Origin of the sequence: Marivirga arenosa (genome assembly GCF_030503875.2) — a bacterium.
Lineage (GTDB): Bacteria > Bacteroidota > Bacteroidia > Cytophagales > Cyclobacteriaceae > Marivirga > Marivirga arenosa.
Map to the genome: position 1 here is coordinate 1390001 of NZ_CP129968.2, position 230686 is coordinate 1620686.

Below are 230686 nucleotides of genomic sequence, written 5' to 3' on the forward strand. Positions count from 1 at the left end.
GCAGCGTGGATAGTGGACCTAATCAGACTTCCAAGAAAATCCTCTAAACATATGTATAAGGTACCTGTACCGTAAACCGACACAGGTAGTCAAGGAGAGAATCCTAAGGTGCTCGAGTGATCCGTGGCTAAGGAACTAGGCAAAATGGCCCTGTAACTTCGGGAGAAGGGGCGCCTCGTTAGTGATAACGAGGCCGCAGTGAAGAGGCCCAGGCGACTGTTTAACAAAAACACATGGCTTTGCGAAATCGAAAGATGATGTATAAGGCCTGACACCTGCCCGGTGCTGGAAGGTTAAGGGGGGACGTTAGTACTTCGGTGCGAAGCGTTGAACTGAAGCCCCAGTAAACGGCGGCCGTAACTATAACGGTCCTAAGGTAGCGAAATTCCTTGTCGGGTAAGTTCCGACCTGCACGAATGGTGTAACGATCTGGGCACTGTCTCGGCCACGAGCTCGGTGAAATTGTAGTAGCGGTGAAGATGCCGCTTACCCGCAACGGGACGAAAAGACCCCATGAACCTTTACTATAGCTTCACATTGACATTGGGTAAAATATGTGTAGGATAGGTGGGAGACTTCGAAGCTGTGTCGCCAGGCATGGTGGAGTCGTTGTTGAAATACCACCCTTATTTTATCTGATGCCTAATCCGCCATCTGGCGGAGACATTGTGTGGTGGGTAGTTTGACTGGGGTGGTCGCCTCCAAAAGAGTAACGGAGGCTTTCAAAGGTTCCCTCAGCACGCTTGGTAACCGTGCGCAGAGCGCAATAGCATAAGGGAGCTTGACTGTGAGACCTACAAGTCGATCAGGGTCGAAAGACGGATATAGTGATCCGGTGGTTCCGCATGGAAGGGCCATCGCTCAAAGGATAAAAGGTACTCTGGGGATAACAGGCTGATCTCCCCCAAGAGCTCACATCGACGGGGAGGTTTGGCACCTCGATGTCGGCTCGTCACATCCTGGGGCTGGAGAAGGTCCCAAGGGTTGGGCTGTTCGCCCATTAAAGTGGCACGCGAGCTGGGTTCAGAACGTCGTGAGACAGTTCGGTCTCTATCTGTTGTGGGCGCTAGAAGTTTGAGAGGACCTGATCTTAGTACGAGAGGACCGGATTGGACAAACCGCTGGTGTACCAGTTGTGCCGCCAGGTGCATTGCTGGGTAGCTATGTTTGGAAGAGATAAGCGCTGAAAGCATCTAAGCGCGAAACTCGCCTCAAGATGAGACTTCTTTAAAGGAACCCTATAGATGATGGGGTTGATAGGCTGCAGGTGTAAAGGCAGTAATGTCATAGCCGAGCAGTACTAATTATCCGTAGCTTTCCGTTCAACAGTCTTATGTTTACTTTAGTGCTCTTTCACTAAAACATGTTAACTATTCTTCAAAAGAGAGGAATACTAAAGAAATTACTGATACTACCGTCCCGATCAATCGGGATAGATGATCATAAACCCATTCAAGAGTTTATGGTGACTATAGCGGTGGGGTACACCTCTTCCCATTCCGAACAGAGAAGTTAAGCCCACCAGCGCTGATGGTACTGCCGTAAAAGGTGGGAGAGTAAGTCGTTGCCAACTTTTATTATAAGCCTGATAGCTTTAAAACTATCAGGCTTTTTTTATGCCTGTACTTTTCAGGATAATCTCTTTTTGATACAATTTAGCCATTCGAATCTCATGACATCATGGGTTGGGCTTCTGAATAGGCTGGGTTTAACCACCCTTGCTTTTGCATATAACTTACCTCTAGCATGGGATAGTTAAAGTCTAACACAATCTTACCATATAAGCTATAAAACCCTTTCCCCTTAAAGGGATACTTGGTTGCAACTTCTGGGAAATGTACCGTGTCAAATACATTCTCATTTTTATCATGAAAGGTTGCGAAATACATAGGTTCTCCGTTTTTAGTACTTGTTTTTTTTATTGTTATTAAATAGCCAATCATATGAACATTTTTATGAATCTTCATTTTTAATTCATTTGCATAAGTGTTAGCTGTTTTGTTACTGTTGATTAATATATATGGATTAGATATAGGATATCCTAAAATCAATAATTCATTAAATGCCTTTTCTAGTGGATTAGTATTCATTTCAGGTAGTTTAAATTCAATGGGCTTTTCAGAAGCAAAAAGATCGGTATTATAAGTTTCTTTCTTTTTATGATATAAGGAGTAGGCCTTCCATAATAAATGCTTTTGAGGTTTATTAAAGATGTTAAAGGTTCCAATTTTTATTAGAGCAAACAGCTGTTCTTTTTTAATAGGTATTCTTCTTTTGAAATCTTCCATACTTTTAAAGTTGCCATTAACATTTCTTTCAAGGGATATATTTTCAGCAACTTTTTTCTCTAAATCTTTAATATGAATAAAACCTAGATAGATTTTTTTGCCTTCGATTCTAGTTAAGTAATTGCTTTTATTTATACATGGATTGATGATTTCAGCTCCTGCTTTTCTTGCTTCATGTATATAGAATTCTGTTTTATAAAATCCGCCAAAGTTATTAATAACCCCAACCATAAACTCAATCGGAAAATGCGCTTTTAGAAAGAGACTTTCATAACTTTCCACCGCAAAGCTAGCAGAATGACCTTTTGCAAATGAGAAGCCTGAGAAACTTGATATTTCATACCAAACTCTTTGGATTACTTTTTCATCATACCCTTTTTCACGACAATTCTTAAAATATTGCTTTTCTACTCTTTCAAACTCTTTTCGGGATCTATATTTTCCAGACATACCCCTCCGCAGAATATCTGCTTCACTTAAACTTAATCCTCCAAAATGGTGGGCTACCCGTATTACATCTTCCTGGTATACCATCACTCCATAAGTCTCCTTCATTAGCTCATCCATTATAGGATGTATAGACTCGTAATTGCCATTGCTATGGTGACGTTCAATATAGGTTCTCATCATCCCTGATTGAGCGACTCCTGGCCTTATAATTGAGCTCGCTGCCACTAAAGTGATGTAATCCTCGCATTCTAGTTTAGCTAATAGCATTCTCATCGCAGGAGATTCTACATAAAAACAACCCATTGTTTCACCATTTCTTATTAGGTTCTTAATTGCTGGGTCCTTTTCAAGTATTTTGGTATGAATTTTTCGAGGGTCTACCTTTTTACCTTGATTTTCTTCAACAATTTTAATGGTGTCTTGTATATGTCCTAAGCCTCTCTGACTCAAAATATCAAATTTATAAATACCGATATCTTCAGCACTGTACATATCAAAATGAGATACAGGAAATCCTTTAGGTGGCATTTCTGTTGCGGTATATGTATAGATTGGTTTCTCTGTGATAAGCAGTCCACCTGCATGGATTGATATATTAGCAGGGAATTCTTTCGCTACCATATGCTGAGTATAATGCATGATTTTCTGCATGTATGGATCCTTTCTTCCGTAAGAAGGATTGTCAGCTAGTTTATCAATTTCACTTTTGGGTAAACCAAAAACTTTAGCTAACTCTCGTAGCATCATTCTGTATTTCATGGTAGTATGAGTGCCTAATAAGCAGGTGTGATGAGAATTATGCTTTTCAAACATATATTGAATCACTTCATCTCTATGTTGCCACGAAAAATCTATATCAAAATCAGGAGGAGAGGTACGTGATGGATTAAGAAATCTTTCAAAGTATAGATCTAAATCAATGGGATCTACATTGGTAATACCTAAACAATAAGCAATCATACTATTAGCGCCACTGCCACGCCCAACATGGGGGAAACCTTTTCGCTGAGCAAATTGAATCATATCATAGGTGATAAGGTAGTAGGCTGTAAAATCTTTTTGGCGGATAATTTCCATTTCCCTTTCAAAGCGCTCTGTTAAAACAGCATTTTGTTTACCATATCTATTTTTAAAACCTTTTCGTGCTTCTGATTCAAAGTAATGCCAGTCTTCAATTGCAGAACCTAGTAATGATCGCTTGTTCTTAGATTGATGAAATTCAATTTCAAACTGGCATTCTTCTAAAAGCTGATTGGCCTGAGTAAGCATGAATTCAAATCCATGGTATTGTTGTTTTAAAACATGCTGGGGCTTCATGAATTCATCTGTATTAGCCTGTAACTCTTTATCTAGCCTACTTAATAACTGGTTTTGCTGAATAGCACGCAGTAAACGATGCATATTGTAGCCTGTTTTGTTTTTAAAGGTTACCGGATTCAATGCTAATAATTTCTCTTTCGGGAATTGCCGATGTTTATATCTTAATCGATTCAGATCTGTCGTTTTTACTCCAATAAATTCATTGGTCCTAAGGCTTTCAGGAGCTAAATTCATAGGATATATGACTGCAACATTATCAGTAAATCTTGGTCTACTTTGAATAGGTAAATCATTACGGTTATAGTAAGATAAAAAAGCATTGAGTTCTTCGAAACCATGATTATTTCTAGCGATTCCGATATAGATTAATTTACCCTGCCGATGGAATTCAATACCAGGAACTACTTTCAAAGAATAGTCAGGAAATTCATTTTTAAGATAGCGAAAAACTTCTATGTAGGCAGCTGTACTGTGTATATCCGTTAGTGCAATAGTATGAATATCATTTTCAATACATTCAAATAATAGCTCTTTCGGGGAGAGCGTGCCGTATTTGAAACTAAAGTGTGTATGACAATTAATATACATGACTAATATTTTTAGTAAAATTACTAAAAATATTAGTTTTTAGTCAACTAAAATTAGCTATATCTAAAATAGATTTTTAATTTAATGTTGCATGGTGAACTGTAGACTGATATATTACCCTTAATGGAATTATCTTCAATTATCACCATTTTAGTTATAGTATCAGCCGTAGTACTATTTGCTAAAGAAGCTGTACGCGTTGATTTAGTAGCTATAGGAGTTATGGTGCTTTGGATAGTATTTGACATTTTAAGCCCTGAAGAAAGTTTTAGAGGCTTTGCGAATAGCGCTACACTTACTGTAACTGCCATGTTTATTTTGAGTAGTGCTCTTATCAGGGCGGGTGTTATAAAGTTATTGGCTCCCTTGACTACGCGCTTATTCAATAAATCCTATAGAGGGGCTATTTTAGGAATGAGCACATGGGTAGGGGTATTGTCAGCTTTTATCAATAATACTCCAGTGGTTGCAACTTTTATTCCTATCGTATCAAAGGCAGCAAGAAGGCTAAATTTACATCCCACTAAATTTCTTATCCCACTTTCTTATGGAGCTATTTTAGGTGGTACTTGTACATTAATAGGAACCTCTACTAATCTGTTAGTGGCAGGAATTGCTCAGGATAAAGGTGTAAATGAAATAGGGTTATTTACGATGACTCCCATCGGACTTGTTTTTTTAGCAGTGGGCTTACTGTATTTAATGTTTACTGGAAAGCATTTATTGCCAAAAGAATCCAAATCTGAGCCTTTACAGGATGAAAGTCAGATAAAAACTTTCCTGACAGAAATAAAAATTCAAGACTTACCAGATGATAAACAAGAGGTAAGTATAGAAGAATTATTTAAAGAGAAGGACTTAAGTTTTGAGGTAGAGGAATTGAATAGAGGAGATGAGATTGTTGAAAAACCAGAAATGAGCAAAGTCCTTCAGCCAGATGATATCATGCTCATAAAAGGAGAATTAGAAAAGGTGAAGCAAATAGTGGCGGATCAACATTTATCTATCGTAAAATCGATAACGGATAAGAATTTCCCTAATGAAGAAACCAAAGTGGTAGAAGTAATTGTGATGCCAGGATCGCAGTTGGTAGATAAAAAGCTGGGGAATGTTAGTTTTCTTAAAAATTATCATTCTCACTTGCTGGCTATTAGGCACAGAGGTAAGCGTAAGTTTACAGATATGGAGAATATCCGGTTAAAGATTGGGGATATTTTACTTTTACAAACTAGTAATAGGGGATATGAGCTTTTACAGAAAGCAGAAAGTAATCCTAACGCACCTTTTTTATCAATCCGTGAAAGTGAATTGGATATACCGGATAAAAGAAAGTTGTACATATCAGGTGGAATTCTAGCTCTAGTGATTTTAGCAGCAACTTTTAATATTGTTCCTATTGTTGCTTCTGCCTGGGCGGGTGTGTTTTTGTTAGGTTTGTTTCGGGTGATTAGTATGACTGATGCTTATCGATCTATCGATTGGCAGGTGATTTTTTTGCTATCGGGCTCATTAAGTTTTGGAGCAGCTATGGATAAGAGTGGATTGAATGATTGGCTTGTGTCGAATTTAACTTCTTTTACTGAAAGCCAAATAACTCCTTTTCTTATTATAGCAATGGTGTATCTGTTGACTATGGTTTTTACTGAAATCATGTCAAATAATGCAGCAGCGGCTTTAATGGCACCACTTTCAATGGCTATAGCTCAAGCTTTAGGATTTAATTCACTACCCTTTTTAATTGCAGTTATGATGGCGGGTAGCGCCAGCTTTATGACTCCTATTGGCTACCAAACCAATACAATGGTTTACAGTGCTGGTAATTATCAATTCAAAGATTTCTTTAAGATAGGGGCACCGCTTGGGTTCATGTTTTGGATTATTGCATCATTGCTTATTCCAATATTTTATTCACTTTGATTTAAAAATTAATTTGCTCCAAACCAGTTTTCATCTCTTCGGAGTCTTTTGTCTAATCCAACGGTATTTCCTCTTACGATGCTTTCAAGCCCATGCTTATGGCGAATTTTATCAAGGGCTTGATAGAGTTGGATATACTCTTCAGTATCATCAAAAAGGTTGATTTGATAGTTACCATGTACTAATCCGCTGAGGCGAACCCCAATTAATCTAATCATCATTCTGCGGGTATATAATTGATCAAATAGTTCTTTACCAAACCGAATTAATGATTTATCGCTGGCAGTATAACTTATTCTTTTCTGCTTGCTTTCCGTATCGAAATTACTGTATCGAATTTTGATAGAGATAATGGAAGTCAGGCGGTTCTGGTCACGGAGTTTATGTGCTAACTTCTCAATCATCGCTACCAGTATGGCTTTCATTTGTTTTACGTCCATACTATCATCATGAAAAGTACTTTCAGTAGAGATCGATTTTTGTTCGGTATAGGGCGTAATAGGGGTATTGTCAATGCCTTGCGCTCTCTGCCACATCAAAATACCATTTTTACCGAAGGTATGTTCCATTAATTGTCTAGGAATTTGGCGGAGTGTTTCTACTCTTTTTACTCCCATAGATCGTAAAAGCTCAGATGTTTTTTTTCCGATCATAGGGATTTTACCAACAGGCATAGGATCTAAAAACTCTATTTCCGTACCAGGAAGTATTTGTTTAGTATTATTAGGTTTGGCTTCTCCTGTAGCTACTTTTGATACCATCTTATTTTGAGATAAGCCCATACTAATAGGGAGGCCACTTTCTTTAATAATTTTCTTCCTTAGTTCTTTTCCCCATTGGTAGCACCCGAAATATTTATCCATTCCACTTACATCCAAATAGAATTCATCTACAGAAGCTTTTTCAAAAATGGGAGATTCACTTTTTATAATCTCTGTTATCATTTTAGAGTAATAACTGTAATTCTGCATATCTCCTGGAATTACGATTGCTTCAGGGCAAAGCTGTAGGGCTGATTTCATGGGCATGGCAGAGTGCACCCCATGTACTCTGGTTTCATAACTACAAGCCGCTACCACACCTCTATGGCCACCTCCCACTATAACAGGCCTACCATTTAAACTTGAGTCCAATAGTCGTTCTACAGACACAAAGAAGGTATCCATATCTAAATGAATGATAGATCTTGTAGTATTTTCTTTCATAAAACTAAAATAATTAGCTTTTATTTGCCTTTTATTGGATTTAATACTAAATTTATTATCAAAATTACTAAAATAAATAGTAATTAGAGTTAAAAAGTTCAGAGCTTTTAAAAAAATAAGTTAATGGATGTAAAAATTAAGCTATCGAGTAAGCGCCTTAATTCTGGAAGGTGTCAGGTTCATTTTCACGTAAAGTCTAAAGCTGGTGAGAGTAGTTGGTATGGTTATACCTTGGCTGATCCACATGATACTTTAAGTGAAGTGGTAGATAGGATTAGGGGTAGATTTAGCAGTGCAGAAGATAAAATTTCTTTACATCAAAAAGTATTGTATCATTTGAATGATGCTTATCGTGAGCATGATAATTTGATGATTTTTAAAGCTTCTTAAATTACGAAACGAAATAATATAGAAATAAGTAGAAATACAGTCTTGAATCTTGTTATTTTACCTTTTACTAGATGCTTGATAAAACTACTTGTTACTAGATAAAAAAATGAGCTTGATTAATAACAACATAAAATATCTTCGGAAGGAAAAAGGTTGGACGCAGCAAGAATTAGCAGATGAACTAGGGGTGAAACGGCCTCAAATAGGATCTTATGAAGAGGGTAGGGCTGATCCAAGAATTCAGACTTTAATGAAGTTATCAGATTTATTTAATGTATCAGTTGATGATCTGATAGGGAAAGATTTATCTCGCCCTTTAAGTGTTGCTCGAAAGCCTACAAAGATTTTAGCCATTACAGTAGATAGTCAAGAGCGGGAAAATATTGAATTAGTGCCTCAGAAAGCTTCAGCAGGTTATACTAATGGCTATGCGGATCCTGAATATCTACAAGAATTACCACGCTTTCAATTACCTAATTTACCTACCAATAGTACTTATCGTGCTTTTGAAATTAGTGGAGACTCTATGCTGCCATTGGAACCAGGTACCATCATTATTGGGGAATATGTTGAAAGTGCTCAAGATATCCGAAATGGCAAAACATATATAATAGTTAGTGAGCAGGAAGGAGTAGTTTACAAGAGAGTTTTTAATTATTCTGATGAAAAGGGAGTACTTTTTATGGTGTCAGATAATACAGTTTACTCACCTTACGAAATTCCTGTTGAAAGTGTAATGGAAATATGGGAAGCTAAAGCTTTTATCAGCACTAAATTTCCAGATGTGAAGCACAATGCAGAACAGTCAATGAGTCTTCGAGAACTTACCAATATTGTATTGGAGATTAAGGATGAGGTAACTAAGCTGAAGAAGTGAATTGAAGTTCGCTATATTTTATAATATGTTCAGGTGATAATTAAATATTTTAATTATTTCTACCTGTGACTTAAATTAATTTTCTTTTTTAAGCTTTATAAACTTGAAATAAATCAAGGGTACGAAATACAAAGCGGTAAATGTGCCTATGGTAAGTCCACCCATCACAGCCAACACAAGAGGTTTTTGAAGTTCAGCACCTAAGCCACCAGATAATAACACTGGACTTAATGCTAAAAGGGTAGTGATGGAGGTCATCAGAATAGGTTTAAGTCTAATTATTCCAGCAGAGAAGATAGCTTCATACATACCTTCTTTATCCTTTTTCTCAAGAGCTTTGACATTTCGATTCATGGTATCTACTTTAAGGATTGCATCATTCACCATAATCCCAAGCATCACCACCATTCCAATTGCTGACATAATATTTATGCTGCTACCGCCTATCCAAAGCACTATTACAGAGCCCATGATACCGAATGGCAGGGTGAAGATGACGATCAGAGGTTGCCAGAAGCTTTCAAACTGAGCTGACAGAATAAAATAAAGCAATACGACTGAGATGAGAAGGATGAAAGCCAGCTCATTTAGATTTTCCTTATCTGAGAAATAACGACCCGATACTTTCTGAATTAAAGCATTCTCAGTGGCCCATTCATTGATACCTGACAGGAGCTGAGCAGCTTCATTTTCCACATCATCTTCTGTTAGGCTAACAGAGAAGTAAGTGCCGGAAACATCTGCAGTAATTTTCTTCAATCGGGTTCCCCAGTCATAGCTAACAAAGTTTTTCAGTTCATAAGTTTTTCCTTCTGCATTCTTCACTTTCGCAATTGACAGTAAATCCTCAAAAGCTTTCTGATTTGTTTCCAGCATTACCGGGGTAATGATGGCGAACTGCTTTAGTTCAGATATTTTATAATTTCCCAATACCCTTTGCAGCTGACTGATGATTTGCTCGGGACTTATGCCATATTTCAGGAGCTCTTGCTGTTTAATATTCATAATCATGCTGCTTTCTTCCTGCAGGGAAGGGCCGGGCTCAAAATCCTTTATTGGGAAAGTTTTGAGCTTTTGCTTTACTGCTGCAGGATCCGCTTCTTTGAGATTAGGATCCTGCCACTGAACTCTGAAAAAGGGTTCTTCACTGGCGAAAAGCATATCGAAGGCATTTTTTGCATTCTTTCTCTCGAAGCTTACACGAGGATAAGATCTTTTTAGTCTTTCTTCTAACAAATCTAGTTGGGTCTCTTTGGCCTCTTCTGACTCAAACTCTAGGTAAATTAAACTCTGTTGTAATTCTGCATTTTCAAGACTCAATAAATACTGAGGTATACCCGCATCCGTTTCGCTGTATTTAAGTGCTGAATTGACCTCATCGATCAGATTCTGAGCCCTTCTTGCATTTTCAGCTACATCAATGGGTTCATTCCAGTTTATATCCAAAACTGCATCAGTTCGGGTAATGGCAGGCAGACCTTTTTGTTCCAAATTCCAGAAGGCGACTAATCCGATTGGGATAATAAGGACAATGATCAGAAAACTGATCGACTTATTTTTGAAAGTCCAATGGTGCGAACGTTCGAAACCCCTCATTATACTTTTGAAGAATCGACTATCTTCCTTTTTGAAATTAGCTTTATTTTCAAAGAAAAGGCGATATAACAGAGGCAGTAATACAAATGACACTCCAAGTGATACGGAAAGAATGATACCTACCGAGACCGCTTGGTCAAAAAAGAGAACTCCGCTGACCCCACTTAAAAATATTAAAGGAACAAAAACCGCCAGGGTAGTCAAAACGGAACTGATAAGAGCCCCTTGAACTTCGCTGACCCCAGCCACACAGGCATCGATCAAACTGAGGCCTTCCATTCTTTTTCTGCTGATATTTTCAAGTACGATAATGGCATTATCAATCAACATACCCAGCCCAAGTGCCAGGCCGCTTAAAGAGATGATGTTGATGCTAAGGCCAAATATTTCAAAAAACAGAAAGGACAAGATAAGAGAAAGCGGTAAACTAATTCCCATAATAACAGGTAAGCGAAAAGAGCCCATGAAGAGAAAGAGCACCACAAAAGCAAAAATACCCCCGAACAATAAACTTCCTTGTAAATTATTAATGCCTGCTTTCAAAAAAACGGATTGATCCTGAGTAATGGAGATATCAAGACTTGGATAATCCCTCTTGAATTGTTCTATCGATTTCTCTATTTCAGGCATGAGTTCCGTCATGACAGCTTGAGGCTGCTTATGAATATTCATTACAATGCCTCGGTTCTGATTAAAAAAGTGAAATCCGAAAACCTTTCCTTCCGCAGTTTTTACGGTAGCTAACTGCTTGATGGGTAGATATTTGTTTTCACTGATCTTAACTGGAATTTCCTGTATGTCTTCTGCATTATTAAGTCTACTTGCCATTCGCATATAATACTGATACTGGCCATCTTTAACTTCTACACCTCCAAGCTCTTGATTGGCTGACTTAATGGCTTCAGAAATAGAGGAGATTTCAATTCCTGCTCTTTCAAGAGCTGCTAAATCAGGGATGATTTTAATTTCTTCATTTACGATCCCATTTAAGTCTACAATTGAGATTCCTTCTATCTGCTCTATTCTTTTTTTAATCACATTTTCAGCCAGACGAGAACTTTCGATCATATTATCTCCATCTTTCGGGATTAGCTGGAGCTTGGCTATGGGGATGTCAGTATAATTTACGCGAATGACACGGGGCCTAGACATATCAGCTGGAAATTGATCTGTCAATCGATCGATCTTTTCATTGACCTCTACAAAAGCCAAATCCATTCTCTGGCCGTAATTAAATCGCAATCGAATCAAACCGTTTTCGCTGGAGGCAGTAGACTGCAGATCGTCTAAACCTTGCATGGTGGCAAGTGACTCTCGCATCGGTTTTAGAATATTGTTTTCGATTGCTTCAGGCGAAGCATTGGCATAATCAATTCGTATGGCCATCTCAGGCACATCAATATCGGGCAGCAAAGAAACAGGTCGGTTAAGCCAGGCTAGAACGCTTAAGCAAATAAGCGCAACAAAGGTCATAATGACCGCAATGGGTCTTTCGATAAAGTATCGCGTCATTATTCTTTGGCGTTTTGAATACTGATAGGAGCATCGTGCGCTAACTGCAGATTATTATTGGTAATGACCAACATACCTTCCTCCAGGCCGTCTGTGATTTCCACCATCTCTCCATTGTCAAATCCAAATTCCACATAATTCCATTTGGCTAACCCCCCCTCAATAGAAAAGACGACTGGTTTTCCCGATCGTAGAACTAAGCTGCTTTTAGGAACCTGCAGTCTGTCGCCTTTTGGTATTCTCACCTCAACTTCAACATTCATTCCAGGCCAGAGAGAGTGCTGGCCTTTTACCAAGATCTGCACCTGCACCAATCCGTTTTCATCTACCTTTGGGTTGACTGTAAATACTTCTCCAGAAAAAGTAGCATTCATTGCAGCATTAGTGATTTCTGCAGGCATTCCTGTCTTGAGATTTAATGCTTCACTTTCGAGAAGGAAAAGCTCCACCATCAAACGATGATTAAATTCTGATAAGAGTTCATCACCGGCCACTACATTTTTCCCGGTAAAGGCTTGTACATCGTAAAGAGTTCCACTGAAGGGAGCGCGTATGATCGTTTTCTCCAAGGCAATTTGAGCTTTCTTGAGTTGAATGCTACTTTCTTGTAAGCCGCTGGCAATTTTAAGTTTCTGATACAGGCTGTCCTCTTCGGGCTTCGCCTGAGCGAGCAATTTAGGAAAACCGATCAGGCTGTTTTCAAATTCCAGCTTATTCTTTTCGTAGTTGTTTTCCGCAGACTGCAACTGCAGCAATGCCTCTCTCTGATCTAAGCGAATCAATTCTTGGCCTGCCGAAACCTTTTGACCAGATTGAATATTTGCTTTTGTAATATTACCATTAGTTTCTGCTAATATCTTTACATCCTTATAAGCCTTTACTTTTCCCGAGCTTTGAATGTGGAGATAAAAGGGGGCTTTCAGGGCAGTATCCATCATGACCATTGTATTGGGGGCAGTATTATTTATACCTTGAAGAGCCGTTTCCTCAGTCGTTTCTTTTTCTTTCTCACATGAGAGTAGGGGAAAGGCAAGTAGCAGAAAGCTTAGTATTCTTGGCATATAGATTTTGGTTTACGCTTAAAACTAGTATATTAGGAGGTTACTTTCAAAAGAAAGATAAAGAGATTGAAAACAAATTGTTTTTAGATTTAAAATATTGCAAATCTAGAGTAGACTTTTTAATGATAAAATTATACTGAGCGTTATAAATATTTCTATGTTTTGGCATTGAGAATGGCCAGGCAAGAATCTTTAACCAAGTGATTAAACTTTTACAAATATATTATTTTATAGCTTTGAAATATAGGAGTTATGAAGGTTGTTTAATTTTTGAAACTAAGATTGTAATAATTGAAGAATTATATAATGTATCAAATATATTCTTTGTTTTAAAGAATAACCCATGTAATAAGTTTTGCATTTACATTTTTTTTTTTTTTGATTTAAGGTATCAACTCAGTTAAACTATAAAATGTAGTGACTGATTCAAAACAGTACCCGCTAGCAAACGCTGTTTTGACCAAAACCTGCAGAGTGAAGAAATTTGACTTGTCCCACCTTAATAGGCCTTAGGTAGTACGAGTAAGTTGTTTTTCATGATTTAGTTGTTAGGGTTGATCTTTAATTATTTTTAATCTTAAAAAATTTATTTTATGAAAATGTCAAGCTTAAAAAAGAAAGTTTTAATACCGGCAGTAGCTGGTATATTAGCTTTAGGATTTTATTCTTACGATGCTTTTACTCAACAAAGCATTATTGCACCAGAAGGTGAAAAATGTGCTTGGGACTTGCAAGAAGACTGTACAAGACCTGCGGCAAAACTAAATTGTACTGGTTGTAATTAAATAGAAACAGGGGATAGCACCCCTGTTCTTATACTTAAATTCTAAAAAATTAATTATAATGAATAAGTCTTTCCTGTACCTTGCAATTATATTCTGTTTATATTCTTGTACAAAAGAAAAAAAGGATGTTGAAAATAAACCTATCAAATTAAACTTTACTTTAAAGGAAATAAAAAAAATCTCTATAAATGATTCAGTGATCAACACTAAAAATGTAGATTTTTTTATTTATGAAAATGGTATTTTTATTTATTCTGTTGAAGATTTTGATAATTTTTACGAATGCTTTTTTTATAGTTTGAATGATTCAACTAAAAATTTTAATTTAAAAATTCTTAGAGAAGGCCCCAATGGAGTAGGTAAATTAGATCTACCTATACTTCCTGAGTCACCTGATTCATTTTTTGCACTTAATACTAATTCAGAGTTTTTCCACCTCAATAGTAAAGGTGAAATTCTTAAAAAAAGTAAAATTGTGTTGCCTGATAGTATTAAAAGGCCTGAAGTGAAGGAATTTGCAAAACTTCAGAGATCAGGTGGCTATTTTATTATGGAACCTATTTCCATTAATTGGGACGGGTATTATGATAAGCACCTGACAATAAAATACGATTTTAACAGGAATAATTTTCAAACTATACTGAGTAATTACCCAGATTTTATGCGACAAGGGAATAGTTTTGGTGTTAGTAGTTGGAATTTTAGCAGAACTATCAATAAGAAGGGACATTTTTTATACAGTTTCAATTATGACCCAAATTTATATGTATTTGATGAGTTAAAATTAATCCGAAAGGTACCTACAAATATACCGGATTTAAGAGAGGGTGATAAGTCTCCAATATCGGAAGAAGCCACATTTAATGAGCAATTAGAATATTTTATGAAGAGGTCGCAATTCCTTGAACTGTATTCTGATGAAATAACAGGTAACACAGTTAGGGTCGTTCATGATGGTATGACAGATGAAAAACTAGAAGTTGATCGAAATTGGTGGGATAAAGATCTATTTATTCAAGTATTTGATTCAGATTACAATTATGTTGGATATGAAAGTTTTGAAGCGAAAAAATTTAGCTCAGCAAGCCTATTTTACCATGATGGCTTATTATATATGCCGTATCACAATAAGTCCAATGATGACACTGTAGAGGATAAATTCATTATTCATGTTTATGAAATAGAAATTTAAAATTTGTTTATTTCTTCTTTTAAAGATATTTTTTCTTTAAACAAGAATGAATGAATTAGTATTTTTTTAATAAATAATTTTCAAACAATTAAATTAAATAACTATGAAAACAAAATTTAAAACTTTAATTGCAATATCAGTTGTAGTGCTAATATCGGCTATTTATGCTTTCGAAGCATTTACAGCTGATTCAATAAGAGCAGAAACTTGTTATTATTGGGATTTGCAAACTGGATGTACTGAAAAAGCAAGGGGATTTATATGTCATTGTGAATAGTAGGGGCTGTTTATTTTATTATTTTTACGTTTAATGTCATGTTTAAATACATAATATACTTAATATGTTTAATGTCATTATTTTCATGTAGTTCCAAAACTTCAGAAAAGAATAATATCACATTAGAATCAAAAATTTTTAAAAATGACGGTAAATATTTAATTGTCCCTTTACTTTATGGTTGTGATGGTTGTGTTCAAAAAACATATGCCTTTGTTGAAGGCAATTATGCTAATATTATAAATAAAAATCACTTCTATGTGGTTTGGACACAGTTGAAAAATAAACGGCAAATCGAGAGAGAATACGATGAAAAATTTTTGAAAAAATTTATTATTGATTCATTAAATGTTTTAGGTAGTGAAGTAGATAGTTATCCTGTTTTAATTGAGGTGGAATCTGGTTATATTAATAATAAAATTACCCTTTCACCAGACAATTTGGATAGTGAGCTTAAAAGTCTAAAAAATTATTTAATTGAATAGATTTATTGGATTAGATTAATACATATAACGCAAGACTAAACAATATTTAATATCTGTTTAGTCTTGTTTTCATTTAAGTTTAAATTCGATTAACAAAGAATACAGTTACCTTATCATCGATTTAACCTTATTAAAAAATATTCTATTGGAGCCTTCATTATATGAAAAGCAAAAGTCAAAAGCTTTTAAGATATGTATTAAGATGTTTAATGAAATTAGTAATAAGAAACTTTGATTAAACCTAAAACCCTAGTTTCCCGCTGCCCAATCCCTCAATAATTCCTATCTTTACCGCATGTCCCCATTTCGAATTATTATCACATTTTTGGTGATCAGTTAAATGGGTTTGGCGCTTATTCCCAAACTGTCGATCTGCTTTAATCTATATTTACAGTGGAGGTTATATGAATTTAAACTTGGTAATTACTACTATTTTTAGAGTAGTATAATTATTCAAATAAGTTTTTAGTTTGTGACTAAAACCAATGTAATAAATTTTGCATTTACATTTTTTTTTTGATTTACGACATCAACTCAGTTAAACTATAAAATGTAGTGACTGATTCAAAACAGTACCCGCTAGCAAATGCTGTTTTGACCAAAACCTGCAGAGTGAAGAAATTTGACTTGTACTCACCTTATTAGGCCTTTGGAAGTTCAAGGAAAGTTTTTTCATGAAATAGTATATGTTGAGGTTGATGTTAATTTTTTTTAACCTTAAAATTTATTGTAATGAAAAAGAAATTAATTTTCGCTTTATCATCAGCTATTTTGGCAGGTGGCCTTTGTTTCGGAATCATGTATGAAGCAAAGTCTCAAAACACTTTCAAGCCTCCATTTTGTGATAATGGGTCAGAAAAAGGTAATCAGACCTTAGGTATTTGTTACGGTTCAGGACCTGATTGCTTCAGATGTAAAATTTTTTAGAAAAAAAATAATTTTAATGTATTATGAAAAACAAAAATTTCTTATTTTTAGTAGCCCTTTGGGTTTGTTCTTGCAATGAATTGGAACATCAAAACGAAAGTCTTGATTATCGAATTCTTAAAAAATATGAAATTGACCTAAGTTCAAGAAATCAATACATACATAGTCAACTTCAGTTTTTGGATAGCTGTACAATAGTCGCATTAGATAGAAATTTTCGAAAACTAGACATTATATCAATTTGTGACGAAAGATTTGAAAAGTCCATCTTGCTGCAAGATGACGGTTCTGACAAAGTATACCCAGTGAGCTCATTTTTTTATCATTCAGTAGATTCAATATTTTTGTTTTCGTTGGACGCACTTACTGTTCAATTGATTGATACTAGTTCTCATGTATCGAAAGAGTGGAGACTTCAAAACTTAGTTTTTCCTGATAAGGTTTTTGAACAAGTTGTGGGAAGTAATGGAATTTTTTATCCTTTTTCTTTAACTCAAAACGGTATGTTTCATCTCCCATTTAATTTTGATCAATCAAAAAATTGTTTGATTTTTAATATCACTCCACAATCAGAATTTATTGATTTCAAAGATAGAAAAACCTTTTACTCTTCGCCTTTGGTAGGAACCTATTCTTTGGAAAATAGTTCGTTCATTTCTTTCACGGGCGCTTGGCCAGAAATATATAAAGCTGATGAAACGCCAAACAACCCCTTCAATAACTTAGCGTTTGATGACAAACATAATTTTCTAGTTAATTTTTATAACTCTGACAAAGTTTTTTCAAGTGAAAAAAATGATTTCTACAGAATAAGTAGTAATTATTTTGATGAAAGATACACACTATTTTCAATAGATTCTGAGGCAGATTATACGACAGAACAAGAATTAAATGCCTTTCATAAGGACGAAGGTTACGTTAATTTAGTTTTTGATCCATTTAAACGTTTATATTATCGCATTGCTAAGCACAGTAATGATAATCTAGAGAAAGAAAATAGTCATAGAATGGAGGCAGAATGGTCAATCATTGTTTTTAATGAAAACTTCGTAGTACTAGGAGAGGTTTTAATGCCGAAAAAAAACTATAATTTTCTCCAAATATTGCCAACCAAATCTGGGTTGCTTGTTAGCAAAGAAAATATTTATTCACCAACCAATAATGAAGAGCTTTATGAATTTGACCTTATCGAAATTACTTTGTAAAATATCCGTTTTTTTTATTGTGACTTGTTCAGTAAATATAGCTGACGCTCAACAAATAGAGGAAAATTATATTTTTTACAGTCCATCTGATGCCCAAATGGGAAATTTGACGTTTCTCAATAATAATACTAAAATGTTTTCAAATGGGAATTCTCTGTTGTTGATAGGAGATAAAACTAGACATTTAGATACGCTTAATCTTAGCAATTACGGTTTTTCAAGTTTTATTCAAAATATTTCAGTTATAAATGATAGTCTTTTTTCTATCAGTACTTTAAGTGAATTCTTAAAAATTGATATTAATGAAAACCAATTTAAGGTAATAAATCAAATGAGTAAGGCAGATTTAAGGAAGCAAGATATTGATTATGACCAATTCATTTTTCTTGATGATGGTTTTTTAACCTTAAATATTAATTCGAAAAGAAAAACTATTAAGTACAAAATTGCAAAATACTCAAATCAATTCAAAAAAATAGCCGAAGAGGAATTTGAAATATCTGAAATTGATAAAAACGATTTTAGTTACAAAGCGGTATCCTATCCTCATAACTATTATTTAACCAAATCTAATTATCTCGGGTTTTCCTTGAAGGAAGGAAAAGCTTTTATCTTATTGGATTTAATTTCTTTTAATCTTAAAAAGATTGATTTACAAAATCTTACTACACCTGAAGAAGGAATAGAAATATTTTATAACAGAGCTGATGATTCCTATTACATGGTTAAATATAATGCATTAGGTAACCAAAAATCTAGATTAACTATTTATGATGTTGATCCATTTACTTTCGACCACTACAAATTAAATGAACTAGAAATTGACGTGAAAAAGGTTCGAGGTGGATTCCATAATGGGAAAATGTTGCTAATGGATGATTTTAAAGGATCTTTAGGCTTCTATTTAGTACCTATAAATGATTTACATAAGATATGAAGTACTTGAAAATAATAATTCTTTTTTTGCCTTTATTTTCTTGCTCTGAAAGAAGTAATGTTGAGTTATTCTTTGACGAAGAACTTAAAATACAGGCTGAAAATAGAAAAGGGCAATTCTATTATTTCATTAACACCCAATCATGCAGTGGCTGTTTGGAGATAAATAATCTTTTCCTCTTAGAAAATGAATTAGACTTTTTAAATCTGGTTTTTATAGGAGATATGGAGAATAGAGGCTTTTTTAATAGACAAGATTACAATCTTAATAATTGGTCCATAAAAGAAATTAAAGAACGAAGCTTTTTTAAATATAATATCTACACAAATGATCCTTTATTAGTTAAGTTTAATGAAGAGGGAGAGTTAAAATATGCTGAAAATATAGATGTTAGTCAGATCGGAATTTTGAAAAATCTAAAAAATTAATTTATCTCTTTAAACCAAGGCAGAAAATTGTATTATTATGTGTTATCCAAGACCTACATATGCAACTCTATAATGTGACAGACAAGGGTTTGATGATTGTGTTAACTTACCTAAAGAGCCTTGAGATCATAAAATAATAGTAAATTAATTATTTACTGATAATGTAAGGGGTGGTAAATTCCACTCCTTACATATGATTTGATTAAACCAATGGAAATAAAAAAAATATTCTTTCTCTTAATAATAACATTCTTCATTTATTCCTGTAGTGATAAAATTGATTCTTCTAAGGAGCCCAAGATTAAAGTTGCACGAAGCTTTCTGGAATTAAAAGTTAATGATAGTACTTCAAACATAAGCAGAGGACTGCAAGCCTTTAATAATGAAGGCCATGAGATATTATTTAATATTAACTGGGGACTAAATAGTTTGCAGATATATAATTTGGAGGATAGTAAATTAATAAAAGAGATTTTTTTTGAAACGGAGGGAGAGAAATCCGTAGGAAGAATTTTTGGATTTCATGTTCATTCTTTAGATAGTATATTTCTATTCAGTCAGAGAACTTCTGATTTTTCTATTATTGATACTGCTTATAATATTAAAGATAAGATTGAATATACCGCACCTGATGTGTATTCAAATGCTTTTGTCCATAATTCTTATTTCTTGAGTACACCAATACTTATTGATAACAAATTGATAGTAAAAACACACATTCAGGGTAACTATCGATCTATGACTAATGCTGAATTAGAAAAAAAATCAATCTCTTATTCAGTAGATATTAAGAGTGGAGAAACAGAATTATTAGTTCAAAAATATCCTGAGGATTACTTGAATGAAGGGCTTAAGTTTTACGAGTACAGCATGGCAGGTCATGAGGACCAAATAGTTTTCTCTTTTTTTGGAGATCATAGGCTATTTTATACTTCAAAGGAAGATGAAAATAAACTTCAGTCTACTGTAGCGAAGAGTAAATATTTAGCTGATAAATTACCATTATTTCCCGTGAATGGGGCCAGGGAAGAAACATATGAATACTTATTTGCAAGTGATCACTATGAAAGTCTCCTTTATGATAAGTACCGAGATCTTTATTATAGGTTTGCTTATCCACAGCAGAAGTTTGAAAATATAGAAGACTTACAAAGATTTAGGGATGCCCCTGACTCTTTTTCACTGATGATTTTAGATGGAGACTTAAACATCCTAGAGGAAATACTTTTTGATGAATCTAGATTAGTACCTAATAACGTTTTTGTAGGAAAAAAAGGACTGTATATCTCAACAAGCCATCCTCTAAATCCAGAAATGAAAGAGGATAAAATGATTTTTGATTTAGTAGAAGTAAAAATGTAATAAATAATCGAAAGGAATTATTTCTGCTGGCTTTAGAAAAAAGAAATATTTGAACAGACTAAATAGGTAGTTTTCAACTTCTTGATCAGACAATAATTCCTATCTTTACCCCATGACCCCATTTCGAATTATAATTGCGTTTTTAGTCGTCAGTTTAATGGGTTTAGCCTTGATCCCAAAGCTGTCAGTCAACCTTAACCCTACTTATCAGACCCCTGAAATAAGTATCCAGTTCAGTGTTCGTAATGCAGATCCTACGCAGGTAGAAAAATTAGCTACTGCACCATTAGAAAACATATTGTCGCAATTGAGAGATCTCGATGAGCTCAATTCACAATCACGCTATGGAAGCGGTAATATCACGCTTCGCTTCTCCAAAAATGCCGATTTAGCCTATAAACGTTTTGAAGTAGCCACCTTAATTCGTCAGCTGTATCCTCAATTAGATGAAAAAGTAAGCTATCCGATTTTGCGTAGCAGTGGGGGCGATGAAGAAACAGAGAATAGTACGATTTTACGTTACACGGTACGAGGGCCGTTCGCCTCATATCGGATCAAAGAAATTACTCAAGAGTCCATCATTAAGCCTCTGCAAAATATTCCGGGAATTGAATCCCTTCCGGTCTACGGAGCCAATAGTTTGCAGCTCAGTATCAAATTTCATCCTGCAAAAATAGAAGCCTACGGCCTAAGTACGGCCGATTTGAGAAATGTAATTCAACAAAGTGGTCAATTGAAGTATCCGGGCTTAGCCCAAAGTGCCGGAAATGAAAAGTATGTATTGATACTTGATCAGAGGTTCAGCGATATAAAAGAGATAGGTTCGCTTAAGGTAACTAATCAGAAAAGCGGCCATGGCTATCGCTTAAAGGAATTAGCGGATATTAATCTTGAAGAGCAACAGCCAAACAGTCATTACCGAATTAATGGTGAGAACTTTGTGACGCTAACGGTTGAGGCCAGAAAAGGGGTGAACCGTATAAATCTTGCAAGAGAAGTGAAATCCAGGCTAAAAAGCATCGAAAGTAAGCTGCCGGAAGGTATTGCCTTGCGTTTGGTGTATGACGATACTGAATACCTGGAGAAAGAGCTCGACAAGTTATACGAGCGCTCCATTTTATCGATAGGTATACTCATCTTTTTTATCTTTTTAATTAACAGAAATTGGCGCTATCTGCTAGTGCTTTTTGCTGGTATATTTGTTAATGTTTCTTTATCGATCATAGGCGTTTGGGCCTTGGATATTGAAATTCATCTCTACTCTTTAGCCGGCTTGACCATTTCCTTTGGTTTAATAGTAGATAACGCCATTGTGATGATCGATCACATTCATAAATACAAGAACAGGCATCTGTTCCTTGCCTTATTGGCGGCTTCACTGACCACAATTGCAGCACTTTTATTGGTTTTTTTATTACCGGAAGAACAAAAAATGAATCTTGTAGATTTCTCAAAAGTGGTCGCCTTACTTCTTGGAGTCTCTCTTTTGGTCGCTTTATTTTTTACTCCTGCGCTTTATGCACTTTTATTCAATTCATTTAATCGAAATTTCAAAGGAAATAGCTTAAGGCAATTAAGGAGGAAGGTTCGTTGGTTCCAGAGATATTCGAGCGCAATTCATTGGTCGGCCCGCTATCGCAAAAGCTTTTTTGTAGTTTTATTACTGGCTTTCGGTCTTCCGATTTTCATGCTTCCGGCTAAATGGGAAGATCATGAATGGTACAATAAGATCATCGGATCAGATATTTATCAGGATGATATTCGTCCAATATCTGATAAATGGTTAGGGGGAAGTTTACGACTTTTTGTCCGGAATGCCTATGAGCGATCAAGCTACAGGCAGAACGAGAAAACCCGTCTTTATCTGACAGGGAGATTGCCTTATGGTAATACTATCGAGCAGATGAATACGATCATGAAGGATTTCGAAGAATTTCTGCTCAAGCAGGAAGGAATTGATATTTTCACTACTCAAATCTATTCTGGCCAGTATGGTCGAATTGAGATCATTTTCAAAGAAGATTATGAGAAATCTGCATTTCCCTATCAGCTGAAAGCACGACTGTCATCAAGAAGTACCAATTGGAGCGGAGTGCAATGGAGTGTGTATGGGGTGGGGCAGGGCTTCTCCACCGGTTCCAGTGACCGAATTCCTTCTTTTAGGGTTAATTTAAAAGGATATAATTATTTTGAATTGGAGAATCAAGCTGATAAGCTTGCTGCCATGCTTCTTAAACATCCTAGGATACAAGAGGTGAATACCAATGAACGGATGAGTTGGCGAGATCAGAAAAGTAAAGAGTATATCATTCGTCCAGACTTGCAGGAATTAGCTTTTCACAATATTAGCTTGTCGGAATTTACGAATGCCATAAGAATGCATGCTCCAGCTAATGCAGCCTCTACATATCTACCGATCAATGGTGAGCAGTATCCTGTGGTTTTAGTATCTAGCCAGGCTAATAATTTCGATAAATTTGCGTTGGAACAATATAATCTCGATTACGATGGGAAGAGAATTCCAAGCAGTAATTTAAGTAAGTTGCAATTGGAGAGCACAGTAAATGCCATCTACAAAGAAAACCGGAGTTACATTAGGGTGTTGAGCTTTGAATATTACGGCTCTTCTCGTTTTGGAAGTAAGTATTTAGATGAAGTTTTAGCATCCTACGATCAAATTAAGCCACTTGGTTATAGTGCTGAAGAGCAGTCATTTAGTTGGGGATCAGATGCCGCTAAAAAGCAATATTCCTTGTTGTTGCTACTAATAGTGGCTATTTTCTTTATCTGCAGCATTTTGTTCGAAAGCTTCAAATTGCCTTTTTACATCTTACTTCTCATACCACTTTCATTTATCGGGCTTTTTCTGACTTTCGGTTGGTTTGAGTTTTACTTCGACCAGGGAGGATATGCTGCCTTTGTGATGTTGGGCGGTTTAACGGTGAATGCAGGCATCTATATTCTTTATGATTTTAAGAATAGAAAGGTACAAAACAGCAGAGGTTTTCTAAAATCTGTAAGTACGAAAGCAGCTCCGATATTATTAACCATTTTCTCTACCTGCTTTGGATTGGTTCCATTTGTAATGAACGGGCAAAATGAAGTCTTTTGGTTCTCTTTAGCAGTGGGGACGATTGGTGGACTGATATTTTCTATGATCGGAGTATTCTTCTTTTTTCCGTTGCTAGCAATCAATAAGAAGTAAAAGTTGATTCAATAAAACAATATTAAAAAAAGCTAAGCAATTTGGTTTGTAAATCCGCTAACCTAAGCTAGCGGATTTTATATGTTTTATGATTTTAAAGCAGCCACACCCGGAAGTTCTTTGCCTTCCATGTATTCTAATAATGCACCGCCACCTGTAGATACATAACTTACTTTGTCTCCATATCCTAAAGTATTTACTGCTGCTGCAGAATCACCGCCACCAATTAATGAGAAGGCCCCATTTTCGGTTGCTTTCACTACGGACTCAGCTATTGCTTTTGTACCTTTTGCAAAGTTTTCCATTTCGAAAACTCCCATTGGTCCATTCCATAATATAGTTTTCGATTCTTCTACAGTTTTTTGAAATATAGCAGTGGCTTCGGGTCCAATATCTAATCCCATCCAGCCATCTTCTATTGCGTGGTTTTGGGCAATTTTAGTGTTAGCATCATTAGCAAAATTGTCAGCTACAATAGAATCTATTGGTAATTTTAATTCAACTCCTTGCTCTTTAGCTTTTTGAATAAGTTCGTTTGCTAAATCTAATTTATCTTTTTCTACTAACGAGTTTCCGATTTTACCACCCATTGCTTTAAAGAATGTATAAGACATTCCTCCCCCAATAATTAAGTTGTCAACTTTAGGTAATAGCTTTTCTATAATTTGAATTTTATCAGATATTTTAGCACCTCCCATAATGGCAGTATATGGCTTCTCTGCTTTTTCTAGTACTTTATCAGCATTTTCAATTTCAGCTGCCATTACAAAACCAGCCATTTTATCTTCAAAGAATTGCGCTACTACTGTAGTAGAGGCATGCGCTCTGTGAGCTGTACCAAAAGCATCATTTACATATACATTTCCTAATTTAGATAAAGCTTTTGCAAACTCTTCATCACCTTTTGTCTCTCCTTTGTGAAAACGAACATTTTCTAATAATAAAACTTCACCGTTTTGAAGTTTTTCAACCGCCTGTTCAGCTTTTTCACCTATGGTATCTTCACTAAAATGTACCTTTGCACCATAAGCCTTTTCTAAATCTGCAACAATATGTTTTAATGAAAATTTGTTTTCGGGACCGTTTTTAGGTCTTCCAAGGTGAGACATAAGGACTGCTTTTCCGTTATCATCCAATATTTTTTTGATTGTAGGTACAGTCGCTTTTATTCTCGTATCATCCGTAACTTTAAAATCTGCATTAAGTGGAACATTTAAATCTACTCTTACTAATGCCGTTTTGTTATGAAATGAAAAATCTTTTACAGTTTTCATGGAGTTTTGTTTAATAGTTATAATTCAGTCTTTTACTGCTGCTCTTCGCAGTCTGTCATTTATTGCTTTTCCTAAACCAATAGAAGGAACTTCTTCTGTAATTATTATATCTATTTCGCTTTCATCTAATGTACGTAGATGTGAAAATAAGTTTTTTGCAGCCTCGTGCATATTATCTGATTTGGTAAGTTGTAACGAGACTTTTACATTTTTATCATACAGCTTAGAATAAGAAAGGATACCGATTTTTTTATTTTTATTTGCCGTTATAAGCTCTGGGATATTCCCTAATAATATGTTTTTTGTAGGAGCGTAATGGCTTTTTAACATTCCTGGTGCATCAGGCTCTGAACTGGAATGAGGGAGTACTTTAACTTTACCAATCACTTTTTCAATTTCTTGAATATCTAATCCACCTAAGCGATAAATGATAGTTTCATTATCCTCAAATCCAACTATGGTTGATTCAATTCCAACTTCACTAATAGCACCCTCTAAAATATAAGGTATTTTATCACCTAATTGTTTTTCTACATGTTGAGCACTTGTTGGGCTTATGTATCCAAAAGGATTTGCACTGGGTGCAGCAAGCGGGTAGTCTAATGTTTTAAGTAATGCTAATGCTTTCGGGTGGTTAGGGATTCTGAAAGCGGCTCTTTTTAATCCAGAACAAGTAAGGTCTGGAATTTTATTATTTCTATCTAATAATAAGGTTAGAGGCCCAGGCCAAAAAGCATCCGCTAGTTTAATAGCATTATTTGGGATTTCAGTGACATATTCTCTGATAGCATCAATACTATAAGAATGTAGAATTAAAGGATCGAAATGAGGTCTGTTTTTTACTTCGAAAATTTGACTCACCACTTCAGCTTTCAACCCATTTCCAGCTAATCCATATACCGTTTCTGTGGGCAAACCAATCAACCGATCCTGATCAAGGTATTCTTTCGCTTTAATTATGTCACTATTTATTTCTGCCATCATTAATGTGCGAATTTAAGTTAATTTTTTATTGATGTCACAGATTTATAAATTGAGAATGATATATTTATAATCAAAACCTATAAAACAGAAAATTATGAGCAGAAAGTCAAGAAATTTAATGAAGCTAATTGCGATTATAGTTATTCTAGTTCTGGTATTTATGGAGTTGAATATTATTGCTATACCTGCGCTTGCCCCTTATAAATTTTGGTTAAGCGTAGTAGCTTTCGGTATGGTTTTAATTGCCTCTCGTTAAAGATTTAATATTATATGTATGAAAGGGAGTAAACACATTACTCCCTTGTCATTATTTACAAAACTTTTCTATTGCTTCTATCGCATCTTGAAAACCTCTGTTTTTTGCTTTTATAAGGTCATCACATCCTCCTTCTTTATTTCCGGTATTAATTTTGATAAATCCTGCCCAGTAATAACTTTCTCCACTTTCTGGATTTATTTTCAAACTTAACTGTAATAAGCTATCAGACTTATTAAATGATCCAAATTGCAAAAGAGTTTTGGCACTGTTGAGATATGGTATATGATTATTTGGTGAAAGTTTAATTGCAAAACGGTTATCTTCAAGTGCTGCATCATATTGTTTTAATTCAAATAATGCGGATGCTCTGTTGATGTATAAATCTGCAGTATTTGGCCTTAAATCTATTGCTTTGTTGTAATCTAATAATGCTTTTTCGTAATTTTCTCTCTGTAAATGTACATTTCCCCGATTATAATACGGCTTATAATTTGATGAATCAATAATGATTGCTTTTGTGAAATCTTCAACGGACTTTGAATAATCTAATAATTGAAGATAGGCGACACCTCTCATATTGTATGCATCTGCATTATCATTATTTTTAGAAATGACCCTATTTAAGTAATCTATAGCCTCTTTGTAATTTTCGGCTTGCATCTTTTTCCTACTTTCTTGCATTAACTCCTCTTCTGACGGGCTGCATGAGATTAGAATTGTTGAACTTATTAGTAATAAAATTGCGTTAACCTTAGACATATGTTTAAACATTAATTGTTGTAAAATATTAAAAACCTTACATGGATGACATAATTAGTATTTGTGCTACTTACGGTAAAAAAAACCGTTTTACATTTGTATTAAGCTTTACGATTCATTTATTCAAATGGGCGTAATTTTAAGGTTGATAGTTTACCCCGGTTTGGTTCACCGGGGTTTTTTTATGCCCTGTCAATTCTTTCAACCTTATCGAATTCCATTATAAAATCTATTCCAAATGCCTGTGCTGGGGTGAAGTATCCAGATAAATTAGTCTTTTCTAACTTTAGAGCAGCTTTTAAAGCTGTTTCTGCTGTAAGCTTATAAGCCTCTGGAGTTATTAATTCTGCGGATACTTTTTCTCCCTTACCATTTACCAAGTTTCCTAAAACGTATGTTTTTCCATTTTCTAATCTTTCTTCAGATGGTCCCGTTACTGAATTTTCTATTTTTCTTCTTACGAATTTTTGAATCCAACTAATACCCAATAAGAATTTAAGATATCTATACTTTTTGATGTTATTTATCATTTTCTTACTAGCTCCACTAAAAACTTTTATGTTGGGTATGCTAGTTTGGGTGTATGCCGTCATCAAATCTCCCCATGGAATAGTCATACAGCTTTGTTTTTTATGAGCGAATTCTATTTCTTTAACTTCATACGCTAAGGGGACATTTTTTAATTCTCCATTCTCTCTGATAAAACCTCCTTTAGAAACATTTTTAGCCATGGTGACTGCTGTTCCTCTAGACATTCCCGTTTTTGATCCTACAAATGCTAGTTCCAACTTATTTCCATCAGGTAGCTTATTTTTTAAATATCCAGCAAGACAATCTGTAGGTACTACATCGAATCCAATACCAGGAATTAATGCAATACCAGCTTTTTTTGCTTCCTCACTATATTTTATCACATCCTCAAATACCCATATTTCACCTGTTATATCAAGATAATTTGTTTTACTCTTTATGCAGGCTTCCACCATAGGTTTTGCAGTTTCAGAAAATGGCCCAGCACAATGTATTACAGTATCAAAATCCTTCAATAAATCCTCAAGCTTATCACTTTCATTCAGATTAAGGATATGTCTTTTAAAGCCTGTTTCTTGGCTTAATTGAGTAATTGCCACATCATTTCTTCCTGCTATGTCAACCTTTATGTTTTGCTTTACAGCTTCTTTAGTTATTAGTCTGCCAGTATAACCATTTGCGCCATAAATCAATATTTTATATTCCATTAATAATATCTTTTGTTTTTGATACCATTCTTAAAATCGAAGGTTCATTTGTTAAATCTTTAATTCTATCTAATTCAACCCATTGAAAGTCATTACTCTCTGAATTTATAGAAGTTTCTTCTATTTCATGGCAAAAATAAGCAAACCTTACGTCATAATGCTCATGTTGTGGTATTCCTTTTCTTTCCGGTATAGTATGAATATCAATATCAAATATAGATTCCGATATTCGCTGCAAATTATTGTGCCCTGTTTCTTCTGAAGCTTCCTTTCTTGCAACCTTTTCTAAATTTTCATCACCATCGGCATGCCCACCGGCTTGTAGCCATTTATTTAGTTTTTTATGATGAAGTAATAATACTTGCTGTGAAATTGGATTTATAATCCATGCTGAAGCAGTAAAATGTCGGTCTAAATTATCCCTTAAAAATGCTTTGGAACCCTTGCTTTGATAAAGCTTTTGCATTTTTAATTTATATTTTTTTTCAACTTCTGTTTTTGGCAGGTATTGATTTAATAATTCCATTTTTTAAAAATCAGACAAAAAAAAAGCCATCTATTAAGATGGCTCACAATTTAGTTTAATAATATTTATTGTAATACAAGTGTTAATGTGATACTTGTTTCGTTGTCAGTAGCTTTCGGAAAAGGACCAGAGTAGCTTAAAGTAAGATCACCAGTTTCTTTATTTACATTTCCTATTGATAACTCTCCTCCAGGAGTTAAAGTTATAACATCAAGATTGTCGTTTAAATCAAAACTTCCGCTACTATCCAAAACCTCTGCATGATTCAAATTAGAATCTGTGAAAGTAGCTAATCCAGTAACTGAATATGTTTTATTGTCAGCATTAAAATTAATAGTTACGCCTGTTATATCAGTGTCTAAAACATTTGCACCAACAATAGCCCAAGTACCGCTAATTTCTTCTAGTTTTTCTTCTTCTGGAGTAGGTTCATTTCCCTTCTTTTTACAAGAACTGAAAACGACCGTGAATGAGATTGCTAATAGTGCAATAAGTTTAATGTTACTTTTCATATTTAATTAGTTAATAGTGCTGTATTTTAAAGTTTAAAAGTCCGAATTATTGTTTATAATTCAATAAAATTTTTAAATTTTATTTTATCGAATTAAATAACTACCAATATTAATGATTTTTTTTGCAAAATCATTGTATTCATCCAGTTCATTGGAGGCAATTAAAAGCATTCTTTTTTGTTTTGTCCTCTTTATCAAATCTTTATACCAAGCAATTCCTTTAATATCTAAATGGGAAGTAGGTTCATCTAGCAAAAGTATTTCTGATGAATAACAACAACTCAGGATTAGTTTTAATCTTTGCTGCATTCCTGATGAAAACTCCTGTACATTCTTGTTTATACTTTTACTTAGATTAGCTCTCTCTATTTCTTCATCTAGATTTATACCTACTAAAAGTTTTTTAAATTTTGAATGAAATTCAAGATGTTCCTTTAAAGTAAATTCCTCAATTAGTTCAAGATATGGAGCAGTTATTCCTAGAATTTGATGAATATTATCCTTATCTATTTTTTTTTTATTCTCAAAAATGCTTACTGTACCTTTACTTGCAGGAATTACTCCTGCAATAATTTTCATGAACGTTGATTTACCACTTCCATTTTCACCAGTGATAGCATAAACATTATCTGATTCGAATGTATAACTAAAGTTTTCGAATAGTTTATTTTTAGGATATTTTTTTGAAAGGCCTTCAATAACTAATTGCATACAATCGATTTAGGCTTTAAACCTCACTTTAAGGAGATGATTAATTCCCATATCCCTTCATAATACCCCTTTCAGATTTTCTTACAAAGGCTGTAATATTGTCTCTTTCTTCACTACTTCTAATCAGCGTTTCTATATTTTCTAGTGCCTCAGCATTATTTTTACCACTTAAATATAAGCTTCTGTAAATTTCCTGAATATCGTTAATTCTTTCATTGCTAAAACCTCTTCTTCTTAGACCAACTGAATTTATTCCGCAATACGTAAGAGGTTCTCTTGCTGCTTTAACGTAAGGAGGGACATCTTTTCTTACTAATGAACCACCCGATATCATGACATGACTACCAATTTTAACAAATTGATGAATTGCAGTTGCTCCGCCTATGATGGCCCAATCATCAATTGTAACATGACCGCCAACCTGAACGGAATTCACCAAAATACAATTATTTCCTATAACGCAATCATGCGCTATATGGACATATGCCATAATTAAAGATTTAGAACCTATTTTAGTTACGAGTCTATCTTTTGTACCTCTACTGATGTTTACATATTCTCTAATAACCGTTTCATCACCAATTTCAGTAGTGGTTTTTTCACCTTCAAATTTTAAATCCTGAGGTATTGCTGAAATTGTAGCGCCAGAATATATTTTGCAGTTTTTTCCAATTCTTGCTCCTTCATTAATGGTTACATTTGGGCCAATCCAAGTACCATCGCCTATTTCAACATCTTTATCAATAAAGGTAAATGGCTCAATTATAACATTTTTACCAATTTTAGCTTCTGGGTGGATGTAATTAAGTGATTTATTCATGTAATATTTTTATTTGTCAATTCGCAAATTGACTATTCTTCTTCTTTTTTAACAATTCTGGCAGTAAGTGTTGCCTCGCTAACAACGCTATTACCTACATACGCATATCCTTGCATTTTGGCTATACCCCTTTTAATAGGAGCTAGTAATTCACATTTTAGGATTATTGTATCTCCAGGTCGAACCATCTTCCTGAATTTGCAATTATCGATTCCTAGAAAATATGTCCAATAATCTGCAGGTTCATCCACACTACTTAATACCAGTATTCCACCTGTTTGAGCCATAGCTTCAATCTGTAATACTCCAGGCATTACAGGGTTTCCGGGGAAATGACCTTGAAAAAAGGGTTCATTGATCGTAATGTTTTTAATTCCTATTACCGTTTTATGATCCTGATGTATGATTTTATCAACTAACTGAAATGGATATCTATGTCTTAACATTGAAGAAATCCCTTCAATATCCATTACAGGTTCAGCATTAGGGTCATATTTTGGTGCTGACTTCTCAGATTTTTTAATGTACTTTTTAATTTTCTGAGCAAAAGCAACATTTGTGGAATGTCCTGGTCTGGCAGCTAGAATTTGACCTTTAATTGGTCTTCCTACTAAAGCAAGATCTCCTACAACATCCAAAAGTTTGTGACGAGCAGGTTCATTTTTAAATCGAAGTTCTATATTATCTAATATTCCCTCTTCTTTGACTTCAATGTCAGGTTTGTTAAATATTTCTGCTAATTCTTTTAATTCCTTTTCTGAAACCAGCTTATCTACCACAACAATGGCATTATTTAAATCACCACCTTTTATTAAGTTATTATTATATAGCTGTTGTAATTCATGTAAAAAGACAAAAGTTCTACAGGTTGAGATTTCGTTCTTAAAATCAGCAATATTATTTAATGAAGCATGTTGACTTCCTAAAACCTTCGAATTATAGTCAATCATAACCGTCACTCGGTAGTCATCAACCGGCAATAGCGCCATTTCTACATTCTTCTCATCATCTTGTAGGAATAGGCTTTCAGGTATTTCGAAGAAATTTCTCAAAGCATTTTGCTCTTCTAAGCCCACTGATTCAAGTGCTTCATAAAATAATTTAGCACTACCGTCCATAATTGGAGTTTCAGGTCCGTCTACTTCAATTAATACATTGTCAATCTGAAGACCTACTAAAGCTGATAAGACATGTTCCACTGTGGAGACTCTAGCATCACCTTTTGCTATTGTAGTTCCTCTTGAAGTATCAACAACTAAGTCAGCGTCTGCTTCAATAATGGGTTTACCCTCAAGATCTATTCTTTGGAATTTTATTCCGCTATCAATTTCATCGGGTTTAAATGTTAGAGTTACTTTATGGCCTGTATGAAGACCTACTCCGGAAACACTAATGGCCTTTTTTATTGTATGCTGCTTATTGTACATTTAGATTCCTTTTTCAGTGGGCAAATTTAAAACTATTTTTTCCAATTGCTGAACTTGCTGATGTAATTCTGGCAGTTTTCTGAATAGGGCGTTAGATTTTAAATACTGCTTATGCTCTATGCCATGCATTCCAGTGATAATAGTATTTGGTTTTTTAATAGTTTTGGATACTCCAGATTTTGCACTTATTGTGGTGTAGTCTGATATTTCTATATGGCCTACTATTCCTACTTGTCCTGCAAGGACACAATTCTTTCCCACCTTAGTTGAACCCGAAACACCAGCTTGTGAAGCAATAACTGTATTTTCTCCTATCTCCACATTATGTGCGATTTGCACCTGATTATCAATTTTAGCCCCTTTTTTAATAATGGTTGAACCTAAAGTGGCACAATCAATGGTTGAGTTAGCTCCAATACTTACATTATCTTCAATAATCACATTTCCTAATTGTGGTATTGTTTTATAAGTACCGTCCTCCTGTGGAGCAAATCCAAAGCCATCACTCCCAATAACAGTGCCCGCTTGGATATTACAGTTCTGACCTATTTTACAATCAGCATATATTTTTACTCCTTGGAAAATAATGGTATTATCTCCGATTTCTACATTGTCACCAATATGCGCTTGAGGATAAATCTTTACATTATTACCGATTTTTACATTATTTCCAATATAGGAGAATGCTCCTCTGTAAATGTTGTCACCAGTTTCACTTTTTTCACCAATAAAACTAGGTTCTTCTATGCCAGTTTTCGCATAAGCCATAATTTTACTGTATTCTTCCAGTAATTTAGTGAAAGCTGAATAAGGATCCTTTACTCTTATTAATGCTGGTTTAATATCTTTTTTAGCTGAAAAATCTTCTTTTACAATGATTGCTGCAGCTTCTGACTTGTATATGTGATTTTCATATTTTTCATTGGATAAAAAGCTGATTGTTTTAGCTTTTCCATCTTCTATTTTACCTAGATTATCTACTAATCTTTCACCATCTCCTTCAACACTTCCACCAATCATTCCGGCTATTTGGTTTACACTAAATTCCATTTATTGCATATAAAGTTGTAATAATTTACAAAGATACGGTTTTAGGCAGGCATAGATAATATTTTTTAACTATTTTACTCATAGCTTTAATATTTGGTAAATCCGCTGCTTGGGCAATATCAAGTAATTCCCCTTTCTTATTTAGAATTTTTATGCTTTTTCCACCTAATACATAGGCTGCATTGGTTACCTCTCCATGCGAAATAAAGAATGCAGCTTCTTTATTTAAGAGGCTAAATTTTTGAGATATTTTGCTTTTAATACTACTTATTTCAGTTTTTTTCAAAGGTTCATTATCTAATTTAATTTTAAAAAGATCTCTTTGAAGAAGTCTTGAACTAAGGTTTTTCAATACTTTATCTTTATTATTTCCCCATATTTTAATGGCATGCCAAATATCAGAATCATCCAACATTGAAAATTTATGAACGATTTCAGGGTTATCTTGAAATTCTTCCAGTGAGAAATCATTTTCCAAGAAATATCTTAAAGCTGGAGAAATATTATCTAAACTGTGCACTTCTTTAGCTCTACTAATTAAATGCACCAGCATTCTTTCGGCACTCAAAGCAGTTTTATGAAGATAGACTTGCCAATACATTAATCTTCGAGCATTTAAGAAGTTTTCTATGCTATAAATAGCTTTTTCTTCCACTACAATTTCGTCCTCTATTACATTTAAATGACTTATAATACGCTCAACGCTAATATTGCCTTCCGATACACCAGTGTAAAATGAATCTCTATTTAAATAATCAAGTCTGTCAACATCAAGCTGACTTGAGATCAATTGATGGAAGAACCTTCTTTTGTAAGTATTTTTAAACATTGCAATTGCGGTGTCGAGCTGACCAGAAAATTGTTTATTTAGAATTTTCATGAATTGCAATGATATATTTTCATGGGTTATTCCTTTAATTAAACTATATTCCAATGCGTGCGAAAATGGTCCATGGCCAATATCGTGCAATAAAATAGCGATTTGAGCAGACTCATATTCAAGATCATTTATGCTTACTCCTTTTTCTTTAAGCTGATCTAAAGCTAATCCCATTAAATGAGTTGCCCCCAAAGCATGATGAAAACGAGTATGGGTAGCTCCTGGATAAACAAGTTCACTCAAACCTAACTGTCTTATCCTGCGTAAGCGTTGGAAATATGTATGGTTAAATATTTTAAAAAGTAATTCACTTTTTATAGTAATGAAACCGTAAATAGGATCGTTAACCTTTTTTAACTTTTTCAAATCAATTAATTTTAAAGGCTCAAATATATAATATGCAAAACTATCAAATCTTATGGGCAGATGACGAAATCGATCTGCTAAAACCCCACATTATTTTTTTAGAAAACAAAGGTTATCAAATTACTCCAGTAAATAATGGTTCTGAGGCAGTAGATTTATGTAAAGAGCAAAAATTTGACATCGTTTTTCTTGATGAGAATATGCCTGGGATGACAGGTTTGGAGACTTTAAGTTTAATTAAAAGTAATAGTCCTAATCTTCCGGTGGTGATGATTACCAAAAGTGAAGAAGAATATATAATGGAGGAAGCGATCGGTTCTAAAATTGCTGATTATCTCATTAAACCCCTTAATCCGAATCAAATTTTGCTTTCAGTCAAAAAAATATTGGATAATCAACGCTTGGTAGCTGAAAAAACTAATCAAAGTTACCAACAGGATTTTAGAAACATCAGTATGGCTTTTGGCGATGATATGGATCATGCTGAATGGGCAGAGATGTATAAAAAATTAGTTTTTTGGGATTTAGAGATTGATCAAACTGATGACCACAGTATGTCTGAAGTATTGTCAATGCAACATGTGGAGGCTAATACTAACTTCGCAAAATTCATTGATGATAATTATGAATATTGGTTAAATGAAGGGCAAGATGAAGCCCCTTTATTAAGCCATCAGCTAATGGAGCAAAAGGTTTTTCCGCAACTGGGAGAAGAACCAGTTTTTTTTATTGTAATTGATAATTTAAGGTTTGATCAATGGAAGCTAATTGAACCTGAAATTTCAAAATATTTCAATATTAATGAAGAAGATAACTACTATTCCATTTTACCTACCACAACAGCCTATGCAAGAAATTCAATATTCTCTGGATTGCTACCGGATGAGATGGCTAAAAAGCATCCGGATTTATGGGTAAATGAAGATGATGATGAAGGTAAAAATAATTTTGAAGATAAATTTTTAGAAAGACAACTAAAGCAAAAGAATCAAGATGTAAAATTTACTTATAATAAAATAGTAAACGTTAACCAGGGGAAGCAGGTATTAGATCAGGTATCTAATATGATGGATCAAGAATTAAATGTATTAGTCTACAATTTTGTGGATATGCTTTCACATGCTCGTACAGACATGAAAATGATTCGTGAATTAGCCCCAGATGAATCAGCTTATCGATCATTAACAAAAAGCTGGTTTATGCACTCTCCTTTATTAGATTTACTAAAAAGAGTATCCTCAAAAAAGGCAAAAGTAATTATCACAACAGATCATGGTACAATACGGGTTAAAAAGCCATTTAAAATTGTTGGGGATAGAAATGTTAATAGTAATCTAAGATACAAGCAAGGTAAGAACTTAGGCTACAAAGCTAATAATGATGTGTTAGAAGCCACCAAACCAGAAAGATTTCATTTACCTAAAATAAATGTGAGTACTTCTTATGTATTCACTAAAGGAGAAAGCTTTTTTGCTTACCCCAATAACTATAATTATTACGTAAATTATTTTAAAGATACCTTTCAGCATGGAGGAGTTTCAATGGAAGAAATGATTATTCCCATTATTTCATTAACTTCGAAAGATGGAAAGTGATATTTCAGAAAATATTTCTTATTCGGACGTAAGTTTAGATCAGCTCCCTTCATTAATACCTGAAATCTATGATTTTGGCAAAGATGAAAACATCTGGCTTTTTAAAGCTCAAATGGGAGGAGGTAAAACCACTTTTATAAGTAATTTATGCACTTTTTTAGAAGTGGAAGATCATGTAAGTAGTCCAACTTTTGGATTGGTGAATGAATATTACTCTGATAAAGTTGAAGAAATATATCATTTTGATTTTTATAGAATTAAAAATGAGCAAGAAGCGTTTGAAATAGGAGTAGAGGAATATTTTTATTCTGATAAACTATGTTTAATTGAATGGCCCGAAATGATTCCATCATTTATTCCAGATCAATTTTTACTGATAGAAATAGAGCTTTCTGATGATCGAAATAAAAGGAATTTTAAAATAAGTAAGCATGGCTAAGGAAATCTCTAGAACGGGCTTTGATGTTTTAGCAAGAAAAGGAGCTTTATATCCACAAGAAGAACTATTAGCTGTTAAAAAAGGGAAAAATTCCATGCAAATCGGAATTCCAAATGAAATTTCTTTACAAGAAAAACGTGTGCCATTAACCCCAGGTGCAGTTGCTTTGCTTTCAAATAATGGTCATGAAATAATTGTTGAAAGTGGAATGGGACTAAGTAGTAATTTCACTGACAATGAGTATAGTGATGCCGGTGCAAAGATAGTGTATTCCGCTAAGGAAGCTTTCGAGGCACAATTAGTTGTAAAAATTGAGCCCCCTACGCAAGAGGAAATTGAATTATTTAAGCCGGGTAGTTTTTTGATTTCTGCACTTCAATTGGGGCAATTGAATAAAGAATACTTTCTTTCCTTAAATAATAAGAGAATTAATGCTATTGGTATTGAATTGATTGAGGATAAAGTGGGAGGGATGCCAGTAGTGAGAGCAATGAGTGAAGTTGCAGGTATTTCTGCTATCCAAATAGCTACTGAGTTGCTAAGTAATCTAAATGATGGAAAAGGAATTATACTAGGAGGAATTACTGGAGTTAGGCCGACCAAGGTGGTTATTTTAGGTGCAGGAACAGTTGGCGAATATGCTGCAAGAGCTGCATTAGGATTGGGAGCTAATATCGAAATTTATGATAATCATCTTTATAAATTAAGAAGGATTAAACACGCTTTAGGTCAACCAGTTCATACCAGTACATTGGACACTGTGATGTTAAGTGAATCTTTAACAGAGGCAGATGTTTTAATTTGTGCAATTAGGGCTGAAAAGGGACGTAATAGATGCATAGTTACGGAAGAAATGGTGATGAACATGCGTAAAAATGCTGTAATTATTGATGTTAGTATTGACCAGGGGGGCTGTGTAGAAACTTCAGAGGTAACATCTCATGATAACCCAACCTTTAAAAAGTTTGATGTAATCCATTATTGCGTACCAAATATAGCATCAAGGGTGTCAAGAACTGCAAGTAATGCTGTAAGTAACATTTTAACCCCTATGTTGTTGCAAGCTGGTGATGTAGGAGGGATAGAAGAAATGATTTTCACGCATTCCTGGTTTATGAAAGGAGTTTATACCTATAAAGGAAGCCTCACCAATATGCATCTAGCCAAAAAATTTGATTTGAAATATAAGGAATTAAGTTTATTGATGGCTGCCAGATTTTAAGCTGATTCTATTATTTCAACTATCACTTTGCCATTTTTTAGTGCGTTTGCTGATTCAAATTAAGAACACATTACTCAATAATTTTTAATTAAAACCTGTGAGACAGACAGGTTTTCTGCAATAATGACAGGATTGCGCCTATATGGCGGTAAGCATTTAAACGTTTAATATTTTTTCAAAATAATTCAAAATTCTTTAAACAATTCACCTAACTAGTTGGTTTACAGTAGTATATTTTTCCAATAAATTTATTTAAAACTTGTTTTGACATCATTTTCAGTGATTGATGCATAATGCTTGCATGTGACACACTGTAATTGAGTCATTTTTTATTTAAACAATATAATTATACATATGAAAGTACTTGTAATAGGAGCAGGTAACATGGGTTTAGCATATGCTAAAGCCTTAGTGAAATCAGAATTTCTTTCTAATCATAATTTAATGATTTCAGATACCAGCCCTGAGAAGACAGAAGAATTAAAGAAAATTAGTCGTTTTGATGTTTATACTAATCTGTCAGATTGTTTACCAAAAGCAGATATAATCTTTATTGCAGTTAAGCCATATCATGCTGAAGAATTATTTTCTGAATTGAAGCCAATGATGTCACCAGATCAAATTGTGATTTCAATTATGGCGGGTGTTACAATTCAGAGTATGAAAGATGGATTAGGAATAACTAAAGTGGTAAGAGCTATGCCTAACTTACCAGCTCAAGTTGGTAAAGGGTTAACATCATTCACAGCTTCTGATGAAGTATCAAGATTAGAGCTTTCAACTGTAGAAAACTTATTGGATACTACTGGTAGATCAGTAAGATTAGATACAGAAAATGACGTAGATGCATCTACTGGAATTTCTGGTAGTGGACCTGCCTATGTTTTCTATTTTATGCAATCTATGATGGAAGCTGCTCAGAAAATGGGATTCTCGGATCACGATTCAAAAGTATTAGTTGGTCAAACCTTTGAAGGAGCTGTAGAATTATTTAATAAATCTGACTTAAGTCCTAAAGAGTGGATGACGAGAGTAGCATCCAAAGGAGGAACAACACGAGCAGCACTTGATTCAATGGAGGATAATAACATTAATAGTCTTATTGAAGAAGCGGCTCATGCAGCCTTTAATAGAGCAGTTGAATTAGGAAAAGAATCATAAACCCTGTCAATTGTGAAAAAACATTCAAAAAGAGTAGTAGTAAAAATAGGTACTAATGTGATGACCAATAAGGATAATCGCATTGTAGTACCTATCCTAAAAAGAATTGTAGATCAAGTTGCACGTCTTTATGAAGAAGATGTAATGTGCGTACTTATTTCTTCAGGTTCTGTGATTGCAGGTAAAGAAGTATTGGATGATAATGAGATTGATAATCTAGATAATCCTGAACAGAGAAGACAAGTATATTCGGCTGTAGGTCAACCAAGAATGATGCGTCATTATTACAGTATTTTCCATGATTATGGAATGCGCTGTGCGCAAGTATTGGCTACTAAAAGGGATTTTGATTTTGGTAGACACAGAGATAACATGATCAATTGTTACGAAGGTTTATTAAGTCAAGGAATTGTTCCTATTGCCAATGAGGATGATGCAGTTTCACTTTCAATGTCAATGTTTTCCGATAATGATGAATTGGCGAGCTTAGTGGCTGAGTTGGTGAAAGCAGATACTTTGATTTTATTGACGGATACAGATGGTATCTATGATGGACACCCAGATCACGATGATTCTAGCTTGATTAGAACGGTAACCACTGATCAAAAAGTTGAGCAATTTGTTCAAGAATCGGACAAAGGTGAAGGAGAAGGCCGAGGAGGAATGGAATCAAAAATTAATGTTGCTAAAGGTGCAGCATCGAAGGATATCACAACTTATATCGCAAATGGTAAGAGAGAAGATGTGATTATTGATATAGTTCATGGGAAAGATGTAGGAACTAGAATTTACAAAGAAGACTAAAGAGTACATCTTTCGAGAGAATATTTTTTAACTAAAAATTTATATGCTTTTATGAAGCTTTTAAATACTGAAATTAAAAATGCAGTTTTACAATCAATGATAGATAATCTTGATAAAGAAAGAGAGGCTATCATTGCTGCAAATAAGAAAGATTTAGACGCATTTAATAGAGATGATCAGGCTCTTTATGATCGTTTAGTTGTTGATTCAGCGAAAGTTGATGATATGATTAGAGCGGTTAAAGAGGTTAAAGACCAAGATGATCCAGTTGGAAATGTAATAAGTGAAGATACCTTAGAGAATGGATTAAATATCACTAATAAAACAGCTCCATTCGGTACGATTATGATTATTTATGAATCGCGTCCGGATGTAACCATTGAGGCTGCTGTTTTAGCATTTAAAGCGAATAATAAAATATTATTGAAGGGTGGTAAAGAAGCTCACAATAGTAATGAAGAATTGGTGAAATGCTGGCATAAATCGTTGAAAGAAAATGGTTTAGAGGAAGATTGGATCCAATACTTAAAAATGGATAGACCAACTACTCAGGAATTCTTGAGAAATCCAGACCAGCCTCTTGACTTAATTGTTCCTAGAGGAGGTGAACGCTTGATTGATTTCGTGAAAGAACATGCGAAATGTGCAGTTTTAGTGAGTGGTAGAGGTAATAATTTTGCTTATGTAGCGCCAGATGCTGATATGGAAAAAGTGATTCCTGTTATCGTTAATGCTAAAACTGATAAAATATCAGGTTGTAACGCTTTAGATAAAATTTTAGTAGATGAAAATCATCCTAAGTTTGAAGAAACTCTAAAAACTATTGAAAAAGAACTTACTGATAAGGGAGTTCATATAGTAGCGAGTGATAAAGTGATTAATAGCTTAGAAACAAATGATAAAATCGACAGTGAAGATGTTTGGTATGAAGAATTCTTAGCTATGAAGGCTGCCATGACATCGGTGAATGGCTTGGACGATGCTATTGATTTTATCAATAAATATTCTGGAGGCCACTCCAATACTATATTGACTGAAACGAAAGAAGATGCTGAGAAATTTATGGAACAAGTAGATAGTGCTGCTGTATATCATAATGCTTCAACGCGTTTTACTGATGGTGGTCAAATGGGAGTGGGGGCTGAGTTAGCGATTAGTACTGACAAGCTTCACCACAGAGGTCCTTTAGGCTTAAAGCAATTAGTAACTAATAAATATTACGTTTTAGGTAGCGGACAAATCAGGAAATAATTTTATAAATTATACATACAAAAAAAGGCTTATCATTATATGATAAGCCTTTTTTTGTTTAATTCCAGATGTTATAAGCGACTTGGACGCCAAGTCTAAAGTTATATCGAAGCCCATTTTGATCTCCCATTTGTTGACCATCTGAGGTAAACATTTTATCGGGTATATCTGCTAAACCTGTATAGTCTTTAATATAATTAAACCCCAAGCCACCAAATATCTTAATATAAAAAGGATCGAAAGAGTATAATTTTCCAATCTTAAAATTTATGCCTGGAATTATTCTTTCAATTCTAGAATCAAAAAATCTATAATATTCACAATCTCCGAACTCATCATTGCAACTATAACCTGCTACTCTATCGGATTTAAAACTTGCCCAATAAAATTGAGATTCAATATCAAGGAATGTAAATGAGTTTTGTGGATAATTGATCTCATTTTCTAATATAAAACGATAGTAAAAATAAAGTTTAGCACCGTATACTTCCGAATATTGATTATTTGCATTTAGTTGATTAAAGCCTTGCACATCATAAATATATCCTAATTCAACCCCATAAGCATTTTCTTTATTAAAAGTTTGCATCATACCAAAATCTAGAGAATTATAATTTTCGAAGGCAGAACTCAATGAAAGATAAGTTAGAAATAGTGGTTCATAATCATTCTCCTTATTTGGAAAAGAGTTGTTTAGGGTGTTTTGACTTAAACTGGAAAACGAAGTAGCTATAAAAGTAAAAACTAGTAAAAATTTATTCATTACCCTCAATGCTTAAGATTTGACTCAGTTCTTTTAATTCATAAGGATCATTATAATCATATTGATAAATTCCGTTTTTACCCGTGATGATAAGCTCCTTTCTAGCGTAATTTGTAATCACATCATAGCTAGGAATACTATCATAATGTGATATTAATTGAGGATTTGCTCTGTCTTTTATATTAAAAACTTTAAAACCATAATCTCCTTCACAAACAAATAATACAGTATCACTAACTGAGAGCCCATGAGGGTTTTTCATTTCAATAGTATTCAATAACCTTGGGTCTCTAAGGTTAGAAACGTCTACTACCTCCATACGGTCAACCCCAGTTTGGCATGTAGTTCCGCTTCTTAGTGTAACATATGCGATACTGTTGGATACTACTACAGGATCGCATGAGAATGAATGTTCAAAATCTGACAGGAATTGAGGGACTGGTCCATTATCTAATGAGTAAATCTTCATACCCCATTGAGTTCCTAAAAACAAATAATTTTCATAGGGGAATATAGTCTCTACTCCTGAGCCAACTTCAAGCGTATTCAGTAATTCAGGATTATCTGGATTCGCAATATCGAATGTTTTAAGTGTGTTTTCATCTACAATGTAAAGGTATCCTTTCAAGAAAGTGAAGCGGGTCATTGATCCACCTTTCCCTTCACCTGAAGCATCAAACTCTGCATCGCTCACGCATGAAGAAAGGCTAATGAAAATTATAAAAGTATATATAAAAAAGGAGCGTAATTTTAAGCTTTTCATATTCTGATAGTTTTGGGTTAACGGTAACATTTAGGTGATTGAAGAGTGGTCAATTCCCAACCAATTACTAATCCTTTTTCAGGATCGGGGCATTCAAAATAAAAACCTTCTTGCTGAGGATATTGAGAACCGAAGGGAAAAACATCCTTCACACGAGATGCTATTTTTACATTCTCTGGATTATTAATGTCTATGGCTAAAAGATCTGATGCTTGATCTGCATACAAAATATTATCTCTGACAGCTACATCATTACTACCTGTTATTTGAATAAACCCAATGTTTTGAGGATTTTCAGGATTACGATTATCAAAAACATGAATTCCTTTTAATCGATCGACCAATAATAAATAGTCATTGATAACATAAATTTTACCAGGATCCTCAATTTCTCTAGGAGGCAAGGTTTTAACTTCTTTTTCGCCTTCTGTAGCGTAAATAGGTCTATAACCTTCTACTTCTTCTACGTCAAAATTAGGGACGTTTTCCCAATTATTGCAGGCCAATATGCTTAGGCCAAAAGCTGAAATGGTTAATAGTTTGAGTATTTTATATTTCATACTGAATCAATTTAGTGGTTCCTTTTTATTGACACATATGTATGTAATTTGGTTGTAATAAATTGTTAGTTAATAAATTCATAACATTAAGGATTCTCTTAGACTGTTCAAATATACTGCAGACTAATATTAAAATTTCAAATTTTTATAGCATCTTAGCAAGAGAGAGTTCAATATGCGCATTACTACAACCGTTTTATTCTTCGTTTTTCTGCTAACTTCTTTCACTTTCAATTCTTTTTCACAAGGTGGAAATGGTTCAGCTGACAGTATAGAGGTTATCAGACTCAATAATCTTTTTAAACTTCAATACAGAAGTGAACCAGCAAAAAGTTTTGAGTATGCTAATACTGCTTTGGAGATATCCCAGAGGATTAATTTTCTGTCAGGTGAAGCTACTGCTTATAATAATTTAGGAGTTTACTATAAACAAAAAGGAGATTACGATAAGGCTTTAAAAAATTATAGACTAGCATTTAACCTATACGAGTCCTTACATCAGAAGGAGGGAGTAGCCAAATCTTTAAGTAATATAGGAAATATTTATTCCATAAATGATGATTATGAACAAGCTTTAAAATATTACACTCAGGCTAGAGATATTTTTTCTGAATTAAATGATCAGGGGAAATTGCTCATGATTTTAAATAATATAGGCAGCATTTATCTTGATAATGGTCAAGAAATAGAAGCGATTCATTATTATCAACAAGTATTAAATATATACAATAAAAATCCTTATCAATCTTCTTTATTTGATCCTTTTAGTAACATTGGAAAAGTCTATTTTGACCGACAGGAATATGATAGTGCTTTATTTTATTTTAATAAATCATTAAAAAAAGAAGAGGCGGATGATAATAAGTTTGGTATAGCAAGCGCTTTGGTAAAAATTGCCAGACTTCATAACGCCAGAGGTAGCTATTTAGCTGCAGAAGGTGCAGGCTTAGATGCAGTAGATCTTGCCGATGAAATTAATGCAAAACCCATTCTATTAGATGCTTACAGTACCTTAGCGGAGGTCTATTTACATTTAGATGATTTGGAGAATTCATATGTATATATGAATCAATATCACATTATGAGCGATAGCCTTTTCAATGAAAGTTCTAGAAGAGCCATCGCAGAATTAGAAAAAGCCATTGAATTAGAGCAAAAAGAAAAAGAAATAGCACTGCTGAAAAAAGAGTCTGAGATAAAGGACTTGCAATATAAGAACAGCCAGCTTTTTAACTATAGCACTGTGGCCCTTTCCTTACTTTTACTTGCATTAGCCATCATTTCATATTTGAAATTTAAGCAAAATAGGAAAGCTAAATCTTTATTAGAATATCAGAATAAACAGATTTTAGAAAGTAAAAAAGCGATTGAGGTACAAAAAATGAAGCTTGAAAGTTGGAATCAAAATATTACAGATTCCATAGAATATGCTAAAAATCTTCAGGAAGGAATTATGAATAAAAATAATTTCAAAGAGAATATACCTTCCTCATTTGTTTTTTATCAACCTAAGGATATTGTAAGTGGTGATTTCTATTGGTATGCAAGACAATCTAATTACGATATTCTAGCTTTAATTGACTGCACAGGACATGGAGTGGCTGGAGCATTCATGACCGTAATTGCAAATGCAACCATGAATCAAATTGTGATTGATGAAAAAGAAACAGATACTCATAAAATATTACAAAAGCTTGACGAGAAGGTTCGAGAAATTCTCAAGCAGAAAGAAGTAACGACTATGAATTACAGCATGGATGTTTCTTTATGTAAAATAGATTATGATAAAAATATCCTCACATTTTCAGGAGCAAAAAGACCTCTTTATGTTGTAGAGAATAATGAACTAAAGGAGTTTAAGGGAAATAGTTTTACAATTGGAGATTACTACAATAGCCCTGACAAGAAGTTTACTTTTCAGGAAATAGACATTTCTGATAATCAATGTTTTTATTTAAGTTCTGATGGTTATGCAGATCAATTTGGGATGCAAACGCAAAAGAAATATTTAAGGAAAAGATTCAAAGGGCTTCTTGAAAATATTGCTTCAAAAAGCTTTTCAGAACAAGAAAAAAGCCTTCGTAAAGAAATGAAAAGATGGCAAGGGGAAATGGAGCAAACTGATGATATGTTGGTGATTGGGTTTAGTGCGAAATAAGTTCAAAGAAAAACGGGGTGATTAATATTCTAATCACCCCTTTTTTAATAAAATTTATTTAATCAACATTTTTCCTCCAAATGATCCAGACTTTGATTGAATTTGATAGTTGTAAAGTCCGGAAGGTAAATCATTCCTTTCAAACTGTATTGATTGTTTTCCAGAACTTAGATTTTTAAAAGTTTCCTCTCTAACTAATTGTCCTTTTAAGTCATACACTCTCAATTTGACAGATTCTTTTTTGTTAAGATTGAAAGTTAAATTAGTTTGATTGGTAAAAGGATTTGGAAAAACTGAATATTTAGAATTCGTTATTTGGTCTTCCGTACTCAAAATCCTTTGAGTGGTAAAAGACCATTCAATAGTTTCGTTTTCTTTTCCTGAAGCACTTATAATACTTTTTTCAGGAATTGTTACTTGATAAGTATTAGATCCTAAACCAATATGTACTAAGTTTAATGATAAGCTATCAATATAAATGTCCGTTAAAGAAATCTCCGTACCATTTATATCTTCTAATGTTATTCCACTTAAATCAATTTCTTTTATTTCCTGATCAAAAGTGATATAAATTTCAGTCGTCTTTTCTACTGAAGTAGCTTCTGCTGCTGGCATGGTTTCTTGTATAGCTATACTACAGGTCTCATCACCGATGATATTCCATCCATAATCATCAATTAATTGTTTTCTATATCCAGCGGAGGCACAATACAATAAGCCTTCAGCACTTAGCGCGATTTCAGATGGTATGTTGCCATTTGTCGCCCAGCCTTCTAAGGTTAGGTCATAATTAGCCGGAGATAATCCTGAATTAGTTAGAAATTCGAATAGGCTGCTAGCATTGGATAAATCCCAGTTACCCAGGTTTTGATCGAATCCAGTGGCATTATAGAACATACCTGATATATCTGTAACATTTGCTGTATTCCATTCACTAATATCCTGATTAAAATTTGTAGCCTCTCTGAACATATCTGTCATGTTGGTCACGTTGCTAACATTCCAAGTTGAGATTTCTGAATTCATAGAATCTGCACCGTAGAACATACCCCGCATATTAGTTACATTACTCACATCCCAGCTACTGATGTCACCTTGAAAAGAGTCCGCATCCCAGAACATATATTCCATGTCTGTTACTTTAGAAGTATTCCAATCAGAGAGGTCCAGATTAATGGCTGTTGCGCTAGCAAATAATCTGGACATTTTAGTCACATTAGATACATCCCAGTTACTTAAATCCGGATTAAAATAAGCAGCACCGTGAAACAGATCTGACATATTAGTTACATTACTAACATCCCAATGGCTGATATCTGCATTCATAGTTTTGGCATTATAAAACATGCGTGTCATATCAGTTACCTGAGACAAGTCAGGCGCATCAGAGGCGGTAATTGTAAGGTTTTCGCATCCTGCAAAAGCCGTATTGAAGGTAGTCCATTGGATACCACCCCAGTTTTGTATTTCTGTAATTTTGAGTTTATCACCAGAATCTGAGAAGTTAATTCGATTAACTCCATTCATAATCTTTATCCTATATTCTCCGGAGTTAGGAAGATTTAGTGTATGGTAATATCCATTGGATATCTCTAAGCCATAAAGGTTATTATCATTCATATCTTCCCAATAAACCAAACTTTCCTCCCCGCTGATCGGAACTATTAATTGATCAGGTTCACTTTGACCTTCATTAGCTGAATTCCAAGTTGTTATAAAAGCAGATTCACAGTTCTCAACATCACCAGAAATTGTCCAGCCTTTCTGATTTAATAAGAAATCTCTTGCTCTCTTTCCAAAGCAATACTCCAATCCTGAAGCATCTAAATCTACACCTGTTTTTAAACTGTCTAATTGAGCCCAGGCAATTAAGGTTAGGTCATAAGCCTGAAGACTTAGTCCACTTCCAGATAACATATTGGTCATTGAAGTAGCATTTGATACATCCCAAGTGCTTAAATCATAATTAAATCCAGATGCCATATAAAACATATTTGAAAAATCTGAAATGTTTGAGACATCCCAATTATTTAAATTTGCATTAAACTTACTCGTACCAGAGAAAATATATGCCAAAGAGTTTATTAAGCTTAAATCAGGAGCATCTGTTGCACTATATGTTAAGCTATCACATTTATAGAAAGCTGCTTCTAATGATTCCCATTGAATTTCGCCCCATTGTTTTATTTCAATAATTTTATTACTATTTGTAAGCCAAGTATCACTATTTCTAAAGTTTAATCCTTCCAAATCACCTCTTATTGATAATTGATAAATACCAGGATGAGGAAAAGTAATTGTAGTTGATCCATTTGTATTTATTAGTCCATTATTGGTTGATTCTCCAACTTCCTCCCATTGAACACTATAATAACCACCTGTTGCAGGAATGGCAATTTGATTATCATCAAGACTCCCTGGGTTATTCGTATTCCAGATAGTGATGAAAGGCTCAGAACATAAATAGGCATCTCCACTAAAACCCCAGGCTTTAGATTCTTTTAAAAAATTTCGTGCACTGTCATTGCAAAATCCTAGGTTTTGCGCACCCAATATAATAGAGTCAGGTGCTGTTTCTAATGCTGCCCATCCGGCTAAAGTTGAATCATAATTCTCATTACTCAATCCAGTATAGGAAAGCATACCGAACATCTCTGAAGCGCTTGATATATTCCAATTATTTAAAGATTGATCAAATGCCTTAGCCTCCAAACAAAAAGCTTCGAAGTCAACAACTTGAGCAACATTCCAGTCTGATATATCTCCATTAAATTTTACCGCTCCTTCGAACATACTGCGCATTCGTATGGCGTTAGAAACATCCCAATTGTTTAGATTCTGATTGAAAGAGTTAGCGTTTCGAAACATATTTTGGAAATCTTTCACTGTAGAAACATCCCAATTCCCTATGTCACCATTAAATAGGTAGGTATCATCAAACATACCATACAAGGAAGTGATTTGGCTTAAATCTGGAATATCCGTAGCGTTATATCGTAAACTATCACAATCCTTGAAGGCCTGAAACAAATCTTCCCATTTAATATCTCCCCATTGATCAATGGATATTAATTTATTTCTTTCATCACTACCATTTAATCCAAATCTTATTACATCAGCTTCACCCCTGATAGAAACTCTGTAAATTCCAGGTGTATCAAATATCAAAATAGGATCATTAAACATAAATATAGTATCTCCACTATTAAGATCATTATCAATCTGCTCCCAATGAACACTATAATTTTCGTCTATATTATTCGATATTGGAAGGATTAATAAAGTATCTGCATTGCTAATTGAATTACGCGTATCCCAGGTGGTTATAAAAGGTCTTCCGCAAGATTCATTATCGCCAATAAATTTCCAATTCTTTTTATTTATTAAGCTATCTCTTTCAATAGAAACACAATAATTTAATCCAGCGGCACCTAATGTGACATTATCTTGAACAAGATAAATATTAAACCACCATTCTAAGGTTTTTTCATAATTGTATTCAGATACTGCCGTGCCATCTAACATGCCGATCATATTATTTATGGTCCGAATATTCCATCCACGCAAATTGGCGTTAAACTCAGCAGCTCCGGCAAAGGTATAATTTAAGCTATTTACATAATCTAGATTAGGATAATCAGTTGCAGTATAAACCATATTGGCACACCCCATAAAGGCAGAATCTAGATTTTGCCAGAATATATCGCCCCAACTTTCTAGGTCTATTAATTTCAATTTATCACCGCCATCAGCAAATTTAAGCTCACTTAAGTCTCCAGTAATCTTAATTCTGAATGTACCAGGGTGGGGTAAATCTAGCAAAACAGCGTTACTGGTAGTATCTATACCTTTAGAAGTAGGATCATTCACATCTTCCCATTCTAAAATGAAAGGTCCTCCGGCAGTAGGTAGTTGTAATTGATTATCGGCACTTACTCCAGTGTTTTCGGTATTAAAAACTGCTGTAAAAGGTTCTCCGCAGAAATATTTGTCTTCTAAAATAGTCCAGTTTTTTTGATTAACCAAAAATTCCCTACCTGGACTAATACAATATTCTAAACTATATGCTCTTAACTGAAGGTCTGAAGGAATATCTATTTGTTCTGCCCAACTATCTAACGTAATGGTATAATTTTGTCTGGAATAGGAATAAGGAAAAAAATTACCTAAACTTTTTGCACTATTAATACGCCATTTATCCAATGGATGATTGTAGGCAGAAATTGCAAAAATATTTGTAAACTTTTCAACATTTGTAACGTCCCAATTGCTTAAATCCTGGTTAAAACTTGAAGCGTGTTGAAACATAAATGATAAATCTATAGCATTGGTGAGCTCCCAATCGCTTAGATCTTGATTGAAACTGGAAGCATCTGAAAACATAGCATAGAAGTCATCTATATTTGAGACATCCCAATTACCAATTAATCCATTGAATTTTCTAGCTTTTCTAAAAGTACTATTCAATGAGGTTGTCTGAGTTAAATTAGGAATATCTGTAGCGCTGCATTCTAAATTATAGCAATCATAAAACGCATAATCAAGATTATTCCATACAATATCACCCCATTGTTCAATATTTAGAATTTTATCTTCATCTCCTTGTGAGTATATTCTTATTGAATTAAAATCCCCACTAATCTTCACTCGATAAGTCCCAGCACTTGGGAAAGTAATTGTGTGTACATCAGTAGCTATTTCACTACCGTTATTATTAGCTTCATTGCCGACTTCTTCCCACTCAATTAAATAATCAGTACCTGTGCCGGGTATGGTAATCTGATTGTCTTCACTTGTTCCAGGATTATCTGTTTTCCAAACGGTTATAAACGGTCGGTCTTGAGCAATAAGAAAACTACTTTGAAAGATTAATAGGGTAAATAAAGACAATAGTATTTTACTAACTTTTGAAAAGCTGGTTGGGGGAGTTAAAATGTACATAAAGGGGGATTAAAAATGATTAGATAAAAGTTTAATGTATATAGAAAGTGCTAAACTAATTCTTTCTCTTTTAAATAAAAATAATAGCGGTTAATTTGGACTTGTAATGTATTTGAAATTGAGAGCCTTAAAGACTCTCATCCCATTCTAATCTCCCTTGAGACACACCCATTAAGTTGCATAGGCGATACAAAATTCTGGCACCTACATTTCCATTCCAGTCTGTATTTTCACCCGGAGCAACTTCATTTAAGTCAAAACCGATAATTTTTTTACCGTTTTTCACCAATTTAGTTAATAAGTATATCACTTCAGAGTAACTTAATCCTCCTGGTACTGGCGTTCCGGTATTCGGACATAATTCTGGTCTGAGGCCATCAATATCGAATGATATATAAACCTTATCTGGAAGTTCCTTAATAATTCTATCACAGATGATAGTCCACGATTCTCCTTCAAACATACCTACTTTAATGTCTTCATCATAGAAAACACTTACTCTGTCACCCTGACTTTCTGCAAACTTTACTTCTTCCTCACAAAAATCTCTAATACCTACTTGAACGAGTTTTTCAATCTGTGGGACTTCCTGCAACATATTATATGAAATAGAAGCATGCGAATATGTGAAATTTTCATAAGCTTTTCTGAAGTCCATATGCGCATCTAATTGAAGCACACCAAAAGATTCATTTTGAGATGCTAGAGCATGAACTGCTCCTAAAGGGGTACTATGATCACCACCGACTATTCCCAATAATTTTCCTTTCTTAAGAATTTCAAGTGATTCTTTTTTCACCCACTCGACCATTTCCGTACAAGCCGTATTGATTGCCTTTGATAAATCGGATCCTTCTTCACTATCTTCTTTTCCTTCTTCTAATAAACTTATGTATTGCTCAGCTTTAGTTCTATTTTCTTCACTTTTTGAAAATAAATCTTCATGAATAGGAAGCATATGAATCCCCATTTTCCAAGCATCAATTATATCTTTTTGATACAGATCGACCTGAACAGATGCATTTTTTATATGCTCTGGTCCTTTAGCGGTTCCTGCTTCATAGGATACCGTCACTTCCCAAGGAACTGGCAATAAGATTAAATCTGCATTTTCTTTATCGAATGGTAGTGCAAAAATATGGTCAATATTACCCAATCCATTTGGGTCAAAGTTTTTAATAATTTGATTTTTTTTACTCATATATATTATTGAATGTCGTCTGGACTGATGTATTCTATAAAGTCACAATTTTTTTCTGAAACTTCAGACCAAGATGAAAACGGAATTTGGATATGCACCATTCCTGCAGCTTGTACATAACCTACTTCAGAACCCGTTATATATTCCGAAATGTAGGTGATTGCGGGGTTGTGGCAAATTATAATTGCAGATCTCATTTCAGCAGGAATCTCAGAAATTACTCTCAACATTATTCGGGCTGATGCTTCATAAATGTCTTCAGATGCTTCGATATGATCTTTTTTCACTCCTAGCTGTTCGTTGATTCGGTACATAGTTTCAGTGGTTCTTTGCGCTATACTATGCAGCATAATGTCTGGATGGAACTCTTTCTGTTTTAAATACATGCCCACTTTGGAAGCATCTTGCAAACCCTTTGCGGTTAATTGGCGTTCCACATCTTTCAGGCCTGAAGTTGCTTCTTCTGCTTCGCCATGGCGTATTAAATATAGATCTTTAACCATTTGATTGAATAGCTGTTTGTAAGTAAAATTAGGATTATTCATTAAACTATCTCAATAAACGAGTAAAAACCTAAATTCTTTTTTTCTAAAAAAAAATATTGATATTTGAATTTTAAAATAAAATTAACCTAAAGATATGTCGAAAAATTTAGTGATAGTGGAGTCACCCGCCAAAGCCAAAACGATTGAAGGTTACTTAGGAAAAGATTATAAAGTACTTTCCAGTTATGGCCACGTAAGGGATTTACCGAAGGGGAATAATGCCATCGACATAGAAAATGGTTTTACACCTACTTATGAAATCTCTAAGGATAAAAAGGAGGTAATTAAAGCTTTAACAAAAGAAGCGAAATTAGCAGAAATGATCTATCTGGCGACTGATGATGACCGTGAAGGAGAAGCCATTTCATGGCATTTAAAAGAAGCTTTAAAGTTAGATGATGCAAGAACCAAAAGAATCGTATTTAGAGAAATCACTAAATCTGCGATTCAAAATGCCATAAAGTCGCCAAAGGGAATTGATGTTGATTTAGTAAATGCTCAGCAAGCGAGAAGAATTTTAGATAGGCTAGTAGGTTTTGAGCTTTCACCTATTTTATGGAAAAAGATTAAAACAGGATTGTCGGCTGGTAGAGTACAATCTGTAGCGGTAAGAATAGTGGTAGAAAGAGAGCGTGAGATTGAAAAGTTTAAGCCAGAGTCATTTTATAAAGTACAAGCCTTTTTTAATGTAGAAGGAAAAGAACTAAAAGCAGAGCTTCCGGGTAGATTTAAAACTGAGGAAGAAGCCATGTCTTTCTTGGAAAATTGCTTAGAGGCAGAATTTTCAATTGGTAAATTGGAGAAAAAGCCAGGTAAAAAATCTCCTGCGCCACCCTTTACTACTTCTACATTACAGCAAGAAGCATCTCGAAAACTAGGGTTTTCTGTTTCTCAAACCATGACATTGGCTCAGCGCCTTTATGAAGCAGGTAAAATATCCTATATGAGAACTGACTCATTAAATCTTTCTGATGAGGCGAAACAAGGAGCGGCTAAAGAAATTAAATCTGAGTTTGGAGATGAGTATTCGCACACCAGAACTTTTAAAACAAAATCTGCTGGAGCACAAGAAGCTCACGAAGCCATAAGACCAACAAATTTCGCGAATAAGGAAGCTAGTTCGGATTATAATGAGCAACGATTATATGATCTAATATGGAAGAGAGCGATTGCTTCTCAAATGTCAGATGCTCAAATTGAAAAGACTAACGTCAGCATTGATATTTCCAATACGGATCAAACTTTAAGCGCAAGTGGTGAAGTAGTGAAGTTTGAAGGATTTTTGAAAGTTTATATCGAATCTACTGATGATGAGGAAGAAGGAGAGAATAATGTAACCAAAGGTATGTTACCGCCTTTGCAAGTAGGTCAGGAATTGGATTTGAAGAGAATGCAATCAAGAGAAGGATTCACGCGTCCACCTGCAAGATATAATGAAGCTACCCTTGTTAAAAAGCTGGAAGAAATGGGGATTGGAAGACCTTCTACCTATGCACCTACTATCTCTACAATTCAAAAGAGAGGATATGTGAATAAGGAATATAGAGATGGTAAGGAGCGAAAGTATGTTGAAATGGTGCTTGAAAATGGAAAGGTTGAAAGGACTGAGAAAACAGAAATAACGGGTACTGAAAAGAATAAATTATTCCCAAGTAATTTGGCAATGGTGGTGAATGACTTTTTAGTAGAGCATTTCCCTAATGTTACGGATTACAATTTTACTGCTAAAGTAGAGCAGGAATTTGATGAGATTGCCAAAGGAGAAAAGATCTGGAATAATATGATCAATAAATTCTATGGTGAATTCCATGAAAAAGTTGATGAAGCGGAAAGTATTGAAAGAAAAGATATAAATACTGGGAGAGAATTAGGTATTGACCCGAAAACAGGAAAAAAAGTTATTGTTCGTTTAGGGAAATTTGGTCCGCTGGTTCAACTAGGTGAAACGCCTGATGCAGAGGACGAAAATGCTGAAAAACCTCAATTTGCAAGTTTAAGAAAAGGGCAATTTATTGAAAGTATTACTCTGGAAGATGCCTTGGAATTATTTAAACTTCCTAGAAATTTAGGTGAATATGAAGATAAAAAGATGGTGGCTGCCATTGGTAGATTTGGTCCTTATGTTCGCCACGATGGTAAATTTGTAAGTATCCCAAAAGGTGAAGACCCATTGGATATTACTGCAGATAGAGCTATTGAGTTAATTGAAGCTAAACGAAAAGCGGACCGTGAGAAATTTATAAAGGGATTCGAGGAAGATGAAAATGTTCAGGTTCTGAACGGTAGATGGGGTCCTTACATCAAGTTTGGTAAGAAAAATGTTAAAATTCCAAAAGATAAAGAGCCTACGGAATTGACTTATCAGGATTGTGTGGAATTAGCTGAAAAAACACCAGATAAAAAGGGTGGAAAAAAAGCTGCTGCCAAGAAAAAGTCTACTAAGAAAAAATAGAATTAAAGCCCTTTTAAAAGGGCTTTTTCTTTTCAATTAAGTTTGACAATTGAACTTTATAGCTGTTGATTTACGAATTAATTGTCTTGATTAATTATACTTCAATTTTAATCTATGAATAAAGGAATTCTTTACATGATAATAGCGGGTTTTTTGTTCGCAAGCATGAATGTGTTTGTGAAAATGCTTCCTAATATTCCGGCTGTTGAGATCGTATTTTTTCGATCATTGATCTCATTCATCATGAGTTTTGCCTATTTGAAATACGTTGGGGTTCCAGTTTTAGGAAACAATAAAAAGCTATTAATAGCAAGAGGAGCCGTAGGGGCAGTAGCCTTAACCATGTATTTTTACACACTGCAAAATATTCCTCTGGCAAGTGCAGTAACCATGCAATTTTTATCCCCCATTTTCACCTCAATTTTAGGTGTTTTTATTGTTCGGGAGAAGGTTCATCCAAAACAATGGATCTTTTATATAATGGCTTTTGCCGGCTTAATCATCATACAAGGTTTTGATCCAAGAATATCCATTCAAATGTTTATAATTGGGATAAGCTCTTCCATTTTTGCTGGTCTTGCCTATAATATTATTAGGAAAATTAATAAGACTGAGCATCCGCTAGTCATTGTTTTTTATTTCCCTTTGGTAACCACCCCTTTAACCGGCTTGTATTCTGCTTTTAATTGGGTGATGCCAGTAGGTTCTGAATGGTTGATTTTACTGGCTATTGGCATTTTAACACAGTTCGCTCAATATTTCATGACTATGTCTTATCAATCCGAAGATTTATCAAAAGTGGCTAGCTTGAAATATCTTACTATAATTTATGCCATTGGCTTTGGATATGTATTTTTTGATGAAACCTACAATTGGATTGTGTTTTCTGGGATAGGACTAATATTAACTGGCGTAATTCTCAATGTATGGTTCAAAAATAAATTATCAAAAGTCAACCGTTAAATCCATTTTTTATTCTTCGAAGGATATAGGCATGTCATCGAATTGATAGGAATTCAATTGGGGCTTCCAGTGGTTTTTTACAACTTAAGCTAGTTTTTATAATGAGCTTCAATAAAGATTGTTTTATATTTAAGATTTAATATTCATGTGGCCATGAATTTTGAATGAGCATCAGTAAAGAAAATATCTCAATGGGAAAGGAGAACACCCATTTACAAGTAGAGTTGGAGGCTGTTAAAAAGAAGCTAGCTCAATACCAATTTGCCGCTGCCGGTGCAAATGAAGGTTTGTGGGATAGGGATTTAATATCTGGCGAGGTATTTATTTCTCCACCCTGGCTTACAATGCTTGGTTATGATCCTAAAGAGATTAAAGAATACTTTTCTTTATGGGAAGAATTAATGCATCCGGAAGATCACCAAATAACCGTGAAAGCTCTAGATGATTTTATTGCAGGAATAAAAGATGATTACAATGTTCAATTTCGATTAAGACATAAAAATGGTCATTATATTTGGGTGCAATCTACTGCTAAGCTTACAGTAGATGAAAATAATATACCTATCCGAGTTTCAGGTTCACATCGTGATATAACGGAAAAAAAGAGAAGTGAAGAAATCATAAAGTTAAGTGAGGAGAAGTATAAAAACTTTTTCAAAAATTCACTTATCGGAATCATGAGGGTTCGAAAAGATGATTTAGAGGTTATGGAAATTAACCAAAAGGGCATGAGTATTTTGGCACTTCCACATTTAACCCGACATTTGAAATTAACCGATTTGTTTGTTGATAAAGGAGAGACAGATCGATTTATGGCATTATTGTCAGAAAAAGAATCTCTCGAAGAATATGAAGCTAAATTTCAAAGGTGGGATGAATCAGAAACTTGGGTTTCTATTTCTGCTTCTGAAATTGAAATTAATAAGCAGAATTTTTATGATGTTGTTTTTAGAGATATCAGTGAATTCAAAGAGAATTTGTTAGAACTGCAACGCTTAAATTTTGAATTAGATAATTTTGTTTACCATGCTTCTCATGATATTCGCTCTCCGTTGCGATCCTTGATGGGATTGATAGAAATATTAAAAACTGAATCGCGTCCTGCCGAAATTCGAAAAATTATAGAGATGGTCACGGGTAGTATTAATCGACTTGATAAATTTGTGGTTGATTTATTAGCAATGTCTCGTGATCACAGAATGGAAGAACCAGAGGCAGTTCCTATCAATTTTATGGTGGAAGTAAACAATAGCATTACTAATTTTCATCATGTATATACTACCAAAAATCTTGAAATAAGAACCAAAATTATTCAGTGGTATCCTTTCCATTCGGATCTTACTAAAATTCGTATTATTCTTAATAATTTAATTTCTAATTCAATTAAATATCGAAAGAATTTAGATGAAGGTTTTTCATTTATTAATATTGAAATAGAAACATCAGATAAGGAAGCGAAGTTAATAATTGAAGATAATGGAGAAGGAATTCCTCATGATAAACTAGGGAAAATTTTCGATATGTTCTACCGTGCTTCTGAAAATAGTGAGGGAAGTGGTTTAGGAATGTATATCGTTAAAAATGTGATTCAAAAACTTGATGCTGAAATTAAAGTAGATTCAGAAGAAGGAGAGGGGACAAAATTCGAAATCGTAATTCCAAACAGATACAACATAGAAAACTTTAAATAAAATTGCATGTCAGTTCATAAAAACTCAATCAAAAAAATCACTACTCATCAATTGCATGAAATGAAAAATAGAGGTGAAAAAATCTCTATGTTAACGGCTTATGATTTTTCAATGGCTAAGCTTGTAGATGCTGCGGGTGTTGATGTGATTCTGGTTGGTGATTCAGCATCAAATGTAATGGCCGGGCATGAAACTACACTTCCTATTACTCTAGATCAGATGATTTATCATGCAGCTGCAGTAGTAAGGGCGGTTGAAAGAGCATTGGTAGTTGTCGATATTCCTTTCGGATCATATCAAGGCAATTCTTCTGAAGCTTTAAGGTCCTCTATCAGGATTATGAAAGAATCAGGTGGACATGCAGTTAAAATGGAAGGTGGGGCTGAGATTCAAGAATCTATCAAAAGAATTTTAAGTGCAGGAATTCCTGTAATGGGGCATTTAGGTTTAACACCTCAATCTATTTATAAATTTGGAACCTATACCGTTCGAGCAAAGGAAGAAGCGGAAGCAGAAAAGCTAATTGAGGATGCTAAAATTTTAGAAGAATGTGGATGCTTTAGCATCGTTTTAGAAAAAATACCTGCTGAACTTGCTAAAAGAGTAGCAAAAGAAGTAAACATTCCAATAATTGGTATTGGTGCGGGACCATATGTGGATGGCCAAGTTTTAGTATTACATGACTTATTGGGAATTACTACTGAATTTAAACCAAGGTTTTTAAGACACTACGCTAAATTAGATACTACAATAACAGAGGCTATTGGTAAATATGTAGAAGATGTTAAAAATGTAGACTTTCCTAACCAAGATGAAATGTATTAATAGAAACTGAGTTGATATGTTTTAGAATTAGGGTTAAGGTTCTCGAAACACTCTTTTAAGTGAGAAATATATTACTCCAATAGCTATTAAAACGGTTCCTCCTGCAATTACAAATTCCATAAAAATTTTTAGACCATAAACTTTATGTATGTCATAATGTTTAAGTCATCTAAAAGAAAGCGGTATGAAATAATTTCATCTAGTCTTTCTTTTAATTAATTTCGCATTCTAATTTTTGGAACATGGTCTAGAAATGACCGTTACACTTCATAATTATTAAATAATAAAAAAATAAATCATGTCGAAAACCGCAAAGATTTTATATACCAAAACAGATGAAGCACCTGCTTTAGCAACATATTCTTTTTTACCAATTATAAAAGCATTCACTGATTCAGCAGGAATAGTGGTTGAAACTCGTGATATTTCTTTGGCGGGTCGTATAATTTCTCAGTTCCCTGAAAGACTTAAAGCTGAACAGCAAATCAATGATGATTTAGCTGAACTAGGCGAGATTGCAAAAACACCAGAAGCTAATATTGTAAAGCTTCCAAATATTAGTGCATCAATTCCTCAATTGAAGGCCGCAATTAAAGAATTACAAGCATTAGGTTATAATCTTCCGGATTATCCAGATGAGCCTAAAAATGATGAAGAAAAATCTATAAAGGCAAAATATGATAATGTAAAGGGTAGTGCCGTTAACCCTGTTTTAAGAGAAGGGAACTCTGATAGAAGAGCCCCAAAAGCTGTTAAGGAATATGCTAAGAAGCATCCACACAGCATGGGCAAATGGAGTAAAGATTCAAAAAGCCATGTGGCAAGTATGACTGAAGGTGATTTTTACGGAAGTGAAAAATCACTTACTATCCCTGCTGCTACTGAGGTTAAAATTGATTTGAAAACAAAGTCCGGAAACGTAAAAAACCTTAAAAGTGGTTTGAAGCTGCAAGAAGGTGAAATAATTGATGCAGCAGTTATGAGTGCGGCTTCATTAAATGCATTCTTAAAAGAACAAAAAGAGGAAGCGAAGAAAGCAGGAGTATTGTTTTCTATTCACTTGAAAGCTACTATGATGAAAGTGTCTGATCCAATTATTTTTGGTCATGCAGTTAAAGCTTTCTTTGAACCAGTTTTCAAAAAGCATCAAGAAACATTAGACCAATTAGGTGTTGATGTGAATAATGGTTTTGCTTCTTTATTATCACAAATTGAAGGCTTAGCTGAAGATAAAAGAAAAGAGATAGAAGCTGATATTGAGGCATGCTATAATGATGGTCCAGATTTAGCAATGGTAAATTCTGACAAAGGGATCACGAATCTTCATGTGCCAAGTGATGTCATTATTGATGCTTCTATGCCTGCTATGATCAGAACCTCTGGTCAGATGTGGAATAAGAATAATCAAACTCAGGACACAAAAGCTATCATTCCGGATAGAAGTTATGCAGGCGTTTATCAGGAAACTATAGATTTCTGTAAGCAAAATGGAGCTTTAGATCCTGCTACTATGGGAAGCGTTTCCAATGTTGGTTTGATGGCACAGAAAGCTGAAGAATATGGTTCTCATGATAAAACTTTTGAAATTCCAGAAGCAGGAACTGTAGAAGTTACCGACTCTAATGGAAATGTTTTATTAAGTCATGAAGTATCAGAAGGTGATATTTGGAGAATGTGTCAGGTAAAAGATGCTCCGATTAAAGACTGGGTGAAACTAGGTGTTAACAGAGCAAAGGATACTGATAACCCAGCAGTTTTCTGGTTAGATAGAAATCGTGCACACGATTCAGAATTAATAAAGAAAGTGAATGAGTACTTAAAAGATCATGATACTAATGGCTTAGAAATCAAAATCATGAGTCCTGTGGAGGCTACTCGTTATTCTTTAGAAAGAATTGTAAAAGGGCAGGATACTATTTCAGTGACTGGAAATGTATTAAGAGATTACTTAACGGATTTATTCCCAATTTTAGAAGTGGGGACGAGTGCGAAAATGTTATCTATTGTTCCATTAATGAATGGTGGTGGTTTATTTGAAACAGGCGCTGGAGGTTCAGCTCCTAAGCACGTTCAGCAATTTATGGAGGAAGGTCACTTGAGATGGGATTCATTGGGTGAGTTTTTAGCGTTGGCAGTTTCATTAGATCATTTAGGTAAAACCTTTGATAATGAGAAAGCTAAAATTTTAGGAGCTGCTTTAGATAATGCAACCTCTAAATTCTTAGAAGAAAACAAGTCACCTTCTAGGAAAGTGAATGAAATTGATAACAGAGGAAGTCACTTCTATTTAGCAATGTACTGGGCTGAAGCTTTAGCCAATCAAAATGAAGATGCTGATCTTAAAAAGATTTTCAGTAAAGTTGCTGAAGTTATGAAAGCAAAAGAAGCTCAAATAAATGAAGAATTATTAGAAGCTCAAGGAAAAGCGGTTGATATGGGAGGCTACTATAAACCCGAAGAAAGCATATTGATCAAGCAAATGAGACCAAGCAATACACTAAATGAAATATTAGACTCAATAGTTTCATAATTATATCAAGACCCTTTAGTAAAGCAGATAGCGTACTAAAGGGTCTCTTTATTTCTTTGATTAATCAGGCTATTTCATATTTACATAATTTTAACTATGCCTACATTTAACCTTCCTGCATTACCAATTTGAGTATTGTTTCTTTGGTCGTAAACTGGTAATTGAGCTGATAGTTGGAAACTAATCGAGTTATTTATTCTTAACTCCATGCCACTATCGAAAAAGACGGTAGTGCCTCCTGTAAAATCTATACTATTTCCCTCATCTATGTTTTTTCCGGCACTTTCCATATAAAAGCCAGCTTGGGGTATAAATTGTTTTTTAGGGTTACCAAGCACCAGGAATACATCAGATTGAAAATTAAAGCTATTCGCAAATCTATAGTTATTGTGAGTACTGTTTATTTTATAACTAGATGCAGAAAATAAACCCCATTTACCATTCGTCATGGTATGATTTAATCTCAAGAGCAGATCTAAAGTTCCTGTTCCTGGTTGTATTTCAGGGTCAAATACCTCGCCTGCATTATCTTTTATATTGGTAATCCCGGTAGGTAATTTTAAGCTAAGCCCAGGGATTAGATAGTGAGTGAATTGATCAGTTGTGAATCTAATATTTTTATCTATTCCCACAATAGCATCGCCCAACCCAGATAAGGTCATGGTAGTGTCCGAAACAGGATCTACAGTAGACCATACTTTATTATAATAAACAACCGTGCGTTCGTATGGTAGCAATACATTTAACCTGAAGTTTTTAAAAAGATTTAAATTAGCTCTTAAAGCAAAGGTTGAATATTTTTCAAAATCTTGCTGTTTTTTTTCAAAGAATAGATTAGAACCATCTAATTCATGCATTTGTGGCGATCTTGAAAACATGCGGTGCTCTTGATTGAGATGACTGTAGCCATTGAAAGACATATAATGATAGAATACACCAATATAATTTTTCTGGTCAACAGTCTTAAACTCAAATATATTGCAAACGTCACATGCCAATAATCTGGTTTGTATACCTACTAAAATTAATAGTAAAATTAACTTTTTATTCATTTCAATATTTGTTTATAAATTCTTTGTCAGTTAATGTGTGCAGAAACTCGATAATATCACTTTGCTCTTGATGACTTAGTTTAATTCCGACTTTCCCGCCTTCTTTTAGAAGCGGTGATAAAGTTTCGGATTTTTGAACTCCCTCTGCATAATGCAATAGCACACTTTCTAAAGTTGGAAATCTGCCATCATGCATGTAAGGCGCTGTTAAAGCTATATTTCGTAAAGTCGGAGTCTTATATTTTCCCAGATCCTCAGGATCTCTAGTGATTCGATATCTTCCTTTAAATACCTCTTCAAAAGAGGTGTCGGTAAAAACGGAATCAAGTCCGTTATTATGATAGCTGTAATCTGTAAAGTGATCTGATTGGTGGCAGCTGCTACAATGCTGAGTGAATAATTGAAGTCCTCTTTTTTCAGCCGATGAAAATATATTTTTATCAGCTCTGGCGTATTGGTCGTATTTTGAATTTGCAGAGATCAGGCTACGCTGAAATTGTGCCAAGGCTCTGGAAATGGAAGCAGAAGAAACCCCTAAATTAGGAAATGCCTCCATGAATAAGGGATAGTAATCTGGATCATCAGACAACCAGCCAACAAGGCTATCCAAATCATTATTCATTTCATCTACATGCGTAAGTGGTCCAAAACTTAAAGATTCTAAATTAAGTGCTCCTCCATCCCAAAAAAGACCATCTGCCCAGGCAATATTGGCTAGAGTAGGTGAATTCCTATGCAAGGCCTTTCCTGAAACTCCTAAGTTCGACAGCGCTACACCATCAGTAAAGGCTTTTTCGGGCTTATGGCAGCTTGCACAGGAGACTTTTCCATTGGATGAAAATCGCTGATCGAAAAAGATTTTTTCTCCAAGCAGCACTCCTTTTTCTGTTATTAAATTGCGCTCATTTTGTGGTAGAAAATCACCTAGATTCTCCGGAACCTCTATTGCATATTCTGGTACAAATTCCGTATCATCACAAGCGCTCACTATCATTCCCAAGAGAAATAAAGCTATAGAAATATATTGCTTATGTAATTTTGGCATATCGCATAATTGATAAAAGATTTTAATAGGCGCACAAATACTCTCTTAAGTATTACAAAATCAGCTATTAAAGTTGAATATTTTAAGATTGATTATTTGTGCGCCAATTTGCTAGAAGAAAGAATTACATTTATAATCTTTTCTTCTGTTTTGCTGCTAGTTACATGCTTTGATTCCCCATTATTTTAACCGACTTACTAACATTATCTGCTATTTTATTAGCTTGCTCTGGGTTTTTAAAAGTCATATTCACTAAGTTATCAGGATTGCCTAAATCAATTCCAGAGAAAAACTCCGCAATGTCATAGTTAATCATGATTTCATTTCCATCTTCCATTAGCATAAAATCGGCTGATAAATTGATATCCTTGATAAGAGCATTAGTCCCAATATGATATTTGAAAGCTTCGCCATCAACAGTTCCTTCTGCCACAATAAATTTGTAGCCTGAATTCCAGCTCCAGTAAGCAAAGCCAGGATAATCTTCAGATAAAGCATGATCGGAAGGCCAAGCAGAAGGTTCTATGGTGCTATTCACAAGGGTATCTACCCCAATTTGGAAAGATATATTACCGTATTCTCCACCGGGAACTGTAACGCCTTCATAAATCATTTTATCGGCAGAAACTAATAAAAACAAATCATCCTCTTTCTCTTCAGTGGCATTATCAAGTGCTACTTTTTGTCCGTCTTTTTGCTGTAAGCTTAAGTTTGAAACGTAAAATGATACAGTAGAAAAGACTACTTCGTGATTGTTAATGCTATAAACTTGATCTGTAGAAAATTCCTGATCACCTACGGTAGGATGAAAGTGGAAATTAAAGGATACATCTTCTTGGATGATGTTTTCGTTCATATCGTCATTACAAGAAAACATTAGGATGCTTGCTATTAATAGAATATATAGATTTTTCATTTTATTATATTTTTAATTTTAGAATTAATTTGAAGTGTTAATTGAAAAGAAATTGTTAGCATAATTCTCTGCTATTTTGCTAGCGTTATCTCCGCCCATCGCCACATTTACTTCATTAATGTTGATGTAGTGTGGAGCATCAAATAGAGATAAGACTTCTGCCTTGATTTCTACAGTAGCGGTTGTATTTGCTTTTATTTCGGCCTTAACTTCTTTTTTTATTGTCTTATAATTTTCATTTCCGCCAATGTGATAAACCATTCCTTTTCTGTTACCATCAGATTCGAATATTTCTCCTTCCATCAGCAGGAATTTATAGCCCGTATCCCAGTTCCAAGCCATTTCATTGCTAGGGTCGAGGTCACCTGTATTATCTAAGCTTAGATTTTTTTCAGGATCAATTCCAATGGAAAATTCTATGGAAGAAATTTCTTGTAGCTCTAGATCAGGAATTTCAATAGTTAATTCCTTTCTTGTGCTCGTTTCTTCCAACAAATGATAACTTTCTGGTTCAGTGAAGATGACTTGTCCTTCTTCATCTAAAAACTTTATATTGGAGATGTAATATTTTAATACGGCAATATTAAAATCCACTTCGTCTCTGTTATACCGAAAGCCTTCAAACTGCAATGGTTCGCCATTTAACAGATTTTCAAATTCAATTTTTAAAGTGCCTTTATCAATTTCTTCATTCTCAGTACAAGAAGTGAAGGTTAGCGCCAAAAAAAGAGGCAAGGCATATATAAATTTGTTTTTTATTGTTTTCATATTTTTCTTCAATTGTTAAAAAATTCATATCTAAATCACGCAGTTAGTGAGGGTTAGAGAAATCCGGATTATTTAAGAATGATTCGTCTGTCAACATGTGTAAAAAAGCGATCACGTCTTTCTTTTCTTTTTCAGTTAAGTGTAGCCGAATTTCATCATGAACATTTATAGGCTCGTTGCTACCTTCGATGATTAAAATATCCAAGGTTTCACTTTTTTTAATGCCCGAATTGTAATGATCTAATACTTCTTCCAGAGTTTCAAATCGTCCATCGTGCATATAAGGAGCCGTTACAGCAATATTCCTTAAGGTTGGGGTTTTAAATCGCCCTTTGTCTTGAGGCTTGCCTGTAACTGCCATTAAGCCATCATCCATTGTCTCATCATTATCTAACCCATTGTTATGAAACCCTTGAAATCCATCAATATCGCCTGAAGTAAGCGGTCCCAAATGACAATCTCCACAATTAGCACCTCTCAATTGACCTGGAATTGGATGTGTGAAAAAAAGGTTCATCCCGTTTAATTCCGATTGAGTAGGCTCAATTTCGCCTCTCAAGTATTGGTCATATCGAGAATCCGATGATATTAATGCCCTTTGAAACTGTGCAAGTGCGTTCCCGATTCTTTCCACATTGATGTCATAAGAACCAAAAGCTTTTTGAAAATCAGCAGCATACCCTTTCTCTTCCAACTTTTTAACTGCCTGCTCTAAAGGCAAATGCATTTCTATTGGATTTTGAATTGGATCAAGCGACTGATCTTTTAAGCGATCGAATTTTCCCGACCATGTGAAATTTTCTGTCCACAGCAAATTACTTAGCGACATTGCGCTTACTTTTCCTAGCCTTCCTTCAAATCCTTCGCTTTTCGCCTTTCCGTCAGTAAATGCCAATTTTTGTTGGTGACATGTACCGCAAGAAATGCTATTATCCGCTGATAAAGCTTTTTCATAAAATAGCTTTCTTCCTAGTTCAAATCCATTTTTTGTGATGGGGTTGTCACTAGGTATGCGTTCCTTGTAGTCTCCAAAATAAACTGGTGGGTTTATTTGATAACTGTCTTCTACAACTGGAGAGTATTCTTCAGGATTGCACGCTATTAACCAAGGATATAAGGAAAGCAGAAATAAAATTCTACTTTTCATTATAGAGTATCGTCAATTAGTTAAAACTTGTGATTATTAAGGATTAGGCTAATAAACGAGGGGGATGGGTAATGTCAAATTCAAATAAGAATTTGTATATATTCGAGTAATCAGGGTAAAAGTGAGTATTTGGAATATCTGCGTTAAATACTTTAATGCTAAGTGTTTTTGGACTATTATCAAGCTGAATCTGCTCTGTTAAAGTGTTTTTTTCTGAACTCTTTTTTTCAGCTTCTTTTTTCAATTGGTCATTTAAATAACAACTTCCATAACACATCGTCATGGGTTCGTCTTTGTTCACACAAAACAATTCCGCTAATCTGTCTCTATTTACTTCAAAATTAAGTCTGATGACCATGAACATGAAGGTATGGCAGAGAAAAAATAGTAATAGCGTTATGGTGATGACTTTTTGCTTCACGTTTACAAAAGTAGGTGTTATTTTATCTTTAATCAATTGCAACAAAAAATAGTTCGTTAAATCATAACGTTTAAGGTGTAGAATGTAAAAAAAATTAGATTGTTCGTTACAAATGTTACTTAAATCTTACTTCTTTGGATGATTCTTTTTTATCGATAAGGCTTCAAAAATAGTCGATAAAATTATTTTTAAAGTTTTTTTTATATTTTTGATATTGAAGTAAATTAATATTATGCCATTAACTCCACTTACTGAGCCATTAGGAAATCAAAGAGCTTCTCATCTTCTAAGAAGAACTGTATTTGGTGCAACTCCAGATTTAGTTCAGGAATTTTCTCAACTCACACCTCAACAGGCAATCGAAAGACTTTTTATATCAGACCTTCCATTGCCAGAGCCTCCAATAGACCCTGCAACAGGTCAAGAGTGGATGCTAACTGGAACTACAGATGCTAATAGTGAGGGCTTTGAGTTAGAACAATACTTTTTAGGTTGGCAGATGGGGCAGTTTTTAGCGCCAAATGTAGAAGAGAATCAGAAATTACCCTATATTTTTAGAGAAAGGCTTGTCTATTTTCTTCATACACATTTTACAACTAAAAGATCAGTTGTAGGAAGCAGTAGAGCCTTATATTTTCAGAATCAGCTTTTTAGAAAATTTGCATTTGATCAATTCTTCACGATAGAAGATTCGCTAGAGCCTTTGAACTTTAAAGATTTAGTATTGAAGGTTTCTTTAGATAATGCCATGTTAAGGTTTCTCGATGGAAGGCTAAATGTTAAAGGAAGTCCTAATGAAAATTTTGCTCGTGAACTTTTAGAACTTTACACAATTGGTCGTGGTCTTGAGGGAACTGATAAAGGAAGTAGTGAAGTAGGAGATTATGGTACTTTTACAGAGCTGGATGTACAAGAAGGTGCTCGAGTTTTGTCAGGTTTTAATACTGATCAAAATTTTAGTTTCATAGATGAACAAACCTCTTTGCCCACAGCGATAGCTAAAGGAGATGGTTTGACAGCAAGTCAGCATGATAATGCGAGCAAAAAATTAAGCTTTAGGTTTGGCGAGGCTGTAATATCTCCAAATCCTGAGTTACAATTAAATGGTCAAGCTACTTACGAAAGTGCTGTTGATGAAATTAAACAGTTTGTTGATGTAATTTTCCAGCAAGAGGAAACAGCAATTCATATCTGCAGAAAATTATATAGATTTTTTGTGTATCATGAAATTAAAGAGGAAACTCAAAATGGTGTCATAAAAGATATGGCAACCGTCTTTGTAGAAAGTGGTTTTAGTTTACAAGCTGTCCTGACATCACTATTCCAAAGCAGAGAGTTTTATGAAGGAGGTGATGGCTTAACGGATGATAATTTTGGTAGTATTATTAAAAGCCCAATTGATTTAATTATTGGCCATGCAAGAAATTTCGAACTTCAATTACCAGATTATCTTACAGATGCCACTACATTTTACGAATTCACAAATGAGTGGCTCAATACTATGAGAATAATGGGCCTTAATTTTTATGAGCCTTTTGAAGTAGCGGGTTACCCAGCCTATCATCAGTTTCCAATTTATCACCGAGGATGGATTACTACCTCTTATTTAACTCAAAGATACGCTTACGTTCAAAGAGTGAGTAGAGCTGATATGATGGAAATGTCTGTTGCTATTTCTACACCAATACAATATGTGGAAAAATATGTAGATAATGCTATCGCTGCGAATGCTAGAGAACTTGTAGTTGAAGTGGCAAATCAGTTTTTAGCTCTAACGGAGAATTTAGGTTTTCAAAATGAAGGAAGTAGTCCGCTTACAGAAGAAAGGTTGAATTATTTTCTCAATGCATTTTTGAAAACTTTTCAGATAGATGAAAACCCTGAAGAAGCATGGACTTTCAGATGGACACAGGGTGTTGATCGCGAAACGGTTGAAAGACAACTTCAAGATTTATTTAATGCTATTTTACAATCACCAGAATATCAATTGATGTAGGTTATGGATAGAAGAAAATTTATAAAAAGATTAGGATTTGCTGCTGGTGGTGCTGTTGCTTTTAATGGTATCCCTATAAAATTATTGTCTTCTCATCAGCCATTAAAAAGTCTATTGCCGAAAAGTGACAACGACAAGGTATTGGTAATCCTTCAACTACATGGAGGGAATGATAGTACAAATAGTTTTATTCCGATTGATAATTATGATCTTTATTACAGTAGGAGAGCCAATATTGCCATTCCATATAAAAGTGGCAATCGGACCTTAATTCCTTTAGATAGTACTTTAAACCCTGCCGATCAAGTCGGTCTTCATCCTGACATGATTGATTTTAAAAGCATGTATGATAGGGGGCATGCAGCAGTGTATCAGGGGGTTTCTTATCCTAAAAATAATGGGTCTCATTTTAGAGGAAGAGACATTTGGTTCATGGGTGGAGATTATGATGATTATTATTCTTCTGGATGGGTAGGGAGATATCTCAATCATATTTATGCTCCATCTGAGTATCCTGATGATTTCCCAAACGCAGGCATGCCAGACCCATTAGCTTTAGAAATGGGAAATGATACTTCATTATTATTTCATCAGGAAGGGAATATTCCAACATCTATTTCATTAGGAAATAGCCCTGGGCAACTGCTGAATCAAATTGAAAATTTAGAAGGATTTGCAGATGAAGGGATAGATCCAAGAGGTTTGCCACCAGAACATTTAGCAGGCTCTCCTTATAAAAAGGAAATGGATTGGATATTAGGATTAGAAGATAAATCTGAAACTTACATTAAAAGACTAGGAGAGATTTATCAATCTTCTAATGAAACTAAAGTAGATTATCCTGAAATATATCCGTTTAATGCGCCATCAGGTAGCTTACGAAATCCTCTAAGCGGGCAGCTTCAATTAGTAGCTCGTTTATTAGGCGGTGATATAAAAACTAAGGTTTTTCTAGTGAAAATTGGAGGATTTGATACTCATGCAGGACAGGTGGAAGGAAGTAATACTACCATGGGGGTTCATGCTACTAAAATGTATCATATTTCGGCTGCAATGAAAGCATTTCATGAGGATTTAAAAGCTCGTGGTTTACAAGATAGAGTCTTGACCATTAGTATGAGTGAATTCGGTAGAAGAATTCCATCAAACGGAAGTTACGGTACCGATCATGGAAAGGGTGGAGCGGTAATGGTATTTGGAAATCGAGTGAATCCTGGAGTATTTGGTACTAATCCGGATTTAACTCAAAGTAATATAGGATTACAATTTGACTATAGACAGCTCTATGCTAGTATTCTTCATGAATGGTTGGGAGTAGATCAAGCAAGTATTAATAACGATATCTTTTTTAAAGATTTTTTCAACGCATCTGATGAAAATGGGAATCCATTACCTGATGTAGAAATGATTTCTAATAGCATTACAGGAACAAATTCTTGGTTAGGTAAGCATTATAATGTGGCTAATCCATTTCCAAATCCAGCAGCAGATTCAACCAATTTAAAGATTCAATCAAATGAGGCTGGAAAGGTAAGAATTGAAATTATTAGCATAACGGGACAATCAATTGGTGTGATGATGAAGCCTTTAATGCAAGGTAGTAATGATATCAAATTGGACTTAAGTGGATTAAAATCCGGTATTTACCAAATCAGAATTAATGCCAAAAATATAAATGACTCTAAAAAATTAATCAAGAACTGATTTATGTTGAATATTAAATTATTCAGAGTATTTGTAGCTCTGATATTGTTTGCTTTAGCTTTAAATCCTGCTTATAGTCAGTTGAGGAAGCAAAAGCCTAAACCAGGTAATCAAGCGCAAGAATTCTTACAAACACAATGGTGGTTAGGAATTAGAGGAGGGACTAATATTACACAAACTACATTGATTGAAAGCTTTTCAGGGTTAAATCCTATCAATTATAATGAAGATAAGCTAGTAAAAGAATACGAAGATTTTGTTGATCCAGCCTTTCATATTGGGTTGGATGTCACTTTTTATCACAAGGGATTTTCTGTAATGACTTACCCAACTTTTTTTAGAAATAATATCAACTACAATAGTGAGCTCGCTTGGTCAGGAGAAACGGATAGAGATCAGTATGAAACCAGTTATCAGGTAAGACAAAGCATTACTTTTTTAGAGCTTCCAATTGCTGTTAAATATGATATTCTGGGAGAAAAAATTAGACCGTTTGTGATGGCTGGAGCATTTTATGCTTTTGCTTTTGATGCTAATAAAGAAGTTAATGTATTTGAAACCGATTATGCATCCGGTGAAGCCGTAGAATTTGAAAGAGCCAATATCAAATTAAATAATAGGGAAGAAGTATTAAACAATTATGGAGTATTGGGTGGAATAGGTGTGAGTTTTGACTTTTGGAATATTAGGTCAATTATTGATGTTCAGTATCGACATAGTTTTCAGTCAATTGTAAATGATCAAACCCGATTTGATGAGAATACTTTTTCATCATTTGGTGAGGTGCAAGATGACTATAGTCTACAAAATTATAGCGCCTCAGTAAGTTTTGTTTTTCCACTTCGATTTATTGATTCTCAGTTTAAAGCATTATGAAAATTATCAATCTGAAATTAATTTTATTAAGCTTAATTATTTTTTCTGCCTGTTCTGAAGAGGAAGTTTCCCCCCAACAATCTTTCCTGAAGATATATGATGATGCAAATTATAATGCTGCTTACAGTCCGGTAGGTTTACAAAAAAATCTAGATAACTTTTATATATTATCTGAAAGAAGTTTAAGATCTAGCGATTTTTCAGGAATAAATATAGTGACTACTGATTCCATTGGTAATTTTATCAATGAACAGCCGCTAGAAGAAAACCTTGTGGCACCTACTAAATCTTTACAGAAAATTGGGAATACACTTTATTTTTTCTGTATGGATCGAAATACTTTGAGGCCATATTTGGCAAGTATTAGCGAAAATGGCGAATTATCTACTACAGCTTTAAATACGACAGCTTCTTATCCATTAGCGGCTAATACTACTTCAAATAATAATTTATTATTACTGTCCTATGATCCAGATGGTTTAAATACAATTCTTACTGAAGTCAGTCGGGAAGGACAGATTTTACAACAGGCTGCATATTCTATTGGGCCAGGTAGCGATGTTCAAGACCCTATAGTGGATCATTTTACAAAGAGAAGTGCTCGCTTGCCATTTTTCTGTGGACAAACTGCAGGGGATAGATATTATTTTAATGGCTTTTTCAATTATACACTTTCTTTAGTATTTACTGACTTTAGTGATAATCCAACGGGTGTTTTACAAGGACAAGGAACAGACGCAGGCTTAAAAGCTGCATTTCCAACAACAGGTTCAGACTTTGCCATTGTTGGCTATCAATTTGCGGATCATTTTATGAATGCTAAAACTACATTGCCAATTAACGAAATTAACTCATCAGTAAATTTATTTGATAGAAATATACCCGAGATATCGGAAAAGGCAATATGCAGAATTACAGCCTATTCTTCCAGCACTACCGATTACACTGTAATAGCTTCTGAAACAGAAGGGAGACAAGTAGTACTTTATTTTTATAATATTAATTCAGGGCAACTAGAAGCTACTTATTACCTAGGGACTTTAAATCCATTTACATTATCAGATATTATAGCATTGGATGATGGTGGGATTGCCATTACTGGAACCACTTTTTTAGCTGGAAGATTTGAAAGAATTTATCTGCAAAGAATTAATAAGCAGCAGGTTTTGGATATTTTATAAATCTGGAATTGTATTTTAGCAAATTATACAATCATAAATTACAAATTGAGGTCTTCTAATAAACAACAGTTCTTATTCGGTAAAATAAAGGAGGTACCATTTTATTTTCATTGGATTTCAGAGTTCTTTCATAAGTCTAACATCAAAGAATCAAATAAATTAAGTGACCAAACTTGCGATGATTTAGATTTTGAAGAGCTTTTTATGTTCCTAGATAGAACGAATTCTAGTGTTGGGCAACAATATTTTTATTATCAACTCAGAACAATTTCTAAGGACGCAACTATAAAATCTGAGGACGAGGTCATTATTGATGAGATCGCTAATAATCTTAATTTTAGAAAAACCGTGGAGGATAAGCTTCGATCCTTAAATAGCACTGAAGCATATTACATCTCTAAACTCTTTCAAGAAAAGTCATTTGAAGTACCTAGGTGGTATAAGTTACTTCCGATTTTAACATTAATGACATTATTTTCCTTAATAGGGCTCCTTATATTTCCTGATTTAATTTATATTATTCCATTTCTGCTAATAGCTAATATGTGGATTCACTACAGGAATAAGAATAATTTAGATTATTATATTTCTGCTTTACCAGAATTAGTGAAACTTTATAAGGTAAGTCATTTTTTCACTAAAAAGTATCCCAATTATTTCGCTAAACAAGATATTTCCAAATCACTGCATGAGATTAAGAAAATGAAAAAACATTTCTATTTATTCCAGATGGAAAATAGATTGCAGGGAGACGTTACTACTATCTTATGGGGATTATTAGAACTGTTTAAAATTTCACTACTACTAGAGCCAATCCTTTTTAGAAAACTTATTACTAAACTCAATACTAATAAGCTTGATATAAAGAACCTGCATTCTTTTATTGGTAAATTAGACATGCTTTATTCGGTTAGTTCATTAAGATCAGGTTTAAATACTTATAGTAAACCTGATTTTCACAATCAAGAGTTTAATCTCATAGCTAAAGGAATTTATCATCCGTTAATTCCAGATTGTATTAAAAATGATATCAATACATCCGGTAAATCTGTTTTGTTAACAGGATCGAATATGTCGGGTAAAACAACTTTTATCAGAACAATTGGGATAAACCTAATCACTGCTTTGAATTTAAATACATGTTTTGCTGATTCAATTCAACTACCTTTTATGAATTTATTATCAGCCATTAGAATTAGTGATGATTTAATGAATGATAAAAGTTATTATTTTGAGGAGGTTGCTACAATCAAAAATATTATTGAAAACTCATATAATGAAAGCTATAGTTTAATTTTGTTAGATGAGATATTTAAGGGTACTAATACTGTTGAAAGAATATCGGCTGGTAAAGCTGTTTTATCTTATCTAAGTAAAAAGAATAATTTAATATTTGTATCGACTCATGATATTGAATTAGCAGATCTTTTAAAGAATGAGTTTAATTTATTTCATTTTAATGAGTCAATAGAAAACGATAAAGTTTCTTTTGACTATAAATTAAAGCAAGGAAAGGTTAAAACCAGAAATGCTATCAATATTTTGAAACTTTCAGATTATCCTGACGAAATAATTAAAGATGCGTTTAGTACAGTAAAGAGCATGGAAAGTAAGTTTTAATAAAAGCTTAACTATTTTTTCTCAATTGCTTTATAGCCACTTCAAAATCTTTAGGATATGGAGCTTCTGCACTTATCTTTTCCCCATGCAAATCAGTTAAAATTAGACTTTTAGCATGCAAGGCAAATCTTTTAATAATTGATTGTTCTTCAGTTTCTTTAGCGGCATGGTAATTTCTTTTTATTGCAGATAAAAACAATGGGTTACCTCCATAGGTTTCGTCAGCCGTAATGGAAGCCTTTAGAGAAGCTAAATGAACTCTTATTTGGTGCATTCTACCTGTTTCTGGTTTGCAAGCTACTAGGCTATGTTTTTTATAACTCTCAATAGTGTTGAAAATGGTTTTCGCATTTTTACCTTGCCTGTGTGATATTTTTACATAGCCTGAAGCAGTAGTATGCAGCGGTAAATCAACTATTTCATCTTTAAATTGATGCAAACCATCCACAATTGCATGATAGGTTTTATCTACTTGTCGGTGCTCAAATTGTATTGATGCATTTCTATAAGCTTCAGCATTTTTAGCTATTAATAAAACCCCTGATGTTTCTTTATCTAATCTGTGGCAAATCTGATAATCATCATTGTAATCTTTAACTAAGGATAAAATAGTTACTGTGTCATTTCTGTCAGCTAACGTTGAAATGAATGGCGGTTTATTAATAAATATATAATCATCGGACTCATCAATGATGAGAGGCTTTATAGATTTGTAATACATTTTGAGAAATAAATTTAATCGGTTTCCGATTCTTCTTCAGCAATAGGAACGTAAGGCTCTGGAGCTTTTTTAACAGGAAGTTTAAAACTAAACAGAGAGCCCTTGCCCAATGTACTAGTAACAGATACAGATGAGCCATGAGCTTCAATTATGTGCTTAACAATTGCCAAGCCTAAACCTGTACCACCTCTTTCTTTTGATCTACTTTTATCAATTCTGTAAAAGCGTTCAAAGATCCTCTTGATATGTTCAGGTGAAATTCCTGCTCCATGATCCTGAATCGCAACCGTTACATCTTTATCACTGATTTCAAAACCGACCACAATTTCGGTATTTTCATCCGAATATTTGATCGCATTGGAGATCAAATTTACGATTACTTGATAAATACGTTGATAATCGGCTATGACGTGAATAGGGGATTGATAATCCTTGTCAAATTGAAGAATAATATTTTTCTTATCTACTTTCCCTTCAAATTGATCAAATACATCTTGAACTAAAGCATAGATATCAATTTCTTCAAAATGCATTTTTATTTCACCAGCTTCGATATGAGAAAGTGTTAGCAAATCATTCACTAACATTTCAAGACCATCTAAACTTTTGGCTGCTTTTTTTAAAAATTTACCTCTCACTTTTTTATCACTAACGGCTCCATCTAAAAGTGTATAAACAAAGCCCTGTGCCGCAAAAATTGGCGTTTTAAGTTCGTGTGAAACATCTGCTAAAAATTCTCTTCTGTAGGTAGCCATTCGTTTTAGCTCATCAATTTCTTGTTGTTTATTAGCTGCATAGCTAAAGATTTCCTGATTAATTTTACGAAGTGGATTTAATGACTTTTGATCATTCATGTCATTCACGAAAGAGTAATTTTTTTCTCCTAGTTTATTGAAAACCTCATAAAGCTTGTTAATCTCTTTAAAGAAAAGAAATTCTAATACTATACTAATTAGTAAATAAGCTGAGGAGGAGGATAATATGAAAGTAAGTATTAATGCTATATTACTTACTCCTTCCAATAAACTTAGAAAAGCAGTAGTTACAATGGCAATTGATATTGCCAATAAAATTGAAACACCTCTAGAATTAAAAAGCATATTTTAATCCATATCAAATTTATAGCCCACACCTTTTACAGTTGAAATGTAGCCTTCACCTACTTTTTCCCTTACTTTACGAACGTGTACGTCCACTGTTCTCGCTAAAACATATACGTCTGAACCCCAAATATTTTGCAATAAATCATCTCTATTAAATACTTTATTAGGATTTTGAGCAAGGAAGTAAAGTAATTCAAACTCTTTTTTAGGCAGGGAAACTTGTTTGCCATCAACTGTTACGGTATAACTTGTGCGGTCAATGGACAATCCTCCAATGTTGATTTTATTGCTATCTTTTTGCTTTTTAACATCTCTTCTGAAATAAGCGTTAATTCTACTCATTAGAGCCCTTGGCTTGATGGGTTTTGTAATATAATCATCAGCGCCATTTTCAAAGGCTGCTACTTCCGAATACTCTTCTGAACGAGCCGTTAAAAAAATGATAAAAGCATTTGCAGCTTCTGGGATTTCTCTTAATTGCCTACAAGTTTCAACACCATCCTGATTAGGCATCATAATATCTAATAGTATAAGCTGTGGTTGAAATTTCTTTGCTTTTTCAATTGCAGACTTACCATCAGTTGCAGTTTTTACTTCATAGCCTTCTTTTGTAAGGTTATAATCTAGTAATTCTAAGATGTCTGATTCATCGTCAACGACAAGCACTCTATGGTTTTGCTTGTTTCCCATGGTTATTTAAGATTTTGTTTTAGGCTAAATTCGCTAAAAATATCTATAAATTAAGCGATAAATGTGGTAATAACAATTTCTTAATATCTAATTAAACTTTAAGATACATTTGTTATAAAGAATTAAAATTATTCTGATAATAATTCAACATTTTAAGAATGTCGCCATTAAAACTTTCTTCTAATTGCTTTTTCAATGTATAGTAATTTCCACTATACCTTTTATATGACAGTAAAAAAGCATTGTTCACATCCAATTCAGTTTGTACATAATTTTTGTATTCCACATTTTTAAAAGGCTGTTCAGATAGTTCTTTTTTGAATTTTTCAATAAATTGATATTTGAGATTTTCCTTTTTTACAACGCTATATCCTTCAATTTTTCTGTAAAAGTTTTCGAATCTATTTAAGTAATTATTTATGAATCGATTGAAAAGATGTCTGTCTTCTAGTTGATCTAGGTAATTTTTGTATTCTTCACTTTGAGTTAAGTTCGCTTCTTTAAAATATAGCTTGGTAAATTCCTGACCGAAAAAAGAGGCTAAGTTTTCATTAAAATCAATGCTATCTCTTATAAAAACCTCATCATGCGTAAGTTCATGTAAAATCAATTCAATCAATCTGCCATCAGTATTATTCAAAACATTACTTAACAATGGGTCATTTAACCATCCTAATGTTGACCAGGCTCCTGCAGTTCTTAATCGAGTATCATAGCCTTTGTGCCTTAAATCCTTCTCTAATTTTTCAGCTTCTTCTTTTATGAAAAAGCCTTTATAAGCTACTTTTCCTAATACAGGGAACTTCCACTCGTAATTTTCCAATTGATAAGGTAATGCTGCAGTAACTACCCACATTAATTCTTTGCCCTTTTGGTCATACATCTTTTCATATTGGCCATTAGCTTCAAAACCCAAACTGTTTTGAGCGAATTCTTTTACTTTTTTTACGAGCTGTATTTTTGATTTTAAAGAATCAGGGTAAGATTTATCAGTTAAATAATTATCAAGGGGTTCAGCATAATACATGATTGACAGCTGTCCTTTTGCTTGATGAAAACCGTAAACCACAAGTTTCCATTTCCAAATCAAGAAAATGGATATAATGATGAAAGTTATTAGAATAATTTTTCTGAAAACTGATTTCAATTATTTATTCGTTATGGGCAAGGTTTTGAAAATATTAAAGTAAACTGCGTGGGAAAATTCAAATATTTTATTCCCGAAATCCCAATAGGGTTCAAAACGAAGCAGCAAAGTAGAAGATTCACCGATTTGAAATTCATTCATAACTCTAAGAATCAATAGTTCGCGTTGATCTTCAAAAAATCTAGAGTTTGGATCAGTGGAATATGATTGGTAAATCCTACCGCCTTTATAGGAATAAAAGTGATCTCCTTTCCAATAACTCAGCATAAAATCACCTACTTTAGTTTCTATTGTACCATTTAGATAATAGCCATATCCTTGAATAAACGGAAGTCTAAATTCTCTACTGTCATCTATATAATGGAGAAAATATCCTTCCAGTTTATGACCCTCAAAAAAATCAAATTTATTTTTCCTTTCGTAAGAAAATCCAAATGCATTGTTGAAACGTGTAACCAATGGTTGCCCTCTGAGTGCATCAATTTGTCCTGCTCTATGATAACCTCTGAATTGATAATGAAAACTTAAAGTGTTGTTATGTTTTTGATAGAAATCATATCTACCTACAACTCCTCCTGATACTTCTTCTTTGAAAGGAGAATCTTGATAAATCATTTTCTCCCAGTTAATCCATGCATCAAAAAATATTTTATCAGTATTATATAAATACTGAAGACCATTTTCAAGAGGATCAACCATTAGCCTTTCAAAATCTTCAAGCGGTTCTAACATTTTATGATGTATTGATCCGTTATAATTCCCGAATATAAGTTGACTATTATTCCAATTGTAAAGAATGCTGATATAGGGTATGGAATAGGTTAAATTATTATTTCCAAAATCTTTCTGTAAAAAAATACCTGCCTGAAGATTTACTTGTTCATGCAATTGGTATCCAATACTAGGTATAAATCGAGTGCCGAATAGCGTATATCCTTTTACAATTTCATTAAAATACTCATTGTTTTTGTTGAAGGCTAGCACTCTTAAATTAAAACTGAAAGGATCATCTAATGTACTGTCAATTTCTATTTTTTGCTCAAATCCAGAATTGTCTAATTGTGCTAATAAAGGATTAATACAAATAACTATAATAATAAGAGAAACATTAATAAATTTGAATTGCATAAATTTAGTTCTAAAGCGACTAGATAGCATTTGGCAATTGTTTCTTTTCCTGCTAAATTCGATGCAGCAATTTACACATTAGCCCTATACAATTAATAAAAGATGAGCGAAAAAAGCGAAAAATTAAAAGCATTACAATTAACAATTGATAAACTCGATAAAACTTACGGGAAAGGTTCTGTAATGAAGTTGAGTGATGAGAAAGTAGTCGATGTTCCTGCAATCCCAACAGGTTCTTTAGGTTTAGATATAGCCTTAGGTATTGGTGGAATTCCCAGAGGTAGAGTGATTGAGGTATATGGTCCTGAATCATCGGGTAAAACGACCTTAGCTATGCATTGTATTGCTGAAGCTCAGAAGAAGGGAGGAATGGCAGCAATAATTGATGCTGAGCATGCTTTTGATAAATCGTATGCTGAAAAATTAGGGATTGATACTGAGAATTTATTGATTTCCCAACCTGATAGTGGTGAGCAAGCATTAGAAATTGCTGAACATTTGATTCGCTCCGGAGCATTAGATATTGTGGTAGTAGATTCCGTAGCAGCTTTAGTACCTAAAGGTGAGCTTGAAGGCGAGATGGGGGATAGCAAAATGGGACTTCAAGCCAGATTGATGTCTCAGGCTTTAAGAAAATTAACGGGTGCTATTAGTAAAACAGGCTGTGCATGTATTTTTATTAACCAGTTAAGAGAGAAAATTGGGGTTATGTTCGGTAATCCTGAAACTACAACCGGTGGTAATGCATTGAAATTTTATGCTTCTGTAAGATTAGATATTAGAAGAATTGGGAGTATAAAAGAGGGGCCAGATAATATTACAGGAAACAGAGTTAAGGTTAAGGTTGTGAAAAATAAAGTAGCTCCTCCTTTTAAAGTGGTTGAGTTTGATATTATGTATGGTGAGGGAATTTCTAAGGTTGGTGAGATCATTGATTTAGGGGTTGAATTAGATGTGATTAAAAAGGCAGGTTCATGGTTCTCTTATATGGATAATAAGTTAGGGCAAGGTAGAGATGCTGTTAAATCTTTAATTTTAGATAATCCTGAGTTGATGGAAGAATTAGAGACAAAAATTAGAGCTAAAATAAACGGTGAAGATTTAGAAGAAGCAGAACCAAAAACAAAAAAGAAATAGAAAAAGAAATAATTTAAAAAATGGAATCAAAAGCAGCTGCATTATGCAGCTGCTTTTTTTTGTAAAGTTCACTAAAGCTTAACATAGATATTGAATATTCTTTTAAAATTTATTTTACATTTATAAGTAAATGAATACAGAGTTAATTAAGAAGAATAGTCAATATAAAAGTATCTTAACCGTTTTGAATGGGAACGATTGGCTTTTGTTTATGGCTACTTTTGTTAGAAGAATTAATCCTGTTACTATAATATTTTGGCTTTATTTAGGCTCTTTATTAGTAGCTTTTCTAATTTCGATTTTTGCCTTCAATTTAATGCTACTAAATTCTAGAATTTGGATAATTGGAATTATCGGAGGCTTACTTCTTTCTCTTTTAGTTACTCCTATATTGCATGAGTTTATACATTCATTTTTTTACAAATTGCTAGGAGCGAAAAAGGTAGTGTTTAAGTGGAGTAAAAGGTTATTAAGGTTTAACATCTATTCATCTGATTTTGTATTAAGCAAGAAAAATTATTATGTAATTAGTTTAGTCGCATTTCTATTATTTTCAGTCACCCCATTTACATTATCATTTTTCTTTAACAATGTTCTTTTTTTGCTTTTACAGTCTTTATCTATTTTTCATTCTTTTTATGCATTAAAAGATTTAGCGGTTTGTTCTTATTTATATAAACATCACAATAGTTATTTACATATTGGTCAGGATGAGCGTGCCGTTTTTTACAAGAATATAGAATGATTTTACCAACCCTGATTTAATTTTAATCGTTCTCAGAATGAACTTTAAAATTAAATTGAAAATGAAATTAATTCTTGTAAAATTTAGTCTGATCCTATTGAGTGCCTTTTTTATTGTAGCTTGTGGTTCTAAGGAAGCAGATATTGAAAAGTTGAAATCTGAAACCATTGCGATTCATGATGAAGTAATGCCTAAAATGGATGATATCATGAAACTTAAAAAATCACTAAGAAATGAAATGGATAGCACCCAATCTAATGAAGAAATTCAGCGATTAATTATTTCACTGGAGGAGGCTGATAAAGCCATGATGAACTGGATGCGTAATTATGATCCTAGAATGGAGAATTTGACAGAAGAAGAAAAGATCGAATATCTAAACGAACAAAAGTTATCAATTTCGGAAGTGAGCAAAAAAATGAATAAAAGTATTTCTGAAGCAGAAGAGTATTTAAAATAATTTAATTAGAACAGTTGGAAAGAACCTTTTCAACTGTTTCTATTTCTACCATACCTTTCTCATTTCCCCAACTGTTGTAAACATAAGTAGATATTTCAGCTATTTCCAGATTTGTAAGTCTACTTAAAGCCGGCATTGCTTGATTATACGTTTTACCATTTACTTTAATTTCTCCTTTTATTCCATTTTTAATTCCACATATAGTTCTTGGAATATTTTCAAGCATATAATCTGAGTTAGCCAGAGGAGGGAAAAGTTTTCCTAAACCCTCTCCTTTATCTTGGTGGCAGTTACTGCAATGTGTTGTATACAGCTGTTTGCCTTGAATCATATATTTAGCAAATTTCTGCATTTTAGCATCAGAATAATTTGCTGTTGCAGAGTTTTTAAACTCTTCATAACTACCGCAAGCAGACAATAATATTATAAAGGCAATTGCTAAATAGAATTTATTTCTCATAGGTTTTTAGGAGTAAATCGATATCCGTAATTAATTTATCAACTTCTTCTGATTTTGTGCCATCATAAACACCTCTGATCTTTCTTTCTTTATCAACTAATACAAAAGCACCGCTGTGAATATAACCACCGGCTTCATTTTCATCTTCCATGGCAGTTACCATATATCCTTTTTGACCTAATTCGTAGATGTCCTCTTTATTTCCAGTAACGAAATGCCATTTTGGTGCTTCTACGCCTAATTTTTCCGCAAAGTCATGTAATAAGGCTACTGTATCATATTCTGGGTCTATTGAATGTGAGATGATTCCTACTTCAGGATTATCTTTATAGGCTTCATAAACTCTTAGCATTTCCTTCTTCATAGTTGGGCAAATGGTAGGGCAGGAGGTAAAGAAAAAATCAGCCACATATACCTGACCTTCAAATGATTCAGGAGTCACCCAATTACTATCTTGATTTACTAATTTAAAGTCAGGAATTGTATGATCAACCGTATCAATTACTTTTTGCCCATCTACAATCTTTTCAATATATTCTTTTCTTCCCAAAACAGGGAATTCAGCTTTTTTATTTTTTTGGTTTTCAAATCCACAAGCAAATAGAATAAGGCTTGCAGCTGATAATGCAATAACGGATTTAATCATTTTCATCATTATTAATTCTTTTTTTCTCTTAAAGCTTTATAGATTTTTATGGCAACCATCAATAATACTCCAAACCCAATGAAGCCAATTGTTCCCCATATCCAATTCAATTCGTTTTTCAATACTATTAAGAATACAACGGCAACTAGAAAAAGTGTTGCGACTTCATTCCATATTCTCAGTTGAGTTGAAGAAAATTTCACCTCTCCTTTTTGTAACTTTTTATAAATATAATGACATGAAATGTGGTAAAGATATAGCAGAAATACAAAACTTAACTTAATATGCATGAAAGGCTGTTGAAGCCAAAAGGGCTGTAATACTAAAAGGGAAGTGGCTAAAATTAAAGTAATAATTGCTGATGGCCAAGTAATTACAAACCATAATAATCGTGACATTTTACTTAACTGTTCATGTAATATGCTTCTTTCTGGTTCTTTTTTTTGAAGTGCTTCAGTTTGATAGATGAATAGTCGTAAAATATAAAATAGACCAGCAAACCAAGTGACTACAAAGATGATATGTAAAGATTTTATATAGAGGTACATTATAAATGTAAGTTAAAATGCCATTTGCTTATAATTGACTATGCTGCAAAAGTAATGAATATGAACATATTTTTGTTTGTAATCGTAAAGTATAAAGTTCTTATTGGTAACAAAAATCACATTTAGTAATTTTCTTTGTTTATGGCTGATTCTAGCGAATTATGGTTTTTTGAAAATGTAGATCTTTTTAATGTTTTATGTCCTCACAAGGTAAAAGGTATGGAAGATGACCATCCAATGACTCATTTTAAAAAGAATCAGTTTATTTATTTTCCTGAAGATGCATCGAATACTATATATATGATTGCTGATGGGAGGGTAAAAATTGGGTCATATTTAGAAGACGGGAAAGAATCAGTTAAAGCAATTTTAACTAAAGGAGAGATATTTGGAGAATTAGCATTGACAGGAGAAGAAAAAAGACAAGATTATGCGCAAGCACTAGACGCAAGTACCACAGTGTGTCCTATGACTTTAGAGGATATGCAAAATTTGATGGCTAACAATAAACCTTTAAGCTTTAAAATGCTAAAGCTTATTGGGTTAAGATTAAGAAAAACCGAGAGAAGATTAGAGTCATTAGTTTTTAAAGATGCCAGAACTAGAATTATTGAATTTTTAAAAGACGAGGCTGATGAAAAAGGAAAGAAAGTTGGCTTTGAAACCATGATTAAAAGTCATTTTACTCATAAAGATATAGCTGCTTTAACAGGTACTTCGCGCCAAACTGTTACCACAGTATTAAATGAATTAAGAGATAAGAATATTATTAATTTTGACAGAAGACAGATCTTAATTCGAGATCTTGAATTATTAGCATAAAAAAAGGAAGCATTTTCATACTTCCTTTTTAATTAGGAGTTAGTTTTTATCAGTTTGTAAAACCATTTCTGATTAAGAAATCCTCGTAGGCTTTTTCAAATATGGGTACATTTGGAGCCATTTGAATAGCTTCTTCATAAGCGGTTAGTGCATCTAATAATAAGTCATTATCCTCATAAAAAGCTGCCATTACTAATTTATCCATAGCAGATTCTCCCTCTATTTCACTTTTTAATTGACTTAATGTAGATTTTATTTCAGCAGTTTCTTCCTCTGGTTTTTCTGTGATGGCATAATCATCAGATTTTAAATCTTCACCTTTTACTTTAACCTTTACCTTGATAAAGTTTTGTCCTTTAAAAGGTGCTTTAGTCTTATCTAAGAGATATGATGTTTTATCAACTGTTTCAGTTGCAATCGTTTCATCAAATAAGTTAGTGAAAGTTAATTCATATGCTAACTTTTCAACTTCTCCTTCTTGTTTAGGCTCATTCCATCTTAAAATCACTTTATCATTTATAATTTCACTTGAGCTTTGGGCCATTATTTTTATAGAAGCACCACTTGCTAAAGCTCTATCAACCGCTCCAGTAGCACCTAAACTTTTTCTGTAGTCTCCGCTGCTACCGTCATCGCTCATTTTATTCATTACAAAATCAGCATATTTACTGGCAACACTTGAGTTCTTACTTTTTAGGTTTGCTGCTAAGCCAGATACTGTATGAGAACCTGGCGTTTTTACTTCTAGTGTTTTACCAGAATTATGCATTAAGCCTAAATAGGCTTCCTCAGATAATTTTAATTCATCTCCAGCATTAAGTGATTGACCTGTTTTTAATTTGGTCCATTCTGCACCTTCCACTTTTACTGAGTTGTCTCCTTTATTTGCTAATACTTTAAAAACATAATTCTGTGCGTTAGCAGCATAATTACCTAGCCATAGTGCTACGACTAAAATTTTGATAAAAGATTTCATAATAATTAATTTAATTGATTTCTATCTCGTCCTTATTTCTTTTTCCAACACTAAAAAGTTCCTTACGACCCTCCCTAGTAAACATATTTTTGATTACTCCATTATAAACCTCTAAGGAGTCACCTACTACTGCTACTGTTCCCATGGCAAGTGTCAGCTCTAAATTCCAATTGAATAAATGATAACTATATATCATAACACCAATTATTAATAATAATTCTAATAGCTGTACAACTTTCGTAATGCCATCATACCAGTTTTTCAATGCGTAATATACCCACATAAATAGAAATACATTTAAATAACATAAAATAAATGCAATTATAAATTGGGTAGATTCATCTAATTTATAAACATAATCTTCATCTAAGATCATTGAAATAATATTTGCATGAATAACTGCCCCATACATATCGGGCTCACCTCTACCTGCATATTTTTGATTTAATGGTGTGTAATACTTATCCTCAATATTATATCGATCTCCAAACTGCTCCCCTAAAAAACCAAAGATTACTATTTTATCTTCAATCATTTCAGGTACAAAATTTTCATCTAAAACGTCATACCAATCTAAAGCAAAGAAAGTAGTTGCAAAATTTGACAAAGATCCTAAAGAGTTGCCTTTATAGTTTATGGTTTCTATTTCATTATTTCTTGCTAACAACTTTTCAACCTTTTCAGGTGCATAATAATAAGCTATTCGAACAGCAATTGACATTTGCGTAGTATCCTGAATAGGAAGTAATGGATTAAATGATCTACAGGTTTTAACGTCTTCTTGCTGAACACCTTCGCTTGTGATTAAATTGGCGAAGGCAAAATCTGCATTAAACCGGAAGGCAGGAGCAGAGATCCTCAATGAATCAAAACTTGCAGTTTCTTCATTGAAATTCAACATTTTTGAAGCCATTACTAAGTTTTCTACTTCTGTTAGAACTCTGGCTAATGCTGTATCTTGATCGGGTCCTTTTGGGTAAGGGAAGAAAGTATCCAAACCTACTACTTTGGGCTTGTATTTATTAATGATTTCAATTTGTTTGGCGATGGCTGGTCTAGGTAATCTTCCAATGTTAACTAATACAATATCATCTTCAGCTGGAGGTGCTTCTCGTAAATTTGAATAGACAACATCCGTGAATTCAACATCATCTAGTGCTTCTCCTACTACATCAATCGCTTCAAAAATGGCTAGAAATGACGATAATCCTCTAATTACTACAAAAATAAAAATAGTAGCTAAAAGAGAATCAATCCAGCGATTTTGTAAAATGTTACGATTCATCTAGTATTGAAATAATTAAACTTTTTACAAGAATAGTAAAATTATAATAATTTATTGAATTTAACAATTATATACAAAATTATTGTTATTTGGACATTTTGCATATTAACTTTTAGCTTTTAAACGTATTGATGTCTTGAAAAGAAGAAAGCGACTTTCATTAGAAGAATATAAATCAGGGATTTTATCAGGTGATCGTGTTGGGTTAAGCAGGGCTATAACCTTAGTTGAGAGCACTTTAGATAGTGATAATGAATTAGCGGCTCAGTTAATAGATGAAATATATGAGCATACTGGTAATTCTTTCAGAGTAGGGATAACTGGAGTCCCTGGAGTAGGGAAAAGCACCTTTATTGAATCTTTTGGAAAACATGTAATTGATTCAGGAAAGAAATTAGCAGTGTTAACTATTGATCCTTCCAGCCAGAAAACAGGAGGAAGTATCTTAGGAGATAAAACGAGAATGGAAACCTTAAGCAGGTCATCAAATGCTTTTATCCGACCTTCGCCATCTGGTGATGCCCTCGGGGGAGTAGCTCATAAAACTCGAGAAACGATGTTGCTTTGTGAAGCAGCAGGTTATGATTTTATTATTATTGAGACGGTAGGAGTGGGGCAATCAGAAACTGCAGTGAAAAACATGGTAGATTTCTTCCTACTTTTGATGCTTGCTGGTGCTGGCGATGAATTACAGGGTATTAAAAAAGGAATAATGGAAATGGCCGATGCTATTGCTATTAATAAAGCAGATGGCGAAAATGTAGAACCTGCTAAAAAAGCAAAAAAAGAATATCAGAATGCACTTCATTTATTTCCCGCTAACGAAAATGGATGGAATCCTAAGGTAAAGACTTGTTCTGCCATAAAAGATGACGGCTTAAGTGAGATTTTAGAGCTGCTTGAGCAGTTTCATAAAGAACAAAATGAGACTGGCTTTTTTGATGAAAATAGAAAAGATCAGGCCATACATTGGATGCATCAGACGATTCACCATTTTCTGAAAAGAAACTTCTACAAAAGTCCCGAAATACTGGAAAAATTAAGCAAATTTGAAGCTGAAGTTAGAAATGGAACCAAACATTCCGTTCAAGCTGCAAGAACCTTATTGAACCAATATTATAATTGAACTATCATGATTAAATGTTTATTATCCGCAATAGCATTTTTAATTATTACAATTAATTCATTCGGTCAAACCCCATGTGAAAATGGGAGTGCTGGTGGTTATGCATGTAATCAGATTGACTTATTAGCTAATATTTCAAATGAAGAATTATCGGCTTCATCAGGTATTGAAAGTAATGATATTTGGGGATGGACTGATCCTGAAACGGCTAAAGAATATGTTTTAATGGGGCAAGTGAATGGGGTAGTATTCGTTGATATTTCTGATCCTATTGAGCCCATAATTGTAGGAAGGTTGGCAAGTCATACGGGTAATTCAAGTTCATGGAGAGATATTAAAGTATATAAAGATCATGCCTTTGTTGTAGCAGATAATAATGCAGGGCACGGCATGCAAGTTTTTGATTTAACAAGATTAAGAGATACTAAAAATTTACCAAAGGTCTTTGACGAAGATGCACATTATGATGGAGTTTCCAGTGCCCATAATGTTGTAATCAATGAGTTAACGGGTTTTGCTTATATAGTAGGAGCAAGAAATGCCTCAAATAATTGCGGACAGGGTGGTTTGCATATTGTAGACATACGTGATCCTAAAGATCCAAAGTTCGCAGGTTGTTTTGATGCTGATCGCTATACTCACGATGCTCAGTGCGTAATTTATCAAGGCCCTGACGTTGATTACCAAGGTAAAGAGATTTGTTTCAATGCTAATGAAAATACCATAACGATAGCGAATGTTGAAAATAAGCAAGAAACAAAATTGCTTGCAAAGCAAGGTTATCCTGAATCGAGTTATTCACATCAAGCATGGTTAACGGAAGATCATCAATATTTAATTTCAAATGACGAATTGGATGAAACTAATAGAGGAATCCGAACTCGTACTTTAATTTGGGATGTAAAGGATCTCGATAATCCGAAATTGATTACACAATACTTTTCAGAACGAATGGCTATAGATCATAATTTATACATTAAAGACAACATGGTTTATCAGTCGAATTATACCAACGGACTTATAATACTCGATTCTAAAAGAGTTGCAGATGGTGAATTGAGAGAAATGGCTTATTTCGATACTTTTCCTCAATCCGAAAATACATCATTTAATGGCTCTTGGAGTAATTATCCTTATTTTGAAAGCGGTTTTGTTGCTGTAAGTGATATTAATAACGGTTTGTTTATAGTGCAACCTAACTTCTCAGATATCTTTACACAACATCCTTTTTTTACATCTTGCGGTAGCAATCCGAGCTTAATTGTTGAAATTTCAGTAGCCAGTAGCGAAGTGGATAAATTTCAATGGCAGGCTTTAACCTCTGAAGGATTTATAGATTTAATCGAGGATGATAATTATAATGGAGTTAATACACAGCAGCTTACTATTAATCCCCAATTAGAGGGTTTAAATGAAATAAAGTTTAGATGCAAGATATCCTTAACCAATGGTTCCGAATATGTTTCCTACTTATCTAATTATTACGATGGTATGCCAAAAGCCATTTTTGCTACAGAGTTAAATGATTTAATTGTAAGTTTTGATAATAATTCAATAGCGGCAAATTCATATGAATGGGACTTTGGCGATGGTTCGGAGATTTCAAATGAAGTGAGTCCTATTCATACATACAGTGAAGCTAAAACCTATGAAGTTATATTAACTGCAACTAATAGTTGTGGCACTTCTCAATATGTATATGATTTAAACTTATCGAACTGTTTGCCTTTCACAGATTTTATTGTTTCTGTTGAAGAGGAAGAGATTTCTTTTATCAACATAAGTACAAATGCCGATGCTTATGAGTGGGATTTTGGAGATGGATCTAACATTAGTAATGAAGCTAATCCAGTTTATAAATATGATTCCGAAGGTCCTTATGAGGTTACTTTAACAGCTTTCAATGACTGTGGAACTAAATCTACCACTATGATAATTGATGCTTCCATATTGAGTAATCAGAATGAATTGAATGAAAAACTTAATATTTTTCCTAATCCGGTAATTGATGTTTTGAATGTCGAATTCAATTCTAAAAGTACTATTCAAGAGTATCGAATAATCTCTTCCACAGGGAAAACGATGTATAAAAAAAACCAATTAGAAACTTTATCTATTCCTGTTTCTAATTGGCCAACTGGAATTTACTTTTTTGTCATCACTACAAAATCAGGCGAGTACTCAGTTAAAAAGATTGTGAAGCAATGATTCAATCATTATAGGCTAATAAGAGATATATATAGTTCTAGTAAAAAACCAAAGACTAATAATGAGCCATAGAATACTCCTAGAATGATAAACTTTAAAAAGGACTTGAACCATCCGTTGTTATAGAGTTTTTTAATGGAAAATAATGCGTAAGTACTAACCCATATAAAGCTTACAAAAATAACCGTACCATCGATTGTGGGGTAAAGACTAATGATTAATATTCCCAATCCGTATATGAAATAGGCGAAAGCATGCAAATGTAAACCGTGAATTAGGTGCTCGATATAATAATACCGCTTTTTGAAAAAAAGTAACTTTAATATGAGTGCGAAAATCGGTAAAAAGATAAACATCATCAAAGGAAGGTTCCGAACTGCTTGATAAGTAAAAATTGAGGAATTATTGATGAATGATCTGATTATTTTAGTTTCAAACAGATCTTGATCAAACCCAATAGAGTCTAAATTTGCTTCAAATTCTTGATCATTTAAAGTGTTGTCATCTGCCCAATATTTTAATGTTGCCCATCGGTCAGTTGAATCTTTAACTTTTTTACTGGCTTTTTCTATTTCTTTAACTAGGCTATCTGGAGTTTTAGTTTTCTGAACGATTGCTTGGATTCCAGCACTGTCTAAATTACCGATTCTGGCAGAGTCTAATATTTCTTTTTGATTTAAAACTGATCGAATACTTGAATCAAGAAAATCTTTTGGAACTGTTAACCCAATCATAAAAAAGTAAAAAAGAGAAAAGATGAGATATAATCTTATAGGATTAATATATCTTCTTCTTTTCCCTTCATTAAAAGCTCTTGTTAGCTTGCCCGGTCTAAATAAGAAGGGATTTATCGTTTTAAATAAAATAGTATCAAAACTTAAGGTATTCGAGAAAAAGTCTTTTAAAAACTCACCTATAGGTAATTTTTTATCTGAATTTTCCTGCCCACAATTTGGGCAAAAGTTTTGCGATGAATCTAGTTCTTCACCACAGTTTAAACACTTATGGTTCTCTTTCAATTTTACTTTCAATTAGGTTAATACGAAAGTAAAAAAATAATTATAAATTGTTCTTTATTTTTTTGATTTCACATTCTTGTGATCGTAAGGACAATGCCTACACTTATTACCACAACAATATCCACGTTTTAGATGATATTTTTCGGTAAAAACGAAAAATCCATTTTCCATGTAGAAATCACCATCTTCTAATTTAACTTTTTTACTATTCATTTAATTGTTATTGGATCCTTATTCTCATCAATTGCAACCATAGTAAAGTTACCAGAAATTGATTTTTCTCTGTTTTCAGAATACATCTCTTCAGTAAAGACATCAACTCTGACTTCTAAGCTCGTTTTTCCAATTCTTACTATTTCTCCTACAAGTTCTACAATAGTTCCAGCAGGAATTGCTTTATTAAAATCAATTTTATCACTACTAACAGTAACCATTTTTTGTCTGGAATATCGGGTGGCAGTAATAAATGCTACTTCATCCATCCATTGTAAAGCCGTACCTCCAAAAAGTGTATCATAATGATTTGTTGTATTTGGAAATATAGCTTTTGTTACTTTTGTAATTGAGTTACCTATTCTTTGATTTTGCGAATTAACCATTATTTTCTTCCCACATTAAATGAAAACTGAGTAGGGATGATTCCAGATTGGAAAGTATCTTCTAATTCGCCATTAAAACTATATCTTAACACAAGTCCTTCACTGGCATAATCTAAAGCATCTCCTAAATAGAAATCTCCTGAAGCGGGATCAACTGCAAAAGCATAAGGGGTTTCCATTTCTACATTGATTCCTGTTGAAGAAACATTATTGTCAGAAGTGTTTAAAGAAAAAATTTCATCATTAGAAAAGAAGTATATACTCCCTTCAAAATAATCAATATCACCTAAAATTCCATTTTCATGATCGATTTGATTTGCTATTCCTGATAGGGAAGTACTCAGCTTTACAATGCTCCCACTAGTACAAACTATCCATACATTATTATTTTGATCCTCTATAATTTCCATTGGCCCAGCAGGCATTTCAATTGTATTTTCTATTTCTAAATTATCAATATTGATAATGGAGATTTCACTGATACTGCCATCAAAATTAGAATGGCCAACAATAAGCCTATTATTTTGAATATATAGATGCTCTGGATATTCTTGCACTGGTATACTTTCAATCAGTTCGTTTGTATTTAGATCCACAACAAAAATCTCGCTATTCGTTAATGTGAAATTTTCATTGTATGGCCCCCAGTTTGATATAAAAGCTAGATTTCCATTAACTGCTATATCTCTTGGTTTGTCTAATTGAGCAAAACGTATTTTATCCTCTGATTTTAAATTCAAAGTCATGAGATCAATAGCATTACTACCATTCAGTACGCTATAAATTCTGTCATTATTGCCATCCACCAAAATGTTTTGCTGTACATCTCCAATAAATCCACCATTTTGGCCTCTGTATAGGTCAGGATTGTACTCATAATTTTCAGGATTATAAGTTCCTATTGTAGCATTATTACTTCCGAATCCCCCTTCATGATAAATGTAAACGCCTTCTGTTTTTAATTGAACTTCCTCTGGATCTCCACAGGCTGTCAGAAATAATGAAAGAGAAATAATAGCTAAAGTGTAAATGTGTTTTTGATTCATTCTAATAAATATTAAAAGTTTTAGTGATGCTTAATTGGTAATTCCTTCCTGGCATGGCAAAGCCTGAATACAGGAAATATTCCTGTTCTAATACATTTTTAATCTTTGTGGATATTTCCCAATTTTTTGGAGTCCATGTCAGACCAATATCTGTTAGATAAAAAGGGGATAAAGAAAATATTTCAGAGTTATTACTAGTGGTATAAACTCTACCGGTTAGTTGATGAAAAGTATTAAAAGAAAAGTTATGTTTCCTAATAGAAAAAAAGGCTGTCGCTTTATTTATAGGTGTATATATTAATTGTTTTCCAATTTCAGTGGGATTCACCTCTGAATCCATTACGGTGGACGAAGTATAACTATATTGAAGGTTTGATTTTACTTCAAAATCAGAAGGAAATACCCATTTAAAATCAGTACTAATTTCTATTCCTTCGGTAAGTACTTGCTTTATATTTCTAGGACTCCAAATATTGTTTATTGTCGGCACCCATTGAATCCAATTATCAACTAAATTATGAAAAGCTGTAATTGTAGATTTTACTTTTAGGTCAGTGAATTTATGATTAGAATTCAATGAAACTTCTTTATTCCATGCTGTTTCTGATTTTAGATTTGAGTTACCTGACTCATTCCAAAATCGATCATTTAATGTGGGTACTCTGTAGTTGTAAGATGAATTCAGTTTTAATTCTAATTGATGCTTACTTTGATCAATAATTTTTGATGAAATTCCCGCATAAGGTGAAATTGGAATATTTTGTTTTGGAATATATTGTTGCCTTAAATGAAGCGCATAATTGATTTTCGGATTAATTTGCCCTGAAAGCAATGCTTTTAAACTGTAACGTTGCTCAAGCGCCTGACCGTTTTCATAATTCTGATTAAAAGCTTCAATATGATTATATCGAGCTGATATTTTTAGCTCATGAGAATTCAAAAAATGAATTTTATAATCTGAAAAGCTCTCCCATCTATTTACTTTATAATAAGAAATCGCATCATTCAGTCGATAATCTAATTCATCAATAAAATAGCCTGTTCCGACATTTAGGAAACCATTTTTTAAATTCTTTTCATAATTAAGGTGCGTCCGTAAGTTATGATCACTTTGTTCATTTACGTCCCTACTTGATCCAATAGGAGCTTGAATTTCTCTGAAGTTGTCATTATACCAAATTGATAACTTTATGCTCTCTGTATTTCTTATTTTGTAACCAATGCTCTGATTTATCCCCCATTTACTATAGGCAGCGTTCTCTTGAAGTTCACCAGTTTGAAGTATTTCAAAATCATTTTTTGCATTGGTAAAATAAGTTCGGGTTGAATAGGCCCATTTTTCATTACTTCCTGAAGCATTGATATAACTATTTGAAAATCCAAAGCTTCCAACTTCCTGATTAATTTTAATCTGGTTGGCAGCTTTATAGCTTAAATTGTTTTCTAATAATACTGCACCTCCAAATGCCCCACTACCTCCCATACTGCTTCCACTTCCCGGAATAATGGAAATCTCTTCAATTGCTTGAGTAGGAATTAAGGAGAAATCAGTTTGTCCTAAAGTATAGTTATTGATGTTGAAGTTATTCCATAGAACAGATGTTTGGCTAGCACTGGTACCACGGAAAGCAATGGTTGAAAGCATTCCATTGCCATATTCTTTAAAATAAATGCTACTATTTTGTTTTAATACTTCACTAATATTATTTCCATTGTAAAATGAAGTAGCTTCTATTTTAGGCAATATAATTGCATTCCCACTTAAAAATTGTTTTTCAAAATTACCATTAACGGAAATTTCATTCAAAAGTGGAATACTATCATTCTCCTGTGCCTGCAATACGTTCGTAATGCAGGCTAAAATTAATAAAACACCTAATCGCATATCATTTTTTTTAATGCGACCACGGTCAAAATCAGATGTAAAAAAGTGTGCTATAAGCTTTAGTACATTCCTGACCTTTCACCCGAAAGTCGAAATCAATTTGAGCTATGGCAGGTCTCCTGACTCGTCCTTAAAGTAGCGGCCTTCCCATACCGAAAATCGGCACAGTGGCAAGGGGATTGTACTTTAATAAAAATTGGACTTACAGTTGCGGGGACAGTTTCGGACTTTCAATTTTTAAAGATTGATCACCGAATTCCCTTTTAATTCTACAGCATATTGATGATGTAGAAACCATAATTCTAATGCAAATGTAGATAAAAGGCTTTGAACTAACAAATGATTATCTTGAACCTGTCTGTCTTAGTTATTTTCGATTTGTTTGATTGCAGAGGGCATTCTGAATTGAATGATAAGTGAGGATATAATGGTTAAGATAGCTATTAAAATGATAGCATATTCTACCCCTAATAAATCTGCGGTGATTCCAGAAATAATAGCACCAAATGCATAACCTAAGTCTCTCCATAGTCTAAAAGTCCCAACACTTTCGGCTCTTTGTTTAGGGCTTGTGGCTTGAGCTATTGTAGATAAAAAGGTAGGGTAAACCAAGGCTGTTCCTAATCCTAATATGGCTGATAAACCAGCAAGTATCGAAAATGAACTACTATAAGGAATAAAGAAAATAGCAATGCCTTGCATTAACATTCCCCAGAATAGCATTCCTTTTTTTGAATAATGGTCGGACATTTTTCCTGTAAATAGTTGACCAATTCCCCATACAGTAGGATAAATAGCGGTTATAACTCCAATATTTTCATTATTAAAACTTAGATTCAAAAGGATCATAGGTAGCAGTCCCCATATCATACCATCATTTAAATTATTTATTAAACCTGCTTGTGTTACTGAACTCAGAGTTTTGTTTTTAAAAGTTGTTTCTACGAAAATATTTTTAAGTTCTGTGGTTTTGTCTGTCCCACTTTCTTTGTGAACAAAGTCACGGGTGTCCTTCACCCAAATAAGTGTTAATATAAAACCTACAATGGACAAGAATATTCCTATGTAAAAAGGATAGGGAGTAACTCCATAACTATTCGCAATATAGCCAGTGAAAAATGCTACTATACCTACCGCAAAATAGCCTGCAAACTCATTTAACCCCATAGCGAAGCCCCGGTCTTTTTCGCCAACTAGGTCAATTTTCATGACCACAGTGCTGCTCCAGGTTAATCCTTGGCTTATTCCTAATAGGATATTAGCGAAAATAACAATTGCCCAGTTTGGAGCATAAATAAGTATAAAAGGGACTGGTATAGCTATGAGCCAGCCAATGAGTAATAAATTTCTTCTTCCAATTTTATTTGCTAGTCTGCCCGTATAATAATTGGCAATGGCTTTACTAATTCCAAAAGCTGTGATGAATGAAAGAATCGCAGTTTTTGAGGCTACACCAAATTCCAATTCTGCAAACTGAGGAAAAATGCTTCTCTCCATTCCAACCATGCCTCCTACAAAAGCATTCACAATAACTAATAATGTGAATTGTTTCCAATTTTGTTTTAAACCTAGCTGTATATCATTCATGGAGAAAGAGGCTTTTTCAGGCAAAGATTAAATTTCTTCTTATAATTATCTGTAATCAATGTGACATTATTTATCTGCTAAGTGTTGATTAAAAAAGTTTTGATTGTCTAGAGTATAATGAAAGATTCATATTGTATGTAGGAAGAGAATTTTATAAAGTAATCCTTTAGAAAAATAAGAATAGGTTAATGCTCTAATTTATTAATATTTCTGTTATCCATTAAATTCTTTATTCCTCAAACTGAAAATTTGTGTAAGCATTTTGTAATTCCCTTAAAGCATGGTGTTCACCATTTTTCTGTGCTACTGAAATTCCTTTTTGATAAATTTCATCTGCGGTATCTCTATCGAAAAATTCAGCATATAAAGCTGCAGCATGATAATAGGTGCCGATGTAATCTTCATGTTTTTTTAATAATTCATCAAAAAGTTCTTTTGCTTTTTCAGGAGCTTCTTCTTTGTATTCTGTGGCTAAAGCATAAATAATAAAAGGATCATTAGGTGATTCTTTACGAAATTTACAGAGCTGAGCTATTCTATCCTCATTCATTCAATAAAATCAATTTTTATTTTTTTCAATTATACTTAACTTCGAGCCTTAATATCAGTTATACATAATAAATCTTCAAATTATCTTAAATAAAATTGTTTAAGATTCAGAACTAAAAACTTACATATTTTATGAAAATATTAGTTTGCATAACGCACGTGCCGGATACTACGGCTAAAATTTCATTTACTGATGATAATACAAAATTTAATTCAGATGGTGTACAGTATATCATAGGCCCTTATGATGACTATGCTTTAGCCAGAGCTGTTGAATTAAAAGAGGCAACAGGAGGTACTGTTACAGTATTAAATGTAGGAACTTCAGAAACTGAACCAACTATCAGAAAAGCCCTAGCTATTGGTGCTGATGATGCTATTAGAATCGATGCTGAACCATCTGATTCATTCTTCGTGGCCGAACAAATTGCTAATCATGCAAAAGATGCTGGTTATGATTTAATTATGATGGGTAGAGAGTCTATCGATTTTAATGGTGGTATGGTTCATGGCATGGTAGGCGAATTGTTAGGATTACCTGCAATTTCTCCAGTTATGAAATTAGATATAGAAGGACAAACTGCTAAGCTTGCTAGAGAAATCGAAGGAGGTAAAGAATATTTAGAATTAGATTTGCCTTTTATCGCAGGTTGTCAAGAGCCAATTGCAGAATGGAAAATTCCTAACATGAGAGGAATTATGTCTGCAAGAAGTAAAAAATTAGAGGTTATAGCTCCTTCTGATGCTTCCGAAGCTGTTAAATTACAGAAATACGAGATGCCACCAGAAAAAGGTGAAGTTAAAATGATTGATGCCGACAATGTGGAAGAGTTGGTGAAATTGTTGAAGAATGAAGCTAAAGTAATTTAAGCAATCTTTCATTTTTCATTTAATCATTGTTGAACGAAATTATATTAAAGAAATGTCAATATTAGTATTTATAGAACACGCTGAAGGCGAAATTAAAAAATCATCATTAGAGGCTGTATCCTATGCGGCAGCAATGGGAGAAGATGTAACAGCAATAGCAATTGGCCCGATAGACGAGTCAGTTTTAAAATCAGCTGGATCGGCTGGTGCTTCAAAAGTATTGCACGTAGCGGATGACAAATTAGAAAAAGGATTAATTCAGCCTTATGCTAAGGTTATTGCTCAGGCCATGGAAAAAGAAGGAGCTAAAACTTTAGTATTAGCAAAATCATCTTTAGGCGATCCTGTTGCAGCTAGAATTGCAGCAAAATTGAAAGCTGGTTTTGTATCAAATGTTGCAGATTTACCTGATACTTCTGGCGGATTTACGGTTAAAAGAAGTATTTACACAGGTAAAGCTTTCGCAAATGTAGAAATGACTACAGAGTATAAAATTATTGGTATCAAAAAGAATGCTGTTGAATTGAAGCAGGATGGTGGAGATGCTACTGTAGAGGCATTTGAGCCTACTTTAGAGGATTCAGATTTCGGTGTTAAAATTACCTCGCAAGAAAAGCAAACTGGTGAAATTTTATTACCGGAAGCTGAATTAGTTGTTTCTGGTGGTAGAGGATTAAAAGGTCCTGAAAACTGGGGTATGATTGAAGATTTAGCAAAAACATTAGGTGCCGCAACAGGATGTTCTAAGCCTGTTTCTGATATCGGATGGAGACCTCACCATGAGCACGTAGGGCAAACGGGTGTAAAAGTTTCTCCCCAATTGTATATTGCGGTAGGTATTTCAGGTGCAATTCAGCACTTAGCGGGTGTTAATTCTTCTAAATATATATTAGTAATCAACAAAGACGAAGAAGCACCATTCTTCTCAGCAGCTGATTACGGTATAGTGGGAGATGCATTTGAGGTAGTGCCAAAATTAACTGAAGCAATTAAAGCAGCACAAAACTAAAATTCACTTGTGGATAAAATCAAATTAGAAATATTAGGTTTATCATCTAGCCAGTCACAATCTGGTTCATTTGCATTGGTTTTAGGGGAATCTGAAGGTAGCAGAAGATTACCAATTATCATTGGTATGTTTGAAGCTCAGGCTATTGCTATCGAAATAGAAAAGATTGTACCTAACAGACCTATGACACATGATCTTTTTAAATCATTTGCTCACAGCTTTAACTACTCGGTTAAAGAAATAGTGATATCGGATTTAAAAGAGGGAGTGTTTTTTGCAAAAATCGTTTGTGATAATGGTATGGAAACAGTTGAGATTGATAGTAGACCTTCTGATGCCATTGCAATTGGAATTCGATTCGATGCTCCAATTTATACGTATGAGAAAATAATGTCAGAAGCAGGAATTGTTTTATCAGATGATAAAGATGAAGATGATATTTCTGAGTTGAAAAAACCCGTAGAGAAATCTTCCTCACCTTCAACTTCAACACCACAATCAAAATCTGATTTTGATAAATTGAAAAATATGTCAATGGATAAGCTGAATGAATTGTTGGAAAAAATGATTCAGAGTGAGGATTATGAAAAAGCTGCTAAAATTAGAGATGAAATAAATAGAAGGAATTAATAATTCATCTGCTATGCAATAATGAAAAGAGGTCTCGATTTCTAAAAATCAGACCTCTTTTTTTATATTTTTCATTTAAATCTTCATTCTGATAAAGTATAAATTAAAAGTAAAATACTTTCTTATTTCATACGCTTATCATCAAATTATACTAAATTTACGGTCGCTTAAAAAGATGCATCTTTGAGTTATTTGATGATCTTTTCAGCTATCATAAAAGTCTAAGTAGTAACAATGAATTTCTCTGCATTTCTTGCACAACATCCCGTTTTTGAGCTAGTTAAAAAAAGCGCCCAATCTTTAGGTGTGGAGGTCTACATTGTTGGAGGTTATGTTCGAGACCTTATTTTGAAAAGAGCATCAAAGGATATTGATTTTGTTTGCGTAGGTAGCGGAATTGAATTAGCTAAAGAAATAGCTTCGAATATAGGACCGAATAAAAAAATTCAAATTTTCAAAAACTTTGGTACTGCTAGCATACTTTATAATGATTTAGAATTAGAATTTGTTGGAGCTAGAAAGGAATCCTATCAAAGGGATAGTAGGAAGCCAATTGTAGAAGAAGGTACCCTAGAAGATGATCAAAATAGAAGAGATTTTACCATAAATGCATTAGCAATTAGCCTTAATGAGGAGAATTACGGTGCATTAATTGATCCATTTGATGGGGTTAAAGATTTAAAGAAAAAGCTTATCAAAACACCATTAGAGCCGGATGTTACTTTTTCTGATGATCCATTAAGAATGATGAGAGCAGTTCGTTTTGCAGCTCGGCTTAATTTTGATATCGCTCCAAAAACCTTTGATAGCATTACAAAAAATGCAGAACGATTAAAAATCATTTCTGCAGAAAGAATAATTGATGAATTGAATAAAATCATCATGGCAGAAAAGCCTTCATATGGCTTTAAATTACTTTATCATTCAAAATTATTAGAGCAATTCTTTCCTGAGATGGTAGAATTGCATGGTGTTGAGGAAAAAAATGGCTTTAAACACAAAGATAATTTTTATCATACTTTACAAGTTTTAGATAACACTGCTGAATATGGTGGAGACCTATGGTTAAGATGGGCAGCTATTCTGCATGATATCGCTAAACCAGCGACAAAACGATTCAATCCTAAGCAAGGATGGACCTTCCACGGACATGAAGATAGGGGAGCTAGAATGGTGCCTAAAATTTTTAAGCGGTTAAAACTGCCCTTAAATGAAAAAATGAAGTACGTACAAAAGTTAGTACTACTTCATTTAAGACCTATTCCTTTAGTAAGAGATAATATTACTGATAATGCAGTAAGAAGGTTGCTGTTTGAAGCGGGTGATGATATTGAGGACTTGATGACCCTATGCAGAGCTGATGTTACCTCTAAAAACATGAATAAGGTAAAGCAGTTTAGGGCTAATTTTGATAAGGTTGAACAGAAGATGAAAGAGGTTGAGGAAAAAGATCAGGTTCGTAATTTTCAGCCGCCTGTTTCAGGTGAAGATATCATGAAGGCCTTTGGATTATCTCCTTGCAAAGAAATTGGAATTATCAAAAGTGAGATCAAAGAAGCCATTTTAGATGGCAAGATTCAAAATAATAGGGAAGAGGCTTATCAGTTTATGCTAGATGTTGGTCGAAAATTAAACCTAATTAAACTATAAATATTTAATATTTAAAGAGTTGGCACAGAATTGGCCGCTTCAAATTTAACTAGATATGAAAATGAAAAGATTTACTCAAGTATTCTTATTGTTGTTAACCTTGTCAATGTTTGCTTTTAGCTTTGAAACAAAAGCTCAAGATGAGGAGGATATAAAAAGAGCAAAATTTAAATACAACAGATCAGTTCGTTATAACGATTTTCAATCTGCTAAAAATGCTATTTATGATTTAATGGCTCTTCAGCCCAATAATGCATCATATATTGATTCCTTAGCTTATATATATTTTGAATTTAATCAATTTGCTTCTGCGGCTTTGGCTTCAAGAGATGCATTATCTGTAAATCCTAATAATCAAATGATGTTGCAAATCAGTGCGCAAAGTTTAGACAAGCTTGGAGCAGTAGATCAATCCTTGAAAATGTATCAAAGATTATACAATATTACAGATGATGCATTTGTATTATATGAAGTGATTCAAAAACAATATGCTTTAAAAAAATATGATGATGCAATGCTAAATATTGAATTGCTTTTAGGAAAACCGATAGTAGATGGAAGCAAGGTATACGTTAATAATTCTGATGGAAATGAAATACAAGTTCCCTTCAAAGCCGTGATCTTTAACATGCAAGGATCTATAGCAAAAGCTAAAGGAGATGAGGAATCTGCAAAAAAATATTTTAATAATGCATTAAAGCTAGCCCCTAACTATGCTTTAGCTAAAGAAAATTTGAATACTGGTAACTAATTTATTTATTTACAGATTGATTTAAATAAAGAATCACCCAAATTAATTTATTATGAAGCTATTAAAAATTACCCTTTTATTTATTTTCTTACTTTCTAATATTAGCGTTTTTTCTCAAAGATTAAGTGGTGATAATTATGCTACTGCAAAAGCAGCTGGAAATGGCACCGTTACTTTTACTTATGTAGAAACACCTGGCTTTGTCTATAAAGATCAAAGTGGTAAACTAACAGGAGTATGTGTTGATATCATGAATGATTTCATTCAATATGTAAAGCAAAATCACGGCATCAATTTAAATGCACGTTTCCTTGGGAATGGAAGTAGCTTCAGTGCTATGTATAATGGTGTTAAAAATGCTAAAAATGGTGTTTTTGGTTTAGGAAATATCACGGTTACTGAGGCAAGAAAGAGTGAAATTCTTTTCAGCCCTTCATTTATTACCAACTTTGCGATTTTAGTTACCCATAGTAGTGTGCCTACTCTAGGCTCTATGAGTGAGATTTCTCAAAAGTTCAATGGGTTTACAGCTTATACTGCTAAAGGAACCTTAAATGAGAAAAGAATTAATAATTTAAAATCTGATTACTATCCTGACTTAAAGATTAGCTATGTGAATTCAAGTCCTGCGGTTTTGGATAAAATTTTATCTGATAAAAAGTCATTATCATACTTGGATTTAGCTTTTTATTTAGCTGCAGTAAAAGAAAGAAAACCTTTAAAAAGACACCAGGTAGGAGATGAAGGTTCTGAAGAGTTTGCATTTGTAATGCCTAAATCAAGTGATTGGCAGCCTATCATAGAAGAGTTTTTCAATGCAAATGGAGGTTATAAAAACACAACAGAATACAAGAAAATTTTAGTAGATCATTTAGGTTTATCAGCAGTAAAATTGTTAGACTCTGCTAGCGAATAATTTAGGAGATATAAATTTCATGAGTACTAAAGAAGATTTTAAATATTGGGAGAAGTTTTTCCAATCATTGCAGATGACTTATTATAGCTTATTGGCTGTACCATTATTTATGTTTGCAATTGTATTTCTTAGAGCCGAAAATGGTAGTTCTAAAATATTAAGTATTTCTCCCAGTATTGAAGATACAGTGGTATTAATAGTAACTGTTTTAGCTTTAGTAGAAATTTTAGCGCTTCATTATATAACAGCTAGAAATTATAAGGAAGCTGCAAAAGGAGAAAATCTTTTGTTCAAAATGAAGAAATATAGAAGTGCTACTATGGTTAAATATGTTGGTTTAGCGATATATCAGATCATAACAGTGATTGTTTTCGGTATGACCTATCATAATGGATTAATGGGATTATTTACTGGGCTATTATTATACAGTTCATTTTTCAGACCTGAACTCCCAAATGCGAGAAAAGCATTGAAGCTTACTAAAGAAGAATATCAAAAAATTGATTATAAAACAGGATTATTGACTTGATAAAGAGGCTTTCATTTGAAAACCTCTTTATCAAGTCATAGGGTTTTGATAATTACCTCGTAAGTAGCTTTTATATTCAAAGTTCCTGAAACGGAACAATACTTTCCTGTTGCCAACTCTACCAACTTAAGTAATTCGTTTTCTTTCAAATTATTTGAAGTAGCTGTAAAAATCATATGAATGCTTTCGTATGCTTTTGGATGTTCTTCTCTTCTTTTTCCTATGGTTTCAACTTGAAGATCGATTAATTCCTTTCTTCTTTTCTTAATCATTTCTACCAAATCAACGCATGCACAAGATGCTAAAGCAGCTAAAAGACTCTCCATAGGGGCAAAGTAGTCTTTATCCTTAGAATCATACATATCAATATTTAAGATATTACCCGATTCATTCTTGCTTTCATACTCCTTCGGAGCTAGCATATTTGTTATTACTCGCATTCCTTCTTTTTTAATTGATTTTAAGTTTAAAAATATCAGCTATATACTAATTGATTGCCCAAATTGTTATGGTTTTTAATGGCTGCAAATCTACAATCTTATCTATAAATTAATAAGTCAATAACTTAATAATTCATTTACTGTAAGATTCGATAAACTTTTTCTACTTTAGAGAAAGCCTAAAGCCTTCAGAATGTTACAATTAATAAAAGATGACCCTTGGTTAGAGCCTTATGAATCAGATATTCAAACAAGGTTTAATTATTATAAAGATGAGATTGACAGAATTAAAAAGGAATACGGTGGCTTAAAAAAGTATGCCAGCCTTGATGATCAACTTGGATTTCATAAAATTAGAAATGGATTTATTTATAGAGAATGGGCACCTGGTGCAGAGGCTTTATCATTGGTGGGTGACTTCAATAATTGGGATAGCGATTCTCATAAGATGATTAGAAAAGAGGGTGGTATTTGGGAAGTTGAAATTTCAAAAGATTCTGGACTTAAGCACTTGTCTGCAGTTAAGGTAAGAATAACCTCTGCTAATGGTATTCATGACAGAATTCCTGCCTTTATTAAATATGCTACTCAAGATCAGGAGAGTTATGATTTTACTGGCAGAATCTGGCAACCTTCCAGTGAGTATAAATGGTCTGATCAAGATTTTGATTTAGATGCCGTTAAGAATCCAGTTATTTATGAATGCCACCCAGGAATGGCTCAAGAAAAAGAAGGGGTGGGGACTTTTGAAGAGTTTCAAGAAAATATCTTACCAAGAATTAAAGACTTGGGATATAATTGCATTCAGTTAATGGCTGTGGCCGAGCATCCTTACTATGGTTCCTTTGGCTATCATGTAGCCAATTTTTATGCGCCCTCATCTCGGTTTGGTACGCCTGATGATTTAAAGTCATTAGTTAATACTGCGCATAAAATGGGTATTGCAGTTATTATGGATGTTGTGCATTCGCATTCAGTAAAGAACTTTGCAGAAGGCTTAAATGATTTTGATGGCACTAACAATCAATATTTCCATGAAGGAGGTAAGGGATATCACACAGGTTGGGATTCTAAATTGTTTAATTATGGGAAGGAGGAAGTATCAAGGTTCTTATTATCTAATTTGAGATACTGGTTAGAAGAGTTTCATTTTGATGGATTTCGTTTTGATGGAGTGACTTCCATGCTATACCATCATCATGGTGATCATGTGAGTTTTGATCATTATGATAAATATTTTAAGGATGGTGTAGATTGGGATGCAGTTCGCTATTTGCAATTAGCTAATACTCTAGTGCATACTATAAAACCCAAAGCCATTACAATAGCTGAAGACATGAGCGGTATGCCTGGAATGTGCCAACCTATCGAAAATGGAGGGCTAGGCTTTGATTATCGTTTAGGTATGGGAATTCCTGATAATTGGATTAAATGGTTAAAGCATAAAAAAGATGAAGAGTGGAATGTGCAGGAAATATGGAATGTATTAAGTAATAGAAGATATAAAGAAAAAACGGTTGCATATGCTGAGTCGCACGATCAGGCTATGGTGGGTGATAAAACCTTGGCCTTTTGGTTAATGGATAAGGAAATGTACTGGCATATGGCCAAAGGAGATGATAATTTAATCATTGATCGTGGCATAGCTTTACATAAAATGATTCGTATGGTTACAGCTGCAGCTGGTGGAGAGGCATATCTAAACTTTATTGGTAATGAATTTGGGCATCCTGAATGGATGGATTTTCCGAGACAAGGAAATGACTGGAGTTATAAATATGCTAGGAGGCAATGGTCACTTGTCGACAATAAAGAATTAAAGTATCACTACCTAAATGATTTTGAGAGTGATATGCTCCATTTATTAAAAAGTGAAAATGTACTAAATGCTTCACCTGCTAAACTTTTAAATATAGATGAGACTAATAAGGTTTTAATATTTGAAAGAGCGAATTTAATATTTGTATTTAATTTTCATCCTAATAATTCTGTTCCTGATTATGAATTTTGGGTGACTAAGGCAGGGGATTATACGTACTTGTTGAATAGTGATGATGAAAAATTTGGTGGACATAATCGTTTAGATTCAAATACAGTGCATCATAGTTTTAAAAAAGAGGGAGGGGATTTTATTAAAATTTACTGCGTGAATAGAACTGCTATTGTATTAAAAGCGAAGTAACGTCTAGTGGATAATTAATTTGAACTGATTATTGGCTATTTGTTAAATTTGCATTTCAATTAAATTAATATCTAATGAATATAAAGTATTTATTTCCATTTTTAATTTTTACCATTCTAGTTTCAGCTTGTTCAAAGCAAACGATTATAACTGAAGATGAATATAAAGCGGTAGATCTACCAGATGGTAGTATTGTTTTTTTAAATCAGAATTCTGAATTAGAATATGTTGAATCATTTAATGAAAGAAAAGTAGCTATAAAAGGGGAGTGTTATTTTTCTATAGTAGAATCTGATAAGCCGTTTACAGTTCAAGGTGAATTAGGAATAGTTGAAGTGTTAGGTACTGAATTCAATCTAAAGTCGGATAGTGAAAATATGGAGGTTGAAGTTGAAGAAGGAGAAGTTAGCCTTTCTGTTGAAGGTAAATCTGAAAAGGTGGCTAGAGGTCAGATGGCATCTTATGACAAAGGGAATAAAAGTATAAAAACTGGGAAAGCTCCAATGAGTTTCAAGAAATGGATGTCAAAAATGACCATTGAATTAAAAAAGTTTGATCAGAAATTTAATAAAGAAATTAAGGAACTCGAAAAAATCGTAAAAGATAAAAGTAAGGAAGCTGATAAAGAAGCGAAGAAAGTAGGGAAAGAACTGGAGGATGTTGGAAAGCAAATTGGTAAAAGCCTTAAAAAAATTACAAATTAAAAAATGAAAATCTCCTCAATTCATCATTGAGGAGATTTTTTATTTACATATTTCCAGAGTCCACGTCTTTTATAAACTTAATCAGTCCATTAAAATAGGTTTCCTGATCATCATACATCGCAAAGTGAGAACCTTCAGGACAGTGTAAATACCTTCCATTTTGAACTTCATTTGCCATCCATTCTTTATGTTTTGGATCCATGGTATCATAAGCACCACCAATTGTTAGAGTGGGAACAGTAATTTTTGATAAGTCCTCGCTTCTATCCCAGTTCTTCAATTTAGCGTCACCTACTACTCCAAATTCACTAGGGCCTTGCATAGTGATATACATATCACCATTTATATTAGCAAAAGCTCTATTGACTGGGTCAGGCCATTCCTCAAGCGGCATTCTTAAAACATGTTCTGGATAGAAATGAGTAAAAGTTAATTCAGCATATCGCTCACTGGTAAACTCATTGTCGGCTTCTAATTGTTTAATCTCAGCCAATACTTCAGAATCTAACTGTGGGCCTAGTACTTCATCAGCATATTTAATATAATCGGGAATGGAAGACATCATATTTGAAATAATAAGACCTTTCAAATTATCCTGATATTTTAAAGCATATTCGATTCCTAATATTCCACCCCAAGAATGGCCTAATAAATAAAAGTTATCTTTATTTAAGCCTAAAGCTTTTCTTACTTGCTCTACTTCATCCACAAATCTATCAACTGACCATAAACTACTATCAGAGGGTTTGTCGCTGTAAAAAGATTCTAGTTGATCATAGTAATAATATTCAATTTCAGCATTTGGAAGATAGGAATCTGCACATTCAAAATATTCATGAGTAGCGCCAGGTCCGCCATGCAAAAGCAATACTTTCATTTTAGGGTTATTACCAACACGCTTAGTCCATACATTGAATTCACCTGCTGGTGTTTGAACTGGAATCATTTTCACCCCTCCAGAAAGTTTATCATCCTTTTCAGAGTAGTCTAAATAATCATTAGATTTTACTTTTTGAGCATTTTCAGAAGGTTTTTGATTGCAGCTTATCAATAAACCAATAATGAAAAGGCTTAAGATTAAATTTTTCATTTTGATATGATTTGAGTTAAACTTTATTTCAAATATTGATCAAGGAAATCCTTAATTTTTCCATAGCCTTTAATTTCATTTTCTTTCTTTCTAAATCCATGCCCCTCATCTGGAAAAAGTACATATTCTACGGGTACTCCATTAGCTTTTACATTTTCAACCATTTCATCAGACTCAACCTGCAAAACTCTAGGGTCATTACTTCCTTGTAATACCATTACAGGCTTAGTAATATTACCCGCATGAAATAAAGGTGAAATTCTTCTAAGCCGTACTGAATCTTCACTAAACGGATCACCTAATTCTTCATACAAGGCTGTTCTTTGAGCTTCCCACCAACTTGGGATTGATTTTAAAGTTCGTAACCAGTTCGTAACACCAAAAATATTGACTCCAACATCAAAAGCTTCTGGTTGGAAGGCTAATGCAGCCATAACCATATATCCCCCATATGAACCACCAATTATTCCTACTCGGCTCGTATCTGCCCAGTCTAGGGTTGCTAAATAATCTTTAGCATATATACAGTCCATCAAATCATCTTCACCATGTTTCTGATCATCCATTCGATTAAATGATTTTCCATAGCCACTACTTCCTCTGTTATTTACTCCAATTACACCATATCCATGATTCACTAAGTATTGAACTAAAGGACTATAATTTAATCTTGTTTGCCCACCAGGCCCCCCATGAACTAGTACTAAAACAGGCGTTTTATTCTCTGCTGTAGCTTGATGAGGTTTATATAAAATAGCAGGTATTTGAAGATCATCAAATGAAGGATAGCGGACCACATCTCCAGCTACTAAATCTTCTGAATTCATGTTAGGATTTAAAGATTCAGTTAATTTTTGAAGCGATTGTGTCTTAAAATCATATACATATATGTTAGTAGGCATTTTTGAACTGCCAACGGATAATCTCATTTTATTTTCACTTCTGGAAATATCTACTCCATTTATATCCCCACCTTTAATTTCAGGCAGGCTTACCTTTTCACCATTTTTTGTGATTCTAACCTTTGTTTGCGCATCCGCATTAATTCCCATTACTTGGTAGGTTTCATTCCATGAAAAATTAGCATACCAGATATCCCAATCAGCTTCATATACCTTTTCATAAGATTTATCGGTCATGTTAAATTTGCTTAAATAGGTAAACTCACTTTCATCATTTGTTGTGAAATATAAATATTGATTATCCTTGCTAAATTCTTGTGCTCCATAACTTGCTGTTGGATTTACCGGAGACACCATAACCTTATTCCCACTGCTAACTTCCACAACCATTAATTCATTTATTGAGGTAGTGATAGGCTTTTCAATTGCCACAAAATTATTATCATCAGAAATTACAGATGGATATCCACCAGCATTATTTTCAAATATCATTTTGCTGTCGAAATTTTCAATATCCATTTCATAGATATCAAAAAAGTTAGGATCTCTTTTATTAGAAGTATATTTGAAGCGTTTTAAGTCTTTACTCCAACCCATAAATGAAGCCTTTTCGTTTTCTGTTGGAGTTAAGTCGGTTACTTCACCATTCGTGTCTAATAAATAGATATGATTGATCTCATTTCCACCTCTATCGGCTGAGAAAAGAATTCTATCGTCATTTGGAAAGTATGAATTGGCATACCATGATTCTTCAATGTTTTGGGATAAAGTATCCATCCCTGATCCATCCGTATGCAGCGCATAGAGATTGTAAATACCGGTTGCATTACTTGAAATCAATAATTTTGATTCATCATGAGAAAAGTATCCACCTCTATAACTGATGTTGTTATAAAATTCTTCAATTGAGTATTTTTCAATTTCAGATGATGCGTTTTCATCTTCAGCTTGTTGCTTTTTTTCGCAGCTTACTAAGCATAAAGCTATAAGCAACGTACTTAAAAAATGTAGTCCTTTCATATTCAGTTGGTTTAGTGTATTTCAATTTAGTCATTAATTTGATGAATTAATATTGATTGGAAAATCCTTTAAGTTATTAATGTATTTATAATAGTATTTTAAAGAAGTAGAAATTGATAAATTAATATGATTTAAATCATGTTTGAAACAAATTCATGATATATAATAGATGTTTGAACTTCGTTTTTAGGATTTGTTTTTGATTTGTCGTACTTTACGATTACTCTATATTTTTTAATTTTATCGCTATAATACTTTTATTTACACTATGCATAAAATAATAATTCTTGATGACCATACTTTATTTAGAATAGGAGTAATCGCTATTTTAAAAAATGAATCTAGTTTTGAAGTTGAAAGTGAACATCAAAATTTTGACTCATTAAGACCATTAATCCCATCATTATCAAGTCATGTTATTTTAGTAGATATATCATTACCTAAAGAAAGTGGACTTGAGGTTGTAAAGTACATTAAAAATGTAAATCCTAAATTAAAGGTTATCATTCTTAGTTCTCATAAAGAAGAATTTTATTTAGTTAATGCGTTAGATGCAGGGGCTGATGGTTATATTCATAAAGATGCTGAACCAGAAGAGCTTATAAAAGGAATAAAAAAAGTTGTAAAAGGAGAAAAGTTTTATTCTTTGGAAATTTCCTCACTTCTAATAAATAGTATGTATAATAGACCACAGAAAGGGATGCTTTATCTTACCAATAAAGAAAAGCAAGTGATTCAATTTCTTCAAGATGGTTATTCTAGTAAAGAAATTGCTGATAAATTAGATGTAAGCCCTAGAACCATTGAAACTCACAGAGCCAATATATTAAATAAGTTTGGTCTTAAAAACACAACCGAATTAATTAAGAAAATTGTGGAGCAAAAGATAAATTTTTAAGAGTATCCAGATTAATGATGGCCAATAACGATTTTAAACTGCTTGAAGTACTGTCTAAAAATAGTCAAAATATTTGGCTAGTATTTGATAAGGACTTGGCAACTAAGCTCTTTAATTCATCCTTCATTAAGATTACAGGCTTTTCCCCTTCAAGTATTAAAAATAGAAGTATAAAACAGTTATATAAGATAATTCCCTGTGATCTGGAGCAATTAATTTCAGATTTGCTTCAGCAAAAACAAACTTATCATAACTTAGGGTCTTTTGTTGTCTCAAAGCAGAAATCTAATGATGCCTATCATATTAATTTTGCTGTGTATTTGGTTTATGATAACGAGGAGTTTGATTATGGCATCGTAATAGGTGAAAATGAAATCAATACCAAAAATATTGCACAACAGCTTAAGCTTATTAATCATAAGTGGCGTATAACGGAAAAATTAGCTGACTTAGGCAGCTGGTCATTAGATGTTGTAAATAATGTCGCTGAATGGTCTGAAGGGATGTATGATCTTTATGAACTAAATTTCTCGGATAAAACCTATGAATTCGAAGATTTCATACAGCGTGTACATGCCGATGATCGGCATCAATTTTATGAATTGTTTCAAAGGTCTGGACAAGGTGAAAAACCTAATCGTTATTTTAATTTCAGAATCATAACCCCCTCTAATACCATCAAGTATATTCGAGCAACAGTAGATGCTCATTTCAAAGATGGTCGCTTACAAAGGCTTTCGGGTATCAATCAGGATATAAGTGCTATGGTATCAATAGAACAAAAGGATAGTGAATTATCTGAAATGTTTCGAATTGCCCAGAGGTTTAGTAATATGGGGACTTGGATGTGGAATATTTCAACAAATGAAGTTTCATGGTCAGATAATGTTTATAATATATTTGAGTTAGATAAAAATACTTTTCAACCTGATTTCAATAGATTTTTACGCACTATTCCTACTGATGAAAAGCAAGTGGTTATTGATGCTATTACTAAATGTTTAGAAGATAATGAAAGTTATGAAATTGAACATTCAATCATTACCCAATCAGGTGATAGGAAATGGGTACGGGAAAAAGGTAATGTTTTAAGAAATAGTAACGGGGATCCTGTTGAAATGTATGGTACGGTTGAGGATATAACTGAATCTCACAAATTAAAATCAGAATTAGAATTTAAAGATGAACAATATCAATTACTTGCAGAATCCGGCCAAGAGTGGATTTTTTTATTAAATTCATTAGGAGAATTTAAATATACTTCACCAGCTTTGGAATTCTTATTAGGTTTTACAGAAAGAGAAGTTTTAAGCACCAAGTTTTCCGAACTTTTATTAAAAGGTGATAGAATTGAGTTTGAAAAAGAATTTAAAAAATTATCTACTGAAATTGAAAATCAACTTTCAATAAAAAAGCGTTTAAAAACGAAATCTGGCAAACTTATTTGGTGTGAAACTAACTTGAAGTCCCTTATAGATAGTAAAGGGAATTTTACTATTCGTGGTTTAACTAAAGACATTACATCTCAAGTTGAATATGAGGAAAAACTCGCTGAATCAAACACCCTACTTAAAGATGCAAATGAGAAATATAAATCATTAAACAATGATTTAGAAGCCGCTTTAGAACAATTAGAAGCACAAACGGAACATCTTAACTATATAAATAAAGAGTTATCTATAAAAAATGATGCTTTAAATCAAACGGCTATAATAGTTGAATCGGATAAAAATGGAAATATAATTTCTGTAAATGAACAGTTTTTAAACTTATCAAAATACCAGAGAAATGAGATTTTAGGAAAACCACATTGTATTAAATATAAGAGTTTATTTAACTCGGGAATACATGATAAAAGTTTTTTTGATCAGATATGGGAGAAATTAAACAATAAAATTATTTGGAGGGGTGAAATTTGTAATCTAGATAAGAATGGAGATGAATTTTGGTTATTAAAAACAGTAATACCTCTAATCAATGCAAATGGAAATATTGATAGATTTTATTCTTTTAGTTCAGATATTACCTTGCAGAAACAAAAAGAAAATGATTTACTTAATTCTAAAAATGCAATTGAAGAAGCAGCTGCAGCTAAGGAGGAATTTCTCTCTGTTATGAGCCATGAAATAAGAACTCCATTGAATTCAGTAATCGGGCTCTCAAAATTATTGCAAAAAAGATCACCTAGGGAAGACCAAAAAAACTTAATAGAGACCTTGAATAAATCAAGTGATAACTTAATGCACTTGGTAAATGATATTTTAGACTTCAATAAAATACAAAATCGGAAAGTTGTGTTAGATGAAGCCACTTTTAATTTATCAGAGGTTTTAGCACAGTTAAAAGCATCTTTTAATGAGCAAGCACTTGAAAAGGGTATTGAACTCAATATAAATGAAAAATATGTTACCTCTATATGGTTAAATGGCGATGTGAATCGTCTTTATCAAATTTTGAATAATTTAATGCACAATGCAATTAAATTCACAGAGAAAGGATCGGTTGTATTAAAAGTTAAAAGTGAACTTGATGATTTTTATGATAATAGAGTCAATATTCAATTTGAATTTAGAGACACGGGTATAGGAATAGCAGAGGAGCAGCTGAAGTTTCTTTTCTCTCCTTTTCAACAATCAGAAAAACATATATCTAGAAAATACGGAGGTACAGGTTTAGGACTATCGATCGTTAAGGGTCTTGTTGAATTATTAGGTGGGGATATTAGTCTTAAAAGTAAACTAAACACGGGTACAGTATTTTACATTAATTTGCCTTTTCAAATAGCTCAAGACCATAATATTCAAAACACAAGTAATGATAAACAACATGATAAAGTATTAGGTGACTATAAGGTGTTATATGTTGAAGATGTTCCTTCTAACCAGATGTTAATAGAAGAGTTTTTAATTGATTATGGTGCTGAATGCTATATAGCCGCAGATAGTAATGAAGCTCTTGATATTACTGCTAAAGAAAGATTTCATCTTATTTTGATGGATTTACAATTACCAGAAATTAGTGGTTTTGATTTAACAAATATTATTAGAAATCAAAATAATGGTTTAAACAAAGATACTCCAATTTTAGCTTTTACAGCAGAACCTTCTTCTAAAGAATTACTTGGTAAAATTGAAAGTGCAGGATTGCAAGGTTGTATACATAAACCTTTTCAATTTGATCATTTGATAGAAAAAATCATCAGTTCTGCAAAAAAAACAGCTTCGAGTGGTAAAGTATCTTATAATTTAGATTATTATAGAAATGCATTTAAAAATAATGAAGAAAAACTTAATAAAATCAGAGAGCTTTTGGTTCAAGATTTAACACGGATTTTTGAAGTTATATTAAATGATAGTTACAATCTAGAATTAGTAAGTGAAGAAATCCATCGTGTAAAACCTATTCTCAAAAATATTTCGTGCTTTAATTTATTAAATTTACTAAATGATTTTAAAGAAAATCTATTCCAAAAAAATGAAATTTCGATATTAAGAGATAAAATCGTTAAAAATATATTAGATTTAATTGATTCATTGAAAAATGAAATTAAAACAGATAAAATTTAAATTGTTTGATGTTTTATAATAATCTTATTAGATATATTGGTTCATCTGATGATTTTATGAAATCTAAATGAAAAATATCTCGAATCTTTCTAGTAATAATGTAATGAACATTATAGATGCAGCCACTTGGACATTTCACATAGAGGAAGGCTATTTTGAGGTAGATGAAAATTGGTTATCCACTATTGGATTTGGCGGAGATAAAATTAATCAGCTTAATTTAGAATCATGGCATAGTTATATCCATCCAGACCAACTATTTAATGTAATTGATGAACTTAATAAAGTAGTAAGTGGCTTCAAATCAAAATTCAATATTACCTATAAAATCAAACATTCAAATGGAGATTATAATTGGGTGCTGGATAAAGGTAAAGTAACTGAATTTGGTATAAATGGACAGCCTTTAATTATTCAAGGAGTTAGAATAAATATTGAACTTACAGGCCAGGATACTAATCCTTTTGATTATCCTAAGAAGGATTATAAATCTTTAATGCACAATATTCCTGGTACATTCTATCAAGCGTTATTTGATAATAGGAGAACTTTTTTTTTTTTAAGTGAAAGTATTCAAGAAATCACTGGATTTAGTAATGATGAATTTTTGAATCAAAATATTTCATTTCAAGATTTGATACATCCTCAAGACCGAGACAAGGTTTTTGATATTATTGAATTATCTATCTCAAATAATAATTATTGGGAAATTGAGTATAGGATTTTTAATAAAAATAATGAGATAGTTTGGTTATATGAAAGAGGGAAATTTACTCATGAAAAATATAATGATAAATATATTATTGATGGGTTCATTATGAATATAACGGATAAAAAAGAATCCGAAATAGAATTCTTAAGAACTAAAGAAATTTTAGATAAAACTAATGAAGTAGCACAAATAGGTAGTTGGGAAATAAACTATGAAACTAATAAAATCTATTGGTCTAGTATTACAAAAAATATTCATGAGGTAGCTCTGAATTTTCAAATAACAATAGAAAATGTTTATTCATTCTTTAAGAAGGATAACAGTTATTTAAAAGCGAAATCATTATTTGATGATGCTATTATTAATGGTTTACCTTTCGATACTGAATTAGAAATTGTAACGGCTAAAGGATTAGAGAAATGGGTAAGAATTACAGCTCAGCCTGAATTTGTACAAGGAAAAGTAAAAAGACTTTTTGGTTCAATTCAGGATATAACGAAAAGAAAAAGAGATTCTATAAAGATACTAAAGCAGAATAAATTTCGAGAATTAGTTGCTATCATTTCCAGTAATTTTGTAAAAAGTAATCTTCGAGAGATATCTGAATTAATGAATGATACTCTTAAAAAATGTATTGATTATTTTTCAGCGGATAGAAGCTTTATTTTTCAAATAAATAATCAAGAAGGAACTATTTCAAATACCTTCGATCAAAGAATAGAGGGGGTTGCTGATTTCCAGCATAGAGTACAAAAAAGAAGTCTAAATGATTTTCCCTGGTTTTCAAGTTTAATATTGAAAAAGGAAGTATTCACCATTTTGGATGTTGATGATTTACCAGAATCAGCAATAAAGGAAAAAACTGAATGGCAATTACAGGGAATTAAATCAATCTTATTTTTAAAATTTGATATTAATAATAAACCTGCAGGCGTTATAGGGCTAGCAAGTCATACTAAAAAATTTTATTGGAATCTAGAGGATATTAATGACTTAAAAGTAATATCAAATATCGTTTCTGATGCATTATCTCGATATCAATTAGAGTTAAATTTGATAAAGGAAAAATTGAAAGCAGATAAAGCAAATAATGCTAAATCTGAGTTTTTGGCAAGCATGAGCCATGAAATAAGAACTCCTTTAAATGCTATTTTAGGATTTTCGGAAATATTATTTAATAGATCAACTAATGCTTCAGACAAAAAGCAATTAGCTATAATTCTAAATAGTGGTAAATCACTTTTAAATTTGATAAATGATCTTTTAGATATCTCAAAAATTGAATCAGGAAATTTAAGTTTAAACTCTGAAATGTTAGAGCTGAAGCAAATGTTGTTTAAAATTGAACAGATGTTTTCAGAATTAGCTAAAGAAAATAATGTGAAATTAGAATTTCAAATTGAGAATAATATTCCTGATTTCATATATATTGATCCTATTAGACTACAGCAAATACTTGTTAATTTAATAGGGAATGCCTTGAAATTCACAAAAAATGGGAATGTTAATGTAATAATTAGCTTTAATGAAAATCTACTAATTCAAAATGAAGGTGTTTTATATTTTAATATTTCAGATACTGGAATTGGAATTTCTGAAAATAGTTTAAGTAAAATATTTGAATCTTTTCATCAAGGGACTGATATGATTTCAAAGGAATTTGGGGGGACAGGACTAGGTTTAACAATTACTAAAAAGCTATTAGACTTAATGAACGGAAATATTGAGGTTGAAAGTAAATTAGGTGAAGGGAGCATATTTAAAATTGAAATGCCTATTAAGGAGTATTATTATGAAAAGGATGCTCTACAATTTGATTCCAATTCAGATCAGCAATTAGTTTTTAAATCAGGTGAAATATTGGTCATAGATGATGTGGAGATTAACAATGAACTTATTAAAGCTTATTTAAAAGATCATAATGTAAGCGTGAAAAGCTGTAATAATGGAATAGATAGCTTACCATTATTGCAAAGTATGAAACCAGATATTGTTTTAATTGATCTTAGGATGCCAGGCCTTTCAGGTTCAGAAACAGCTGAAAGAATAAAATCGACTTCTATTGGTAAGGATATTCCATTAATCGCATTTACAGCTTCATTAACCAAAGATGAGACATTTGGTGGATTATTTTCAGCTACATTAAATAAACCAGTAATTGAAGAAGAATTATTTTCAGTTTTAAAGAAGTTTCTTCCTTACGAAGAAGCATAATTAATAGGAATTCTAAAATAAAAGTTGGTTCCAACATCTTTTGATTCAAACCATATCTCACCTCCCATTAGGTTAACATATCCTTTACAAATTGCTAATCCAAGACCAGAGCCCCCATGTTTTATATGTGTATCTTCTACTTGCCTAAAAGCCTCAAAAATAGAGGGGTTTAGATTTTGATCTATTCCTATGCCCGTATCAGAAACATAAAAAAGGAGTTGATCATCATTAGTTTTTCTACAACCATATTCTATTGATCCTTTATCTGTAAATTTAATAGCATTAGTAATCAGGTTCTCAATAACTTGATTCAACTTAATGAAATCCGTATCTACAGACAGGCCAAATATGTTTTCATCTATATTTAAACTGAATTTTATTTGATTTGAGATCAGTTTTTTATGAGAATTATTATGCAGTGTGAAAATGTTTTTAAGTAGATTTTCAACTGATCCCGTGCTAATATTAAGTTGAGCCTGACCAGATACCAATTTTGAGGTATCTAACATATCATTAAATATAGATAATAGATCTTTACTTCTAGTATTTATAATGTTAGAGTAGTATTTTACTTTTTCTTCTGAAACTGTTTTCATACTCATTAATTCAGAAAATCCAATAATCGCATTCATTGGTGTACGAACCTCATGAGAGATATTAGCTAAAAAGGTTGTTTTAAGTTGATCTGATTTTTCAGCTTTTTTAACTGCAGTCTCTAGTTTCTGTACTAACTCTTTATGAAGAGTGATATTCCTCATTAAAGAAAAGTACTTGATTAACTTTCCCTTCTCATCAAAAATGGGTTGAAAATTTATGCTTACCCAATAAGGCTTTTTATCTTTTGTGTAGTTTAGGACCTCAGCAGTGAAGTTCTTCTCTTCTCTTAATCCATTTCGGATCTTTTGAATTGTTTTTTCAGATGTTTTTTCGCCTTGAAGAAAATCTCCGGGCTTTTTATTTTGGATTTCTTCTAACTTATAACCAGTTCCTCTTTCAAAAGCTTGGTTTACCCATTCTATTTTGCCTTTTGAATCAGTAATCATCACATAATTGGAGGTTTCTTTTGCTACTAACGACAATAATTTGTTTTCCTCTTCCTGATTTTTTTTGTCAGTTATATCATTTCTAATCGACAAATACTCTTTTATTTTATTGTTAGCATCTTTAATAGGAACAATAAAAGTGTGTACCCAATAATAAGTTCCATTTTTTGCTCTGTTTTTTATTTCTCCACTCCATACCTTACCAGAGCTAATAGTACACCACAAATCAGCCCAAAACTCTCGGGGATGATAAGATGCATTTACCAAATTATGTTTTTCCCCTATAGACTCTTCTCTACTATAACCACTAATCTCTATAAATTTATCATTTACATATTTTATTCTTCCAGTTTTGTCTGTAATAGTTACTAATGAGGTATTGTCGATGGCAAATTTTAATTCTTTAAGTTCTTTATGTAATTTAAGTATTTCATTCTCACTTTCTTTTTGATGTGTAATGTCTAAAATCACACCTTCCCTTCTTATGGGTTTATTGTTTGAAAAGGTAGTATGGGCTTGATTTAATAGCCATTTTTCACCTCCATTCCTAGTTCTGATTTTGTATTCTATCGAAAACCCTGGTTTTGTAGGGGATATTGATGCCGCAAGTGTTTTTACTCTGTCTATATCCGCTTTATCAATTAAAGTATTCCAGTTAACTTTATGGGTTGAAAAATCTTCTTCTGAATAGCCTGTTAGTTCAAGAACTCTATGACTTATAAATGTATAATTCTCATTTTTACCTTTAGTCAATTCTTTTCTATAGGCTACTCCTGGTAATGCTTGAACAAATCCTTCAAAATTGAGATTGCTTTCTATTAGAGCTTTTTCAAGAGTTACCCTTCGATTAATATTTCGTGCTAATAATAAAACTTCTCCTTCTCCAGCCCAATTTACAGGAAGCAATCTCCATGTATAAAACCCACCGTTATACTCATAGGTTTTTTCCTCAGTAGGAGTAATCTGGTTAATATTTCTAACATAATATAAATATTTTTGAAGAAACTGATTTCCAAATAATTCGGAAATATTTTCGCCAATTATTTCATTTTTTTTCTTATTTAGCATAGGCTTATTAGCATATGTTACCTTTCCTCTTAAATCAATACTTAATATATGATAAGGTAGGTTTTTCATCAAGGCCTCTAGTTGACCTTCTATGCGTTTTGAATTCAATTTTTCATTGGCAAGTTTTAATCTTTCTTTTTTATTATTATAAAGGAGAAAAAGAATAATAACTAATAAGAGTAAAAAAAAACTTGTGGCTTCACTTATGTATTGTGTTATATATAGAAGAAAGGAGTAGTATAATTTAACCATATATTCTAATTAGTAGATGCATAAAATTTACTTTTCCGAAATTGACATACATCTTAAAATCACAGTTTTTAATAATTGACTACTTATCGGTTTTACCAAATAATCTGATATACCAGCTAACTGTGCACCGTTATAATCCTGTTCTAAGTCTGAAGCAGTTAATGCAATCACAGGAACAGTTTTGTTAAACTCTCGTATTTTTTCGGTAGCTTGAATTCCATTTAATACGGGCATGTGTATATCCATTAAGATGAAATCATAATCACCTTCTTGAGCCATTTGAAGAGCTTCAAGCCCGTTAATGGCGAAATTGCATTGGCATCCCCATTCTTCAAGAAAACTTGAAAAAACGATAGCATTTATTTCATTATCTTCTGCTATAAGAACTTTTTTACCTGTTAAATTTTGAGGCTGATTATTTGATTTTTTTTTAGGTGATTTTTCTAATTCTATATAAAAAATCAGGGTTGCTCCTTCGTTAGTTATTGTTATATAACTGATATCTTCAAATTCTTTTTTGATTGATAAGAATTGATTTGAGTAGCTTAAGCTTGAATTTGATATGCTTTCCTGATCTTGAATGTTATCTTCTCCAAAGATCTTAACTTTTATTGTGGTTTCTTTTCCAGTTTCAGTATACTTAGAAACATTAATTCTGATTATCCCATTAATCAGTTTTTCCGCAAAAATATTGGAGCCAGATTTTATTAGTTTTTCACAAGCTTGCTGATTGCCATAAAAATCGTTTTGAATTCTATCATCTATTGCAAGTTTAATGATGTTTTTTTTACTGGAATTTTTTGCCAATTTTTGGGTCAAACCCTCACACAGTTTCTTTAAATTAAACTTTTCCTTCATATAGATTCCATATTCTAATAACAATGATAGGAGTTTTATTTATACGTTTTACAAAGTCAGAATAAACTATAGAACTTTCTCAGTAAAAATACGGAGTCATTTGCGGGTGTTTTTTGGTATTCCTTAGGGGGAATAAAATCTTGAAATTTGTAATTCAAATGAATATGAATGAAAGTAAGTTTATCAAAATCTGATTTAAGAGAGTTATTGCAGCTTGTTGAAAGTGTTTATCCCGCATGCTTGATAATAAGTGATGAGACTTACTCGATTAAATATATAAATGATGTAGGAATAAAGCTTTTTGAGATAGATGAATTAGATTTTGAAATCAAGGACTTATTTATCAATATTGAAGATTGGGAAGATTTATTATATAAACTCAACAATAAGAAGTATCCTAATAATTTTACATACCTTTTAAAGTCTTCCTCTTATCAAAACATTTTTGTAAGTATTACAATATTAGTTAAAGATGGATACCTCTACTGGCTAATAAGAGATATAAGTTTAGGGCAAAAACAAAAAGAAGAGATTGACCACCAAAGAGCACTTTTAGAAAAGTCTAAAATTGAAATGGATCGAATTATTTACAGTGCTTCACATGATCTAAGATCACCAATTAGCTCCATATTAGGTTTACTAAACTTATTAGAATTACCCCATTCAAAAACCGAGAATTCAGAATATATTTCTTTAATAAGATCGAGTATTCTTAAGTTAGATAATATAGTACAGAATTTAGGTAGGATTTCAAAAAACTCAAATGAAGTAGTTAAAGATGAGAAGATTGATTTTGAAAATCTACTTGATCAGATCAATTTAGAATTTTCAAACCACCCGAATTATGATGAAATTAAATACCAACATTCTATAATTGATCAATATGTTTTTTACAATGATATAAATAGAGTAAAGTTAGTTCTATATAATTTACTAAAGAATTGTTATGATTTCTATGATAAAAACAAGTCCTATAATTTCATAGACTTAGAAGTATTTTGTTTATGTGATAAAGCCATTATAAAGCTATTTGATAATGGTATTGGTATTAGTAAAAATACAGTCAGCAAAGTATTTGATTTGTTTTATAGAGGAAGTGATCGTTCAAAAGGATCTGGTTTAGGCCTGTTTGAAACCAAAGAAATCATAATTAAACTTAATGGGAAAATCACCCTTAATTCTGAATATACCATAGGAACTAGTATAGAAGTAGAGATCCCAAATTCTAAAAAGGGCAAACTGATTAATAAAAAAAATTCTCTTGTATCATAATTATGATTCAATCCTTCAAATATAAGACTATCATTATTCACGTTTTATATCTACGTATTTTTACTGATATGATTTTGCGTATTAATAGTAGTATATACTAGCAGTAATGCCTGAGTAATATTTGTTACATATCCCTATATCTTTGAAATAGTGAAGAATAGGAAAATTATATCGATAGTAAATCACAAGGGAGGTTCTGGTAAAACTACTACCGCGGTTAATATGGGGGTAGCCTTGAGTATTGAAGGGTTTAATGTATTGTTAGTAGATTGGGACCCTCAAGCTAACTTAAGTTATTCTTTTGGCATAGATGATAATCATAAACCAACATTAGTTGATTTGTTTTATGAGAATTCAGACTTAAAGGAAGTTACTGTTTCAAATGAATTTCTGGATATTCTGCCTTCTAATATACAGTTAGCGGATTTAGAATATTCTATTTCAAAGAATGAAAAACACCATGACTTCTTATCTGATTTATTGAAAAATATAAAGGGATATGATTATATATTAATCGACTGCCCTCCATCCTTATCAATTCTTACTCTGAATGCTTTATATGCCTCTGATGAAGTGATAATTCCTGCGCAAATGGAAGTATTGAGTGTAAAAGGGATTGAACTCATTTTAAATACTATTCAGGAAATGAAATTAAGTGTCAATCCTCAGTTAAAAGTTGCTGGGATACTATGTATGATGGTTGATAAGAGAAGATCCTTGAACTCTGAAATCCATGATTATATAAAAACAAATTTTCAAGTACCAGTATTTGAAGAAGTCATCAGAACAAATGTACGAATATCAGAAGCCCCTTCATTTGGAGAAAGTGTAATTACATATTCTCCCAAGTCTGCTGGAGCAATTGACTATACCAATTTTATAAAAGAATATTTGAAACGCACTAATCAATTAAATGCTAACTAATCATGGCAATAGGGAAAAATTTAAAACAAAACAAAGTTATGCCTACTACAAAAGACAAAAGCAAGACCACAGAAAACGGTAAAGTAAGTGATAGAGAAGCTAATTTATCTAATAATTCAAATGGGAAAGACAAAGATTTAAAGAATCATATTAACGCAGTAAATAATGCTTTTGCTTCTATAGAGTTTGATCCTAAAGGGTATATATTAAATGCTAATGATCAATTTTTAGCTACAGTTGGCTATAAATTAAATGAAATTAAAGGTGAACATCATAGCATTTTTGTTTCTGAAGAATATGCTGAAAGTAATGAATATAGATCCTTTTGGAAATCTTTGGCTGCGGGCGAGCGTCAAAGTGGTGAATTCCAAAGATTTGATAAAAATAAAAATGCAATTTGGTTACAAGCTTCTTATACTCCAGTACCTGATGAAAATGAAAATACCACAAAAGTAATAAAATATGCTTTTGATATTACTAAAAAGAAAGAGGTAGAACAAGAGGCAATTGAAACTGCCAAGGAATACGAAGAGGTTAAGATTGAACTTCAAACCAGAATGGATCAGATCAATGTGGCTTGTTTAGTTTCTGAATCTGATTTAAAGGGTAACATCACTTATGTAAATGATAAGTTACTTGAAGTTACAGGTTATACTCGAGAGGAATGTATAGGCCAACCACATAGTCTTTTTAGACATCCAGATTCACCAAAATCTATCTTTAAAGAAATGTGGGCTACAATAGGTAGAGGTAGGATTTTCAGAGGTGAAATTAAAAATAAGAAAAAGAATGGCGACCCATATTATGTAGATGCAATCATTGCGCCTGTTATGGGCCCAAATGGTAAGCCATTAAAATACATTGGAGTAAGATATGATATCACCGACCAGAAGCTGAAAGAAGAGGAGATTAAAAAAGCTATGGAAGAGCAATCGGCTGTAATAGAGGTGATAAGAGCTATTGCTAAAGGTGATTTGAGCCAAAGAGTTGCGATAGAATCAGGGGTAGGAGGAGAGGTTAATTCAGCCTTAGATAATCTTAACAGTGTATTATTGAATATCTCTGAAGGTGCAGATGTTGTATCCAAATCATCTGATTTGTTACAAAAACAAACCAATGATATGAAAAGGAATACTACTGAAGTATCATCTGCTATAGCCCAAATGGCTAAAGGTGCTCAAGATCAAGCTCAAAGAACAGATGAATCTTCAAAATTAGTAAGTACTGTTCATAAGAGTGCATTAGATACTGAGAAAAAGGCAAGTTTTATCAGTAATGCAGCTGAAAAAGGATTGGAAAATTCTAAAAAAGGAATGAATACGGTTCAGGTTTTGGTGAAAAATATGGACGGTATTAGAAAGTCAGCTAATATGACTTCCGAATCTATATCTATTTTAACTGGAAGAACGGAAGAAATTGGACGTACCTTAAAAGTTATTACTGACATTGCAAGTCAAACCAATTTATTGGCCTTAAATGCTGCTATTGAGGCAGCTAGAGCTGGTGATGCTGGAAGAGGCTTCGCAGTAGTTGCCGAAGAGATTCGAAAATTGGCTGAAGATTCACGAAAGTCTGCAGATGAAATCGATAAGATAATCGAAGATGTGAAAAAAGATACAACATCAGCAGGTAAGGCTATAGAAATAATGGAAACCAGTGTAGATGAAGGAAATAAATCGACTTCAGAAGCAGAGAAAATATTCCAGGAAATTGCAACTTCTAATGATGAGACTTTTGCTTTCTCTAAGCAAATACTTGAGGCAACTGCCGATCAAAAAATCTCTATAGAATCTGTAGTTAAAAATATAGAACAAATAGTGGTAGTGTCTGAAGAAACTGCAGCAGGAAGTCAACAGGTAGCTAGTTCAAGTCAACAAATGGATAGTGGTATGATGGAAATCAGTAAAGCTGGAGATGAGCTGTCATCAGTTTCAGCAGAACTTCAAGCAGGAGTTCAGCAATTTAAGCTAAAGAAGGTAGAATAGAATAATTATTTTTTAAAAACTGATCATAAAAATTATGAGCAATAGTGAAGCAATAGAAAAGAATGAAGATAAGATCCAGATTGTAGTTTTCCGATTAGGAGATGAAGAATATGGCCTTCATATAGATCAAATTAAAGAGGTTGTATTGACCCCTAATATTACAAAAATGCCTAAAACTCCAGATTATGTTAAAGGAGTAGCAAATATTAGAGGTAATGTTATAGCGATTGTTGATCTATCGCAAAAATTCGGATTAGAAGCTACTGCCACTAATATGGAATCAAGCTATACTTTAGTAATTGAAAGTGATGAATATAAAATGGGCTTGCTTGTGAAAGATGTGCCGAATACCCTTAGCATTAATGTAAGTACTATTGAGGATGATGTGTTTACTGGAGAATCATTTTCAGAGAAAACAAACTTCAGTGGTATAGTAAAAATGGAGGATAGATTAATTGTCTTAATTGATATAATTAATGTGATCACAGATCAGGAAGCTTCTCAACTATTCAATAAGCAGAAAGAAATAGCATGAAAAAGAAAGTGCTCTTCATAAGTGATTTTTATACCAGCTGTGATTTTACGGAAATGGTTTGCTATGGATTAGGATCTTGTATTGGACTTTTTCTACAAGATAGAAGATTAAAAATCACCTCAGGGGCACATATTCCAGTAGTAAAAACATGTGTGAACACAGGTTTTTTATCAGCTGAGGAAATAGTATATAAGATGTTTACTCAACTAGGAGAGTTAGGATCTGATTTAAAGGCTTTAAGAGCTAAAGTTGTTGGAGGAGCTAATCTTTATAATTCATCATTTGAAATAGGTAAAAGGAATATAGAAGCGATTAACGAGCTTTTATTATATAATAAGGTTTACATAGCAGGACAAGATTTAGGGGGTAATGTAGCTAGAACGGTTCATTTTGTATCCACTACTGGTGAGTGTCATATTCAAACTTCCTCTAGTAAAGGGTATATAATTTAATAAAATTAAAAATATGAGTAAGAATGTATTAATAGTAGATGATTCGATGTATATGCGTACTGTTATAAAAGACGCTTTGGAAGGTGGGGGGTATAAAATTATCGGCCAGGCTTCAACAGGTGAAGAAGCAATAGACTTAGCATTTGATCTTCAACCTGATATTATCACTTTGGATAATATACTTCCAGATATGATAGGTATTGATATTTTAAAGGTGTATAAAGATGAAGGATTACCTTCAAAAGTCGTAATGGTGAGTGCTGTAGGGCAAGAGTCAGTAATTCAGGAAGGATTAAAACTAGGTGCATTATCCTATATTTTAAAACCTTTTACTGGTGATCAATTAGTGAACGCTCTAAAAGAACTATGATTTAATGAGTACTAGTTCAAAGGTTAAAGTATTGTTAATTGAGGATTCTGGCTTAATGAGAATTATTCTTTCTGATATAATAAGAAAGAATAAAAACCTTGAATTAGTAGGTAGTGCTATCAATGGATTAGTGGGAATAGAAAAAGCTGAAGAGCTAATGCCTGACGTAATTTTAACGGATATGATAATGCCAGAATATGATGGCTTATATGTCGTTAAAAAGGCAAAAGAAAAAGGCCTTGAAATTCCAGTGATACTGCTGAGTTCCTTGGAAAAAGCAAATCCAATAATTTTTGAAGCTTTAAATGAAGGAGCTTTTGATTTTATTGACAAACCTACTGAAGATCAAATTGATAAAGGCTATCCTGAGTTAATACATTTTATTGAAACAGCTTCTAAAACCAATTTCTCAGCAGACCAAATAGGCCTTAATAAGCAAAATACTTTTGAGCATAGTTTTTCGAAGGAACTGAATTACAAAATATTAGTGGTAGGAGCTTCTACAGGAGGACCAGGTGCGGTTGAATTTTTATTAAATAATCTACCAAAAAATTTAGCGATACCAGTAATCATCATTCAGCATATGCCTCAAAGATTTATTGAAACTTTTACTGAGCGCTTAAAAGCGAGCACAGGCAAAAAAGTTGTGGCTGCAACATCTGGAACTCGAATTGAGTCAAACTATATCTATTTAGCACCTGCTGAATATAATTCACAAGTGGTTAAAAGTAATGGCTATGTTGAATTTAGAAAAGTGGATAAGAAATATCAAGCCTATAATTATCCTTCAATTGATTCGGTACTTGAGTCTGTTGCTGAAATTTATAAGGAAAAAACAATTGCTTGCATTCTTACTGGCATGGGAAAAGACGGGTCGGAATCTCTGATGAGAGTAAAAAAACACGGGGGTTTGACCATCGCTCAGAACCGAGATAGTTCAATTGTTTATGGAATGCCAAAAGAAGCATTTGAATCTGGAGCAGCAAGCTATCAATTAGAATTAAATGATTTCCCATCTTTTATAATTAGTGCTTTATGAGTAATCAGAAAAAAGAAAATGAATATAAAGAATTGTTTCTGGCGGAAGCAATGGATAATTATGAAGAGATCAGTAGGTTTTTAACGCAATTAGAAAAAAAAACGAATGACCAAGAACTTATACAATCTCTTTTTAGAATAACCCATACATTAAAAGGAAATGCTGCTGGAATGGGATTTAATGATATTGCAGATCTTGCTCATGTGCTTGAGGATATGTTTTCTGAAATCAGAGATCGTAAAATTGAATTAAGCGATGATGTTTTTTCTGCCATATTCAAGGGTACAGATGTGTTAGGGAATTTGATTTCAGCCATTAAGGAAGAAAAGACAGTTCGGTATAAAGGAATAAAAACTAAGTTAGAAGTAATTATAAGAAATGCTAATAAATCAGCTACAGGTGAATCTAAGGTTCCAGATTCAGTTGAGCCTGAAACAAAAAAAGAAAATATACCTAGCGCAAACGATAAAGACCATACAAAAGAAGAACTATATGGAGAAAATAATGATGAAACTCAAGCTTTAAATAATAAGGTAGGATTATCTGATTTGGTGCAAGTACCAGTAGGGAAACTTGACAATCTTCTGAATTTGGTAGGGGAATTAATTATTGAGCGAGATAGGCTCATTGCTATGAATTCAAATATTTCCAATACTGATTTTTCCAGACTTAACCGTATATCATCAGATCTTCAATATTCGGTTATGAATGTAAGGTTAGTACAGGTTGGTTTCTTACTAAATAAATTTCACCGAATCGTTAGGGATATTGCACATAAAGAAAGTAAAAAAGTAAACCTAATATTAGAAGGTGCTGAAACTGAGATTGACAGAAATATTCTTCACGTAATCAGTGATTCTATGATCCATTTAGTTAGAAATGCAATTGGTCATGGTATTGAAAAGGAAGAAGATAGAATTAAGAACAATAAGTCAGCTGAAGGTAACTTAATTATTAAGGCAAGTAGTGAGTCTGATAATGTTATTCTAGAAATTATTGATGACGGAGCCGGAATAAACCCTTCCAAGATAAAAGAAAAAGCGCTATCTAAAGGATTGATCAAAGCTCAAGATGTTGATCATATGAGTCAGGAGGAAATCCTGATGTTAATTTTCCGTCCTGGTTTTTCTACAAATGATCAAGTAAATGATATTTCTGGCAGAGGTGTGGGGATGGATGTAGTAAAACAATCATTAGACAGTATTGGCGGAACTATAAAGATTGATTCTGAAGTAGGTAAAGGTTCAACATTTACTTTAAATCTTCCTTCTTCAATGGCGGTGAAATCAACATTGCTTTTTGAGTTAGATAAGCAAGTATACGCTATACCTCTAAACTATACGGAATCAGTAATTTCAATTCAAAAAAAGGAAATAAGGAAGGCTTTTAATGGATGGGTTACGGTTAATCAGGGGAATACGGTTATTCTTGTTCACTTATCAGAAATACTTTCTAACTACAAATATTCTGCTGAAAACCAATCAAGACTGAAAGATAATGATGATGAAGATTCAATAAAGATCATAATTGTTAAGATTCAAGGTAAAAGACTGGGCTTTATAGTAGACCATTTACTTCAACAGAAAGAAATTATTGAAAAACCATTACTAAAGCCAGTTGAAAATAATCCCTTTCTAAGTGGAGTAACCATAATGGGGAATGGAAATGTTTGCTTGGTATTAAGTGTGCCAGGTATAGCTAATAGTTATTTAAAAAAAGTAAGTCAATACAATAAAAATAATATGCATGCATGAGGTAAGCAGAAAAAATCAGATAACAAATGTTTTTGAATATGGCCATAAACATGTGTTAGATTCTTTAGAAAAATTTACTAATAAGACCTTTAACCTTAAAATGCTTGACGCAAGATCATTTTGTAAAAACAAGATTAGAGAAGTTATAGGTAGTTTTTCTTTAGGTTCAGATTTAACCTTATTCAAAACAGAAATAATAGGTGATGTTTTTGGTAAAAGTTATTGGCTTGTTGACAATCATGCTAGAAAATACATAACCAATACTGATAACAATAACCAGGTCAGTATAGATTTCTCATATGAAATGTTAAGAGAGGTAGATAATATTATTTCTGCTGCTTTAATATCCCAACTCTCCAATAGGTTTTCATTAGAAATTTATGGTGATGTTCCAGAATTAGTGATGCCAGAATTAAAGCCACTAGAAGAAATCATTGAGAAAGACTTTATTAAATCAAGAGAAAATCTGTTTTTATACTTAGTTGAATTTCAAATTGAGGAATCGCCTAATGCTAAGTGTCTATTTTTTTGGTGTGTTGAAGAACACAAGTTAATAGAAGGATAAATTTAATCTCCACAATTATGACCAATAAAATTCTAAATATTTTATCCATACTGCTTGTAGGAGCTAGTTTGGTGATGTCATTTTTAGAGATAGAGATGAGATACTTAATTTTGGGGGCTTTATCTGTAGCTTTAATTTTTTTGATTATTAATTTTTTCACTTTTGTAAGAGTATCAAAAATTATTAAAAAGTGGAGTGGAGATTTTTACTGGTTAAATAAAGTCCTTCATCAATTTGATAAAAAGATGAAGGATTTTCAAGAATTAAAGGCAAATGTTAGCTATGCCTTTGCTGCAATAAATAATATAGGAGAGAAACAATTCTTGAATGAAATCAAAAATATTAATTCTGAGGCAATAAAATTTGATTTAGAAAAGGCACATAATAAAATATTGAAGCTCCGAAAGACAGAAGAGGAAAATGCATGGATAAATGAAGGTATTGCTCAAATTGCATCAATTAAAAACAGTGATAACAATATATCAGAATATTCTTTTCAAATTTTAAAGACCGTAATTTCTTATTTGAATTTAAATCAGGGTCAGTTTTTCATTAAAAAAACGGATGAGGAGGGTGATTATTTTGAATTGTCAGCAACATACGCCTTTGATCGCAGAAAATACTTTAAAAAGAAAATAAGAAAAGGACAGGGATTATTAGGTCAGCTATTTTACGATAAAGAATTACTCTATTTTACAGAGATACCTGAGGACTATATTCAAATTAAATCGGGTTTAGGAGATGCTTTGCCAAGGAGTATATGTTTGATTCCGTTTATTTCAGATGATAAGATATACGGAGCGATGGAAGTGGCATCTTTTCAAAATTTAGATAAAAACGATTTTGAATACCTAGAAAAAATTGCAGCAAGAATAGGTTTTAATCTCACATCTATTTCTAATCAGGCGAATACTGAGCGTATGTTAAAGGAATCTCAAGAGTTAACTCAAGAAATGAGGGCACAAGAGGAAGAGCTTAGACAGAATATGGAAGAATTGGAAGCTACTCAGAATCAAATGAATTCAAAGCAGAAGGAGATTAATGCTGTATTATCAGCCTTATCAACTGTAGAGTTGGATTTAGATGGGAGAGTAAATAGTGCTAATGAAGTATTCATGAGCATTACGGGATATAAAGATGAACAAATAGTTGGTAAGCCATATAGAAATTTAATTCCCCAGCACGGTAATGATCCTATCCAATATGAAATTATGTGGAATAGTATCTTAGAAGGTAGAACTTTTTCCGGAGAATTTAGAATTGTAAATGCTGAAGGAAACGAAATATGGATGGCTGGAAACTTCACACCTATTTTGAATGAAAATAATGAGCCTTATAAAGTAATGGTGATTTCATTATTTACGACCCAAGACAAGGAAAAGCTTATTGAATTTCAGGAAATAGTGGCTGTATTTAAAAATTGTTTCCCAATTGCAGAAGTATATCCAGACTTCAGGTTTAAAACAGCTAATGATTTATTCTTAAAAGAATTAGGAATAAAAAGACTTGAGTTGAGAAAAACACTCTTATCTGACTTTATTAAAAATGGGGTGCATGATAAAGTAAAAAAACAGCTAGAGGCGGAAAAAACTAGTCCTGAAAATATTGAGTTACTTTTAGAATTACAGGATGGCAATAAAAAGTCATTTAATTCTTCAATTCAAAAAATAGGTGTAAACGATAAAGAGAGAGCTTTATTAATACTTCAAAGATCTAATTAAATTGAATGAAACTAGAGGAAATATAGAAATTAGTGATGAAGAACTTCACTCTTTGACTGATGCTATTCAACAAAGACACGGAATAGATTTTAGTTGTTATGAAGTGAAGTCGTTAAGAAGAAGGTTGACCCGTACTTTAAGTGTATTCAATTTAGAATCTATTCATGAACTTTGGATGAAAATTTTAAGAGAACAGGAGTTTATTTATCCATTTATGGATGAAATTAGTGTTGGTCTAACTTCTTTGTTTCGAGATTCTAGTTTATGGAAGGCATTAGAAAAGAAAGTGCTTTTAGAATATACAAAAAAAGAAAAGCCTCTATCTATTTGGCATGCTGGATGTTCAACAGGAGAAGAGGTATATTCAATGGGAATTCTGCTTCAAGAGTTAAATATTCAAGATAATACTAAGGCATGGGCAACTGATATAAGTAATAAATCATTGAAGATTGCTCAGGATGGTGAATATCATAGAATGAAGTTTGCAGAGTATAACAAGAATTTAAATGAGTATAAGCTAAATCGAAATTTGGATAAGTTTACTGAGCCAGAGACACTTCCTAATCACTTCAAATTAAAGAGAAGTTTGATTTCACATGTTACCTGGGAACACCACAATCTTATTAGTGATGAATTTACTAAGAAATTTGATATTATCTTTTGTAGGAATGTAATGATTTATTTTGATGTAAATTCTAAAATTAAATTATTTAAAAAATTCTATAATAGTCTAAATCCAGGAGGGATTTTAATCATCGGATTTTATGATGCAGTGCTTCCATTTATAGATTCAATAGATTTTGAAATTCTAGATATTGATTCAAAAATCTTTATAAAAAAATAAGTTAATTTCGATTCAGGCCGATTATAAATTTTAGCAGTATTTTTCCTAGATAATTTAACTTCAAACTATTCAAAAACGGACAGAATCTGTCCTAAACCGAACAGCCACTAGTTAAGTAATCCTATCAATTTCATTTAAATGGGGATTTTCCCACTGGCTTAATAATTGAACATCAGAAAAAGATTGCAATAAATGCAACTATTTGTGGTTGTAAAACATCACTAAACCAAACTACTAATTCAACCTATTTAGAAGCACTTCTATATAAGCTGGCTCAGTAGCATAATTTCTAGCAGCAATCAACGGGACTAAAATATCCAGTACTATGAAGTATTTTCTAATACTAAGCGTAATTCTATTAAGTTTTAGTAGCTATTCTCAAGAGGTAGATTCTATATTCAGAAAGAATATCAATATCCCTAGAGTTACTGATGCTCCAAAAATTGATGGATTATTAGACGATGAAGCTTGGGAAGAAGCACCAATTGCTGCTGATTTTGTAGAACGAAACCCCAATAATGGAAGATCAATCCCCGATAGTCTTTCCACTGAAGTAAAGATTATATATGATGATTTGGGCATCTATTTTGGTGCAAAAATGAAGGATCCAGAGCCTCATAAAATTGCAACTGAATTAACGGAAAGAGATGATATAGGTGCAGATGACTTCTTTTTTATCCTTCTTAACGGATACAATGACCGACAGCAAAGTATGCAATTTATAGTAACTGCTGCGGGCGTTCAGTATGATGCAAAAATGACCAATGGACAAGAAGATAACTCTTGGGATGCAGTTTGGTATAGTGAGGTGAGTATAACTGAAGAGGGATGGGTGGCAGAAGTATTTATACCGTATTTTATTTTGAGATTTCCTAAGAAACAAATTCAAGAATGGGGCTTAAATATGGAAAGGGAAGTATTTAGAACTCGAACGCGATACAGTTGGAACCATGTCGATAATAAAAAAGGAGCATTTTCTTTATATGATGGAGAAATTCACGGCATTAAAAATATTGATACACCTACCCGCTTATCTTTCCAGCCCTATGTTTCTGCTTATGCCAATAATTATGATGGCAAGACCAATTATAATTTCAATGGGGGCTTAGATTTAAAATATGGAATTTCAGATGCATTTACTCTTGATATGATTCTTATCCCTGACTTTGGTCAAGCACGATTTGACAATAATGTATTAAACTTATCCGCATTTGAAGTACAATTTGCTGAACAAAGGCCATTTTTCACGGAAGGTACCGAGCTATTCTCCAAAGGAGATTTATTCTATTCTAGGCGTATTGGAGGTAGACCTTCTTCTGAAGTTGAGGCAGGTGACAATGAAGAGTTAGAATTTCAGCCCGATAAGGTTGATTTAATCAATGCTAGTAAAGTTTCAGGCAGAACAGAAAGTGGATTGGGAATTGGCGTTTTCAATGCCGTTACCAACGAAGCTTTTGCAAGTGTCAGAAATATAGAAACGAATGAGCTGAGATCGGAGAAAGTTGAGCCCTACACTAATTATAATATAACCGTTTTGGATCAAAGATATGGAGATAATAGTTCGGTATCTGTTGTGAATACCAATGTCACCAGGTTGGGAGATTTTAGAGATGCGAATGCTACAGGATTGTATATTAATCATACAAATAAAGCCAATACTTGGAATTATAGCGCCAGCACTGAAGGGAGTTGGGTATTTGAAAATAATGAAACTGTTTTTGGAACCGAAATTCAGGCGAGGGCGAATAAAATAAGTGGCGAGCACCGAATGTCTGGTCAAATAGATTTAAGAACCTTAGATTATAATATTAATGATTTGGGATTTTCTACCAATACTAATTACGTAAGATATATTGGGTATTATGGCTATCGTTATTTACAGCCAAAAGGAAATCTGAATAATATGTTTCTAAACTTTAACCTTTTCCATTTTAGAAGACTAGAACCAGATTTATTTAGTCATGTGACCTTTAATTTTAATTCTAGTTTCACTACGAAAGACTTCTTTAATTTTGGAGGAGGTTTTGAGCTTAGGCCTTTTGAAAACAATGATTTTTACGAACCTAGAGTTAATGGTCGTTATGTAGAGTTCCCGGGTTATCATGATCAATGGGTGTGGATGAATACAGATTTTAGGAAAGCTTTTGCTTTTGATGGTTTTGTAGATTGGTACAATTTCTTTGAGGAAGGAAGAAGTACATTGGTGAGTAGTTTAAATCCAAGATATCGTTTTTCGAATAAATTCAGTTTACGTTATGGCCTATTCGTAAATGAATCATTTAAAGAGCAAGGTTTTGTGGATATGGATGAGGAAGAGATCATATTTGGACAAAGGGATAGAGTGACATTAGAAAATTCGATTGGAGGTAATTACATTTTTAATAATAAAATCTCACTTAATCTCATATTCAGACATTATTATTCATCTGCTTTATACTCTAAATTATATAGTTTGGAAAATGATGGGGCACTATCGGAAGAAATAGAAAGAGAAAATATATATGATGTTACCTTTAATACCTGGAATCTGGATTTAAACTTTTCATGGTGGTTTGCACCAGGTAGTCAAATTACTATCCTTTATAGAAATGCTTTAGACAGCTATCTTGAAGAAAGTGGTCAGAGTTTTAATGAAAATTTTGATTACCTATTCAGTCATCCCCAAATGAATAGCCTTTCAATTCGGTTAAGTTACTTTCTTGATTATAATAGAATTAGAAATGCGTTCTCTAATAGTGATAATAGGCTGAGTAATAGGCCTAAGAAGATGAGTATAGGTTCATAAATTATCTCCATTATTAATCAATATCATAATTCCAAAACCAGTAGTTTTAATTTTTCATTCTGTATCTTTGTAGTTGCTATACTAACTATTAAGAATGCAAGAAGCTGAAAAATATAGTCGTTATTCCTTTTTACTTGATAAAACTGCAAAAAGGGTAAAGCAATACGCCAAGCAACGCTTTCGAGAATTAGGCTGGACTATTACCATTGATCAATGGGCAGTTTTAAAACAATTGCACGATAAAGGTGAAGTAAACCAAAGGGAATTGGCAACTAATACTTTTAAAGATCATCCTACCATGACTCGAATTATAGATCTTTTAAAAGATAAAGGTTTGATAGAGAGGAAACCACATCCAGCTGATAGAAGAAGCTTTATGATTGCTTTAACAAATGATGGGAATAAATTGGTAAACGAATGTTTACCAGAAGTACAGAACATAAGGATGAAGGCTTGGGAGAATCTTTCAGAAAAAGACTTTAAAGAATTCAAGCGTATATTGGAAAGTATATATGAAAACCTTTCTTAAAGTGAAGGTTTCTAACAATCGTATCTAATTTATTACATCAGTTCCAACCAAATTGATCTTTTGGGTATCTTTGTATAACACAATAGACAATACAATTATGAAGAAATTATTGAGTTTAATGCTTAGTATAAGCATATTGTTCACAGCTTGTAATTCAGATAATGAAGCTGAACAAGATCCTAAGCCCGTATTACCACCAGAATATTCAATGGCTCCTAACTTCGATGATTTCAAAGCAGATAATAATCAAAGAAATCAAACTATAGAGAACTGGTTTTATTCTGCTTTAAATGTAGGGGTTTATTCAGCAATATTAACAGGTGGATTAGCAATTCCAGTAACCGCTTTTAAAGCTACCATAAGTCAAAATCCAATATATGATACTGATAGTGGAGTATGGGTATGGGAAACTTCATTTACTAATAATGCAAATGATTTTTCAATCCGTTTAACAGCTGATGTAGTGGATGCTAATGTGAATTGGGTAGGTTCAATTTCATCAACGTCACTAAATGTAGAAAACTTTGTTTGGTTCGATGGTCAGTCTAATATAGATGGAAATAGCGGTACCTGGACACTCTATGAAAGCCCACAAAAGCCAACTGCATGGATAACTGCTGATTGGTCAAGAAATGAGGCTCAAACTGTAGCAAATGCTAATTTTACTATTGAAAAGGAAGGTGACTTATTAGGGAGTTACATCAACTATGCCATAGATGATGAAAATAATTTAGATCGTTCTGTTGAGATTTCAAATACTGAATCAGGGGATTTGATTGAAATATATTGGAATCAAGAATTAAAATTCGGTAGAGTAAAAAGCGAGAAATATTTTGGGGATACAGATTTCCATTGCTGGGATGAAGATCTTCAAGATGTAGAATGTGCGAACTAACCTATTTTGTTTTAAATTATTGCAAGCCTAGCTCTATTGAGTTAGGCTTTTTTTTCGACCAACCTCTGTTCTTTTATGTCAAAGAATTAAGTTGAATTATTATATTTGAAGATGTAAGCTAAAACTATGACAAACCATCAACCCATCCAGTTAACTCCAACTTTATCTCTTCATATTGACAATGCAGAGTTGAGAGGAGTATGGGTTACTTTTGAAAATAAAGAAGGAGTGAAAATTGCTGCATTTGTTGATCATATTTCCAGAACAATTTCCTCATTCACTTGTAAAGAACCATTAGATGTAATGATTTCCTTGGGTCATTTAATCAAAAATAATGAGGAAGAGATTTACTCATATTTTGAAAGTAATTCTTCAGAGTTAACGAGACTGGCAAGAGTTTCTAAATTGAATAATATCTCTTAATCCTCTATAAAATACATAATCATATCTTTCTTCATGATAAGAACATTAGATATAGAAATCTCCATAAAGATTCTATTCTTGAGTTTGTAAGTTTTCATTAAAGCTACCAAGAATCTAAAACTCTATGGGCTGCTGTAAACTATCAGATTATTGATTAATTAATTTTTGAGTTTAATAGTCATCTGTTTTTATGCTAATTAAGGCATTAATAATTGAATCATATGACTCTTCAGATGTTCGATTGAATTGAAACGGTGGTGGTGATGAATAATCATAAATTACTCCAATTTTACCTTTTTTATTCATGTAATCATAAAAATGATGATGTTTAGCTATATAATCCTTTAACCCAATTAGTACAAAATCAATATGGTTACCAGTTATTAGTAGGTATCGATCTTCTTCATAATATTTTGCTGATTCGAAATTTGTTCCATTTATTTTGAACTGGGTGATTTTTCCCAGGAACTTATCTTTTTCTTCTGCTGATAATAACGAACTTGGTAATGTTATCAATTTACTTATTGTTTGAACAAATAATATTTCTGACTTGCCCATTTCAAATTGATTAACTGATTGTATCATATCAAAAGAAACTGGATAAGTTTAATTTTATCTATTGTCAAATCTGGTAATATCGAATTAATAATTCACTTCATTGAAACTATTGCCATTCGAAGCTTTTTATAATTCAAAATTCTCTTATTCTAAACTATATATTTCTAGCATCGTAATTACAGCCATATAAAACTTTGCTATGACTGAAATTGATAAAACAAAACCTGTATTAGTGACAGGCGCTACAGGCTATGTTGCCGGATGGTTAGTTAAAAAATTACTGGATGAAGGTATAACCGTACATGCTGCAGTTAGAAACCCTGATAATAAGGAGAAAATCAGACATCTAGACGAAATCGCCAAGGATTCAAAAGGATCGATAAATTATTTTAAAGCCGATTTATTAGAAGATGGCTCTTATGCTGAAGCTATGAAGGGTTGTGAATTAGTTTATCATACGGCTTCTCCATTTACATCAAAATTTAAAAACCCACAAAAAGATTTGATTGATCCAGCAGTAAAAGGAACAGAAAATGTGCTGGAACAAGCTAATAAAACAGAAAGTGTAAAAAGAGTGGTGGTAACCAGCAGTTGTGCCGCTATTTATACAGATGCAATAGATTGTAAAAAAGCACCAAATGGAGTTTTAACCGAAGATGTATGGAATACCACTGCATCTATCCAACATCAACCGTATTCTTATTCAAAAGTCCTAGCCGAAAAGAAAGCCTGGGAAATTAATGAGCAACAAGATCAATGGGATCTAGTAACGATTAATCCTTCCTTAGTTTTAGGGCCAGCATTAAATGCACAATCTATTACTTCGGAAAGTTATAACATATTAAAACAAATAGGAGACGGGACCTTGAAACAGGGAGTTCCTAATGTTGGGATTGGTCTAGTGGATGTTAGAGATGTTGCAGACGCACATTATCAAGCAGGCTTTAAACCAAAGGCCTCAGGTAGATATATAACTTCTGCACACAATACTAATTTTCTTGAATTAGCGAATAATTTACAACCAAAATATGGAGATGATTATCCCATTCCGAATAAGGCATTACCAAAATGGTTATTAATGCTTATTGGACCTTTAATGTCAAAAACGACTACTCGTAGGTTCTTGAAAAATAATCTTAATATTCCATTTAAAGCTGATAATTCTAAAATTAAAAATGAATTAGAAATCCAATTTAGACCCATGCAAGAAACAATGGAAGATTCATTTGAGGTACTTATTAAAGCAGGAATGGTATAATTTTTTAAGATAGTTAGTAAAACAACTATTTTTATACGAACTTTGTAGCCGAAATTAAGTTATACCCTTTAATAACTTACAAAAAACAATGGTACAAACTGACATTTGCATAATCGGAGCAGGCCCTGTTGGCCTATTTGCTGTATTTGAAGCTGGATTATTAAAGTTACGTTGTCATTTAGTGGATGCACTACCACAAGTAGGAGGACAGCTTTCTGAAATTTATCCTCAAAAACCTATCTATGATATTCCAGGCTATCCTGAAGTGAAAGCACAAGAATTAGTAGATAATCTGATGGATCAAATAGAACCTTTCAATCCTACTTTTACATTAGGAGAAAGATTAGATCAAGTTGAAAAAACAGCAACTGGCTTTTATTTGAAAACCTCAGACGGGACTGAAATCGATTGTAAAGCAGTAGTGATTGCGGGAGGACTAGGTTGTTTTGAACCACGTAAACCACCTTTGAAAGAAATAGCTGACTTTGAAGGAAAAGGTGTTTCGTACATGGTGAAAGATCCTGAGCAATTCAGAGACAAAAACGTAATCTTAGCGGGTGGAGGTGACTCTGCCTTAGATTGGACTATTGAGCTTTCTAAAATTGCTAAAAAAATCACTTTGGTTCATAGAAATGAGACTTTTAGAGGTGCACCTGATTCCGCTGAAAAAGTATTTGAATTAGCCAAAGAAGGTAAAATTAATCTACTATTAAAAAGTAATTTAGCTTCTTTATCAGGAAATGGTCATCTAGAATCAGTTAAGATTAAAGGTGCAGATAAATCTGAAATGGAATTAGAAGCGGATTACTTAGTGCCATTATTTGGATTGAGTCCGAAATTAGGTCCTATAGCGGATTGGGGCTTAGCTATTCATAAAAACCAAATAGAGGTAAATACTGAGGATTATTCAACTAATGTTCCTGGTATTTATGCAATTGGAGATATCAATACGTATAAAGGTAAATTAAAACTAATCCTTTGTGGCTTTCATGAAGCAGCTCTAATGGCTCAGTCAGCATTTAAACATATCTATCCAGATAAGCACTTAAGTTTTAAATACACTACCGTAAACGGTATCGAATCATTTTAAATATAACATTAGAATAAAAGACCTATCAGGTTTTCAAAACCTGACAGGTCTAGTTAATTTTAAGTATGAGTGATATAAAAATTAAAGTTCAGGATTATTCAGGTGAAGTAAAAGAACTTGAAGCACCTACTGATATGGGTTTAAGTTTAATGGAATTCCTGAAAGCGAATGAATATCCAATTTTAGCTACTTGTGGAGGCATGGCATTATGTGCTACCTGTCATGTAAAAGTAGAGGAGGGAATGGATGCTTTAAATGAGCCCGGAGATCAAGAAATGGATCAGTTGGATATATTGCCTAATGCTGAATTTAATAGTCGTTTAGCTTGTCAATTGCGATTACATCCTGATATGGATGGTTTATCTATACGCCTAGCTGCCGATGAAGATCAAGAATAAATTGAGTATAAATTTCTTTTATTGAAGCACTTGCAGAAATGTAAGTGCTTTTTTGTTTGGTACAGAAAGGATTGCTAATTGTGATGAGATGGTAATAGAAAAATATTGTCAGACGACAGTCAGACAAAAAAATGTTAGCGTCTGACTTTCATCTGACACTAACATTCATCATGAGATAATATTAAATTAGAATATCTTGGATTAAGCTTATTTAAGTAAGATTCCTGCCTCCGCAGGAATGACGCTCCAAGTGAGCTAGTCATAATAAGCAATCCGATGTAGAATACACCCAATACCTAAAATCCAAATTCAAACACCCTTCAGTCCTCATCTAATACCCCAATATCTCCTCAATCTGAGCAGCCACTTTCTCAGCATTTGGAAGCATAGCTTTTTCCCATTCTACATTCAAACCAATAGCTGGTAAATTCAATGCGCCATAAGCTCTAACTGGAGCATCTAATTTTTCAAAACAATGCTGGTTTAATCTTCCGGCTAAAGATTCAGCAAAAGAATTCAGTAAGGGTTCTTCGGTTAGTACTAGAGCTCTTCCGTGTCTTTCAACGCTTCCCTTCACAGTTTCCCAATCTATTGGATTTAAAGTTCTTAAGTCCACGATTTCAACCTGTCCCTCAAAATTTTCAGCTGCTGCCTTAGCCCAATAGATTCCCATTCCATAGGTGATAATAGTCATACTCTCCCCATTATCAATCATGTCTTGATCAGCCTCCTGTTCAATTCTAGCTTTTCCTAATGGAACAATATAATCCTCATCAGGCTCATGGTTTTTAGCACCATCTGTTCCAGGTACCTTCGACCAGTATAAACCTTTATGCTCCAGCATTACCACGGGATTTGGATCATGAAAGGCAGCTTTCATCAAGCCTTTCATATCTGCAGCATTAGAAGGATACACAATTTTGATTCCTCTTATCGTAAGAAGTGTTGATTCAACAGAACCACTGTGGTAAGGACCGCCACCACCATAAGCCCCAATAGGAACTCTGATTAAGGATTGAATAGGGAATTTACCATTCGATAAATAGCATGATTTAGACAGCTCTTCTACCAGCTGGTTAATACCTGGCCAGATGTAATCTGCAAATTGGATTTCAACAATTGGTTTAGCTCCAACAGCTGACATACCCGCAGTACTTCCTATAATATAGGCTTCTTGGATAGGAGTATTAAATACTCTACCATCACCATACTTTTTAGCTAGGTTAGCGGCCTCACGGAATACACCACCTAGTGTTCCGCCCACATCCTGTCCGTAAAATAAAGCTTCAGGATTGTTTTTCAAGATATCATCCATGGCATGCAAGGCGGCATCCACCATCACTGATTTTTCAGCACCTTTAGGTTTACGTTCTCCTTTTTCCTCGGTGATTGGACTTTCAGCAAACTCATGTAATTCAACATCAGCAGGATCAACATCTTCAGCATCAATCGCTTTTTGGAAGGCATCATTAGCAGTTTGTATCGCTTCTTCTTCGAGTTCTTTTAGAAACTTCTCATCATATCCATTATCCATCAAGTAGCTATGGAATTTTGGAATAGGGTCACCCATTGCATGGATTTCTAAATCTTCCTCGCCTCTGTACCATTCTTTTCTTACACCAGAAGTATGATGACCTAATAAAGGACAGTTTGCATGAAGTAAAACGGGCCCTTTTCTATTTCTTACATATTTGATAGCATCGGCCATTTTAGTGTAGGAATCAGCAAAATCAGATCCGTTAGCTTGCATTCTCTTTAAGCCTTTAAATCCAGCTGCATATTCATAAGCATCCATAGCTCTCATTTCTTTTCCTGTTGCGGAAATCCCCCAATCGTTATCTTGTACTAGATAAATGATAGGGAGGTTTTTCAGAACGGCCATTTGAAAAGCTTCTGCTACTTCACCCTCTGTAACAGAACCATCACCCAATGAACAAACTACTACTGGTTTTTCTCCTTCAGCTCCTAATCCGTGTTCTTCTTTAAATTTTAAACCATGAGCCATACCTGTAGCTGGGATAACTTGCATCCCAGTGGCTGAACTTTGATGTGGGATGGTTGGCATTCCTTCTCTTTTTAAAGAAGGGTGGTTGTAATAGGTTCTTCCACCAGAAAATGGATCATCTTTTTTAGCCATAAGTTGAAGCATTAATTCATAAGGCTCCATACCAATACCTAATAAAATACTTTCATCTCTGTAATAGGGAGCCAAAAAATCTATTGGCTTTAACTGCATAGAGGCTGCTAATTGAATAGCCTCATGTCCTCGAGAAGTACTATGAACATATTTTGATGCAATTGCTTTGTTTTCATCATAAAGCTCAGCCATCCTTTTGGCTGTATGCATTAATCGATATGCTCTCTCTAAAATGTCTTTCGATATACTGGATTTAGTCTTCTTGGCAGTCTTAACACTCATGCTCTAATCTTTTTTCGTTTCCTAGTTCAAAATTAATGAATTCTTTGTTTTTCCTTACGATTGTTAGGTAGATATTTTGATATACGGTTCTCTTCTATTTTTGGGTACAATTTCTACCATTTTATAGGTTTTATCATATCACCAAGAAGATATGCAAATCACCTTACTAATAATTTAAGTAAAGTTAAAATGTTTTATTATAGATTGATATTCTGTTAGTTATAAATATTTTCTGAAGAAATGCTATTATTTATAGTTGTCGATTCTGAATATTTTATAAATTGATTGTGTATTTATTCAACTTTAAAATATATGGCGAAGGCTAAGAAAGAAAAGAAAGTATTTGTTCTAGATACTTCAGTTATAATTTACTCGCATGATTCAATTATGAACTTTGCTGAGCATGATGTAGCAATACCAATTACTGTTTTGGAGGAGCTAGATCAATTTAAAAAAGGCAACGATACCAAAAATTTTGAAGCTCGCGAGTTTATTCGAATGATTGATAAATTAGCCGATGGTCGTTCTTTAAGTGATTGGATTCCGCTAAATGGAAAAAGTAAAGGGGTATTTAAAGTATTAATGCCTAGAAAAGAATCTAAAAATGATAATCCAATATTTTTAGAAGATATACCTGACCATAAAATTTTAGGTAGTGCAGTTCAATTGCAGGAAGAACTAAAAGATAAAACCGTTATTTTAGTCACAAAGGACATTAATTTAAGATTAAAAGCTAAAAGTTGCGGTTTAAGATCTGAAGATTATCAAACTGGAAAAGTAAAGGATGTGAGTGATTTACATACTGGTAAACAGCAAGTAGAAACAGTTTCTTCAGATACTATAAATCAACTATACGATACTTTTCATTGCGACCCTAAGGATGTTTTGGGAAAGAAAAAACCAATGAATAACACCTTTTACATTTTGAAGAGTAATAAGAGTTCTGCCTTAGGCTTTTATAATTCTGTTACAGATCAGATTGATAAAGTAGATAAAATCTCAGCTTACGGGATTAAACCTAAAAATGCGGAGCAAGCTTTTGCTATTCATGCTTTACTGAACCCTGAAATTAAATTGATGACTTTACAAGGAGTAGCAGGAACAGGTAAAACTTTAATTGCCTTAGCTTCTGCTTTAGAGCAAAGGAAAAATTTCAAACAGATTTACCTAGCAAGACCCATTGTTCCTTTGTCAAATAAGGACATTGGATATTTACCTGGTGATGTGAAATCAAAGCTGAATCCGTATATGGAACCACTTTGGGATAATTTGAAGTATATTCAAAATCAGTACCAAGAGCATGAGCGTGAGTTTATGAATATTACCGACATGGTTAATAAAGAGAAATTGATGATTCAACCTTTAGCCTACATTCGAGGTAGGAGTTTATCCAATATTTACTTCATAGTAGATGAAGCTCAAAATTTAACTCCTCATGAGGTGAAAACGATTATCACCAGGGCAGGGGAGAACACCAAGATCGTTTTTACGGGGGATGTAAATCAAATTGATACGCCTTATTTAGATTCACAGTCCAACGGACTGAGTTATTTAATTGATAAAGTGAAAGGTCACGAATTATATGCCCATGTGACACTAGAAAAAGGGGAACGGTCTGAATTGGCTAATTTGGCGAATGATGTTTTGTAATAAGGAAACCTGTCAGGTTTACATTTAATTATATGGATGAGGAAATAATAATTTTGCAATTCTAAATTGTAGAAACCTGACAGCTTTTAGCACGGGCATAAATGAGTGAAAAATTTAAAAATACTTACAGAATTGCATTTGTAAGAAGGTAATGACAGATACCAAAACCCTTGCAAAAATTCGGTTTGATTTATTATCGGTGTATTGACTTTGTACTCAAAGGGTCTTTACAATTCAGGATAAAAATCTTTTAATGAATGTGTATAATAGGATGTGTTAAGTCTGAATATTTTTTGAAAATAGGCAGGTTGTATCGCATCTTTTGAATAAAGTGTGAGACTTTTTTTATTTCCTACTACTCGATCCCAAATACCAATACCCCCTTGATTTAAATTTACGGTGAAATAATAAAGGTAAGGGCCTATCCATTTAATATAGTCTTCTTTTGTAGTGGTTTTGTTTGGATTAATCAGATCAAAATCCAGCTTATTTTTAATTCTATATTGCAATTCAATAGCGTTTAATGGCTCTCCATTTACAATGGGTATTACACCAAATTGAGGATCGAAATACATCCATTTTTTTAGGTCAGCTATATATACTTCATTTACAACGTGACCACCACCTGATTGAATTTCACTTATGTCTTTGGTCATTAAACCGAGTCCTCTGACTTTAAAGCCAAGCGAAGCCAAACACTGTCTTGCAACAGTGCTATATTCAACACACCTAAATCTTTCTCCTTTTTCAGCTTGTTCCAATATATAAAGCGCATTATTATGCTCTGGAGTATTACAACAATCGTGTTCCCACCTACCCTGAACCCAGCTTTGAACCGCTAATATTTTATCAAAATCAGTTTCAGCATCCTTTGTTAATGTGTCTAATTGATATTTATTTCTTAAAACTGTATAGAAAGAATCAGCGCTATGGTCAACATACTTAATGTCGAACTGATTCGTACTAAGCGTATCAAATGCTAAATGATACATAGTTTGATCTCTTGTTTCTTTACCCAGCGGAATTAAAACACCTAGACGTGGAGATAAATAGAAGGAAAAAGAAACAAGTGCAATGAATAAAACTAATAAGATTCTAAGGCTGATTTTAAGCATGATAGTTCGAAATGTATATTATACAATTGTAAAGTATAAGAATACCTTTGCTTTTCCAACATCTTAACTAGAAATGGATCATTTTGCCTTGCAAATTGGTTTCTGCCTCAGGTAAAATTTCACAATTATCCCATATGCCACTAAGCAAGGTTTTGGCATAGGCTTCAGGAAGCGAGTTTTCTACCATTAATTTATTGGTCTTTATATGATCATATTCCATTTGGTGCGGTGTTACATCATATTTTTCATTTAATTCAATAAACCAAACGGAAGTTTGACCATCATTTGCAGGCATTCCTATTACTCCAGCATTCACCCATTTCATACTGTCTTTCTGATCGGTAAAAGGTAATCCACAATGCCCAGCTATAATGATATCAGCATTTGTTGCTTTAAATTGCCTTTCTTTTTCCTCCCATGGAGTAGATTTGAAAATAAAATCAGAAGTGCCAGTATAGGAGCCATGCACCATCACTACTTTCTTACCTCCATAATGGAATGAAATATGTTCGGGTAATTCTTTCATCCAATTAATAGAATCTTCTGAAAGCTTTGATTGAGCATAAGGATACCATTGTCTTGAAAATACATCGCATCTGCTCCCTTCATCAAAATCACATCCACAATCATCTTCTCCAGATGCTAATTGCAATTCTACATTACCTGCTATACAGTTTATTCCCCATTCTTTAACCAGCTGAACACATTCCTCGGGTTGAGCACAATAACCAGCCACATCACCAGTGCAAAAAATATTTTGTGATGAAATGTCTCTTGCATCTGCATATTCTTTTAAGCTTTCCAGTGCTTGTAGATTGCTGTAAACCCCACCAAAAACAATAATTTCACCCTTTATTTCACCTATATTTTTCATGATATCGTTTTTATACTTTCTGCTTGATTTGATTTATTATTTGAAACGAGTATGGGAATTATATATCCTACAAAACATAAAATACTCCCCCAAATATTTGCTGACAGTAAATTAGCGTAAGGACCTTCAGTTAAGATCATTATTTCAGGAAATGCATCGAATGCATGAATTAAACCTACTAGTATTCCACTAAAAATTGCTAAGAAAAATGATAATTTGGGTGCTTTCAAATTCCATAATAAGAATATCGGAGCTAGACCTAAAACCATGGTTCCACTAATAGTTGTAGCAGAAAGAATTGTTGGATTTAAGAAAATGGGAATTGTACCCAAAACTGCTAAAATCACCATAACTATCCTTCCCATTTTAACCGTTGGTAACTTTTGAAGTTTTAAATCAATAATGCTTAGTTTTGAAAATGATGAAAAAGCAGAATCTAGAGTTGATGCAGCTGAAGTAACCATGATAAAATTGAGCATAAGCATACTTCCTACACCTAAATATTTACCAACTTCTACAGCCGCTTGCCCTTTCAAACCTTTAAATTGAGCAAAAATACCTATTAACGAAAACAGAGTAATACATACAAAACCTATGATTGCAGCTGCAATAAAGCTTTTTAAAGTTTGCTTGGGTGGGCTAATAAAACCTCGGTCTGTCATAACAGAATCGTGGAAAGGGTAGCTGAAAATTTGTAAAAAGGCAACTAACAAAAGACCAAGACCGCCAGCAAAATTCCATTCTCCTGTTCCTACATAGTTGCTTATGTTTTGAGATTCATCTGTCATAATTAACTTAAGTAAAACAAACAGTAAAATTCCAAAGAACACCATCTGAATAGCATCAGTTAAAAGTGAACTTCTTAATCCCCCTTTTAATGTATAGGCTAATGTTAACGCAGTAAAAACTATAATAGCAAGGTAATAAGGTTGGCTTCCCATTTCACCAAAATAGCTGCCAATTACCATGGTGTTTGACCATACTTCATTGAATAAACGGATGGCAATTAATACGGAAAAAATCAAAACTGCATTAGAACCAAATTTCGACCTTAAGAAATGATGAATGCTATTAAAATTACCTTTCGTTCTGAGTTTATATATTATTATTCCAGCAACTATGAAGGATAAATAATAAGTAGCATACGCAATACCGCCCACCATTCCATATTCGAGTCCTAAATTAGCAGCATTAGTTATTGATTTAGCAAATATCCAAGAGATCACCAAGCTGCTAGTGAGCATAATGATATTGGGCTGCTTTCCTTTTACAGACAATGCACTAAAAAATTCAGATGGTTTTTTTGAAAAGGGAGCTAGAAAGAAAAACAGGAGGCTGCTTACGATAATCAGCCCCCATTGATAGATTTCAATATCTTGCATAAACACAAAACTAATAGTATTAATGAATGAATATGAATTTTGTACTAATCAATGTCCCACCATGTTCTTTGATTAATATCATTAGATGGATTACCACTTGTTTTTTCTAACTGTTCTTGATTTAATGTGACTTCATTGCTAGGGTAAGGCATTCTAACTGGAATTATATTATTATTCAAACTGGCTGAAACCGTCTTTAGCTCTGGATAGCCCGTTCTTTTCCATTCTATCCAACCTTCATAGCCATTAATGATATTGGCTAACCATTTTTGTTCAATTATTTGTTGTAATGGATCATTTCCATTTTCACCAAAAGCGGTATTTCCAGTAGTGAAAATATCATTTGGTAAATTGGTGTGCCAATATTCATAAGCTTGTGAAACTGCGGTTTCATATAATGCTTTAGCATCTGCACTGATGTAGTCTTTATAAGCTGCCTCGGCTAATAAAAAATGGGTTTCCCAGCTGGTCATGAAATTAGCATCCAACTGACTTGTATTCGTTCTGAATATACTACCACTTAAAGAATAATCTGCAACTGAAATGGATATTTGAGAAGCATCTGGTCCGTTTCTTAAACCATTGAATTCGCCTGAATTTACTGCAGGCCTAAATAGTATTTCAGCTCTTGGGTCTTCATATTTCTCTAAAATCTCTTGCATGGTTTCAGACATGATGAAAAGATTATAGTCACCTTCTCTTAAGGTAGCCATTCTGAAATTATTAGGTCTTCCATCAGTGAAATCGAAAGTTGCATTCATAGAGTAATCACTAATAAAATTTCCTTCTGTAAAAATCCTTTGTAGGTCCTCACTAATATTTACCCGATCTGAAATTCTCATGAATGCTTTAATTCGAAGTGAATTGGCAAATTGAATCCATGCATTTAAATTACCCTCAAATAAAATATCTCCTCCTAAAGTAAGATTGCCATCATAGTTTTTGATGGACTGAATTCCCCTCTCCAGATTATCAAGAATTCCATTTTCTCCTAAATAGATTTCTTGTTGGTCATCGAACTTTGGTGTTACATTTCCTTCTTGACCATTTAAGGCTTCAGAATAAGGGACATTTCCAAATATGTCGGTTAATGCAGCTGTCATATAGGCTTTCATGATCAAGGCGGGGCCTTCATAAACTTTAAATGTCTCTGAATTTTGTGCTATTCGAATTATTTCTTCATTGTCCAACAGATTTTGGTAAATGATTGGCCATGGGTTTCCACCTAGTTGTGGATTTTTAAGACCATGTCTATCAAATAAATTGAAATCAATCGCAGTCATGTATTGCCCCAATAAATTCCCTGCAACAAAACCCTCATATGACATTTGTTCTCCGTAGTCATATATAACTTGGCGCAATAATAATTCTGGTTGAATATTAACAGGAGCATTTGGATTAGTATTGATTTCCTGAAAATCATCAGTACAAGCACCTATTAAAAGAAAAAATGGGAAAAAGATATATAGTTTAATATTTTTCATCTTGCCTTTGATTAAAAGTTAAGGGATATTTTAACGCCATAGCTTCTGCTGCTGGCATACGACATGTCTTCCACGCCACTAACAAAATTGTTGCCTTGAATGGCTAATTGTTCTGGATCGAAGTGTGGAATTTCACTCCAAGCCCATAAATTTCTTCCTACTAAGGAAAGGCTTAATTGAGCTTCAGAGGATTTGAATTGAGGGAAATCATATCCTATTGAGAGTTGTCTTAGCTTTAAATAACTAGCATTATAAGTATTATTCTCCTCATGATTTCTATCATAATACTGTCGGTAATAACTTTCTGGACTAATGGCTGTGGTATTAGGTTCATACACAGGATTCTCTTCAGTCCCAACATTTACAACTCCTTCAGCGACAATATCTTGATCTCGGTTTACGGCTTCAATCAATTGACCTCCAACTCCACCTAAAGCTAAAGTTCTAGAAACTAAAGTTCCGCCTTGCCTCCAGTCTAAAAGAAAACTGCTATTAAAATTTTTGTAATTAAAGTCATTGGAAATGGCTAATATAAAATCAGGATTATAATTCCCTAGCTTTTGAAGTGTATTGTCAGCGATGAAATTTCCATTTTCATCTAAAATAAATTGACCATCGTCTGTTTTTAAATAACCCGTTCCATACATATCACCTAATCTGCCACCTTCTTCAACCTGATACCAAACGGTTTGATTATCACTATCATATATTCTAGAATAGGCGAGTGTTAAACGGTCTACCTGATCAGGTAATTCTTCAACAATTGAAACGTTTCTACTGAAATTGAAGATTGTATTCCAATTGAAATCAGTGCTTCTGTAGGCTTGTAATCCTGCTATGATTTCTATTCCTTGACTTCTTACTTTACTTCCGTTTACAATTTGCTGATTATAACCAGAGCTTACCGGTACCGGTAAGGCTATGATTTGATTTTCGGTTAAGGTATTGTAATATGTGAAATCAAACCTCAATTTATCTTGCCAGAAGCGGATATCAGTTCCGAATTCTAAAGAAGTATTTCTTTCAGGTAATAGATTTGAATTCGGGATTGTACTCTGACTACTAAATGCAGGTTGTCCCATGTAGGGAGTTGTTGAATTGTAAATCCCTGCTGTTTGGTATGGGTTTGTATCATTACCTACTTGAGCCCAGCTTCCTCTCAGCTGTAAAAATGAAATTAAATTTGGCAAATCATACAAATAAGAAGGTATGAAGCTTGTGGATATAGAGGGATAGAAAAATGAAGTGTTTTCAACTGATTCTGGTGTTGCCAATGCGCTTGACCAATCATTTCTAGCTGTAATTTCAGTAAACAAATAATTTGACCAACTTAATTTTGCTACTCCAAAAACACTGTTGATTCTTTTTTGAGCTTCAAAATCATCAATTTCTACTGGTATTGCAGAATTCGATAATTTAAAAATACCCGCTTGTGCTAATGATAAAGCTTGAGCTTGCTGTGTAATGGCTAATTGATCAAGTCGATTAGTTCCTATTGAAAAATCAAGTCCCAATAATCCGAAATTGTCATTGTAATTTATAATTGCATCAGTATTTATTTCTCTGTAAAAAACATCATGCTCAGCATATGCTCCATTTTTAAAGCGATTGGTACTAAATGCCCTTTTAAATTTTCTTAATTCATCGGAATAATCCATACCACTTCTTAGCATCAAGCTCAGCTTAGAGTTGAATTGATATTGAGCTGAAATATTTCCAAATATCCTATCTCTATTAAAGGAGTTAGTGTTTTCATACAAGGTGAAAAAAGGATTGTCAAAATAAGTGTAATTAAAGGAATACTGCTGAATGTCCTCTAGGCCAGGTTGCCAATAATCTCTTAAAGCATTTACATCCAAAGATCGAGGTCCCCATGCAACAATTGAGTAGTTTACATTTTCTGAACCATATCCATTTGAGGGTCTATTATCACTAGATGAGTTACTGTATTGAATATGGCTATTGACTTTCAGTTTATCTGTAGGATTAAATCCTACATTAGCCCTTAGGGTTTTACGGTCTAAGTTCACTCCAGGAATAATAGATTGATCTCTTAAGTCTGTAAAGGAGAGTCTGTAATTTCCATTTTCTATGTTGTTGCTGATCGCAATATTTTGAATGGAAGTGTAACCCGTCTGATAAAAATCTTTCAGATTGTCAGGATAAGCAATCATTTCAGTAGGAGTAATAGGCGCTCCACCGTGTACGGCCACATCTCCACCTCTGACCACTTGCCCATTTGGTAGAGTCACGGGGCTATCAAATTGAGGAGTGATATATCCATTATTTAATTTTGGTCCCCAACTGTATGAGATTACATCATTTACTCCGCCACCTAGGCCATCTCCGAATGCGAATTCTCCAGAATTACCCTGTCCATATTCATTTTGAAATTGAGGCAGCTGAAAAGCTTCTTTCAAAAAGAAGCTACTGTTAAGGCTAAGGCCAAGTCCAGCACTGTTCTTTCCAGATTTTGTAGTAATGATAATCACACCATTCGAAGCTCTTGTTCCATACAAGGCTGCAGCCGCTGGTCCTTTCAATACATTAACACTTTCAATATCATCAGGATTAATATCCATGGCTCCATTACCGAAATCAATTTCTTGAAATCCTTCAGCTAAATCAGTTGAATTATTAACAATGGTATTATTGTTAATAGGAGTGCCATCTACAATGAAAAGTGGATTGTTATTCGTGAAGGATGCTTCTCCTCTTATGTTAATTTTTGAAGTGGATCCTACCCCAGTTACTCCGCTACTTACGGTTACACCAGCAATTCTCCCTGCAAGATTATCCGTGAAATTTGGGGTGTTTACATTTGATACTTGCTTGTTATCTAATTTCTGGACTGGATATCCCAGATTTTTAGTCTGCCGTTCAAAACCTAGTGCAGTTACTACCACCTCAGATAGTTCTAAAGCATTTTCTTTTAAGTAAATAGTTAGGTCCTCATTGTAATTATTGATATTAATTTCCTTTTGCTCATAGCCTATGAAACTGAATACAATCGTTTTGGTGTCATTCTTTATTGCTAATGAGAATGAGCCATCCAGACTTGAGGTAGTCCCTTGATTACTGTTTTTTAAATAAATATTTACTCCAGGGATTGGTTCTTTTGTATTTTGATCAAAAACGCTACCGCTTACTATTTTTTCTTGAGCAAACAAGGAAGTGTACAGGCAGCATAATATCGCTACCAATAAGATTCTTTTCATTTTAGTTTTGGTTTAAAATGAGAAAATGATTCTCATATTTATTAATAAGTTTTTTAGAGCTGAAATTAAGCTAATTGAGGAGGAGCTCTAAAACCAAATGAGAGAATAGAAATAGATCTTAAGAGATCTATTTTTAAGGGAAGATAAATTTGTTTAAATACCTTTAGAATTATAGAAATCAGTTTATGGAACTGAGTTAATGTAATGTCAAATTTAGGTAGAAATTCAAATAAATCCTCTAATTGGTCTATATCAGTTAAAGGATTTAGCCATTCTATATCTGAATCTACTTTTTTCCAGCTTTGTTGTAAGTCTTCTGTTTGCCAAGCTAAGTTTAAGAACTCTGCTTCACAAAAATTACTTTTATTGATGCCAATTAAATAAACGCCTCCATCATGAGATGGGCCTAAAATTGTTTTTTCAGAAGTCTCAAGTATAGACTTTGCTTTATGAATATGTCTGTAATTTAGGCCCGGACTATCAATTCCGATAATGATTAGATTATCATATCCTTTTTCAAAAGAGGATTTAATTGCATGAGTAATTCTAGCTCCAAAATTTTCGCCTTTCTGCTTTTTGCTATCAAAATTTAAAACAGGGAGATTTATTCTTTGAGCAGTTTGATGAGTCTGGTCTTTTAAATACTGAATCAATTTTACTGCCTTAGTTGCACTCTTCTTAGAAAGAAAGCCTTTTGCCTGGGCCTCTTCATGCGCACTTCTGTTCAATAATAGTATGGCAGTTTTTTTCGTCATCATATAAATTTGTTCTCTATGAACGATATAGAATCCAAACTGGATTTTAGAACTTATATTTATTCAGCATTCAAACTAATTTAGTGGAAACAGATGAATTGATTTGTCATCTAACAGTCATTATTGGAATTAGTTAGCCTTCAATGCCAGATAGTGATTAATAATTATGATATTAGTCATTAAAATTGAATTATGATATTGATTTAAATGAAAATAATAGGCATCTGCTAAATCAGAAATGCCGTAAGTAAACATTCAATCAGTTTAAACAAATTAGTACTCAAAAATATTATTAAGATTATGAGCAATAAGAATTATTACAATTCAGATGATTTAAGAAAATTTGGAAATATAAGTGAGTTTTCGCCCGAATTAGGAAAGAAGTTCTTCGATTATTATGGTGAAGTATTTAAAGAAGGTGAACTTACGGAAAGAGAAAAAGCGTTGATTGCATTAGCAGTTTCTCATGCAGTGCAGTGTCCTTATTGTATTGATGCTTATACCTCTGGTTCACTAGAAAAAGGGGCTACGGAAGGCCAAATGATGGAAGCAGTTCATGTAGCTTCTGCAATCCGTGGTGGAGCATCCCTCGTACATGGAGTACAAATGATGAATAAAACCAAAGAACTTTTAATGTAATTTTATGACTTTAGCTACCCTTAAGAGAAGACAACACTTATTATCCTATGCTAAGAAACAACTTGATTTCTTAAATCAACCGAAAGAAAATGGTGAATACTTCACTTCTTTTGAAAGCAAGTTGAATGAAACAGGCCTTGACCCTTTAAAGCCTACTAAGATTGACATCTTTCAGGTAAATGTGGGTTATATGTGTAATCTTACCTGTGGGCATTGTCATGTTGATGCTGGACCTGATAGGAAAGAAATCATGACAAGAGAAACTATGCAGCAATGCATAGATGCTATTAAAGATACAGACATCTCCACAGTTGATTTAACTGGAGGTGCCCCAGAAATGAATCCTGATTTTAGATGGTTTGTGGAAGAATTATCTAAAATTAATAAGAAGGTGATTGTAAGGTCCAATCTTACCATTTTTCTGGCTAACCCAAAATATAATGATTTACCAGAGTTTTTTGCTAAGCATAAAGTAGAAGTAGTTTGTTCGATGCCTCATTTCACTCGCTTAAGAACAGATTCTCAAAGAGGAGATGGAGTTTTCGATAAATCTATTAAAGCATTGCAAATGTTAAATGAAGTAGGTTATGGTAAAGAGGGGACAGGATTGATGTTACATTTAGTGCATAATCCGAGTGGAGCCTTTATGCCGGGAAGTCAAGAATCATTACAAAAGGAATTTAAGAAAAAGCTGTTTGATGCTTTTGGTATCATTTTTAACGAATTGTATGCCATTACCAATCTCCCTATTAGTAGATATTTAGATTATTTGATCAATAGTGGGAATTACGAGCAATACATGCAGAAACTAATTGATAGCTATAATCCGATGGCTGCCGCTAATGTGATGTGTAGAAATACAATATCGATAAGTTGGGATGGATATTTGTATGATTGCGATTTTAATCAAATGCTTGAAATGAAATTAAAGGATGAAAACCTTCAACATATCAGTGAATTTGATCTTGATAAATTAGAATCTCGAGAGATATTAGTAAATCAACATTGTTTTGGTTGTACTGCTGGAAGTGGTTCTAGCTGTGGAGGTGCTACATCCTAAATAATTACTATAATAGATTAATTAAAACCGATTTATCTCATAAATCGGTTTTTTTTTGCTAGTGAGACAATGAAATGTATTTTTACCAGAGTTATTCGATTGAAAATTCCGCAGATGTTTAACTTTTGTATAATATTCAGAATAAATTACTGAACAAAATGATTTATTTTTCCACAATACCATAAATAGTTCTTGAAATTTATGGGTCCTGATTAATTAGTTTTAAATTTATGAACGATTCATAACACCTGCTCGTTATGCAGGTTCTTTACAATTATAATATGCAAGAAGTATCAGCAACAAAAATCACAGACAACAACTTTTTTCCAACATTGAAAAAGAAAGTTGACGCCTATTTCAAACAAAACGACTTAAAAACCTGGGGTAATAGAAAGCTTTATACAAAAGCGACTATTTTATTGGCATCATTTGGGTTACTGTATGGTTTAATCGTTTTTGTCAGCATGCCTGTATGGTTATCACTTGTCCTATGCGGCTTATTTGGTTTAAATTTAGCGGCTATCGGATTTAACGTGATGCATGATGGAGCTCACGGGAGCTTCTCAAATAATAAGCATGTTAACTACATGATGGGATTAACCTTAAACCTTATGGGCGGGGTAGTTTTCATCTGGAAAAACAAACACAATAAGAATCACCATTCATTTACCAATATAGAAGGGATGGATGATGATATTAATATAGGTCCTTTTATTAGAGTATCTACTCACCAAAAGAAAAGATGGTATCATAAGTTTCAGCATGTATATGCTTATCCGTTGTATGCAACATCTTATGCATTCTGGGTTTTCTTTCAGGATTTCAAAAAGTATTTTACAAGAAAAGTAGCCAATACGGAATTAGCTAAAATGAGCGTTAAAGAGCATATCATTTTCTGGGCTACAAAGTTAGCATACATCACTACCTTCTTTGTATTACCTATTTTAATGAAAGGTGTTTTAGCTACTGTTTTAGGATATTTAACAGTTTCAGTGGTGACGGGTTGGACAATTGGAGTAGTTTTTCAATTAGCTCACGTTGTAGAATCTACTGATTTTCATGATGCACCAGTAGAAGGTGAAAGAGTTATCCCTACCGAATGGGCTATTCATCAGATTAGAACTACCGCTAACTTTGGTACTAAAAGCAAAATATTAAATTGGTATACAGGAGGATTGAATTTCCAGGTAGAACATCACTTATTTCCAAGAATTAGCCATGTTCACTACCCTGCTATCAATAAGTTGGTTAAAGAAACCTGCGAACAATTTAACATTGCTTATAATGAATTTCCAAGCATGTTAGCTGCAATGGGTTCACATACTCGACATTTAAAATTGATTGGGCAAACAGCATAGTTTTTTGTGTAATCTCGAAAAAAGCAATAAATAGATATTTATTGCTTTTTTTATGTCATTTAATAAGTGGAATTGATTTTGAAGGTTTATTTTAAGATTCAGCTTAAAATCCTTAGTAGGTACATAACTGATGCAGGGATTAATAAGTATTTAGGTTGGGCCTTGATATTTATTGCATTTGTATTCTTTTCAAATTATACTCTTTCAGAGAATAATAACCTTCACTTTATTTACATCTTAGTACCTATATTTTTGATAGCAAAAATAGCTTCAAAAAGAAGGTTGGGGTTTCTAGAATTTTGCTTTCCACCTAAAAAATTCTATAAAATCAGGCTTATTGAGAGTTTAATTCTTTCACTTCCATTTGCAGTTTTTTTACTTTATTATTCATACCCCCAGTTGGCTCTAATTCTTTTCATTTTAAGTTTTTTACTTGCCTTTTATAAAAGAGGATTTTCATTTAACATTGTAGTTCCAACTCCATTCGGGAAGTACCCTTATGAGTTTATCATAGGCTTTAGAAAAACTTTCCCACTAATATTAGCTTCGTATTTCTTAGTTGCTATATCTATTATGTATGCTAATTTTCATCTAGCATTATTCGTCATTTTTATACAGTTTATACTTTCAGCTGGATATTTTATGCATCAAGATCTGCTCGGGTATGTATGGGTATACAAGCATAGATCACATTTATTTCTATTGAAAAAAATTAAATTGGCTTTTGTTCAACATTTCGTGCTTTATGGTGCTGAATTAGTATTATTCTTTTACTTTTTTAGCGATAAAATTTTATTAATGCTGATTTTTTATTTTTTGGGAGCACTTTTTCTATCAGGAGCAATTTTATTAAAATATTCTGCATTTCCAGAAAGAATTGGAGTTAAAGAAAGTATGTTAGTTGCATTGGCTGTATATTTTCCTCCACTCTTAATTGCTTTAATTCCGTATTTTTATGTTCAATCTGTAAAGAGTTTAGCTAAATATTTAGATGATTAAAATAGAGAATCTATCGAAATCGTATGGTAAGAAGTCTATATTGAAAAACATCAATCTTAGTATTGATGGAGGACAGATTTATGGTATTGTTGGAGCTAACGGTGCTGGTAAAACCACATTTTTTAAATGTTTAGCAGGTATTGAGGATTATTATGGTTCCATTACTTCAAGTTTCTCTAGTTTGAAGAATAATACAGGACTCCTGCTTACCGAGCCTGATTTTTTATCAAAATTGACTGGTCGCGAATATATTGTATTAATGTGTAATGCTAGAAATCAAGATTATAATGATCTCGATAAAAAGAACATCTTTGATCTTCCTTTAGATGAATATGCATCTCATTATTCTACAGGTATGAAGAAGAAACTAGCTTTATTGGCCATTTTAATGCAGAAAAATGAAGTATTCTTATTGGATGAGCCATTTAATGGTGTGGATATGCAGAGTAATTTAATACTATCAGATATTTTTTTAAAGCTAAAAGAATTAGGGAAGATATTACTAGTCTCCTCACATATTTACTCAAGCTTAACCACTATTTGTGATCAGATATTTCTTTTTGAGGAGGGCGAATTAAGTTCAGGTTTTACAAAAAGCCATTTTAGTAAATTAGAATCTGAAATAAAATCTGGTTTTAAAAAAGATATAGGTATTCTAGGATTATAATGATTCAATAACAATTCTAAAAATCGAACGTTAACTGGAAAAAAAATAGTATGAAAAAATTAACACTAACATTAAGTTTATTAACAATATCAGCATTTTTGTTTTTTCAATTTACCCCTAAAGATATTAATGATCAATTTTTTAAGACTAATCTTAGAATCACAATTCAGGATGATTTAGGTAATATTCAAGAAGGAGCAAGGGTTACTTTATATAGTAGTAATGAGGATTATAGAAAAGGAGAAAATCCAGTTACTGAGCCTCAGATGACTGATGATAAAGGAAGAGTAACCTTCAAAGATTTAGAGCCTACAGTTTATCACGTTTATGCCGAGAAAGGTAAAATGAATAATAATAACTTAGGTGTTAAAACTGATACATTAGTGGCCAAAAAGCTAAATAAAGTAGCTATTGTGATTCAGTAGTTGTACTTAATAGCATTTATTTCAAGCTGGTGATTTTATCATCAGCTTTTTTTATTTCTAATGATTCATTTTCATTTCTAGGAAGGTCTTGGAAAAGTCAATAAGCTCTGGGAAAAACTCCTGAAACTCTTTCTCAAATTCCTTATGATATTTTTTCAGTTCATCGATTGACTGTTCCATTTTAGAATTGAAATTCGATCGATTCGCCATCCCTTGCATCACTTTTTCAATTCCATCAAAATATTGGTAATTATATAACCAATCATTTTTAATCATATACGGCAAAACATATTGAACATTTTCAGGAAGGATGTCTAAATTTTGATTAAACATGTTATAGGTGTCATCTACAAATGTTCTAAGAAGGGTAGAGTGAAAATCATTCCAATTTTTAGCTAAGAAATGATCATAAAAAATATCGATAATAACTCCAGCATAATGTCCATATTTAGGTCTTAATCTATCTTTGCTTTTTTGTACAACAGCGTGATGATCAGTGAATTCGTCAATTGCCCAATGCAATTTTATACCTCTATTGATCCCTTCATTAAAACGCTCCATATCAGATGCTTTAACAAAATCACCTATAAAATTCCCGATTTTTATTTCATCAGATTCACCTGAAAGATATATGTGAGCCAAAATATTCATGGACTTCAATATAAGTTAAATTCAATGGAAATACCTATAACATTTTGTATCTTGCTTTATATTGTGTGTTAAAATGAAATTTCAACTTGCCTTGACTAAAGAAAAAATACATTCTCATCTGATACATTTATATCAGTTAGCTAAAATTGATAATAACTTTGTAAAGGAAGAAAAAAGATACCTTTATGCGCTAGGACGTAAAAATGGGGTGACTGAAAAGGAGGTAGATAAAATTATTGATGAATCTTCTGAAATAAGCTTTGAAGAACCGGATACTTTAAAAGAAAAGATTGTTTTTCTATATGAATATATCCAAATGATGCTGGTCGATAATAAACTAGATGAGAGAGAAGCTCAGATGTGTTCTGTTATTGCAGAAAGGATGGGATTAGACAGAGGACTGGTAGGAAGCATTACAAATTCTATAGTAACCGCAAAAGATGTGAATGAGGAGCCTGAATTGAAAGATGAGGAATTAGAGCTATACATCAATTACCCGGAGGACTTTCTATAAGAAATAAATATCCATTAACTAATAAATACTATATGAAAAAGCTAATTCTATTATTCTCTTTGGTTTATTTGAGTTTTTCTTCTTTGGCTCAAACAAGCTATTTGCATTGTGGTAAATTGATTGATGTTGAAAAAGGTAAGATCTTAGAAGAAATGACCGTAATAGTGGAGGGACAAAAAATTGTCGGTTTAGAAAAAGGCTATAAAAATGCTGAAGATGGTGTTGAAGTCATTGATCTTAAGTCAAAGACAGTTATGCCAGGATTATTCGATATGCATGTTCATATTGAAAGTGAAACTGCTAAAGATGGTTATATTAAGAGATTTACTTTGAATGAAGCCGATATTGCATTTCAATCTGTAGTTTATGCTAAAAAAACATTAATGGCTGGCTTTACTTCTGTAAGGGATTTGGGGGGAACTGGAGTAAACTCGAGTCTTAGAGATGCCATTAACAAAGGTTATGTAGATGGGCCTACTATTTACTCAGCCGGAAAATCAATTGCTACTACAGGTGGTCACGCTGATCCAACCAATGGATACAAAAGTGATTTAATGGGGAATCCTGGTCCTGCTGAGGGAGTAGTGAATAGCCCTGAAGAAGCTAGAAAGGCTGTAAGACAACGATATAAAAACGGAGCTGATGTCATTAAGATTACGGCTACAGGTGGCGTATTAAGTATGGCTAAAAATGGCCAAAATCCTCAGTTTTTTGAAGATGAATTAAAAGCTATAGTAGAAACAGCTAATGATTATGGTATGATCACAGCCGCTCACGCTCATGGAGATGAAGGTATGCAAAGAGCCATTAGAGCTGGAATTAAAACCATTGAACATGGTACCTTAATGTCTGAAGAAACGATGGAGTTGATGAAAGAATATGATGCTTACTATGTACCTACTATTACAGCGGGTAAAAGTGTAGCTGAATTAGCTGAAATTGAAGGCTATTATCCTGAAGTGGTAGTGCCAAAAGCTAAGGCGATTGGTCCTAAAATTCAAGAAACATTTTCGAAGGCCTATAAGAAAGGTGTGAACATTGCCTTTGGTACTGATGCCGGTGTATTTAAACATGGGGAAAATGGGAAAGAGTTTGGTTATATGGTAGAAGCAGGAATGCCTGCAATGGAGGCTATTGTATCAGCTACAGTTACTCCAGCTAAACTATTAAAGGTATATGATCAATATGGTTCTATTGCTAAAGGTAAAATGGCTGATATTATTGCAGTAGAAGATGATCCAACTGAAAATATTAATACAATGGAGGATGTTAAATTTGTGATGAAAAAAGGAAAGATTTATAAGAACTAAAAATCATCAGATACAATCAAAATATAGTAAGGCCCACAAAAGTGGGCTTTTTTGTTTCTGTACTGTAATGAATCAGTGTACATATTTGTACATTCTACTGTCCGATTATTATACAATTCCCTCTATCCAATCCAGCCAAAAGTTCATTTTAATGCCTTAAATGATGCTTTAGTATTTTGGTACGGCTGTTGAATATCTATTTTAAAAAGATATAGATATGATTAAATTCCTACTTTGGTGTATTTTATTAGTGATTTGCTGGCCCCTTGCAATTATAGCATTAATTCTTTATCCGTTTATATGGCTTATCACACTGCCATTCCGAATTTTAGGATTTGCTATTAATTTATCTTTTGCGGCTGTTGGTGCTATTTTTCTATTTCCATTTCTAGCTGCTGGAAGGAGATAAGTGTCCTTAATACATAAAAAATAGATTTCTGGTAACCTTTATGAGTTCTCAACGCTTATCTTAGCATAGTTTTAATAAATTATAATTTATGGATAAGATAGCAGAAGATTTTCTATTTAAATATTTAAATAATGCAGCACCAACAGGCTTTGAGACTAATGGCCAAAAGCTTTGGTTAGATTATATTAAGCCCTACACTGATGATTATATACAAGACAATTACGGATCAGTAGCTGCAATTATAAATAAAGACGCTCCTTATAAAGTAGTAATAGAAGCTCATGCTGATGAAATTTCTTGGTTTGTAAATTATATTTCAGATGATGGTTATATCTATGTAATCAGAAATGGTGGTTCAGATCATCAAATTGCACCTTCAAAACGTGTTAATATTCATACGGATAAAGGGATAGTGAAAGGTATTTTTGGTTGGCCTGCAATTCATGTTAGAAACAAAGAGAATGATATCAAGCCGGAATTAAAAAATATCTTCATTGATGTAGGCGCAGCTAATAAGGAAGAAGTTGAGAAGATGGGAATCCATGTAGGCTGTGTAATTACATTCGATGATGAGGCAATGTATCTAAAAGATAAAGATTACATTGTGGGCCGAGCATTAGATAACAGAATTGGTGGTTTCATGATTGCCGAAGTAGCAAGGAAGATTCATGAAAATAAAGATAAAATTCCATTCGCTCTGTATATTGTAAATGCTGTACAAGAGGAAGTTGGATTAAAAGGCGCTCATATGATAGCTCATAAAATCAAGCCTGATGTAGCAGTGATTACAGATGTGTGCCATGATACGCATTCACCTCTTTATAATAAGATTGAAAGTGGGGATCAGAAATCTGGGAATGGTCCAGTACTTACTTACGGGCCTGCAGTTCAAAATAATCTGTTAAAGATGTTAATTGAATTAGCTGAAAAAGGTAAAATTCCTTTCCAAAGATCAGCGGCTAGTCGGGCTACAGGTACTGATACTGATGCATTTGCGTATAGTAATGAGGGCGTTCCATCCGCTTTAGTATCACTTCCATTGAAGTACATGCATACCACAGTTGAAATGGTACACTCTAAGGATGTTCAGTCAGTGATTGATTTATTACATTCATTTGTTGTAAACCTTAAAAATGAACATGATTTTAAATACAATTTGTCTTAATTTCTAAAAATATTACTTCTGAAAGCTTATCGTGCTTTTTCGATTTACTGATAAATATCAACCTTTTATCTTTGTAGTGTAAATTATCAATAAATACAAGATGAAAAGAATCAGTAAAGTACTAATCGTAATTGCACTAATGGCAGTAGGGTTTTCTCTTAAATCAGGAGATAGACCAATGCACGAGATCCATTCTATGTTAATGTTTAATTTCATTAAATATGTAGAGTGGCCAGCAGATGCAAAGTCAGGAAACTTTGTAATAGCTGTGGTTGGAGATGAAAATGTTGCCTCTACAATCGAAGCTTTCTATTCTAACAGAACAGTTAAAGGTCAAACTGTTAAGGTAGTGAATGCAAATGATATTAATGCTGTTACAAATGCTCACGTACTTTATTTAGCGAGCAACAAAAGTAGAGATTTTGATGCTGCTAAAAATAAATTTTCAGGAAAATCAACTTTAATGATTACTGATAAGAATGGGCTAGGAAAAGAAGGAAGCTGCATTAATTTTAAAGAAATAAATGGTAAGCTTAGATTTGAGATTAATGAATCTTCAATTCAAGCTAATAACCTAAAAATATCTAATCAATTATCCAGCATGGGTATATTGATTTAATAAACATAGTGATTTAGTTTAGTTTTTTACCCTAGCTTGAGGTTTCCAATCTTTAGTCTAGGGTTTTTTGTGTTAAATGAAACTTAACTAAGTATAAATTGAATTTATTTTATGTTTCGATAGAAATGGTATCTTTATCGTTAGAATGAATATAAATTTATGATGAAATGTGTTAATATTGAACTGTAGAATACAAATGCTAGGAGATATGAAACGAACTTCAAAAATATTAGCTCTATTACTTTTTGTGATAGTGGGCTTCAATACGTTCAATGTGAAGGCTCAAAGACCTATTCATGAACTGCATTCTATGTTAATTTTTAATTTTATTAAGTACATAGAATGGCCAGATGATACAAAGTCAGGAGAGTTTGTGATTGCTGTTTATGGGGATGATGACGTTTACACACAACTAAGTAATCTTTATAATCAAAGAAGTATTAAAGGACAAACTGCTTCCGTTGTGAAAGTAAGCGATGTGGCAAGTATAAATAATGCTCATTTAGTATATGTTTCCGATTCAATGAGTAAAGACTTTGATGATATACTTTCAAAATACGATACTAAACCAACAGTTATTGTTACTGATAAATCAGGTTTAGGAAAAAAAGGATCTTCAATTAACTTTAGAGAAGTAGGAGGTAAGTTAAAATTTGAGATTAATAAGGCTACTTTTGATAATAGTAATTTAAAAATATCATCTCAATTACTTAATATGGGTATTGTTATTTAAAAAAATAGAAAAAACATTTGATGAAAAGCTTCGTCCTTCTGGATGAAGCTTTTTTTGTTTCAAGCATATTCAAAATATTTTTATGGCTATTTTTCAAGATCAAATTGGCAATTCCATTGAACTCAATACTAGACCGAAAAGAATAATATCTTTAGTGCCTTCTATTACAGAATTTTTAAGTGATATTAATCTTGATAAAGAAGTGGTTGGGATTACCAAATTTTGTGTACATCCTAAAACTTGGTTAAAGGAAAAAGCTGTATTAGGAGGCACTAAACAGCAACATATTGATCAAATAAAGGATTTGAAACCTGATTTAATCATAGCCAATAAGGAAGAAAATACTAAAGATTATGTTGATCAATTAGCTGATATTTGCCCCATATATGTAAGTGAAGTAAATGATTTTGATTCTTCGATTGAAATGATGCTTTCAATAGGGAAAATAACGGATAAAGAAGATGAGTCTAATAGATTAGTTGAATATATTAAAAAAGAATTTGACTCCTTAAGTATACCTAATCAGCAAACTAAAGTAGCTTATTGTATATGGAAAAATCCATGGATGTGGGCAGGGTCTGCTAACTACATTTCAAATATGTTAGAATTATGTGGTTTCAAAAATGTGATTGATATTCATCGTTATCCTGAAATTTCAATGGATGATATTATCAATAAAAAACCTGAATTAGTTTTTCTTTCATCTGAACCCTTTCCATTTAAGGAAGAGCATATTTCAGAACTTAAAAAACAATATCCAAATACCAATTTTAAAATTGTTGATGGGGAGATGTTCAGTTGGTATGGAAGTAGAATGCTAAAACTTCCAAATTATGCTCAATTATTGCTCAGTGAGATTGAATCCGAAACGATTTAAATCTTCCCAAAACGAGGGATAAGATTTATTTACAACCTCAACATCCAAAATTGAAATGTCATGAAGCATGGCTAATGGAGCAAACCCCATAGCCATTCTATGGTCTTCATAAGTTGCAATTTCAAGGCCTTGTCTAAACTTGAAATTATTGGAATCCATCATCCAATGTGAATCATTTAGTTCTTTTAATTCTACACTAAATTTTGCTAATTCTTGGGTTAAGGCAACAACTCTATCTGTTTCCTTTATTTTTAGACTTTCAAGGCCAGTCATTTTCATATTAATACCTAATGCTGCTGCACAAGGTAATATCGTTTGAGCCAAGTCAGGAAACTTCTTAAAATCTATAGTTAGATTAGCTTTAATATTGGTCGATACTTTTTCAAGAATTAGTTGAGTATCATCAAATGAATATTTTACACCAAAATCCTTTGTAATTTCTTTTATGATACTATCTCCTTGGAAGCTTTTTTCTTTTAAACCGGTTAATATCACTTTCTTTCCTATATCAGATAATGCAATAATTGAAAACCAATAGCTTGCCGCTGACCAGTCAGTTTCCACTGATATATTAGAATTTTGATATTCTTGAGCTTGAATTGAAATCTTATTCTCATTAAAAGTATGTTCAATTCCAGCTAGCTTCATTAAACCCAAGGTCATATCAATATAAGGTTTGCTGAAAATTGGTGTTTTTATGCTTATTTCTAGCCCATTTTTTAATTTTGGTGCAATCATAAGTAAAGCAGAAATGTATTGACTACTAATATTGCCTGGAATTGAAATTTGATTGGTTTTTTGCTCTTTAAATGATTCGATTTTTAAGGGAGGGAACCCTTCTTCTTTTATATATTCTATACTGGCTCCACTTTTTTGTAATGCTTCTACTAAAATTTTAATTGGTCTTTTTTGCATTCTTTCTGTTCCTGTAATGCACACTTCTTGTGTAGTAGATATTGCTAAATAGGCAGTGAGAAAACGCATAGCAGTGCCTGCATCTAAAACATCAAATTCTTTAAGATTATTTTTTTCCTTTAATAATTTTATTAGAGTTTGAGTGTCTCTTGCTTTTGATAAATTAGAAATATTAATTTTATCATTCGATAGGGCTTTCATAATCAATAAGCGATTCGATTCGCTTTTCGAACTAGGAGGATTTATCAATGATATGTCCGGACTGGACGAATAATTATATCTTTTTATAAAATAATTCAAAATAATCTTAAATAATTTAAACTGTTTTTATTTCTTCAGCGTTTAATTCTTATCAACTTTAAAATTATACTATATGAGTGCAACGAGTAAATCAATTTTTTCTTTTCTAGCTGGAGCTGCAACAGTAGTGGCTGCTGGAGCTTTTCTTAGCAGTAAAAATGGTAAAAAAGTAAAGAAAAACGTAGTAAACAGATTACGCAACTTCAAAAAAGAAACACAGGAAAATATTAATACCGATTGGTTCAATGATATTAGTGATTCTGCTTTACATAGCGCTAGAACATTTCGAAAAAAAGTAAAACTATAATACTTCATTTAAGGCACTTTCAAGTAAAATTTCATCAATCTCTATATTGTAAGTAGCCTGGCCTAATGTTTTTAATAAGCTCATATTGAGTTTACCATTATCATTTTTTTTATCCTGCAAACAAAGCCCTTTTAATTCATCAAAAGAGGCTTTTTTTATTTTTGGTTTATCATATAGCTTACTCAGTTCACCTTTGATTAACCTATAATCTTCAGAAGAAATGAATCCTTTTTTAAAGCTTAAAAAAGCCTCTGCTATCATTCCATTACCAATGGCTTCGCCATGTAGTAATTCATTTTCAGAACTTAATAAATGAGATTCAATAGCGTGCCCTATGGTGTGACCAAAATTTAATATTTTTCTTAATCCCTTTTCTTGCGGGTCAGCCTCTACCACTGACTTTTTAATATCAACTGATTTTTTAATTAATTGATTATCTACAGTTTTATAACCTTGATTTAAACATTCATTCCAATGCTTAAAATCAGCAATTAATCCATGTTTTAACATTTCAGCAAAGCCAGATTTTAGTTGCCTTTCATCTAATGATTCATGAAATAAAGAGTCAATTAATACAGCCTCTGCATTGCAGAATAGCCCAATGTGGTTTTTAAAACCGTTAAAATCTATTCCAGTTTTAGCACCTACACTTGCATCTACTTGTGCTAAAAGTGTAGTAGGAATATTGATGAATTTTATACCTCTTTTATAAGTTCCGGCACAAAATCCACCCATATCTGTAATTACTCCACCACCAAGATTAATCAATAAACTTCTCCGGTCTGCTTGTGCCTCAGTCAGGGAATTCCAAATATGAGTGCAACTTTCTAGAGTTTTATTTTTTTCACCTGAGTTTATTTGAATTATATTATGTTTCCCTATATGTTCAGTTATTAAAGGGTAACAATGCTTATGTGTATTTTCATCTACTAAAACAAAGAGTTTTGAAAAATCTGTTTTAGATAAAATGCTACTTATAAAACCAATGTTTTTAAAATATACTTTACTCATATAATAGTTAAAGGCTCTACAGCCTCGTTTGCAATTTGTTTTTCTTGCCTTTTGATTGATTCATCATGGATTGCAATGAGTAAGCTCTTCATAAATTTTTCACTCATATCTTTTTTTATACCTAGTTTCGTTCTACTGTCCAAAACATCTTGCCATCTGCCGCCTTGAAAAACCGATAAATCGTGAGCTTTTTTGTATGCACCTACTTGATCAATCAAATGAAATCGATCTGAAAGTAAATCTATTAGTTTTTGGTCAATATGATCGATAGATTCTCTCATTTCTTTTAAATTTTCAGGAATCTGATTTTCAAAATCAATTCTTTCTCTAAAAGAGATTTCTTTTAGAATGGTTAATAATTGCTCAGGATTTAATTGCTGTCGAGCATCTGACCAAGCTGCCTCCGGATTAGGATGCGTTTCTATCATCAAGCCATCCATTCCGAAATTCAATGCTCTTTGTGCTACATCAAAAATCATTTCAGACTTTCCTGCAATATGACTAGGGTCATTAATGATTTCTAAATCGGGTAATTCTAATTTAAGCTGCATCGCTAAATTCCAATTAGGTTTATTGCGATATATTTTGTCGTAAGGATCTGCAAAGCCTCTATGAATAGCAGCTAGTTTATTTATCCCCACTTTATTCATTCTTTCTAAGGCTCCTATCCATAATGCTAAGTCAGGATTTATTGGATTTTTAACCATTACAGGTATGTCAACTCCTTGAAGTGAGTCAGCAATTTCTTGCACAGAAAAAGGATTTACAGTAGTTCTTGCTCCAATCCATAAAACATCAATACCATGTTTTAAAGCTGATTCTACATGAGCCGCTTTGGCTACTTCAACACATACGGGTATGTTTAAACGATTTTTAACCTTTTGAAGCCAGGGTAAGGCTTGGTGGCCAAGTCCTTCAAAATTACCAGGTCGGGTTCTTGGCTTCCATATGCCTGCACGGAACATTCCTATCTGAGGTTCGCGCTCAAAGCTATTGCATAAATCATCAATTTGTTTTTCAGTTTCAACAGAACAAGGGCCGGCAATAATTACGTGTTTGCCTAAGCCAAGGCCCCAATTTTTCATTTTAAGTGTTTTCATATTCTTTCAGTTTAGATTTTGAGCATAAAAAAAGCCCGACTCTTGCGAACCGGGCTTGTAGTATGATTTAGTTTAGATTAGTAGTTACATAACATGACAAGGACCAACTCGCTGAAGCGGGCTATAATAAAAGTAAAAATAAAATCGTCCTTGTAAATTTCTCATGCTTCAAATGTATAATTCGATTTTCTTAAAACAAAATAAAATTTTATAAAAAATATAATAATAGATGAAAAATTCATCTATCTAACGTTTGTTAGCTTTTATATTTGGTGGTAATTATCTTCTGCAGATTATAAGATTTTACCGATAATTAATTACATTGGTATAGGTTTTAATTTAATGCCATTATCATGAAAGTTTTAAAAATTATAGGATTTACAGTTGTTGCAATTATTGTAGCCTTACTATTAATTGCTGCAGTAGCTGAAAATGATTATGCAGTTGAAAGAGAGATTATAGTTAATGAACCGAAAGATAAAGTCTTCGAATACATAAAGTATTTAAAGAATCAGGATAATTGGAGTAGGTGGGCAAGTGCTGATCCTAATATGAAAAAATCATTTTCAGGTACTGACGGACAGGTTGGTTTTGTTTCAGCTTGGGATAGCGATAATGAAGAAGTAGGTAAAGGAGAGCAAGAAATTACTAAAATTATAGAAGGGGAAAGAGTAGAAACAGAATTAAGATTTATTGAGCCATTTGAATCCACTGAAATGGCCTATATGGCAGTTGAAGAAATAGAAGCTGGAAAAACAAAAGTAATATGGGGATTTGAAGGGAGTATGGATTATCCGATGAATTTACTATTGCTGACTATGGATTTTGATGCCATGCTAGGAGCAGATTTTGAATACGGCTTAGGAAATTTAAAAGATATTTTAGAATCAGAATAATATAATTACTACATTTTCATTCAGGCAAAGAATGAAAATGTAGTTTCATTTTTTCTTTTATTAGGTATCTGAGCTAATATCTCTAGATTATAAAACTTCGCAGTTTCTGCATGGCAAATAGCTCCTGCTTTTTCAATATTTTCATTTGCTAATTTCTGTGCTGCTTCTGATGTGCTTGAGCAACTTATTAGCTCAGCACCTGAAAGTTTTTCGTTAATAAACCTTTTACTCTGGCTAATCGCCTTTTCATGAGAGTAAATTTTATCAATATCATTTAGGTTGGTCTTTTTTATCCCAGCAATACATAAATGAACTTCATAGTCCATTTCATCCAATTGATTATAGTTTCGGTTAATCTCATTTTCATGATTCTCAATTAAACCAGTATTGGAATTATATATGGCAATCCAGCCCAGATTCCCTGCTTTTACAGCTTCAAAAATTCCACCGAAGCTTTTACAGAATTCAATTTCGCTTTCTCCACCTAAATATTCTTTGCAGGAAAGGTGATGGAATGACCCCTCGGGACCTAAAGTATATACTTTCTTTTTATTCTTCATTATATATTTCTGTCTGAATTCTTATAGATTCATCATGGATATCTTGATAGATTGATTTTATAAAATCTGCATCTAAATGTAATTTTTTAGCCCATACTGGTCTGTTTTCAATGATTTTATTCCATCGATCTAATTGGAAAATGGCTACGTTTTTCTCTTTTTTATATTGCCCAATCTTTTTAACCAATTCAAGTCTTCTTGATAGAACTTCTAATAATTCTTTATCCGTTTCATCTATTTGATCTCGAATCCCTTCTAACTCGTTTTTAAAATCTTTATTTGGGAAACTCTTTTCTCTGATTTTTATAGAGTCAAGCATCTCTTTCAATGCTTTAGGAGTTAATTGCTGAGCAGCATCACTCCAAGCTTCGTTAGGTGATCGGTGAGACTCTATAATTAATCCGTCATACTGTAAATCCATCGCTTTTTGAGCAATTTCAAATAGTAATTCTCTTTTCCCAGCAATATGACTAGGGTCATTAATTAATAGTAAATCAGGAAAGTTTGATTTTAATTCAATAGGGATTTGCCATAAAGGAATATTCCTATAAATACTTTCTTGATATGTAGAAAATCCACGATGGATCGCACCCAGTTTTTTTATCCCTACCGCATCAAATCTTTCTAATGCTCCCATCCATAATGCCAAATCAGGATTGATGGGATTTTTAATTAAAATTGGTTTGTCCTCAACGCCTCTTACAGCATCGGCTATTTCTTGAACATTGAAGGGATTAACGGTGGTTCTGGCCCCAACCCATAAAATATCAATATCATTTTTAAGTGCTAATTCAACGTGTTCAGCTGAAGCTACTTCTATTGCAAATTGAATATGAGGAAATTTTTCTTTTGCTTTTTTTATCCAAGGGAAAGCAATTTTCCCAACTCCTTCAAAGCTATTTGGCCGAGTTCTAGGTTTCCATACTCCAGCTCTTATAGTATCAAATCCATTATCTACCAATTGTGTAACGGTGTCAAGTAATTGATCCTCAGTTTCTGCACTACAAGGCCCTGTTATAATCCAGGGTTTCTTATCAGAATACCAATTTTTTATCTTCATAAATTTTTTCTAAAATGTCGCAAGTTAATCAATTTAACAAAAAGCGTGTGACATCGTTTTTGTTATATTTGCGGACTTAAAATTATTTTATGGAAGTAACTACTAACCCAATATTTGACGATGTATCGATAGCGTACACTAGTAAGTCAGATCGCCAGTTGAAAAAGGCATATTTGTTATTCGCTATGATGAATAAAGGTTGGCTTGTGGCAATTGGTAAATTTTTTGTTAAACTCGGTTTTGCTTTACATCTCCCTATCAGTAAAATCATTTACTGGACTGTTTATGATCAGTTTTGTGGTGGCGTAACCATTAAAGATAGTCAAGGTACAATTGACGAATTAGCCTCTCATAAAATCGGAACTATCTTAGATTATTCAGTTGAAGGTGCTAAAAATGAAAAGGGATTCGATAAAACAATGAATGAAATCCTAAGAACAATTGACAGAGCAGCTGATGATGATAATATTCCTTTCTGCGTTTTTAAGCCATCAGGAGTAGCACTAGGGAAAATATTTACAAAAATACAAGCAGGAAAAGAACTTACTGAAAAGGAGAAGGAGATTGATAAAAGAAGTAGAGAACGAATTGAGAAATTATGTAAGGCTGCTTATGATAAAAATGTTAGATTGTTAATTGATGCTGAGGAAAGTTGGCTTCAAGATCCAATTGATGAACTGGTTTATGAAATGATGGAAAAATACAATAAAGATTCAGCCATCATTTATAACACCTATCAGATGTATAGAGCTGATATGTTTGACAACCTTAAAAAAGCACATAAAAGAGCTAAAGAAAGAGGATATTTTATAGGAGCAAAGTTGGTAAGAGGTGCTTATATGGAGAAGGAAGCAGACAGAGCCGAAGAAATGGGCTACCCAAACCCGATTCAAATTTCTAAAGAAAGAACTGATATTGATTACAATTCAGCTTTAGAGTATTGTGTTGAAAATCTTAATGAAATTGCTGTATTCAATGGAACGCATAATCAATACAGTAATTACTTTTTAGCTTACATGATGAATAAGCATGGTATTGAACCAGGAGATCAGCGAGTTCACTTTGCTCAATTATATGGAATGAGTGATAATATATCATTTAACCTTGCTGATAAAGGTTATAATGTGGCCAAGTATGTTCCCTATGGACCAGTAAAATCAGTAATGCCTTATCTTTTCAGAAGAGCGGAAGAAAATACTTCTGTTGCCGGGCAGAGTAGTCGTGAGTTCTCTCTACTTAAAGAAGAAATGCAAAGAAGAAAAGAAGAGAGAAAGAATAAGTAAGAGTTCAATTACATATACCAGAATGACTTATTAAGAGTTATTTCAATACATTTTAGCAGAAGAAACTATATTTCTTCTGCTTTTTCTATATACTAATATCTAGCGGTTTAGCTGATAAAATTCATACTTTCCGCTATCTTTGCAAACTCAAATATTAAACAAGCGATTCTAATATATATTTAGTAAAAATGATGCATTTAAGCGAACAGGAAATAGAAAGACGTAAAAGTAGGGAGGAACTTACTAATCTTGGTATTAATCCTTATCCGGCAGAATCATACCCAATAAATGTTACTGCTAAAGAGATTAAAGAGCAATATGATGATGAAAAGAAAAATTACCAGGAAGTAAGCATCGCGGGTCGTTTGATGAGTAGAAGAATAATGGGTAAAGCTTCTTTTGCTGAAATTCAGGATAGTACAGGAAGAATCCAGATCTATGTAAATAGAGATGAGATTTGTCCTGATGAAGACAAGACTTTATATAATACAGTATTTAAAAAGCTTTTAGATATTGGAGATATAATCGGAATTAAAGGGTATGTTTTCAAAACACAGGTAGGAGAGACCTCAATTCACGTTAAGGAATTTACTGTTCTTACAAAATCACTTCGTCCTTTACCGATCACAAAAGAAACAACAGATGAAGATGGAAATGTGAAAAGATATGATGCTTTCACAGATTCAGAGCAAAGATACCGCCAGCGTTATGTGGATTTAATTGTAAACCCAGAGGTTCGAGAAACTTTCAAAAAGAGAACTAAACTGGTGAATTCAATGCGTAATTTCTTAGGTGACAAAGGTTATCTGGAAGTTGAAACGCCAATTCTTCAGCCTTTATATGGTGGTGCTGCAGCTAGACCTTTCAAAACGCATCATAATACTTTAGATATGACCTTATATTTAAGGATTGCAAATGAATTATATCTTAAGAGATTAATTGTTGGGGGCTATGATGGTGTGTTTGAATTTGCAAAAGACTTCCGTAACGAAGGAATGTCTCGTTTCCATAATCCAGAATTTACTCAAGTGGAGCTTTATGTAGCTTACAAAGATTATGAGTGGATGATGAACTTAGTGGAAGAAATGGTTGAAAAAGTGGCTTTAGATATTCACGGAACTACTGAAGTACAGGTAGGAGAGAATGTAATTAATTTCCAACGCCCGTGGAAAAGATATACCATGTATGAAGCAATTGAGCATTTTACAGGGATTGATATATCCGAAATGAATGAAGATGAACTTCGTAAAACAGCTCAGAAACTAGAAGTGCCGGTTGATGATTCAATGGGGAAAGGTAAACTAATTGATGAGATATTTGGTGAGAAGTGTGAAGGTCAACTCATTCAACCAACCTTTATTACAGATTATCCAATTGAAATGTCACCGCTTGCTAAGAAACATCCTACTAAAGAAGGATTAGTAGAGAGATTTGAGGCGATTTGTAATGGAAAAGAAATATGTAATGCTTTCTCTGAGTTAAATGACCCAATAGATCAAAGGCAAAGATTTGAAGAACAACTTGAGCTTGGTAAAAGGGGAGATGATGAAGCCATGGTGTTGGATGAAGACTTCCTTAGAGCATTAGAATACGGTATGCCACCAACAGCAGGTTTAGGTATTGGTATTGACAGATTAAGTATGATCATGACCAATAGCAATTCAATTCAAGATGTTTTATTCTTTCCGCAAATGAAGCCAGAGAAGAAAGCTAAAGTGGCTACTGAGGCTGATTTTGTAGAAGCGGGAGTGCCTAAAGAATGGGCTCCAGTAGTAATGGAAGCAGGTTATAAAACCGTGGAAGAAATGAAGGAAGTAAAACATACTAAGCTACATCATCAAATTTCAGGTTTGAAAAAGAAAATGAAGCTGGACCTACCAAGTGTAAGTCCTGATGATGTGAAAGAATGGGTAAGCTAAACCACATTAGAAATTAATGAATTGAAAGCCGACAGTAGTCGGTTTTTTTTTATGCATCGGTTTTAGTTTGTTTATCTTTTCTGATTAGAAATCGTATAATTAAATAGGACCAACTTAATGTTTTAGCTATGAAAAATATATTAGTTTCAGTTGACTTTAATGAACAAGAAAAGGCAGTAGTTGATAAAGCTTATGAAATGGGTGCTGCATTTAAAGCTAAAATATGGTTAGTGCATATTGCTGCTCCTGAGCCTGATTTTGTAGGCTATGGAGTAGGTCCTCAATATATAAGAGAAATGAGAGCTTCAGAGCTGAGAGAGGAACATGAGCTTTTGCAAAAGTATACTAAAAAACTTGTTGATAAGGGAGTAGAAGCAGAGGCTTTATTAGTTCAAGGAGCTACTATTGAAATGATTATTAAGGAGGCTGAAAAACTAAAAGCTGATATGATTATAGCAGGACATCATGAACATAATTTTTTATATAAAGCATTTATGGAAAGTGTTTCTAATGGTATAATTAAAAAATCTAAAATTCCATTATTACTTGTGCCTATAAAGTGATCATTTTAGGTGTCTACTTTTTTTAGCTTTATTCTTACATAAAAAGTGCTACCACTTTCTTCATCGCTTTCGGCAGTAATTTCACCACCTAGGTTTGCTATTAATTCATTAGAAATTTTTAAACCTAAACCAGAACCTGTTTCGGCAGCAGTTCCTTCTTTTGATAAGGTCTCCAAAGAGAATATTCTATTTAGCTCGTTTTTTTTCATTCCTACGCCTTTGTCTTCAACTTTTAAAATGAGCCTACCACCTTCTTCTTGCGAAGTAATTTTTATTTCACTTTTATCATTAGAGAATTTAATTGCATTTGAAATTAGATTATTTAGGATAATAAATAATAGTTCTCGATCAGAAATAAACCTTAAATCTTTATCAATTTGAGTTTTCAGTCTTATCTGTTTTTTCTGTAATTCACTGCTATGATAACTCTTAATTTCAGATATAAAATTCCCTAATTCTATCTCTTGCTCTTGTGCTGTGTAACCTTCAAGTTGAGTTTTTATCCAAGCTATGGTACTGTTAATAGCTAATCTTGATTTCTTCAATTTAAGCAACAGTTTTTTTGCATTTTCAGAGGCTTCATCAGGAGTCATGTATTTCTTTATCAGCATATTGAGCATGCTTTCCAAAGTATTCATGGGAGTTTTAAAATCATGAATTACAGCAGAGAAGACTCTATCTTTCACTTTATTTAAATTATTTAATTCATCTCTCTGATTGGCTAACTGAGAATTAGCTTTATGGATCAAATCATTTTTTTCTTTTAACTGATGATTAAGCTTATTAGAGTTTCTGTAGAATAGAAAAATTACTATAAAAAGTAATAATAATAAGGCTGCTGAAATAGTACCTAAAATAGTATAATATTTCTGCTTTTCAGTTTCTTGTTCTTTTTCCAGAATCTGAAGTTCGGCTTTACGCATTCTAAATCTGTTTAGCTGACTTAAGTTTTCATTTGGCTTTATCTTTTCTTGAGCCATCACATATTGTGTCAAATAATAATATGCACTATCAGAATCATCTAGCTTTTCCCATATTTCATACAATAGTTTTGCACTGAGTTCAGCTATTTTAATATGATTGTCTTCAATGGCTAAACTGAAGGCTTTCCTTCCATAATCACGTGCGCTGATAGGATCATTATTTAGGAATTTAGCTTTTGCAATTCCAAAAAGACAGTTTGATTCTAAGTATGATGATAGTATTTTTTCTTTTCTACCTAATTCAATTACTTCTTCAAATTGTAATTCAGCCTCAGTATACTCTCCGCTTCTAAGTTGAGTTTCAGCTTTAGTTGAAAGAGCGTGTAATAGAGTAGATGTGTTTTGATTCTCATTGGCTAATTCAATTGAATACTGTACATATTTTATCGCAGAGTCGTTGTATTGTAATTCACCATAAGAACTTGCTAAATTGTTATAGAGAACATCTAAACGCTCATTTAGCTGATGCTTTTTTGCTATTTTAATAGCGGTTAAAGTATTTTTTGCTGATATATCATGATCACCTAAAATATAATAACTACCACTGATGAGGTTGATCGCTGTTATTTGCTCATTATACATTTCATACGCTGCAAATATTTTATTGGCTTCATCCAAATACTTTACAGCTTGTACTAATTTATTATACTTATGGTAAAGACTTCCTAAGTTTAAATAAATGAGGGCTTTGCATTGATCAGATAATTTGGTTTCTAACTCATCCTCCAAAACTTGAATGGCTGCGATTGAATTTCCACCCTGATCTTTTTCTTCAGAAATTGAAATGACTTCTTGAGTTTTTGCAGAACAAACTTGCTCTACCACTACTTGGCTATATACGGAGGAAATAGAAAGTAAAATGAAAGCAAGCGTCCAAATAAATCTGTTCATTAAAAGCAAGGGTGACATTATTATTTTATCAATTTAACAAATTGTATTTTAATAATGCAATTTTATACTCTTAATGTATAAGTTAAAGCCCTGTATATTTAGTGAAACTTCCTTCAAGCTATGAATTCAAGAAATAAATAATTAAAAATTTAAGTGTTTCAAGAGGAGTCAGTTTAAACGAAGCTACTCAAAAAGTCGTTTAAATAGTAAAATACTCATTTATGAAAGCTGTGTTAATTATTATAAGTATCTTGATTTTGGTTTTTGTTATAGTTCAACTTTATGCGATGCAGAGTCAAAATAATATTGAAACTTATCAGTATAAAGTAAATCAAAAGTTCGAAGATTTTGAAATCAGAACATATGATTCAAGTTTGTTTACTTCAGTTAAGCTTTCAGGAAATCAGTATAAAGATATGTCACGAAAGGGCTTTAGAACTCTAGCTTCTTATATTTTTGGAGATAATAAGATGAATGAAAGTATAGCCATGACTTCTCCAGTAAGCATGTCATTAGAAGATTCCATGACTATGATGTTTTTGGTTCCTAAAAAATACAGCAAGGAAGACTTACCACAGCCTAACAATACAAAAATTGAATTTCGTCAGGAACCCAATCGGAAAGTAGCAGCCATTAAGTTTGGAGGCTGGGCTAATGATCGTAAGATAAAAAAATATAGAGAAAAGTTGATGGAAGCCTTAGACAAAGAAGGAATTCAATATTCTAATCATTTTTATTTCTTTGGTTATAATGCGCCATTTGAAGTTTTTAATAGAAAAAATGAGATCATTGTTGATCTTAATAATGAAAATGAAGCGAAGGAGAGTCTTCAATAGTCTTCATTCAGATTGAGTGCTTTTATATTGGGGTAAAACAAATGATTATAAAATAGATTGTTAAAGGAGTAATATTGGTTACTCCTTTTTTTGTTAGGTTTAAATAAGAAAATGCCCAGTCATTTAATTACTGTTCAATTCTTTATAAGACTTACATATATTGATATTAAAATTATAAACTCATAAATATGAAATACTTACTTTTCCTTTTTGCTTTTATTGGAAGTTTTGTTTTGAATGCGCAATCCCCTATAATGCAACCTTCTATTTCTCCCGATGGTACACAATTAGCCTTTAGCTATCAAGGGGATATCTGGGTGTCAGATTTCAATGGTGAAAAATCTTCAAGGATCACTATTCATCAGGCCTATGAATCAAATCCAATATGGACTTCAGATGGTAAAAAAATAGTTTTTTCAAGTGATCGTTTTGGAAATGAAGATATTTTCAGCATTCCAGCTGTAGGGGGTGAGCCAAGCCGTTTAACCTATCATTCGGCTTCTGATATTCCTTATAGTGTAGCATCAAATGGGGATATTATTTTCACAACCAGTAGAAATTATAAGCAGGTAGAAAGAGAGTCAGAAATATTTGTTTTAAAGAATTCGTCTACCACTGAGACTCGATTTATGGATGCCTTAGGTTTAGAACCTTCAATTTCTCCTGATGGAAAGAAAGTAGCCTTTGTACGTGGCACTTGTCGAATTGAAAGAGAGGCTTATGAGGGTCCTGCAAATCGTGATGTTTGGGTTTATGATATGCCTTCAGGAGAATATCAACAGATTACTACTGATGCCCATAATGATTTCGCACCTCAATGGTTAAGTAATAACGAACTACTCTATATTTCAGGAAAATCAGGAAGATATAATATTCATAAACAATCTTTAGAAGGAGAAGCAGAGCAATTGACCTCAGAAAAGGATTTTGGCATTTTATCTTTTTCTATCAGCCGGGCAGCGGGTAAGATAGCCTATCAAACTGCTGAAAAGTCTTATACTTTTGACTTGCCAACAAAAGTAAAGTCAACCATCGATATTGAAATTGCTACAGATTACCGTTTTGACCCGGTAGTGAAGGAAAATATGAAAAATAGAGTAGATGAATTTGCCATTTCTCCCAATGGAAAATTTATAGCATTTGTTAATAGAGGTGAAATTTTTGTAAGTAGGAACGATAAAGAAGATGATAAATCGGTTCGATTAACGGATGGCCCTGCTCGTGAAAGAGATATTAGTTGGTTAAATGATGAAGTGTTATTATTCATATCAGATCGTGAAGGACAAAATGATCTCTACAGTATTCAATCAACGAATGAACAAGAAAAGGACCTATTCTATTCATTCAAAAGGAAAGTAAATCGCTTAACGAAAACAGAGGAAGAAGAGTCCAATCCCGTAGTGAGTCCAGATGGTAAGAAATTAGCCTTATTGCAAGGAGGGAGCAAATTGCAAGTATTTGATATTGATGCATCAGGGAATTTAAGTAACGGAAAAGTGTTATTAGATGGATGGGATGAGCCTTCTGGTATTAGTTGGTCGCCTGATAGCAAATGGTTGGCATACAGCAAATCTGATTTGAATTTCAATAGCGAGGTTTTTATTCATGCCGCTGATAATAGTAGAGAAGCTGTTAACGTGAGTATGCATCCCAAAAGAGATTATAATCCCATATGGAGCAAAGATGGTAGTAAATTAGGTTTTGTATCCGAAAGAAATAATGGGGATAGTGATATATGGTTTGCATGGCTGAAAAAGGAGGATTGGGAAAAATCACAAGCGCAATGGAAACGATATGAGAAGGAGGCAAAAGATAAAGAAAAGGAGAAAAAAGAAGGCGATAGTAAGGAAGAGAAAAAGGAGGAGAAAGTAGCTGATGTCGATATTGATTTTGATAAGATTTACCTTCGTCTTCAACAGATTACTCGCTTCACTGGTGGAGAGTCAGATTTTGCATTTGATGAAAAAGGTGAATTTATATACTACATCAATAGTGGAGTAAGCCGTAAAGACTATGAAATTGAAAGAGCGCTATACAAAATTAAATGGGATGGTAGCGATAAGAAAATGATTACTGGTACATCAGAACCTTATGGTATTGCCAAAACTCCTATACAGGGAAAGCTTTACTTTATGATGAAAGGAGGCTTGATTTCACAACTTGAAATAAAATCTGATAAAATTGAAAAATTACCAGTAAGCGCTGAAATGAAAATTCGATATCAGGAAGAGCTGGCTCAAATTTTTGAAGAAGGCTGGAGAATACTAGAAGCAAGATTTTATGATCCTGAATTTCATGGGCAAGACTGGGATGCTTTAAAAGCACAATATAAGCCGATTGCTTTATCGGCCTCTACTAAGCAGGATTTTCAAAGCTTTTACAATTTAATGTTGGGTCAACTTAATGCCTCCCATATGGGGCTTTATGGTAGAAATGAGCAGAAAGAAACTCAAAGTGAAAGAACAGGTCTCTTAGGAGTAGAAGGGGAAGTTTTAAATGGGGGCTTTAAAATTAGTCGAATTGTGATGAATAGTCCTGCTGATAAAAATGAAAGTAAATTACAAACAGGAGATATAATTAAAGCCGTTAATCTGCAAAATGTTGAGGATGCTACAAACTTCTTTGCTTTATTGGAAGGAACAGCGAATGAACGTACTCTATTAACAATTGAGCGGAACGGAGAGGAAAAAGAGGTCATTATATGGCCCAGCAATTCACTACGCTCAGAGCTTTATGATGAATGGGTGGAAAATAGAAGAGCGCTTGTGGACGAATATTCTGAGGGTAAGCTAGGGTATTTACATATACAAGGCATGAATTGGACTTCTTTTGAGCGATTTGAGCGAGAGCTAACAGCAGCGGCTTATGGTAAAGATGGAATTGTAATTGATGTTCGCTATAATGGTGGAGGATGGACTACTGATTATTTGATGGCGGTTTTAAATGTAGATCAACATGCTTATACCATTCCTAGAGGAGCAGCCCAAAGCTTGAAGGAACATAAGAATTTTAAGGAGAATTATCCTTTTGGAGAGCGACTTCCACTTGCTTCTTGGACTAAACCATCTGTCGCTTTATGTAATCAAAATTCCTATTCCAATGCTGAAATCTTTTCACATGCCTATAAAACCCTTGATTTGGGTACCTTAGTGGGTACTCCAACTTTTGGAGCTGTAATTTCTACTGGCGGAGCAGGCTTACAAGATGGTTCTTACATTCGAGTGCCTTTTAGAGCCTGGTATGTTAAAGCGACTGAAGAAAATATGGAGAATGGCCCTGCTGTGCCTGATGTTATTATCGATAATCCACCTGCTTATAAAGCAAAAAATGTGGATCCACAATTGAAGAAATCAGTAGAAGTTTTATTAAAGCAGTTGAATTAATTACATTTTAATTAAAAATTAAAGGGGGCTTAGAGCCCCTTTTTTGTGTTTAAATTCTTAAATGAAAGAATAGCCTGAATTATTGTTTTTAATAACAGTAGTTTCTCGTTTTACTTTATATTAAGTAAGAATTATTTCTATTTAATAAATTAACAATAAAGGCTTTAATCATCATATCGGAATTTTAACCTTTTTTTTGTGGTTCAATTATTTGCTGTAACTCTATTTATAGGTTTGAATTTCATTATTGAACTGCTCTTAAATCATTTACCAGGCTTTCAGTATAATTCATTTTTTGTAAAATTCTACTTCCTTTTGACTGTATAACTATTTGAATTGAATAATAAAATCTTTTAAAATTTATATTGATTTTTTCGTATCTTAATTCACAAACTAAACTATCTAACCATCTACAAGTTTCTGCTGCATGAATCGATTCATAATCTGTTTAATATTATTTATTCCGTTTCAGGGCCTTTCGAATTGGCAAAGAGAATGGGATATTGCGATAGATTCTAGTGCAAGATTATCAGTTGATGAAATACTAAATGGAGATTATTTCCAAATTAAAGATACAGCTAAAATAAAAAGCTTTGGCCTAACTTCAAATGTGATATGGATGAAGTCAGCTCTTGATATGCCTGAGGGAGGATCAGTAACATTAGACAATCCACTAATAAGATATATAGACTTTTTTCTTTTAATGGGAGATTCTATTATTCGACACGATTCATTTGAATATCAACAAAATAGAAAAACAGGTAAATCTGAACTATCAGTTTTAATGTTTGATATTCCACAAGACTTTAAGGGCGAAATGTTATTTAGGTTTGAAAGCTCTGAGCCATTGTTTATAAAGATAAATGTCGTTCAGGAAGAAGATGAAAACGTCTTTTTTGCAAAAGCTGCAATGATAGGATATATATCAGCTGGGGCCGTTCTGGTGCTGGGTTTATTATACCTTATTTTTTTTATTTCGCTAAAAGATAAGATATATCTATTATACTCTATCTATAGTTTGACTGTAATCATCACTTTACTAAGAGTTAATGGCTTGCTTTATGTATGGTTTCCTTTTTTGAGAGTATTAAATGATTTTACATCAATTTTCGGATCACTAGTATCCATCGCTGTAGGGATATTCACAATATATTTTCTTCAGTTAAAGAAGTATTCTAAAATAATGCTATGGGTGATCAGAATTATGGTTGTTTTACAGTTTGTTTCTGTAATTATATCCTTTTTAGGATATAATAGAGTAGCATTTTTATATACTGATTTTATAGCCTCTCTATTTATACCTACTGTTATAGGTTTAAGTATTTGGTTATGGTTAAAAAGAGAGTATAAACCTGCAAAATATTATTTGCTAAGTTTTACTTTTCTTTTTGTGGGGGCCGTTATTTATTTATTAAGAAACTACGGCATTATCATATCCGAATCAATTATTTTAAATCATTCTCTTGATTTAGGAATTGCTTTGGAAATGATTTTTTTGGCAGTAGGCCTTTCTAAAAAGGTAGACTCATTAAGGATAGAAAAAAATAACCTTCAGGCAGAAAATATCCGAATCTTAAATCAAAAAAAAGAAGAATTGGAGTACCTAGTACATGAGCGAACCAAAATGTTAGAGGCTCAAAATGAAGAGATTATACAGCAACAAGAAGAAATTACAGCAATTAATGATTCTTTAGAAAAAACGGTTAAAAAGAGAACCTTACAGCTTCGGATACAAAATGAAAAGCTGCTTGATTATGCTTATTTCAATGCCCATAAAGTTAGAGGTCCCTTGGCTCGAATACTTGGGTTAGTTTATTTATTAAAACTAAATAATACTGATGATATTGACGAAATGGTAAATCAGATTGATGAATCAGCCCAAGAACTAGATATTGTAATTAAAGAAGTAAACACTTCTTTGACAAGTGCTGAAAAGAATGATTTGATGGATTTGGATGAAAATTGATTTATATAAGATTTTAGAATTAATCAATTGGGCCTCTTCAAACAATCTGTGTTTCAGAATATTTTGAAGACATTAATTTACTATTATTATAAATAAATAATTTCTAGATAATTTTTTCATGCAACTGTTAAAATTTAATAGAAGTTATAAATAGCATATCCAATTAAATGAAAGGCTTACAATATATTTTAACATAGATATTAAGAATTGTTAAAAGACTATTTTAGAGTATTTTTCTCAAATTAAAAGTAAAATGAAGCTATTTTCTGATCCTTATGATCCTAATAAAAATATACTTCCTCATGGAGGTATTGTGCAATATCATGGGCAACTGTTCAGTCAGGATGAAGCATTGTTTTACTTTCAGAGTTTAATGAATGAAATAGACTGGGAACACGATAAGGCAATCATCTTTGGTAAGGAGATCATTACAAAACGAAAAGTTGCATGGTATGCTGATCAAGCATTTTCTTATACCTATTCCAAAGTCACGAAAACTGCAAAAATTTGGACTCCAGAACTTCAGGAAATCAAAAGTAAAGTGGAACAGCAATTAGGAGAAACATTTAATTCATGTTTATTGAATCTATATCATTCAGGAGAGGAGGGGATGGCTTGGCATAGTGATGGAGAAAAAGATTTAAAGGATAATGGAGCCATAGCTTCAGTCAGTTTCGGTGCAGAACGAAAATTTGCTTTTAAGCATAAGGAAACTAAGGAAAAGCTAGAGTTGATCCTCGAGGATGGTAGCTTATTAATGATGGGAGGGAGTTGTCAGAAGAACTGGTTGCATCGTTTACCGCCAACTAAAAAGGTGCAAATGCCAAGAATTAATTTGACATTTAGAACCATCGTGAATCAATAAGTTTATAGCAAGTTAATCTCCCATCACTGTAATAGTAATTTTTCTACCTCCTGCATGGTTTCTATGTTCACATAAATAAACACCTTGCCAGGTACCGGTTAACAGCTTTCCATTACTTAGGGGCAAACTTACGGAGCTTCCAAGAAGGGAGGCTTTAATATGGGCAGGCATATCATCTGAGCCTTCAATAGTGTGTTGGTAATAGTCCATGTTTTCAGGCACCATCTTATTGAAATGACGTTCGAAATCACCTCTTACCGTAGGATCTGCATTTTCATTTAAGGTAAGTCCAGCAGAAGTGTGATGAATAAAGATATGAACAATCCCAGCCTCAATATTTTTTAATTCAGGCATATTTTGATCAATTTCTCTTTCTATTAAATGAAAACCTCTAAGGTAAGGTTTTAGCTGAAAAGTGTGTTGTAATGTTTTCATAATTGATTAATCATCTATGCAATTTAAGAGTGTTTCTTATACTTGCTAAAAAATAACTCGATTTAAGGAAATGAGATTTGAATATAAGAGATTGTTTAGAGAAAAGGTAGAGGGGTCTTGAAGTTCGGTATTAGGAGTTATGGTATTACAAAACTAAAGGCACAAGCGGGACGATTGCTCCAGGAGCACCTGAACGTACTTTATGCTTCAATGAAGTTCAAAAAATTATGCGCATATGCTTTTTAATTAAAAATCTATGCGTGATCAAAAATTCTTTTTACGCATATGTAAAAATTAGAGTGCGCATATATGCGAGGGTCAAAGTAAGTACGCATATATGCGTGCTTAAAAAAGGTGCGCATATTGTATCGTCCTAAAATAACTTTACGGTTTTACATTATAGTCCTACTACAACTTTACTAAAATGGATTATTCTACTTATAACTCTTGAAAAAATATAAATCGTGGGAAAAGTATTTTTTGACCTTTGCCGTAAACTATACTTGGATATTCTGTTTGCTTGTTGATAAATTATTTATTTTTAAACTTTCAACCTTAATGACTAAGCATGAAAAGATCATTCTTTTTTATTTTCATTCTACTCTCTCCATTAATTGTCAAAGCTCAGCTTAACTTTGGGTTAACTACTGGAATTAAAGATTATAATGCCCAAAATAATTTAAGTGGAAGGTATCAAAGTGTGGATATCAGATTAAATGACAATGGTGTTGATTACATTCAGGGAGGCGTATTTTTTGAATTGAGCAGTAAGAAATATTCTTTTTTAGTATTAAGGCTAAATTTAAAAACCCATAATAATAATTTTACGGTAACCCCATTGGATTATGATCCTCCTGGTGATGGACCTTTTATGATTCCAAATGCTAAAACTTATTTTTCGCATTATAGATCACATCTTCTGGATATTATTCCCTCTATAGTGATAGATAGAAAAGTACAATACAGAATGGGTATAGGCTATCAATTAAATTATATGCATCATAAAAACCCTGAAGGCCTGGATCGAACGGGCTATGATGACCGGTGGTGGTCACAACCCAGTAACCAAAAAACCTATTATTTTGCTAATGAAATCATTCAGGAAAATCCTATTAAAGCTTTTCATCATAGTATCCTATTAAATGCAGAAGTTAGGTTTTGGCATCTAGGATTAGGTATTCAATATTTAAGATCATTAAACTCTATAGCAGAGCCCGTAAATTTTGATGGGGCGTTTATTTATCCATTTGATATGCAGACTCAGAACTTTTCAATAGACTTAAATTTTTATTGGAACCGAATAAAGCTCTTTGATTATTAATAGCTATTATTTTGCGTATAGTAGGGGTTTATAAGAATTGAGAATAATTGATTTTATAGTCACAATCAATATTATTTCAATATTAGATGGAAATTGCGTTTTCCTTCGTTGTGGTCTTGAGGTGGAACCATTTGTTAACATAAATGAAGTGAACCATAGGCTTATAGCTCAAGGCAGTCTACTCTATTGTAGCAAATTATATCATGGGCTAGTTTCTTTATCAAGATATCTACTACCTAGCCTTTTAATTGAGATTTCCTTACCGAATTTAAACCGAACAATTCTCGCACCGAGAAATTCCGCCATGTCTCTAAAAGATCGTTTTTCTACTTCACTAAATTCAGAGATGTTTGGGTGATAGGGATTTAAAATAATAGTTCTCCGGAAATGGATTAAATCTGATTGTGTTAATTGATTAATTAAATCTTTTAAAGTTGATTGCGGTTCATCCATAACCGTCATTAAGAGTCTTTCATTGCTAAAAGTCAAATTGTCACCAGATTCTAGAGACTCTCTAGTTTTTAAATTGGTGACTTTAACCTTATTAGGTCTTATCTCAATTAAAATGTACTCGTGAATTGTGAACATAATTACTTGCAATGACCAGCAATGATGGGTGGGATTAGAAAGCACTAACCTCTCCCTCTCGCATACAGCCACACGTTTGTTTAAATTTATAAATAGTGGAAGACTTTCCAATCCCCACGAAAATAACCTGTACCAGGTAGCAGTTAAGAGTGATTGAAAATTAAAGGGACAAATGGCACTCTTGTGCCAGTGTTACAATTGGTTATTATATGTTATTATACCATTTATTTATCTCATGTTTTAATATGTCTAAATCATTTTTCTTTGACTTCAACACAGTTTCAATAGAATCATTTCTATTATGTATTTTTAAATATCCTTTTGATTCAGGTAAATTCGAATCTAAAACAATTTCAACCCTCAAATCTTTAGTATCCAATTCTTGATAGCCGTCTTTAAAAAATTTATAATCAGCTATATATCTCACTTTATCCGCATTAAGTGTTAGGACTTCTTTGCCATAAGTGTTCCACAAAATTACTCGAAGGATATAAAAACCAATACCCCAAAAAATTAAAAAGGCAATTACGATTCCAAATTGAAAACCAATTTTATAGTCAATAGCAACGTAGAATGCAATAAATGGAATCAGAAATGACATCACCAAAAGCAAAGTCAAGATAAATCTTACTATTTTCGGAGACTTCTTAGAAATTATTACTATTCTAGAACCGTAAATTTTAATTTGATTATCTATCATGGGGTGTGAATTCACTTCAACACCACTGTATAAATTCGTGGCTTTTAAAAGTATAAAAATTTGCGTTAAATACCGAGGCAATCTGCAGGATTAGCTTATTAAATTACCTTTTACTAATAAGTCAATTCTACGGATTGAAGGGCTTTCTACCAAGAGTAGAAGGAGCAATAAGCTACTGCCAACCATGATTTATGACAGAATGTTACCAGCTTTATTTATTAGGTCTACATTCCTAAGATAGATGATATAGTGATACGATTATTTTATTATCCTTTGTCCATTGAACCCATCCAGTCTTAATTTCCGATGTATCAGAAGGATAGGTGTACTCCCCCGATGTCCATATTACTTTCATCCAGTCTCCTTTCACTTCCTTTGGAACTATAATCGATTCTTTAAGGGGTGTTTCTGAAATGGGAGTTCCATTAATTTTGTCGTAAATCTTGATTTTATCTGGGTCAAAATCTACTGAAAAGACATTGATTACATACTGTTCCCAGTTAATTATCTGATCTTATTTGATTTCTTTAGTTTTTTAGTTAAGCCAGTTTCCTCGTTTACTACGACTATATAATGGGTTGGCGTTTCTCGCTGGCATTTTATTTTGAAGACAAAGTAGTCTGGTTTGAATGCTAATATTTGTAGATCTGGAAGGTCGTCCCAAGGTCCGTAACAATTGAAAGTATCCCAAGTTGAGCCGTCTTCATTAAGAAATTCAATCCTATGGTCGGTATTATTATACTCCTCACTTAATGTTACTACTCCGATGCTGTTAGACATGTCCTGACCAAAAGATAGAGCTGGCACTAAAAATAATAAGATGATGAGGTTTCGCATATTAAGTAATTGTTGGTAACAATCGTATAAAGTAAGTAAGGTTACTTTATCCTCAAAACAGAAAACCGGCTTTTATTAATTGAGTTAGGTTTTGGCTGATGCGGATTTGAATATAAAAGTTTATTGAGAGAAAGGTGAGTTAAAATGGAGATTTATCCAATAAGGAATAAAAATTAAAAAAGCGCTGGATCCCCACCCAGCGCTTATATTTCAACCAAAACCTTACAAAGTCATTGACTTGTGTAGGAATTACAAATATCAACTAATAGCGCTTCACAGCCAATCATTTTTTGATGAAAGGCTGATGTGTGGGAAATAAGGTGCTTGTTTTATAGTTATATGGATAATAGTGGTGTGTTCAATAGGTTTACACGATGGCGGTGAATAAAACTGACCTAATTCAGGCTTGAAAAAATTAAATTCAAGGCATAAAAAAAGCCAGTAGAATTTTCTACTGGCTTGTCGGGGTGGCAGGATTCGAACCTACGACCTCCTCGTCCCAAACGAGGCGCGATACCGGGCTACGCTACACCCCGAGATTATCATTAATCTCTTATTCTATTTAAAGAACTTCTGCGGAGAGAGGGGGATTACTCATACACACTGGCATGCCGCACATTCCCTCGTGAAGCTTCGCTTTCGAACCTTTTGGGTTCTCATCCCTACTTATCAAAATAGAGAAGTAATTTCAGCTTTCTCACTACAATCTTTAAAAGAACTTCTGCGGAGAGAGGGGGATTCGAACCCCCGGTACGCTTTAACACGTACGCATGTTTAGCAAACATGTGGTTTCAGCCACTCACCCACCTCTCCGGGTTATTGTTACCTCAAATCCCCTCCTCGTTTCCGAAAAGTGATGCAAATATAAAAGAAGTTTTCCGTCCCTTCCAAATCTGAATCAAAATAAATCTCACTTTTTTTTAATCTGTTTTTCATCTTGCTGGCTGCCAGTAATTTAAATTACATGAATTTTTAAAGCATTTTATATTGCTCTCTTTCTTTATTTAAAATTGTATAACATGCTTAAATTTATTTCGTTTTTCAATTCTTAGTTGCTAATCAACGTTGCCCTTTTAGTTAGCTTTTATATTTTTGTAAAAATTAAAAAATCTATGACTTGGATTTCGTCCCTCGGATTTGAGGAGATTATTTTTATCATCATTTTTCTGATTCTATATTTTGCCTATACCTTTAGAGTATTTACGGTTGCTAAAAGGGTAGGACAGGCTTATTCTAATATCCTACCAAAGTTTTTATTGAGGTCGTTAATGTTTGCTTTATTAATTATCTCTTTATTAGGCCCTTCATTTGGCGATGATAAAAAAGAAATCAAAGCAGTGGGGAAGGATATTATGATTGCTGTTGACCTTTCTGCTTCTATGGATGCCTATGATGTGGCACCTACCAGACTTGAGAAAATTAAATATGAGCTAAAAAATATTGTAGATGCTTTTAGTTCAGACAGAATAGGCTTGTTAATCTTTTCTTCTGAATCATTTGTTCAATGTCCTTTAACTTATGATCAAAATGCATTGAACTTATTTATCGAGACTTTAAATACTCGCCTAGTACCAGGGAGCAGTACAGACTTTGGGGGTGCATTAAATATGGCGCATGATAAATTAACTTCAGAAGAAGCGCCCTCCAGTAAACAAAAATCGAAGATTATCATTCTTATTAGTGATGGGGAAGATTTTGGAGACGATACCGAAAGTGAAGTAAATAAAATCAATGAATCTGGAATCCGTTTGTTTACTTTAGGCGTTGGAACAGAAGAGGGGAGTAAAATTAGAACTTCTAGAGGATTCAGAAAGGATAAAAACGGAAAAGATATCATCACTAAATTAGATTCTCGTTCTATGAGAAATCTTGCTGATGAAACTGATGGTGAGTATTTTGAAATTAATCAGGAAGATAATGAGGTGGGGAGATTGATTGCTACCATCAACAATATTGAAGGGGAACTGAAAGATGCCAAAACGGTAGATGTATCGGCTAATAAGTACTTCTACTTCTTATTGGCTGCTATTATTTTGTTAATGATAGATTTAGTAACCACACTTAAAATCATAAAAATATGAAAAGTGTATTCTTTACAATATCATTTTTTTTGCTTTCCATAAGTGTTTTAGCTATTGATCCTGTAGGGAAAATAGCAAAGGCAAATGCAGCGAAAGAGAGGGCTGCCGAAGCTTTAAAAAACGGTGATTACGAAAAGGTAATTGAACATTATACCTATTTGTTAGATTCATTGAATTACGAAAGTCCTCAAGCGGAATTGAATAGAGCCCACGCTTATTTCCAATTAAAGGATACTGTAAATTCATATGATGCTTATAGAAGAGTAGCTGATTCTGATAATAAAGAACTGAAGTCGAAGGCTTTATTGCAATTGGGGAATCTTTCTGAAATGCAAAAGGAATATGAAAATGCGCTTTCTTTTTATAAGGAGGCATTACGTGCTGATCCTGGCAATCAAAAAGCGAGATATAATTATGAGTTGCTAAAAAAGAAAATGCAGCAACAAGAACAACAAAATCAGGATCAGCAAGATCAAAATAAGGATCAAAACGATCAGCAGCAAGATCAAGAAAATAAGGATCAAGAAAATAAAGATCAGCAAAGCAAGGAAGATCAAAATTCGGAGAATCAGAAAAACGAAGAGAATCAAGAGAATAAATCTGAAGATCAGAATAGCGAAGAAGAACAGCAAAAAGAGAATGCTGAACAGCAGCAAGAGGGTGAGCAAAGTGAAGATGAAAAATCAGAACAGGAAAAAGAGCAGCAACAGCAGCAAGAGCAACAAAAAGAAGGAGAACAGAAAGAAAATGCTGACGATCAGAAGATGGATCCAGCTACTAAACAGAAGCTAAAAGAGATGAATATTTCAGAAGAAAAAGCGCAAATGATTTTGGAGGCTTTAAGAAATAAAGAATCTCAATATTTTCAGCAGTTGAGAAAAAAAGCAACAAAAAAACAAGATTCCGGAAAGCCGGATTGGTAATGGGCAATTCGGTTTTATCACAAGCATATTTTAATTAATTTTACATTCGAACGACTAAAATAAAATAATAATGCAAGAAGTATATATTGTGTCTGCTGTTAGGACACCAATCGGAAGTTTTGGAGGAAGTTTATCTAGCCTAACCGCTGTACAATTAGGTTCTGCGGCTATTAAAGGAGCTTTATCAAAAGCAAAGGTTGATGCTAAAGAAGTGAATGAAGTATTCATGGGTAATGTAGTGTCGGCTAATTTAGGTCAGGCTCCGGCAAGACAAGCTGCTATCGGTGCAGGTATTGGTCATAATGTTCCATGTACTACTGTAAATAAAGTTTGCTCTTCAGGAATGAAGGCCGTAATGTTTGGTGCGCAAAGCATCATGTTAGGTCATGCAGACACGATTGTTGCAGGCGGTATGGAAAGCATGTCTAATATCCCATATTATATTCCTAAAGCTCGTTATGGTTATAAATATGGTAATGGCGAGTTAGTTGATGGTTTATTGAAGGATGGACTTTGGGAAGTATATAATCAATTCCCTATGGGGAACTGTGCTGATAACACAGCTAAAGAAATGAAGATCAGCCGTGAAATGCAGGATGATTATGCGATCAGCTCTTATAAAAGAGTAGCAAAAGCAACGGAAGATGGAAGCTTCAAAGAAGAGATTGTTCCTGTAGAAGTTCCTCAGAGAAAAGGTGATCCCTTGGTTATTACTGAAGATGAGGAATACAAAAATGTAAAATTTGAGAAAATACCTTCTTTAAGACCTGTCTTTGCTAAAGATGGTACTGTAACTGCAGCTAATGCTTCTACTATTAATGATGGTGCATCTGCATTAGTATTAATGAGTAAAGAAAAAGCGGAAGAATTAGGAGTAAAACCAATCGCAAAAATTAGAGGATTTGGTGATGCAGCTCAAGATCCAATGTGGTTTACTACTGCTCCATCATTAGCTATTCCAATTGCCATGAAAAGAGCAGGCGTTACGAAAGAAGAAGTTGATTTTTATGAAATCAATGAGGCCTTCTCTGCTGTAGCAATCGCTAATAATATGGAATTAGGGTTAGATCCTGAAAAAGTGAATGTATTTGGTGGTGCTGTAGCTTTAGGACACCCATTAGGTGCTTCCGGTGCAAGAATCATGACTACCTTACACTCTGTAATGAGCCAGAAAAACGGTAAAATTGGTGTAGCAGGTATTTGTAATGGTGGTGGAGGAGCTTCTGCTATCGTTATCGAAAAAATGTAAAATTAAGACTTCGGTCTTTTATAATAATCTAACAGCTTGTAAGTTATATTTACAAGCTGTTTTTCATTCAATCCATTGAAATTTTCATGAGGGTATTACTACTTAATATTGCTTTCTTATTTATCGGCTTACAGATTCTAAGCGCTCAGGAACTGCAGAAGATTACTAATTTTTATGATAGCGCTGAAAGTATGCCTAAGGAGGTGTATTTCATTGCTAATAATGATAGCAGCCAAATCGAGGGTGATTATAAAAAATATTATGAAAGTGGTGAGCTTTTAGCAAAGGGTTCATTTCATAATGGTAAGGAAGAAGGCATCTTCAAAATGTTCTATCCTACAGGCGAGTTGATGAGAACTACTGAGTTTAAGGAGGGGAATAGGTATGGAAAAACCATAGTTTATAATGAAGAAGGAAAAGTATTACAGGAAGCACAATTCGAAGAAGATACTCTAAATGGTAAATTGAAGATTTATTATGCAACTGGGAATCTAAAAAGTGAAAGTGATTTTGTAAATGGGAAACCTGAAGGGGAGGTATTAGAATATTTTCCTGATGGGACATTATCTCAACGCATTAAATATAGTAATGGTGAACCGAATGGTTTAACTGAAAGATTTTATCCTAATGGGAATAAGAAAACTCAAGAAGAATATATAAATGGAAAGCTAAGTGGACCGTTTAAAACTTTCTATCCAAACGGCCAGCTTGAAACAGTTTTTGAGAATAAAGGTGGCGTGAGGTCAGGTGAATTTAAAAACTATGATAAAGAAGGTAATCTACTGCTAATAGGCCAATACAAAAATGGAGTATTAGAAGGTGAAAATATTTCCTATTATCCTAGTGGAGAAATTAAAGCCAAAAGAAATTATAAAAACGGGAATTTAAGTGGTGAATTTTTAGAATATGATTCAGAAGGAAACTTACTCACTAAATCGGTTTACTCTGATGAGGCAAAGCAAAAGTACGTAGAGCAATTTTGGGATAATGGAGAATTAAAGTCAGAACAATATTTTAAGGTTGATGAGCCTTTTGGTGAATGGAAGTATTACAATAAAGAAGGGGAATTAATTAAGGTAGAAAATTATAGTAGTGGCAGACTACATGGGGCGTATGCAGAATATTATGATGAGGGAGGATTGAAGTATGAGGTGAATTATCAAGTCGGTAAAAAATCAGGTTTAGAGATTTCTTATTTTGAGAATGGAGAGCAAAAAGAAACCACTATTTATAAATTTGGTAAAGCGCATGGAGAATACCTCAAATATTATGATAATGGAAATGTAGCTTTAAGCGGAAAGTATGCCGGAAATAAAAAAATAGAAGATTGGAAATACTTCAATAAAGAGGGTGAATTAATAAAGACTGAAGTTTATTTTAACGATCAGTTAAAAGAAACTAAGTTTCCTGAAGAAGAAAACTAGTTTCTTTAATTAGTTAATTATAAGGCAGTTTTACCAACTCCAATTGCCATTAATACCCAGGCTGCAATTAAAAATAGTCCTCCTATGGGTGTAATCGCACCAAGCTTTGTAATTCCAGTTGCGCATAATAAGTATAAACTTCCTGAGAAAATGACCATCCCTATTAAAAAAGAATAAGATGCATAATTCAAGAATTTATGTTGAAACTGAAGCATAAGCATACCCAAAAGTATTAGAGCTAGGCTATGATACATTTGATATTTTACAGCCGTTTCGTAGGTATCTAATCTGCCTGAAGCTGTTAAACTATCTTTCAATGCATGAGCTCCAAATGCTCCCAAAATAACAGATATTGCTCCTGATATACTTCCAATGATGATGATTATTTTACTTGTCATGTTTTTCTTTAAGATTTTAGTATTAAGGTATAATTTTTAAGTATCAAATAGCTGAAAAAACTTCGAGCTTCCAGCTTCTGACTTTTAACAAATTATTTTTACATTATTCACTTAAAATTTCTCCAGTCTGACCTGTGGTCCTGAGCTAAATATTACCATCCAACATCCTCTTTCAACTATTTATTTCCATAGAGCGGACCAAATCATTTTACTGCTGATAACTTGCCAACCTGAAAACCTGATAACTTGCTAACTTGAAAACCTGCCAACCTATCCCCGTTCTCCAAAAATTTTACTTCCAATTCTAACCATAGTGCTTCCTTCTTCAATTGCAATTTGATAATCACCACTCATACCCATAGAAAGTTCATGTAGGTTTAGTTTATCATCATTATACTGCTTGGAGATTTTATCAAATGTCTTTTTCAGACTTTTAAATTCTCTTCTAATTTTATCTTCATCATCAGTGAAAGTAGCCATACCCATAAGGCCTTTTACTTCTATATGTTCCATTTCCTTAAATGCATCTGAGGATAGTAATTCATCCAACTCCTTTTCATCTAAACCGAATTTACTTTCCTCTTCCGCAATATGCATTTGTAATAATACGGGTATAACGCGATCAATCTTCTTGCCTTGTTTATTTATTTCTTTTAATAGACGAACGCTATCTACAGAATGAATTAAATGCACAAAAGGTGCTATGTACTTCACCTTATTTCTTTGTAAATGGCCAATCATGTGCCATTCAATATCTTTTGGCAAGTCTTCTGCCTTGTCACAAAGTTCCTGTACTTTATTTTCACCTAAGGCTCTTTGACCCGCTTCATAAGCTTCCATTAAATCTTCTTTTGGTTTTGTTTTACTAACCGCAATCAGTTTACAATCGCCAAGTGATGATTTGATTTCTTGTAAGTTTTCCGCTATACTCATATATTGATTTTTTAAGATAAACTTTATCTTATCATATGATAAAGTTATTTTTATGTATATCTAATGTTATATATTTGCTTAAAGAACTACTTTTTAATAATTAATTTCAAAGTTAAAAGTTTAAGCGTTAGCATTAATGATTAATTAACTTTTTGATATCAACCTAATAATAAATGACACTGCTAGGCAACCTCATTAAACAAGGGATACGAATTCGAGAGAGTTTGGATCAGGATTATACTCCTCCATTTGAATTGCAAAAAACTGAATTCAGAAAATTGATAATTGCTGCTAGAAATACACAATTTGGCAAAGCATATGACTTCTCAAATATTTTAAAATCATTAAAAAAACATGAGCATAAATCTTTTTACGAAGATTTTAAAAGTCATGTCCCAGTTCATGATTATAATAAGATGTTTGAGAATTGGTGGCATAAATGTTTGGATGGAGAAAAGGACGTGACCTGGCCAGGAACCATTAAATATTTTGCTTTAAGTTCAGGTACTTCAGGTGCAAGTTCAAAACATATCCCAGTATCATCTGAAATGGTAAGAGCTATTCAGAAGACGAGTGTTCGCCAAATTTTGTCTTTGTCCAGATATGAAGGTTTGCCTTCTTCAGTATTTGAAGGCGGAACGCTAATGGTAGGAGGAAGCACTGATTTACAGGATAATGGAAATTATGCGGAAGGTGATTTAAGTGGAATTACAACTTCAAATTTACCCTTTTGGTTTCAACGATTTTATAAGCCAGGCAAAAAGATATCCAAGAAAAAAGATTGGGAAGAAAAGCTGGATCAAATGACTTTGAAGGCTAAAGATTGGGACATAACTATCATAGCAGGTGTGCCCGCTTGGATTACTATTTTGATTGAAAAGATAATCAAACATTATAATCTGAAAAACATACATGAGATCTGGCCTAATTTTGAGATTTATGTGCACGGAGGTGTAGCATTTGAACCATATAAAACTGGTTTTAAGAAGTTGCTAGGTAGAGAAATCAATTATATAGAAACTTATTTAGCCTCAGAGGGATTTATAGCTTTTCAAGCCAATCAAGGTGTGGATAGCATGAAATTGGTTTTGAATAATGGTATATTCTATGAATTTGTTCCTTTTGTAGAAGAGAATTTTGATGATGATGGTAATATTGTAGATCATCCAGAAACTTTAATGATTGATGAGGTAGAGGAAAATATTGAATATGCTTTGTTAATTTCTACTTGTTCTGGTGCGTGGCGTTATTTAATAGGAGATACTATTAAATTTGTTTCAAAGCCAGATTCGGAAATTATAATTACAGGTAGAACTAAGCATTTCTTAAGTCTCTGCGGTGAGCATTTATCGGTAGATAATATGAATCATGCTCTTCTTGATGTTGCTAAAGAAATGAATTTTGATTTGAAGGAGTTTACGGTTTTAGGTGTAAAACATGGTTCCCTTTTTGGACACGATTGGTATATTGGAACCGATACACCAGATATTAATGAGGGTGAATTGAAGGAAAAGCTAGATGCAAAGCTTAAGGAAGTAAATGATGATTATAAAGTTGAGCGAATTGCTGCATTAAAAGATATCAACGTAAAAGTTTTACCCAATAAAGTATTTATTGAATTTATGGAATTAAAAGGAAAAGTGGGTGGACAAAATAAATTTCCAAGAGTGTTGAAAGGGGAAAAACAATCAGATTGGAATAATTATTTAAGTGAGATTGGAGTAAATTAATATGTTAGCAGTAATTTCTAAGGGAATCTTATTTGGATTATTACTGGCCGTAATGTTAGGGCCAGTTTTTTTTGCGCTTATTCAAAATAGCATTATTAAGGGATTTAAGGCAGGTATTTATATGGCTATCGGTATAGCGGTGGCGGATACTTCTTACATTTTTTTAATGTATTTTGGAGTTAAGCTTTTTCAAAATAATGATGTTGTGTCCTTTTGGATGGGAGTATTAGGAGGATTAATCATTCTTATTTCAGGTATATTGAGTGTGAGAAAGAAAACTATTCATTTGGAAAGTCAGGAAGTGAATACTCAAAAGACAAATTTCTTTAAGCAATTTGCGAAAGGGTTTATATTAAATGGGATCAATCCATTTGTTTTGTTATACTGGTTAGGTGTAATGACTTTAGTGACTAAAAGCTATGGTTACACTCAAACTGAAGTTATTGTATTCTTCTCTGGAATTATAGGAACTCTTATCATCACAGATTTTTCAAAAGTTGCTCTTTCTCATAGGCTCCGAACCTGGGTAACGCCTAAGCGATTAAATGTTTTAAACAAAATAGTAGGGGTAGCACTTATATTGTTTTCATTTAGGCTCTTTTATCATGCCGTAGAACATTATAATTTTTAGATATGCGTAAGTTCTTGTTTTCTCTCTCGATTGTATTCTTTTTAGTAAGTTTTGATGCCTTTTCTCAAAATCTTGATATTAGTTCGGCCTATCAAAATGATGTGAAAATCAGAAAGACAGGAATGGCAATCTTAGGAAGTTGGGCTCTTGTAAATATAGCTTCTGGAGCAATAGGAAGAAGTAGTGGGGTTGGGCAAAATGCGTATTTCCATGAGATGAACTTAATGTGGAATTTAGTGAATTTAGGAATAGCGGGTGCGGGATATTATTTTACTGCTACTGGTGATATGCCATCAAATGCTTCTGATTTACTTTCTGATCAAGTTACGTTTCAAAAGACTTTACTTTTTAATGCGGGTTTAGATTTAGCCTATATAGCAGGGGGCTTTTATTTGTTAGAAAGAGCTAAAAATACCACGAGCCGGCCTGAGCGATTAAGAGGGTATGGGAAATCAATAGTTTTACAAGGTAGCTTTCTATTCGCCTTTGATTTGATCTTGCATACCATTCATACCAATAAAAGCAGCCAAATTTCAGACTTTTTATCTCATGTTTATTTCCAAAACAACCAAATTGGAATAGTAATGGGATTGTAAAAAGCTCCCATTTTAATGAGAGCTTTATTTATTGTTTACCATTTAGGTGTTTCTTTATTTAAGAATGCAGCAATTCCTTTTTTACAATCTTCTGAAGCTCTAGCTTTAGCATTTTGTTCAGCAGCATATTGTAATCCTTCTTCAAGTCCTTTTTCTTGCACCTCTGCAATCATTTGTTTGGTGTAGGCCATAGATTGACCTGAATTGTTTTGAATGAGTTCTTGTGCAAAATCATAAACAGTTTCTGAAAGTTTATCGGCTTCCACAACCTCATTTACTAAGCCCATATTTTTAGCATCATTTGCTTCATATAGTCTTCCAGATAATAGTAATTCTTTAGATTTACCTTCTCCGATTTTTCTTAATAAAAATACTTTTACAATCGCTGGAATGAAACCTATTTTAACTTCTGTATAACCAAATTTCGCATGAGGTACAGTGTAGGAGAAATCACAAACGGTTGCTAAACCACATCCTCCTGCTAATGCATGACCTTGAATTTCAGCAATTACAACTTTTGGATAAGTGTATATTTGATAGAAAAGCTCTTTTAAATGGTTGGAGTCCTCCAAATTTTCCTCATAAGTGTTGTTTTGCAGTCCTTGAATGTAGGCTAAATCTGCACCGGCACAAAAAGCTTTACCTTCTGCTCGTAATACAATTACTTTTGCATCATCATTTTCTTTTAGTTCCGAAAAGGCTTGTTTCAACTCTCCAACAAATTCGTAACTGAGTGCATTCCTTTTGTCTGGTCGGTTTAATGTGATAAAACCTATTCTTTCTTTAATTTCAATTTTCGTAAATTCCATAGTTTATAATTTCCATTCAAAAGCACCTTTTTCTGGCACGATATAATAGTTTATCTTTTCTTCCTCAAATTTAGTTTTAAAGTTTTGAATCTTATAATAGTTATTAGAAGCATCCACCACAATCTTCCTTGCATCAAATAGTTCTAACAACTGATCAACTGATTTAGGCGCATTATTACTCACAATTAATAAGTCAACTTCAATAGGTTTTGATAATCTTATTGTTTTGTCTACAGGTTCATACCAATGAGAAACAACTTTGTTATTCCAAACAGTGAACTTTACACCTTTAAAATCCTTAAAGATTTTGCTTTGATTATCATTATTGAATTTTTCAGGATTGAAATCAACTAATCCTGCTTTTAATTGGCTAGGGTAAATATGAAATCTCAGTTTGTTTTTATTTTGTATTAGATCCTCTTCAATTTTTAAATATTGTTTATATCCATTTTTAACAGATAGCGCATGTTCCTTCGAAGTGTCATAAACCGTAATTTTTTGCTCAGTAAAATTATAATATTGTCTTGAAGTTATGCTGCCAACCAAAAGTATAAGTGGAATTACTATCGTTTGAAAATAAGCCAATTTCTTTTCTGCTATGAAAAGTGCTAGTAATAATATAATACCGTAAATCAGCCAGCTTTCAAAAGTCGACAAATAGACTCCTTCTATGGTATTATGGGGTAGGTAATCTAAGCTGAAAACAAGGTAATTTATGAGTTGAATAAAGTGATCTAAAAAGAAGCCAATCCATTTAGCAGCAATTTCCCAAAATGAAAAAACCAATAGTATTATAGTTCCATTTAGAATGATAAAAGAAGCTGGTATTACCACTAAATTTGACAAAAAAAAGTAGGTAGGGAATTGATGAAAATACAATAACCCAAGAGGTGCGGTCACTAATTGAGCAGCAATGGATACACAAGTAATAGCCCAAATTTTATCCCATATCGCTTTTTTAAACTGCATGAGTTTATAAATCTTTGGTTGAAAGAAAACAATTCCTAAAACGGCTAAATAGCTTAATTGAAATCCTACAGAAAAAATTAAAAATGGATTTATGCATAATAATGCAAAAGCAGAAGCGACTAATGTATTGTAGATATTAGTTTGCCTTTTCATGGCTTGCGCTAAAATGATAAAAGTGAACATCATAGCAGCCCTTTGAACGGAGGGCGAGAGCCCAGTTATAAAGGCATAGCCCCATAAGATTAGAATGTTAATAGCAGCAAACAAAAACCTCTTGCCTTTTCGGTTACGCCATTTCTTTAAGGCGAATGAAATGATCAAATATATTATACCAACATGCAATCCACTAACGGCCAAAACGTGCATTGCTCCCGCTGTTGCATAAGCAGTTTTCAGCTCTTGATCAAGATCATCTTTAATGCCTAAACTTAGTGCTTTAGCAATTGCAAGTGCTTGAGGATTAGTGATGTATCCTGTCATCTTTTCTTCAAGAATAGAAGCGGTTTTGATGGAATAGGAGGTTATTATATTAGCTGAATTAGCAGTTTTTCTTATCCAATGCGAACTTGGGATGTATTGTTGATGAAAGACCTGCTGAAAGCTTAAAAATCTTTTATAATTAAATTCTGATGGATTTTTTGGTCCTTCTAATTCAGATAAAGGGGACTTTACAATAAGGATGTCGCCATATTCTAAAGTTTTTGAACTACTGTCCTTTTGAAAATACAGTATAGCTTTGCCTGATATATCAATCCATCTATTCGCTATTTTTACTTTAGTTAGCTTGCTTTTATATCCAAAAGTCTTGTCAGTTTCTTTAGCAGCGCTAATAAGCGTAACTTTGAAGGCTTTTATTTCTTTTGTATCAATCTTTGAAAGATGGTTTCTTTCGTGCTTCTCTGCTTGTTGATAGGAGTTTATAAAACCAAAAGTAAAACAAAGTGTAAATGCAATAATTGCATTTACAATAGATTGTGAGTGATTAAAATTAAGGCCTCTTTTAAGAAATAGAAAATAATATAAAAGTGAAAGGATAAGGAATATCACAGTGGTTACTGTAATAAGATAGGGGAGAAATGCACCTGCTATGATACCTAAGGTCATGAAAATTACAAATCTCACAAAAGCATAACGATTCCAGGCTTGGTTCATATACTAAAGTAATTAATACTTTTTTATTTTGGAAATAAGAAGATACATGAGTTTAAATGGAAGATGAATCATTAATTGTATTCTACTGATAATACTTCAATAGACTTATTCCATGAAAATATTAGCTAATTCCTGACTTTTTCATGTTTCAACATTAGTTTTAATTGCATACCTTAATATTTATAGGTTAGCATTACATTATAAATCCAATTTTTTATACATTAGGATGTTGTTTTAAGCTTCAAACCTTATGAATTTCATAAAATTTATTTTCTCTTTTCTTATTTCATTAGTTTTAATAGTAGTCCTTAACAATAAGTGGGGGCAGGTACCACCCATGGGAAAGTTTCTGGATCCTTATAATGGGTTCTGGGCTAATTCGGAAAATACGAATATTCCATTTGACGAATCTCCATCAATTGAAAGTTTAAAGGAGGATGTCAGCATTTATTATGATTCTATTTTGGTGCCTCATATTTATGCTAAAAATGATCATGATCTTTATACAGCACAAGGTTTTGTAACAGCTCAAAATCGGCTTTGGCAAATGGAATTTCAAACGCATGCAGCAGGAGGAAGGATTTCAGAAATAATTGGAAAAGATGCATTGGATTTTGATCGCTACCAAAGAAGAAATGGTTTGCTTTACGGAGCGAATAAAGCAGTTAAAATGATGGAGGAAGATCCTATTATTGGCCCTTTATTAGATGCTTACACAAAGGGTGTTAATGAATATATTGCTTCCCTTAGCTATAAAGATTTACCTGTTGAATATAAACTGTTAGACTATAAGCCTGAAAAATGGACGAAGCTAAAATCAGGTTTATTATTAAAATATATGGCGAATGATTTGGCTGGTGGCGATAGCGATGCTGAAAATACTTACTTATTGAAAATGTTAGGAAAGGAGCGATTTGATTTCCTATTTCCTGATCGATACAAAGATTTTGATCCCGTAATACCAAAAAGCAAAGTTTGGGATTTTGAACCTAAATCTGTTGAAAGACCAGATTCAGTAAATTTCCCTTTAGTATTTCCTGATGATAAAGCTCCTCAGCCAGATCCTCAAAATGGTAGTAACAATTGGACAGTGAGTGGATCTAAAACTTCTACAGGAAAACCAATGTTGGCTAATGACCCTCATTTGGCTTTAAATTTACCTTCTATTTGGTATGTTATGCATTTGAATTCACCAACAGTAAATGTTTTTGGATCAACTCTTCCAGGTGCATTAGGTGTAATTATTGGGTTTACAGATAGTGTTTCGTGGGGCGTTACCAATGCCACAAGAGATGTAAGAGATTGGTATCATATTACCTTTAAGGATAGTGAAAAGAAAGAGTATTTTTATAATGGAAAATGGCTAAAAACTCAAAAGATAATTCAGGAATTTAAAATTAGAGGAGCTGAAAACTACATTGACACAATCTATTATACTCATCATGGTCCTATTGTGTACGATGAAACCTTCAGACCTGGAAATAGTAAAACAAACTTTGCACTTAGATGGACCGCACACGATCCTTCAAATGAACAGCTAACTTTTCATAAGTTAAACAGAGCTAAAAATTATGATGATTATGTTGAGGCCTTAACTCATTATGATTGTCCTGCACAAAATTTTGCTTACGCTGATGTTCATGGTGATATCGCACTTTGGATTAATGGTAAATTTCCTTTAAGATGGGAGGAGCAAGGGAAATTCATTATGGATGGATCAAGAGCAGATATGGATTGGGCAGGTTTTATCCCTCGATCGCATAATGCATTTATGAAAAACCCAGAGCAAGGGTTTTTAAGCTCAGCTAATCAAATCCCAGTAGATAGTACATACCCTTATTATCACTATGATAGAGGCTTTGAGCATTACAGAAATAGAAGGTTAAATTCTAAATTGGAGACGTTACAAAACATCACAGTTGAAGACATGAAGCGTCTGCAAAATGATAATTTTTCTTTATTAGCAGCCGAGATATTACCCACTATGTTGGATAGCCTAAATAGAGGGAGTCTTAGCGAGCCCCAAAAGACTGCTTTTGATGCCTTATCAAATTGGAATTTCATGGCTGATGAAGATGCAGTGGCTCCTGCTTATTTTGAAATTTGGTGGGATGAGTTATACAGAAATCTATGGGATGAATTTTATGGTTTGGAAGCCACGGTAAGAAGACCAGAATTACCAGTAACGGTAGAGCTCTTAAAAGAACATGCTGATGATCCATTTATTGATAATAAAAATACTGATGTCAAAGAAGATGTAAATGCCTTATATCTTCAAAGCTTTCAATTTGCAGTAGATTCAGTTGAAAACTGGAAAGCTTCATCAGAAGCTAATTTAACCTGGAGTAATTTTAAAAATACGACTGTACAGCATTTAGCTAGATTGGCACCTTTTAGTACTGATAGTATACAAATAGGGGGTAATCGACATATTTTAAATGCTACCTCAGGTAGACACGGTCCTTCTTGGAGAATGGTGGTTTCTTTAGAAGAGCCAATAAAAGCTTTTGGAGTATATCCTGGAGGCCAATCAGGAAACCCTGGTAGCTTTTTTTATGACAATCTGATTGAAAAATGGAGCAATGGTGAATACTATGAATTAGATAATAACACTATTGCTTCAGATTTACATAACATTATTTTTACCCAAACTTTAACTCCTCAAGAGAAATGAAATTTATCATTAGAACGATAATTATTATTGTAGCATCACATTTTTCTTTAATGTATTTCCCATGGTGGTCAATGGCAGTTTGTGCATTTTTTGCCGGTGCCATTGTAGCAGGGAAAAATCTAAGCACATTTTTTAGTGGCTTTATAGGTTTAGGACTATTGTGGTTAGTACAATCTTTTTTAATTCATACTGAATCGAGTGGCATACTTTCAAATAAAATCGCAGAGATTTTTACTTTGAATGATGGTATTTATATGGTTTTGATTACAGGTCTTGTAGCTGCTTTGGTGGGTGGTTTTAGTACTCTAAGTGGTTTTAGGTTCAGGAGAATTTTTATGAGAAAAAAGGACAGAGGGTTGTATAGATAAAAAAAGCAGTTCATTTGAACTGCTTTCATTTTGTAATTCGAAAATGAATATTACTGCATTAAATTCACACCTGAAGCTACAAATTTATAATCTAATTTAGCTTCCGTTATTTGGGCTATTTCCTCTTCTGATTTGCCAGCATCTTCAGCGAAGTGTTTTAACGTAGCTACGTCTGTTTCTTCTCTTTTTGCTACACCATGCATTCTAACAGTTTTTCCTGCTAAATCCTTAGGCATGAAAAAACCATAGTCTTTGAAAGTAATTCGCATGGATTCACCATTTGGTAATTTGGCAGTCATCCAACATCCTTTAGCTTGACAAACTTCAGTAACCGTAATTTCAACAGTTGCATTTAATGAATCACTTTCATTCATATGGTTCACTAAATTATTCAAAGAGGTTAAGTCTTCTGTGTTGAAGGCTTCTCCTAAAAAGCTTTCTTCATTTGAATTTTGGATAACTTCTTCCGAGTTAACAATTTCTTCAGAAGTTGTACTGACTTCTGTTTCATTTTTCTTTTGTTCAGTACAACTGTACAGGCCGTAAATAACTACAATAATAGCTAAAAGTGATTTTTTCATAAGTTTTTAATTTTAAAATACGAAGGTACTTTTTATTGCGTTAATAAAAAAGATTAAAAAGCATGCAACTTTTTTGTCTTTGGCATAATCATTGTAATGAATATTATCAAAAGAGAGCAAAATGGAAAAGAGTAAAAAGATCGGAAGAAATTTACTATTAACATTAGGAGTTATTGTAGGTATTTTGATTTTCCTTCTAGGTTCAAAATTCAATTCAAATTTTGGACATGCTCAAAAAGAATTTGATAAAAAGGAACATGTAATTGATTCCAACCCGATAGTAAAAAAGTTTTTTAGTTAGTTTTAGTGATTAGTTGGTTAATGTGAAAAGGTGCTTTTTAGCACCTTTTTTTATTTGATTTTGAAAAGATTGACTTAATTTATTCCTTCCCAATCCAAAAGCTGTAATTTTGCAGCTTAAATAATTTTGTGATTCTTCAATCAGATTAAAATATAAATCAAATTATGTCAGAATATCAGTTCAGAGAAACCGAGAAAAAATGGCAAACCTACTGGGAAGAGAATAAAGTATTTAAGGCAGCAGATGATTTTTCTAAGCCTAAATATTATACTTTGGATATGTTTCCTTACCCATCAGGAGCAGGTTTACATGTTGGCCATCCTTTAGGTTATATTGCTTCAGATATTGTAGCCAGATACAAAAAGCAGCAAGGTTTCAATGTATTACATCCAATGGGCTTCGATTCTTTCGGACTTCCTGCTGAACAATATGCTATTCAAACGGGTCAACATCCTGCTGTTACCACTGAGCAAAACATTAAACGATATATTGAGCAATTAAAAAATATAGGTTTTGCATACGATTGGGATAGAGAAGTAAGAACTAGTGACCCGTCTTTCTATAAATGGACTCAGTGGATATTTATGCAGCTTTTCAATAGCTGGTATGATTTAGTGGATGATAAGGCTAGACATATATTGGTACTTGAAGAGCACTTTGAAAAAACAGGGAACCAGTTAGTAAAAGCTGCTTGTGACGAAGATGTGGAAAGTTTCTCTGCTGAAGATTGGTTTAATTTTTCAGATGAAAAGAAACAAGAGATATTACTAAAATACCGAATAGCTTATCTTTCAGAAGCAGTGGTGAACTGGTGTCCGGCTTTAGGTACAGTGCTTTCAAATGATGAGGTTAAAGATGGATTTAGTGAAAGAGGTGGACATCCAGTAGAGCGTAAAAAGATGATGCAGTGGAGCATGAGAATTTCTGCTTTTGCTGACCGATTATTGCGAGGACTTGAGGATTTAGATTGGCCGGAACCCGTTAAAGAAATGCAAAGAAACTGGATTGGTAAATCAGTTGGGGCTCAATTAGCATTTCGGTTAGAAGATAGTGATGAAAAGATTGAAGTTTTCACCACAAGAATAGATACTATCTACGGTGTCACCTTCATGGTTTTGGCACCAGAACATGATCTAGTTGAAAAGATAACAACTGATGAACAGAGAAAAGAAGTTGAAGAATACGTAAATGTGGCTAAAAACAGATCAGAGCGTGAGAGAATGACGGAGGTGAAAAGAGTTTCCGGAGCTTTTACGGGGGCCTATGCTATTCATCCTTTCACTAATGAAAAAATACCAGTTTGGATCGGAGATTATGTATTAGCTGGTTACGGTACTGGAGCAGTGATGGCTGTACCATCTGATGATGATAGAGACAAAGCATTTGCAGAGCATTTTGAGCTTCCAATTGTTGAGGTAGTTGATGAACATGATAAAATAATCAATTCAGATTTCTTAACGGGCTTAAGCATTAAAGATGCGCAAATGAAAGCTATCGATTATATGCGCGATAAAGGTATTGGGTATGCTAAAATAAATTACCGTATGCGTGATGCTATTTTTAGTCGTCAGCGCTATTGGGGGGAGCCCGTTCCAGTATATTTCAAAAATGGAATTCCATATTTATTAGAAGAAGATCAATTGCCTTTAGAATTACCTGAGGTGGATAAATATTTACCAACTGAAGATGGTGAGCCACCATTGGCAAGAGCCAATAACTGGAAAACTGAGGATGGTTTTGAATTAGAAAAGAGTACTATGCCAGGTTGGGCTGGTTCAAGCTGGTACATGTTCCGCTATATGGATGCTAACAACAAAGATCACTTTGTGGATGAAAATAAGCAAAAATACTGGCAGAATGTAGACTTATATATTGGGGGTTCTGAGCATGCTACGGGTCATTTATTATACTCGCGTTTCTGGACTAAATTTCTTTATGATTTAGGTTTCCTAAGTGTTGATGAACCTTTCCAAAAAATGATTAATCAGGGAATGATCCAGGGGAGATCTAATTTTATATATAGAGTTGAAGGCGAGAATAAATTTGTTTCTCATGGCTTAAAAGACCTATATAAAACTCAAGCACTTCATGTTGATGTGAATATTGTAGACAATGATGTATTAGATATTGAAGCATTTAAGAAGTGGAGACCTGAAAATGAAAATGCTGAATTCATATTAGAAGATGGTAAATACATCTGTGGTGCTGAGGTTGAGAAAATGTCCAAATCCAAATACAATGTAGTGAATCCGGATGATGTGATTGAGAAGTATGGAGCGGATACTCTTCGTTTGTATGAAATGTTCTTAGGACCATTAGAGCAATTCAAGCCTTGGAATACAAATGGTATTGATGGAACTCATAAATTCTTAAAGAAATTCTGGAGATTATTCCATGATGCAGAGGGTAATTTCAAAGTGAATGATTCTGAACCTAGCAAACAGGAATTAAAAGCATTACACCAAGCTATTCAGAAAGCGGAATATGATATTGAGAATTTCTCTTTTAATACATCAGTTTCTACTTTCATGATATGTGTCAATACGCTTACTGATTTAAAATCAAATAATAGGGCAGTTTTAAGTGATTTGGTTAGAATTATTGCACCATATGCACCACATATTTGTGAAGAATTATGGCATTTATTAGGGAATGAAGGTAGTGTTTCTGAAGCGGGCTGGCCACAATTTAATCCTGATTTTGTAAAAGAAGATGAGCATACTTATCCAGTTTCAGTTAATGGGAAGCATAGAGACAATATGACTTTCGCTTTAGAAACTCCAAAAGAAGAAATTGAAAAGGCAGTGCTTGAGAATCCTAAGGTTCAAAAATGGATTGATGGGAAGCCTATCAAGAAAATGATTATCGTTCCTAAAAAGATTGTTAACGTAGTAGTTTAAAATAAATAGGTAGGTTTTTAGCCTACCTTTTAATTTTCTGATATATGAAAAGTAGTGCAGTTGTTCATGAATATTACAAAAGGGTGTTTGATGATTATACCATTTTGGTGCAGGTAAACCCTATCAATTTTACGGGTTTAGAATTAATTATTCATCCTGAAGGTAAAATCGAGAAAACTAAAATGGAATTTGATGAACATATTAAGGAAGATTTGGAACACGATGATTTTCAAAGCACAACCGCTTTAGAATTTAATTTGTACTTAAAAGGATTAGTTAAATAGCCATTAAAATAAATAATACTTCACATTATTATTTCAGATAAAATCTATAATTATGCAGTATTAGGGTGTGAAATCGTATAAGTTCTAATATGCAAAAATCTAATGCCATTGATATTCTTCAGAAATACTGGGGCTACGAAGCTTTCAGGCCCATGCAGGAGGATATCATTGAATCGGTTCATTCAGGTTCAGATACTTTGGCATTATTACCCACCGGAGGAGGGAAGTCTATTTGCTTTCAAGTCCCTGCTCTTATGTCGGAAGGTTTATGCCTGGTGATTTCTCCTTTGATTGCTTTAATGAAGGATCAGGTTGAGCAATTGAAGAAAAGAAATATTCCTGCTGCAGCAATTTATTCTGGAATGACCTATCGAGAGATAGATATATTATTGGACAATGCGGCTCATGGCGCTTATAAGTTTCTCTATATCTCTCCTGAAAGACTTAAAACTGAATTATTTGCTGAACGAGTTAAAAAGATGAACCTCAATCTTCTCGCAATAGATGAGGCGCATTGTATTTCTCAGTGGGGATATGACTTCCGTCCTCCCTATTTAGAGATTAGTAACTTCAGAGAAGTTTATCCAGATTTAACCTGTATAGCGCTAACAGCCACTGCAACTGAAGAAGTTAAAATAGACATTCAGGATAAGCTTAATTTTAGTAAGGCTAATGTATTCCAAAAAAGCTTTGCTCGTGATAACTTATCCTATTCAGTTCGGAATGTTGATAATAAAGAGTCTAAGCTATTTGAAATATTAAGCAAAATCCCAGGAAGTTCAGTTGTATATGCCAGAAATAGAAGACGGACAAAAGAAATCGCTCAATCCTTACAAAAGAATGGCTTTGCAGCAGACTACTATCATGCAGGATTATCCCAAGCAGACAGAAATGCCAAACAAGATGCATGGTTAAATAATAGGACAAGAATAATTGTAGCCACTAATGCTTTTGGAATGGGGATCGATAAGGCAGATGTACGGACCGTTATTCATTGGGAGTTGCCAGATAATTTAGAATCTTATTATCAAGAAGCAGGTAGGGCAGGAAGAGATGAAAAACCAGCCTATGCAGTTGCGCTATATCATGAGCAGGATTTTAAAGAAATGGAAGAGCGTTTTGAACTGGCTCATCCGGATCTGGAATTCCTTAAAAAATTATATCAATCGCTGGCTAATTACTTTAAAATCGCTATTGGGTCTGGTGAGATGCAAAATTATACCTTTGAAATTTTAGATTTTTGTCAGCACTATCAATATGAGGTTTATAAAGTGTTTAATGCTTTAAAAATTCTGGAGGAAGAAGGCTTTATTCAGTTGAATGAACAGTTTTACAGACCTTCAGCTTTGCACATCAATATGGATTACAAGGATCTCTATGCTTATGAAATTGCTAATGCAAAATTTGAAAAGCTTATTAAAACGGTTTTGAGAATTTATGGAGGGGAGCTTTATCAGCAAGTTATTTTCATAAATGAATTACAAGTAGCCAAAATGGCTGAGATGAGCCCCTATGAGGTGGTAAAGCAATTAAATTATCTGAATAAAGAAGGGGTTGTGGATTATACTCCTAAATCAGATTCACCACAGCTAACATTTCTGCAAGCACGCTTAGATGCTAATAAATTACCTATTAACAAAAAGAGGTTAGAAGAACGCAAACAGAGTAAATGGGCTAAGTTAATGGCAGTAAAAAATTATACTGAAAATGAATTGGTTTGTAGAACCTTGAAATTACTTCAATATTTTGGTGAATATAATGATCAGAACTGCGGGGTTTGTGATGTCTGCCTGAGTAAAAAGAAAGATAAAGTTCAAAATAGCAATTTAGAAAATCTTGTGATTCAGTTACTTGAAAATGGTGAAATGACAATTGATCAAATTGCTGAAAACATCAAAGACCATTCAAAGGAAGAGGTTATTTCCATAATTCGGCTATTAGATGATGAAGGAAAGTTAAGAATTAGTAAATATGGGACCGTTACTTTATAACATAGGATTTAGAGATTTAATACAATATTTAATGAAGTATTACTTTATATATACTTTGAGTTAAAAATTATATAGATGATCAGACCTGCACTTTTTTTCTTGTTGTTAGTTTTATTATTAAGCATTTCTTCATGTACTGAAAAGGAGAATGATGAAACCACAATTATTTTTGATAAGGATGTGAATATTGATAGTGTCAAGATTTATTATTTTGATTTGTTATCACAGAAACAGATTCAAATTCCAAAATCAATTAATGAAAATACTGATATAATTTTAGATATTAAATCATCAACATATGCCAATTTAGAAGTAAATGATTCACTTTATAATATTTATTTGGAACCTGGATTTAAAATAAGATTTTCATTTTTGACTAATGATAAGCAGAAACCAAAAAGCGATGCCGAATTATTTCAATCTTATTTTAGAAAGTTGCAAACTATCTTTGATAATAATTATGGATATGATTTTTTAAAATTGGATTTTAACGCTTTTAAAAAAAGAAATAGTTTCATAGAAAAATCTTTTAATAGTGTAATTAATGATTTTAATAATGAAAATTTTAAAAGAGTATTAGTTAGCTATTTTGAGACAAAAATGGCACTCCAAAAGCTTTTTTACGCAACGGTAAATTATGATTTGAAATCTGAATTGAATGAGGAAACCCAATATTTATTAAGTAGTGATGATTATAAAATTTCAGATCTTGAATTTGGCAATAATAATATTGATGCAAGTGCTTTTTTAGATTTATATATTAATTCTGTTATCTATCCTCAGATATCAAGAAACAATATTTCAGAACCCGATAATCAACTGCTGAAAGCAATTGGAGTAATAAAAGCGGCTAATGTTGATCCAAAGATGAGAGAATGGCTAATTGCTCAATCTATATACTTAAAAATTTTATCCTCTGGCTTAGATAGTGTCAATATTTCAGCTCTGGAAAATTTTCAAATTGAGTTTGAAAATTCAAATTTTATAACTTCGTTAAAGGAGCTAAAATCAGAAGCAGAAACCCTTAATCCTGGAACTCTAATTCCTAATTTATCAGGTATAATCAAAGATTCAACCTTGGTTTCGCTACATGATTTGAAAGGAAAACTAGTTTATTTAGATATTTGGGCAACGTGGTGTAAACCATGTATAATGGAAATTCCATATTCAAAAAAACTAGAGAAGCATTTTCAAGATGATAATATTGAGTTTGTCTATCTTTCAGTTGATAAAGTTAAAGCTGATTGGAATGACTTTCTGATCAAGCATAAATCCGCTGGTTTACATTTGCTAGCTAAAGATAGAAAGAAAGTTTATAAAGAATTGAGGCTTTATGGTATTCCTCATTACATTTTGATTGATGAAAATAGCCAAATAATAGATGCCTATGCACCTAAGCCGTCTAATTCTGAATTATATAAATTAATAAAGCAAAATCTTAAGTCGGTCGTAACAGTACAATAATTTATCGAGTAAAGCTTGATAAAATAATCTAATGAGTGATTTTTGTTTCAGCCTTGCGAATAAATATATTAAATTCGCATAACTATATAAATAAAATTTTCTCATGATCACGATTGCTAAACCAGAAGTTGCCAGAGCCATTTCCTTAGAATTATTAGATGTTGGAGCTATAAAGATCCGTCCCAATGAACCATTTAAGTGGGCATCAGGTTGGAACTCACCAATTTACTGTGACAATCGTTTAGCATTATCATTTCCAGAAACTCGAACAATCATTAAGCATTATCTAGCAGACGTAATCAGATCTACCTATCCTGATGCCCAAGGTATTGCAGGTGTTGCAACAGCGGGTATTCCACAAGGAGCCCTAGTAGCTGAATCATTAGATTTACCTTTTATGTATGTTCGTTCTAAGCCGAAAGGTCATGGAATGGAGAATCTCGTGGAAGGTAAAATAGAAAAGGGACAAAAGATAGTGATGGTGGAGGACTTAGTTTCAACAGGAGGGAGCTCAATAAAAGCCGCAGAAGCTATTAAAGCTGCAGGAGCAGAAGTACTAGGTATGGCAGCAATTTTCACATACGGTTTTGATGTGGCTCATGAGAATTTTAAAAAGGCAGAGATAAAATTGGTTTGTTTAAGTGATTATACTCATTTGTTAGATGAAGCATTGGCAAAAAAATTAATTCAGCCGGATGAACTTGAAACCCTAAGTGAATGGAGAGAAAATCCTTCAGAATGGGGCAGATAAATCTTAAGCCAGCTATTAAGCTGGCTTTTTTTATAGACTTTTCTCTCTTATTGCTTTTCTTAGATTAGGAATAATAATAGCAAGCATAATAATTGCTACTCCTGCCCATTGTAATGGAGTTACTTCTTCTGCGAGAAGCCAGCTAGAGAAGAAAACAGCAACGGGTAACTCAGCAGAGCTCAAGATGCTACTCAAACCAACCCCGGTTTGTGGAATTCCATAAGCAAAGAATAGGGGTGGAATTACCGTCCCGAATAATGCGAAAATCAACCCCCATGACCAAAGTCCTTCACTCAAACTTCCATTCCATAAAAATTCAGGAGGAAAAATTATAAATATAAAGATACAAGAGCCCGTTATCATCATTGCGCTTTTCTGCACTGGAATTAGTGCATTACCCACTCTGCCGTTTGCCCAAATAAATACTGCATAGAAAAAGCCAGCTAGAAAACCATAACCTATGCCTTCCAAACTAAAGGGGATGTTAGTAAAATCATAAACATTACCTGCTAAATAGGTTCCTAGCAAAATGAAAATTACTGATATCCACTGAGTAGCAGTTGGGAATTTCTTATGAATAATAATCTCTAGCAAAAGACTAATCCACGTAAATTGCATCAATAATAAAATCCCTATTGAAGCAGGTAGTTCTTGAATGGATTTATAATAACATAAACTTACTAAACCTGTACTGATACCAGTAATCAATACTTTCCAACTATTCCTCCATGTGAATTTGAACTTGATTTGCTGAAAAAGTGCTCTTCCTGCAAGTATTAGCCACAGTATAATTGCTCCAAAAAATACTTGTGCTCCAGTTACTTCAGCCAAAGTAAAGCCTTCGGAATAAGAAATCTTTACTAAGGTAGTGAGTACTCCAAAGCTACAGGCACCTAAAAATACTAATATTGCTCCTCTAAACATTCACATCAAAATTTGGGTGTGCAAAAATGAGGAATTTATTAAGAATATTAAATCTGAAAAGATATTTAGTTTTGATTCTTGATTTCTGGTTGATCTTTTGCTGCGTATTCAAAAACATCATTTCTAGCATAATGTCCAATTACATCGAAATCCATTTTAGCTCTTATAATTTCATCATGATCAACTTCAGCTGTCAATAAACCTTCTTCATTATATAAGGGGCCGGCTAAAACTTTTCCCAAAGGAGATACGATTACACTTCCGCCTCTTGATAATATTTCAGGTCTATCTTCAGCTAATTGCTTCTGTAAGTGTTCAGGATAATCAGTTTTTCGAATCAGTTGATTTGCTCCGATTACATAACAACGGCCTTCACAAGCAATATGAATCATACTGCTATTCCAGCTATCTCTGGAATCAGCAGTAGGGGCAAGGTAGATTTCAACACCTTTTTGATACATTGACATTCTGGCTAAAGGCATATAGTTTTCCCAGCAAATTAATCCGCCAATTTTACCCAACTCAGTATTAAATGTAGTGAGAGTTGACCCATCGCCTTCTCCCCAAATTAAGCGCTCCGCAGCAGTAGGCTTTAATTTTCTATGTTTCCCCATTAATTCACCTTTTGGTGAATAGTATAAAATTGTACAGTAAAGAGATTTGCTAACAGTATCTTTTTCAGTGACTCCAATAGAAATAAACATACCAAATTCCTTAGCCCACTCAGCAATTTTTTTGGATTCTTTTCCCTCAGCTTCAATGCTATTGTTCCAGTATTCTTTAAATAAATCTCTGCCTTCTTCTGTTCTGCTGCCTACCACAGTTCCAAACCCTAAACCTGCAGGATAAACAGGGATAAAACTCTCGGGGAACACTAATAATTTTACATCCTGCTCAGCGGCTTTCTTAATCCAATGAAAAATTATATCTAATGTTTTTTCTTTATTAAAAATGGATGGAGTAGCCTGCACACATCCTACTATAAATTTCTTTGCCTTCATTCGATTAAGTTTATTTATTGAATATTTCTAATTGTCTTGGCAATAGCTGGAATGATTTTCTGTGATGTTCAGTGATTCCAAATTGTTGAATCCCTGTCCTGTGCTCTTTTGTTGGATATCCTACATTTCTTTCCCAACCATAGTGAGGATACTGCTCAGCAAGTTCTCGCATTAAATTATCCCTGTATTCTTTTGCTAAAATTGAAGCTGCAGCAATGCTGAAGAATTTACTATCACCTTTAATAGCACAAAGATGAGGAATTTCTTTGTAGGGCGTAAATCGATTTCCATCTATTAATAAAAAGTCGGGTTGAGTTTTGAGTTGATCCAGAGCTTTATGCATGGCCCAAAAGGAAGCTTTCAAAATATTAAGCTGGTCAATTTCTTCAGGACTGCACTCACCAATTGCCCAAGCTATACTTTCTTCCTTAATTAAATCCACTAATTCGGCTCTTTTAGTAGCATTTAATTGTTTTGAATCAGTGAGATAAGGATGAGTAAAGTTTTTAGGTAAGATAACGGCAGATGCGACAACGGGTCCAGCCAAACATCCTCTGCCTACTTCATCGCAACCGGCTTCAAAACTATTTTCTTTATCGTAAAATGCTTTTAAACTCATTTTTGTACTTTAAATAAATAACTTAATCCCATTGCTATAAAGCTTTGCTGGTATTCAACAGTATTGAGCTGCTGAATTAAATCAAAACCAGCTGAAAGATCAAATTGAAGTTTAGGATTTATTAAATAAGTAAAGCCTCCATCAAAATAATTAAGAGGCGTTAATACCTCTGATTTAAAACCATAAATTTCAGCAAACACGCTCAATTTCTCATTAATACTATAGCCTGAATTTAAAGTATATCGTAACCTTCCGAAATCATTAAATCCTTTGTCATAGCCTAAATTTGCCATTACATACCAAGCATCATTTAATGTGTATTTTGAAGAGAGTTGTATTCTGTAAAAACTATTGTTAAGGAATGTTTCAGGAGCGAATGTATTAAAACCATATTCCACCACCAAAGCAGTTTGTGGGGTTAAGCCTGCTTCATTTAATAAGTTGAATTTAGTCCCTATCACTACAGGACCTGAGAAACTTCTCCAAATAAATTGTGGACTAGTGCCTGCTTCTAATAATCGTTCGCTTTGATACGTTTGGCCTAGTCGTAACTCCCATCCATTAGTCAAACCATATTTTATTAAGGTGTTATTCCAGTTAATTAATTGTAATCGGTCTGTGGGATTTACAGTACTATTTTCAAAGGAAAATCCACCCTCTATTTGAAAGTAACCTCTAGGGATAGTAGCTGAATACTCTGAAAATCCAGGTCTATCGGTAGTAATCGATATGCTGTCTTCCTGAGCAATCACTAGCACTGATTGAATTACTAGAATAAATGATAATATAGTTCTCATTGCTATTAGATTTCATGCAAGTTAATAAAAATTGAATATTCAAAAATTATTCAATTTCGGGAAACCTTTTTATTTAAATTTAGTCTTCTAATTATTAATTATATATTTGTATTAAAATAATTTTAGATTAACCTAAAAAATAATTGATGAATTATTTATTTTACTCTATTTTATTCGTTATGAGCTTTTTAGGGGCTGTTTCAGTCTCTTTTGCACAGACTTTAAAGCTTGAGATTTTAGATGAAAACAATTCACTACTACCCTTTGCAACAGCATATGATGAGGTATTGCAATATGGTGCTACTGCAAATGATAAAGGATTTTTATTACTTGAATTAAAGTCAGGATCAACTGAAATAACAATTTCGCATCTGGGTTATCAAAAATATAAATTACGAATTCCTGAGTTAGATTTAACCAAAACAAATCAAATAAAACTTATTCCTGATAAATTAGGCTTAAATGAAGTAGTAGTGAGCGGGCAAATGCAAGCAAGGAGTTTACGGAATTCACCAGTAAAAGTGGAAGTCTTTAAAGCAGATTTTCTTAATGATTTTTCACAGGGTTCAGGAAACCTAATGGAAAATATTTCTATGGTCAATGGGATTCAAGAAAACGTAGCTTGTGGGGTATGTTATACTAACGAAATCAGTATAAATGGTTTGGAAGGTGCTTATACCTCATTACTAATAAATGGTATACCCATTTACGGCAATTTGGCTACGGTTTATGGATTAAATAGTATTCCAACTGATATGATGGAGAAAGTAGAAGTGGTAAGAGGTCCCGGTTCTACTCTTTATGGATCAGAGGCTATGGCTGGTGTGATTAATATTATTACGCCCCATGCAGAGGAGAGTAGTTTTAATTTAAACTCCAGTTACTCTCAATTTGGTGAATGGAAAGGTAATTTCATTGGTCAATATAAAGGTGAAAATTGGAAGCATTTTTCTGGTGTTCATTGGGATGTAGCGAATCAATTTATAGACGAAAATGGGGATTTATTTTCCGACTTATTATTGAGAGATCGATTTTCTGTATTTAATTTTTCTGAAAATGAAGAAAAGCAATTTTCTATTGGAGGGAAGTACTTTTTTGAGGACAGAAGAAATGGTGTACGAGAATTTGTTCAAGATCGAAATTACAGACAACTAAGAGGTAGTGATCAGGTTTATGGGGAAAGTATTTACACCAACAGATGGGAGCTTTTTGGGAATAAAAAGTTTGGGCAATCTCCATTTGAACTACAGTTCTCCGCTAGCCAGCATTGGCAAGATAGTTATTATGGAGATACATTTTATCAGGCTGAACAACATCAAGCATTTGTCAATTTGATATCAGAACATACAATTGGGAATCATAATGTATTAGCCGGTTTCAGTCAAAGAATTAGTTATTATGATGATAATTCTGCTGCAACCCAAGATGAAGGCAGTAACGAACCGAGCATTCAAATTATTCCTGGTGTTTTCGTGCAAGATGAATGGAGTATTTCAAATGAATGGAGAATACTTTCAGGAGCTCGATTAGATTATTATAATTTACATGGATTAATTTTCTCACCAAGATTAAATGTTCAATACCAATTAAGTGATTGGGCAAATTTGAGATTCAACAGTGGCACAGGTTTTAGAGTGGTCAATCTTTTCACAGAAGATCATGCTTTTGTTTCAGGTCAAAGGGAACTACTAATTCAAGAAGAGCTAAATCCTGAAAGATCGTTTAATGTAGGATTAGGATATCAGCAGGTTTATACTATTGGTAATCAGCAAGGTAATATTGAATTCGATGGATTCTATACGTATTTCACCAATAAAATTATTCCTGATTACGATACGCCCGGATTTATTATTTATGAAAATTCTGAGGCCTATGCTTTTACAAGGGGGCTTAGCTTAAATATTAATCATCAAATAGGCTCAGATTTATTTTTTAACGCAGGGGCACAGTGGCAAAATGCACGTCAAGCAGAAGAAAATGAAAGTGGATCGTTAGAGGAAGTTCCGATTATTTATTCAAGAGATTGGTCCGCTGTCGGTTCATTAGAATATAGCTTTCCTTTCAATATAAAGCTTAATTATAGTTTCAATTGGAACGGGCCAACTGCCTTACCAGAAGTATATGAAGTCAATCCTGCAGGGGAAATTGTAAGCATAAGAGATACTTTTTCTCCTGATTTCACCCTCCATAATATTAAATTAAGAAAGAATTTTAAGAATTTAGAGGTGTTCGCTGGAGTGCGTAATGTCTTTGATAATACACAAAGCTTATCCCCCCTAAGTGGCACTCAAGATCAAACGGCACCTTTAGGCTTTGGAGAGTTTTTTGATGCAGCCTACAATTATGGTAGTATGACAGGTAGAAATTTCTTTTTGGGATTTGATTGGAAGATTAAATAATAACCTAATTTTTAGTCAATTAGGGCAGTGAATGAACGAATAAACGAGGATAATTAGCTAAAAACACTTGCTTCATCGGTTTTTTCGTACTTCTGAACGATTAAACGTAACATTTAACTGTAAAATCATATAAATATAGAAAAAAGTACTGTATTTTTGCTTGATTAAGTTATTGGTTGTATGTTTTTAAATTTATATAACTAATGATAATGCTATTAATTAAAGAACTGATATGAAAAAATTCTATCTACTTGCTCTCATTTTTATTTGCTCAATTACCAGTAATATATTTGGACAATCTGGTCCTGCGGGAATTGGTAATGCCGATGGAAGTAACGGACAACCTGAAACAATTTATTGGTTAGAGGCAGGAGATTTAGGATTGAATAACAATGATCCTGTAAGTAATTGGAATGATAAATCTGGTAACTCAAATAATTTAAGCCAATCCGGAACATCAAGACCTACTTTTAAAAATGCTTCTGATGCTAACTATGATTTCTCAGCAGTTAGTTTTGACGGTACGGATGATTTTCTTCCATTTGATGGTAATCTTTTAGTTGGAACAGACTATACAATTTTACTAGTCGGAACTCGAAAATCCAATGGAAGAGAGGTAATTATGGGAGGTTCTGTAGGCGCTACTAATCAAAATTTACACCCATATTTTAATACCGGAGCTCTACATTCACATCATTGGGGTAATGACCATAATGCTGGATATACTGGGGGTGACGGTAGTACAGCTAATGCAACCACTCCTAACTTTGGTATTTTTGGATTTAGGTTAAACAGCAGCCTGGGCACGGCTCAGCGTGCGCTTTACCAGAATGGTCGATTAATTGGTACTAGAAATAATAATGCACAATTAAGTGCTTTTGTGGATGCGGCCATAGGTAGATTTGAAGCAGTAGGTGAATTTAGCGATATTGAAATTGCCGAATTAATTATATATTCAGATGCTCTAAATGAAGCTCAACAAGTACTCGTACAAAACTATTTGGCTTCTAAATATGACATTACATTAGATGATAATGAATTTTATGCTGGAGACACACCAGCTAATGGTAATTATGATTTTAATGTAACAGGAATTGGTCAGCAATCAGGTGACCAAATACTCACAAATAGTAATAATGGCTTTTATTTGACTGGAGATGGAACATTAGATGCAAATGGTGAATTTGTATTGTTCGGAGATGATAACTCTGCAAATGCAGTATCTACTTCTAATTTAGGAGCAACAGTTCAGGAAAGGTGGGCTAAAACTTGGTATCTTGATAAAACCGGGACTCTTAATGCTACCATAGGTTTTAATATTTCAGAAGGGATTCCAGGAGGTCTTTTTCCTGCTGGAGATGTAGATAATTATGTTCTTTTAAGAGAAAATGCAGGAACTTTTGATATTGTTCCCATCGCGGCTGTTGATAAGTCGCTGAATGCCGGAAGAATTGAATTTATTGTTAGCGATGCTGACTTGCTTGATGGTATTTACACTTTAGGAACAACCAATAATACGGATAGCCCTGTAGCAGGACAACCCAATCAAACATGGTATTCGAGACTATCAGGAGATTGGAATGATCCAAATATTTGGACTCTAGATGGTTCAGCTACACCACTTCCGAATAATCCAGGAAATGAAATTCCTGACGCTACTGATAATGTCGTGATTAATAATGCTACTACGGTAACATTGATTAATGATAATAGAAATGTTACAGATATAGAGGTAATAGGAACCTTAGATATTGCTAATACCTCAGGGCATAATTTCACGAATATTAGAGGAAACGGTCGTATAAGATTAGCCGGAGCTGCTGGGATAGGTAATTTCCCTCAAGGAAATACAACTGATTTTGCGGATAATTTTATTGGAGGAACAGTTGAGTATTACGGAACGGGATTGACGGTGAATGAAAATAGAGTTTTTAATGACGTAATTATAAATTTAGACAATAATACTGATGACTTAGTGTTAATGGCTGATTTAGTGAGCAATGGCGATCTTACAATAATGTCTGGTGATTTACAGATTAATGACAATTTATCTACCACTATTAAAACCCTCGAAGTAAACGGTACATTATTCGTAGATACAAATGGAGCTATAAGCGTAGGGACAGGGAATACAACAGGAACATTTTCTATTAATGCTAATAACATGCCATCTTCAGGTAATTACCATAATATTTATCACCAAGTAATTATTAAAGGAGATTTCTTAAATCAAGGTAATGTTAGGTTTACCAATCAAGCAAGTCCAGTTTATAATGAATTTACCACTACTGGTGCCGCTACGGTTCGGTTTGAAGGAGCTACGAATAATACGGCTTCTTTATTTGGTACAACTGATTTTTACAATCTAGTAGTTGATAAGGGCACAGATGAGACCTTTGAAATTGAGATTAATTCTGATAATTCAGCTAACTTTTCTCTTTTTGGTCCTAATGATGTCGGAAGAAATAGTGGTGGAGGCTTTACAGCTGAAAATCCAGAAATTAGAAAAGCACTTTGGATTTATAGAGGTACATTGCATCTTTCAGGTGATATTATCATACCAACCCTTTCTGAGGGCAATAGAAATGGAGGAAATGGTGACTATGCCATTGGTGCTACTGCTGGGTTATGGATCGATGGGCCTAATGTTGAAGTTTATTCTACTGCTGACAATGCCGGTCAAGTGCCTGCAGGAGCAATCGGTGTAAACGGAGGAGGAAGTAACCAAGCACTTTCTTTGTATGGTAAATTCAGAATAACAGATGGTTTTTTTGGTACTAGAGCAAGTGCTGGCTTTATTTTTTGGAATGCTGATGCAGGAGAAGTTCTTATCGAAGGCGGAACTGTAAATGTTTCTCAATTTAGGTCTGCAGGTGGTGGAAATGGAATTTACTCTTATACACAATCAGGAGGAGATGTTTTGGTGAGGGCCAACGAAGGACAGCCAGGCGAAACCAGCGGTACATACAGTTTATTTAGTTTAGATACCGAAGATGCCGTATTCAATATGTCTGGTGGTACTTTAACAGTATATGGAAATAGAGGAGAGGCTATATTTATCAACAGTGGTCCTGGAAATTTCTCAGTAACAGGAGGAACAGTAAGAGTTGAAAATAGAAATGGCACTAGTGCCATAGTATCTACCAGAGTTCCTTTCTGGGATTTTGAAGTAGCAAGGGATCAAGCTGGCGATGCGGATGAAGTGGATTTAATAACTTCAACATCTGGAGGTAATACCATTACTAATCCTGAATTAATTGTATTAAATAATTTCACGATTGAACAAGATATTAATTTTGATCATAATGGAAATGATGTCACAATAGGAAGTGATTTTACCATTGAAGCAGGTGGGGATTATGAATTTGCTGGAGGTAAGCGAAATACTACTTCCTTTATTGGAACTGATAATGCCACATTAACTTTTTTAAATAGAACTGGTGGAACAGGGGATGAGCAACGTTTTTGGAATGTTTTAGTAGATAGACCATCAGGTAAAACTCTTTCTTTTGAGTCAGGAAAGACCAATAGAGATGGCAACAATAATAATTTATTTAGAATAGATGGTGACTTCTTTAAAGTATTGAGTGGTACTGTTGATCAAGGTACGCATAGTATAAGAATGTATGCCGATACATTATTGAATTATGATGAGATTTGCGTTTTTAATCCACTGGCTATTAATGATGCTGATCCTAATGGAAGAAATGATATTATCAAATTCAGAGATGACGGTGGACCAGCTACAGTATTGATTACTGCCGATACTTCTAGGTTTGGCGCTATTAAGCTTAATAGCGATGATGAAATTTTTACTTTAAATTCTGATTTGCAAATTGATTATCTTGATTATAGACACGGTAGATTTAATCTTCAAAGTAATAATCTCACAATAAATATACTGGATAATAATTTGAATGGTACAGCAGATTTTGATGTAAATCAGGATGGTGCTGTTTCCGGTGGTACTGAAAATGGTATTTTTTCACCCGCTGATATGATCATTACCAGTGGAAATGCTTCAGATGGTGGACTTTCCCTTTTAGTGACAGCCAATGGTACCTATACTTTCCCTTTAGGCATTGGGACCGATGCAACAAGATTGTTAAGGAATAATTCAAAATATACACCAGTTACTGTAGAGGTAACAGGCTTGGCAGATGCAGGATACATTACAATCCGTCCAGTTGATAGGGTATTATCCACTACCGATGGGACAGGTGGTGATATATTATCCTACTATTGGAAAATAGACAGTGAAGGGTTCAATACACCGCCTAATGTTGAATATAGTATGATATACTATGATGAGGATTTAGATGGATCTGCAAATGAAGGCACATTCGTAGCCGGAAAAGTGCTAGAACAAATTCCATTTACTAGAAATTATGAAGACGATGGAGATGCAGAATTTGAAGGTGTTGATGTAGTAAATAATACTATTACCTTTAACGGACCAAATCCTGATTCAGGCTTCCCTCTAGAAAATGCTTCATATACAGCAGGAGAATCTGGTAGATTTGTAGGGGCACCTACTATTTATTATTCAAGAAAATTAGGGGGAGCACAGCAAGATCAGAATTGGACACAAAATAATGCTTGGTCATTAGTCTCAGTGGATGGACCTTCAGCAGGTAACGCTGAGCCAGGACCAGGAGATATTGCTATTCTAGGTAGATCTAGGGTTGATGGTGCTAGGTTAAGAACCCGAGCTAATGTCAGACTAGAAGTTGCAAAAATTATATTTGAGGAAGATCCTTCACCAACACCTTCCTTTGCAACTGCACGATTAAATTTCGATGCTGGGATTTTTAACCATAGGCTTGGAGACGTTGAAGGAGAAGGTGAGTTTCAAATATTTTTTAATTCTACAGCTGATATTCCAACATTCGTAGAAGATGCTACAGATTTTGGTTTGTTTGTTTCTGAACCTAATAGTATATGGAATTATTCCCATGAGGGAACAGGTGGTGAGGGAAATGCAGCGATTATGCCAACTTTTCCATCCACATTTCCAATTCTCAGAATTACTAGTGCAGGCTCTAATAACGCAGCAAACTTACCGTATGGAACGGGGACAGGAAATGGTTTGCAGCGTGTAATTACCTTCAATAATGATATCATAGTAAACTCTGAATTACAGATAGCAAATAAACCTGCATTATTAGTTGGAGGTAATATTGAGATTGCAGGTAACTTGCAAATTGGAATGGATTTCGGTTATGCTAGTATGTATTTTCCTAATGGGTCAAATGCTCATACTGTTTCGGTAGGTGGGAGTATAAATATTGGTGATGTTACTGGAGGCCAATCTGGTGATAATTATTTGGCTGTTCTACCTGGGAATTCTAATGGGACTAGACATCGACTCATTGTAAATCGTGATATAAATCTTTATCAAAGTTCTAATAACAATAATAGAGGAGGAATTATTGACTTTTATAATTCATTAACTGAAAACAACATAGTATTAGAATTAGCTGGCGATGTAAGTGGCTCTTTTAATAATTTTAATCCTAATTTTACTGAACCGGAACTTTTCAGGGTCATTGCAAATAAGGGAACAAATCAGTCGAGTATATTTAGATTTAATGATGATTTTTCTCTCAATGGGCTGTCCGATGGTACTGATAAAGCTTTAGAACTACAAAACGGAACATTGATATTAAATGACAATGCTATTGATATCGACCTAACTACTGGTGGAGATAGTTTTGTAATTCCAGCTACTGCCAGTTTACAAATCACTCAGGGCTTAGCTAATGTAGGAGGAGATGATTCGGGAATTATATTAGATGGTGCTTTAATCATTGATGGTGGTACTCTAGATATGACTGGCGCAGGAAACGGTAATAATTTTATTGAGTATTCTGCATCTGGAAATGCTTTAATTGAGGTTTCTGATGGGTCACTATTAGTGGGTTCACAAATCCGTGGAGGTCTTGGTACTACTGCAGGGGTATTAAAATATAGACAAACTGGAGGTATCGTAGAAGTAGGAGTAAATGCTGCTCCAGAAGCAGATAGAAGTGTTTTCGAAATTAGAAATGAGGGTAGTGAGTTTACTTATACTGCAGGTGATCTCATAGTTAGAAGACAAAATACTGGTGCGCCAACTGTAGCTGCGATTAGGATACTACCAACAGATTTTAGTATTAGCAGACCTATAATAATTCGTGCGAACGACACAGGACAAGGAAATATAGGGATAAACGCTAACGTGCCTTTAGCAGGTCTAACAATTGAAGGCGTCAATAATCCAACTGTTATTACTAATGTAAATGCCTTAGAACTTAATGGTGACTTAGATATTCAAAATGGAGCTTCATTTAATGCCAACGGAATAGATTTATTGTTAAATAGTGATCTTATTAATAATGGTACTTTTACAGCTTCAGGAAACAATACTCAGTTTTTATCAAGTATTAGCCAAAATATTAGTGGAGCCAATCCTGTAACATTTTTTGAATTCACAAAAAATGCAGAGGGGACTCTTAATTTAGTAGGAAATCCAATAGTTGTGAACGGTTTATTCAGTCATGAAAGCGGAGTAATTAATGATAATGGAAATATCATTGATTTGAAAAGCAATGCAGTGATAGAGGGAGAAATATCTAGTGCTGCAGGTGGAGCATTAGTATTTTCTGGAGCTACACAACAGCAATTACAACGCTTAACAGCTGGGGTTACAGATTTAGGAGTTGTAACCATATCGAATCCATCGGGAGTAATTATTCCTGAAGGAAATGGTTATAACTTTACTATTAATGGAGATCTTGAAATGAATGGAGGTATTTTTAATATCGGAAGTTCATCAGTTGTAATAGGGCAGAATGCTGATATTACTACCAATAGTTCTTTCTCAGTAACTAATATGGTGCGTACCAATAGTTCATTTACAGATAACGGATTATCAAAAGTATTTTCCCCAGGAACGAATGGGGTATTCATATATCCTGTGGGTGAAGATGATTATACTCCTGTAGAAATAGATTTTGGTACAGGTAATTCAGGCACAAGTCTAGGTTCAATTGCGGTAAGACCTGCAAATGAATTCCACCCAGTGGTGAATGATGGTGATAATTTCTTCGCTTCTGGTGATATCAATAATGTATTGCAGTATTATTGGACTCTTAGATCTACAGGTTTAACAAACTTCTCTGCAGATGTGAATTTTTCTTATGATCAGTCTGATGTAGTAGTTGCAGAGGGTGGTTTTACTGAGGCAGACTATATAGCTGCAGCAATATTAGCCTTTGACAATCCAACAAATGAGATCAATAAGTTTTCTGAAACAGAGGTTGATGAAACGGCAAATCAGATTTTATTTCCTGCAAGCTTAAAGTTTAACGCAGTAAATAGTAATAATATTAGTGGAGATTATTTTGCAGGTATAGATCAAGCTATTCCAGATAATGTCGCTACCTACACAACCCAAGCTATATTGGGTGATGTTACCAATACAAATACTTACGTTGAGAATTTACCGACAGATGGTGTAGCACCTTCAGGAGCTGTATTAATAGTAAGTAGCGGTACAGAAGTTACATTTAATACTGATAATGTTCGTTTATATAAAACTATAATAGAAAATGGCGCTACCTTAAATATTGATGATACGGACGGTCACAGATTAGGTATTCTAGAGGGTACAGGTAATCTCAAAATTACTAGTAATAGCAGTAATGCGCCATTACCTACGGCTGACTATGGAACTTTCTTTTCTTGCTCAGGTGGTGGTTTAGAATATGCTGGTGATGGAGATTATTCAATTTTAGCAGGAATTTCATCTCTTAGAAGATTGGTACTTAGTGATGATAATGGAAATGGAGTAACTGGTGTTAGAAATTTCCCAAATAATAATGTGACAATTTGTGAAGATATGGTTGTTGATGGATCAAATGTTAATTTATCTTCAAATAGACGTTTAACAGTACGAAATAATCTTATTGTTAATTCAGGAGTAGTATCTACTGGAAGTGGAGGTAGCTCACGATTATTTATTGATCGTGATATTTCATTGATCGGAGGACAATTTAATGTTGCATCAGCAGGCGGTATAGGAATACTAGGAGATATTTATGTTAACGGTGGAAATTTTAATATGGGTAGTGGATCTAGTTTTATAGCATTGAGAGAGAATTTTGAGTTTATTTCAGGAAATGTTAATTCACAATCTTCGAGGCTGATTTTAAATAGTGATTCATTTGAGCAGAATATAATAGGGGATTTAACTGGTTCTAACTCACTTTATAGTATAGAATTTAATAATAGAAGTGGATCTCAAAACTTTTCACTTCAAGGGAATATTGAAGTAACAAGTTCATTGTCTTTAACCGATGGTAAAATCATTTCAAATGGAAATGATGTTATATTAGGCTCAGCTGCAACCGTATCTCCTGCTAGAGGTAGTAGTAATTCTTACATAACGGGTAAAGTAATTAAGCCTTTAGCTGCAGGAGAAAGCTTTACCTTCCCAATAGGTAGTGTTGATCGTTGGAGACCCGCTAGAATTAATGGGGTAAATGCTGGTTATACTTGGGAGGCTCAGTTCTTTGAAGGAAATGTTGTCACAGATAGAGCTGAAGTGGACGATATGAGCACTTCGGATCCTACTATTCAAACACTACAGCAAGGAGAATATTATGTAATATCCGATAATTCTACAGGTGGTACTGTATCAAGTGTTGAGTTATCATGGGGAATTGAAACAGATGTTGCTGCTGGATCAGCTGATAGAGGGCAGTTAACTGTAATGGTATATAATACTACAACAAGCGAATGGGATAATTTGGGAGGTACTTTTCCGAATGGACTTGGAACCCAAAGTGCAGGTATTGTTAGATCAGCTTCTTCTCAGTCCTTCAGTGAAAAGATTTTCATTATGGGCTCAACTGATGCAGCAAACCCATTACCAGTTGAATTTACTTACTTTATAGCAGATAATAAACCCAATAGAGTAGAGTTAAATTGGCAAACTGCTTCAGAACATAATAATGATTTCTTTGAAGTTCAAAGATCTTTTGATGGAAAGCAGTTTGATGTACTTGGAGTAGTAAATGGAAGTGGTGACTCTAAGGAATTAATTGATTATGGTTTTATTGATTATTCTCCTTTAGCAGGAAAAACATACTATAGATTAAGACAAGTAGATTTTGATGGTAATTTCGAATATTCTGATGTGCTTGAAATTAGTAGAATTCAGGAAACTGATTTATCAGCAGTTCCTAATCCTACAAGCGCTAATAATATTAGATTAAGATTATCTGGCTTCCACGCAGAACAAAATATTCAAGTTACGATCTTTGATTTGCAAGGTAGAAGACATTATCAAGCTATTCATTCTCCGTCAGATTTAATCAAAGCAATTCCTATTAATAAGGAATTAAACTCAGGTATTTACATAATAGATGTTAAACAAGCCAATATTAGAAAGAAAGTAAGACTGATGATTAAGTAGATAGGGGTATTCAATTTTTATTTTTAACTGCATTTGTCTGATAAGGCAAATGCAGTTTTTATTTGTATAGGGCTTAAATATTATAGAAGTATTTACTGTAAGGATTTTATACTGTGAAAAACTGATCTAATTTTGCAGTATGCTTTCGATTAACAATTTAGATTATTACATAGGGGATAGAGCATTATTCAATAATGCATCTTTACACATCAAACCCAAAGATAAGATTGGTTTAATTGGTCTTAATGGTCAAGGTAAATCTACACTTCTTAAAATTATCAATGGGGATATAACACCTGATAAAGGAGAAGTACAAATGAGTAAAGATTGTACAATCGGTTTCCTTAATCAAGATTTACTATCCTTTCAATCTGATGAAAGTATTTTGCATGTTGCCATGCAAGCATTTAAAGAAGCTTTAAAGTTGCAGGATAAGATTGACGGCATTTTGAAGAAAATGGAAGAAGATTATTCTGATGACTTAGTTGATAAATTAACGAAAGCACAAGAACAGTTTGAGATGATGGAAGGCTACAGCTTACAAGCTAAGGCTGAGGAGATATTGGAAGGGATTGGTTTTAAAACTGAAGATTTGAGCCGTCCGCTGAAGACATTTTCAGGTGGATGGAGAATGAGAGTTATGCTAGCTAAACTATTACTGGAGAAGCCTTCATTATTAATGCTAGATGAGCCTACTAACCACCTTGATCTGCCCTCAATCCAATGGATTGAAAATTATTTAAAATCATATGAAGGGGCATATATTATAGTTTCGCACGATAGAGAATTCCTAAATAGAACGATTGACATTACGGTTGAGGTTGATCAGCAACAATTGAATTTATATTCAGGTAATTATAGTTTCTATCAGGAAGAAAAAGCATTAAGAGCTGAATTGCAGCAAAATGCTTATGAAAATCAACAGCAAAAAATAAAGCAGACTGAGCAATTTATTAGTCGATTTAGGTCAAAAGCTACAAAAGCAAAGCAAGTACAGTCTAGGGTAAAAGCTTTAGACAGAATGGATAAAGTAGAGGCTGTTGTGGATAATAATGCTACCATTAATTTTAGCTTTAAAATCAATAATAAGTCGGGTCGTCACATTGTGAGACTGCAAGATATTTCTAAATCATACGGTGATATAAAAATATTAGAACATGCTGATGCTCATATTGAAAGAGGCGATAAGATAGCCTTGATTGGGGCTAATGGTAAAGGTAAATCTACTTTACTACGGATTATCGCTGGGGAAGAAAAAATTGAAGGTAAGCGAGAGGAAGGCTATAATGTAGAGTTTGGATTTTTTGCGCAGCATCAGCTTGAATCATTAAACATACAAAATGAGATTTTAGATGAATTGAAGCAAGCAGGGAGTGATAGAACTGAAATGGAATTACGAAATCTACTGGGTTGTTTTCTTTTCAGAGATGAAGAAGTGTTTAAGAAAATAAAAGTATTATCGGGAGGTGAGAAGTCTCGTGTTGCATTATCCAAAACCATGATTTCAGACGCAAATTTCTTGCTATTGGATGAGCCCACTAACCACTTGGATATGCAATCTGAGAACATATTGATTCAGGCACTACAGCAATATGAAGGTTCTTTTATAACCGTATCTCACAACAGATATTTTGTTTCTAATGTAGCCAATAAGATTTGGTGGATAGAAGATTATCAAATCAAGGAATATCCTGGTACTTATGAAGAATTTCAAGATTGGTTTGCCAAAAGAGAGGCTGCTAAAGCAGAGGAAAAAGCTTTTGAACAAGAGTTAAAGAAAGAAGAGAAAAAACAAAAGCAAAGCAAACCGAGACATAACCCAGAAGACGCTGAATACAAGGCTAAACAGAAAGAATTAGGCAAAATTGAAATTCAAATTGAAAAGCTAGAAGTTAAAAAGAGTAATTTAGAAGAAGAATTAGCAAAACCTTCAGTTTATGGTAATCCTGATAAATTATTTGAGGTAAACCAAAACTTTGATAAAGTAAGTAAAGAGTTGGAAGAGTTGACTAATCAATGGGAAGCCTTAGCGATGGAAATAGAGTGAATCTAAAAAATTGGACTACTTTTCATATTTCGGTAAGTAAATGTGAAAAGTAGTTCCTTTATCAATTTCACTTTCAATTTCTATTTTTCCCTTATTAATTTTAACAAACTCTTTCACTAGTTGTAGGCCTAACCCAACGCCTTTTTCACCTTTTGTTCCCTGACTGATTTGAAAGTTATCTTCATTCAGCAACAGATCGACTTTATGTTTTGGCATACCAATCCCACTATCTTGAACTTTTATACGAACAAATTTATTCTGTTCCTCTGCCATTACATTTACCTGTCCTTTATTATCCGTGAATTTTAATGCATTACTAACCAAGTTTCGTAATATAGTTTTAACACTATTGACATCAGCCCACAAATAGGCTTGATCAGGAACAGTGGTACGTAGTTTTATCTGTTTACCTTCAGCCATATTAAAAAATAAATCTTCTAACTCATTAACTATAAGTTTTAGTTCTATCTTCTCAGGGTGATAGGGAATATTTCCTTGCTGCGTAACTGACCAATCCAACAAATTTGAAAGTAGGGACGATAAATTACTGATGGATTTATCAAATACTTTATGGATGTCATTCAAATCTTTGAGGTCCTGATTATCTATACTCATTTTCATGATGGTAGATAAGCCCTTGAAAGAATTCACAGGTCCCATTAAGTCATGGGCAATAATGGATAAAAACTTTTCCCTTGTTTCATTTATGGCTTCCAGTTGATCTCTTTGAGCTTCCGCTTCTTCCTTTCTTTCCTTTAAGATTAAATTGAGTGTATGCCTTTTTCTGCTGTTACGATAATATAAAAAGCTGACTAAGCCTAATAATACTATTATAACTGCCATAGAGATGAAAATGATATATTGCGTTCTTTTCTCGCTTTTTAATAGAGCAATCTCAGCTTCTCGTTTGTTGACTTCATATTCAGTTCTTAAATCTGCTATTTCCCGTATTTTTTCTTCACTATTGATGCTGTCTCGGTAAATTAGGTACTGACTTTGATGAAAATATGCTTTTCGGAAATCATTTTGGGCACCATATAATTCAGATAATTTCAGGTTAGCATCACGAATTTGCTCTTTTAATGAATGTTCTTCAGCTATTTTTAGACTGTGCTTTGCATATTCTATTGCACGTTCTAAATCATTGTTTTCTTTGTAGATATCAGCAAGGTAGGTATCGTAAACTGCAATAGGGTAAAAATCCTCCAATTTCTCCAAGATTGCCGATGCTGAGTCCATCTTTATTTTAGCTATTTGATGTTCACCTTTTTGAGCATGCACCAAGCCCATATTGCCAATAGTATAGGCAGTACCCATCAAATAATCAATTTGCTGGAAAATTATGGCAGATTCTTCAAAATATAAATTGGCTGAATCATATTTTCCGAGGATTCTATAAAACTCTCCTGTGTTCATCAGGCTTTTAGCCAAATTAGTTGAGTCGCTTTTTGTTTTGCCTTTCCTTAAATAATTTATTCCTAATTTGTAATGCTTAATTGCTTTGTCATAGTCTTCACTAACTCGGTACAAAGTGCCAAGAGAACTATATATTAATGCAATTCTTTTGTTGTCTCTTTGTTTTTCAGCTTCTCGTAATCCCTGTATATAATGTGAGAAGGATTTTTCCAAATCACCTGTTTTCTTATATATATGGCCCAGCTGGAGATTGGTTTTAAATAACCACCTGCTATTTTCTAAGGTAGCGGCTTTGTCATATGCTGCTTTTGCGTACTTAAGTCTTACTTCTGGTGAAAGTGTTGCGTTTTTAAATAATTCCTCAAAAATTTCCAATTGGATAGAGTCATTTTCAAACTCCCCATTTTGCAATAGTTGTTGTAGACTATCTGCACTTTGGTATTGAAACCCAAGAAGATGGTTAGAAAAAAAAGAAAGCCTATTAAAAGATAAGCTTTCTTGTTGACAATAGTAAATGGAAAATTAGCCATCGTCTTCCACTTCCAGTTCAGGATCGTCCACAAATGACTCATTCCCAATTTTGTAAGCGATAGAATAAGATTCATTTCCTTTTGCATTTTTGCTAACAGTACCTTTCCAATCTGACGCAGGATCATTAGGATTTACAGGTGCAGGATCTGCTGAAAAAATATCTTGACTATTCTGCTTTGCAGTAATTCCCGTGATTTGGTCTATTCCTCCATTGGGAACTAACTTCCATGTAACAGTATCGCCAGGTTTTACATTGGTGGTGATGTTGTCTTTACCTGAGTGCCCTTCATTATCCGTTAAGTAAAGGTGATTATTTCCTTCCTGTTTACTGATGTTTATGATTTCTGTTGACATATATTTTGTTTTTTTAGATGTGAAATTATACAATTTCGATTCTAAGTTTAGAGAAATTTCATCAATATATGTCAATTTAGTTTTATGTATTTGATTAAGTATTCTTTTTTGAAGATGAAAGGCTTAAATCATTCTTTGTAGCTTTACCTATATTTAAAAAAAAACAAAAAAAACAGCGCAGATAATCCCACGCTGTTTTTAAAATTTAAATTTAGTTTCTTCTTAGAATATAACTCCAAATGAGATTGCTCTTAGCGGATAATCAGCTTCAGGCCCTCTGTCTTCTATAAATATAGGGCTTAGATCATAAGTAGCAAACAAATCGATTCCTTTCCATCCAATTTGAGCCTTAACTCCATATTTCCAGTTGTTAATGTAGAAGTTATTTTTTACTACATCCTTACCATTGTCATTATATTTAAATTTTGATTTACTCCCTATTCTATAACTCCCAAAAGGACCAGCTCCGAATCTAAAAGCATCACTACTTTTTCCGAGATGAAACATCGGGATGAAGTTCAAATTCAAATATGTAATATTCAGTTTGCTTCTCTCTGGGCTTATGTCTGGCCTTGTTACTTCAGTATCTACAAGATCAACTTTTTCACCCCCTTTTGTGATTTGATATCTGTTGTCAGATAGCGCGAAATTGTTCCATTGTAAGCCAAACTGAAACTTAAACCTAACATAATCTCCTGTTCTGAATACATGATTAGAATGAATTCCATAAGTCCAAGAGGTAATTGGATCTAGGCTATACTCTTTGTTATCATTATCAGGAAATTGGTTATTATTATTCAGGTAATTATTAAGTCCTATTGAGAATTCTATATCATTATCGTAGCCAAAAAATGATTTACGTTTTTTAACAGACTTCTCTTTGTTAAAAGCGGTATCAAACTCATCATCATCATTATCATCAGATGAATAATTCATGCTTCCATTTTTGGATTGATCAAAGATTCTACCAATTGCAAAAGGTACTTCTGCATTTTCTCTGTAATCTCTTATGAATCCTATACCTGAGTCAGGAATATCTGTAGTGGAAGCGGTGCCAGAAAAACCATCATTACAGTCTACTTCAATAGTTATCGCCTCAATTTCCCCTGATATAATCTCTAGGTTTGTATACTTTAAATCAATATTTCTTTTATCGGCTTCTTCTTTAAATTCATCTAATTCAGCTCTAGATGTTGATTTAAAAATCTTTACAGTAAATACGCCTTCATTTATGAAATCAGTGTCAATTGAGGCTTGATCTAAACTTAACTTTTGCTGCTTATTTTGTGCATTAAAGCTTTGTCCGTAGGCCATTACATTTAAAAGACCTAAACAAACGATTAACGAAATTTTTATAATATTTTTCATGACTGTTCTGTTTCTTTGTTAATTACTTTGTTTTTTATTGAGTTGAAATGCTGAGGCAAATAATTCGCTTTTTGCATTTCTCAAGTCTGCTAAACTGAATTCACTGGCCAGCGATTTAAGTTTATTATTACTCTTGCTTATTATATTCTGATTATTGTTTTCTGCGTATTGATAATTGATTTCAACTATTACTTTATTTTCATGCTTAATTGGAGATAATCTCAACTCAGGTATTAAATCTGTACTGATGTCAGCATTAGTGGACTCAATTTTTTCAATAGAAGCCATTCTGATAAATTCTTCTTTTTTCAGCTCAAGCTTTTCCAGCTTAGGTTGACTTTTGTTTACTTTACTAGAATTACCTATCACTTCAACTGTATTGGTAGATGTGGTTTTCTGCAATTCCGGAACCTCTACCTTATCAACTTGAGCTAGATTAATTGCTGATTTATTTAAATCAAGCTTAGCAAAGTTTTTATTTTGTTGAGAGTTATAGTTGTACACTATTCCAAAAGAAAGAACTAACAG

General features: G+C 33.4%; 189 protein-coding genes, 2 tRNA genes, 2 rRNA genes and 1 riboswitch (2 of these 194 cut by a window edge). Of the genes, 110 read left to right on the forward strand and 83 right to left on the reverse strand.

Going from position 1 to position 230686, the window contains the following annotated elements; genetic code table 11:
- Together QYS47_RS06030 and rrf are read left to right on the forward strand one after the other, a co-directional pair.
- Positions 1–1323: ribosomal RNA gene (locus tag QYS47_RS06030) — 23S ribosomal RNA — on the forward strand; it begins 1567 nt to the left of the window's first position.
- Between the two features lie 138 nt (positions 1324–1461).
- A 5S ribosomal RNA gene (rrf, locus tag QYS47_RS06035) occupies positions 1462–1573 on the forward strand.
- 97 nt (positions 1574–1670) lie between these two features.
- On the opposite strand, the gene dnaE is transcribed toward rrf, so the two are convergent.
- On the reverse strand, positions 1671–4646 hold the full coding sequence (gene dnaE, locus QYS47_RS06040; RefSeq protein WP_322348045.1) for a DNA polymerase III subunit alpha: 2976 nt from the start codon (positions 4644–4646) through the stop codon (positions 1671–1673).
- Between the two features lie 123 nt (positions 4647–4769).
- Between dnaE and QYS47_RS06045 the strand changes: the two genes are divergently transcribed.
- On the forward strand, positions 4770–6563 hold the full coding sequence (locus tag QYS47_RS06045) for an SLC13 family permease (protein WP_322348046.1): 1794 nt from the start codon (positions 4770–4772) through the stop codon (positions 6561–6563).
- 8 nt (positions 6564–6571) lie between these two features.
- On the opposite strand, the gene dinB is transcribed toward QYS47_RS06045, so the two are convergent.
- Positions 6572–7768: a DNA polymerase IV gene (dinB, locus tag QYS47_RS06050; protein ID WP_322348047.1), complete on the reverse strand. Its 1197-nt coding sequence runs from the start codon at positions 7766–7768 to the stop codon at positions 6572–6574.
- 123 nt (positions 7769–7891) lie between these two features.
- Here dinB and QYS47_RS06055 point away from each other — a divergent pair, with 123 nt between their 5' ends.
- Together QYS47_RS06055 and QYS47_RS06060 are read left to right on the forward strand one after the other, a co-directional pair.
- Complete coding sequence (locus tag QYS47_RS06055; protein WP_302127277.1) at positions 7892–8158, forward strand: hypothetical protein; 267 nt, start codon at positions 7892–7894, stop codon at positions 8156–8158.
- Between the two features lie 106 nt (positions 8159–8264).
- Positions 8265–9035, forward strand: a complete 771-nt coding sequence (locus tag QYS47_RS06060; RefSeq protein WP_308357361.1) for a LexA family transcriptional regulator — start codon at positions 8265–8267, stop codon at positions 9033–9035.
- 75 nt (positions 9036–9110) lie between these two features.
- Here the strand turns inward: QYS47_RS06060 and QYS47_RS06065 are convergent, their stop codons facing one another.
- Positions 9111–12143, reverse strand: a complete 3033-nt coding sequence (locus QYS47_RS06065; RefSeq protein ID WP_322348048.1) for an efflux RND transporter permease subunit — start codon at positions 12141–12143, stop codon at positions 9111–9113.
- Positions 12143–13204, reverse strand: a complete 1062-nt coding sequence (locus tag QYS47_RS06070) for an efflux RND transporter periplasmic adaptor subunit (protein WP_322348049.1) — start codon at positions 13202–13204, stop codon at positions 12143–12145. The genes QYS47_RS06065 and QYS47_RS06070 overlap by 1 nt, the downstream gene beginning before the upstream one ends.
- Positions 13205–13797: 593 nt before the next feature.
- Between QYS47_RS06070 and QYS47_RS06075 the strand changes: the two genes are divergently transcribed.
- The 10 genes from QYS47_RS06075 to QYS47_RS06120 all read left to right on the forward strand — a co-directional run bounded on the left by QYS47_RS06075 (position 13798) and on the right by QYS47_RS06120 (position 24007).
- Entirely contained in the window at positions 13798–13989 is a 192-nt protein-coding gene (locus tag QYS47_RS06075) for a hypothetical protein (protein ID WP_322348050.1), read from the forward strand.
- 58 nt (positions 13990–14047) lie between these two features.
- On the forward strand, positions 14048–15181 hold the full coding sequence (locus QYS47_RS06080) for a DUF4221 family protein (protein ID WP_322348051.1): 1134 nt from the start codon (positions 14048–14050) through the stop codon (positions 15179–15181).
- Between the two features lie 103 nt (positions 15182–15284).
- Positions 15285–15458 carry a hypothetical protein gene (locus QYS47_RS06085; protein WP_302127265.1) on the forward strand — a complete coding sequence of 58 codons (174 nt, stop codon included), beginning with the start codon at positions 15285–15287 and terminating at the stop codon, positions 15456–15458.
- A gap of 71 nt (positions 15459–15529) precedes the next feature.
- Entirely contained in the window at positions 15530–15943 is a 414-nt protein-coding gene (locus QYS47_RS06090; RefSeq protein ID WP_322348052.1) for a hypothetical protein, read from the forward strand.
- A 732-nt stretch (positions 15944–16675) separates the two neighbouring features.
- Positions 16676–16870, forward strand: a complete 195-nt coding sequence (locus QYS47_RS06095; RefSeq protein ID WP_302127263.1) for a hypothetical protein — start codon at positions 16676–16678, stop codon at positions 16868–16870.
- Between the two features lie 23 nt (positions 16871–16893).
- Positions 16894–18075 carry a DUF4221 family protein gene (locus tag QYS47_RS06100; protein WP_322348053.1) on the forward strand — a complete coding sequence of 394 codons (1182 nt, stop codon included), beginning with the start codon at positions 16894–16896 and terminating at the stop codon, positions 18073–18075.
- Between the two features lie 19 nt (positions 18076–18094).
- Positions 18095–19012, forward strand: a complete 918-nt coding sequence (locus QYS47_RS06105) for a hypothetical protein (RefSeq protein ID WP_322348054.1) — start codon at positions 18095–18097, stop codon at positions 19010–19012.
- Positions 19009–19440, forward strand: a complete 432-nt coding sequence (locus QYS47_RS06110) for a hypothetical protein (protein ID WP_322348055.1) — start codon at positions 19009–19011, stop codon at positions 19438–19440. Before QYS47_RS06105 ends, QYS47_RS06110 begins: the two co-directional genes overlap by 4 nt.
- A 210-nt stretch (positions 19441–19650) precedes the next feature.
- On the forward strand, positions 19651–20802 hold the full coding sequence (locus QYS47_RS06115) for a DUF4221 family protein (protein WP_322348056.1): 1152 nt from the start codon (positions 19651–19653) through the stop codon (positions 20800–20802).
- A gap of 112 nt (positions 20803–20914) precedes the next feature.
- Positions 20915–24007 (forward strand): efflux RND transporter permease subunit, encoded by a 3093-nt coding sequence (locus QYS47_RS06120; protein WP_322348057.1) that lies wholly within the window; start codon positions 20915–20917, stop codon positions 24005–24007.
- 86 nt (positions 24008–24093) lie between these two features.
- Here the strand turns inward: QYS47_RS06120 and QYS47_RS06125 are convergent, their stop codons facing one another.
- Positions 24094–25281 (reverse strand): phosphoglycerate kinase, encoded by a 1188-nt coding sequence (locus QYS47_RS06125; protein ID WP_322348058.1) that lies wholly within the window; start codon positions 25279–25281, stop codon positions 24094–24096.
- Positions 25282–25305: 24 nt separating this feature from the next.
- Complete coding sequence (locus tag QYS47_RS06130) at positions 25306–26265, reverse strand: L-threonylcarbamoyladenylate synthase (protein WP_322348059.1); 960 nt, start codon at positions 26263–26265, stop codon at positions 25306–25308.
- A gap of 94 nt (positions 26266–26359) precedes the next feature.
- On the opposite strand from QYS47_RS06130, the gene QYS47_RS06135 reads away from it, so the two are divergent.
- Positions 26360–26521, forward strand: coding sequence for a hypothetical protein (locus QYS47_RS06135; protein ID WP_302127252.1), 162 nt, complete (start codon positions 26360–26362; stop codon positions 26519–26521).
- Between the two features lie 51 nt (positions 26522–26572).
- On the opposite strand, the gene QYS47_RS06140 is transcribed toward QYS47_RS06135, so the two are convergent.
- The 9 genes from QYS47_RS06140 to QYS47_RS06180 all read right to left on the reverse strand — a co-directional run bounded on the left by QYS47_RS06140 (position 26573) and on the right by QYS47_RS06180 (position 34813).
- Positions 26573–27283: a tetratricopeptide repeat protein gene (locus tag QYS47_RS06140; RefSeq protein WP_308357348.1), complete on the reverse strand. Its 711-nt coding sequence runs from the start codon at positions 27281–27283 to the stop codon at positions 26573–26575.
- A 182-nt stretch (positions 27284–27465) separates the two neighbouring features.
- Entirely contained in the window at positions 27466–28521 is a 1056-nt protein-coding gene (locus QYS47_RS06145; protein ID WP_322348060.1) for a saccharopine dehydrogenase family protein, read from the reverse strand.
- Positions 28511–29047 carry an NUDIX hydrolase gene (locus QYS47_RS06150; RefSeq protein WP_322348061.1) on the reverse strand — a complete coding sequence of 179 codons (537 nt, stop codon included), beginning with the start codon at positions 29045–29047 and terminating at the stop codon, positions 28511–28513. The genes QYS47_RS06145 and QYS47_RS06150 overlap by 11 nt, the downstream gene beginning before the upstream one ends.
- A gap of 65 nt (positions 29048–29112) precedes the next feature.
- Positions 29113–29559, reverse strand: coding sequence for a hypothetical protein (locus QYS47_RS06155; protein ID WP_302127246.1), 447 nt, complete (start codon positions 29557–29559; stop codon positions 29113–29115).
- 84 nt (positions 29560–29643) lie between these two features.
- Positions 29644–30270 carry an ABC transporter ATP-binding protein gene (locus tag QYS47_RS06160; RefSeq protein WP_302127245.1) on the reverse strand — a complete coding sequence of 209 codons (627 nt, stop codon included), beginning with the start codon at positions 30268–30270 and terminating at the stop codon, positions 29644–29646.
- Positions 30271–30310: 40 nt separating this feature from the next.
- Positions 30311–31090 carry an acyl-ACP--UDP-N-acetylglucosamine O-acyltransferase gene (gene lpxA / locus QYS47_RS06165; protein ID WP_302127244.1) on the reverse strand — a complete coding sequence of 260 codons (780 nt, stop codon included), beginning with the start codon at positions 31088–31090 and terminating at the stop codon, positions 30311–30313.
- Positions 31091–31122: 32 nt separating this feature from the next.
- The gene (locus QYS47_RS06170; protein ID WP_322348062.1) at positions 31123–32517 is read right to left on the reverse strand and encodes a bifunctional UDP-3-O-[3-hydroxymyristoyl] N-acetylglucosamine deacetylase/3-hydroxyacyl-ACP dehydratase; all 1395 of its coding nucleotides are present in this window, start codon (positions 32515–32517) and stop codon (positions 31123–31125) included.
- Positions 32518–33567, reverse strand: coding sequence for a UDP-3-O-(3-hydroxymyristoyl)glucosamine N-acyltransferase (gene lpxD / locus QYS47_RS06175; protein ID WP_322348063.1), 1050 nt, complete (start codon positions 33565–33567; stop codon positions 32518–32520).
- Between the two features lie 25 nt (positions 33568–33592).
- Positions 33593–34813, reverse strand: coding sequence for an HD domain-containing protein (locus QYS47_RS06180; protein ID WP_322348064.1), 1221 nt, complete (start codon positions 34811–34813; stop codon positions 33593–33595).
- 32 nt (positions 34814–34845) lie between these two features.
- Between QYS47_RS06180 and porX the strand changes: the two genes are divergently transcribed.
- From porX to QYS47_RS06210, 6 genes are all read left to right on the forward strand, one after another.
- Positions 34846–36408: a T9SS response regulator signal transducer PorX gene (porX, locus tag QYS47_RS06185; RefSeq protein WP_308357342.1), complete on the forward strand. Its 1563-nt coding sequence runs from the start codon at positions 34846–34848 to the stop codon at positions 36406–36408.
- Positions 36398–36847: a tRNA (adenosine(37)-N6)-threonylcarbamoyltransferase complex ATPase subunit type 1 TsaE gene (gene tsaE, locus QYS47_RS06190; RefSeq protein ID WP_308357341.1), complete on the forward strand. Its 450-nt coding sequence runs from the start codon at positions 36398–36400 to the stop codon at positions 36845–36847. The genes porX and tsaE overlap by 11 nt, the downstream gene beginning before the upstream one ends.
- Positions 36840–38069, forward strand: a complete 1230-nt coding sequence (locus tag QYS47_RS06195; protein ID WP_308357340.1) for an alanine dehydrogenase — start codon at positions 36840–36842, stop codon at positions 38067–38069. Before tsaE ends, QYS47_RS06195 begins: the two co-directional genes overlap by 8 nt.
- A gap of 354 nt (positions 38070–38423) precedes the next feature.
- Positions 38424–39230 (forward strand): pyrroline-5-carboxylate reductase, encoded by an 807-nt coding sequence (gene proC / locus QYS47_RS06200; RefSeq protein WP_322348065.1) that lies wholly within the window; start codon positions 38424–38426, stop codon positions 39228–39230.
- A gap of 12 nt (positions 39231–39242) precedes the next feature.
- On the forward strand, positions 39243–40034 hold the full coding sequence (gene proB, locus QYS47_RS06205) for a glutamate 5-kinase (RefSeq protein WP_302103926.1): 792 nt from the start codon (positions 39243–39245) through the stop codon (positions 40032–40034).
- 51 nt (positions 40035–40085) lie between these two features.
- On the forward strand, positions 40086–41285 hold the full coding sequence (locus QYS47_RS06210; protein ID WP_322348066.1) for a glutamate-5-semialdehyde dehydrogenase: 1200 nt from the start codon (positions 40086–40088) through the stop codon (positions 41283–41285).
- A gap of 58 nt (positions 41286–41343) precedes the next feature.
- Here QYS47_RS06210 and QYS47_RS06215 read toward each other — a convergent pair whose 3' ends face one another.
- From QYS47_RS06215 to QYS47_RS06225, 3 genes are read right to left on the reverse strand one after another with little or no spacing between them, the layout of a single operon-like run.
- Positions 41344–42048, reverse strand: coding sequence for a hypothetical protein (locus QYS47_RS06215; RefSeq protein WP_322348067.1), 705 nt, complete (start codon positions 42046–42048; stop codon positions 41344–41346).
- On the reverse strand, positions 42041–42811 hold the full coding sequence (locus QYS47_RS06220; protein ID WP_322348068.1) for an LVIVD repeat-containing protein: 771 nt from the start codon (positions 42809–42811) through the stop codon (positions 42041–42043). Before QYS47_RS06220 ends, QYS47_RS06215 begins: the two co-directional genes overlap by 8 nt.
- A 17-nt stretch (positions 42812–42828) precedes the next feature.
- Positions 42829–43371, reverse strand: coding sequence for an LVIVD repeat-containing protein (locus tag QYS47_RS06225; protein ID WP_302127236.1), 543 nt, complete (start codon positions 43369–43371; stop codon positions 42829–42831).
- A 175-nt stretch (positions 43372–43546) separates the two neighbouring features.
- On the opposite strand from QYS47_RS06225, the gene QYS47_RS06230 reads away from it, so the two are divergent.
- Positions 43547–45529 (forward strand): tetratricopeptide repeat protein, encoded by a 1983-nt coding sequence (locus QYS47_RS06230; RefSeq protein WP_322348069.1) that lies wholly within the window; start codon positions 43547–43549, stop codon positions 45527–45529.
- Positions 45530–45583: 54 nt separating this feature from the next.
- Here the strand turns inward: QYS47_RS06230 and QYS47_RS06235 are convergent, their stop codons facing one another.
- The 3 genes from QYS47_RS06235 to QYS47_RS06245 form a co-directional block, all read right to left on the reverse strand.
- Positions 45584–50470, reverse strand: coding sequence for a BspA family leucine-rich repeat surface protein (locus tag QYS47_RS06235; RefSeq protein ID WP_322348070.1), 4887 nt, complete (start codon positions 50468–50470; stop codon positions 45584–45586).
- Positions 50471–50597: 127 nt separating this feature from the next.
- Positions 50598–51671, reverse strand: coding sequence for an agmatinase family protein (locus QYS47_RS06240; protein ID WP_322348071.1), 1074 nt, complete (start codon positions 51669–51671; stop codon positions 50598–50600).
- A gap of 5 nt (positions 51672–51676) precedes the next feature.
- Positions 51677–52216, reverse strand: coding sequence for a SixA phosphatase family protein (locus QYS47_RS06245; RefSeq protein ID WP_308357334.1), 540 nt, complete (start codon positions 52214–52216; stop codon positions 51677–51679).
- Between the two features lie 94 nt (positions 52217–52310).
- On the opposite strand from QYS47_RS06245, the gene topA reads away from it, so the two are divergent.
- The 5 genes from topA to QYS47_RS06270 all read left to right on the forward strand — a co-directional run bounded on the left by topA (position 52311) and on the right by QYS47_RS06270 (position 60677).
- A complete protein-coding gene (gene topA, locus QYS47_RS06250; protein ID WP_322348072.1) occupies positions 52311–54668 on the forward strand; it encodes a type I DNA topoisomerase in 2358 nt (785 codons plus the stop codon).
- Positions 54669–54782: 114 nt separating this feature from the next.
- Complete coding sequence (locus QYS47_RS06255; RefSeq protein WP_322348073.1) at positions 54783–55631, forward strand: DMT family transporter; 849 nt, start codon at positions 54783–54785, stop codon at positions 55629–55631.
- Positions 55632–55795: 164 nt separating this feature from the next.
- Entirely contained in the window at positions 55796–57322 is a 1527-nt protein-coding gene (locus QYS47_RS06260; protein ID WP_322348074.1) for a sensor histidine kinase, read from the forward strand.
- Between the two features lie 6 nt (positions 57323–57328).
- Complete coding sequence (gene panB / locus QYS47_RS06265) at positions 57329–58147, forward strand: 3-methyl-2-oxobutanoate hydroxymethyltransferase (protein ID WP_308357330.1); 819 nt, start codon at positions 57329–57331, stop codon at positions 58145–58147.
- A 298-nt stretch (positions 58148–58445) separates the two neighbouring features.
- The gene (locus QYS47_RS06270; RefSeq protein ID WP_322348075.1) at positions 58446–60677 is read left to right on the forward strand and encodes an NADP-dependent isocitrate dehydrogenase; all 2232 of its coding nucleotides are present in this window, start codon (positions 58446–58448) and stop codon (positions 60675–60677) included.
- Between the two features lie 80 nt (positions 60678–60757).
- Here QYS47_RS06270 and QYS47_RS06275 read toward each other — a convergent pair whose 3' ends face one another.
- The 6 genes from QYS47_RS06275 to QYS47_RS06300 form a co-directional block, all read right to left on the reverse strand.
- Complete coding sequence (locus tag QYS47_RS06275; protein ID WP_322348076.1) at positions 60758–61729, reverse strand: hypothetical protein; 972 nt, start codon at positions 61727–61729, stop codon at positions 60758–60760.
- A 1-nt stretch (position 61730) separates the two neighbouring features.
- Positions 61731–62774 carry a cytochrome-c peroxidase gene (locus QYS47_RS06280; protein ID WP_322348077.1) on the reverse strand — a complete coding sequence of 348 codons (1044 nt, stop codon included), beginning with the start codon at positions 62772–62774 and terminating at the stop codon, positions 61731–61733.
- Positions 62775–62934: 160 nt separating this feature from the next.
- Positions 62935–63690, reverse strand: a complete 756-nt coding sequence (locus QYS47_RS06285; protein ID WP_322348078.1) for an MbnP family protein — start codon at positions 63688–63690, stop codon at positions 62935–62937.
- 24 nt (positions 63691–63714) lie between these two features.
- A complete protein-coding gene (locus tag QYS47_RS06290) occupies positions 63715–64458 on the reverse strand; it encodes an MbnP family protein (RefSeq protein WP_322348079.1) in 744 nt (247 codons plus the stop codon).
- A 43-nt stretch (positions 64459–64501) separates the two neighbouring features.
- Positions 64502–65605 (reverse strand): cytochrome-c peroxidase, encoded by a 1104-nt coding sequence (locus QYS47_RS06295; protein WP_322348080.1) that lies wholly within the window; start codon positions 65603–65605, stop codon positions 64502–64504.
- Positions 65606–65648: 43 nt separating this feature from the next.
- Positions 65649–66068 carry a hypothetical protein gene (locus QYS47_RS06300; RefSeq protein ID WP_322348081.1) on the reverse strand — a complete coding sequence of 140 codons (420 nt, stop codon included), beginning with the start codon at positions 66066–66068 and terminating at the stop codon, positions 65649–65651.
- A gap of 190 nt (positions 66069–66258) precedes the next feature.
- Between QYS47_RS06300 and QYS47_RS06305 the strand changes: the two genes are divergently transcribed.
- From QYS47_RS06305 to QYS47_RS06325, 5 genes are read left to right on the forward strand one after another with little or no spacing between them, the layout of a single operon-like run.
- Positions 66259–68022, forward strand: a complete 1764-nt coding sequence (locus tag QYS47_RS06305) for a DUF1800 domain-containing protein (RefSeq protein WP_322348082.1) — start codon at positions 66259–66261, stop codon at positions 68020–68022.
- 3 nt (positions 68023–68025) lie between these two features.
- Positions 68026–69726 carry a DUF1501 domain-containing protein gene (locus QYS47_RS06310; RefSeq protein ID WP_322348083.1) on the forward strand — a complete coding sequence of 567 codons (1701 nt, stop codon included), beginning with the start codon at positions 68026–68028 and terminating at the stop codon, positions 69724–69726.
- Between the two features lie 3 nt (positions 69727–69729).
- On the forward strand, positions 69730–70602 hold the full coding sequence (locus tag QYS47_RS06315) for an outer membrane beta-barrel protein (protein WP_302127210.1): 873 nt from the start codon (positions 69730–69732) through the stop codon (positions 70600–70602).
- Positions 70599–71783 carry a hypothetical protein gene (locus QYS47_RS06320; RefSeq protein WP_322348084.1) on the forward strand — a complete coding sequence of 395 codons (1185 nt, stop codon included), beginning with the start codon at positions 70599–70601 and terminating at the stop codon, positions 71781–71783. Before QYS47_RS06315 ends, QYS47_RS06320 begins: the two co-directional genes overlap by 4 nt.
- 45 nt (positions 71784–71828) lie before the next feature.
- On the forward strand, positions 71829–73403 hold the full coding sequence (locus QYS47_RS06325; protein WP_322348085.1) for a MutS-related protein: 1575 nt from the start codon (positions 71829–71831) through the stop codon (positions 73401–73403).
- 7 nt (positions 73404–73410) lie between these two features.
- Here the strand turns inward: QYS47_RS06325 and QYS47_RS06330 are convergent, their stop codons facing one another.
- The 5 genes from QYS47_RS06330 to QYS47_RS06350 all read right to left on the reverse strand — a co-directional run bounded on the left by QYS47_RS06330 (position 73411) and on the right by QYS47_RS06350 (position 78192).
- On the reverse strand, positions 73411–74124 hold the full coding sequence (locus QYS47_RS06330) for an RluA family pseudouridine synthase (RefSeq protein ID WP_322348086.1): 714 nt from the start codon (positions 74122–74124) through the stop codon (positions 73411–73413).
- Positions 74125–74138: 14 nt separating this feature from the next.
- Positions 74139–75224 (reverse strand): sensor histidine kinase, encoded by a 1086-nt coding sequence (locus QYS47_RS06335; protein ID WP_302127207.1) that lies wholly within the window; start codon positions 75222–75224, stop codon positions 74139–74141.
- 3 nt (positions 75225–75227) lie between these two features.
- Positions 75228–75917 carry a response regulator transcription factor gene (locus QYS47_RS06340; protein WP_308357320.1) on the reverse strand — a complete coding sequence of 230 codons (690 nt, stop codon included), beginning with the start codon at positions 75915–75917 and terminating at the stop codon, positions 75228–75230.
- 112 nt (positions 75918–76029) lie between these two features.
- Positions 76030–77064 carry an aminopeptidase gene (locus QYS47_RS06345; protein ID WP_322348087.1) on the reverse strand — a complete coding sequence of 345 codons (1035 nt, stop codon included), beginning with the start codon at positions 77062–77064 and terminating at the stop codon, positions 76030–76032.
- Complete coding sequence (locus tag QYS47_RS06350) at positions 77065–78192, reverse strand: hypothetical protein (RefSeq protein WP_302127204.1); 1128 nt, start codon at positions 78190–78192, stop codon at positions 77065–77067. It abuts the gene before it with no gap.
- A 102-nt stretch (positions 78193–78294) separates the two neighbouring features.
- On the opposite strand from QYS47_RS06350, the gene recA reads away from it, so the two are divergent.
- The 3 genes from recA to QYS47_RS06365 all read left to right on the forward strand — a co-directional run bounded on the left by recA (position 78295) and on the right by QYS47_RS06365 (position 80534).
- Entirely contained in the window at positions 78295–79329 is a 1035-nt protein-coding gene (gene recA, locus QYS47_RS06355; protein ID WP_308357317.1) for a recombinase RecA, read from the forward strand.
- Between the two features lie 130 nt (positions 79330–79459).
- On the forward strand, positions 79460–80074 hold the full coding sequence (locus tag QYS47_RS06360) for a DUF3267 domain-containing protein (protein ID WP_322348088.1): 615 nt from the start codon (positions 79460–79462) through the stop codon (positions 80072–80074).
- 61 nt (positions 80075–80135) lie between these two features.
- Positions 80136–80534 carry a hypothetical protein gene (locus tag QYS47_RS06365; protein WP_302127203.1) on the forward strand — a complete coding sequence of 133 codons (399 nt, stop codon included), beginning with the start codon at positions 80136–80138 and terminating at the stop codon, positions 80532–80534.
- Position 80535: 1 nt separating this feature from the next.
- Here the strand turns inward: QYS47_RS06365 and QYS47_RS06370 are convergent, their stop codons facing one another.
- From QYS47_RS06370 to QYS47_RS06380, 3 genes are read right to left on the reverse strand one after another with little or no spacing between them, the layout of a single operon-like run.
- On the reverse strand, positions 80536–80994 hold the full coding sequence (locus QYS47_RS06370) for a c-type cytochrome (protein WP_322348089.1): 459 nt from the start codon (positions 80992–80994) through the stop codon (positions 80536–80538).
- Entirely contained in the window at positions 80984–81649 is a 666-nt protein-coding gene (locus QYS47_RS06375) for an SCO family protein (RefSeq protein WP_407660360.1), read from the reverse strand. Before QYS47_RS06375 ends, QYS47_RS06370 begins: the two co-directional genes overlap by 11 nt.
- Before the next feature lie 2 nt (positions 81650–81651).
- Complete coding sequence (locus QYS47_RS06380) at positions 81652–82191, reverse strand: CopD family protein (RefSeq protein ID WP_302128650.1); 540 nt, start codon at positions 82189–82191, stop codon at positions 81652–81654.
- Between the two features lie 138 nt (positions 82192–82329).
- Here QYS47_RS06380 and QYS47_RS06385 point away from each other — a divergent pair, with 138 nt between their 5' ends.
- Positions 82330–83010 (forward strand): Crp/Fnr family transcriptional regulator, encoded by a 681-nt coding sequence (locus tag QYS47_RS06385; protein WP_322348091.1) that lies wholly within the window; start codon positions 82330–82332, stop codon positions 83008–83010.
- 49 nt (positions 83011–83059) lie between these two features.
- On the opposite strand, the gene QYS47_RS06390 is transcribed toward QYS47_RS06385, so the two are convergent.
- Positions 83060–83986, reverse strand: coding sequence for a hypothetical protein (locus tag QYS47_RS06390; protein ID WP_308357312.1), 927 nt, complete (start codon positions 83984–83986; stop codon positions 83060–83062).
- Between the two features lie 10 nt (positions 83987–83996).
- Positions 83997–85271, reverse strand: a complete 1275-nt coding sequence (locus QYS47_RS06395; protein WP_322348092.1) for a CHASE2 domain-containing protein — start codon at positions 85269–85271, stop codon at positions 83997–83999.
- 136 nt (positions 85272–85407) lie between these two features.
- Here QYS47_RS06395 and meaB point away from each other — a divergent pair, with 136 nt between their 5' ends.
- A complete protein-coding gene (gene meaB, locus QYS47_RS06400) occupies positions 85408–86397 on the forward strand; it encodes a methylmalonyl Co-A mutase-associated GTPase MeaB (protein WP_308357310.1) in 990 nt (329 codons plus the stop codon).
- A gap of 6 nt (positions 86398–86403) precedes the next feature.
- A complete protein-coding gene (locus QYS47_RS06405; RefSeq protein ID WP_322348093.1) occupies positions 86404–88605 on the forward strand; it encodes a choice-of-anchor B family protein in 2202 nt (733 codons plus the stop codon).
- Between the two features lie 8 nt (positions 88606–88613).
- Here the strand turns inward: QYS47_RS06405 and QYS47_RS06410 are convergent, their stop codons facing one another.
- The 7 genes from QYS47_RS06410 to QYS47_RS06440 all read right to left on the reverse strand — a co-directional run bounded on the left by QYS47_RS06410 (position 88614) and on the right by QYS47_RS06440 (position 95291).
- On the reverse strand, positions 88614–89624 hold the full coding sequence (locus QYS47_RS06410; protein ID WP_302127197.1) for a DUF3667 domain-containing protein: 1011 nt from the start codon (positions 89622–89624) through the stop codon (positions 88614–88616).
- A 54-nt stretch (positions 89625–89678) separates the two neighbouring features.
- The gene (locus QYS47_RS06415) at positions 89679–89837 is read right to left on the reverse strand and encodes a DUF5522 domain-containing protein (protein ID WP_302127196.1); all 159 of its coding nucleotides are present in this window, start codon (positions 89835–89837) and stop codon (positions 89679–89681) included.
- Complete coding sequence (locus QYS47_RS06420; RefSeq protein WP_322348094.1) at positions 89834–90223, reverse strand: acyl-CoA thioesterase; 390 nt, start codon at positions 90221–90223, stop codon at positions 89834–89836. The genes QYS47_RS06415 and QYS47_RS06420 overlap by 4 nt, the downstream gene beginning before the upstream one ends.
- Positions 90223–91269 carry a YncE family protein gene (locus QYS47_RS06425; protein WP_322348095.1) on the reverse strand — a complete coding sequence of 349 codons (1047 nt, stop codon included), beginning with the start codon at positions 91267–91269 and terminating at the stop codon, positions 90223–90225. The genes QYS47_RS06420 and QYS47_RS06425 overlap by 1 nt, the downstream gene beginning before the upstream one ends.
- Position 91270: 1 nt before the next feature.
- The gene (locus tag QYS47_RS06430) at positions 91271–93154 is read right to left on the reverse strand and encodes a TonB-dependent receptor plug domain-containing protein (RefSeq protein ID WP_322348096.1); all 1884 of its coding nucleotides are present in this window, start codon (positions 93152–93154) and stop codon (positions 91271–91273) included.
- 92 nt (positions 93155–93246) lie between these two features.
- A riboswitch (cobalamin riboswitch) is annotated at positions 93247–93468 on the reverse strand.
- Positions 93469–93517: 49 nt separating this feature from the next.
- Positions 93518–94741 (reverse strand): MFS transporter, encoded by a 1224-nt coding sequence (locus tag QYS47_RS06435; RefSeq protein WP_322348097.1) that lies wholly within the window; start codon positions 94739–94741, stop codon positions 93518–93520.
- A gap of 229 nt (positions 94742–94970) precedes the next feature.
- Complete coding sequence (locus QYS47_RS06440) at positions 94971–95291, reverse strand: tetratricopeptide repeat protein (protein ID WP_302127192.1); 321 nt, start codon at positions 95289–95291, stop codon at positions 94971–94973.
- Between the two features lie 131 nt (positions 95292–95422).
- Here QYS47_RS06440 and QYS47_RS06445 point away from each other — a divergent pair, with 131 nt between their 5' ends.
- The 7 genes from QYS47_RS06445 (at position 95423) to QYS47_RS06475 (ending at position 101645) form a co-directional block, all read left to right on the forward strand.
- Positions 95423–96160, forward strand: a complete 738-nt coding sequence (locus QYS47_RS06445; RefSeq protein WP_322348098.1) for an electron transfer flavoprotein subunit beta/FixA family protein — start codon at positions 95423–95425, stop codon at positions 96158–96160.
- A gap of 52 nt (positions 96161–96212) precedes the next feature.
- The gene (locus tag QYS47_RS06450) at positions 96213–97169 is read left to right on the forward strand and encodes an electron transfer flavoprotein subunit alpha/FixB family protein (protein WP_302103998.1); all 957 of its coding nucleotides are present in this window, start codon (positions 96213–96215) and stop codon (positions 97167–97169) included.
- Positions 97170–97178: 9 nt separating this feature from the next.
- Positions 97179–97799, forward strand: coding sequence for a bifunctional nuclease family protein (locus QYS47_RS06455; RefSeq protein WP_308357302.1), 621 nt, complete (start codon positions 97179–97181; stop codon positions 97797–97799).
- A 234-nt stretch (positions 97800–98033) separates the two neighbouring features.
- Complete coding sequence (locus QYS47_RS06460) at positions 98034–99449, forward strand: CCA tRNA nucleotidyltransferase (protein WP_322348099.1); 1416 nt, start codon at positions 98034–98036, stop codon at positions 99447–99449.
- A 55-nt stretch (positions 99450–99504) separates the two neighbouring features.
- Positions 99505–100200 (forward strand): tetratricopeptide repeat protein, encoded by a 696-nt coding sequence (locus QYS47_RS06465; RefSeq protein ID WP_322348100.1) that lies wholly within the window; start codon positions 99505–99507, stop codon positions 100198–100200.
- A 52-nt stretch (positions 100201–100252) separates the two neighbouring features.
- On the forward strand, positions 100253–101116 hold the full coding sequence (locus tag QYS47_RS06470; protein WP_302104001.1) for a substrate-binding periplasmic protein: 864 nt from the start codon (positions 100253–100255) through the stop codon (positions 101114–101116).
- Between the two features lie 19 nt (positions 101117–101135).
- On the forward strand, positions 101136–101645 hold the full coding sequence (locus tag QYS47_RS06475; protein WP_302127188.1) for a hypothetical protein: 510 nt from the start codon (positions 101136–101138) through the stop codon (positions 101643–101645).
- 35 nt (positions 101646–101680) lie between these two features.
- On the opposite strand, the gene QYS47_RS06480 is transcribed toward QYS47_RS06475, so the two are convergent.
- A complete protein-coding gene (locus QYS47_RS06480; RefSeq protein WP_302104003.1) occupies positions 101681–102085 on the reverse strand; it encodes an OsmC family protein in 405 nt (134 codons plus the stop codon).
- A gap of 193 nt (positions 102086–102278) precedes the next feature.
- On the opposite strand from QYS47_RS06480, the gene QYS47_RS06485 reads away from it, so the two are divergent.
- Together QYS47_RS06485 and QYS47_RS06490 are read left to right on the forward strand one after the other, a co-directional pair.
- Positions 102279–104267 carry an alpha-amylase family glycosyl hydrolase gene (locus QYS47_RS06485; RefSeq protein ID WP_322348101.1) on the forward strand — a complete coding sequence of 663 codons (1989 nt, stop codon included), beginning with the start codon at positions 102279–102281 and terminating at the stop codon, positions 104265–104267.
- A 74-nt stretch (positions 104268–104341) separates the two neighbouring features.
- Positions 104342–104971, forward strand: a complete 630-nt coding sequence (locus QYS47_RS06490) for a FecR family protein (protein ID WP_302127186.1) — start codon at positions 104342–104344, stop codon at positions 104969–104971.
- 43 nt (positions 104972–105014) lie between these two features.
- Here QYS47_RS06490 and QYS47_RS06495 read toward each other — a convergent pair whose 3' ends face one another.
- Together QYS47_RS06495 and QYS47_RS06500 are read right to left on the reverse strand one after the other, a co-directional pair.
- Positions 105015–106061: a proline iminopeptidase-family hydrolase gene (locus QYS47_RS06495; protein ID WP_302127185.1), complete on the reverse strand. Its 1047-nt coding sequence runs from the start codon at positions 106059–106061 to the stop codon at positions 105015–105017.
- 23 nt (positions 106062–106084) lie between these two features.
- Positions 106085–107983 carry a S9 family peptidase gene (locus QYS47_RS06500; RefSeq protein WP_322348102.1) on the reverse strand — a complete coding sequence of 633 codons (1899 nt, stop codon included), beginning with the start codon at positions 107981–107983 and terminating at the stop codon, positions 106085–106087.
- 268 nt (positions 107984–108251) lie between these two features.
- On the opposite strand from QYS47_RS06500, the gene QYS47_RS06505 reads away from it, so the two are divergent.
- From QYS47_RS06505 to QYS47_RS06515, 3 genes are all read left to right on the forward strand, one after another.
- The gene (locus tag QYS47_RS06505) at positions 108252–108881 is read left to right on the forward strand and encodes a response regulator transcription factor (RefSeq protein ID WP_302127183.1); all 630 of its coding nucleotides are present in this window, start codon (positions 108252–108254) and stop codon (positions 108879–108881) included.
- Between the two features lie 14 nt (positions 108882–108895).
- Positions 108896–112447 (forward strand): PAS domain-containing protein, encoded by a 3552-nt coding sequence (locus tag QYS47_RS06510; RefSeq protein WP_322348103.1) that lies wholly within the window; start codon positions 108896–108898, stop codon positions 112445–112447.
- Positions 112448–112514: 67 nt separating this feature from the next.
- Positions 112515–115373, forward strand: a complete 2859-nt coding sequence (locus tag QYS47_RS06515; RefSeq protein ID WP_322348104.1) for a PAS domain-containing protein — start codon at positions 112515–112517, stop codon at positions 115371–115373.
- On the opposite strand, the gene QYS47_RS06520 is transcribed toward QYS47_RS06515, so the two are convergent.
- Positions 115358–117736 carry a PAS domain-containing sensor histidine kinase gene (locus tag QYS47_RS06520; RefSeq protein ID WP_322348105.1) on the reverse strand — a complete coding sequence of 793 codons (2379 nt, stop codon included), beginning with the start codon at positions 117734–117736 and terminating at the stop codon, positions 115358–115360. The two genes, QYS47_RS06515 and QYS47_RS06520, sit on opposite strands and share 16 nt — an antisense overlap.
- Before the next feature lie 27 nt (positions 117737–117763).
- Positions 117764–118543 carry a response regulator gene (locus QYS47_RS06525; RefSeq protein ID WP_322348106.1) on the reverse strand — a complete coding sequence of 260 codons (780 nt, stop codon included), beginning with the start codon at positions 118541–118543 and terminating at the stop codon, positions 117764–117766.
- A gap of 219 nt (positions 118544–118762) precedes the next feature.
- Between QYS47_RS06525 and QYS47_RS06530 the strand changes: the two genes are divergently transcribed.
- From QYS47_RS06530 to QYS47_RS06600, 15 genes are all read left to right on the forward strand, one after another.
- Positions 118763–119866: a sensor histidine kinase gene (locus QYS47_RS06530; protein ID WP_302127166.1), complete on the forward strand. Its 1104-nt coding sequence runs from the start codon at positions 118763–118765 to the stop codon at positions 119864–119866.
- Positions 119867–120016: 150 nt separating this feature from the next.
- On the forward strand, positions 120017–120790 hold the full coding sequence (locus tag QYS47_RS06535) for a ParA family protein (RefSeq protein ID WP_302127164.1): 774 nt from the start codon (positions 120017–120019) through the stop codon (positions 120788–120790).
- A gap of 2 nt (positions 120791–120792) precedes the next feature.
- Positions 120793–122775 carry a methyl-accepting chemotaxis protein gene (locus tag QYS47_RS06540; RefSeq protein ID WP_322348107.1) on the forward strand — a complete coding sequence of 661 codons (1983 nt, stop codon included), beginning with the start codon at positions 120793–120795 and terminating at the stop codon, positions 122773–122775.
- A 34-nt stretch (positions 122776–122809) separates the two neighbouring features.
- The gene (locus tag QYS47_RS06545) at positions 122810–123310 is read left to right on the forward strand and encodes a chemotaxis protein CheW (RefSeq protein ID WP_322348108.1); all 501 of its coding nucleotides are present in this window, start codon (positions 122810–122812) and stop codon (positions 123308–123310) included.
- On the forward strand, positions 123307–123762 hold the full coding sequence (locus QYS47_RS06550; protein WP_302127156.1) for a chemotaxis protein CheD: 456 nt from the start codon (positions 123307–123309) through the stop codon (positions 123760–123762). The genes QYS47_RS06545 and QYS47_RS06550 overlap by 4 nt, the downstream gene beginning before the upstream one ends.
- A 13-nt stretch (positions 123763–123775) precedes the next feature.
- Positions 123776–124132 carry a response regulator gene (locus QYS47_RS06555; RefSeq protein ID WP_322348109.1) on the forward strand — a complete coding sequence of 119 codons (357 nt, stop codon included), beginning with the start codon at positions 123776–123778 and terminating at the stop codon, positions 124130–124132.
- Positions 124133–124136: 4 nt separating this feature from the next.
- Positions 124137–125171, forward strand: coding sequence for a chemotaxis protein CheB (locus QYS47_RS06560; RefSeq protein WP_302127154.1), 1035 nt, complete (start codon positions 124137–124139; stop codon positions 125169–125171).
- Positions 125168–126925 carry a chemotaxis protein CheA gene (locus QYS47_RS06565; RefSeq protein ID WP_322348110.1) on the forward strand — a complete coding sequence of 586 codons (1758 nt, stop codon included), beginning with the start codon at positions 125168–125170 and terminating at the stop codon, positions 126923–126925. Before QYS47_RS06560 ends, QYS47_RS06565 begins: the two co-directional genes overlap by 4 nt.
- A complete protein-coding gene (locus tag QYS47_RS06570; protein ID WP_302127151.1) occupies positions 126918–127490 on the forward strand; it encodes a hypothetical protein in 573 nt (190 codons plus the stop codon). The genes QYS47_RS06565 and QYS47_RS06570 overlap by 8 nt, the downstream gene beginning before the upstream one ends.
- A gap of 17 nt (positions 127491–127507) precedes the next feature.
- Positions 127508–129211, forward strand: a complete 1704-nt coding sequence (locus tag QYS47_RS06575) for a PAS domain S-box protein (RefSeq protein ID WP_322348111.1) — start codon at positions 127508–127510, stop codon at positions 129209–129211.
- 1 nt (position 129212) lies between these two features.
- The gene (locus QYS47_RS06580; RefSeq protein WP_302127146.1) at positions 129213–130055 is read left to right on the forward strand and encodes a CheR family methyltransferase; all 843 of its coding nucleotides are present in this window, start codon (positions 129213–129215) and stop codon (positions 130053–130055) included.
- A gap of 325 nt (positions 130056–130380) precedes the next feature.
- On the forward strand, positions 130381–132840 hold the full coding sequence (locus QYS47_RS06585; RefSeq protein ID WP_322348112.1) for a DUF5916 domain-containing protein: 2460 nt from the start codon (positions 130381–130383) through the stop codon (positions 132838–132840).
- A 94-nt stretch (positions 132841–132934) separates the two neighbouring features.
- The gene (locus QYS47_RS06590; protein ID WP_322348113.1) at positions 132935–133369 is read left to right on the forward strand and encodes a MarR family winged helix-turn-helix transcriptional regulator; all 435 of its coding nucleotides are present in this window, start codon (positions 132935–132937) and stop codon (positions 133367–133369) included.
- Positions 133370–133466: 97 nt separating this feature from the next.
- Positions 133467–134264, forward strand: coding sequence for a hypothetical protein (locus QYS47_RS06595; RefSeq protein WP_308357292.1), 798 nt, complete (start codon positions 133467–133469; stop codon positions 134262–134264).
- A gap of 126 nt (positions 134265–134390) precedes the next feature.
- Positions 134391–134687, forward strand: coding sequence for a hypothetical protein (locus QYS47_RS06600; RefSeq protein WP_322348114.1), 297 nt, complete (start codon positions 134391–134393; stop codon positions 134685–134687).
- Between the two features lie 171 nt (positions 134688–134858).
- Here QYS47_RS06600 and QYS47_RS06605 read toward each other — a convergent pair whose 3' ends face one another.
- Complete coding sequence (locus QYS47_RS06605; protein WP_322348115.1) at positions 134859–135272, reverse strand: hypothetical protein; 414 nt, start codon at positions 135270–135272, stop codon at positions 134859–134861.
- Positions 135273–135444: 172 nt separating this feature from the next.
- Between QYS47_RS06605 and QYS47_RS06610 the strand changes: the two genes are divergently transcribed.
- From QYS47_RS06610 to QYS47_RS06620, 3 genes are all read left to right on the forward strand, one after another.
- Positions 135445–136503 (forward strand): NAD-dependent epimerase/dehydratase family protein, encoded by a 1059-nt coding sequence (locus QYS47_RS06610; protein WP_322348116.1) that lies wholly within the window; start codon positions 135445–135447, stop codon positions 136501–136503.
- 88 nt (positions 136504–136591) lie between these two features.
- Positions 136592–137593: an NAD(P)/FAD-dependent oxidoreductase gene (locus tag QYS47_RS06615; protein ID WP_308357286.1), complete on the forward strand. Its 1002-nt coding sequence runs from the start codon at positions 136592–136594 to the stop codon at positions 137591–137593.
- A gap of 65 nt (positions 137594–137658) precedes the next feature.
- Positions 137659–137991, forward strand: a complete 333-nt coding sequence (locus QYS47_RS06620; RefSeq protein WP_308357285.1) for a 2Fe-2S iron-sulfur cluster-binding protein — start codon at positions 137659–137661, stop codon at positions 137989–137991.
- Positions 137992–138322: 331 nt separating this feature from the next.
- Here the strand turns inward: QYS47_RS06620 and QYS47_RS06625 are convergent, their stop codons facing one another.
- The gene (locus QYS47_RS06625; protein WP_322348117.1) at positions 138323–140410 is read right to left on the reverse strand and encodes an alpha-ketoacid dehydrogenase subunit alpha/beta; all 2088 of its coding nucleotides are present in this window, start codon (positions 140408–140410) and stop codon (positions 138323–138325) included.
- 312 nt (positions 140411–140722) lie between these two features.
- Here QYS47_RS06625 and QYS47_RS06630 point away from each other — a divergent pair, with 312 nt between their 5' ends.
- Positions 140723–142060: a PhoH family protein gene (locus tag QYS47_RS06630; RefSeq protein WP_322348118.1), complete on the forward strand. Its 1338-nt coding sequence runs from the start codon at positions 140723–140725 to the stop codon at positions 142058–142060.
- Positions 142061–142287: 227 nt separating this feature from the next.
- Here the strand turns inward: QYS47_RS06630 and QYS47_RS06635 are convergent, their stop codons facing one another.
- From QYS47_RS06635 to QYS47_RS06660, 6 genes are all read right to left on the reverse strand, one after another.
- Positions 142288–143175: a transglutaminase-like domain-containing protein gene (locus tag QYS47_RS06635; RefSeq protein WP_322348119.1), complete on the reverse strand. Its 888-nt coding sequence runs from the start codon at positions 143173–143175 to the stop codon at positions 142288–142290.
- Between the two features lie 67 nt (positions 143176–143242).
- On the reverse strand, positions 143243–144049 hold the full coding sequence (locus QYS47_RS06640; protein WP_322348120.1) for a metallophosphoesterase family protein: 807 nt from the start codon (positions 144047–144049) through the stop codon (positions 143243–143245).
- Positions 144046–145431 carry a sodium:solute symporter family transporter gene (locus QYS47_RS06645; protein ID WP_322348121.1) on the reverse strand — a complete coding sequence of 462 codons (1386 nt, stop codon included), beginning with the start codon at positions 145429–145431 and terminating at the stop codon, positions 144046–144048. The genes QYS47_RS06640 and QYS47_RS06645 overlap by 4 nt, the downstream gene beginning before the upstream one ends.
- A 44-nt stretch (positions 145432–145475) precedes the next feature.
- A complete protein-coding gene (locus QYS47_RS06650) occupies positions 145476–146915 on the reverse strand; it encodes a SusD/RagB family nutrient-binding outer membrane lipoprotein (protein ID WP_322348122.1) in 1440 nt (479 codons plus the stop codon).
- Positions 146916–146926: 11 nt separating this feature from the next.
- On the reverse strand, positions 146927–150133 hold the full coding sequence (locus tag QYS47_RS06655; RefSeq protein WP_322348123.1) for a SusC/RagA family TonB-linked outer membrane protein: 3207 nt from the start codon (positions 150131–150133) through the stop codon (positions 146927–146929).
- A gap of 65 nt (positions 150134–150198) precedes the next feature.
- Positions 150199–150891 (reverse strand): TIGR04282 family arsenosugar biosynthesis glycosyltransferase, encoded by a 693-nt coding sequence (locus QYS47_RS06660; protein ID WP_322348124.1) that lies wholly within the window; start codon positions 150889–150891, stop codon positions 150199–150201.
- 297 nt (positions 150892–151188) lie between these two features.
- Here QYS47_RS06660 and QYS47_RS06665 point away from each other — a divergent pair, with 297 nt between their 5' ends.
- From QYS47_RS06665 to QYS47_RS06690, 6 genes are all read left to right on the forward strand, one after another.
- Positions 151189–151527 (forward strand): arsenosugar biosynthesis-associated peroxidase-like protein, encoded by a 339-nt coding sequence (locus QYS47_RS06665; protein ID WP_322348125.1) that lies wholly within the window; start codon positions 151189–151191, stop codon positions 151525–151527.
- A gap of 4 nt (positions 151528–151531) precedes the next feature.
- Positions 151532–152587, forward strand: coding sequence for an arsenosugar biosynthesis radical SAM (seleno)protein ArsS (arsS, locus tag QYS47_RS06670; RefSeq protein ID WP_322348126.1), 1056 nt, complete (start codon positions 151532–151534; stop codon positions 152585–152587).
- A 281-nt stretch (positions 152588–152868) separates the two neighbouring features.
- A complete protein-coding gene (locus tag QYS47_RS06675) occupies positions 152869–153945 on the forward strand; it encodes a fatty acid desaturase family protein (protein WP_308357274.1) in 1077 nt (358 codons plus the stop codon).
- Positions 153946–154023: 78 nt separating this feature from the next.
- Complete coding sequence (locus tag QYS47_RS06680) at positions 154024–154944, forward strand: hypothetical protein (protein WP_322348127.1); 921 nt, start codon at positions 154024–154026, stop codon at positions 154942–154944.
- A complete protein-coding gene (locus tag QYS47_RS06685) occupies positions 154937–155611 on the forward strand; it encodes an ATP-binding cassette domain-containing protein (RefSeq protein ID WP_322348128.1) in 675 nt (224 codons plus the stop codon). Before QYS47_RS06680 ends, QYS47_RS06685 begins: the two co-directional genes overlap by 8 nt.
- 50 nt (positions 155612–155661) lie before the next feature.
- On the forward strand, positions 155662–156036 hold the full coding sequence (locus QYS47_RS06690; protein WP_322348129.1) for a carboxypeptidase regulatory-like domain-containing protein: 375 nt from the start codon (positions 155662–155664) through the stop codon (positions 156034–156036).
- A gap of 57 nt (positions 156037–156093) precedes the next feature.
- Here QYS47_RS06690 and QYS47_RS06695 read toward each other — a convergent pair whose 3' ends face one another.
- Positions 156094–156687 (reverse strand): acyl carrier protein phosphodiesterase, encoded by a 594-nt coding sequence (locus QYS47_RS06695; protein WP_322348130.1) that lies wholly within the window; start codon positions 156685–156687, stop codon positions 156094–156096.
- Positions 156688–156760: 73 nt separating this feature from the next.
- On the opposite strand from QYS47_RS06695, the gene QYS47_RS06700 reads away from it, so the two are divergent.
- The 6 genes from QYS47_RS06700 to QYS47_RS06725 all read left to right on the forward strand — a co-directional run bounded on the left by QYS47_RS06700 (position 156761) and on the right by QYS47_RS06725 (position 162314).
- Positions 156761–157201 carry a hypothetical protein gene (locus QYS47_RS06700; protein WP_308357269.1) on the forward strand — a complete coding sequence of 147 codons (441 nt, stop codon included), beginning with the start codon at positions 156761–156763 and terminating at the stop codon, positions 157199–157201.
- Positions 157202–157233: 32 nt separating this feature from the next.
- Positions 157234–158511: a metal-dependent hydrolase family protein gene (locus QYS47_RS06705; RefSeq protein WP_322348131.1), complete on the forward strand. Its 1278-nt coding sequence runs from the start codon at positions 157234–157236 to the stop codon at positions 158509–158511.
- Positions 158512–159008: 497 nt separating this feature from the next.
- Positions 159009–160085, forward strand: a complete 1077-nt coding sequence (locus tag QYS47_RS06710; RefSeq protein ID WP_322348132.1) for a M42 family metallopeptidase — start codon at positions 159009–159011, stop codon at positions 160083–160085.
- 100 nt (positions 160086–160185) lie between these two features.
- The gene (locus tag QYS47_RS06715) at positions 160186–160704 is read left to right on the forward strand and encodes a YfiR family protein (protein ID WP_322348133.1); all 519 of its coding nucleotides are present in this window, start codon (positions 160186–160188) and stop codon (positions 160702–160704) included.
- Positions 160705–160912: 208 nt separating this feature from the next.
- On the forward strand, positions 160913–161437 hold the full coding sequence (locus QYS47_RS06720; protein ID WP_322348134.1) for a YfiR family protein: 525 nt from the start codon (positions 160913–160915) through the stop codon (positions 161435–161437).
- 82 nt (positions 161438–161519) lie between these two features.
- The gene (locus QYS47_RS06725) at positions 161520–162314 is read left to right on the forward strand and encodes an ABC transporter substrate-binding protein (RefSeq protein ID WP_322348135.1); all 795 of its coding nucleotides are present in this window, start codon (positions 161520–161522) and stop codon (positions 162312–162314) included.
- Here QYS47_RS06725 and QYS47_RS06730 read toward each other — a convergent pair.
- Positions 162279–163430, reverse strand: coding sequence for a 3-phosphoshikimate 1-carboxyvinyltransferase (locus tag QYS47_RS06730; protein ID WP_322348136.1), 1152 nt, complete (start codon positions 163428–163430; stop codon positions 162279–162281). The genes QYS47_RS06725 and QYS47_RS06730 overlap by 36 nt on opposite strands.
- Before the next feature lie 172 nt (positions 163431–163602).
- Here QYS47_RS06730 and QYS47_RS06735 point away from each other — a divergent pair, with 172 nt between their 5' ends.
- The gene (locus QYS47_RS06735) at positions 163603–163836 is read left to right on the forward strand and encodes a hypothetical protein (protein ID WP_302127063.1); all 234 of its coding nucleotides are present in this window, start codon (positions 163603–163605) and stop codon (positions 163834–163836) included.
- Here QYS47_RS06735 and aroB read toward each other — a convergent pair.
- Both aroB and QYS47_RS06745 read right to left on the reverse strand, forming a co-directional pair.
- Positions 163831–164847, reverse strand: coding sequence for a 3-dehydroquinate synthase (gene aroB / locus QYS47_RS06740; RefSeq protein ID WP_322348137.1), 1017 nt, complete (start codon positions 164845–164847; stop codon positions 163831–163833). The two genes, QYS47_RS06735 and aroB, sit on opposite strands and share 6 nt — an antisense overlap.
- A complete protein-coding gene (locus QYS47_RS06745) occupies positions 164844–165947 on the reverse strand; it encodes a chorismate mutase (RefSeq protein WP_322348138.1) in 1104 nt (367 codons plus the stop codon). Before QYS47_RS06745 ends, aroB begins: the two co-directional genes overlap by 4 nt.
- 353 nt (positions 165948–166300) lie before the next feature.
- Between QYS47_RS06745 and QYS47_RS06750 the strand changes: the two genes are divergently transcribed.
- Complete coding sequence (locus QYS47_RS06750; RefSeq protein ID WP_322348139.1) at positions 166301–166843, forward strand: SRPBCC family protein; 543 nt, start codon at positions 166301–166303, stop codon at positions 166841–166843.
- A gap of 20 nt (positions 166844–166863) precedes the next feature.
- On the opposite strand, the gene QYS47_RS06755 is transcribed toward QYS47_RS06750, so the two are convergent.
- Positions 166864–167403: a prephenate dehydratase gene (locus tag QYS47_RS06755; protein ID WP_322348140.1), complete on the reverse strand. Its 540-nt coding sequence runs from the start codon at positions 167401–167403 to the stop codon at positions 166864–166866.
- Positions 167393–168463: a bifunctional 3-deoxy-7-phosphoheptulonate synthase/chorismate mutase type II gene (locus QYS47_RS06760; protein ID WP_322348141.1), complete on the reverse strand. Its 1071-nt coding sequence runs from the start codon at positions 168461–168463 to the stop codon at positions 167393–167395. Before QYS47_RS06760 ends, QYS47_RS06755 begins: the two co-directional genes overlap by 11 nt.
- Positions 168464–168552: 89 nt before the next feature.
- Between QYS47_RS06760 and QYS47_RS06765 the strand changes: the two genes are divergently transcribed.
- The 3 genes from QYS47_RS06765 to QYS47_RS06775 all read left to right on the forward strand — a co-directional run bounded on the left by QYS47_RS06765 (position 168553) and on the right by QYS47_RS06775 (position 172228).
- Positions 168553–169746 (forward strand): proline dehydrogenase family protein, encoded by a 1194-nt coding sequence (locus QYS47_RS06765; RefSeq protein WP_308357256.1) that lies wholly within the window; start codon positions 168553–168555, stop codon positions 169744–169746.
- A gap of 191 nt (positions 169747–169937) precedes the next feature.
- A complete protein-coding gene (lysS, locus tag QYS47_RS06770; protein WP_322348398.1) occupies positions 169938–171665 on the forward strand; it encodes a lysine--tRNA ligase in 1728 nt (575 codons plus the stop codon).
- Positions 171666–171793: 128 nt separating this feature from the next.
- Positions 171794–172228 (forward strand): universal stress protein, encoded by a 435-nt coding sequence (locus tag QYS47_RS06775; RefSeq protein WP_322348142.1) that lies wholly within the window; start codon positions 171794–171796, stop codon positions 172226–172228.
- 5 nt (positions 172229–172233) lie between these two features.
- Here the strand turns inward: QYS47_RS06775 and QYS47_RS06780 are convergent, their stop codons facing one another.
- Positions 172234–174102 carry a tetratricopeptide repeat-containing sensor histidine kinase gene (locus QYS47_RS06780; protein WP_322348143.1) on the reverse strand — a complete coding sequence of 623 codons (1869 nt, stop codon included), beginning with the start codon at positions 174100–174102 and terminating at the stop codon, positions 172234–172236.
- A 221-nt stretch (positions 174103–174323) separates the two neighbouring features.
- On the opposite strand from QYS47_RS06780, the gene QYS47_RS06785 reads away from it, so the two are divergent.
- The 4 genes from QYS47_RS06785 (at position 174324) to QYS47_RS06800 (ending at position 181152) form a co-directional block, all read left to right on the forward strand.
- Positions 174324–174938 (forward strand): SOUL family heme-binding protein, encoded by a 615-nt coding sequence (locus QYS47_RS06785; protein WP_308357253.1) that lies wholly within the window; start codon positions 174324–174326, stop codon positions 174936–174938.
- A 188-nt stretch (positions 174939–175126) separates the two neighbouring features.
- On the forward strand, positions 175127–178321 hold the full coding sequence (locus tag QYS47_RS06790; protein ID WP_322348144.1) for a S41 family peptidase: 3195 nt from the start codon (positions 175127–175129) through the stop codon (positions 178319–178321).
- 427 nt (positions 178322–178748) lie between these two features.
- Positions 178749–180287, forward strand: coding sequence for a sensor histidine kinase (locus QYS47_RS06795; protein WP_322348145.1), 1539 nt, complete (start codon positions 178749–178751; stop codon positions 180285–180287).
- A 253-nt stretch (positions 180288–180540) separates the two neighbouring features.
- Positions 180541–181152: an alpha-ketoglutarate-dependent dioxygenase AlkB family protein gene (locus QYS47_RS06800; protein ID WP_322348146.1), complete on the forward strand. Its 612-nt coding sequence runs from the start codon at positions 180541–180543 to the stop codon at positions 181150–181152.
- 12 nt (positions 181153–181164) lie between these two features.
- Here QYS47_RS06800 and QYS47_RS06805 read toward each other — a convergent pair whose 3' ends face one another.
- Positions 181165–181587 (reverse strand): secondary thiamine-phosphate synthase enzyme YjbQ, encoded by a 423-nt coding sequence (locus QYS47_RS06805; protein ID WP_322348147.1) that lies wholly within the window; start codon positions 181585–181587, stop codon positions 181165–181167.
- 568 nt (positions 181588–182155) lie between these two features.
- On the opposite strand from QYS47_RS06805, the gene QYS47_RS06810 reads away from it, so the two are divergent.
- Positions 182156–182908 (forward strand): hypothetical protein, encoded by a 753-nt coding sequence (locus QYS47_RS06810; RefSeq protein ID WP_302127030.1) that lies wholly within the window; start codon positions 182156–182158, stop codon positions 182906–182908.
- Between the two features lie 201 nt (positions 182909–183109).
- On the opposite strand, the gene QYS47_RS06815 is transcribed toward QYS47_RS06810, so the two are convergent.
- The 5 genes from QYS47_RS06815 to QYS47_RS06835 all read right to left on the reverse strand — a co-directional run bounded on the left by QYS47_RS06815 (position 183110) and on the right by QYS47_RS06835 (position 185846).
- Positions 183110–183568 (reverse strand): hypothetical protein, encoded by a 459-nt coding sequence (locus QYS47_RS06815; protein WP_322348148.1) that lies wholly within the window; start codon positions 183566–183568, stop codon positions 183110–183112.
- Positions 183569–183701: 133 nt separating this feature from the next.
- Positions 183702–184196: a hypothetical protein gene (locus QYS47_RS06820; RefSeq protein WP_322348149.1), complete on the reverse strand. Its 495-nt coding sequence runs from the start codon at positions 184194–184196 to the stop codon at positions 183702–183704.
- 504 nt (positions 184197–184700) lie between these two features.
- Positions 184701–185033 carry a hypothetical protein gene (locus tag QYS47_RS06825; protein WP_322348150.1) on the reverse strand — a complete coding sequence of 111 codons (333 nt, stop codon included), beginning with the start codon at positions 185031–185033 and terminating at the stop codon, positions 184701–184703.
- Between the two features lie 462 nt (positions 185034–185495).
- Positions 185496–185569, reverse strand: a tRNA-Pro gene (locus tag QYS47_RS06830).
- A gap of 188 nt (positions 185570–185757) precedes the next feature.
- A tRNA-Ser gene (locus QYS47_RS06835) sits at positions 185758–185846 on the reverse strand.
- Positions 185847–186145: 299 nt separating this feature from the next.
- Here QYS47_RS06835 and QYS47_RS06840 point away from each other — a divergent pair.
- The 4 genes from QYS47_RS06840 (at position 186146) to QYS47_RS06855 (ending at position 190710) form a co-directional block, all read left to right on the forward strand.
- The gene (locus QYS47_RS06840) at positions 186146–187114 is read left to right on the forward strand and encodes a vWA domain-containing protein (protein ID WP_322348151.1); all 969 of its coding nucleotides are present in this window, start codon (positions 186146–186148) and stop codon (positions 187112–187114) included.
- Positions 187111–188037, forward strand: a complete 927-nt coding sequence (locus tag QYS47_RS06845; RefSeq protein WP_322348152.1) for a tetratricopeptide repeat protein — start codon at positions 187111–187113, stop codon at positions 188035–188037. The genes QYS47_RS06840 and QYS47_RS06845 overlap by 4 nt, the downstream gene beginning before the upstream one ends.
- Before the next feature lie 70 nt (positions 188038–188107).
- Entirely contained in the window at positions 188108–189286 is a 1179-nt protein-coding gene (locus QYS47_RS06850) for an acetyl-CoA C-acyltransferase (protein WP_302127017.1), read from the forward strand.
- Between the two features lie 86 nt (positions 189287–189372).
- The gene (locus QYS47_RS06855) at positions 189373–190710 is read left to right on the forward strand and encodes a toxin-antitoxin system YwqK family antitoxin (protein WP_322348153.1); all 1338 of its coding nucleotides are present in this window, start codon (positions 189373–189375) and stop codon (positions 190708–190710) included.
- 17 nt (positions 190711–190727) lie between these two features.
- On the opposite strand, the gene QYS47_RS06860 is transcribed toward QYS47_RS06855, so the two are convergent.
- Positions 190728–191108 (reverse strand): DUF423 domain-containing protein, encoded by a 381-nt coding sequence (locus QYS47_RS06860; protein ID WP_322348154.1) that lies wholly within the window; start codon positions 191106–191108, stop codon positions 190728–190730.
- Positions 191109–191378: 270 nt separating this feature from the next.
- On the reverse strand, positions 191379–192041 hold the full coding sequence (locus tag QYS47_RS06865) for a YggS family pyridoxal phosphate-dependent enzyme (protein WP_322348155.1): 663 nt from the start codon (positions 192039–192041) through the stop codon (positions 191379–191381).
- Positions 192042–192214: 173 nt separating this feature from the next.
- Between QYS47_RS06865 and QYS47_RS06870 the strand changes: the two genes are divergently transcribed.
- Genes QYS47_RS06870 through QYS47_RS06880 form a run of 3 tightly spaced genes read left to right on the forward strand, consistent with a single transcriptional unit; the run spans position 192215 to position 194998 of the window.
- A complete protein-coding gene (locus QYS47_RS06870) occupies positions 192215–193771 on the forward strand; it encodes a GH3 family domain-containing protein (RefSeq protein ID WP_322348156.1) in 1557 nt (518 codons plus the stop codon).
- Position 193772: 1 nt separating this feature from the next.
- A complete protein-coding gene (locus QYS47_RS06875; protein WP_322348157.1) occupies positions 193773–194402 on the forward strand; it encodes a LysE family translocator in 630 nt (209 codons plus the stop codon).
- Positions 194403–194404: 2 nt separating this feature from the next.
- Positions 194405–194998, forward strand: a complete 594-nt coding sequence (locus QYS47_RS06880; RefSeq protein WP_302127014.1) for a DUF6992 family protein — start codon at positions 194405–194407, stop codon at positions 194996–194998.
- A gap of 35 nt (positions 194999–195033) precedes the next feature.
- Here QYS47_RS06880 and QYS47_RS06885 read toward each other — a convergent pair whose 3' ends face one another.
- A complete protein-coding gene (locus QYS47_RS06885; protein WP_322348158.1) occupies positions 195034–195807 on the reverse strand; it encodes an enoyl-CoA hydratase/isomerase family protein in 774 nt (257 codons plus the stop codon).
- Between the two features lie 3 nt (positions 195808–195810).
- On the reverse strand, positions 195811–197928 hold the full coding sequence (locus tag QYS47_RS06890) for a ComEC/Rec2 family competence protein (protein ID WP_322348159.1): 2118 nt from the start codon (positions 197926–197928) through the stop codon (positions 195811–195813).
- A 250-nt stretch (positions 197929–198178) separates the two neighbouring features.
- On the opposite strand from QYS47_RS06890, the gene QYS47_RS06895 reads away from it, so the two are divergent.
- A complete protein-coding gene (locus QYS47_RS06895; RefSeq protein WP_322348160.1) occupies positions 198179–200602 on the forward strand; it encodes a penicillin acylase family protein in 2424 nt (807 codons plus the stop codon).
- The gene (locus QYS47_RS06900; protein WP_302127010.1) at positions 200599–200970 is read left to right on the forward strand and encodes a hypothetical protein; all 372 of its coding nucleotides are present in this window, start codon (positions 200599–200601) and stop codon (positions 200968–200970) included. The genes QYS47_RS06895 and QYS47_RS06900 overlap by 4 nt, the downstream gene beginning before the upstream one ends.
- A gap of 50 nt (positions 200971–201020) precedes the next feature.
- Here QYS47_RS06900 and QYS47_RS06905 read toward each other — a convergent pair whose 3' ends face one another.
- Positions 201021–201551 carry a DUF4920 domain-containing protein gene (locus QYS47_RS06905; protein WP_302127009.1) on the reverse strand — a complete coding sequence of 177 codons (531 nt, stop codon included), beginning with the start codon at positions 201549–201551 and terminating at the stop codon, positions 201021–201023.
- A gap of 121 nt (positions 201552–201672) precedes the next feature.
- Here QYS47_RS06905 and QYS47_RS06910 point away from each other — a divergent pair, with 121 nt between their 5' ends.
- The 6 genes from QYS47_RS06910 (at position 201673) to pyrE (ending at position 209242) form a co-directional block, all read left to right on the forward strand.
- The gene (locus QYS47_RS06910; RefSeq protein ID WP_302099641.1) at positions 201673–201852 is read left to right on the forward strand and encodes a hypothetical protein; all 180 of its coding nucleotides are present in this window, start codon (positions 201673–201675) and stop codon (positions 201850–201852) included.
- 164 nt (positions 201853–202016) lie between these two features.
- Positions 202017–204752 (forward strand): leucine--tRNA ligase, encoded by a 2736-nt coding sequence (gene leuS / locus QYS47_RS06915; RefSeq protein WP_322348161.1) that lies wholly within the window; start codon positions 202017–202019, stop codon positions 204750–204752.
- A gap of 44 nt (positions 204753–204796) precedes the next feature.
- Positions 204797–205036, forward strand: coding sequence for a hypothetical protein (locus tag QYS47_RS06920; protein WP_302127006.1), 240 nt, complete (start codon positions 204797–204799; stop codon positions 205034–205036).
- An 89-nt stretch (positions 205037–205125) separates the two neighbouring features.
- On the forward strand, positions 205126–207027 hold the full coding sequence (locus QYS47_RS06925) for a RecQ family ATP-dependent DNA helicase (protein WP_322348162.1): 1902 nt from the start codon (positions 205126–205128) through the stop codon (positions 207025–207027).
- 75 nt (positions 207028–207102) lie between these two features.
- A complete protein-coding gene (locus QYS47_RS06930) occupies positions 207103–208491 on the forward strand; it encodes a TlpA family protein disulfide reductase (protein WP_322348163.1) in 1389 nt (462 codons plus the stop codon).
- A gap of 103 nt (positions 208492–208594) precedes the next feature.
- Positions 208595–209242: an orotate phosphoribosyltransferase gene (gene pyrE / locus QYS47_RS06935; protein WP_302099648.1), complete on the forward strand. Its 648-nt coding sequence runs from the start codon at positions 208595–208597 to the stop codon at positions 209240–209242.
- 30 nt (positions 209243–209272) lie between these two features.
- Here the strand turns inward: pyrE and QYS47_RS06940 are convergent, their stop codons facing one another.
- The 4 genes from QYS47_RS06940 to QYS47_RS06955 all read right to left on the reverse strand — a co-directional run bounded on the left by QYS47_RS06940 (position 209273) and on the right by QYS47_RS06955 (position 212583).
- Positions 209273–210166: an EamA family transporter gene (locus tag QYS47_RS06940; protein WP_322348164.1), complete on the reverse strand. Its 894-nt coding sequence runs from the start codon at positions 210164–210166 to the stop codon at positions 209273–209275.
- A gap of 65 nt (positions 210167–210231) precedes the next feature.
- Complete coding sequence (locus QYS47_RS06945; protein WP_322348165.1) at positions 210232–211167, reverse strand: carbon-nitrogen hydrolase family protein; 936 nt, start codon at positions 211165–211167, stop codon at positions 210232–210234.
- A gap of 10 nt (positions 211168–211177) precedes the next feature.
- Positions 211178–211786, reverse strand: a complete 609-nt coding sequence (locus QYS47_RS06950) for a ribonuclease HII (protein ID WP_302126993.1) — start codon at positions 211784–211786, stop codon at positions 211178–211180.
- On the reverse strand, positions 211783–212583 hold the full coding sequence (locus tag QYS47_RS06955; RefSeq protein ID WP_302099651.1) for a transporter: 801 nt from the start codon (positions 212581–212583) through the stop codon (positions 211783–211785). Before QYS47_RS06955 ends, QYS47_RS06950 begins: the two co-directional genes overlap by 4 nt.
- Positions 212584–212729: 146 nt before the next feature.
- Between QYS47_RS06955 and QYS47_RS06960 the strand changes: the two genes are divergently transcribed.
- The 3 genes from QYS47_RS06960 to QYS47_RS06970 all read left to right on the forward strand — a co-directional run bounded on the left by QYS47_RS06960 (position 212730) and on the right by QYS47_RS06970 (position 226489).
- Positions 212730–214982 carry a TonB-dependent receptor gene (locus tag QYS47_RS06960; protein WP_322348166.1) on the forward strand — a complete coding sequence of 751 codons (2253 nt, stop codon included), beginning with the start codon at positions 212730–212732 and terminating at the stop codon, positions 214980–214982.
- A 232-nt stretch (positions 214983–215214) separates the two neighbouring features.
- The gene (locus tag QYS47_RS06965; RefSeq protein ID WP_322348167.1) at positions 215215–224442 is read left to right on the forward strand and encodes a T9SS type A sorting domain-containing protein; all 9228 of its coding nucleotides are present in this window, start codon (positions 215215–215217) and stop codon (positions 224440–224442) included.
- 139 nt (positions 224443–224581) lie between these two features.
- Positions 224582–226489, forward strand: a complete 1908-nt coding sequence (locus tag QYS47_RS06970) for an ABC-F family ATP-binding cassette domain-containing protein (RefSeq protein WP_322348168.1) — start codon at positions 224582–224584, stop codon at positions 226487–226489.
- Between the two features lie 15 nt (positions 226490–226504).
- Here the strand turns inward: QYS47_RS06970 and QYS47_RS06975 are convergent, their stop codons facing one another.
- The 4 genes from QYS47_RS06975 to QYS47_RS06990 form a co-directional block, all read right to left on the reverse strand.
- Positions 226505–228280, reverse strand: a complete 1776-nt coding sequence (locus QYS47_RS06975; RefSeq protein WP_322348169.1) for a tetratricopeptide repeat-containing sensor histidine kinase — start codon at positions 228278–228280, stop codon at positions 226505–226507.
- Positions 228281–228427: 147 nt separating this feature from the next.
- Positions 228428–228790, reverse strand: coding sequence for a hypothetical protein (locus QYS47_RS06980; protein WP_322348170.1), 363 nt, complete (start codon positions 228788–228790; stop codon positions 228428–228430).
- A gap of 222 nt (positions 228791–229012) precedes the next feature.
- Positions 229013–230158, reverse strand: coding sequence for a hypothetical protein (locus tag QYS47_RS06985; protein WP_322348171.1), 1146 nt, complete (start codon positions 230156–230158; stop codon positions 229013–229015).
- 18 nt (positions 230159–230176) lie between these two features.
- Positions 230177–230686, reverse strand: partial view of a hypothetical protein gene (locus QYS47_RS06990; RefSeq protein WP_322348172.1) — the 3' portion only. The gene runs 156 nt beyond the window's last position; the window shows 510 of its 666 coding nt (coding positions 157–666); its start codon lies beyond the right edge, outside the window; the stop codon is at positions 230177–230179.

What these genes read in the sequence shown, in the direction of transcription:
- dnaE (WP_322348045.1), bottom strand. Translation starts at nt 4,646, where the DNA reads ATGTATATTAATTGTCATACACACTTTAGTTTCAAATACGGCACGCTC.
- QYS47_RS06045 (WP_322348046.1), top strand. Translation starts at nt 4,770, where the DNA reads ATGGAATTATCTTCAATTATCACCATTTTAGTTATAGTATCAGCCGTA.
- dinB (WP_322348047.1), bottom strand. Translation starts at nt 7,768, where the DNA reads ATGAAAGAAAATACTACAAGATCTATCATTCATTTAGATATGGATACC.
- QYS47_RS06055 (WP_302127277.1), top strand. Translation starts at nt 7,892, where the DNA reads ATGGATGTAAAAATTAAGCTATCGAGTAAGCGCCTTAATTCTGGAAGG.
- QYS47_RS06060 (WP_308357361.1), top strand. Translation starts at nt 8,265, where the DNA reads ATGAGCTTGATTAATAACAACATAAAATATCTTCGGAAGGAAAAAGGT.
- QYS47_RS06065 (WP_322348048.1), bottom strand. Translation starts at nt 12,143, where the DNA reads ATGACGCGATACTTTATCGAAAGACCCATTGCGGTCATTATGACCTTT.
- QYS47_RS06070 (WP_322348049.1), bottom strand. Translation starts at nt 13,204, where the DNA reads ATGCCAAGAATACTAAGCTTTCTGCTACTTGCCTTTCCCCTACTCTCA.
- QYS47_RS06075 (WP_322348050.1), top strand. Translation starts at nt 13,798, where the DNA reads ATGAAAATGTCAAGCTTAAAAAAGAAAGTTTTAATACCGGCAGTAGCT.
- QYS47_RS06080 (WP_322348051.1), top strand. Translation starts at nt 14,048, where the DNA reads ATGAATAAGTCTTTCCTGTACCTTGCAATTATATTCTGTTTATATTCT.
- QYS47_RS06085 (WP_302127265.1), top strand. Translation starts at nt 15,285, where the DNA reads ATGAAAACAAAATTTAAAACTTTAATTGCAATATCAGTTGTAGTGCTA.
- QYS47_RS06090 (WP_322348052.1), top strand. Translation starts at nt 15,530, where the DNA reads ATGTCATTATTTTCATGTAGTTCCAAAACTTCAGAAAAGAATAATATC.
- QYS47_RS06095 (WP_302127263.1), top strand. Translation starts at nt 16,676, where the DNA reads ATGAAAAAGAAATTAATTTTCGCTTTATCATCAGCTATTTTGGCAGGT.
- QYS47_RS06100 (WP_322348053.1), top strand. Translation starts at nt 16,894, where the DNA reads ATGAAAAACAAAAATTTCTTATTTTTAGTAGCCCTTTGGGTTTGTTCT.
- QYS47_RS06110 (WP_322348055.1), top strand. Translation starts at nt 19,009, where the DNA reads ATGAAGTACTTGAAAATAATAATTCTTTTTTTGCCTTTATTTTCTTGC.
- QYS47_RS06115 (WP_322348056.1), top strand. Translation starts at nt 19,651, where the DNA reads ATGGAAATAAAAAAAATATTCTTTCTCTTAATAATAACATTCTTCATT.
- QYS47_RS06120 (WP_322348057.1), top strand. Translation starts at nt 20,915, where the DNA reads ATGACCCCATTTCGAATTATAATTGCGTTTTTAGTCGTCAGTTTAATG.
- QYS47_RS06125 (WP_322348058.1), bottom strand. Translation starts at nt 25,281, where the DNA reads ATGAAAACTGTAAAAGATTTTTCATTTCATAACAAAACGGCATTAGTA.
- QYS47_RS06130 (WP_322348059.1), bottom strand. Translation starts at nt 26,265, where the DNA reads ATGATGGCAGAAATAAATAGTGACATAATTAAAGCGAAAGAATACCTT.
- QYS47_RS06135 (WP_302127252.1), top strand. Translation starts at nt 26,360, where the DNA reads ATGAGCAGAAAGTCAAGAAATTTAATGAAGCTAATTGCGATTATAGTT.
- QYS47_RS06140 (WP_308357348.1), bottom strand. Translation starts at nt 27,283, where the DNA reads ATGTCTAAGGTTAACGCAATTTTATTACTAATAAGTTCAACAATTCTA.
- QYS47_RS06145 (WP_322348060.1), bottom strand. Translation starts at nt 28,521, where the DNA reads ATGGAATATAAAATATTGATTTATGGCGCAAATGGTTATACTGGCAGA.
- QYS47_RS06150 (WP_322348061.1), bottom strand. Translation starts at nt 29,047, where the DNA reads ATGGAATTATTAAATCAATACCTGCCAAAAACAGAAGTTGAAAAAAAA.
- QYS47_RS06155 (WP_302127246.1), bottom strand. Translation starts at nt 29,559, where the DNA reads ATGAAAAGTAACATTAAACTTATTGCACTATTAGCAATCTCATTCACG.
- QYS47_RS06160 (WP_302127245.1), bottom strand. Translation starts at nt 30,270, where the DNA reads ATGCAATTAGTTATTGAAGGCCTTTCAAAAAAATATCCTAAAAATAAA.
- lpxA (WP_302127244.1), bottom strand. Translation starts at nt 31,090, where the DNA reads ATGAATAAATCACTTAATTACATCCACCCAGAAGCTAAAATTGGTAAA.
- QYS47_RS06170 (WP_322348062.1), bottom strand. Translation starts at nt 32,517, where the DNA reads ATGTACAATAAGCAGCATACAATAAAAAAGGCCATTAGTGTTTCCGGA.
- lpxD (WP_322348063.1), bottom strand. Translation starts at nt 33,567, where the DNA reads ATGGAATTTAGTGTAAACCAAATAGCCGGAATGATTGGTGGAAGTGTT.
- porX (WP_308357342.1), top strand. Translation starts at nt 34,846, where the DNA reads ATGCAAAACTATCAAATCTTATGGGCAGATGACGAAATCGATCTGCTA.
- tsaE (WP_308357341.1), top strand. Translation starts at nt 36,398, where the DNA reads ATGGAAAGTGATATTTCAGAAAATATTTCTTATTCGGACGTAAGTTTA.
- QYS47_RS06195 (WP_308357340.1), top strand. Translation starts at nt 36,840, where the DNA reads ATGGCTAAGGAAATCTCTAGAACGGGCTTTGATGTTTTAGCAAGAAAA.
- proC (WP_322348065.1), top strand. Translation starts at nt 38,424, where the DNA reads ATGAAAGTACTTGTAATAGGAGCAGGTAACATGGGTTTAGCATATGCT.
- QYS47_RS06210 (WP_322348066.1), top strand. Translation starts at nt 40,086, where the DNA reads ATGAAGCTTTTAAATACTGAAATTAAAAATGCAGTTTTACAATCAATG.
- QYS47_RS06215 (WP_322348067.1), bottom strand. Translation starts at nt 42,048, where the DNA reads ATGAATAAATTTTTACTAGTTTTTACTTTTATAGCTACTTCGTTTTCC.
- QYS47_RS06220 (WP_322348068.1), bottom strand. Translation starts at nt 42,811, where the DNA reads ATGAAAAGCTTAAAATTACGCTCCTTTTTTATATATACTTTTATAATT.
- QYS47_RS06225 (WP_302127236.1), bottom strand. Translation starts at nt 43,371, where the DNA reads ATGAAATATAAAATACTCAAACTATTAACCATTTCAGCTTTTGGCCTA.
- QYS47_RS06230 (WP_322348069.1), top strand. Translation starts at nt 43,547, where the DNA reads ATGCGCATTACTACAACCGTTTTATTCTTCGTTTTTCTGCTAACTTCT.
- QYS47_RS06235 (WP_322348070.1), bottom strand. Translation starts at nt 50,470, where the DNA reads ATGTACATTTTAACTCCCCCAACCAGCTTTTCAAAAGTTAGTAAAATA.
- QYS47_RS06240 (WP_322348071.1), bottom strand. Translation starts at nt 51,671, where the DNA reads ATGAGTAAAAAAAATCAAATTATTAAAAACTTTGACCCAAATGGATTG.
- QYS47_RS06245 (WP_308357334.1), bottom strand. Translation starts at nt 52,216, where the DNA reads ATGAATAATCCTAATTTTACTTACAAACAGCTATTCAATCAAATGGTT.
- topA (WP_322348072.1), top strand. Translation starts at nt 52,311, where the DNA reads ATGTCGAAAAATTTAGTGATAGTGGAGTCACCCGCCAAAGCCAAAACG.
- QYS47_RS06255 (WP_322348073.1), top strand. Translation starts at nt 54,783, where the DNA reads ATGAATAAAGGAATTCTTTACATGATAATAGCGGGTTTTTTGTTCGCA.
- QYS47_RS06260 (WP_322348074.1), top strand. Translation starts at nt 55,796, where the DNA reads ATGAGCATCAGTAAAGAAAATATCTCAATGGGAAAGGAGAACACCCAT.
- panB (WP_308357330.1), top strand. Translation starts at nt 57,329, where the DNA reads ATGTCAGTTCATAAAAACTCAATCAAAAAAATCACTACTCATCAATTG.
- QYS47_RS06270 (WP_322348075.1), top strand. Translation starts at nt 58,446, where the DNA reads ATGTCGAAAACCGCAAAGATTTTATATACCAAAACAGATGAAGCACCT.
- QYS47_RS06275 (WP_322348076.1), bottom strand. Translation starts at nt 61,729, where the DNA reads ATGAATAAAAAGTTAATTTTACTATTAATTTTAGTAGGTATACAAACC.
- QYS47_RS06280 (WP_322348077.1), bottom strand. Translation starts at nt 62,774, where the DNA reads ATGCCAAAATTACATAAGCAATATATTTCTATAGCTTTATTTCTCTTG.
- QYS47_RS06285 (WP_322348078.1), bottom strand. Translation starts at nt 63,690, where the DNA reads ATGAAAAATCTATATATTCTATTAATAGCAAGCATCCTAATGTTTTCT.
- QYS47_RS06290 (WP_322348079.1), bottom strand. Translation starts at nt 64,458, where the DNA reads ATGAAAACAATAAAAAACAAATTTATATATGCCTTGCCTCTTTTTTTG.
- QYS47_RS06295 (WP_322348080.1), bottom strand. Translation starts at nt 65,605, where the DNA reads ATGAAAAGTAGAATTTTATTTCTGCTTTCCTTATATCCTTGGTTAATA.
- QYS47_RS06305 (WP_322348082.1), top strand. Translation starts at nt 66,259, where the DNA reads ATGCCATTAACTCCACTTACTGAGCCATTAGGAAATCAAAGAGCTTCT.
- QYS47_RS06310 (WP_322348083.1), top strand. Translation starts at nt 68,026, where the DNA reads ATGGATAGAAGAAAATTTATAAAAAGATTAGGATTTGCTGCTGGTGGT.
- QYS47_RS06315 (WP_302127210.1), top strand. Translation starts at nt 69,730, where the DNA reads ATGTTGAATATTAAATTATTCAGAGTATTTGTAGCTCTGATATTGTTT.
- QYS47_RS06320 (WP_322348084.1), top strand. Translation starts at nt 70,599, where the DNA reads ATGAAAATTATCAATCTGAAATTAATTTTATTAAGCTTAATTATTTTT.
- QYS47_RS06330 (WP_322348086.1), bottom strand. Translation starts at nt 74,124, where the DNA reads ATGTATTACAAATCTATAAAGCCTCTCATCATTGATGAGTCCGATGAT.
- QYS47_RS06335 (WP_302127207.1), bottom strand. Translation starts at nt 75,224, where the DNA reads ATGCTTTTTAATTCTAGAGGTGTTTCAATTTTATTGGCAATATCAATT.
- QYS47_RS06340 (WP_308357320.1), bottom strand. Translation starts at nt 75,917, where the DNA reads ATGGGAAACAAGCAAAACCATAGAGTGCTTGTCGTTGACGATGAATCA.
- QYS47_RS06350 (WP_302127204.1), bottom strand. Translation starts at nt 78,192, where the DNA reads ATGCAATTCAAATTTATTAATGTTTCTCTTATTATTATAGTTATTTGT.
- recA (WP_308357317.1), top strand. Translation starts at nt 78,295, where the DNA reads ATGAGCGAAAAAAGCGAAAAATTAAAAGCATTACAATTAACAATTGAT.
- QYS47_RS06360 (WP_322348088.1), top strand. Translation starts at nt 79,460, where the DNA reads ATGAATACAGAGTTAATTAAGAAGAATAGTCAATATAAAAGTATCTTA.
- QYS47_RS06365 (WP_302127203.1), top strand. Translation starts at nt 80,136, where the DNA reads ATGAAATTAATTCTTGTAAAATTTAGTCTGATCCTATTGAGTGCCTTT.
- QYS47_RS06370 (WP_322348089.1), bottom strand. Translation starts at nt 80,994, where the DNA reads ATGAGAAATAAATTCTATTTAGCAATTGCCTTTATAATATTATTGTCT.
- QYS47_RS06375 (WP_407660360.1), bottom strand. Translation starts at nt 81,649, where the DNA reads ATGATGAAAATGATTAAATCCGTTATTGCATTATCAGCTGCAAGCCTT.
- QYS47_RS06385 (WP_322348091.1), top strand. Translation starts at nt 82,330, where the DNA reads ATGGCTGATTCTAGCGAATTATGGTTTTTTGAAAATGTAGATCTTTTT.
- QYS47_RS06390 (WP_308357312.1), bottom strand. Translation starts at nt 83,986, where the DNA reads ATGAAATCTTTTATCAAAATTTTAGTCGTAGCACTATGGCTAGGTAAT.
- QYS47_RS06395 (WP_322348092.1), bottom strand. Translation starts at nt 85,271, where the DNA reads ATGAATCGTAACATTTTACAAAATCGCTGGATTGATTCTCTTTTAGCT.
- QYS47_RS06405 (WP_322348093.1), top strand. Translation starts at nt 86,404, where the DNA reads ATGATTAAATGTTTATTATCCGCAATAGCATTTTTAATTATTACAATT.
- QYS47_RS06415 (WP_302127196.1), bottom strand. Translation starts at nt 89,837, where the DNA reads ATGAATAGTAAAAAAGTTAAATTAGAAGATGGTGATTTCTACATGGAA.
- QYS47_RS06420 (WP_322348094.1), bottom strand. Translation starts at nt 90,223, where the DNA reads ATGGTTAATTCGCAAAATCAAAGAATAGGTAACTCAATTACAAAAGTA.
- QYS47_RS06425 (WP_322348095.1), bottom strand. Translation starts at nt 91,269, where the DNA reads ATGAATCAAAAACACATTTACACTTTAGCTATTATTTCTCTTTCATTA.
- QYS47_RS06430 (WP_322348096.1), bottom strand. Translation starts at nt 93,154, where the DNA reads ATGCGATTAGGTGTTTTATTAATTTTAGCCTGCATTACGAACGTATTG.
- QYS47_RS06435 (WP_322348097.1), bottom strand. Translation starts at nt 94,741, where the DNA reads ATGAATGATATACAGCTAGGTTTAAAACAAAATTGGAAACAATTCACA.
- QYS47_RS06440 (WP_302127192.1), bottom strand. Translation starts at nt 95,291, where the DNA reads ATGAATGAGGATAGAATAGCTCAGCTCTGTAAATTTCGTAAAGAATCA.
- QYS47_RS06445 (WP_322348098.1), top strand. Translation starts at nt 95,423, where the DNA reads ATGAAAATATTAGTTTGCATAACGCACGTGCCGGATACTACGGCTAAA.
- QYS47_RS06450 (WP_302103998.1), top strand. Translation starts at nt 96,213, where the DNA reads ATGTCAATATTAGTATTTATAGAACACGCTGAAGGCGAAATTAAAAAA.
- QYS47_RS06460 (WP_322348099.1), top strand. Translation starts at nt 98,034, where the DNA reads ATGAATTTCTCTGCATTTCTTGCACAACATCCCGTTTTTGAGCTAGTT.
- QYS47_RS06465 (WP_322348100.1), top strand. Translation starts at nt 99,505, where the DNA reads ATGAAAATGAAAAGATTTACTCAAGTATTCTTATTGTTGTTAACCTTG.
- QYS47_RS06470 (WP_302104001.1), top strand. Translation starts at nt 100,253, where the DNA reads ATGAAGCTATTAAAAATTACCCTTTTATTTATTTTCTTACTTTCTAAT.
- QYS47_RS06475 (WP_302127188.1), top strand. Translation starts at nt 101,136, where the DNA reads ATGAGTACTAAAGAAGATTTTAAATATTGGGAGAAGTTTTTCCAATCA.
- QYS47_RS06480 (WP_302104003.1), bottom strand. Translation starts at nt 102,085, where the DNA reads ATGCGAGTAATAACAAATATGCTAGCTCCGAAGGAGTATGAAAGCAAG.
- QYS47_RS06485 (WP_322348101.1), top strand. Translation starts at nt 102,279, where the DNA reads ATGTTACAATTAATAAAAGATGACCCTTGGTTAGAGCCTTATGAATCA.
- QYS47_RS06490 (WP_302127186.1), top strand. Translation starts at nt 104,342, where the DNA reads ATGAATATAAAGTATTTATTTCCATTTTTAATTTTTACCATTCTAGTT.
- QYS47_RS06495 (WP_302127185.1), bottom strand. Translation starts at nt 106,061, where the DNA reads ATGAAAAATTTAATCTTAAGCCTTTTCATTATTGGTTTATTGATAAGC.
- QYS47_RS06500 (WP_322348102.1), bottom strand. Translation starts at nt 107,983, where the DNA reads ATGAAAGGACTACATTTTTTAAGTACGTTGCTTATAGCTTTATGCTTA.
- QYS47_RS06505 (WP_302127183.1), top strand. Translation starts at nt 108,252, where the DNA reads ATGCATAAAATAATAATTCTTGATGACCATACTTTATTTAGAATAGGA.
- QYS47_RS06510 (WP_322348103.1), top strand. Translation starts at nt 108,896, where the DNA reads ATGATGGCCAATAACGATTTTAAACTGCTTGAAGTACTGTCTAAAAAT.
- QYS47_RS06515 (WP_322348104.1), top strand. Translation starts at nt 112,515, where the DNA reads ATGAAAAATATCTCGAATCTTTCTAGTAATAATGTAATGAACATTATA.
- QYS47_RS06520 (WP_322348105.1), bottom strand. Translation starts at nt 117,736, where the DNA reads ATGGTTAAATTATACTACTCCTTTCTTCTATATATAACACAATACATA.
- QYS47_RS06530 (WP_302127166.1), top strand. Translation starts at nt 118,763, where the DNA reads ATGAAAGTAAGTTTATCAAAATCTGATTTAAGAGAGTTATTGCAGCTT.
- QYS47_RS06540 (WP_322348107.1), top strand. Translation starts at nt 120,793, where the DNA reads ATGGCAATAGGGAAAAATTTAAAACAAAACAAAGTTATGCCTACTACA.
- QYS47_RS06545 (WP_322348108.1), top strand. Translation starts at nt 122,810, where the DNA reads ATGAGCAATAGTGAAGCAATAGAAAAGAATGAAGATAAGATCCAGATT.
- QYS47_RS06550 (WP_302127156.1), top strand. Translation starts at nt 123,307, where the DNA reads ATGAAAAAGAAAGTGCTCTTCATAAGTGATTTTTATACCAGCTGTGAT.
- QYS47_RS06555 (WP_322348109.1), top strand. Translation starts at nt 123,776, where the DNA reads ATGAGTAAGAATGTATTAATAGTAGATGATTCGATGTATATGCGTACT.
- QYS47_RS06560 (WP_302127154.1), top strand. Translation starts at nt 124,137, where the DNA reads ATGAGTACTAGTTCAAAGGTTAAAGTATTGTTAATTGAGGATTCTGGC.
- QYS47_RS06565 (WP_322348110.1), top strand. Translation starts at nt 125,168, where the DNA reads ATGAGTAATCAGAAAAAAGAAAATGAATATAAAGAATTGTTTCTGGCG.
- QYS47_RS06570 (WP_302127151.1), top strand. Translation starts at nt 126,918, where the DNA reads ATGCATGAGGTAAGCAGAAAAAATCAGATAACAAATGTTTTTGAATAT.
- QYS47_RS06575 (WP_322348111.1), top strand. Translation starts at nt 127,508, where the DNA reads ATGACCAATAAAATTCTAAATATTTTATCCATACTGCTTGTAGGAGCT.
- QYS47_RS06585 (WP_322348112.1), top strand. Translation starts at nt 130,381, where the DNA reads ATGAAGTATTTTCTAATACTAAGCGTAATTCTATTAAGTTTTAGTAGC.
- QYS47_RS06590 (WP_322348113.1), top strand. Translation starts at nt 132,935, where the DNA reads ATGCAAGAAGCTGAAAAATATAGTCGTTATTCCTTTTTACTTGATAAA.
- QYS47_RS06595 (WP_308357292.1), top strand. Translation starts at nt 133,467, where the DNA reads ATGAAGAAATTATTGAGTTTAATGCTTAGTATAAGCATATTGTTCACA.
- QYS47_RS06600 (WP_322348114.1), top strand. Translation starts at nt 134,391, where the DNA reads ATGACAAACCATCAACCCATCCAGTTAACTCCAACTTTATCTCTTCAT.
- QYS47_RS06605 (WP_322348115.1), bottom strand. Translation starts at nt 135,272, where the DNA reads ATGATACAATCAGTTAATCAATTTGAAATGGGCAAGTCAGAAATATTA.
- QYS47_RS06610 (WP_322348116.1), top strand. Translation starts at nt 135,445, where the DNA reads ATGACTGAAATTGATAAAACAAAACCTGTATTAGTGACAGGCGCTACA.
- QYS47_RS06615 (WP_308357286.1), top strand. Translation starts at nt 136,592, where the DNA reads ATGGTACAAACTGACATTTGCATAATCGGAGCAGGCCCTGTTGGCCTA.
- QYS47_RS06620 (WP_308357285.1), top strand. Translation starts at nt 137,659, where the DNA reads ATGAGTGATATAAAAATTAAAGTTCAGGATTATTCAGGTGAAGTAAAA.
- QYS47_RS06625 (WP_322348117.1), bottom strand. Translation starts at nt 140,410, where the DNA reads ATGAGTGTTAAGACTGCCAAGAAGACTAAATCCAGTATATCGAAAGAC.
- QYS47_RS06630 (WP_322348118.1), top strand. Translation starts at nt 140,723, where the DNA reads ATGGCGAAGGCTAAGAAAGAAAAGAAAGTATTTGTTCTAGATACTTCA.
- QYS47_RS06635 (WP_322348119.1), bottom strand. Translation starts at nt 143,175, where the DNA reads ATGCTTAAAATCAGCCTTAGAATCTTATTAGTTTTATTCATTGCACTT.
- QYS47_RS06640 (WP_322348120.1), bottom strand. Translation starts at nt 144,049, where the DNA reads ATGAAAAATATAGGTGAAATAAAGGGTGAAATTATTGTTTTTGGTGGG.
- QYS47_RS06645 (WP_322348121.1), bottom strand. Translation starts at nt 145,431, where the DNA reads ATGCAAGATATTGAAATCTATCAATGGGGGCTGATTATCGTAAGCAGC.
- QYS47_RS06650 (WP_322348122.1), bottom strand. Translation starts at nt 146,915, where the DNA reads ATGAAAAATATTAAACTATATATCTTTTTCCCATTTTTTCTTTTAATA.
- QYS47_RS06655 (WP_322348123.1), bottom strand. Translation starts at nt 150,133, where the DNA reads ATGAAAAGAATCTTATTGGTAGCGATATTATGCTGCCTGTACACTTCC.
- QYS47_RS06660 (WP_322348124.1), bottom strand. Translation starts at nt 150,891, where the DNA reads ATGATGACGAAAAAAACTGCCATACTATTATTGAACAGAAGTGCGCAT.
- QYS47_RS06665 (WP_322348125.1), top strand. Translation starts at nt 151,189, where the DNA reads ATGAGCAATAAGAATTATTACAATTCAGATGATTTAAGAAAATTTGGA.
- arsS (WP_322348126.1), top strand. Translation starts at nt 151,532, where the DNA reads ATGACTTTAGCTACCCTTAAGAGAAGACAACACTTATTATCCTATGCT.
- QYS47_RS06675 (WP_308357274.1), top strand. Translation starts at nt 152,869, where the DNA reads ATGCAAGAAGTATCAGCAACAAAAATCACAGACAACAACTTTTTTCCA.
- QYS47_RS06685 (WP_322348128.1), top strand. Translation starts at nt 154,937, where the DNA reads ATGATTAAAATAGAGAATCTATCGAAATCGTATGGTAAGAAGTCTATA.
- QYS47_RS06690 (WP_322348129.1), top strand. Translation starts at nt 155,662, where the DNA reads ATGAAAAAATTAACACTAACATTAAGTTTATTAACAATATCAGCATTT.
- QYS47_RS06695 (WP_322348130.1), bottom strand. Translation starts at nt 156,687, where the DNA reads ATGAATATTTTGGCTCACATATATCTTTCAGGTGAATCTGATGAAATA.
- QYS47_RS06700 (WP_308357269.1), top strand. Translation starts at nt 156,761, where the DNA reads ATGAAATTTCAACTTGCCTTGACTAAAGAAAAAATACATTCTCATCTG.
- QYS47_RS06705 (WP_322348131.1), top strand. Translation starts at nt 157,234, where the DNA reads ATGAAAAAGCTAATTCTATTATTCTCTTTGGTTTATTTGAGTTTTTCT.
- QYS47_RS06710 (WP_322348132.1), top strand. Translation starts at nt 159,009, where the DNA reads ATGGATAAGATAGCAGAAGATTTTCTATTTAAATATTTAAATAATGCA.
- QYS47_RS06715 (WP_322348133.1), top strand. Translation starts at nt 160,186, where the DNA reads ATGAAAAGAATCAGTAAAGTACTAATCGTAATTGCACTAATGGCAGTA.
- QYS47_RS06720 (WP_322348134.1), top strand. Translation starts at nt 160,913, where the DNA reads ATGAAACGAACTTCAAAAATATTAGCTCTATTACTTTTTGTGATAGTG.
- QYS47_RS06725 (WP_322348135.1), top strand. Translation starts at nt 161,520, where the DNA reads ATGGCTATTTTTCAAGATCAAATTGGCAATTCCATTGAACTCAATACT.
- QYS47_RS06730 (WP_322348136.1), bottom strand. Translation starts at nt 163,430, where the DNA reads ATGAAAGCCCTATCGAATGATAAAATTAATATTTCTAATTTATCAAAA.
- QYS47_RS06735 (WP_302127063.1), top strand. Translation starts at nt 163,603, where the DNA reads ATGAGTGCAACGAGTAAATCAATTTTTTCTTTTCTAGCTGGAGCTGCA.
- aroB (WP_322348137.1), bottom strand. Translation starts at nt 164,847, where the DNA reads ATGAGTAAAGTATATTTTAAAAACATTGGTTTTATAAGTAGCATTTTA.
- QYS47_RS06745 (WP_322348138.1), bottom strand. Translation starts at nt 165,947, where the DNA reads ATGAAAACACTTAAAATGAAAAATTGGGGCCTTGGCTTAGGCAAACAC.
- QYS47_RS06750 (WP_322348139.1), top strand. Translation starts at nt 166,301, where the DNA reads ATGAAAGTTTTAAAAATTATAGGATTTACAGTTGTTGCAATTATTGTA.
- QYS47_RS06755 (WP_322348140.1), bottom strand. Translation starts at nt 167,403, where the DNA reads ATGAAGAATAAAAAGAAAGTATATACTTTAGGTCCCGAGGGGTCATTC.
- QYS47_RS06760 (WP_322348141.1), bottom strand. Translation starts at nt 168,463, where the DNA reads ATGAAGATAAAAAATTGGTATTCTGATAAGAAACCCTGGATTATAACA.
- QYS47_RS06765 (WP_308357256.1), top strand. Translation starts at nt 168,553, where the DNA reads ATGGAAGTAACTACTAACCCAATATTTGACGATGTATCGATAGCGTAC.
- lysS (WP_322348398.1), top strand. Translation starts at nt 169,938, where the DNA reads ATGCATTTAAGCGAACAGGAAATAGAAAGACGTAAAAGTAGGGAGGAA.
- QYS47_RS06775 (WP_322348142.1), top strand. Translation starts at nt 171,794, where the DNA reads ATGAAAAATATATTAGTTTCAGTTGACTTTAATGAACAAGAAAAGGCA.
- QYS47_RS06780 (WP_322348143.1), bottom strand. Translation starts at nt 174,102, where the DNA reads ATGAACAGATTTATTTGGACGCTTGCTTTCATTTTACTTTCTATTTCC.
- QYS47_RS06785 (WP_308357253.1), top strand. Translation starts at nt 174,324, where the DNA reads ATGAAAGCTGTGTTAATTATTATAAGTATCTTGATTTTGGTTTTTGTT.
- QYS47_RS06790 (WP_322348144.1), top strand. Translation starts at nt 175,127, where the DNA reads ATGAAATACTTACTTTTCCTTTTTGCTTTTATTGGAAGTTTTGTTTTG.
- QYS47_RS06795 (WP_322348145.1), top strand. Translation starts at nt 178,749, where the DNA reads ATGAATCGATTCATAATCTGTTTAATATTATTTATTCCGTTTCAGGGC.
- QYS47_RS06800 (WP_322348146.1), top strand. Translation starts at nt 180,541, where the DNA reads ATGAAGCTATTTTCTGATCCTTATGATCCTAATAAAAATATACTTCCT.
- QYS47_RS06805 (WP_322348147.1), bottom strand. Translation starts at nt 181,587, where the DNA reads ATGAAAACATTACAACACACTTTTCAGCTAAAACCTTACCTTAGAGGT.
- QYS47_RS06810 (WP_302127030.1), top strand. Translation starts at nt 182,156, where the DNA reads ATGAAAAGATCATTCTTTTTTATTTTCATTCTACTCTCTCCATTAATT.
- QYS47_RS06820 (WP_322348149.1), bottom strand. Translation starts at nt 184,196, where the DNA reads ATGATAGATAATCAAATTAAAATTTACGGTTCTAGAATAGTAATAATT.
- QYS47_RS06825 (WP_322348150.1), bottom strand. Translation starts at nt 185,033, where the DNA reads ATGCGAAACCTCATCATCTTATTATTTTTAGTGCCAGCTCTATCTTTT.
- QYS47_RS06840 (WP_322348151.1), top strand. Translation starts at nt 186,146, where the DNA reads ATGACTTGGATTTCGTCCCTCGGATTTGAGGAGATTATTTTTATCATC.
- QYS47_RS06845 (WP_322348152.1), top strand. Translation starts at nt 187,111, where the DNA reads ATGAAAAGTGTATTCTTTACAATATCATTTTTTTTGCTTTCCATAAGT.
- QYS47_RS06850 (WP_302127017.1), top strand. Translation starts at nt 188,108, where the DNA reads ATGCAAGAAGTATATATTGTGTCTGCTGTTAGGACACCAATCGGAAGT.
- QYS47_RS06855 (WP_322348153.1), top strand. Translation starts at nt 189,373, where the DNA reads ATGAGGGTATTACTACTTAATATTGCTTTCTTATTTATCGGCTTACAG.
- QYS47_RS06860 (WP_322348154.1), bottom strand. Translation starts at nt 191,108, where the DNA reads ATGACAAGTAAAATAATCATCATCATTGGAAGTATATCAGGAGCAATA.
- QYS47_RS06865 (WP_322348155.1), bottom strand. Translation starts at nt 192,041, where the DNA reads ATGAGTATAGCGGAAAACTTACAAGAAATCAAATCATCACTTGGCGAT.
- QYS47_RS06870 (WP_322348156.1), top strand. Translation starts at nt 192,215, where the DNA reads ATGACACTGCTAGGCAACCTCATTAAACAAGGGATACGAATTCGAGAG.
- QYS47_RS06875 (WP_322348157.1), top strand. Translation starts at nt 193,773, where the DNA reads ATGTTAGCAGTAATTTCTAAGGGAATCTTATTTGGATTATTACTGGCC.
- QYS47_RS06880 (WP_302127014.1), top strand. Translation starts at nt 194,405, where the DNA reads ATGCGTAAGTTCTTGTTTTCTCTCTCGATTGTATTCTTTTTAGTAAGT.
- QYS47_RS06885 (WP_322348158.1), bottom strand. Translation starts at nt 195,807, where the DNA reads ATGGAATTTACGAAAATTGAAATTAAAGAAAGAATAGGTTTTATCACA.
- QYS47_RS06890 (WP_322348159.1), bottom strand. Translation starts at nt 197,928, where the DNA reads ATGAACCAAGCCTGGAATCGTTATGCTTTTGTGAGATTTGTAATTTTC.
- QYS47_RS06895 (WP_322348160.1), top strand. Translation starts at nt 198,179, where the DNA reads ATGAATTTCATAAAATTTATTTTCTCTTTTCTTATTTCATTAGTTTTA.
- QYS47_RS06900 (WP_302127010.1), top strand. Translation starts at nt 200,599, where the DNA reads ATGAAATTTATCATTAGAACGATAATTATTATTGTAGCATCACATTTT.
- QYS47_RS06905 (WP_302127009.1), bottom strand. Translation starts at nt 201,551, where the DNA reads ATGAAAAAATCACTTTTAGCTATTATTGTAGTTATTTACGGCCTGTAC.
- QYS47_RS06910 (WP_302099641.1), top strand. Translation starts at nt 201,673, where the DNA reads ATGGAAAAGAGTAAAAAGATCGGAAGAAATTTACTATTAACATTAGGA.
- leuS (WP_322348161.1), top strand. Translation starts at nt 202,017, where the DNA reads ATGTCAGAATATCAGTTCAGAGAAACCGAGAAAAAATGGCAAACCTAC.
- QYS47_RS06920 (WP_302127006.1), top strand. Translation starts at nt 204,797, where the DNA reads ATGAAAAGTAGTGCAGTTGTTCATGAATATTACAAAAGGGTGTTTGAT.
- QYS47_RS06925 (WP_322348162.1), top strand. Translation starts at nt 205,126, where the DNA reads ATGCAAAAATCTAATGCCATTGATATTCTTCAGAAATACTGGGGCTAC.
- QYS47_RS06930 (WP_322348163.1), top strand. Translation starts at nt 207,103, where the DNA reads ATGATCAGACCTGCACTTTTTTTCTTGTTGTTAGTTTTATTATTAAGC.
- pyrE (WP_302099648.1), top strand. Translation starts at nt 208,595, where the DNA reads ATGATCACGATTGCTAAACCAGAAGTTGCCAGAGCCATTTCCTTAGAA.
- QYS47_RS06940 (WP_322348164.1), bottom strand. Translation starts at nt 210,166, where the DNA reads ATGTTTAGAGGAGCAATATTAGTATTTTTAGGTGCCTGTAGCTTTGGA.
- QYS47_RS06945 (WP_322348165.1), bottom strand. Translation starts at nt 211,167, where the DNA reads ATGAAGGCAAAGAAATTTATAGTAGGATGTGTGCAGGCTACTCCATCC.
- QYS47_RS06950 (WP_302126993.1), bottom strand. Translation starts at nt 211,786, where the DNA reads ATGAGTTTAAAAGCATTTTACGATAAAGAAAATAGTTTTGAAGCCGGT.
- QYS47_RS06955 (WP_302099651.1), bottom strand. Translation starts at nt 212,583, where the DNA reads ATGAGAACTATATTATCATTTATTCTAGTAATTCAATCAGTGCTAGTG.
- QYS47_RS06960 (WP_322348166.1), top strand. Translation starts at nt 212,730, where the DNA reads ATGAATTATTTATTTTACTCTATTTTATTCGTTATGAGCTTTTTAGGG.
- QYS47_RS06965 (WP_322348167.1), top strand. Translation starts at nt 215,215, where the DNA reads ATGAAAAAATTCTATCTACTTGCTCTCATTTTTATTTGCTCAATTACC.
- QYS47_RS06970 (WP_322348168.1), top strand. Translation starts at nt 224,582, where the DNA reads ATGCTTTCGATTAACAATTTAGATTATTACATAGGGGATAGAGCATTA.
- QYS47_RS06980 (WP_322348170.1), bottom strand. Translation starts at nt 228,790, where the DNA reads ATGTCAACAGAAATCATAAACATCAGTAAACAGGAAGGAAATAATCAC.
- QYS47_RS06985 (WP_322348171.1), bottom strand. Translation starts at nt 230,158, where the DNA reads ATGAAAAATATTATAAAAATTTCGTTAATCGTTTGTTTAGGTCTTTTA.